The 230686-nt window shown below is 41.7% G+C and carries 190 protein-coding genes and 1 tRNA gene (2 of these 191 only partly in view); 107 read left to right on the top strand and 84 right to left on the bottom strand.

What is annotated here, in order from left to right:
* The 4 genes from IZT61_RS07795 to IZT61_RS07780 form a co-directional block, all read left to right on the top strand.
* On the top strand, positions 1–1687 hold the 3' portion of the coding sequence (locus IZT61_RS07795) for a SusC/RagA family TonB-linked outer membrane protein (protein WP_196100601.1). Its footprint begins 1562 nt before the window's first position; the window shows 1687 of its 3249 coding nt (coding positions 1563–3249); its start codon lies off the left edge, out of view; its stop codon occupies positions 1685–1687.
* A 13-nt stretch (positions 1688–1700) separates the two neighbouring features.
* A complete protein-coding gene (locus IZT61_RS07790) occupies positions 1701–3296 on the top strand; it encodes a SusD/RagB family nutrient-binding outer membrane lipoprotein (RefSeq protein WP_196100600.1) in 1596 nt (531 codons plus the stop codon).
* 562 nt (positions 3297–3858) lie between these two features.
* Positions 3859–5283: an alpha-L-fucosidase gene (locus IZT61_RS07785; RefSeq protein WP_196100599.1), complete on the top strand. Its 1425-nt coding sequence runs from the start codon at positions 3859–3861 to the stop codon at positions 5281–5283.
* A 235-nt stretch (positions 5284–5518) separates the two neighbouring features.
* Positions 5519–5668, top strand: coding sequence for a hypothetical protein (locus tag IZT61_RS07780; protein ID WP_196100598.1), 150 nt, complete (start codon positions 5519–5521; stop codon positions 5666–5668).
* 226 nt (positions 5669–5894) lie between these two features.
* Here the strand turns inward: IZT61_RS07780 and IZT61_RS07775 are convergent, their stop codons facing one another.
* From IZT61_RS07775 to IZT61_RS07755, 5 genes are all read right to left on the bottom strand, one after another.
* The gene (locus tag IZT61_RS07775) at positions 5895–6980 is read right to left on the bottom strand and encodes an Ldh family oxidoreductase (RefSeq protein ID WP_196100597.1); all 1086 of its coding nucleotides are present in this window, start codon (positions 6978–6980) and stop codon (positions 5895–5897) included.
* Between the two features lie 410 nt (positions 6981–7390).
* Positions 7391–8977 (bottom strand): bacillithiol biosynthesis cysteine-adding enzyme BshC, encoded by a 1587-nt coding sequence (gene bshC / locus IZT61_RS07770; protein ID WP_196100596.1) that lies wholly within the window; start codon positions 8975–8977, stop codon positions 7391–7393.
* A 255-nt stretch (positions 8978–9232) separates the two neighbouring features.
* On the bottom strand, positions 9233–9640 hold the full coding sequence (locus tag IZT61_RS07765; RefSeq protein ID WP_196100595.1) for a GxxExxY protein: 408 nt from the start codon (positions 9638–9640) through the stop codon (positions 9233–9235).
* Between the two features lie 99 nt (positions 9641–9739).
* Positions 9740–11548, bottom strand: coding sequence for an alpha-L-fucosidase (locus IZT61_RS07760; protein WP_196100594.1), 1809 nt, complete (start codon positions 11546–11548; stop codon positions 9740–9742).
* A 762-nt stretch (positions 11549–12310) separates the two neighbouring features.
* Entirely contained in the window at positions 12311–14179 is a 1869-nt protein-coding gene (locus IZT61_RS07755; RefSeq protein WP_196100593.1) for a DEAD/DEAH box helicase, read from the bottom strand.
* A 769-nt stretch (positions 14180–14948) separates the two neighbouring features.
* On the opposite strand from IZT61_RS07755, the gene IZT61_RS07750 reads away from it, so the two are divergent.
* The 16 genes from IZT61_RS07750 (at position 14949) to IZT61_RS07675 (ending at position 36077) form a co-directional block, all read left to right on the top strand.
* Positions 14949–15545, top strand: a complete 597-nt coding sequence (locus IZT61_RS07750; protein ID WP_230383900.1) for an RNA polymerase sigma factor — start codon at positions 14949–14951, stop codon at positions 15543–15545.
* A 95-nt stretch (positions 15546–15640) separates the two neighbouring features.
* On the top strand, positions 15641–16816 hold the full coding sequence (locus IZT61_RS07745; RefSeq protein WP_196100592.1) for a FecR family protein: 1176 nt from the start codon (positions 15641–15643) through the stop codon (positions 16814–16816).
* Positions 16817–16904: 88 nt separating this feature from the next.
* Entirely contained in the window at positions 16905–20306 is a 3402-nt protein-coding gene (locus IZT61_RS07740; protein ID WP_230383899.1) for a TonB-dependent receptor, read from the top strand.
* 11 nt (positions 20307–20317) lie between these two features.
* The gene (locus tag IZT61_RS07735) at positions 20318–21709 is read left to right on the top strand and encodes a RagB/SusD family nutrient uptake outer membrane protein (RefSeq protein WP_196100591.1); all 1392 of its coding nucleotides are present in this window, start codon (positions 20318–20320) and stop codon (positions 21707–21709) included.
* A 298-nt stretch (positions 21710–22007) separates the two neighbouring features.
* A complete protein-coding gene (locus IZT61_RS07730) occupies positions 22008–23096 on the top strand; it encodes a cyanophycinase (RefSeq protein ID WP_196100590.1) in 1089 nt (362 codons plus the stop codon).
* Positions 23097–23102: 6 nt separating this feature from the next.
* Entirely contained in the window at positions 23103–24128 is a 1026-nt protein-coding gene (locus IZT61_RS07725) for an isoaspartyl peptidase/L-asparaginase family protein (protein WP_196100589.1), read from the top strand.
* Positions 24128–24961, top strand: a complete 834-nt coding sequence (locus IZT61_RS07720; protein WP_196100588.1) for a cyanophycinase — start codon at positions 24128–24130, stop codon at positions 24959–24961. Before IZT61_RS07725 ends, IZT61_RS07720 begins: the two co-directional genes overlap by 1 nt.
* 1103 nt (positions 24962–26064) lie before the next feature.
* The gene (gene sucD / locus IZT61_RS07715) at positions 26065–26937 is read left to right on the top strand and encodes a succinate--CoA ligase subunit alpha (protein WP_196100587.1); all 873 of its coding nucleotides are present in this window, start codon (positions 26065–26067) and stop codon (positions 26935–26937) included.
* A 372-nt stretch (positions 26938–27309) separates the two neighbouring features.
* On the top strand, positions 27310–27810 hold the full coding sequence (locus IZT61_RS07710) for a methionine-R-sulfoxide reductase (RefSeq protein WP_196100586.1): 501 nt from the start codon (positions 27310–27312) through the stop codon (positions 27808–27810).
* A 358-nt stretch (positions 27811–28168) separates the two neighbouring features.
* Positions 28169–28549, top strand: coding sequence for a septal ring lytic transglycosylase RlpA family protein (locus tag IZT61_RS07705; protein ID WP_196100585.1), 381 nt, complete (start codon positions 28169–28171; stop codon positions 28547–28549).
* A 456-nt stretch (positions 28550–29005) separates the two neighbouring features.
* Positions 29006–29977: a ribonucleoside-diphosphate reductase small subunit gene (locus IZT61_RS07700; RefSeq protein WP_196100584.1), complete on the top strand. Its 972-nt coding sequence runs from the start codon at positions 29006–29008 to the stop codon at positions 29975–29977.
* Positions 29978–30191: 214 nt separating this feature from the next.
* The gene (locus IZT61_RS07695) at positions 30192–32576 is read left to right on the top strand and encodes a ribonucleoside-diphosphate reductase subunit alpha (RefSeq protein ID WP_196100583.1); all 2385 of its coding nucleotides are present in this window, start codon (positions 30192–30194) and stop codon (positions 32574–32576) included.
* Positions 32577–32870: 294 nt separating this feature from the next.
* On the top strand, positions 32871–33095 hold the full coding sequence (locus tag IZT61_RS07690) for a cysteine-rich CWC family protein (protein ID WP_196100582.1): 225 nt from the start codon (positions 32871–32873) through the stop codon (positions 33093–33095).
* A 94-nt stretch (positions 33096–33189) separates the two neighbouring features.
* The gene (gap, locus tag IZT61_RS07685; RefSeq protein WP_196100581.1) at positions 33190–34179 is read left to right on the top strand and encodes a type I glyceraldehyde-3-phosphate dehydrogenase; all 990 of its coding nucleotides are present in this window, start codon (positions 33190–33192) and stop codon (positions 34177–34179) included.
* Positions 34180–34440: 261 nt separating this feature from the next.
* Positions 34441–34881 (top strand): GNAT family N-acetyltransferase, encoded by a 441-nt coding sequence (locus IZT61_RS07680; RefSeq protein WP_196100580.1) that lies wholly within the window; start codon positions 34441–34443, stop codon positions 34879–34881.
* A 2-nt stretch (positions 34882–34883) separates the two neighbouring features.
* Positions 34884–36077: a phosphoglycerate kinase gene (locus IZT61_RS07675; protein ID WP_196100579.1), complete on the top strand. Its 1194-nt coding sequence runs from the start codon at positions 34884–34886 to the stop codon at positions 36075–36077.
* A gap of 59 nt (positions 36078–36136) precedes the next feature.
* Here IZT61_RS07675 and IZT61_RS07670 read toward each other — a convergent pair whose 3' ends face one another.
* On the bottom strand, positions 36137–36709 hold the full coding sequence (locus IZT61_RS07670) for a transposase (protein ID WP_196100578.1): 573 nt from the start codon (positions 36707–36709) through the stop codon (positions 36137–36139).
* A gap of 989 nt (positions 36710–37698) precedes the next feature.
* On the opposite strand from IZT61_RS07670, the gene mraZ reads away from it, so the two are divergent.
* The 18 genes from mraZ to IZT61_RS07580 all read left to right on the top strand — a co-directional run bounded on the left by mraZ (position 37699) and on the right by IZT61_RS07580 (position 58356).
* Positions 37699–38166: a division/cell wall cluster transcriptional repressor MraZ gene (mraZ, locus tag IZT61_RS07665; RefSeq protein WP_196100577.1), complete on the top strand. Its 468-nt coding sequence runs from the start codon at positions 37699–37701 to the stop codon at positions 38164–38166.
* The gene (gene rsmH / locus IZT61_RS07660) at positions 38156–39061 is read left to right on the top strand and encodes a 16S rRNA (cytosine(1402)-N(4))-methyltransferase RsmH (protein WP_196100576.1); all 906 of its coding nucleotides are present in this window, start codon (positions 38156–38158) and stop codon (positions 39059–39061) included. The genes mraZ and rsmH overlap by 11 nt, the downstream gene beginning before the upstream one ends.
* Positions 39058–39480, top strand: a complete 423-nt coding sequence (locus tag IZT61_RS07655; protein ID WP_196100575.1) for an FtsL-like putative cell division protein — start codon at positions 39058–39060, stop codon at positions 39478–39480. Before rsmH ends, IZT61_RS07655 begins: the two co-directional genes overlap by 4 nt.
* Positions 39470–41566, top strand: a complete 2097-nt coding sequence (locus IZT61_RS07650; protein WP_196100574.1) for a penicillin-binding protein — start codon at positions 39470–39472, stop codon at positions 41564–41566. Before IZT61_RS07655 ends, IZT61_RS07650 begins: the two co-directional genes overlap by 11 nt.
* 120 nt (positions 41567–41686) lie before the next feature.
* Positions 41687–43144 (top strand): UDP-N-acetylmuramoyl-L-alanyl-D-glutamate--2,6-diaminopimelate ligase, encoded by a 1458-nt coding sequence (locus IZT61_RS07645; RefSeq protein ID WP_196100573.1) that lies wholly within the window; start codon positions 41687–41689, stop codon positions 43142–43144.
* Entirely contained in the window at positions 43144–44391 is a 1248-nt protein-coding gene (gene mraY, locus IZT61_RS07640; RefSeq protein ID WP_196100572.1) for a phospho-N-acetylmuramoyl-pentapeptide-transferase, read from the top strand. Before IZT61_RS07645 ends, mraY begins: the two co-directional genes overlap by 1 nt.
* A gap of 197 nt (positions 44392–44588) precedes the next feature.
* Entirely contained in the window at positions 44589–45980 is a 1392-nt protein-coding gene (gene murD / locus IZT61_RS07635) for a UDP-N-acetylmuramoyl-L-alanine--D-glutamate ligase (RefSeq protein WP_230383898.1), read from the top strand.
* Between the two features lie 17 nt (positions 45981–45997).
* The gene (locus IZT61_RS07630; protein WP_196100571.1) at positions 45998–47191 is read left to right on the top strand and encodes an FtsW/RodA/SpoVE family cell cycle protein; all 1194 of its coding nucleotides are present in this window, start codon (positions 45998–46000) and stop codon (positions 47189–47191) included.
* A gap of 98 nt (positions 47192–47289) precedes the next feature.
* Positions 47290–48393, top strand: coding sequence for an undecaprenyldiphospho-muramoylpentapeptide beta-N-acetylglucosaminyltransferase (murG, locus tag IZT61_RS07625; RefSeq protein WP_196100570.1), 1104 nt, complete (start codon positions 47290–47292; stop codon positions 48391–48393).
* Positions 48394–48605: 212 nt separating this feature from the next.
* Positions 48606–49961 carry a UDP-N-acetylmuramate--L-alanine ligase gene (gene murC, locus IZT61_RS07620; protein WP_196100569.1) on the top strand — a complete coding sequence of 452 codons (1356 nt, stop codon included), beginning with the start codon at positions 48606–48608 and terminating at the stop codon, positions 49959–49961.
* The gene (locus IZT61_RS07615; RefSeq protein WP_196100568.1) at positions 49954–51093 is read left to right on the top strand and encodes a cell division protein FtsQ/DivIB; all 1140 of its coding nucleotides are present in this window, start codon (positions 49954–49956) and stop codon (positions 51091–51093) included. The genes murC and IZT61_RS07615 overlap by 8 nt, the downstream gene beginning before the upstream one ends.
* A 5-nt stretch (positions 51094–51098) precedes the next feature.
* Positions 51099–52457, top strand: coding sequence for a cell division protein FtsA (gene ftsA / locus IZT61_RS07610; protein ID WP_196100567.1), 1359 nt, complete (start codon positions 51099–51101; stop codon positions 52455–52457).
* Positions 52458–52587: 130 nt separating this feature from the next.
* Complete coding sequence (gene ftsZ, locus IZT61_RS07605) at positions 52588–54219, top strand: cell division protein FtsZ (RefSeq protein ID WP_196101248.1); 1632 nt, start codon at positions 52588–52590, stop codon at positions 54217–54219.
* Positions 54220–54504: 285 nt separating this feature from the next.
* A complete protein-coding gene (locus tag IZT61_RS07600) occupies positions 54505–54747 on the top strand; it encodes a DUF433 domain-containing protein (protein ID WP_196100566.1) in 243 nt (80 codons plus the stop codon).
* Between the two features lie 524 nt (positions 54748–55271).
* Positions 55272–56513 (top strand): aminotransferase class I/II-fold pyridoxal phosphate-dependent enzyme, encoded by a 1242-nt coding sequence (locus IZT61_RS07595; RefSeq protein WP_196100565.1) that lies wholly within the window; start codon positions 55272–55274, stop codon positions 56511–56513.
* A gap of 256 nt (positions 56514–56769) precedes the next feature.
* Entirely contained in the window at positions 56770–56946 is a 177-nt protein-coding gene (locus IZT61_RS07590) for a histone H1 (protein ID WP_196100564.1), read from the top strand.
* 196 nt (positions 56947–57142) lie between these two features.
* Entirely contained in the window at positions 57143–57649 is a 507-nt protein-coding gene (locus tag IZT61_RS07585; RefSeq protein WP_230383897.1) for a hypothetical protein, read from the top strand.
* Positions 57646–58356, top strand: coding sequence for a hypothetical protein (locus IZT61_RS07580; RefSeq protein WP_196100563.1), 711 nt, complete (start codon positions 57646–57648; stop codon positions 58354–58356). The genes IZT61_RS07585 and IZT61_RS07580 overlap by 4 nt, the downstream gene beginning before the upstream one ends.
* A 174-nt stretch (positions 58357–58530) precedes the next feature.
* Here IZT61_RS07580 and IZT61_RS07575 read toward each other — a convergent pair whose 3' ends face one another.
* The 3 genes from IZT61_RS07575 to ligA form a co-directional block, all read right to left on the bottom strand.
* Positions 58531–59289, bottom strand: coding sequence for an alpha/beta fold hydrolase (locus tag IZT61_RS07575; protein ID WP_196100562.1), 759 nt, complete (start codon positions 59287–59289; stop codon positions 58531–58533).
* Positions 59290–59426: 137 nt separating this feature from the next.
* On the bottom strand, positions 59427–60314 hold the full coding sequence (gene dapA, locus IZT61_RS07570; protein ID WP_196100561.1) for a 4-hydroxy-tetrahydrodipicolinate synthase: 888 nt from the start codon (positions 60312–60314) through the stop codon (positions 59427–59429).
* Positions 60315–60479: 165 nt separating this feature from the next.
* The gene (gene ligA / locus IZT61_RS07565) at positions 60480–62492 is read right to left on the bottom strand and encodes an NAD-dependent DNA ligase LigA (protein ID WP_196100560.1); all 2013 of its coding nucleotides are present in this window, start codon (positions 62490–62492) and stop codon (positions 60480–60482) included.
* 213 nt (positions 62493–62705) lie between these two features.
* Between ligA and IZT61_RS07560 the strand changes: the two genes are divergently transcribed.
* Both IZT61_RS07560 and IZT61_RS07555 read left to right on the top strand, forming a co-directional pair.
* On the top strand, positions 62706–65021 hold the full coding sequence (locus IZT61_RS07560) for a TonB-dependent receptor (protein ID WP_196100559.1): 2316 nt from the start codon (positions 62706–62708) through the stop codon (positions 65019–65021).
* Positions 65018–65854 (top strand): DUF4249 family protein, encoded by an 837-nt coding sequence (locus tag IZT61_RS07555; RefSeq protein WP_196100558.1) that lies wholly within the window; start codon positions 65018–65020, stop codon positions 65852–65854. Before IZT61_RS07560 ends, IZT61_RS07555 begins: the two co-directional genes overlap by 4 nt.
* Positions 65855–66045: 191 nt before the next feature.
* Here IZT61_RS07555 and IZT61_RS07550 read toward each other — a convergent pair whose 3' ends face one another.
* Together IZT61_RS07550 and IZT61_RS07545 are read right to left on the bottom strand one after the other, a co-directional pair.
* Positions 66046–67269, bottom strand: coding sequence for an LptM family lipoprotein (locus IZT61_RS07550; protein ID WP_196100557.1), 1224 nt, complete (start codon positions 67267–67269; stop codon positions 66046–66048).
* 306 nt (positions 67270–67575) lie between these two features.
* Positions 67576–68256 carry an ACP phosphodiesterase gene (locus IZT61_RS07545; RefSeq protein ID WP_196100556.1) on the bottom strand — a complete coding sequence of 227 codons (681 nt, stop codon included), beginning with the start codon at positions 68254–68256 and terminating at the stop codon, positions 67576–67578.
* Positions 68257–68467: 211 nt separating this feature from the next.
* On the opposite strand from IZT61_RS07545, the gene tyrS reads away from it, so the two are divergent.
* A complete protein-coding gene (tyrS, locus tag IZT61_RS07540) occupies positions 68468–69754 on the top strand; it encodes a tyrosine--tRNA ligase (RefSeq protein ID WP_196100555.1) in 1287 nt (428 codons plus the stop codon).
* A gap of 53 nt (positions 69755–69807) precedes the next feature.
* Positions 69808–70332, top strand: a complete 525-nt coding sequence (locus tag IZT61_RS07535; protein ID WP_230383896.1) for a Fur family transcriptional regulator — start codon at positions 69808–69810, stop codon at positions 70330–70332.
* Between the two features lie 250 nt (positions 70333–70582).
* On the opposite strand, the gene IZT61_RS07530 is transcribed toward IZT61_RS07535, so the two are convergent.
* From IZT61_RS07530 to IZT61_RS07520, 3 genes are read right to left on the bottom strand one after another with little or no spacing between them, the layout of a single operon-like run.
* Positions 70583–71563 carry a LuxE/PaaK family acyltransferase gene (locus IZT61_RS07530; protein ID WP_196100554.1) on the bottom strand — a complete coding sequence of 327 codons (981 nt, stop codon included), beginning with the start codon at positions 71561–71563 and terminating at the stop codon, positions 70583–70585.
* Positions 71564–71585: 22 nt separating this feature from the next.
* Complete coding sequence (locus IZT61_RS07525) at positions 71586–71945, bottom strand: hypothetical protein (RefSeq protein ID WP_196100553.1); 360 nt, start codon at positions 71943–71945, stop codon at positions 71586–71588.
* Between the two features lie 5 nt (positions 71946–71950).
* Complete coding sequence (locus tag IZT61_RS07520) at positions 71951–74383, bottom strand: penicillin acylase family protein (protein ID WP_196100552.1); 2433 nt, start codon at positions 74381–74383, stop codon at positions 71951–71953.
* Positions 74384–74872: 489 nt separating this feature from the next.
* Here IZT61_RS07520 and IZT61_RS07515 point away from each other — a divergent pair, with 489 nt between their 5' ends.
* From IZT61_RS07515 to IZT61_RS07480, 8 genes are all read left to right on the top strand, one after another.
* Positions 74873–77758, top strand: a complete 2886-nt coding sequence (locus IZT61_RS07515; RefSeq protein ID WP_196100551.1) for a TonB-dependent receptor — start codon at positions 74873–74875, stop codon at positions 77756–77758.
* Positions 77759–78321: 563 nt separating this feature from the next.
* On the top strand, positions 78322–80784 hold the full coding sequence (locus tag IZT61_RS07510; protein ID WP_196100550.1) for a glycoside hydrolase family 31 protein: 2463 nt from the start codon (positions 78322–78324) through the stop codon (positions 80782–80784).
* A gap of 58 nt (positions 80785–80842) precedes the next feature.
* Positions 80843–82807, top strand: coding sequence for a 1,4-alpha-glucan branching protein GlgB (gene glgB, locus IZT61_RS07505; protein WP_196100549.1), 1965 nt, complete (start codon positions 80843–80845; stop codon positions 82805–82807).
* A gap of 1218 nt (positions 82808–84025) precedes the next feature.
* Positions 84026–86869 (top strand): DUF11 domain-containing protein, encoded by a 2844-nt coding sequence (locus IZT61_RS07500; RefSeq protein WP_196100548.1) that lies wholly within the window; start codon positions 84026–84028, stop codon positions 86867–86869.
* A gap of 31 nt (positions 86870–86900) precedes the next feature.
* Positions 86901–87590 (top strand): hypothetical protein, encoded by a 690-nt coding sequence (locus IZT61_RS07495; RefSeq protein ID WP_196100547.1) that lies wholly within the window; start codon positions 86901–86903, stop codon positions 87588–87590.
* A gap of 29 nt (positions 87591–87619) precedes the next feature.
* Positions 87620–88564, top strand: a complete 945-nt coding sequence (locus IZT61_RS07490) for a T9SS type B sorting domain-containing protein (protein WP_196100546.1) — start codon at positions 87620–87622, stop codon at positions 88562–88564.
* Between the two features lie 16 nt (positions 88565–88580).
* Complete coding sequence (locus IZT61_RS07485) at positions 88581–89561, top strand: PorP/SprF family type IX secretion system membrane protein (protein WP_196100545.1); 981 nt, start codon at positions 88581–88583, stop codon at positions 89559–89561.
* A 127-nt stretch (positions 89562–89688) separates the two neighbouring features.
* Entirely contained in the window at positions 89689–90006 is a 318-nt protein-coding gene (locus IZT61_RS07480) for an RNA polymerase sigma factor (RefSeq protein WP_196100544.1), read from the top strand.
* A 973-nt stretch (positions 90007–90979) separates the two neighbouring features.
* Here IZT61_RS07480 and gap (IZT61_RS07475) read toward each other — a convergent pair.
* From gap (IZT61_RS07475) to pfkA, 3 genes are read right to left on the bottom strand one after another with little or no spacing between them, the layout of a single operon-like run.
* A complete protein-coding gene (gap, locus tag IZT61_RS07475; protein ID WP_196100543.1) occupies positions 90980–91981 on the bottom strand; it encodes a type I glyceraldehyde-3-phosphate dehydrogenase in 1002 nt (333 codons plus the stop codon).
* 7 nt (positions 91982–91988) lie between these two features.
* A complete protein-coding gene (locus IZT61_RS07470) occupies positions 91989–92831 on the bottom strand; it encodes a hypothetical protein (RefSeq protein WP_196100542.1) in 843 nt (280 codons plus the stop codon).
* Positions 92831–93817 (bottom strand): 6-phosphofructokinase, encoded by a 987-nt coding sequence (gene pfkA / locus IZT61_RS07465; protein ID WP_196100541.1) that lies wholly within the window; start codon positions 93815–93817, stop codon positions 92831–92833. The genes IZT61_RS07470 and pfkA overlap by 1 nt, the downstream gene beginning before the upstream one ends.
* Positions 93818–93928: 111 nt before the next feature.
* Here pfkA and IZT61_RS07460 point away from each other — a divergent pair, with 111 nt between their 5' ends.
* Complete coding sequence (locus IZT61_RS07460; RefSeq protein ID WP_090982558.1) at positions 93929–94618, top strand: NUDIX hydrolase; 690 nt, start codon at positions 93929–93931, stop codon at positions 94616–94618.
* A 312-nt stretch (positions 94619–94930) separates the two neighbouring features.
* On the opposite strand, the gene IZT61_RS07455 is transcribed toward IZT61_RS07460, so the two are convergent.
* A complete protein-coding gene (locus IZT61_RS07455; RefSeq protein ID WP_196100540.1) occupies positions 94931–95791 on the bottom strand; it encodes an N-acetylglucosamine kinase in 861 nt (286 codons plus the stop codon).
* Positions 95792–96009: 218 nt separating this feature from the next.
* Between IZT61_RS07455 and IZT61_RS07450 the strand changes: the two genes are divergently transcribed.
* The 9 genes from IZT61_RS07450 (at position 96010) to IZT61_RS07410 (ending at position 106402) form a co-directional block, all read left to right on the top strand.
* On the top strand, positions 96010–97032 hold the full coding sequence (locus IZT61_RS07450; protein WP_196100539.1) for a threonine aldolase family protein: 1023 nt from the start codon (positions 96010–96012) through the stop codon (positions 97030–97032).
* 816 nt (positions 97033–97848) lie between these two features.
* Positions 97849–99366 carry an acetyl-CoA carboxylase biotin carboxylase subunit gene (gene accC, locus IZT61_RS07445; protein ID WP_196100538.1) on the top strand — a complete coding sequence of 506 codons (1518 nt, stop codon included), beginning with the start codon at positions 97849–97851 and terminating at the stop codon, positions 99364–99366.
* A gap of 187 nt (positions 99367–99553) precedes the next feature.
* On the top strand, positions 99554–100138 hold the full coding sequence (locus tag IZT61_RS07440) for a riboflavin synthase (protein WP_196100537.1): 585 nt from the start codon (positions 99554–99556) through the stop codon (positions 100136–100138).
* 126 nt (positions 100139–100264) lie between these two features.
* Complete coding sequence (locus tag IZT61_RS07435) at positions 100265–100486, top strand: type II toxin-antitoxin system Y4mF family antitoxin (protein WP_196100536.1); 222 nt, start codon at positions 100265–100267, stop codon at positions 100484–100486.
* Positions 100483–100815, top strand: a complete 333-nt coding sequence (locus IZT61_RS07430; RefSeq protein ID WP_196100535.1) for a HipA N-terminal domain-containing protein — start codon at positions 100483–100485, stop codon at positions 100813–100815. The genes IZT61_RS07435 and IZT61_RS07430 overlap by 4 nt, the downstream gene beginning before the upstream one ends.
* Complete coding sequence (locus IZT61_RS07425) at positions 100808–101761, top strand: HipA domain-containing protein (protein WP_196100534.1); 954 nt, start codon at positions 100808–100810, stop codon at positions 101759–101761. The genes IZT61_RS07430 and IZT61_RS07425 overlap by 8 nt, the downstream gene beginning before the upstream one ends.
* Positions 101762–101911: 150 nt before the next feature.
* The gene (locus tag IZT61_RS07420; RefSeq protein WP_196100533.1) at positions 101912–104554 is read left to right on the top strand and encodes a glycoside hydrolase family 78 protein; all 2643 of its coding nucleotides are present in this window, start codon (positions 101912–101914) and stop codon (positions 104552–104554) included.
* 81 nt (positions 104555–104635) lie between these two features.
* Positions 104636–105502 carry a sugar phosphate isomerase/epimerase family protein gene (locus IZT61_RS07415; RefSeq protein WP_196100532.1) on the top strand — a complete coding sequence of 289 codons (867 nt, stop codon included), beginning with the start codon at positions 104636–104638 and terminating at the stop codon, positions 105500–105502.
* Between the two features lie 438 nt (positions 105503–105940).
* Positions 105941–106402, top strand: a complete 462-nt coding sequence (locus IZT61_RS07410) for a DUF4268 domain-containing protein (RefSeq protein ID WP_196100531.1) — start codon at positions 105941–105943, stop codon at positions 106400–106402.
* Positions 106403–106460: 58 nt separating this feature from the next.
* Here the strand turns inward: IZT61_RS07410 and IZT61_RS07405 are convergent, their stop codons facing one another.
* On the bottom strand, positions 106461–107603 hold the full coding sequence (locus IZT61_RS07405; protein ID WP_196100530.1) for a tetratricopeptide repeat protein: 1143 nt from the start codon (positions 107601–107603) through the stop codon (positions 106461–106463).
* Between the two features lie 134 nt (positions 107604–107737).
* Here IZT61_RS07405 and IZT61_RS07400 point away from each other — a divergent pair, with 134 nt between their 5' ends.
* Together IZT61_RS07400 and IZT61_RS07395 are read left to right on the top strand one after the other, a co-directional pair.
* Entirely contained in the window at positions 107738–108034 is a 297-nt protein-coding gene (locus tag IZT61_RS07400) for a hypothetical protein (protein WP_196100529.1), read from the top strand.
* A gap of 24 nt (positions 108035–108058) precedes the next feature.
* Positions 108059–108649, top strand: coding sequence for a porin family protein (locus IZT61_RS07395; RefSeq protein ID WP_196100528.1), 591 nt, complete (start codon positions 108059–108061; stop codon positions 108647–108649).
* 41 nt (positions 108650–108690) lie between these two features.
* Here the strand turns inward: IZT61_RS07395 and IZT61_RS07390 are convergent, their stop codons facing one another.
* The 4 genes from IZT61_RS07390 to IZT61_RS07375 form a co-directional block, all read right to left on the bottom strand.
* Positions 108691–109617, bottom strand: a complete 927-nt coding sequence (locus tag IZT61_RS07390) for a YihY/virulence factor BrkB family protein (protein ID WP_196100527.1) — start codon at positions 109615–109617, stop codon at positions 108691–108693.
* Positions 109618–109676: 59 nt separating this feature from the next.
* On the bottom strand, positions 109677–110075 hold the full coding sequence (locus IZT61_RS07385; RefSeq protein WP_196100526.1) for an META domain-containing protein: 399 nt from the start codon (positions 110073–110075) through the stop codon (positions 109677–109679).
* Between the two features lie 103 nt (positions 110076–110178).
* Positions 110179–110391: an alkylphosphonate utilization protein gene (locus tag IZT61_RS07380; protein WP_196100525.1), complete on the bottom strand. Its 213-nt coding sequence runs from the start codon at positions 110389–110391 to the stop codon at positions 110179–110181.
* Positions 110392–110423: 32 nt separating this feature from the next.
* Complete coding sequence (locus IZT61_RS07375) at positions 110424–110957, bottom strand: GNAT family N-acetyltransferase (protein WP_196100524.1); 534 nt, start codon at positions 110955–110957, stop codon at positions 110424–110426.
* A gap of 522 nt (positions 110958–111479) precedes the next feature.
* Between IZT61_RS07375 and IZT61_RS07370 the strand changes: the two genes are divergently transcribed.
* Positions 111480–112271 (top strand): hypothetical protein, encoded by a 792-nt coding sequence (locus IZT61_RS07370; RefSeq protein WP_196100523.1) that lies wholly within the window; start codon positions 111480–111482, stop codon positions 112269–112271.
* A 1351-nt stretch (positions 112272–113622) separates the two neighbouring features.
* On the opposite strand, the gene IZT61_RS07365 is transcribed toward IZT61_RS07370, so the two are convergent.
* The 5 genes from IZT61_RS07365 to IZT61_RS07345 all read right to left on the bottom strand — a co-directional run bounded on the left by IZT61_RS07365 (position 113623) and on the right by IZT61_RS07345 (position 116533).
* Entirely contained in the window at positions 113623–114231 is a 609-nt protein-coding gene (locus tag IZT61_RS07365; protein ID WP_196100522.1) for an alpha-ketoglutarate-dependent dioxygenase AlkB family protein, read from the bottom strand.
* Positions 114207–114329 carry an Ada metal-binding domain-containing protein gene (locus IZT61_RS22205; protein WP_230383895.1) on the bottom strand — a complete coding sequence of 41 codons (123 nt, stop codon included), beginning with the start codon at positions 114327–114329 and terminating at the stop codon, positions 114207–114209. The genes IZT61_RS07365 and IZT61_RS22205 overlap by 25 nt, the downstream gene beginning before the upstream one ends.
* Positions 114330–114455: 126 nt before the next feature.
* Complete coding sequence (locus tag IZT61_RS07355; RefSeq protein ID WP_196100520.1) at positions 114456–115298, bottom strand: methylated-DNA--[protein]-cysteine S-methyltransferase; 843 nt, start codon at positions 115296–115298, stop codon at positions 114456–114458.
* Positions 115299–115429: 131 nt separating this feature from the next.
* Entirely contained in the window at positions 115430–115981 is a 552-nt protein-coding gene (locus IZT61_RS07350) for a DUF4256 domain-containing protein (protein ID WP_196100519.1), read from the bottom strand.
* An 84-nt stretch (positions 115982–116065) separates the two neighbouring features.
* Complete coding sequence (locus tag IZT61_RS07345; protein ID WP_196100518.1) at positions 116066–116533, bottom strand: DUF4293 domain-containing protein; 468 nt, start codon at positions 116531–116533, stop codon at positions 116066–116068.
* An 84-nt stretch (positions 116534–116617) separates the two neighbouring features.
* On the opposite strand from IZT61_RS07345, the gene truA reads away from it, so the two are divergent.
* From truA to rlmF, 4 genes are all read left to right on the top strand, one after another.
* Positions 116618–117370 carry a tRNA pseudouridine(38-40) synthase TruA gene (gene truA / locus IZT61_RS07340; RefSeq protein WP_196100517.1) on the top strand — a complete coding sequence of 251 codons (753 nt, stop codon included), beginning with the start codon at positions 116618–116620 and terminating at the stop codon, positions 117368–117370.
* A gap of 194 nt (positions 117371–117564) precedes the next feature.
* Positions 117565–119334, top strand: coding sequence for an ABC transporter ATP-binding protein (locus tag IZT61_RS07335; protein ID WP_196100516.1), 1770 nt, complete (start codon positions 117565–117567; stop codon positions 119332–119334).
* A gap of 829 nt (positions 119335–120163) precedes the next feature.
* The gene (gene dctA / locus IZT61_RS07330; protein WP_196100515.1) at positions 120164–121435 is read left to right on the top strand and encodes a C4-dicarboxylate transporter DctA; all 1272 of its coding nucleotides are present in this window, start codon (positions 120164–120166) and stop codon (positions 121433–121435) included.
* Positions 121436–121606: 171 nt separating this feature from the next.
* Complete coding sequence (gene rlmF / locus IZT61_RS07325) at positions 121607–122608, top strand: 23S rRNA (adenine(1618)-N(6))-methyltransferase RlmF (protein WP_196100514.1); 1002 nt, start codon at positions 121607–121609, stop codon at positions 122606–122608.
* A gap of 211 nt (positions 122609–122819) precedes the next feature.
* On the opposite strand, the gene IZT61_RS07320 is transcribed toward rlmF, so the two are convergent.
* From IZT61_RS07320 to IZT61_RS07310, 3 genes are all read right to left on the bottom strand, one after another.
* On the bottom strand, positions 122820–123245 hold the full coding sequence (locus IZT61_RS07320) for a cupin domain-containing protein (protein ID WP_196100513.1): 426 nt from the start codon (positions 123243–123245) through the stop codon (positions 122820–122822).
* Between the two features lie 45 nt (positions 123246–123290).
* The gene (locus IZT61_RS07315) at positions 123291–123869 is read right to left on the bottom strand and encodes a YdeI/OmpD-associated family protein (protein WP_196100512.1); all 579 of its coding nucleotides are present in this window, start codon (positions 123867–123869) and stop codon (positions 123291–123293) included.
* A gap of 176 nt (positions 123870–124045) precedes the next feature.
* Positions 124046–124846 carry an alpha/beta fold hydrolase gene (locus IZT61_RS07310; RefSeq protein ID WP_230383894.1) on the bottom strand — a complete coding sequence of 267 codons (801 nt, stop codon included), beginning with the start codon at positions 124844–124846 and terminating at the stop codon, positions 124046–124048.
* A 28-nt stretch (positions 124847–124874) separates the two neighbouring features.
* Here IZT61_RS07310 and IZT61_RS07305 point away from each other — a divergent pair, with 28 nt between their 5' ends.
* Entirely contained in the window at positions 124875–125150 is a 276-nt protein-coding gene (locus IZT61_RS07305) for a hypothetical protein (protein ID WP_196100510.1), read from the top strand.
* 7 nt (positions 125151–125157) lie between these two features.
* On the opposite strand, the gene trhO is transcribed toward IZT61_RS07305, so the two are convergent.
* Complete coding sequence (gene trhO, locus IZT61_RS07300; RefSeq protein ID WP_196100509.1) at positions 125158–126099, bottom strand: oxygen-dependent tRNA uridine(34) hydroxylase TrhO; 942 nt, start codon at positions 126097–126099, stop codon at positions 125158–125160.
* 249 nt (positions 126100–126348) lie between these two features.
* Entirely contained in the window at positions 126349–128796 is a 2448-nt protein-coding gene (locus tag IZT61_RS07295) for a DUF5686 and carboxypeptidase regulatory-like domain-containing protein (protein ID WP_196100508.1), read from the bottom strand.
* A gap of 230 nt (positions 128797–129026) precedes the next feature.
* On the opposite strand from IZT61_RS07295, the gene kbl reads away from it, so the two are divergent.
* From kbl to IZT61_RS07275, 4 genes are all read left to right on the top strand, one after another.
* Positions 129027–130214: a glycine C-acetyltransferase gene (gene kbl / locus IZT61_RS07290; RefSeq protein WP_196100507.1), complete on the top strand. Its 1188-nt coding sequence runs from the start codon at positions 129027–129029 to the stop codon at positions 130212–130214.
* Positions 130215–130841: 627 nt separating this feature from the next.
* Positions 130842–131882, top strand: coding sequence for a phenylalanine--tRNA ligase subunit alpha (gene pheS, locus IZT61_RS07285; RefSeq protein ID WP_196100506.1), 1041 nt, complete (start codon positions 130842–130844; stop codon positions 131880–131882).
* Positions 131882–132292 carry a Rieske (2Fe-2S) protein gene (locus IZT61_RS07280; RefSeq protein WP_196100505.1) on the top strand — a complete coding sequence of 137 codons (411 nt, stop codon included), beginning with the start codon at positions 131882–131884 and terminating at the stop codon, positions 132290–132292. Before pheS ends, IZT61_RS07280 begins: the two co-directional genes overlap by 1 nt.
* Position 132293: 1 nt before the next feature.
* A complete protein-coding gene (locus tag IZT61_RS07275) occupies positions 132294–132869 on the top strand; it encodes a TetR/AcrR family transcriptional regulator (protein WP_196100504.1) in 576 nt (191 codons plus the stop codon).
* Positions 132870–133039: 170 nt separating this feature from the next.
* Here the strand turns inward: IZT61_RS07275 and IZT61_RS07270 are convergent, their stop codons facing one another.
* The 4 genes from IZT61_RS07270 to carA form a co-directional block, all read right to left on the bottom strand.
* Entirely contained in the window at positions 133040–133723 is a 684-nt protein-coding gene (locus IZT61_RS07270; protein WP_196100503.1) for an XAC2610-related protein, read from the bottom strand.
* Positions 133724–134277: 554 nt separating this feature from the next.
* Complete coding sequence (locus IZT61_RS07265; RefSeq protein ID WP_196100502.1) at positions 134278–135423, bottom strand: ABC transporter permease; 1146 nt, start codon at positions 135421–135423, stop codon at positions 134278–134280.
* Between the two features lie 69 nt (positions 135424–135492).
* Positions 135493–136257, bottom strand: coding sequence for an ABC transporter ATP-binding protein (locus tag IZT61_RS07260; protein ID WP_196100501.1), 765 nt, complete (start codon positions 136255–136257; stop codon positions 135493–135495).
* Positions 136258–136643: 386 nt separating this feature from the next.
* Positions 136644–137756 carry a glutamine-hydrolyzing carbamoyl-phosphate synthase small subunit gene (carA, locus tag IZT61_RS07255; RefSeq protein WP_196100500.1) on the bottom strand — a complete coding sequence of 371 codons (1113 nt, stop codon included), beginning with the start codon at positions 137754–137756 and terminating at the stop codon, positions 136644–136646.
* A 461-nt stretch (positions 137757–138217) separates the two neighbouring features.
* On the opposite strand from carA, the gene panB reads away from it, so the two are divergent.
* Together panB and IZT61_RS07245 are read left to right on the top strand one after the other, a co-directional pair.
* Entirely contained in the window at positions 138218–139033 is an 816-nt protein-coding gene (gene panB, locus IZT61_RS07250) for a 3-methyl-2-oxobutanoate hydroxymethyltransferase (RefSeq protein ID WP_196101245.1), read from the top strand.
* Between the two features lie 266 nt (positions 139034–139299).
* Positions 139300–139986, top strand: coding sequence for an RluA family pseudouridine synthase (locus tag IZT61_RS07245; protein WP_196100499.1), 687 nt, complete (start codon positions 139300–139302; stop codon positions 139984–139986).
* Between the two features lie 30 nt (positions 139987–140016).
* Here IZT61_RS07245 and IZT61_RS07240 read toward each other — a convergent pair whose 3' ends face one another.
* From IZT61_RS07240 to IZT61_RS07225, 4 genes are all read right to left on the bottom strand, one after another.
* The gene (locus IZT61_RS07240; RefSeq protein ID WP_196100498.1) at positions 140017–140490 is read right to left on the bottom strand and encodes a hypothetical protein; all 474 of its coding nucleotides are present in this window, start codon (positions 140488–140490) and stop codon (positions 140017–140019) included.
* A 1037-nt stretch (positions 140491–141527) separates the two neighbouring features.
* Complete coding sequence (locus IZT61_RS07235; RefSeq protein WP_196100497.1) at positions 141528–142967, bottom strand: glycoside hydrolase family 30 protein; 1440 nt, start codon at positions 142965–142967, stop codon at positions 141528–141530.
* 180 nt (positions 142968–143147) lie between these two features.
* Complete coding sequence (locus IZT61_RS07230; protein ID WP_196100496.1) at positions 143148–144563, bottom strand: RagB/SusD family nutrient uptake outer membrane protein; 1416 nt, start codon at positions 144561–144563, stop codon at positions 143148–143150.
* A gap of 11 nt (positions 144564–144574) precedes the next feature.
* On the bottom strand, positions 144575–147487 hold the full coding sequence (locus tag IZT61_RS07225; RefSeq protein ID WP_196100495.1) for a SusC/RagA family TonB-linked outer membrane protein: 2913 nt from the start codon (positions 147485–147487) through the stop codon (positions 144575–144577).
* A gap of 409 nt (positions 147488–147896) precedes the next feature.
* Here IZT61_RS07225 and IZT61_RS07220 point away from each other — a divergent pair, with 409 nt between their 5' ends.
* Positions 147897–148526, top strand: coding sequence for a leucine-rich repeat domain-containing protein (locus tag IZT61_RS07220; protein WP_196100494.1), 630 nt, complete (start codon positions 147897–147899; stop codon positions 148524–148526).
* 1121 nt (positions 148527–149647) lie between these two features.
* On the opposite strand, the gene IZT61_RS07215 is transcribed toward IZT61_RS07220, so the two are convergent.
* From IZT61_RS07215 to mdh, 11 genes are all read right to left on the bottom strand, one after another.
* Positions 149648–151552, bottom strand: a complete 1905-nt coding sequence (locus IZT61_RS07215; protein ID WP_196100493.1) for a 7TM diverse intracellular signaling domain-containing protein — start codon at positions 151550–151552, stop codon at positions 149648–149650.
* A 54-nt stretch (positions 151553–151606) separates the two neighbouring features.
* Positions 151607–152911, bottom strand: coding sequence for a sensor histidine kinase (locus IZT61_RS07210; protein WP_196100492.1), 1305 nt, complete (start codon positions 152909–152911; stop codon positions 151607–151609).
* A gap of 434 nt (positions 152912–153345) precedes the next feature.
* Positions 153346–154023, bottom strand: a complete 678-nt coding sequence (locus tag IZT61_RS07205) for a response regulator transcription factor (RefSeq protein WP_196100491.1) — start codon at positions 154021–154023, stop codon at positions 153346–153348.
* Positions 154024–154301: 278 nt separating this feature from the next.
* Positions 154302–155498: an aspartate aminotransferase family protein gene (locus IZT61_RS07200; RefSeq protein WP_196100490.1), complete on the bottom strand. Its 1197-nt coding sequence runs from the start codon at positions 155496–155498 to the stop codon at positions 154302–154304.
* Between the two features lie 781 nt (positions 155499–156279).
* Positions 156280–157635, bottom strand: coding sequence for a sensor histidine kinase (locus IZT61_RS07195; RefSeq protein WP_196100489.1), 1356 nt, complete (start codon positions 157633–157635; stop codon positions 156280–156282).
* 3 nt (positions 157636–157638) lie between these two features.
* Positions 157639–158313, bottom strand: a complete 675-nt coding sequence (locus IZT61_RS07190; RefSeq protein WP_196100488.1) for a response regulator transcription factor — start codon at positions 158311–158313, stop codon at positions 157639–157641.
* A 155-nt stretch (positions 158314–158468) separates the two neighbouring features.
* Entirely contained in the window at positions 158469–158729 is a 261-nt protein-coding gene (locus tag IZT61_RS07185) for an SRPBCC family protein (protein ID WP_196100487.1), read from the bottom strand.
* Between the two features lie 30 nt (positions 158730–158759).
* On the bottom strand, positions 158760–159008 hold the full coding sequence (locus IZT61_RS07180) for an SRPBCC family protein (RefSeq protein ID WP_196100486.1): 249 nt from the start codon (positions 159006–159008) through the stop codon (positions 158760–158762).
* A 60-nt stretch (positions 159009–159068) separates the two neighbouring features.
* Positions 159069–159464 carry a group III truncated hemoglobin gene (locus IZT61_RS07175; RefSeq protein WP_196100485.1) on the bottom strand — a complete coding sequence of 132 codons (396 nt, stop codon included), beginning with the start codon at positions 159462–159464 and terminating at the stop codon, positions 159069–159071.
* Between the two features lie 5 nt (positions 159465–159469).
* Positions 159470–159895, bottom strand: a complete 426-nt coding sequence (locus IZT61_RS07170) for an aspartyl protease family protein (RefSeq protein ID WP_196100484.1) — start codon at positions 159893–159895, stop codon at positions 159470–159472.
* Positions 159896–160127: 232 nt separating this feature from the next.
* On the bottom strand, positions 160128–161066 hold the full coding sequence (gene mdh / locus IZT61_RS07165; RefSeq protein WP_196100483.1) for a malate dehydrogenase: 939 nt from the start codon (positions 161064–161066) through the stop codon (positions 160128–160130).
* A gap of 554 nt (positions 161067–161620) precedes the next feature.
* On the opposite strand from mdh, the gene dnaE reads away from it, so the two are divergent.
* From dnaE to IZT61_RS07135, 6 genes are all read left to right on the top strand, one after another.
* Positions 161621–166054, top strand: coding sequence for a DNA polymerase III subunit alpha (dnaE, locus tag IZT61_RS07160; RefSeq protein ID WP_196100482.1), 4434 nt, complete (start codon positions 161621–161623; stop codon positions 166052–166054).
* Positions 166055–166359: 305 nt separating this feature from the next.
* Positions 166360–166680, top strand: coding sequence for a thioredoxin (trxA, locus tag IZT61_RS07155; RefSeq protein ID WP_196100481.1), 321 nt, complete (start codon positions 166360–166362; stop codon positions 166678–166680).
* 150 nt (positions 166681–166830) lie between these two features.
* Complete coding sequence (locus tag IZT61_RS07150) at positions 166831–168039, top strand: PQQ-dependent sugar dehydrogenase (protein WP_196100480.1); 1209 nt, start codon at positions 166831–166833, stop codon at positions 168037–168039.
* Positions 168040–169396: 1357 nt separating this feature from the next.
* Positions 169397–170314: a DUF58 domain-containing protein gene (locus tag IZT61_RS07145; RefSeq protein ID WP_196100479.1), complete on the top strand. Its 918-nt coding sequence runs from the start codon at positions 169397–169399 to the stop codon at positions 170312–170314.
* A gap of 77 nt (positions 170315–170391) precedes the next feature.
* Positions 170392–170853 carry a peroxiredoxin gene (locus IZT61_RS07140; RefSeq protein WP_196100478.1) on the top strand — a complete coding sequence of 154 codons (462 nt, stop codon included), beginning with the start codon at positions 170392–170394 and terminating at the stop codon, positions 170851–170853.
* A 5-nt stretch (positions 170854–170858) separates the two neighbouring features.
* Complete coding sequence (locus IZT61_RS07135; protein ID WP_196100477.1) at positions 170859–171377, top strand: DsbA family protein; 519 nt, start codon at positions 170859–170861, stop codon at positions 171375–171377.
* Positions 171378–171685: 308 nt separating this feature from the next.
* Here IZT61_RS07135 and hppD read toward each other — a convergent pair whose 3' ends face one another.
* The 6 genes from hppD to IZT61_RS07105 all read right to left on the bottom strand — a co-directional run bounded on the left by hppD (position 171686) and on the right by IZT61_RS07105 (position 178099).
* Entirely contained in the window at positions 171686–172816 is a 1131-nt protein-coding gene (gene hppD, locus IZT61_RS07130; protein ID WP_196100476.1) for a 4-hydroxyphenylpyruvate dioxygenase, read from the bottom strand.
* 333 nt (positions 172817–173149) lie between these two features.
* On the bottom strand, positions 173150–174307 hold the full coding sequence (locus IZT61_RS07125) for a homogentisate 1,2-dioxygenase (protein ID WP_196100475.1): 1158 nt from the start codon (positions 174305–174307) through the stop codon (positions 173150–173152).
* A gap of 720 nt (positions 174308–175027) precedes the next feature.
* Positions 175028–175666, bottom strand: coding sequence for a peptide-methionine (S)-S-oxide reductase MsrA (gene msrA, locus IZT61_RS07120; protein WP_230383893.1), 639 nt, complete (start codon positions 175664–175666; stop codon positions 175028–175030).
* Positions 175667–175732: 66 nt separating this feature from the next.
* Positions 175733–176185, bottom strand: a complete 453-nt coding sequence (msrB, locus tag IZT61_RS07115) for a peptide-methionine (R)-S-oxide reductase MsrB (RefSeq protein ID WP_196100474.1) — start codon at positions 176183–176185, stop codon at positions 175733–175735.
* Positions 176186–176627: 442 nt separating this feature from the next.
* Positions 176628–177065, bottom strand: a complete 438-nt coding sequence (locus IZT61_RS07110; RefSeq protein WP_196100473.1) for a hypothetical protein — start codon at positions 177063–177065, stop codon at positions 176628–176630.
* A gap of 167 nt (positions 177066–177232) precedes the next feature.
* Positions 177233–178099 (bottom strand): DUF3800 domain-containing protein, encoded by an 867-nt coding sequence (locus IZT61_RS07105; RefSeq protein ID WP_196100472.1) that lies wholly within the window; start codon positions 178097–178099, stop codon positions 177233–177235.
* A gap of 240 nt (positions 178100–178339) precedes the next feature.
* Between IZT61_RS07105 and IZT61_RS07100 the strand changes: the two genes are divergently transcribed.
* The 3 genes from IZT61_RS07100 (at position 178340) to IZT61_RS07090 (ending at position 181057) form a co-directional block, all read left to right on the top strand.
* Positions 178340–179335: a fumarylacetoacetate hydrolase family protein gene (locus IZT61_RS07100; protein WP_196100471.1), complete on the top strand. Its 996-nt coding sequence runs from the start codon at positions 178340–178342 to the stop codon at positions 179333–179335.
* A 203-nt stretch (positions 179336–179538) separates the two neighbouring features.
* Positions 179539–180426, top strand: coding sequence for a flavin reductase family protein (locus tag IZT61_RS07095; protein ID WP_196100470.1), 888 nt, complete (start codon positions 179539–179541; stop codon positions 180424–180426).
* Positions 180427–180451: 25 nt separating this feature from the next.
* The gene (locus tag IZT61_RS07090; RefSeq protein ID WP_196100469.1) at positions 180452–181057 is read left to right on the top strand and encodes a YdeI/OmpD-associated family protein; all 606 of its coding nucleotides are present in this window, start codon (positions 180452–180454) and stop codon (positions 181055–181057) included.
* Between the two features lie 82 nt (positions 181058–181139).
* On the opposite strand, the gene IZT61_RS07085 is transcribed toward IZT61_RS07090, so the two are convergent.
* The 6 genes from IZT61_RS07085 to IZT61_RS07060 all read right to left on the bottom strand — a co-directional run bounded on the left by IZT61_RS07085 (position 181140) and on the right by IZT61_RS07060 (position 187516).
* Positions 181140–181685: a C40 family peptidase gene (locus IZT61_RS07085; RefSeq protein ID WP_196100468.1), complete on the bottom strand. Its 546-nt coding sequence runs from the start codon at positions 181683–181685 to the stop codon at positions 181140–181142.
* A gap of 119 nt (positions 181686–181804) precedes the next feature.
* Positions 181805–182167: a DUF4870 domain-containing protein gene (locus tag IZT61_RS07080; RefSeq protein ID WP_196100467.1), complete on the bottom strand. Its 363-nt coding sequence runs from the start codon at positions 182165–182167 to the stop codon at positions 181805–181807.
* A gap of 85 nt (positions 182168–182252) precedes the next feature.
* A complete protein-coding gene (locus IZT61_RS07075) occupies positions 182253–182954 on the bottom strand; it encodes an SDR family oxidoreductase (protein WP_196100466.1) in 702 nt (233 codons plus the stop codon).
* A gap of 960 nt (positions 182955–183914) precedes the next feature.
* Positions 183915–185684, bottom strand: coding sequence for an aromatic amino acid hydroxylase (locus IZT61_RS07070; RefSeq protein ID WP_196100465.1), 1770 nt, complete (start codon positions 185682–185684; stop codon positions 183915–183917).
* A 549-nt stretch (positions 185685–186233) separates the two neighbouring features.
* The gene (locus tag IZT61_RS07065) at positions 186234–186737 is read right to left on the bottom strand and encodes a GtrA family protein (RefSeq protein ID WP_230383892.1); all 504 of its coding nucleotides are present in this window, start codon (positions 186735–186737) and stop codon (positions 186234–186236) included.
* Positions 186738–186826: 89 nt separating this feature from the next.
* Entirely contained in the window at positions 186827–187516 is a 690-nt protein-coding gene (locus tag IZT61_RS07060) for a CAP domain-containing protein (RefSeq protein ID WP_196100463.1), read from the bottom strand.
* A 150-nt stretch (positions 187517–187666) separates the two neighbouring features.
* Between IZT61_RS07060 and IZT61_RS07055 the strand changes: the two genes are divergently transcribed.
* The gene (locus IZT61_RS07055; RefSeq protein WP_196100462.1) at positions 187667–188866 is read left to right on the top strand and encodes an SH3 domain-containing C40 family peptidase; all 1200 of its coding nucleotides are present in this window, start codon (positions 187667–187669) and stop codon (positions 188864–188866) included.
* Positions 188867–189505: 639 nt separating this feature from the next.
* Here the strand turns inward: IZT61_RS07055 and IZT61_RS07050 are convergent.
* The 7 genes from IZT61_RS07050 to IZT61_RS07020 all read right to left on the bottom strand — a co-directional run bounded on the left by IZT61_RS07050 (position 189506) and on the right by IZT61_RS07020 (position 196202).
* Positions 189506–190270 carry an SDR family NAD(P)-dependent oxidoreductase gene (locus IZT61_RS07050; protein ID WP_196100461.1) on the bottom strand — a complete coding sequence of 255 codons (765 nt, stop codon included), beginning with the start codon at positions 190268–190270 and terminating at the stop codon, positions 189506–189508.
* 85 nt (positions 190271–190355) lie between these two features.
* Entirely contained in the window at positions 190356–190763 is a 408-nt protein-coding gene (locus IZT61_RS07045) for a helix-turn-helix transcriptional regulator (RefSeq protein WP_196100460.1), read from the bottom strand.
* Positions 190764–190854: 91 nt separating this feature from the next.
* A complete protein-coding gene (locus IZT61_RS07040; protein ID WP_196100459.1) occupies positions 190855–191691 on the bottom strand; it encodes a ThuA domain-containing protein in 837 nt (278 codons plus the stop codon).
* 109 nt (positions 191692–191800) lie between these two features.
* Complete coding sequence (locus IZT61_RS07035; protein WP_196100458.1) at positions 191801–192481, bottom strand: 2'-5' RNA ligase family protein; 681 nt, start codon at positions 192479–192481, stop codon at positions 191801–191803.
* Positions 192482–192571: 90 nt separating this feature from the next.
* Positions 192572–194215 carry a glycine--tRNA ligase gene (locus IZT61_RS07030; protein WP_196100457.1) on the bottom strand — a complete coding sequence of 548 codons (1644 nt, stop codon included), beginning with the start codon at positions 194213–194215 and terminating at the stop codon, positions 192572–192574.
* A 387-nt stretch (positions 194216–194602) separates the two neighbouring features.
* Complete coding sequence (locus IZT61_RS07025) at positions 194603–194806, bottom strand: hypothetical protein (RefSeq protein ID WP_196100456.1); 204 nt, start codon at positions 194804–194806, stop codon at positions 194603–194605.
* Positions 194807–194810: 4 nt separating this feature from the next.
* Positions 194811–196202: a S8 family peptidase gene (locus IZT61_RS07020; protein ID WP_196100455.1), complete on the bottom strand. Its 1392-nt coding sequence runs from the start codon at positions 196200–196202 to the stop codon at positions 194811–194813.
* A 262-nt stretch (positions 196203–196464) separates the two neighbouring features.
* Here IZT61_RS07020 and IZT61_RS07015 point away from each other — a divergent pair, with 262 nt between their 5' ends.
* The 14 genes from IZT61_RS07015 (at position 196465) to IZT61_RS06950 (ending at position 208737) form a co-directional block, all read left to right on the top strand.
* Entirely contained in the window at positions 196465–197100 is a 636-nt protein-coding gene (locus IZT61_RS07015) for a hypothetical protein (protein ID WP_196100454.1), read from the top strand.
* A 13-nt stretch (positions 197101–197113) separates the two neighbouring features.
* The gene (locus IZT61_RS07010; protein WP_196100453.1) at positions 197114–197764 is read left to right on the top strand and encodes a hypothetical protein; all 651 of its coding nucleotides are present in this window, start codon (positions 197114–197116) and stop codon (positions 197762–197764) included.
* Positions 197743–198528 carry a sensor histidine kinase gene (locus tag IZT61_RS07005; protein WP_196100452.1) on the top strand — a complete coding sequence of 262 codons (786 nt, stop codon included), beginning with the start codon at positions 197743–197745 and terminating at the stop codon, positions 198526–198528. Before IZT61_RS07010 ends, IZT61_RS07005 begins: the two co-directional genes overlap by 22 nt.
* Positions 198525–199157 (top strand): response regulator, encoded by a 633-nt coding sequence (locus tag IZT61_RS07000; protein ID WP_196100451.1) that lies wholly within the window; start codon positions 198525–198527, stop codon positions 199155–199157. Before IZT61_RS07005 ends, IZT61_RS07000 begins: the two co-directional genes overlap by 4 nt.
* Positions 199158–199297: 140 nt before the next feature.
* Positions 199298–200218, top strand: coding sequence for a glycerophosphodiester phosphodiesterase family protein (locus tag IZT61_RS06995; RefSeq protein WP_196100450.1), 921 nt, complete (start codon positions 199298–199300; stop codon positions 200216–200218).
* Positions 200219–200459: 241 nt separating this feature from the next.
* Complete coding sequence (locus IZT61_RS06990) at positions 200460–201041, top strand: porin family protein (protein WP_196100449.1); 582 nt, start codon at positions 200460–200462, stop codon at positions 201039–201041.
* 81 nt (positions 201042–201122) lie between these two features.
* Complete coding sequence (locus IZT61_RS06985; protein WP_196101243.1) at positions 201123–201830, top strand: ATP-binding cassette domain-containing protein; 708 nt, start codon at positions 201123–201125, stop codon at positions 201828–201830.
* 57 nt (positions 201831–201887) lie between these two features.
* The gene (locus tag IZT61_RS06980; protein ID WP_230383890.1) at positions 201888–202376 is read left to right on the top strand and encodes a hypothetical protein; all 489 of its coding nucleotides are present in this window, start codon (positions 201888–201890) and stop codon (positions 202374–202376) included.
* A 258-nt stretch (positions 202377–202634) separates the two neighbouring features.
* Positions 202635–203210: an outer membrane beta-barrel protein gene (locus IZT61_RS06975; protein ID WP_196100447.1), complete on the top strand. Its 576-nt coding sequence runs from the start codon at positions 202635–202637 to the stop codon at positions 203208–203210.
* 383 nt (positions 203211–203593) lie between these two features.
* Positions 203594–204319 carry a gliding motility-associated ABC transporter permease subunit GldF gene (gene gldF, locus IZT61_RS06970; protein ID WP_196100446.1) on the top strand — a complete coding sequence of 242 codons (726 nt, stop codon included), beginning with the start codon at positions 203594–203596 and terminating at the stop codon, positions 204317–204319.
* Entirely contained in the window at positions 204319–206004 is a 1686-nt protein-coding gene (gene gldG, locus IZT61_RS06965; RefSeq protein WP_196100445.1) for a gliding motility-associated ABC transporter substrate-binding protein GldG, read from the top strand. The genes gldF and gldG overlap by 1 nt, the downstream gene beginning before the upstream one ends.
* A 33-nt stretch (positions 206005–206037) precedes the next feature.
* Positions 206038–207162, top strand: coding sequence for a DNA polymerase III subunit beta (gene dnaN / locus IZT61_RS06960; RefSeq protein ID WP_196100444.1), 1125 nt, complete (start codon positions 206038–206040; stop codon positions 207160–207162).
* Between the two features lie 126 nt (positions 207163–207288).
* Positions 207289–207993 (top strand): DUF4397 domain-containing protein, encoded by a 705-nt coding sequence (locus IZT61_RS06955; protein WP_196100443.1) that lies wholly within the window; start codon positions 207289–207291, stop codon positions 207991–207993.
* Between the two features lie 63 nt (positions 207994–208056).
* Entirely contained in the window at positions 208057–208737 is a 681-nt protein-coding gene (locus IZT61_RS06950) for a DedA family protein (RefSeq protein WP_196100442.1), read from the top strand.
* Positions 208738–208920: 183 nt separating this feature from the next.
* Here IZT61_RS06950 and IZT61_RS06945 read toward each other — a convergent pair whose 3' ends face one another.
* Together IZT61_RS06945 and IZT61_RS06940 are read right to left on the bottom strand one after the other, a co-directional pair.
* The gene (locus IZT61_RS06945) at positions 208921–209877 is read right to left on the bottom strand and encodes a zinc dependent phospholipase C family protein (RefSeq protein WP_196100441.1); all 957 of its coding nucleotides are present in this window, start codon (positions 209875–209877) and stop codon (positions 208921–208923) included.
* Positions 209878–209899: 22 nt separating this feature from the next.
* Positions 209900–210262: a hypothetical protein gene (locus tag IZT61_RS06940; RefSeq protein ID WP_196100440.1), complete on the bottom strand. Its 363-nt coding sequence runs from the start codon at positions 210260–210262 to the stop codon at positions 209900–209902.
* Between the two features lie 133 nt (positions 210263–210395).
* Between IZT61_RS06940 and IZT61_RS06935 the strand changes: the two genes are divergently transcribed.
* Positions 210396–210833: a DUF4395 domain-containing protein gene (locus IZT61_RS06935; protein WP_196100439.1), complete on the top strand. Its 438-nt coding sequence runs from the start codon at positions 210396–210398 to the stop codon at positions 210831–210833.
* 200 nt (positions 210834–211033) lie between these two features.
* Here IZT61_RS06935 and IZT61_RS06930 read toward each other — a convergent pair whose 3' ends face one another.
* The 6 genes from IZT61_RS06930 to IZT61_RS06905 form a co-directional block, all read right to left on the bottom strand.
* Positions 211034–212065 carry an Atu2307/SP_0267 family LLM class monooxygenase gene (locus tag IZT61_RS06930; RefSeq protein ID WP_196100438.1) on the bottom strand — a complete coding sequence of 344 codons (1032 nt, stop codon included), beginning with the start codon at positions 212063–212065 and terminating at the stop codon, positions 211034–211036.
* A gap of 105 nt (positions 212066–212170) precedes the next feature.
* Positions 212171–212566 carry a hypothetical protein gene (locus IZT61_RS06925; RefSeq protein ID WP_196100437.1) on the bottom strand — a complete coding sequence of 132 codons (396 nt, stop codon included), beginning with the start codon at positions 212564–212566 and terminating at the stop codon, positions 212171–212173.
* Positions 212567–212935: 369 nt separating this feature from the next.
* Positions 212936–214792: a Fe-S protein assembly chaperone HscA gene (hscA, locus tag IZT61_RS06920; RefSeq protein ID WP_196100436.1), complete on the bottom strand. Its 1857-nt coding sequence runs from the start codon at positions 214790–214792 to the stop codon at positions 212936–212938.
* A gap of 302 nt (positions 214793–215094) precedes the next feature.
* Positions 215095–215265, bottom strand: coding sequence for a spore protein (locus IZT61_RS06915; RefSeq protein WP_196100435.1), 171 nt, complete (start codon positions 215263–215265; stop codon positions 215095–215097).
* A gap of 34 nt (positions 215266–215299) precedes the next feature.
* Positions 215300–215373, bottom strand: a tRNA-Cys gene (locus IZT61_RS06910).
* A gap of 69 nt (positions 215374–215442) precedes the next feature.
* A complete protein-coding gene (locus IZT61_RS06905; protein ID WP_196100434.1) occupies positions 215443–216189 on the bottom strand; it encodes a TrmH family RNA methyltransferase in 747 nt (248 codons plus the stop codon).
* On the opposite strand from IZT61_RS06905, the gene tamL reads away from it, so the two are divergent.
* On the top strand, positions 216180–218600 hold the full coding sequence (gene tamL, locus IZT61_RS06900) for a translocation and assembly module lipoprotein TamL (protein WP_230383889.1): 2421 nt from the start codon (positions 216180–216182) through the stop codon (positions 218598–218600). The two genes, IZT61_RS06905 and tamL, sit on opposite strands and share 10 nt — an antisense overlap.
* Before the next feature lie 443 nt (positions 218601–219043).
* Here the strand turns inward: tamL and IZT61_RS06895 are convergent, their stop codons facing one another.
* The 5 genes from IZT61_RS06895 to IZT61_RS06875 all read right to left on the bottom strand — a co-directional run bounded on the left by IZT61_RS06895 (position 219044) and on the right by IZT61_RS06875 (position 225067).
* Complete coding sequence (locus IZT61_RS06895) at positions 219044–219574, bottom strand: hypothetical protein (protein WP_196100433.1); 531 nt, start codon at positions 219572–219574, stop codon at positions 219044–219046.
* Positions 219571–221889: a patatin-like phospholipase family protein gene (locus tag IZT61_RS06890; RefSeq protein ID WP_230383888.1), complete on the bottom strand. Its 2319-nt coding sequence runs from the start codon at positions 221887–221889 to the stop codon at positions 219571–219573. The genes IZT61_RS06895 and IZT61_RS06890 overlap by 4 nt, the downstream gene beginning before the upstream one ends.
* Before the next feature lie 29 nt (positions 221890–221918).
* Positions 221919–222392, bottom strand: coding sequence for a TspO/MBR family protein (locus IZT61_RS06885; RefSeq protein WP_196100432.1), 474 nt, complete (start codon positions 222390–222392; stop codon positions 221919–221921).
* A gap of 492 nt (positions 222393–222884) precedes the next feature.
* Complete coding sequence (locus IZT61_RS06880; RefSeq protein WP_196100431.1) at positions 222885–224234, bottom strand: M28 family metallopeptidase; 1350 nt, start codon at positions 224232–224234, stop codon at positions 222885–222887.
* A 230-nt stretch (positions 224235–224464) separates the two neighbouring features.
* On the bottom strand, positions 224465–225067 hold the full coding sequence (locus IZT61_RS06875) for an insulinase family protein (RefSeq protein ID WP_196100430.1): 603 nt from the start codon (positions 225065–225067) through the stop codon (positions 224465–224467).
* Between the two features lie 251 nt (positions 225068–225318).
* Between IZT61_RS06875 and IZT61_RS06870 the strand changes: the two genes are divergently transcribed.
* The 6 genes from IZT61_RS06870 to IZT61_RS06850 form a co-directional block, all read left to right on the top strand.
* The gene (locus IZT61_RS06870; RefSeq protein WP_196100429.1) at positions 225319–226014 is read left to right on the top strand and encodes a LytR/AlgR family response regulator transcription factor; all 696 of its coding nucleotides are present in this window, start codon (positions 225319–225321) and stop codon (positions 226012–226014) included.
* A gap of 9 nt (positions 226015–226023) precedes the next feature.
* Positions 226024–226407 (top strand): hypothetical protein, encoded by a 384-nt coding sequence (locus IZT61_RS06865; protein ID WP_196100428.1) that lies wholly within the window; start codon positions 226024–226026, stop codon positions 226405–226407.
* Between the two features lie 58 nt (positions 226408–226465).
* Positions 226466–226801: a DUF6660 family protein gene (locus tag IZT61_RS22575; RefSeq protein WP_394370737.1), complete on the top strand. Its 336-nt coding sequence runs from the start codon at positions 226466–226468 to the stop codon at positions 226799–226801.
* Between the two features lie 144 nt (positions 226802–226945).
* Positions 226946–230065: an efflux RND transporter permease subunit gene (locus IZT61_RS06860; protein ID WP_394370736.1), complete on the top strand. Its 3120-nt coding sequence runs from the start codon at positions 226946–226948 to the stop codon at positions 230063–230065.
* An 87-nt stretch (positions 230066–230152) separates the two neighbouring features.
* The gene (locus IZT61_RS06855) at positions 230153–230518 is read left to right on the top strand and encodes a four helix bundle protein (RefSeq protein ID WP_196100427.1); all 366 of its coding nucleotides are present in this window, start codon (positions 230153–230155) and stop codon (positions 230516–230518) included.
* Positions 230519–230524: 6 nt separating this feature from the next.
* On the top strand, positions 230525–230686 hold the start of the coding sequence (locus IZT61_RS06850; RefSeq protein WP_196100426.1) for a TolC family protein. Its footprint extends 1257 nt past the window's final position; 162 of the gene's 1419 nt are visible here — the first part of the coding sequence; it begins with the start codon at positions 230525–230527; the stop codon falls past the right edge of the window.

Below are 230686 nucleotides of genomic sequence, written 5' to 3'. Positions count from 1 at the left end.
AACGCGTCCGCTAACAGATGGAACAGGTGGATATTATGGCCTATCCAACTCCAGAGAAGTGAGGTACAATGGTCAATCATTGCTGCATTTCGACAAAAAGCTTGGTAAAGATTTTCAATTAAATACATTCGTGGGTGGTATTATACAGCGCTATACTTTCGATGGAATGTCGAGAAATACCAATGGCGGGTTTATAACACGAGACTGGTTCTCGCTAAACAACTCGGTCAACAATCAGTTGAACAGCAGCTCATCAAGAAACCTTACTCGTCTTTACGCAGCTGTTGGATCAGTGCAGCTGGCCTACAAAGACTGGTTGTATTTTGATGTGCAGGCCAGAAATGACTGGGCATCGCAATTGCCTCCAAAAAACAACTCTTACTTCTATCCCGGAGCCAGTACATCCTTTATTTATACTGATGCTTTTAAACTTCCACAATGGATTTCTTACGGAAAGTTTAGGGTTTCGTTGGCCGATGTGGGTAGACCAGGTACTGCTTATTTTGCTAATACCACTTATGGCATAGGCAATTATGGCTCGGTGATTTATTATACACCACCATCTGATTTACCTCCGGTAGATTTAAGAAACGAACGTAAACGCGAACTCGAATTTGGTTTGGAGAACAGATTCTTAAATAACCGTTTAGGTTTCGAATTTAACGTGTTCTTCGCAAAAATGTACGACCAGATTATGCCCCTTACCGTTGCGCCGTCAACGGGTGTTAATTCCATCCGCGTAAACGCAGGTCAGATCAACAATACAGGTTTTGAATTAAACATTTATGGAACACCAATTCAGACCGAAAATTTCAAATGGAACGTGGTATTCAATGCTTCGCAATCTAAACCAAAAATTATTAAGCTGGCAGGCGGAATTAAGCAACAAGATGTGGGCGGCGGCTCTGGCGCTTTAGTAACCGCAAGAGAGGGCGAGCCCTATGGCCAAATTGTGGTGAGCGATTATGTGCGTGATGGCAATGGCAATTTAGTTGTCGGATCGGATGGTTTCTACACAACAGATGCAACCAGGCCCGTAGTAGTGGGTAATGTAATTCCAAAAGCAGTAGGCGGTTTAAATAACAGTTTCAATTACAAAGGCTTAAGTGTCGATTTTAATATCGATTTTTCATTTGGAAGTAAGCTCATCTCACAAACCAACATGTATATGGTCGGAAACGGATCGGCCGAAAATACCATAGCCGGAAGAGACGAGCGCAGTGGTGGTTTACCCTACTATATCAACAATGCAGGTGCTTTCGTGGGCTTACCGAGCCATACTTCATCCGTTCCTGCCGATTCTCGTTACCCATTTATCATGCACAATGGCGTAGTGCTTCCCGGTGTAAAAGCTAACGGGCAGCCAAACGATGTAATCATCACCGCAGAGGATAAGTATTCATACTATTGGAGAAGTTTTATGGATATACAGCCAGATGTGGTTTATAAAAACGATTACATCAAATTAAGAAACGTAAGTATAGCCTATACGCTGCCAACCAAGTGGGTAACTAAAATGAAACTACAGCGCCTTACCCTATCTGCATTTGCAAATAACTTAGCTTATTTATACAAAACCATGCCCAATGTAGATGCTGAGGCCCTTAACGGAACAAATGTTTACTTTGAAAATAACGCTTGGCCAGCAATTAGAAGTTATGGTATGAGTATAAAAGCGATGTTTTAATCAACCTATCATCATGAAAAAATATTTTAACTCGATAAATAAAGTTGCTGCCGTATTGTTTATGGTGGCGATTGCAGGAACATCCTGCCAAAAGAGATTAGAGAAAGATTTCTTTAATCCAGACGGGTTCACCGATCCAACTATTGAAGGTTTTTATGCCGGTGCCCAACAGCAGCTGGGCATTTTCAGGTATTCGTATGGTGAGTTTTATCATACCTTTAGAGCCTTTAACCCGATGCTTGGAAGTGGTGGATTTGTAAACGATGGTGTGGCCAACACGTTTGGTTGGGGCCACAGTCCCTATGGTGATATTTACGGCAAGCTTCGGCCAATTAAATCACTTCAGGATTTATATGCTTCTCTTCCCGATAATCAGAAAGGCGATTATCAAATCTATTTTCAAACGAGTAATGTAATTAAGGATTTCTTGTTTGGTCAACTGGCTGATGCTTACGATGATGTACCTTATACTGAAGCCATGATGGCCGCCAGCCAGGGTTATTTCCCGAAATTCGATAAGCAACAGGTAATTTATACAGGCATATTGGCCGATTTGAAAGAAGTATCAGGTTTCCTTAAAACCTATACGCTCGGAACCAGTGCCATTCAGCAGAATTTCAAAAAGTTTGATATTTTCTTTGCCGGTGATGTCAATATGTGGCGGGTTTTTACAAACAGTCTTCGAATTCGTTTAGCCATGCGCCTTACCAATGTTGATCCCAATCTGGCAAAATCAGTTGTTCAGGAAGTGTTGGCAGATGGGGCCTACAGCAAAGACAGGGCATCGTCAGTTACACTCGTTGATAAACAACAAGATCGTGCATACGAGTTTTTACTTAACCGATCAATTCAAGAATCGCGTGATCTGTTGTGGGCACCCCAAAATATGTTCAAGGTTTTGCGCAAAACCGGTCAGCCCGACGATCCACGCTTGAAAGTGCTGTTTCAGCCAGATAAAGATGGAAAATATACCCCAATGCCAACCGAAGCAACCGATGTATCTGCTATCCGTAGTACCATAACTTCGACCGATCTGGCCAAAACCTTTCCGTCTATGTATAACAGATCCTCTTTTGAGCGCAATTTGGGTATGCTGAGCATGGTACTTACCTCTTCAGAAATTCATTTGTTGCTTGCAGAAGCAGGCATGCGCTGGCCAGATTTGGGCCTTAACGTTGCAAACGAGTACGAAACGGCCATCAGGCAATCGATAGACATCTATTATGAAAACAACGCATTGAACAAAGATGTCACTTACTCGGGTTTTATTCCTGAATCCATGCCGGCAAAACCATCCGCTACCGATATCAATACTTTTATTGTAGCGAAATTAGCTGAATTTACAGCCGCCAATGATACGGAAAAGAAAGGTTTGATTTTCGATCAGCGCTATGTGCATTTCAATATGTTAAAGCCTTACGAATTATGGGCAGAAGTGAGAAGGCTGAAGAAAGAACTTGGCGAACGCGTTAACAAGGCGCCGAGCAATGTAAAACTCATGGAACGCACTATTTATCCGAGCAGCGAAGAAGTGAACAACAATGCCAACTTTTTACAGGTTAAAGCGAAAAATAACTACACAACGCCGGTATGGTGGAGTGGGAGATAGCCGTAAATCGTGTGAATCCTATATTTTAATGAATTGAAAAACCCTAAAAGCAAATGGCACCTCGCCATTTGCTTTTTTTATAAATGCGGCGGTTCAAATAATCAAAAAAGTCTGTTGCATACCTATATTTTGTCAATAAATAGCTATATTCAGAACAAACCATATAGCGGCTGTTTCAAAACGAAGGATTCGATTCAAATTTGTCACGTTAAGCCTGCAGAGAAGTCCTATCATGTGGACACATTTTTGAAATATCGTTTTACGAGCTGAAATCATCAAAATGACAACACATTTTATGGCGGTTTCTAAAAACGGTCGTCATCCTTCCCGAAGCTTCGGGAGGGATCCTAATGCGCAATAAATTGGGCGCCCAGCATTAATCCCGTACGTACGGGACCGCCTACGCGGGAATGACGGCGCATAAAACGAGATGTGTCCACACGAAAGGAGAAGTCGGGACAAGTAGTCGAAACGCCCTTTCAAGCATTTGGGTTAGTCTTTCGACAAGCTCAGGATGACAATTCTTTATTTTTGATACTGCGTTAACTTTTAAAATTTAAACATGAAGCTCAAACACATCATTTTTACCTTTTTATGTGGCATCGCGTATGCCTCAAATGCACAGCAGACCGACATCATGCCTCAATCTACTCATTACGAGGCGCCGACAGATCCATTAGTGAAACAAAAGCTGGAGAACTGGCAGGATAAGAAATTTGGAATGATTGTGCACTGGGGTTTGTACGCCGTTCCCGGAATTATAGAGTCGTGGTCTGTCTGCTCAGAAGATTGGATCGATCGCGACAGCACCATTAGGTACGATGACTACAAGCGATGGTATTGGGGGTTGAGCGAGAAATTCAACCCTACAAAGTTTAATCCCACACAATGGGCCCAGGCAGGTAAAGCTGCGGGCATGAAATACCTCGTTTTTACCACCAAACACCACGACGGATTCGCCATGTTCGATACCAGGGAAACCGACTTCAGCATCGCAAAGGGACCTTTTAGCAATAATCCGAAAAAAGATGTTGCTAAATATGTATTCGAAGCATTTAGAAACGAAGGTTTTATGATTGGCGCCTATTTCTCAAAGCCCGATTGGCATTCGCAGTACTATTGGTGGGATAAATATGCCACCGCTAACCGAAACAACAATTACGATATCCGCAAAAATCCGTGGCGCTGGGCCATGTTTAAAAAGTACACTCAAAATCAAATTGGCGAACTGATGAACAACTATGGAAGCATCGATATCCTGTGGTTGGACGGCGGTTGGGTTCGGCCGTTGGAAACCGTTAATCAGGAAGTCCTCTCGTGGGGAGCGCCGATTCCGGCGTGGAGTCAGGACATTGATATGCCAACCATTGCCGCAATGGCCCGCAAAGCACAGCCAGGCTTAATAATGGTTGATAGAACGGTGCACGGCCAGTACGAGAACTATCAAACACCGGAACAAAAAATTCCTGAAAAGCAATTGAATTACCCTTGGGAAAGCTGCATGACTTTGGGCGGCGGCTGGGGTTTTGTACCTAACGACAACTATAAATCAGCTAAAGAAGTTGTTCATAAATTGGTAGAAATTGTAGCCAAAGGTGGAAGTTTGCTTTTGGGCATTGGTCCGGCAGCCGATGGTACGCTTCCCGACGATGTGGTAAAAAAGCTAAATGAAATTGGCGAATGGACTTCCAAAAATGGAGCTGCAGTTTACGGCACCAGAATTACTTCCAACTATCATGATGCCCAAACCTGGTTTACGCAAGGTAAGGATGGAAAAAGCATGTACGCTATTCATTTGATAAAGGGCGATGCAATAAAACAAGTTGCTTGGCAAGGGAACCTCCCAAAAAAAGGAACTCAGGTTACGCTTTTGGGCAGTAACCAAAAATTGACCTGGAAAATTTCAAATGGCAAGGTTTATGTCAATCTTCCAAAAAATGATGAAAAAATTGCCCTTGCGTTTTCTTTTGTGCCTGAGAAAAGTTAAATCTTATGTCTACTCAATTAAAAAACCGCGTCAGCTCTGTGCCGATTTCTCCTAGGGTTGCACACTATACGATTCCTCGGGAGGCTCAGCGTGACAAACTCGAAACGAATCTGTCTTTGTTAAACAGGCTCAACACTCCGTTAACCCCTAGTAACGTGGTACACCGCGTTCGGCACCCCGCTTACCACGTTGATGTACGTGGTACACCACGTTCGGCACTCCGCTTACCACGTTAATGTACGTGGTACACCACGTTCGGCACCCCGTTTACCACGTTGATGTAGGTGGTAAACCACGTCCGCAACCCCGTTTACCACGTTGCACCACGCCACCGACGGGGCAAATGACGTGGTACACCACGTTACCAACCCCATCAGTGGAGTAAACAACGTGGTACACCACGTTACCCAACGCCACCAATGGGGAAAATGACGTGGTACACCACGTGACCAAGCCCACCAGCGGAGTAAACAACGTGGTACACCACGTTCTGCTATCCGTAACTGAGGTAAGTAAAGCTATTTAACGAGCGGTGAAAAAGAAAACTGACAAGCGTTAATTCGCGAGTTAACTGATGAATATCTGTTCCTTTAAAAAGGGCAGCAGTTCGTTTAGGAAAGCCTTTCTATGCCCAATCTTTCTGCAAGTTCATTCAAATCCTTAACCACAACGTCAATCAGCGGGATGCCGCTAACTTTTCTCTCCTGCTCAAACTCATGTTCTGGTTCGCCGGGGATGATCACGTTTTGATCGGGATCGACTGTTTTTGCGCTTTTGAAACGTTCCACCCAATTATCTAAATGACTTTTGAAATCATCGGCCGGGCGGAAACCATCAACCCGCATAGCGCCCAGAAAATGGCCGAGCCCTTCGCCTACAGGATTGGCAGATGGTTCTAAAAAGGCAACGAAGGGAGGCGCCCATGGCCCGTAATTGGCTCCAGAAAGCACGGCCGATAAAATGTCGACCGTTGCACTCAATCCATAACCCTTGTGGCTTCCGTGGTCTTTGTCGCTTCCCAGTGGCAACAGCGAACCTCCGTTTTTCAATTCGTTGGGGTTTGTTGAGCTTGCTCCATCTTTACTCTGTACCCAACCGCTGGGTATGCTTTTCTCTGCCCGTTGCGCAATTTCGAGTTTTCCATTGGCGGCGGCCGACGTGGCCATGTCTACAATTACCGGCGGATATTTGCCTGCCGGGAACGCATAACACATAGGGTTTGTGCCCAAAAGGCGTTCGCTTGCATACGTCGGCGCAACCAAAGGGCTTGCGTTGGTCATGCTGATGCCGATCATGTCTTTCTCTACGGCCATTAAAGCGTGATAGCCCGCAATGCCAAAATGATTCGAATTTTTAACGGAAACCCATCCGCTACCATATTTTTCTGCCTTTTCTATAGCAACCTGCATGGCAAATGGAGCCACAACGAGGCCCAGGCCAGCATCACCATCAATGGTAGCCGTAGTGGGCGTTTCGTGCACGATCTTGATATTTGGGCTAGCATTGATCCTTCCTTTCTCCCACAATCGGATGTAACCACTTAAACGTGCCACCCCGTGCGAATCTATTCCACGTAAATCTGAACGGACTAAAACATCAGTAGCTAAGGTTGCGTGCGCATCAGAACACCCCATTTTTTTAAAAACATTATGGGTAAAGTTTCTTAGGTGCGATTCGGTAAAGGTGATGAAGTTCATTAGTTATGTAATTAGTATCAAGTAACCTCTCCCGCCGCCCTTCCGATGAAATCCGATAACTATCGGATCGGAACAAGTTCTCCTTGAAGAGAGGGGGCTAGGAAGTGGTATTTTATTTGTTTCGTAGTTAAAAGTTTATATGGACTTTTTCTATTCTTTTCCCGAGGGGATGCCTTTGGCACAGCTTTTGTCTTTAGTCTTCCGACTTTTCCCGAAGGGATGCCTCTGGCACGGCTTTATTCGTCTAATTTCTAGACTTCTGACTCCGGACTCCGGACTTTCGGACTTCGGACTCCCGACTTTCGGACTTTTTCTATTCTTTTCCCGAAGGGATGCCTTTGGCACAGCTTTATTCGTCTAATTTCTAGACTTCTGACTCCGGACTTCCGACTCTCGACTTTCAGACTTCCTTAAGGTAAAAGCAACGTAAAATCTCCGCCCAGTGGTTCGAAATTTTCGATGCAACTGGAAAGAAAATCTTCGCCATAGTTAACATACATCGGTGCAATGTTTAACGTTCTTTCTTGCATGGTGCCGCCTGGAAACAGGCGCTTTTTAACGTTCTCAATTTGTACCAAGGCGGTTTCATGCTTCCGTTTTTCTGCTCTGAATAACTTTTTTTCGAGGTTTGCGAGTAAATGATTCGTTTTCTGTTTGGCGGTATCGGTAGAAACAGAAAGTGTTTTATCGATCTTGTAAGCGTTGAGCTTAATCTGATCGAAAATACTGTTGATGGCTCTGGTTTCATCGGCCAGACTAAGTTGTGCTGTTGAATTTTTTAATACCCAAAGATTTTTGAGTTCATCTACCGGCAGAAAAACGTCTTCGAGCGAAAAGCCTAAATTATATAAATTTTCGGCACTGCGTTTATCAATTAATAAGGCGGAGTTGCGTAATAAAAGCACCGGGAAATCGACTTTGTAATAATCGAAATTGGCCTTTAACTGCATCCAATAAGCTACTTCTGCGCCGCCCCCAATGTAGGCGATATTTGGCAGAATAACTTCCTGATACATTGGTCGCATCACAACATTTGGGCTGAATCGCTCCGGATGCGCTTCAATTTCTGCCCTCAATTCAGCCTCCGTAAAACTAATATCAGTATGATTAACTACATATTTATTGTTTTCGAAGATCAGGCGCTCTCTCAGGTTATCGTTTAAATAAAAAAAGTTGATATCGCGTCCGTTTACCTGCGTTTTGTAGCCCAAATCTTCCAATTTGGTTGAGCTTTTCTCTATGTTTTTCGAGCTGTTATGTTCAATAATATCACTGGCGGCTATTTCTGCAAATAGCTTTTTTAATGATGGATTATCAGCGTTTACAATCACTAAACCATATTTTTCGAATAATTTATTCACCAAATACCTTGTGGCATCAGCCAAATTATCATGTTCGAGGTAAGCTTTTTCTACCAGTTTGGCAATGTGTTGGCCATTGCTCGAAATACCGAGGTAACCCTTATACGCCGTAACCGCTGCGGCAACGGTTTTGGTACTTAACCGGCCGGTGGCACCATTGGTATTTTGAATCCAGCTGATATTTTTCTCGTCGACGCTTACGTGGTTGATTTCCTCAAAATCGTGATCTTCCGTTGCCATCCAATATACTGGCACAAAGTTCTTGTCGGGATGCGCCATCTTTAATTCTATTGCCAAATTAATGGCGGTCACAATCTTGTAGATGAAATAAAGCGGTCCGGTAAATAGGTTCAATTGGTGGCCTGTGGTCACAGTAAAAGTATTGTCCTCGCCCAGCAACTCGATGTTTTTTATTACCGACCGGTTCGGTTGCAGATGCTGATATTGATCTTGCAGAACTTTAACCAAAATAGACCGATCTCCCAGGAAATTTCTGTTTTTAATCGCCTCGCCTAATCCTTCTATGTCAGGACGATAGTTATAAAAAGCCTGTAGTTCTTCTTCATTGTTGATATAATCCAATACCAATTTCGAAAACGAGCCTGTTTCTTGGTAAGAAATGTATTTTGCCTGCATAGTTTGCGAAATAAGATAAAATTTAAATCAAATTGTACATTTCTCTTATATTTTACATAACGTAGATAGAAACAGTAAAAAAGTTTGGTGTCCAGGTATATTCATAACGCATGTTTATGCCCAATCGCGAAATGTTTACCACATAGGCACATAGAACACATAGTTGTTATGCTTAGCAAAAATGAGCTATTAATAATTAGCCAAGCATGTGGGCAAGCCGTTTACCCCCCTTAATCTTAAATAGTATATACTGCTCTATTCGGGTAAAAATCGAAAGAAATCGTTTACAAACGTTTTTTGCCCTTCCTTAAATAGATTTGTGCAATTGAAGTTTATCAATATTCCTTTGGGTACCTCAAGTAGGTGCATGTAAGTGAGTAGCTGGGCTTCAAATATGGGTTTCATAGTTTCAACAGCTTTCAATTCAACTACCAATGTGTTTTCAATAAATAAATCACACCTGAGTTCAGATTCTATTTCGAAGTCTTTATAGTAAATGGGTACCAGAACTTCAGCTATTGAATATACACCGCGCAAATCGAGCTCATATGATAAGCACTTATGATATACGCTTTCTAGTAATCCGGGGCCTAAAGATTTATGCACTTCTATTGCTGCACCAATCACATTATAACTTATTTCATTTAATTCTTTTTTTGTCATTCTACCTAATTTTTAAAGTGAAAAGATTTATAATTAAGATAGAGATGATTGACTATGTTTTCTATGTGCCTATGTGTTCAATTGTGTTTGGCTAAAGTATCACATATTACTTTCTAACGCTGTTACTTTTTCTTCAAACAAGTCGATTGGTCCATCCAGAAGTACGGCAATAACGGTCAGATTTTTATCAACTTTATCTGGCGGCAACGGGATATACGTAATTCCGGGTACTTTGCTCCAATATAATTTGTTATACACTTCACTCAGTAAAATGGTACCCTCGCCAACCACTCTAATCCTGGCGATTCCGTTTTTTAAACCTTTAAGCGCAATCGGGCCATTGGGCGTTCCTTCAACAAATAAGAAAAGTGTTTTTTTATCTTCTGATAAGGCCGACTTGCCTTCGTAATGACCATTTGAAATGCCTTTACCGGTTTTATATAAGGCTTCGGCATTTTTCATCACCCAATTATCGTATTCGGTATTTCCGGTTGGTTTATAGCCTTGTCCGTCAAAAGCTAAATTAGTGTTGATAAATGGATTCTTACCTTTCGCAATGTTATTGGCCAATACCTTGATCTTCAAATTGGTATTCTTATCCGTGTTTATGGCTTCTAAAGTGGGCGTACTTAGCTGAACAGGTTCATCAAAAGTAACTTTTGCTACGGCTACATCGTTATCAAAAGCATTTTCGGGTATGTTAATGATCCAGTTGTCGCTTCCAACCAAAGTAAACTCAATATCGCCTTTATAACCCACAATCGACACCTTTTTCATCGGCGATTTCACCCCGCTTAAAATAATGCCGTTTCGGTCTTTATAATTGAAATAAAGAAACAATGTTTTCTTGTCTTTTGATAAAGTGGTTTTTCCATTGAAGTGGTCCGTTGGGATGCCCGCTTGTGTGCCATAAATTGCTTCAGCGTGTTTCTTAGTCCAGGCGCCAAGGTCTTTTAATATTTTAACTTGTTCGGGTGCAATTGTTCCGTTGGGCTTTGGGCCAATATCCAGCAATAGGTTTCCGCCCATGCTCATACAATCAACCAGTGTACGAATAACCATATTGCTCGATTTATATTTGGTGTCGTACGGTTGATAGCCCCAGCTATCGTTCATGGTGTAGCACAATTCCCAATAGGGTGCGGCGGGTTTTAACACCGGGATGCCTTGTTCGGGTGTATCGTAATCGCCTTTGTTATCTAAACGGGCATTAATGATAATGTTTGGATTGTATTTGCGCAGTAAAGAATGGATTTTGTCTGCCTGCCATTCTGTTGGCGAGTGCTCCCAGTTTCCGTCAAACCAAAATAAGTCGGGTTTAAACTCCGTTGAAAGTTCGGTTAATTGCTGCTGTTGATAGTTTAAGAAGGTTTGCCAGCGGTTGGGTTCTGTTTTAATATCGTATCGGTTTCTTTTGCTTGTAAACACGTTATAGTCGGGGTAGCTCCAATCGGGAAGGGAATAATAAATACCGGTTTTTAATCCAGCTTGCTGCAACGCTTTCACAAAAGGGGTTAGTACGTCTTTTTTTGCAGCACTATTTTTAAGTGTAGTAATGGCGTTTGGCGCTTTGGTATCCCACAACGATATACCATCGTGATGTTTGGTGGTGAATACCGCATATTTTGCTCCGCTTTGCTTAATTAAATCGACCCATTCCTTGGGATTATATTTTTCGGCAGTAAAACCATCCAGTTGCTTCAAATAGGCGTCGTGATTGATGTAATTGTTAAAAAACGACCACGATTCTGAAATGCCGTTTACCGAGTAGATGCCCCAATGAACGAAGATGCCAAGTTTTGCATCGCCAAACCATTCCATTTTTTTATTGGAATTATTGTTTTGTTGTGCTAGAAGGTGGGTAGTTGATAAAAATGAAATTGCAATAAGAAGTTTGAGAATCCTCATAATCTGAAAATTATTGTTGGTTTCTGCAATATAGAGCTATTTTGTTTATTGGGAAAGGAATTTGCAAGAGTTCTTTGCTTTTGGCTCTCCGTTGACTGAAGTCAACGGCAACTTATATATGGTAGAAAGTCTGGTTTGAGCGAAGGAAACTTTTTAGCAAGGCGTTTCAGCTCCCTTTCAAACTTTGGAATAAATTGAACTTTATAGCTCATTCAGCAAATCGTCTGCGTTACGTGCCTCAAGCTTGCCCGATAACACTAGGTTTAACTCGTCTACAGCCTCTTTCACGTCTTCGACTCCGCTCAGACTGACACCCCTTTTGCTTAACTCAATAACATTGTGTTTCATCGGCTCAGACCGACGCCCCTTTCGCTTAACTCAATAACATTGTGCTTCATCGGCTCAGACTGACACCCCTTTCGCTTAACTCAATAACATTGTGCTTCATCGGCTCAGACTGACACCCCTTTCGCTTAACTCAATAACATTGTGTTTCATCGGCTCAGACTGACACCCCTTTTGCTTAACTCAATAACATTGTGCTTCATCGGCTCAGACCGACGCCCCTTTCGCTTAACTCAATAACATTGTGTTTCATCGGCTCAGACTGACACCCCTTTCGCTTAACTCAATAACATTGTATTTCATCGGCTCAGACTGACGCCCCTCTCACTTAACTAAATGACATTGTGCTTGAGCTGACAAAAAAAAAGCCGGTTTTGAAAACAAAACCGGCTTCGAATACTATTTAAATTTAGCGATTTACCACTTTTTTCTGCGTTCGCCGCTTCCGCCTTCTCTGCGTCCACCAGTGCTACCGCCTTTGTCTTCGCGACTGCGGCCAGAGAAATCTCTGAAACCACCGCCTTCGCGGCTTCCACCTTCACGTCTTCCGCTACGTTCACCGCCAGATCTTCTGTCGCCGCCACGGAAACCACCGCCGCCGCCTCTGCGCTCACCGCCGAAACCGCCACGTCTTTCTCCACCACCGCGTCTTTCTCCGCCACCGCCATCGCCGCTTTTTTCAATGCGAACCTGACGACCGTTGAACTCAACAGATTTAAAGCCTTCGAAAACTTTATCAGCAACATCATCTTCAACTTCAAAGAAAGAGAAAACGCCTTTTAAATCGATCTTACCAACGCTTTTGCCAGCAATTTTTCCGTTGTTACAGATAAATGATAACATATCGCCGCGGGTAAATTCATCTACGGAGCCCAGGTTGATAAACAAACGGGTATAGCCTTCGCTACCACGTCCGCGACCACCACGTTCTCTGTCGCCACCACGATCTTCGCCAACTGCAGCATTTAAATCTGGGGCTTTCGAATAGTAATCTAAGAAACGGTTAAACTCTAATGAGGCAAAACGCTTGATTACATCTTCTTTTGATAAATCAGCAAATTCATCCATAATACGAGGAATGTACTGATCGATTTGTTCGTTGTTAACTTCTACGTTATGTACTTTATGTACTAAAGAGAATAGTTGTTTTTCGCAAACATCGAAACCTGTAGGCAACTCGGCCTTGGTAAATTGCTTACCAATAATGCGTTCGAGTTGACGGATTTTGCCCAACTCTTTAGAGTTGATGATACAGATTGAAATACCAGTTTTACCTGCACGACCGGTACGGCCAGAACGGTGAGTATAACTTTCAATTTCATCAGGCAATGAATAGTTGATTACGTGGGTTACGTTGTTTACATCGATACCACGAGCGGCAACATCGGTAGCAATTAACAATTGCATGTTACGCTCACGGAAACGTTGCATTACCTTATCGCGTTGTTGCTGCGATAAATCGCCGTGTAAGGCATCAGCATTGTAACCATCCTTAATTAAGTGCTCGGCAATATCTTGTGTATCCAATTTGGTTTTACAAAATACTACTGCAAAAATTTCGGGATTGAAATCTACAATACGTTTTAGGGCTGCATATTTATCGCGGGCACGAACAATGTAGTATTCGTGTTCGATATTTACGTTACCTGTGTTTTTGGTGCCCATGGTTAATTCAACAGGCTCGTTCATGTATTTTTTTGCAATACGGCGAACTTCTGACGGCATTGTAGCCGAGAATAACCAGGTTTTTTTGTCATCAGGAGTGGTTGATAAAATGTCGTTAATGTCATCCTGGAAACCCATGTTTAACATTTCGTCAGCTTCATCAAGCACAACATATTTAACGTTTGAAAAATCGATGGCTTTACGGCCAATGATATCCAACATACGGCCGGGCGTGGCCACCACGATTTGAACGCCTTGGCGTATTTCGCGGAGTTGTTGCATAATGTTCGCGCCACCGTAAACGGCAACAACGTGGGCATTAGCAACGTTTTTAGAAAAGTTTTTAAGGTCGTTAGCGATCTGTAAACATAACTCACGGGTAGGGCATAAAATTAATGCCTGTGGTTTATTTACTTTAAAATCGATTAGTTCTAACAGCGGCAAACCAAATGCGGCTGTTTTTCCTGTTCCTGTTTGGGCCAAACCAACAAAATCGTTATTGCCCTCTAACAGTACAGGAATACTTTGCTCCTGAATAGGCGTTGGATTTTCGAATCCAAGGTCCTTTACGGCATTAACGACGTCATCACTTATCCCCAATAATTGAAATGGGTTTGTCATTCGTCTTTTTTATTTTTAATTGAGCCGCAAAGGTACGGTTAATATTTGGTATTTTGAAGATAGTTAGATAAATAGTTTTTAGGTGTAATTATTTGAAAATAAGGGAGAAAGAAGGATGCAGGAATTAGCAGCGGGCAATGGGCAATTGGTAAGTACCAATAAGCAATACCAAGCAGTTTAGTCATCCGATGAATATAGACAGGTTGCTTATATTCATCCGATGACTAATGAACCAATTAGCAATGACGAATAAGCAATACCAAACAGCCATCGGATGAATCTAGCGGCAATGTAGGGTATTCATCCGATGACTGATGAACCAATAACTAATGAAACCAATTACCAAATAGGCAATACCAAACAGTCATCGGATGAATCTAGCGGCAATGTAAGGTATTCATCCGATGACTGATGAACCAATAACTAATGAAACCAATTACCAAATAGGCAATACCAAACAGTCATCGGATGAATCTAGCGGCAATGTAAGGTATTCATCCGATGACTGATGAACCAATAACTAATGAAACCAATTACCAAATAAGCAATACCAAACAGTCATCGGATGAATCTAGCGGCAATGTAAGGTATTCATCCGATGACTAATGAACCGATGAAACCAATTACCAATAGGCAATACCAAACAGTCATCGGATGAATCTAGCGGCAATGCAAGGTATTCATCCGATGACTAATGAACTAGTGAACCAACTAACCAATTGCTAAAGTTCTTGAAAATGACTATGTTTGGTTAATCAATCCTTAATCATTGAAAGCTTCGATAACTTGTGAGGGCGATAACAGCGAGAATTTTCTTTTTGACTTATTAAAGCAAGGAGACGAGGCTGCTTTTGATAAAATTTACCGCCTTTATTGGATCGATCTTTATAATGCGGCGTACAGGCGTTTACCCGAAAAAGAGAAGTGTCAGGATATTATTCAAAATGTTTTCGCCGATCTCTGGAACCGAAGAACAACGCTCGATTTACAAAATCCACTGGCTTACCTACACACCGCAGTACGCTTTCAGGTATTAAAACACATCGCCAGATCGCCAAAAGGCAGCTTTTTTGCCGATTACTTCGAAAATCAACTGATTTCGCCACTACAGGCCGATGGTGAGTTGCTGGAACGGGAAGCGAAAGGCGTAATTGAATTGTTTATAAAAGCACTTCCGGAAAAGCGAAGAAGAATATTTCTGTTGCACTACTACGAAGGCTTATCTACAGCTAAAATTTCGGTAGCGCTAAACGTTTCTCAAAAAACGGTTCAAAACCAGCTTACCACCGCAACCCATGCGCTAAAGTTTCGGTTAACGCATCTGTTTGTGTTAGTAGTTTCCGTTTATTCTGCATTTTCGAGATAATCTTTAGCTCATTTCTAAATTTTTAAATGTTTTTTTAAATTTCTTTTGGGATTTCTTTCTGTTTCTGGTACATAGTATTAAAAAACCGGAAATATATGCCCTCATTTCGTCCTCAAAAAGATATAAAAAACATTATCGATCGCTATTTGTCGGGCAAGGCAACGGCAGAAGAAATCCTTTTTTTAGAATCCTATTATGACTATTTGAGTAAAAATGAAAATCTTGGTGCCAATAGTGCCGAGGATTTACAAAATCTGGAGGAAGAAAACTTCGATGCCATCCGAACGAAGATCGCATTGCCGAAAAAATCCAAAATCATTCCTTTCTATAAGTACGCTTCAGCCGCCGCGATATTGATCTTAATATGTGGCGGTTTTTATTTCTTTTTTAATAGAGACATTACCAATAACGAAATCGAGCCGAAGTTGGCCACAGTAGAAAACATAGATGTACTGCCGGGAACCGACAAGGCTATTTTAACATTGGCCGATGGTACAAAAGTGGTGTTGGATGATAAGACCACAAAAAACATCAGTGATAAAAACGGCGTTACAATCTCAAAAGCCAAACATGGTCAGTTGATTTATGCGGCTGCCGGTTCGAACCATGCTTTGGCGCATAAAACCGTGGCTTACAATACCATTCAAACACCCAGGGGCGGTCAATTTCAGGTTTTGCTGCCCGATGGTACAAAAGTGTGGCTCAATGCGGCTTCATCGTTAAAATATCCAGAGTCTTTCGTAGGTAATACCCGTAATGTTGAACTTTCTGGCGAAGCCTATTTTGAGGTGGCGAAAAACAAGGACCTGCCATTTCACGTAAAAAGTCTCAATCAGGATGTTGAAGTGCTGGGTACTCATTTCAACATCAACGGTTACATGGACGATCGAACCATCAAAACAACTTTATTAGAGGGCAGTGTGAAGGTAAGCAATTTCAACTCAGCTAAACTATTAAAACCGGGCGAACAGGCAATTGCTGATCTATCGGGAAATTCAAAAATCCAAATCACTTCGGATGTAGATACCAACGATGAAACGGCATGGAAGAATGGCCTTTTTCAGTTTAATGATGCTGAGCTGAAGGGCATTCTTAATCAATTAGAAAGATGGTACGATATTAAAATCGACTACTCATTTGTACCCAATAAACGCTATAACGGTATGGTGCCGCGTAAGGCGAAGCTATCCGAAGTATTGAAAATGCTCGAAAAAACAGGAAACATCAAATTTGAAATCACCGAAGGGAAAAAATTAAAAGTATTGAGATAATAAACCTTTTGAACGAAAATAAGTGTTGCTGGAGAACAGCATACAACCAAGTAACCTATCACCCTAACCTTTAAACCAAACTGAATGTATGAAATTTTACACTCAATGTAGAAGTGCCGTTGCCGAAAATGCAGGGCAAACCGCTACCAAACATCCTAACCATCAATTTTTTAAGGCTATGAAACTTTTTGTTGTTTTAATGACTGCTTTCTGCTTGCAGGTAAGTGCTGCGGCATTTTCGCAGCGGGTAAGCATTAGCCAAAAGAATACGCCACTGGTGCGTGTGTTGAAAGAAATTAAACGCCAAACGGGCTATTTTTTCCTTTATGATTCGGATTTGATTCAACAGAAATCTAAGCCCGTTACCATTAACTTAAAAAATGCGGAACTTAAAGAGGTGTTGGCGCAGGCGCTGAAATCGCAGCCGTTTGGATGGGAAATAAAAGAAAATACCATCTTAATTTTTCCAAGTACGACGACTATTGAAAGCACGAAAGCGATTGATGTTAGCGGTAAGGTTGTTGATGAGAACGGAAACCCCATGCCGGGCGCTTCCGTGCGTGTAAAAGGTCAGTCTGCAATTGCGGTAACCGATGCGCAAGGAAACTTTACCCTCAGAAATGTAGACGAAAATGCAGTTTTGGTTATTTCTTACATCGGTTACACCGATCGCGAAGTGTTGGCCAAATCGGGCTTAGGTACGTTGGAATTGTTGCCCGCCGCGGGTAATTTAAGCGATATTGTGGTAACGGGTTACACTAATTACACGAAATCTCAATCGGCCAATGCCAGTTCATTGGTAACGGCCGATAAAATCAACGATGTGCCAGGCTTAACTGTCGATCAGATTTTGCAGGGCCGCGTGCCAGGTATGAGCGTAATTTCTACCTCCGGCCAGCCCGGTCAAAGCGCTTCGGTTGTAATTCGCGGTATTGGTAGCGTAAATGGTTCATCTACTCCATTATTCGTTTTGGATGGAGTACCCATTGAAGCTGGTTATTTTCAAACCATCAATCCGGAAGACATCGAATCGGCTACGGTTTTGAAAGATGCTTCGGCTAAGGCGCTTTATGGTTCAAGAGGCTCAAACGGTGTTATCGTGTTAACAACCAAAAAAGGCAAGGCGGGTAAAGTTGCCGTTAGCTACACCTCACAATATGGTTTCTCTAATTTGAGCCGCGCAAACTTCGAAATGATGAACACGCAACAGCGGTTACAGTTTGAGGAAGAAGTTGGTGCAAGTTTCGGGCGCAACATCGGGCCAGGATGGACCTATTCGCCCAAAAACCCCACTTATATAAACGGAACTGCGGCCACCCGTGCACGTGCAGATTTTATTATCGATAGCTTACAGCAAATTAATACCGATTGGAGAGATGTTTTCTTTCAACGCGGTAAGTTTCAAGAACAACAAGTAAGCATTAGCGGTGGCAACGAAAACCTGCGTTTTTACAATTCCTTAAACTATTACAATCAGGAAGGTGTGGCCAAACGGACCGGATTAGATCGTTATTCCTTAAGAAGCAACCTCGATTTCAAGGATGATAAGTTCAGCGGAAATGTGAACCTTTCATTAGGTTATTCACAATCGAGCTTTACCGAAGGAGAGGGTTCAACAAGTGCAGGAACCGCCATGTCGGCAGTTTATTATGCGCTGCCTTATGAAAATCCGTATGCACCCGATGGCACCTTAATTCATCAAGGCAATAAGTCATCTTATTTTATTCTCGATCAACGCGAAGGCAGTCAGGCTTTAGAGCGTTTATTAAATTCGTCAGATAAAACAGAGCAGTTAAAGTCTATCATCAGCACTGCTTTTGCTTATCAAATTTTGCCAGAATTAAAGGTAACTACCAGAGCAGGTATCGATTACCGCCAATCTACCGATCAGCAATTCGTCAATCCCGATTCTTATTATGGCTCGAGAAGCGTTGCCAACACCTTGGGCGGTAAAGGCAGGTTAACGGATGCCAGCAGAAGAAACTTCAACATTATTTCGACCACAGGCATAACCTATGCAAAGAAATTTAACGAACTGCACGATTTCGAAGCTTCGGCCTTTTACGAATATGTGTACAACAATTATAACACGTTTGGTTTCAGCGCCTACGGTATCGACGGCCGTTTGCCAGAGACACCAGCGGGTGCAACCAACGGAAGTGCAACTTATTTACCTTCGACAACTGGCGGCAAAACCAAAAATGCGTTGGCCTCTTTTATGGGCGTTGCCAGATACACGTATGATGAAAAATACACCCTAACCGGAAGTTACCGTTACGATGGTTCGACAAGAGTGGCTCCGCAGAACAAATGGCATGGTTTCTATTCAATTGGTGCTAACTGGAATGCCAAGGCGGAAGAATTTTTGAAATCATCGGAGCTGATTTCTGATTTACGCATTCGTGGCAGTTACGGAATTACCGCAAGTCCGTTTGGTGGCGATTTCTTGTATCTGCCCACTTACGCGGTAAATACTTCGTACGGTGGTGTGGCCGCAATAAGGGCAACAACGCCGGGCAACGATGCCTTTGACTGGGAATATGTTAAGGAATTTAATACCGGATTTGATCTAGCCATGTTCAAAAACAGATTGCGTGTAACGGTTGATTACTATAACCGGAAGACCACAAACATGTTCATCAACCAACCTTTATCTGCAACATCGGGCTTTAGCGAGCTCAACCTGAGCGCCGGTGTAATGCGCAACCGAGGGGTAGAGTTTGATGTAAGCGGCGATGTAATCAGATCAAAAGATTTTATCTGGACATTGGGCGTTAACGCCGGTTATAACAAAAACAAAATACTTCATGTTACCGATCTGGTAGATTCTTATCCTGATGGCGACACGCGTATTTTGCAGGTTGGCTTACCTTACGGAACTTATTATGCGCCAGATTGGGCAGGCGTAAATCCGCAAACCGGAGAGGCACAATATTATAATCTCGATGGATCGATTACCACAACCTATAATGTGAATACGCAAAGCACCACCAATTCCGGAAGCTTATATCCAACATTTACGGGCGGTTTTAATACCTCGTTAAGTTATAAAGGCATTACCGCATCGGCATTATTCTCGTTCGTATCAAACGTGATGCGTTGGAACAACGAAGATTTTTATAACGAAAATCAACGTTATTCAACCAGTAACCAAACCGTTAGGATGTTAGAGAACAGGTGGCAGGTTCCGGGCGATACCGGAAACGATGCCATTTTGCAAAGATTCGATATTCCTAGAAACTTTACATCGAAAGATATTCAGGATGCATCTTTTCTTAGATTGAGAAATGTGAATATTGGTTATTCTTTGCCAAAAAGCTTGTTAGAAAAGACGAAGATCATCAAAGGTGTCAGGATTTTCATTCAAGGGCAAAACCTGTTCACATGGACCAAATGGAGAGGATTAGATCCTGAAAATAACGCCGTTTACGGTCGTTTTCAATATCCAAACACCAGAACTTACACGGCAGGTCTTAATGTTAACTTTTAATATTTACAGTCATGATTAATAAAATATATAAACAATACATCTTCATTTTCTCCCTGCTACTGCTTAGCGCAGGTTGCACAAAGCTCGATCTGGTGCCAACTGATACCATTTCGCCAGATAAGGCGTACAGAAATATAAACGACATCAATTTGGGTGTTTTAGGCGCTTATGCTCTTTTAGATGGCGGTACAATTGGCGTGGTTTCTACGGTTTCTGACGAGGCCATGTTTCCGACAGAAAATACCGTTGGCAATAGCGATGCTTTCAGGTGGTTGTACAACTCGGGAAGCGGATCGGTAACTTCGCAATACGGTACTTTTTATGTTGCAATAGATCGCATCAACCGCACACTTGCCGGTTTAGATGCCTTAACCTTAACTGGCCCCGATGTGGCCACGGGAGCGCGTTACCGTGGCGAATTATTGGCCTTACGTGCTTACTTTCACTTCGAACTGCTTCGTAATTACGCCTCATCGTACCAAACGGGTGCTTTGGGAGTTCCTTATATGAAGGCATCGGCAATTGGTTACCCCGCACGAGATAATTTTGAGACAGTGATTGCCGATGCAAAAGCGGATTTGGTTGATGCAAAGCCACTAATTCCAGCAGCATTTACCGATAAAACCCGAATTACAAAAACTGCCGTGTCAGCCATTCAGGCAAGATTGGCCTTGTACGAAAAAAACTGGGCCGAAGCAATTGGTTATGCCAACGAAGTTATTGCTGCATTTCCGCTTGCGACAAAAGCACAGTTTCCGGGCATCTGGACGGACGCAAACGATAGTGAAGTAATTTGGAAAGCAAAACGCGTGGGTACAACCGATTCTCGCCTGGGCGATTTCTATTTCCGCCAAACGGGAGGGATTGTGTTGTATGCACCAGCTTTTAAATTGATCAATACTTTTGATAAAGTAAACGATATCCGTTACCCCGCCTACATTAAATTTGATGCAACCAGAACAGGAACAAAATCGCAATATCTTGTTAACAAATACATCGGCGGTACTTCAACAGCGCCAGGTTTAACCGATATTAAATTGTTCCGCACCGGCGAAATGTATTTGATCAAGGCAGAAGCCGAGGCAGAATCAACAGGCGATGCGGCAGGCGATTTAAACGCTTTGCGTGCCGCCAGAATTAATGCGTACACCAATGTTTCGTTTGCCGATAAAGCGAGCTTAATTGCTGCAATTATGGAAGAAAGATATAAAGAACTGGCTTTTGAAGGGCACCGTTTCTTCGATTTAAAAAGAAGAAATTTGCCTGTTGAGCGATTGGCGGCCGATGCTGTAAACGCATCCGGCGCAGTTACCTTGCCAACAACGCAGGCGCAATATTCGTTGCCCATTCCAGCGGCCGAAATATCGGTGAATAAAAATACGGTTCAAAATCCTAAGTATTAACGGTTGTCATCCTGAGGCACGAAGGATCTCCAAGCGATGGAATGCCAAGCGCCAACAACCCACTGCCAAAAACAGCTTGTGAGCGGGCAAGGACTGTGAGAGGTAGGCAACAGATGCTATCTATGAACGGTCGTCATCCCCAGCTTGACTGGGGATCCTAATGCCCAAAAATGGATCAATTGCATTAGGATTCCCGCCTGCGCGGGAATGACGACCAGTAGGTCGAGATTACAAATCTCGACCTATCCAAAACCGGGATCAAAAACCCCGCTTAATGATCGGCGACAAAATTTAAAATATGAAACAATCATTTCTTACACTCCTTATGGCTTATTGTTGTACCGTAATGGCCTGCGGCAAAGCAACAAACACACCCGCACCGGAAACGGGCGGAGAAACAACAAAGCCGGTTACAAAACGCAGGCCAGCCTCTATCGGAATTGTTGGCGATAGCAGCAATGTGGTCAAAACGACAAATGGCGGTATGGTTTTGATGGGCGGGGGCAAAGATGTTGATGCCGCCTTCAAATGGATGATCGATAAAAGCGGAGGCGGCGATGTGGTCGTTTTACGTGCTTCGGGAACTGACGCCTATAATCCGTATATTAATGGGCTTGGCAATGTTAATTCCGTTGAAACGTTGCTAATCAATACGAAAGAGCTGGCAAATAACGATACCGTTGCCTATATTATCCGCAATGCCGAAATGGTTTTTATTGCGGGTGGCGATCAGTCGGATTATATGAACAATTGGAAGGGAACCAAAACCGAACAGGCATTAAATTACCTAATGAACGAAAAAAAAGCGCCGGTTGGCGGCACCAGTGCAGGTTGCGCAATTTTAGGCGGTTTTTATTATAGCGGCGAAACCGGCGGGCTTACTTCTGCCCAGGCCCTGGCAAACCCATACGATGTAAATGTTACGCTTTATAACAACGATTTCCTTAAAGCGCCTTACCTACAAAATGTAATTACCGATCAGCATTACCTCACCCGGGCACGTGAAGGAAGATCTGTCGTTTTTTTAGGCAGGATAAACAACGACTGGAAAACTGCGGCCAAATGTATCGCAACTGATGAAAGAACTGCAGTTTGTATTGATAAAAACGGCAAGGCGCAGGTTTTTGGCGATTATGCTGAAGCCAGGCCCTATAGTTATGCCTATTTTATTAGTGCCGATGCCGCAAAACAGCCGGAACAGATGGTGGCCAACAAAAAAGTTATTTGGAGCAATAACGAAAAGGCCCTTGCTGTTTACGAAATTCCTGCATCGGTAAATGGTGGTGGAAGCTTCAATGTTGCTAACTTTAAAGCCAATGAGGCCACTGGTGGTAAATGGTACTGGTGGTGGGTTGCCGATGGCGTGTTAAATAAAAAAGATCAATAAAATAAAATGAGAGCATTAAAATTATTTACAGTATTAGTATTGTGTGTGCTGGCAGTGAACGTTTCTGCGCAGCAAAAAAAATATGTTATGGTGATTCATGGCGGTGCAGGCACCATTTTGAAGAAAAACATGACTTCGGAAATGGAAGCGGCCTACATTGCGGCGTTAACGAAAGCCCTGCAAGCGGGTTATGCCGAAATTAAAGCCGGCAAAGCAAGTTTAGATGCCGTAGAAGCAACCATTCACGTGTTAGAGAACGATCCTCATTTTAATGCCGGTAAGGGCGCAGTTTTTACCCACAATGGCAGAAATGAACTCGATGCCTCTATTATGGATGGTAAAACCTTAATGGCAGGCGCTGTTGCAGGCGTAACTACGGTTAAAAATCCGATTTCGGCAGCACGGGCGGTGATGGAAAAATCAGAACACGTAATGATGGTTGGTGCAGGTGCCGATCAGTTTGCAAAAGATGCCGGGCTGGAGATTGTCGACCCAAAATATTACTGGACAAAAGAGCGTTGGGATGGTTTGCAGCAAGCAATTAAAGAAGATTCTACCAAGGCTGTTTTAGATCACGGCAGTAAAAAATCAGAATTACTGGGCAGCAAAAACCACGATTATAAATTTGGTACCGTAGGCTGCGTGGCCTTAGATAAAGCCGGAAACCTGGCCGCAGGAACTTCAACCGGGGGGATGACCAACAAAAAATACGGTCGCGTTGGCGATTCGCCAATTATAGGTGCCGGAACTTATTGCAACAACGAAACCGCTGGGATTTCGTGCACCGGTTGGGGCGAATTTTACATCCGCAACGTAGTGGCAAAAACAGTTTCCGATTTAATGGAGTATAAAGGTTTATCAGTAAACGAGGCTTCTAAAATCGCCATAGATAAAGTGGGTAAAATGGGCGGCGACGGTGGTTTGATCGCTCTAGATAAAAAGGGCAACGTATCGATGACATTCAATACCGAAGGCATGTACAGGGGCACAATTACTGCCGATGGCAAAGTTGAAGTAAGTATTTACAAGTAATGAAGAACTTATTTATAATAATTGCATTACTCGGCCTTGCATTAAGTGCAGGAGCCCAAAATAAAGGCAACCTATTCATCATTGGAGGAGGCGATCGCTCTAACGAACTGATTAAACAACTGGTTTCGACAGCGGATTTAAAAACCAGCGACTACATTGTTGTACTGCCCATGGCAAGCGAAGTGCCCGACACCGGATTTAAATATATTTCAGCTCAGCTTAAGATTCAAACCAATGCGAAAATCAGAAATTTCAATTTTGCGAAGCATGATGTGAACGATAAAAAATGGACAGATTCTTTAGCAGGGGCGAAGTTGATTTACATTTTAGGTGGAGACCAGAGCCGCTTTATGTCAGTCGTTTTAAACACGCCCATTTATGCGGCCATTCATAAAGCCTATCGTAATGGCGCTACCATTGCCGGAACCAGCGCCGGTGCTGCGGTAATGAGCAAGTACATGATTACGGGCAAGCAGCTTTTAGATACGGTGTATAAAGAAACCTTTAACAAGCTTTGGGATAAGAACATCGAATTTGCCGAGGGAATGGGGCTGCTGGAAAACACAATAATCGATCAGCATTTTTTAAAGCGAAACCGATACAACAGACTAGTTTCGGCCTTAAGTGCCCATCCCAATATGGTTTGCGTAGGTATTGACGAAAGCACTGCCATTATCGTTCACGGCAGTAAGGCTACCGTTGCAGGCGAAAGCCAGGTAATTCGCCTGGCCAATCCAAAAGCGCTCAAAACAACCGATAAAGGGCTTTTGAAGTTCAGTCAGGCAGAATTTGGTATTTTTACCGCTGGCGATGTGATGGATATTAAGCCGTAAACTAAGATTCATGTCGAATGACGGGCGGAAGTAACGTGACGGGCCGACTTATCGTCATTTCGAGCGTAGCCGAGAAATCTTTCAAAGATGAGTAACTGAGCAGAAAGATCTCTCCGTTCCGCTACTGATGAAAATCGGTACAAGTGCGCTGCGGTGGACATGACGGGCCGACTTATCGTCATTTCGAGCGTAGCCGAGAAATCTTTTAAAGATGAGTAACTGAGGACAAAGATCTCTGCATTCCGCTAGTGATGAAAAATCGGTACAAGTGCGCTGCAGTCGAGATAACGAGTCGCCGTATCGTCATTTCTAGCGTAGCCGAGAAATCTTTTAAAGATGAGTAATTGAGCAGAAAGATCTCTCCGTTCCGCTACCGATGAAAATCGGTACAAGTGCGCTGCAGTGGACATGACGGGCCGACTTATCGTCATTTCGAGCGTAGCCGAGAAATCTTTTAAAGATGAGTAACTGAGCAGAAAGATCTCTCCGTTCCGTTACTGATGAAAATCGGTACAAGTGCGCTGCAGTGGACATGACGGGCCGACTTATCGTCATCTCGAGCGTAGCCGAGAAATCTTTTAAAGATGAGTAACTGAGGACAAAGATCTCTGCGTTCCGCTACCGATGAAAATCGGTACAAGTGCGCTGCAGTCGACATGACGGGCTGACTTATCGTCATTTCGAGCATAGCCGAGAAATCTTTTAAAGATGAGTAACTGAGCAGAAAGATCTCTCCGTTCCGCTACTGATGAAAATCGGTACAAGTGCGCTGCAGTCGACATGACGGGCTGACTTATCGTCATTTCGAGCGTAGCCGAGAAATCTTTTAAAGATGAGTAACTGAGCAGAAAGATCTCTCCGTTCCCCTACTCATGAAAAATCGGTACAAGTGCGCTGCAGTGGACATGACGGGCCGACTTATCGTCATTTCGAGCGTAGCCGAGAAATCTTTGTAACTTAAGTGAACAATGTTCAGAGATTCATCGATTATTGAATCACCTGAGACCAATTCCTTACAATTTCCTGAAAAAAGGCGCCAAATAATATCCTTTTCGATTTGACTTTCCATTCAATAATATTAGATTTGCACAAAAAAAAGATACATGAGCGTTTTAGTAAACAAAGATTCTAAGGTTATCGTTCAGGGTTTTACCGGAAACGAGGGGACTTACCATGCTGAGCAGATGTTGGCATACGGTACAAACGTTGTGGGTGGTGTTACGCCTGGCAAGGGTGGGCAGTTACATTTAGACAAGCCTGTTTTCAATACTGTTAAAGATGCCGTTGAAAAAACTGGCGCAAACGTATCTATCATTTTCGTACCACCGGCTTTTGCGGCCGATGCAATTATGGAAGCTGCCGAAGGCGGTATCAAAGTTATTGTTTGTATTACTGAAGGCATCCCAACCAAGGATATGATTCAGGTTAAAGAATATATTACCGATCGCGATGTGACCTTAATTGGTCCAAACTGCCCGGGTATTATTACCGCTGATGAAGCTAAAATCGGTATTATGCCAGGTTTCATTTTCAAAAAAGGTAACGTAGGTGTAGTTTCTAAATCAGGAACGTTAACTTACGAGGCTGTAGATCAGGTTGTGAAAGCTGGCCTGGGCATTACCACTGCTATCGGTATCGGTGGCGACCCAATTATCGGAACGCCAACAGTTGAAGCCGTTAAGTTGTTAATGAACGATCCTGAAACTCACGGTATCATCATGATTGGTGAAATTGGCGGCGGGATGGAAGCTGAAGCTGCTCGCTGGATTAAAGAAAACGGAACCAAACCTGTGGTAGGCTTTATTGCTGGCCAAACTGCGCCTCCGGGACGTAGAATGGGTCACGCTGGTGCTATTGTAGGTGGCGCCGACGATACTGCTGCGGCTAAAATGAAGATCATGGCCGAATGTGGTATTCGCGTTGTCGAAAGCCCTGCTGAAATCGGTGCTGCAATGGCCGAGGAATTAGCAAAGTAGGAGGTTCAAGCCTCACCTAAGGAAATAATAAATTATAAAAGGGCAACTTCGAGCGAAGTTGCCCTTTTTGTTATAGTAGCTGTCAGTCTGAGCGGAGTCGAAGACTTGTTTCTTAATATACTAATGAGCAGTTCGGTTGAGTTTCGACTTCACTCAGCCGAACAAGCAGTGGCAAGGAATAAAGTTCAAAGCACAATCCTTTATTCCCTCTCTTTTAGATAACTGGTCCCAATTTTCATCGGGAGGGACGAGCAGTAAAAGCGCCTATTGCATAAGCTTCCCCGCAAGAGGCCTTTATCACCGCTTTGTAAACACTATTTCAAACGGCGGCATGCAGCAAACCAAAACAAAATCTTTCCCGTATATTAGGCTATGAAAACGATGTTAAATAAACTATTTTTGATCTCGGCTGTTGTGTTTGTAACCACCTTTTCTGCTTGTGCGCAAAAGGACAAAAAAGAAATAAAACAGGTTGAGCAGTCAGGAAATATTATACCAAAAAAGAAGATGAACTGGAATCCGTTAACCCCCGAAGAAGAGAGAGTAATTGTAAATAAAGGTACTGAATACCCTGGAACGGGAAAATACGAGCATAACAAGGAGAAAGGAACGTATACCTGCAAACGTTGTGATGCTCCGTTGTACCGATCGGAAAGTAAATTCGATTCGCATTGTGGATGGCCATCTTTCGATGATGAAATAAAAGGCGCAGTGAAGCGTATTCCCGATGCCGATGGTTCGCGTACCGAGATTGTATGTACCAACTGTGGCGCACATTTGGGGCACGTATTTTTGGGCGAAGGATTTACAAACAAAGACACCAGGCACTGTGTAAATTCAATTTCGATGAATTTCGTGCCAGATAAGAAATAAGGTGGGTATAGTGAGGTTAGGTAGAGGCGTACAGCATAAAGTTGTACGCTTTTTTTGTTTCTTCCGTTGATGTAAAAAGGTTGAATATTGTTTGGGATGTTGAGGAATGTAAAAGGCAATTACCCCAATACGAAGAATGGCAGGCGAGAATCAAATGGTAGATTAACCGCTCTTCAATTTAGATATTTTCCATTCCGTTTCTTGCACGAAAAAAGCTGTGTAATGCACTGATTTTAAACTCCCGACCTACGGCTTCAAACTTCGGACTCCTGGCCGCGAAACGCACAACTTTTCCACAAATTATTGATTTTAAACTAAATGCTTATATTTGTGCGCTCTGATAAAGAAAATTTAGCCTATGAAGTATCTTCTGTTATTGAGTTTTTGTTTCTTGTTTTCACAAGGTAAAGCGCAGATTTCTGATTCATCAAATGAACCAGATAGTATCAAAAAAACGGTTCTAGCCACTTATTACAACAAAAAATTCGAAGGTCGCCGAACCACGAGCGGCGCCAAATACAGAGCAAAAAAATTCACTGCAGCCCATAAAACGCTTCCTCTTGGTACCAAGGTTACCGTTACAAATCCGGTCAACGGAAAATCGGTAGTTGTAAAGGTAAATGACCGGGGCCCATTCTCTAAAAAACTAGCTATAGATTTATCCGAAAGTGCTGCAAAACAGATTGGTATCTACCGTAAAGGTATAGCCAGAGTTGATTTGAGCTACACTGTTGAGTAGTATTCTGTTTGGCTCTATTTCACACCTGCTATACACTTAAAACTTAAGTTATTAACACTAATTTTTGTTTGCTATCCCCTTTAAAAGAAACAATTAGCTTTTTTTTCGCTCGAAAATGATATTGGGCTGATTGTTTTCTCCACTCATTTCCGGCGAGTGTTAACAACTTTGATTCACAAAAGGTGCCCGTGGTACATATATTTGTTTTAACAAAGTTCTTTAACTTCTTGCATTTGAAAACAAATATAAAAGCTTAGTTTTTAGTAATTTATAACACATCTCTGTGATGACAGATTTAAATTTTTCCTAAACTAAAAACTCAGTTGTTCGTCAAACGCCAAGGGTTAGCACTTTCACTAGAGTTTTAATACAAAACATTTCAATCATCATATAAAATTGATGAATGCGTGGTTTTGTCGGCTCTAATTAAATTGAAAAAAACATTAATTATCAGGTATGGAACAGGAATTATTACTACAAGAAAACAAAGACAGATTTGTGCTTTTGCCGATTAAATATCCGGCGATTTGGGAAATGTATAAAAAGACCGAAGCTAGTTTCTGGACAGCAGAGGAGATCGATCTTTCTGACGACCAAAAACACTGGGATAATTTAAATGATGGTGAAAGACATTTTATCTCTCACATCCTTGCTTTCTTTTCTGCTAGTGATGGTATTGTAAACGAAAACCTTGCGGTTAACTTCATGAGTGAGGTTCAATTACCAGAGGCCCGTTGTTTTTACGGTTTCCAGATCATGATGGAAAACATCCACGCCGAAACCTACGCCTTATTAATTGATACTTACATTAAAGATCCTGAAGAAAAAGACCGTTTGTTCCACGCCATTGATACCGTTCCGGCGGTAAAACGAAAAGCAGAATGGGCTTTACGCTGGATCGATAACGGAACTTTTGCCGAGCGCCTCGTGGCATTTGCCGCAGTTGAGGGAATCTTCTTTAGCGGAAGTTTCTGCTCTATTTTCTGGTTAAAAAAACGCGGTCTGATGCCGGGGTTAACTTTCAGTAACGAGTTGATTTCGAGAGATGAGGGCTCGCACTGCGAATTTGCCTGTTTGCTATACAGTATGCTGAGCAATAAATTGAGCGAAGAGCAGGTTCATTCTATCATTAGTGATGCAGTAGAAATTGAAAAGGAATTTGTTACCGATGCCTTACCAGTGGCCTTAATCGGCATGAATGCCAAGTTAATGAGCCAGTACATCGAATTTGTAGCCGACAGATGGTTGCAGGAACTGGGTTATAAGAAAATTTACAATGCAACCAATCCATTCGATTTTATGGAAATGATTTCGTTGCAGGGAAAAACCAATTTCTTCGAAAAACGTGTTGGCGATTACCAAAAAAGTGGCGTATTAACCTCTGCTGACAATAAAGCACAGGCGTTTTCGCTTGATGAAGACTTTTAACGATAGCTTAAAGCAGAAAGACTAAAGCTGAAAGCCGCCTCTACACTCCGTCATTGCGAGGAACGAAGCAATCTCAGTTACAAAAAAAATAACAGAATAATAAACGCGACAAATTGGTTGTTACCCGATACTCGCCAATAAAATATAAAACTTGCCTTTAAAAGCCCTCCCTTCGGGGGAGGGTTGGGAGGGGCTTAAATCAATCTCATAAATTATGTTCGTACAAAAAAGAGATGGCCGCAAAGAGCCGGTGCAATTTGACAAAATCACAGCCCGCATTCAAAAACTATGTTATAGTTTAAATGCAGATCTGGTAGATCCAATTGATGTTGCCAAAAAGGTAATTGAAGGTTTATACGATGGTGTAACCACATCAGAATTGGATAACCTTGCAGCAGAAACAGCCGCATCGTTAACTACAAAACACCCCGATTATGCTTTATTAGCCTCGCGTATTGCGGTGTCTAACTTGCATAAAAATACCACAAAATCATTTTCGGGTACGATGAAGATGTTGTACGAATATTTCGATCCGAAAGCGCAAAAAGCCGCTCCGCTTATTGCCGATGATGTGTATGAGATTATTGAAAAAAACGCGGAGATCTTAGACAGTTCTATCATTTACGACCGCGATTTTGGTTTCGACTACTTCGGTTTCAAAACCCTCGAAAAATCTTACTTGCTAAAAGTTAACGGCAAAATTGTAGAGCGCCCTCAACATTTGTTTATGCGTGTGGCTGTTGGTATCCACAAAGAGGATATCGAAAGTGCAATTAAAACCTATAACTTAATGAGCGAGCGTTGGTTTACCCATGCCACACCAACCTTATTTAACGCGGCAACACCCAAACCGCAAATGTCATCATGTTTCTTGTTAACTATGCAAGATGATAGCATCGACGGTATTTACGATACTTTAAAACAAACCGCCAAAATTTCGCAAAGCGCCGGTGGTATTGGTTTGAGCATCCACAACATTCGTGCAACAGGATCATACATTGGTGGTACAAACGGCACCAGCAATGGTATTATTCCAATGTTGCGTGTGTTTAACGATACCGCTCGTTATGTAGATCAGGGTGGAGGCAAACGTAAAGGTGCCTTTGCAATTTATTTAGAGCCTTGGCATGCAGATGTTTTCGAGTTTCTCGATTTACGCAAAAACCACGGTAAAGAAGAAATGCGTGCCCGCGATTTGTTTTATGCCCTTTGGATAAACGACTTGTTTATGCAACGCGTTAAGGATAACGGCGATTGGACATTGTTCTGCCCGCACGAAGCACCCGGATTGGCCGATTGTTTTGGTAAAGAGTTCGAAGAATTATACACGAAATATGAAGCAGAAAACCGTGGCCGCAAAACCATTAAAGCGCAAGAACTTTGGTTTGCGATACTAGACTCGCAAATTGAAACCGGAACACCGTACATGTTGTTCAAAGATGCAGCAAACAGCAAATCGAACCAACAAAATTTAGGAACGATTAAAAGTTCGAACTTGTGTACCGAAATTATCGAATATACCTCTAAAGATGAAGTAGCGGTTTGTAACCTGGCCTCATTGGCGCTTCCCCGTTTCGTTATCAACGGTGCCTTCGATCATCAAAAATTATACGATGTAACCTATCAGGCAACTTTAAACCTGAATAAGATCATCGATCACAACTATTATCCCGTTCAGGAAGCCGAAAATTCAAACATGCGTCACCGTCCGGTTGGTTTAGGTGTGCAAGGTTTAGCCGATGCATTTATTTTGTTGCGCTTACCTTTCGAAAGTGATGAAGCAAAACGCTTGAATAAAGACATTTTCGAAACGATTTATTTCGCCTCGATGACAGCATCTCACGATTTAGCTGTAGAAAATGGTCCATACCAAACATTCAAAGGCTCGCCGTTATCAAAAGGTCAGTTCCAGTTCGATTTATGGAATGTAGTACCAGACAGCGGCCGTTGGGATTGGGAATCGTTACGCAAAAAGGTAGTTAAAGATGGTGTGTACAACTCGTTATTGGTTGCGCCGATGCCGACTGCATCTACCTCGCAAATTTTAGGTAACAACGAATGCTTTGAGCCATACACTTCGAATATTTACACCCGCAGGGTATTAAGTGGAGAATTTGTAGTGGTAAACAAACACTTATTGAAAGATTTAGTTGCATTAGGCCTGTGGAACAACGATATGAAAAACAAGATCATATTGGCCAACGGTTCCATCCAGGCGATTCCAGAAATTCCGGATTACATTAAAGAATTGTACAAAACCGTTTGGGAGATTAAGATGCGTAACATCATCGATATGGCTGCCGATCGTGGTGCATACATCTGCCAGTCGCAATCACTAAATTTATTTGTAAATGCGCCAAATACCTCAAAATTAACTTCAATGCACTTCTATGCATGGGAGAAAGGGTTGAAAACAGGTATGTACTACTTACGTACCCAAGCGGCGTCGCAAGCAGTTAAATTTACCGTAGAGAACCAGGGCGGTAAGGCTATAGAAGCGGTTATTCCTGCTGAATTGCCACAAGATCAGGTTGCCGAAGAAATCGTTGACGGCCCGGTTTGCTCAATGGAAGAAGGTTGTATCAGCTGCTCGGGGTAAGGTAAAGGGCAGAAAGGTTGAGGGTTTAAGGTGAAAGGCTAAAGCTGATAGACGAGAGCTGAAAGTAAAAGTCTGCCTCTTTGCCGTCATTGCGAGGCACGAAGCAATCTTTCTTCAATAGTCTTTTCTGCTCATTATAAAGCAATAAAAAAATAAGGTTTTGGGCAAATGCTCAAAACCTTATTTTTTGTCCTTATTTTTGCATTTCAGTTCAAGAGTTAAGTTGGTTCATTCGTTTTTATAGCGGCCCGTACCAATGAACTAATGATTAGTGAATCAATGAACTGATAATCAATGAACAATACCTTAAAACATAGCCCGAAACACGAAATCATTCCCTGCGAAAGATGCGGAACGGCTATTGAGTGCAAGGCCAATGCCTATACCAAATGCCAATGCAGCGTTGTTCAACTGAGCATTAACGAGGTGCAATATATTTCCGAATTGTACGATGGGTGTCTTTGTGCCAAATGCCTTTTCGAGTTGCAACACGAATATCAGGCCGAGATTGGCGTCTAGCACTTTAAGTCGTTACTTAATATTGAGCTCAAATTGCTGTGCGACTTTGTACCTTCAACCTTTTTTGTAGTTTTGAGCTCTAATTTTTAATAAAATGAGGATTGCAATTAATGGTTTTGGTAGAATAGGAAGAACGTTGTTACGCTTAGCAATTGCCGAGGGACTCGATATTGTGGCGATAAACGATTTGGCCGATGCAAAAACATTAGCACATTTATTTAAGTACGATTCCGTACACGGCGTTTTTAAAGGAAATGTCGCCGCTAAACCCGACGAAATTGTAATAGATGACGTTACTATTCCCATTTTTGCGCTGAAAGAGGCCGAGCAGCTTCCGTGGTCAGCATTAAAAGTAGACTTGGTTATCGATTGTACCGGCAGGAACCTGACGAGGGAAACCGCCGAAAAACACATCGTTGCCGGCGCAAAACAGGTGTTAATTTCCGCTCCAGCAGCCGATGATATTCCCATGATTGTACTGGGCGTAAACGACGATCAAATTGACCTGACTTCGACAGTGCTTTCAAATGCCAGTTGTACCACCAACAATATCGCCCCCATGATCAAAATCCTGAACGACAATTGGGGGGTAGAGGAAGGCTACATTACGACAATACATTCGATGACGGGTGATCAAAATCTACACGACACCAATCATAAAGACCTGCGAAGGGCAAGGGCGGCATCGGCATCAATTATCCCGACAACAACCGGGGCGGCAAAGGCCATTACCCATATTTTCCCGCAACTCGATGGCCGCTTGGGTGGCGCAGGGATTAGAGTGCCCGTGCTAAACGGCTCGCTCACCGATTTTACCTGCCTGCTAAAAAGCAAAGCAACAATCGACGAAATTAATGCTGCATTTAAGCAGGCAGCAGAAAACGAACTAAAAAATATCCTTCAGTATACCGAAGACCCAATTGTTTCCATTGATATTATCGATAACCCCCATTCTTGTGTCTTCGATTCGCTATTAACATCCATTGTTGGCGATTTGGTAAAGGTTGTGGGTTGGTACGATAACGAGTTTGGCTACAGCAGCAGACTAATTGATGTGGTTAAAAAGCTAAAAGCCGAAAGTTGAAAGACCAAGGCGAAACAAACCCTCAGGTCTCTTGTTAAATTGCTAATTGAATTAAATACTTGTCTTGCCCCTTGCTAATTGCCTGTTGCTAATTGCCAATTGCAAAATATTCAAAATTGTGACGTCTCATTTTTAGGCGGTTTCAAATGCTTTATTAACTTTGCAAACGTTTGCGGAGCCCGCTAAAAAAGGTAGTGGGTTTAAAGGTGGAGGGTTTAAGCTCTTGATACTCGATACTTACATCTTGATACTCACAAAGCTATGGTGAAATTTATACAGGCAGAAGAAGTTCTTCCGTTAAGAAGCTTGATGCTTCGCAATGGCAAGCCATTAACCGAATGCGTTTTTGAGGGCGATACCGCTTACGATACTTTTCATTTGGGATATATCAGCGACGGCGAAATAAGGTCTGTAGCAACTTTTATGCGTAACGATTTCTTTGCCGGCGAGGGCGAGGGTTACCAGTTGAGGGGAATGGCTACACATCCCGATGAAGGCGGCAAGGGTTACGGAACTGCTTTGATCAACTTTGCAATTGAATATTTGAGAGCGTATAAAACCGATTACCTGTGGTGCAATGCACGCTCAAGCGCAGCAGATTTTTACAAAAAAATTGGCTTCATAAGCCAATCTCCCGAGTTCGACATCCCGGGTATTGGCTTCCATTACGAAATGAAATTGAACTTAAACAAAAACAATTAAACATGAATACAATAGACCAATTTGACTTTAAGGATAAAAAAGCATTAATCAGAGTTGATTTTAATGTTCCCTTGGATGATGAATTTAAAATAACCGACGACAAGAGAATCCGTGCAGCGCTACCAACCATTTCTAAGATCTTGAAAGATGGTGGTGCCGTAATTTTAATGTCGCATTTGGGCAGGCCAAAAGACGGACCGACGGATAAATATTCGTTAAAGCACATTCTTGGCGATTTATCGTCGCTTATTGGCGTTGATGTGAAATTTGCCGACGATTGCATTGGCGAAAATGCCGTTAAACAAGCGGCTGAACTTAAGGCGGGCGAGGTTTTATTGCTCGAAAATCTGCGTTTCTATAAAGAAGAAGAAAAGGGCGATGTTGCCTTTGCCGAAAAACTGTCAAAGCTTGGCGATGTATATGTAAATGATGCTTTTGGTACTGCTCACCGTGCCCACGCCTCAACTTCTATTATTGCTCAGTTTTTTCCTGATGCCAAATACTTTGGTTATTTAATGGCGTCAGAAGTAGAAAATGCCGAAAAGATCTTAAACCATGCCGAGCGTCCGTTTACTGCAATTATGGGCGGAGCCAAGGTATCAGATAAAATACTTTTAATCGAAAAATTGCTTGAAAAAGTAGACAACCTGATTATTGGTGGGGGAATGGCCTATACTTTTGCAAAGGCGCAAGGTGGCGAAATCGGTACCTCGCTTTTAGAGGCCGATAAACAAGCGCTTTCTTTAGAATTGATTGAAAAAGCAAAAGCAAAAGGCGTTAACCTCATCCTTCCGGTTGATACCGTAATTGCAGATCAGTTTGCAAACGATGCAGATAAAAAAGATGTTGATGCCGGTCATATTCCTGCCGATTGGATGGGTTTAGATATCGGTCCGAAAACTGCCGCTTTGTTTGCTGATGTAATCAAAAACTCTAAAACGTTGCTGTGGAATGGCCCAATGGGAGTTTTTGAAATGGAAAGCTTTCAGGTGGGAACTAAGGCCGTTGCCGATGCTGTTGTTGCTGCTACGAAAGATAACGGCGCATTTTCATTGATCGGTGGTGGCGATTCTGCAGCCGCTATTGCCAAGTTCGGCATGGAAGACGAAGTGAGTTACGTTTCTACCGGCGGTGGCGCTTTGTTAGAGTACATGGAAGGCAAAGAATTGCCTGGCGTTAAGGCAATCAATGCATAGAGACTATTAGTCATCCGATGAATACTGTGCTAAATGCCTGTTATTCATCGGATGACTTCTCAAAGGATTTCATTTCGTTTAAAATCCCACATTGCCTCGCTTTCTTTTATAAAATCTTCTTTTACTATTCCACTGCGTTCAAAAAATAATTGTCGATTACATAAACTCCCGTTTCTTAAGTCAGCAAGATCCAGGTAAGATGAATATTTCCATTCATTTAGGTACGCAACCAAGTTTGCCCTAGTCGGGTTCTGATGAACATAGTGAGCGCAAATTGCCAAATAACTTATCGTATGATTGTCGCCTTTGTCGATTAATTCCTTAGCCTTGGTTTTTTGCTGAAAAATAGACCCGCTTCTGCCTTCCTGAACGTTTATTGCCCGAGAATAAGATCTAAGCAAAACAGCTATTGCAGTATTTAAACCTTTCGCCTTTGTCCCTTCCTTAGTTATTACGATTAAATGAAAATGGTTTGGCATAAGGCAATAACATAACACTTCACAATATGGAACAAGCTCTTTTCTGATCTTCCTCAAAAAGAACAAATAATTTTCTTCATTGAAAAATACCTTTTGTCCGTTATTTCCTCTATTGTAAATATGGTAGACGCCATTTTCATCGAAATTCATCATTAAATATACAACTAAATGGAATAATTGGTTGGATTAGTCATCCGATGAATACTGTGCAACACGCTTATATTCATCGGATGACTTCGGATTTCTTGGATTAGTCATCCGATGAATACTGGGCAACACGCTTATATTCATCGTATGACTTCAGATTTCTTGGATTAGTCATCCGATGAAAACTGTGCAACACGCTTATATTCATCGGATGACTTCAGATTTCTTGGATTAGTCATCCCATGAATACTGTGCAACACGCTTATATTCATCGGATGACTTCAGATTTCTTAGATTAGTCATCCGATGAATACTGGACAACACGCCGATATTCATCGGATGACTTCAGATTTCTTGGATTAGTCATCCGATGAATACTTTGCAATACGCTTAAATCCTCGGATGACTTCAGATTTCTTGGATTAGTCATCCGATGATGACTTCAGAGGTTAGTCATCCGATGAATACTGTGCAATACGCTTATAATCATCGGATGACTTCAGAGATTAGTCATCCGATGAATACTGGGCAACACGCTTATATTCATCGGATGACTTCAGATTTCGTGTATTAGTCATCCAATGAATACTGTGCAATACGCTTATATTCGTCGGATGACTTCAGATTTCTTTGATTAGTCATCCGATGAATACTGTGCAATACGCCGATATTCATCGGATGACTTTTAAGCCTTTGATGATCTGGTTGTTACTTGATTCATGAAAGGATTTTTCAAACAGCTTTCCAAAATTTAGCAATCGTTCAGCTCCTCGCTTAACTATTTTTAAAAATTTTTTGGGAATCTTTTTTTATATTAAACTTCTTAATAATCAGTCGTTAAGCGCTAAATTGATATTTTTGAACCGTTTCTAAAATTGGTTTTTGAACACCAAAGTGGGAGAAAAAGCATGTTGAAAACTTTTTTGTGGTAAAAAGTGGTAAAAAGTGGTAGAACCTACTTACTTTTACACTACATAAAAAGTGTAGTTACCACTATGACCCAACTTTTAGGAGAATTCGATTGTAAACTTGACGCAAAGGGACGCCTTATGGTACCCGCTGCGCTTAAGAAACAATTGCCGAATGCCGAAAGTGAAGGGCTCATTGTTAATCGTGGTTTCGAAAAGAATCTGGTAATCTATCCAAAGAGCGTTTGGGATGCTGTTGTGGCCGATCTTGCCAAGCTTAATATCTACGATCAGGAAAACCGTGCCTTTGTTAGGGCCTTTACTCGCGGCGCCACTGAACTTTCGCTTGATGCTGCCGGAAGGGTATTGTTGCCAAAATCGTTGGTAGAATATGCCGGCATTGGGAGCGATCTGGTTTTGGCCTGCCAGTTAGACCGCATCGAGGTTTGGGATAAAAAATCGTACGAAGATATTTTTGACGATGTTCCTGCCAATTTTGCAAATCTTGCTCAAAAAGTAATGGGCGGAAAGAAAGGAGGTGCAGATGGCGAATAATTACCACGTACCCGTAATGCTTCAGCCTTGCATTGATGGCTTAAACATTAAGCCCGATGGCGTGTATGTTGATGTTACCTTTGGCGGTGGCGGCCATTCAAAAGAAATTTTAAAGCATCTCGGTCCAAAAGGAACTTTAATAGCTTTTGATCAGGATCCGGATGCGCAGGCTAATATCCCTGCTGATGACCGCTTCATATTTATCGATCAGAATTTTGGTTTCCTTAAAAATAACCTGCGCTTAAAAGGTTTTCGTCAGGTTGACGGGATTTTGGCCGATTTGGGTGTTTCTTCACATCAGTTTGATGTTCCTGAGCGTGGCTTCTCCATTCGCTCAAATGCCGACCTCGATATGCGTATGGATCAGCACCGCGACCTTACCGCCGCACAGGTGTTAAATACCTATTCAGAAGATAAGTTGCACAAAATATTTGGTATTTACGGTGAGGTTAAAAATGCGAAATCGTTGGCTCGTGCCATTGTTACCGCACGTTTAGATCAGCCTTTTACCGATATCGATAGCTTAAAAACCGCTATTTCGGCATACATCCCAAAGGGAAAAGAAAATAAATATTTAGCACAGGTTTTTCAGGCACTGCGCATTGAGGTAAACGCTGAGATACAGGTTTTAGAAGAATTTTTACAACAAGCGGCCGAAGTTTTAAAGCCCGGTGGGCACTTGGTGGTGATGTCATACCACTCGCTAGAAGATCGTCCGGTGAAGAATTTTATGGCTAAAGGCAAGTTTCAGGGCGAGGTAGAAAAAGACTTTTTTGGTAATCAGCAAAAGCCCTTTAATGTAATTACCCGAAAAGCGATAATGGCTACAGACGAGGAAATTGCGCAGAACAATCGGGCCAGAAGTGCGAAGTTAAGAATTGCAGAAAAGATATGAACAGGTTTAGGGAAGATATAGAAGAAGAGGAAATAGGGCCTGAGCCAGAGTTAAAAGCGGCGCCCAAAAAGCCGAAAACTGCTGAAGAAAAAATGGATAGCAATTCGTTTATCAGCAAACTGTTTAACGATGGGTTGGTATCAAAAGAGGCGGCAACAGATGCTTTGCCTTATTTGTGTTTTTTGGCCTTGTTGGGTATGGTGTACATTGCCAACAGCCACTTTGCGGTGAACAACATCCGCCGGATTGATAAATTAAACAAAGAAGTAAAAGAATTAAGATGGGAGTATAAATCGCTAAAGGCCGACTTGATGTTTAGAAGCAAATTGACAGAAGTGGCCAAAAAGGTTGATACCCTCGGAATAAAAGAATTAATAGAACCACCGAAAAAAATAATTGTTAAAAGCGATGAATATTAGAGCAAACATATTGCTTCGTGTATATCTGGCATTTGGCTTAATTGTGCTTTTTGCTTTGGCGGTATTCTTGCGTCTTGGGCAAGTGCAGTTTGTTCAAGGTAAAAAATGGAGAGCCATGGCCGATAGTCTTTCTACACGCTATGTGAATGTGGAGGCTACACGCGGAAATATTTATTCTAACGATGGCAGTTTATTGGCAACATCTGTTCCCGAATATGAACTCCGCATGGACATGTTTGCCGGCGGAATTACCGATGATAAGCTTTTTAACGAAAAAGTAGATTCGCTGGGTTATAAGCTGGCGCAGATTTTTCAGGATAAATCGGCTAAGGATTATGCCCGCTACTTGCGTAAAGCCAGACGTGATAGTGCTCGTTACTTATTAATTCACCGCAAGGTAGGTTACGCTGATTTAAAAACGATCAGAACGTTTCCGCTTTTTAACGTAGGCAAGTTCAGCGGGGGGTTAATTGCTGTGCAGCGCAATAAAAGGATTCTTCCTTTCCAAGCCCTGGCCGCCCGTACAATTGGCTATAAAAATGAAAATGTCGAAAACGGGGTTGGTTTAGAGGGCGCCTATAGAGAGTATATCAATGGCGAAACGGGCAAACGACTGATGCAGCGTATTGCCGGCGGCGTGTATGTGCCCGTAAACGAGGAGGCAGAAGTTGCGCCAAAAGATGGGGCAGACATTATCTCGACCATCGATGTAAACATGCAGGATTTGGCCCAAAGTGCACTCGAAAAGCAATTGATTTTAAGTCAGGCCGATCACGGAACCGTTATCGTAATGGAAGTGGCAACCGGCGAAATTAGGGCGATAGCCAATTTCTCAAAGGTATCAGAGGGAATTTATAAAGAGAAATTCAATTACGCCATTGCGGGAAATCAGGATCCCGGATCAACGTTCAAGTTAGCTTCGTATATGGCGCTGCTTGATGATAATCTGGTTGATACCAATACCCTAATCGGTACAGGATATTATCAGATTCCCGGCAAGCTTATTAAAGATTCGCACCCTAAAATTGAAACTGTTACCGTAAAAAGAGCATTCGAAGAATCTTCTAATGCGGCCATTGCGAAACTTATCAATACGCATTACGGCAATAACCCATCTAAGTTTACCGATCACCTTTACGATTGGGGACTAAACAAGAAAACCGGACTGCAAATTCCCGGTGAAGCACAGCCTGTAGTTAAAAATCCATCGTTTAAGAGTTGGGGAAAAATGACTTTGCCGCAAATGGCCTATGGCTACGAAATGCAGTTAACGCCATTAAAAATGCTGTCGTTTTATAATGCCGTTGCAAATGATGGTAAATATGTGGCGCCAATTTTTGTGAAAGAAATTAGAAGGCTTGGTAACCCGATTGAGCAATTTAAGGCTCGGGTAATCAACGAAAAAATATGCTCAGACGAAACGCTTAGCAAGGTTCGGAAAATGCTCGAAGGCGTGGTAGAAAACGGAAGCGGAAAACGGATCGTTTACAACCCATTATATAAAATTGCCGGAAAAACTGGTACAGCCCAGGTAGCCGATGGCAACAGGGGTTACAAGGTTAAAAGTCAGTATCAGGCATCGTTTGTGGGGTATTTTCCGGCCAATAGGCCAAAGTACTCTATGATTGTAGTTATAAACGACCCCAAAGGAGATTATTACGGCGCCTCGGTATCGGGTCCGGTTTTTAGAGAAGTTGCCGACCGGATTTATGCCAGCGATATGCAGATGTACAACGATGTACCTACCCGTTTAGTGGGCAATACTGGCAACCCGCCAACAAAAGCCGGACAAAGTAAGGCGACACAAAAAGTATATCGGGCATTTGGTTTTAAACCGCTTTTTGCCTCAAAATCCGAATACTATAATATAGTTGATACCAGCGCCGGACAGGTGTTTCAAGAAAATACTGAACGTAAGGGCGTAATGCCAAATGTTTCAGGAATGGGATTAAAAGACGCCCTTTATTTGATAGGCAACGCAGGTTTTAAAGCCAAGGTAATCGGTTCGGGCAAAGTAATAAGCCAATCTATCGCCGCAGGAACACGCGTTGGTAAAGGTTTGGGCGTACAAATAGAGTTGAATTAAAAAAGTCGGAAAGTCCGCAGTCGGGAGTCCGAAGATAAAGCTGAATAAATAGCAGTAGCTAGCTCCCTCTCTTCAAGGAGAGGGCGGGGGGAGAGGTTACTAAATACTTGATATTAAGACATGCAATTACAGGATTTACTTTACGGCATAACGATTAAAGAATTGGTTGGTAAAACCGATAGGGAAATCAATGCCTTAAATTTCGATTCGCGTAAGGTAGGTGAGAATGATGTTTTTGTTGCAGTGGTTGGAACAGTGTCCGATGGACATCAGTTTATCGATCAAACCATTGCACAAGGCGCCACGGTAATTGTTTGTGAGAATTTACCCGAAGTGCACGATTTTACCTTAACCTACATCAAGGTAGAAAACACGGCCGTTGCATTGGGCATTATGGCCGGCAATTACTTCGGAAACCCATCTGCAGATTTAAAGCTGATCGGTATAACCGGTACAAACGGTAAAACCACAATTGCTACCATTTTATTTAAGTTATTTAAGGATCTGGGTTATAAAACCGGTCTCATCTCAACGGTTGAAAACTATATCAACGATACCGTAGTACCTGCAACGCACACAACGCCCAATCCGATTGCATTAAACCAATTATTGAAAAACATGGTTGATGCCGGTTGCGATTATTGCTTTATGGAAGTGAGCTCGCACGCGGTTGCCCAGCACCGTATCGAAGGGCTCTCGTTCGCTGGCGGGGTGTTTTCGAACATCACGCACGATCACCTCGATTTTCATAAAACATTTGATAGTTACCTTAAGGCTAAAAAAGCATTCTTTGATGCATTGCCGAAAAACGCTTTTGCACTTACCAACATCGACGACAAAAACGGTATGGTGATGTTGCAGAACACCAAAGCACATAAAAAAACGTATGCGCTGAAGCAACTGGCTGATTTTAAGGCAAAAATTATCGAAAACCAGTTCAGCGGATTGCATTTGGATATCGATAACGAAGATGTGTTTTTCAGATTGGTGGGCTCGTTTAATGCCTACAATCTGCTGGCCGTTTACGGTACCGCAGTGCTTCTGGAGCAAGATAAGCTAAAGGTTTTAACATTATTGAGCCGTTTATCGGGCGCCGAAGGGCGTTTTGACTACATCACCTCGCCTGAGAAAATTATTGGTATTGTGGACTATGCCCATACGCCAGATGCTGTGCAAAATGTGTTGAGCACCATTGCCAACATCCGCAAGGGAACCGAGCAGGTAATAACAGTGATTGGTTGCGGTGGCGACAGAGATAAAACCAAGCGGCCAATAATGGCGCAGGTGGCTTGTGATTGGAGCGATAAAGTGATTTTGACTTCCGATAATCCGCGGAGCGAAGATCCACAGGCCATTATTAATGATATGGAAGCAGGCGTTTCGCCCACCAACAAACGCAAAACGCTTTCTATTTTAGATAGAAGGGAAGCAATAAGGACAGCCTGCCATTTGGCGCAAAGCGGCGATATTATATTGGTGGCCGGCAAAGGACACGAAAAATACCAGGAGGTTAATGGGGTGAGAAACCATTTTGATGACAAGGAGATTTTACTCGAACAACTAAAACCGAACAGCTAATGTTATATTTATTATTCGAATACCTGCATAAGCATTACGACATTCCTGGATTAAGGTTGTTCCAGTACATTACGTTTCGTGCTTCAATTTCAATCATCCTTTCGCTGGTTATTACAACAGTTTACGGCCGTAGATTGATCGATTTCCTGCATAAAAAACAAGTTGGCGAAACCGTTAGAAATTTAGGGCTCGAAGGGCAGATGCAAAAGCAAGGTACTCCAACAATGGGTGGAATTATTATTTTGCTCGGCATCCTCATCCCAACCTTGTTGTTCGCCAACATTACCAATATCTATGTCGTACTGATGATTATAACCACCGTTTGGATGGGAACAGTAGGTTTTTTGGATGATTATATTAAGGTTTTTAAAAAGAACAAAGAAGGGTTGGCAGGTCGTTTTAAAGTTGTTGGGCAAGTTGGTCTCGGCTTAATTGTGGGTACAACCATGTATTTCCACCCAAATATTGTGGTAAGAGAAACCGTTCAGGATAACGTCAAAAATACTTCGTCGGTGCCGATGGTGTTGCGCCAAAAAGGAGAAACATTTTATTATACCCAGGATGTAAAATCGACTAAAACCAACATGCCTTTTTACAAGAATAATGAGTTCGATTATGCCAAGGTATTGAAGTTTTTAGGCGGCGATTATCAGAAATATGCGTTCATTATATTTTTGATTTTTACTGTATTTATCATCACCGCTGTATCAAATGGAGCCAATATTACCGACGGTATCGATGGGTTGGCAACAGGCACTTCGGCGGTAATAGGCATAACACTGGGTATTTTGGCCTACGTTTCAGGTAATACCATCATGGCCGATTACCTGAACATTATGTACATACCGAACTCGGCCGAGCTGATGATTTTTGCGGGCGCTTTTGTAGGGTCGTGCGTAGGTTTTCTCTGGTACAACTCCTATCCTGCGCAAATTTTTATGGGCGATACCGGAAGTTTGGCCATTGGAGGCATTATCGCATCGTTTGCCCTGATGATTCGTAAAGAATTAATTATCCCGATCCTGTGCGGAATATTCCTTGTAGAATTGGTATCGGTAATTATGCAGGTATCATTTTTTAAGTACACAAAGAAGAAATACGGCGAGGGACGCAGAATATTTTTAATGTCGCCATTGCACCACCACTACCAAAAGAAAGGTTATCACGAAGCAAAAATTGTAACCCGTTTTTGGATTATTGGAATTATGCTGGCAATTGTAACAATAGTAACACTTAAACTGAGATAGTTGGACAGTCCGAAGTCGGAGGTCCGAAAGTCCGAGGTTTAGAAGAAATAAATAGACAATAAACAATAGGCAATAAGCAAGAAAAAGCAATAAGGAAAAAAGCGCAATGCACTTAGGTGCCTGATGTGCTAAAATTAGGAAATTGAGATCGGTGAAATCATAAAAATCAGTGAAATCACCCCGAAGGAAAAAAGAAAATGAGCAACAATCAAAATATATCACAAAGCAATACGCAGTCAGCAATGGCAGGGCAGGGCCGTGTAGTTATTTTGGGCGCTGGCGAAAGTGGCGTTGGAGCCGCTAAGCTTGCTCAGTTAAAAGGGTTCGACGTTTTTGTTTCAGATTTTGGAACCATTGCCGAAAAATACAGCACTGAGCTCGAAAAAATGTCTATTCCTTTCGAATCGGGAAAACATACCGAAGATTTGATCTTAAATGCCACCGAGGTAATTAAAAGTCCTGGCATTCCATCAAGCGCACCAATCATCAAAAACCTTGCGACTAAGGGCGTTCCTGTAATCTCCGAAATTGAATTTGCAGGACGATACACCAATGCCAGGATGATCTGCATCACCGGTTCAAACGGTAAATCGACTACCAGCTTGCTAACCTATCATATTCTTAAAAAAGCCGGTTTAAACGTTGGTTTGGCGGGCAATATTGGCCACAGCTTTGCGGCGCAGGTAGCAACGGAGCATTTTGATTATTATGTACTCGAAATTTCGAGCTTCATGCTTGATGATATGTTCAAATTTAAGGCCGATATCGCTGTGTTATTGAACATTACGCCCGATCACTTAGACAGATACGATTATAAACTAGAGAATTATGCGGCATCGAAGATGCGCATCATTCAAAATCAAACAGCAAACGATGTTTTCATTTATTGTGCAGATGATGAAGAAAGTATCAAAGCGCTACAACAAACAGTGCCTTTAGCAAAAACCTATCCTTTTTCAATCGTAAAACAAGTTGAAGCAGGAGCGTTTTTAGACGACCAAACTATACACATCAATACAGAACCAAATAATAGCCTAACCATGTCAATTTCAGAATTAGCCTTACAAGGCAAGCACAACATTTATAACTCTATGGCTTCGGGAATTGTAGCTAAGGTTTTGGAGTTAAGAAATGAAACCATCCGCGAAAGCATGGGCGATTTCAAAAATATTGAGCACAGGTTAGAGCATGTGGCCAAAATCTCCGGTATAGATTTTATCAATGATAGCAAGGCTACCAACGTAAACTCTACCTGGTATGCGCTAGAAAGCATGACAACCGACGTGGTGTTGATTATGGGCGGTGTTGATAAGGGTAACGATTACAACATGCTTAAAGACTTGGTGCAAAGCAAGGTAAAAGCCATTGTTTGCCTCGGAAAAAACAATAAGCGCATTCACGATGCCTTTGAAGACGATGTAGACGTGATCGTGAATACGTTTTCGGCAGAAGAAGCTACACAAATTGCTTTTCATTTAGCCAAACGTGGCGATACCGTATTATTATCTCCCGCATGTGCCAGTTTCGATCTGTTCAAAAGTTACGAAGACCGCGGTAATCAGTTTAAAGCGGCAGTTAAAGAATTATAATATAGGAGGCTTAAAACATGTTGCAAGCACTACTTAATAAAACAAAAGGCGATAGATGGATCTGGTTGATCATCATCCTGCTTTCGCTTATATCTGTAATGGCCGTATATAGCGCAACAGGAACTTTAGCTTATAAAAAGGGCGAAGCGGTAGAGAAGTTGCTTTTAACTAAGCATTTGATCTTTGTATTGTTGGGAATCGGCATGATTTACATCGCCCATTTGCTCGATTATCGGTATTACGCAGGTATTTCAAAGATTTTGATGATTGTTACCATACCCTTGTTGTTGTATACCTTATTATTTGGTACAAACCTGAACGATGCATCAAGATGGGTAAAAATTCCTGTTATTGGCTTAACCTTTCAAACGTCCGATTTGGCAAAGCTGGCGCTGATTACATTTCTGGCTCGGATGCTTACCAAAAAGCAAGAGAACATTAAAAACGTTAGGGAATCGTTCATCCCCATTATGGGATCGGTTTGCGTGGTGTTTGTGTTAATTGCACTGGCCAACTTATCAACCGCACTAATGCTGTTTGGTGTAAGTATTTTGCTGCTTATTATCGGCCGGATCAGTATCAAGCAAATTGCCATTGTATGTGCGGGAGGCTTTATATTGCTGTTGTTTGTTTTCTTTTTAGGCCCAAGGAGAAAAACCTACATGTCGCGTATCAACTCTTTTATGCATCCCGAGATGCAACATTCAGATAAAACTTTCCAGGCAGATCAGGCTAAAATAGCCCTGGCTACTGGCGGTGTTTTTGGTAAAGGGCCAGGTAACAGTACCCAGCGCAATTTCTTGCCGCATCCATATTCCGATTTTATTTTCGCCATTATTATTGAAGAATGGGGAACCGTGGGTGGAATTGCAATTATGATACTTTACCTGGTGCTTTTATATCGATGTATAAAAATAGTGACCCGGGCCCCAAAAGCTTTTGGGGCGTTATTGGCCGCGGGATTAAGCTTCAGTTTAACCATTCAGGCCTTTGCAAATATGGCCGTAGCAGTTGGGTTGGGCCCGGTAACAGGTGTTCCGCTGCCACTGGTGAGTATGGGAGGAACCTCAATGATTTTTACCAGCGTAGCCTTCGGAATTATATTGAGTGTAAGCAGAGATGTAGAAGAAAATGCAATAGGTTCAGTTAAAGAAGATAAAGAAAAAGTAAAAAATAAAGTGATTGTTGGCGAGATACCGGCGTTTGGCTAGTAACTCCGTCGTCATTGCGAGGAACGAAGCAATCTGCTATTGACGGAAAAGGTTGCTTCGTGCCTCGCAATGACGGAACTAAATAATTAAACAAAAACATGAATAATTCCCCAAAAATTATCATATCAGGTGGTGGCACCGGCGGGCACATTTTTCCCGCCGTAGCCATAGCCAATGCGCTTAAGCGTTTGGTGCCCGCCTGTGAAATTTTATTTGTGGGCGCAAATGGCCGCATGGAAATGGAAAAAGTTCCGGCAGCCGGATATAAAATTGTTGGCTTAAATATAAGCGGCATCCAACGCGGATCGATCGTTAAAAACCTGGCCTTGCCATTTAAGTTGTTGGGAAGCGTTAGAAAAGCGATGCAGATTATTACCGATTTCAAACCCGATGCGGTTGTTGGGGTTGGTGGCTATGCTTCAGGGCCGTTATTGTACGCTGCCTCGCTAAAGGGCATACCTTATTTAATACAAGAACAAAACTCGCATGCAGGGCTAACCAATAAATGGCTCGGTAAAAAGGCATCAAAAATATGTGTTGCCTTTGATGAAATGGCGCAGTTTTTTCCAGCAGACCGAATTTTGAAAACAGGAAATCCTGTTCGCAAGGAAGTAGTGGATATTAAGGGCAAGCACCACGCAGGAGCAGAATTATTAAAGCTCGATCCGCTAAAGAAAACCATCATGGTTACCGGCGGAAGCTTAGGCGCTGGAACCTTAAACAAGGCCATTGAAAAACATCTGCCAGAAATTATTGCACAAGATGTGCAGGTGATTTGGCAGACAGGAAAATACTATTATAAAGGAATTATCGAACGCCTGGGTTTAGATTATCATCCAAATGTTCGAATCCTCGAGTTTTTGAATAGGATGGATTTAGCCTATGCCGCTGCCGATGTAATTATCAGCAGGGCAGGAGCGGGAACGATTGCTGAGCTGTGCCTGGTAAAAAGGCCGGTTATTTTGGTTCCATCGCCAAACGTTGCCGAAGATCATCAAACTAAAAATGCAATGGCTTTAGTTAAGCATGAGGCTGCGTTGCTGATTAATGATCGCTCAGCAGAAGATACATTGGTAAAAGCGACATTGGACCTATTGAACAATAAAGAACAAGGCCAAAAGTTATCGCAAAACATCGGTAAAATGGCATTACCAGAAGCCGATGAAATTATAGCGAGAGAAGTACTGAAATTGATAAAGTAGCGGAAAGGCTAGAGCTGTGCCAAGGGCATCCCCTTGGGAAAAGGTTAAAGCGAAAAGACCAAAGCTGAAAAATTAAAAGGTAAGAAATAGATAAATAAATATAACTGAAACGGTAGAAAGACGGCTTTAAGCTTTACTCTTTCAGCGTTCAGCTTAATACGGTAGAAAGGCAAGCTTTAAGCTTTAATCTTTCTGCTTTAAGCTTAAAAAAAATGGAACTTAGTAAAATAAACAGAGTGTTTTTTGTAGGGATCGGCGGGATCGGTATGAGTGCGCTTGCCCGTTATTTTGCTAAGCGTGGTCAGGTGGTGTGTGGCTACGATAAAACCAGAACCAAGCTTACCGAAGCCTTAGAACGCGAAGGGATTTTAATCACCTACATTGATGAAGCCTCTGCATTGCCGTTGGCCTTTCTCGATAATCACGATGATACCCTGGTAGTTTACACGCCTGCCATTCCAAAAGATTCAAAAATCCTAAATCACTTTATAGATCATGTATTTGCTTTAAAGAAGCGCTCAGAAGTGCTGGGCATCATCAGCAAGGGCATGTTTTGCATCGGCGTGGCCGGTACACATGGTAAAACAACCACATCATCTATTGTGGCGCACATTTTAAAAGATACAGGTTATGATTGTACCGCTTTTTTGGGCGGCATAACCAGCAACTATAATAGCAACGTTCTTTTCGGTAAAAACAATGTGGTAGTAGTGGAGGCCGATGAATACGACCGTTCATTCCTTACGCTGCATCCGGATATTGCAGTGGTAACCTCTATGGATGCCGATCATCTGGATATTTATGGAGATAAAAGCCATCTTGAAGAATCTTTCCGTTTATACGCCAATCAACTTAAAGAAAACGGTACACTATACGCTCACGAAGGGCTTCCGCTTGAGAATAGCGTGAGTTATGCAGCCAGTGCAACCGCAGAGGCAAGGGCAGAAAATCTGCGTGTAGCAGGATCGAAGTTTGTATTCGATTACGAAGACCAATCAACATCAATCAAAAACATTGAGCTGATGTTGCCAGGAAAGCATAATGTAGAAAATACTACTGTGGCTATTGCCATTGCATTAAAATTGGGTATCGATGCCGGGAAGATCAAGGCAGCAGTCGCCAATTTTAAAGGCGTTAAGCGTCGTTTCGAGTACATCGTTAACAATAATGATCAGATTTATATCGACGATTATGCGCACCATCCCGAAGAGCTGAAGGCTTGTTTTGATGCAGTTAGACAGTTATATCCTGATAAGAAACTGACGGTGATTTTTCAACCCCATCTGTTTACTCGCACGCGTGATTTTGCAGACGAATTTGCAAAAGTTTTAAGCACTGCCGATGAACTGATGCTTTTAGAAATTTACCCTGCACGGGAATTGCCCCTGGAAGGTATAAATTCTCAGTTTCTGCTTGATAAAATTACTTCGAACAATAAGAAAGTTTGTGGAAAAGATTTTGTGATTCAGCATGTTAAGGAAACAAAACCTGAGCTAATTTTAACCGTTGGTGCCGGCGATATAGATACATTGATCGACCCACTAAAAAATACAATAAACAATGCTTAAAAAGATAAACTGGGGCGCAATATTTACTGGATTTGCCTGGCTGATTAGCCTGGCAGGCTTGGTGGTGCTTTTGGGTTTTATCAATGTGAAAAAGCAAACCGTTAAATGTACCGATGTAAAAATACTGATTCCCGGTGCCGATAACTTCATCGAACGCGAAGAAATAGATGAGATATTAAGACAAGATCAGGGGGTGTTACTTGGCCGAAACCTCGAAAAGATAAATATTCATCAAATAGAGAGCAAACTGCAGGCAAATCCTTACATCGCTTTTGCCAAGGTTTATATTGATATGGATGGTGTATTGCATATTGAAGTTAAACAGCGCCAGCCAATAATCAGGATTCTGAATGCGAGCGGCCAAGACTTTTATATCGATAACGATGGTTTAAAAATGCCAATCTCATCAAACTTTACGGCAAACGTATTGGTGGCAACTGGCCAAATTACCGAAGTGTTCGGAAGCCGCGTTGATACACTGCACACAAAACTTGCCCGCGATTTGTACAAAACAGCTTTGTTTATTAAAGAAGATACACTTTGGAATGCACAAATAGAGCAGATTGTAGTAGATGAAAAAAAAGACATGGAGTTAATCCCCCGGGTGGGCAATCAACGTATCATTTTGGGCGATGCCGATTCGCTGGAGAAGAAAATGACCAACCTGTTGTTGTTCTACAAAAAGGCAATGCCGCAAGTGGGATGGGAAACTTACAGAACGATCAATATTAAATATACCAATCAAATTGTTTGCACAAAAAGAGATTCAACTGAAATATCGAGGAAGCCTAAAACAATTTCGACAGCTGATAGTTTGAGGATACAAAGAAGCGTTTCCGACTCGTTGATCAGAAATGTGGTTGCTAATGCGCTGAGCCAAAAAGCAGCCATGCCAACGCCCGACACCAAAAAGCCAGCGCCTAAAAAGGTAGAGCTGGCAAGCACAAAATCAGCAACAGTAACTTCAAAACCCAGGGAAACTAAGCCCGAAGTAACGAAGGAAAAACCAAAAAGTACAACAAATACAAAGCCTGCACCAAGCGCAGCCGCCCTAAAAAAGCAAAAAGAAAAAGAAGCTAGAGAGAAAGAGATCAGAGCCCTAGAAAAACAATATAAAACTCAACAAAATTAACGAATATGGACAAGGCAAAATTTACCAGTCAGTCGCCCATTGTAGTAGGATTGGATATCGGTACTACAAAAATATGTGTTATCGTTGGACGGAGAACCCAACATGGTAAGATAGAAATTTTAGGAATAGGCAAGGCAGAATCGGCGGGAGTGACACGTGGAGTGGTTTCTAACATTCAAAAAACCGTACAGGGCATTGCTCAAGCAGTTGAAGTAGCAAGCGGACAATCCAACGTAGAAATACAGGTGGTAAATGTGGGGATTGCTGGTCAGCACATCAAAAGCTTACAGCACAGAGGAATTTTAACGAGAAGAGAATTAAACAATGAAATTGGCAAACGCGACATCGATAAACTAATCGATGATATGTTTAAGCTGGTAATGCCTCCCGGCGAGGAGATCATCCACGTGTTGCCACAAGAATTTACGATCGATAACGAGCCCGGCATCAAAGATCCGATTGGTATGGCCGGGGTTCGCTTAGAGGCGAATTTCCACATTATATCTGGTCAGGTTACAGCTGTAAAAAATATTATTAAATGTGTAAACAATGCAGGATTACAAACTCAGGATTTAATTCTTGAGCCACTGGCATCTTCTGAATCGGTGTTGAGCGAGGAAGAAAAAGAAGCTGGTATTGCATTGGTCGATATTGGCGGTGGTACTACCGATATTGCTATTTTTCACGAAGGCATCATTCGTCACACTGCTGTAATTCCATTCGGTGGAAACAGCGTAACCGAAGATATCAGAGAGGGCTGCTCGGTAATGCGTAATCAGGCTGAGCTGTTGAAAACGCGTTTCGGATCTGCCTTAGCCGAAGAAAATAAAGAAAACGAAATTATTTGTGTTCCAGGTCTTCGCGGCCGCGAGCCGAAAGAAATTTCGGTAAAAAACCTTGCTTACGTTATTCAGGCCCGTATGGAAGAGATTATTGAGCACGTTTATTACGAAATCAAATCATCGGGCTACGAGAAAAAACTGATCGGCGGTATAGTAATCACCGGCGGCGGAGCGTTATTAAAGCACTTATCGCAGGCAGTAGAATATGTTACCGGTTTAGATTGCCGCATTGGCTATCCAAACGAGCATTTATCTAAATATGAAGATATGCCAAAGGCGATTTACGACGATTTGAAAAGTCCGATGTATGCCACCAGTGTAGGCTTATTAATCAAAGGAATCCAAAAAGCCGAAGAGTTGATGGAAGAAATGAAGCAACCAGGCGTATTTGTAGAGAAACCCAAATCGGCCAAAGAAAAAGAGAAACGCGGACCGGGCTTGTTCGATAAATTATTGGCAAAAACACGCACTTTTATACAAGATGATATGAATGTGAGTGACGAAGATTATCTGAAAAGCTAGAAATTTTTCAACAATGTAAGAGTTTTCCACATTCTTAACACTTGTGGAAAACGTCTGTGGAAAAAGTGTTAATATTACATTGAGTAATGAACAGAATTTAAAAATTTTTAAACAACTGATTCATAAAGATATGCAGTTCGAAATGTTAAAAGATAAGTCTTCAATTATCAAGGTAATTGGTGTTGGAGGCGGTGGCGGCAACGCAGTGAACCATATGTACCTGTCGGGTATTACTGGTGTAGATTTTATTATTTGTAATACAGATGCCCAGGCTTTGGAATCTAGTCCTATCCCCAACAAGGTACAATTAGGCGCTAGTTTAACCGAAGGGATGGGGGCTGGTTCGATACCTGAGGTGGGTAAAAACTCGGCGATAGAAAACATCGATGATATTAAGGCCATGCTCGGCAGCACAACAAAAATGTTGTTCATTACTGCCGGAATGGGTGGAGGAACAGGAACTGGTGCATCGCCAATTATTGCAAAAGCTGCCAAAGAACTCGACATTTTAACTGTTGCAATTATTACTACTCCATTTTCTTTCGAAGGAAAAAGACGTAGACTGCAAGCCGACGAGGGGATGGAGGAGTTAAAGAAATATGTAGATTCTTATCTTGTAATTTCTAACGACCGACTTCGCGAAATTTTCGGAAACCTAACCTTAGGCTCAGCATTTGGCCAGGCCGACGATATTTTAACAACAGCTGCAAAAGGCATTGCCGAAATCATTACTGTTCCTGGTTATATCAACGTCGATTTCAAAGATGTGCGCACCGTAATGAAAGATAGTGGTGTTGCCATTATGGGTAGCCACTCGGCCGATGGTGATGAGCGTGCATTGCAGGCTGTAGAGGGTGCTTTAGCGTCTCCATTATTAAAAGATAATGAAATTGAAGGTGCCCGTTACATTTTACTTAACATCAGTTCAGGTGTGCGTGAAGTAACCATGGATGAGGTTTCAATTATAACCGATTACATACAGGAAAAGGCAGGTTTATCGGCCGATTTGATTTGGGGTAACTGTACTGATGAATCTCTCGCCGAAAAGCTTTCGGTAACCATTATTGCAACAGGATTCCAAACGTCGGAAGAACGTGTAAACGAAGAAAAAAACAAGAAAAAAATATCATTATTAACACCTGAAGAAGCACCTCTAGTTCGTCCCGTTGAACCAGTAAACTCTTTCATACAACCGAAGGCGGCTCCATCATACGAGCCAGTTTTAAAGGTAAAGGAAGAGGCTTCTCAGGTTGATTTATTCGGTGGCATGTTTAGCAAGCCCGAGCCTCAGAGAGTTCAGGAGCCAGAAAACAATGTTGTTCGTCATACACTCATTGAGGAAGAGCCGCAAGCTGAAGAACCTCAGGAAACTGGATTTGAGTTCGAGGTTAAACTTGCTGAAACCAATTATGTTTTCGAAACGCCAGTTGCCGAAACAACGCCAACCCCTGAACCTGAGCCAGAAATGGAAACGCCGGTTGCAGGTTTGGATGATGACAAGAGCGACGAATCGATGGAAGAGCAGTTGCGGAAATCTAAAGAACGTATTTTACGTTTGAAAGATCTAAGCATGAAATTGCGCACCACAAATGGTTTGCAGGAGCTTGAAAATGAGCCGGCTTATAAACGTAAGCAAATGCAATTACAGCAAGTGCAACATTCGTCCGAATCGCAAGTAAGCCGTTTTACGTTGAGCAACGATCAGGACGGTGGTACAGAGATCAGACCGAACAATTCTTTCTTACATGATAATGTTGATTAAGGAAGTTCAATATAAACTTAAAGCCCTGGTATTCACTGGGGCTTTTTTTATGGCCGGCCGCAACGCATATGGTAACCTAAGGTAAACGTCGCTTCTGAAAAGTATCGAAGCTCAGGCTGGCGATACCTCTAAGCATATTTTTAGTGTTTTGTGCATTAAAGTATAGTGGTTAGCTTAGCAGGAGGCATTTTGTCCAAAAGCTGTCCATTCAATTGTACCAGTGCCAGCCATGCTTTTTGTCATAAATTCATTTCAATTTTGTACATTTATTAAAAGTTGATTCTCATGAAAGATTATAAGGAAATAATTACTATTGAAGCCGGAAAGCGCGGGGGAAAGCCAACAATTAGGGGCATGAGAATTAGTGTAAATGATATTCTCAATTGGCTTGCTTCTGGAATGACAATTCCTGAGATTTTAGCAGATTTTGATGAACTGACTCAAGAGGATATTTTTGCAGCACTTAGTTATGCAGCAGAGCATGTAATACATGTAAAAACTTCTGATTTTCTGATAAACAACAGTTGACGGTTAGAAAAGAGCCGTCATTTCGACCAAAGTGCTCCGTAGGAGCTCCTTTGGAGGAGAAATCTTTGCGCAAAGTTAGCTTAAAAGATTTCTCGGCTGCCTGCCCGTCCGGTCAGGCGGGCGCTCGAAATGACGATTTTTGGATTGTTTTTAAAAAACGTCAATAGTACGAACGAAGCCTCTCTAACCTGTTTTGCACTGCTCGTGGGTAAGCCAATCCCTTTTTAGGCAGTGGTTCACTGGCCTTTGGCATTCCATCGCTTAGGGACTCTTCACTGTGTTCAGAATGACAGCAAGTTTTTAATAAGTGAACATCGACGTCGTTCATACAAATCTTTATGCTAAAAATCAGGACCCAAAATGACAACACAAGATGTGTTTTAAAAATGGTAAGGTTAATCATCGGCTTTTTGGCACAAAAATGGCGTAGAAAACGTTATTTAACACGCATTGATTAATCTGGTTGATTTTAAGCCGAATAAAGCGTAAATTCGCAAAATTTATAATACAAAATACTTAATACATTGGATATATTTGATAAGATAGCAAAACACATGGGCCCACTTGGTCAACACCAAAAATGGTCTCATGGGTATTTCTCATTTCCAAAATTAGAGGGAGAAATTGCGCCACACATGCAATTTAAAGGAAAAGAGCATTTGGTTTGGAGTTTAAACAACTACTTAGGTTTAGCCAATCACCCAGAAGTTAGAAAAGCTGATGAAGAAGCTGCCGCACAATTTGGTATGGCGTACCCGATGGGTGCACGTATGATGAGCGGTAACTCGAAATATCACGAGCAACTAGAGCAAGAACTTGCTGCTTTTGTGGGTAAGCCTGATGCATTTTTGTTAAATTATGGTTATCAAGGCATGGTATCCATCATCGATACCTTAGTAGATAGAAACGATGTAATTGTTTACGATGCAGAATCTCACGCTTGTATTATCGATGGTTTGCGCTTACACATGGGCAAGCGTTTTGTTTATAAGCACAACGATATAGAAAGTGCCCGTAAGCAATTGGAGCGTGCAACCAAATTGACAAATGAATCTGGAGGCGGTATATTATTGATTACCGAAGGTGTATTTGGGATGAGTGGTGCACAAGGAAAACTAAAAGAAATTGTAGAGCTTAAAAAAGATTTTGAGTTCCGTATTTTGGTCGATGATGCACACGGCTTCGGTACAATGGGTAAAACGGGAGCTGGTACACACGAGGCTCAGGATTGTATTGAAGGCATTGATGTTTATTTCGGAACGTTCGCAAAATCTATGGCTGGCATTGGCGCCTTTGTGGCTTCAACAGAAGAGATTACCAATTTCTTGCGATACAATATGCGTTCGCAAACCTTCGCAAAGGCGCTGCCGATGCCAATGGTAATTGGTTTGTTGAAACGTTTAGAGCTGTTAAAGAACAAACCAGAGTTAAAGGAAAAGCTTTGGGAAATAGCAATGACCCTTCAAAAAGGTTTACGCGAGCGTGGATTTGATCTTGGTGTTACAGATTCGGTAGTTACTCCGGTTTTCTTAAAAGGGGAATTAACCGATGCAACGGCGATTACTTTCGATCTACGCGAAAACTATAGCATTTTCTGTTCAATTGTAGTTTATCCGGTAATTCCGAAGGGAATGATCGAATTACGTCTGATTCCGACAGCAGTTCACACGTTAGAGGATGTTCAACGTACGTTAGACGCATTCAGCGAAGTGGCCGAAAAGCTAAAGAACGGTTATTATAAAGAAAATCAATTTGCTACTGCATAATTAATTCGATATTTCTACAAGCCCTTTAAACATGTTTAAAGGGCTTTTTTATTGTCGATTATTTTTCAACTAACTGTTTTATAGGTTGTTATTCGGTTTTTGGTCTGCTAGTCGTTTTGTCGTTTTCTATAATGTGGAAAAAAAGCGCTTAAACACAGTTTTTTATCGGTATAAAAGTTTTTTTTATTACAACAAACGTTTTAAATTAGAGTTAGGTAATTAAAAATCAAACCTTTAAATTATAGGAGTACAAAAAATGAAAAAGTTCGAAGAAGTAAAAAATTTAGTATCAGCTTTAGAAGCTGACGCAGACAAGTTTTATAACAAAGGAAACAGCGCTGCTGGAACGCGTGTGCGCAAAGGCATGCAAGACCTGAAAAACCTGGCTCAGGCGATTCGCTTAGAGGTGCAGGATGCGAAAAATAAAGGTTAAGCTATCAAGAATATGTTAAAAATGCTTCTTTACAGAAGCATTTTTTTTTGTCAAAAATATGCTTGTTTACATTTTTAAAGTTAGGAATCTCTCCGGCCGCACCAGCAATTAGGTATTCTTTATCCGCAATTCAACTATCATTCATGTTCGTTGTTTGCAATTTGCGAACAGCGAACTAAATGTGTATCTTTGCTTTATGAGAACTCACAATGGCATGCGGCCGCAAGACATCGTAATTTTGCTAAAAATTGTTTCTATAGCCGATAAGCCGTGGCAATATCGCGATCTTTCTTCCTCGCTCTCCATCAGTATTTCCGAAATTTCCGAATCACTTAATCGAAGTAAATTAGCCAGACTTATTATCGGAAAGCGTATTGCGAGGAACGCTTTGATGGAGTTTGTACAGTTTGGCCTGCGATACGTTTTTCCACAGCGCCCAGGCGCAATTGCTACAGGCATGCCTACAGCTCATTCGCATCCCTTTTACAAAACTCGTATTTCTAGCGATCATCCGTATGTATGGCCGTCCTTCGACGGAAATATACGAGGCGAATCTATTGAACCTTTACACGCAGGAATAGTAAAAGGAGCATCAATGGACGAAAACTTCTATTTGTTGTTAGCAAGTGTAGATATTCTTCGCGTAGGTAATGCAAGAGAAGTTAAGATCGCGATTGATGTGCTAAAGGAGCATATCCTATGAGTAACGACAATCACAATTTGATCCGCATTAAAGTTGTTTTTGATGCGCTGGAAGAGCTTGCACAGGATATTATCTTTATTGGTGGTGCAACTGTGTCGTTATATGCCGACCGATTGACCGAAGAAATTAGACCTACTGATGATATTGATATTTTGATAGAGCTCTTGAACTACAGAGATTACGGCGAAGTTGAAAGAAAATTATTCAATAAGGGATTTTCAAATGATATAGAATCAGGTGTAATCTGTAGATACAAAGTAAATGGAATTATAGTAGATGTGATGCCGACTTCTGATAAAATTTTGGGGTTTGCGAATCGATGGTATGCAAAGGGCTTTGAAATGGCAATCAAAACAAACATTGGAGATGGCTATAATATCAAAATATTTGATCCAGTACATTTCCTTGCGTCAAAAATTGAGGCATTTAAGAACCGCGGAAATGATGATGGTCGCTGGAGTACAGATTTTGAGGATATTATCTATATTCTTAATAACAGAAGTACCATTTGGGAAGAGATTTTAAGTTGCGACGATGAGTTGTTTGATTACATTGAGGGCTTTTTTAGCGATCTTATCGTCAATAAATACTTGGATGAGTGGATCAGTGTTCATTTAGGTTACGGTGAGGAAGAAAGAACTGCGGTGATAATTGGTTTGCTAAGCGACTTTATTCTTAATTCTCGGTGTAAACAGGAAAAGAGATAAACAGATCTTACTCAGAACAAAAAAGGCATTAGCTACGATACGCTTTCTGTTCGAGAACAAAGGAAAAAAGGCTGAGCTTTTTCAGCCTTTTTTTTGAGAGAAGTAGTGCAATATTTAAGAATGGATAAAATTCAAAATATCCTGATTAATCGTTTCTGCCTCTGTAGTCGGCATTCAGTGTGGGAAACCAGGATAAGCGATTAGCTTGCCATTAGGTAAAAGCTCCGCCGCCTTCGGTGCCTGGTTAAAAGGTACAATTTGGTCATCTTCGCCATGTAGCACCAAAACGGGAATTTCTACACTTTTCAAATCTTCAGTAAAGTCCGATTCAGAGAATGCTTTTATGCCCTCATAATGTGCTTTTACCGAGCCCATCATGCCCTGTCTCCACCAATTGTGCTTAATTCCCTCTTGTACAGTGGCGCCTTCTCGATTCCAACCATAAAATGCAATCGGAAAATCGTAAAAAAACTGCGCCCTGTTAAAACCAGTTCCTTGTCGTATCTCGTCGAAAACGTTCATTGGTACACCATCCGGATTGTGCTCATTCTTAATCATGATTGGCGTTACTGCGCTAATCAAAACCGTTTTTGCAACCCTGCCTTTTCCATGTTTGGCAACATACCTGATCACTTCGCCACCTCCGGTTGAGTGTCCAATATGAATAGCATCTTTTAGGTCTAGCGCTGCCGTCAATTCGGCTATATCGGCTACATAAGTATCCATGTCATTTCCGTTGGCGCTTTGTCCGGAGCGACCATGCCCGCGACGATCGTGTGCAATTACCCGGTAGCCTTGCGCTAAAAAGAACATCATTTGTGCGTCCCAATCATCGGCAGATAATGGCCAGCCGTGGTGAAAAACAATAGGTTGCCCTGTTCCCCAGTCTTTGTAATAAATTTCGGTTCCGTCTTTAACTTTAATAGTACTCATGATTTTTGATTATGATTAATAAATAAGGGATAATTTGACTTCAGTTGTAACGTTTGCTCGAAATATTATTGGGTTTAATGTTAATTGTAAACAAAGAAGTCAAGTTTTAAACTTGACTTCTTCTGCTGGTATTCTATTTATGCTACTACGGTAATTTTTTCTATCTCCTTTACAATGGCTTCAGCTAAAGTTGAAGAAGCTTTGACTAGTGGCAATCTGACCGTGTCGCCGCAAACACCCAAATGTTTGAGTGCTGATTTTATCCCGGCGGGATTTCCTTCAGCAAAAGCCAGTCGGGTAAATTCGACCAGGCTTAAATGAGCGGGTGTAGCGCCCTTAAAATCGCCTGCGAGGCATTTTCTAACCATATCAGAAAACTGCTTGGGTAAGGCGTTACCGATAACAGAAATTATTCCCGCGGCTCCTAGCGCCATCATCGGCAAAGTAACCGGATCATCGCCCGAAATCAAAAGAAAATCTTCGGGCTTGTCTCTCATGATTTGGTTGAATTGATCGAAACTTCCTGAGGCTTCCTTTGTGCCGATGATATTCTTGAAATCGTATGCCAGCCTACAGGTAGTTTCGGGGCTCATGTTGCTCATGGTACGGCCTGGCACGTTGTACAAAATCAAATCCAGCGGCGAAATTTCTGACAAATATTTATAGTGCTGGTAAATTCCCTCTTGGGTGGGTTTGTTATAATATGGGCTTACCGATAAAATTGCACTGTAGCCCGTCGTATCGAAATTCTTAATATCTTCGGCAACTGCCAATGTATTATTGCCGCCAATTCCAGCAACCAGGGGCAACCTGTTATCGTTAATTTCAGCAGTATAGGCCCACACTTTCTTCTTCTCGTCCTTAGTCATTGTGGCCGTTTCGCCGGTTGTGCCTAAAGAAACGAGGTAGTCTACCCCTCCGTCGATCAAGTGATTAATCAGGTTTTTTAAACCGTTATAATCAACAGATCCATCTGTGTTAAAAGGTGTAACCAATGCCACACCAGTACCCTGAAATTTGTTCATTATTTATATTTAATTATTGAGTTTTTAATGATTGAATTCCTGAATTATTGAGTTTTGAATGAGAGCATGTCCGATTTGATCATTTAATCATTCAATCATTCAATCATTCAATCATTCAGTCATTCAGCCATTCAGTCATCACTGCTGCAATCATTTTCTCATTTTTTATTTTATCATTTCTATAAGCTCCGCATCGCTGATGATCGGAACATTGAGTTTTGTAGCTTTTTCGAGCTTTGATGGACCCATGTTATCGCCAGCAACGAGGTAGTTCAGTTTGCCAGAAATTCCGCTAAGAATTTTTCCGCCGTTTGCTTCAATCAGATCTTTCAGTTCATCGCGACCATAGCTTTCAAAAACGCCCGAAATTACGAATGTTTTTCCAATAAGTTTATCACTAGCCAGCTCAATTACCTTTTCTTCAATTTCAAAGCGTAAACCTGCCGATTTTAATAAATCTATCTGCTTTAAGTGCTCATCTTTTGAGAAATATTCAATTATACTTTCGGCAATGCGCTGGCCAATCTCGTCGATTGCTGTTAATTCATCGATGCTCGACTTTGATAGGTTGTCGATGTTCTTTACGCCAGCCGCTAATTTTTTTGCTACTGTTTCGCCCACATAACGGATGCCCAAACCGAACAACACCTTTTCAAAGGGCATTTCTTTCGATTTCTCAATACCCGCGAGCATGTTTTCGATCGATCGCTCACCAAACCGATCTAATTGTTTGAGCTGACCGGCCTTTTGATGCAAGGTATACAGATCGCTGATGTGGTTCACCAGGTTATTGCGGTAAAACGTTTCGATCGTTTCGTCGCCCAGGCCATCAATATTCATCGCCTTGCGGGATATGAAGTGTTGAATCTTACCGACAATTTGGGGCGGGCAGCCTTCATCATTAGGGCAGTAATGTACTGCCTCGCTCTCTTTTCTGATCAACTCGGTTCCGCATTCCGGGCAATTGTGCGGGTAAAGCACTTTGCTGGTGTTAGCAGTTCTTTTGCCGAGATTGACCTTGATGATTTTTGGAATAATTTCGCCGCCCTTCTCTACAAAAACGGTATCACCCTCGTGTAAATCCAGTCGCTCAATTTCGTTTGCATTGTGCAAGGTTGCCCGCTTAACGGTTGTTCCGGCCAGTAAAACCGGCTTTAAGTTAGCAACAGGCGTAACCGCTCCGGTACGGCCAACCTGATAAGTTACCTTTTCTAAAACAGTTTCAACCTCGGCAGCTTTATACTTATAAGAAATTGCCCAACGCGGCGATTTTGCTGTAAAACCGAGCTCTTGTTGTTGCGCATAGCTGTTTACCTTGATTACAATGCCATCAATATCGTAACTTAATTTGAAGCGTTCTTCTTCCCAATAGTGGATAAACGCTAGCACATCGTCAATGTTTTTAACCAGTCTATTGTGTTCGCAAACGTGAAAGCCCCAGTTTTTTACCGCTTGCAAGCTTTCCCAGTGATTTTTGAACTCATTTTTATCGGTATAAAGAAAATAGATAAAGCCATCTAACGGGCGTTTGGCTACTTCCTTGCTGTCTTGCATCTTAATTGTTCCCGAAGCAAAGTTGCGCGGGTTGGCATACGGAATTTCGCCCAGTTCCTCTCTCGCTGCATTCAATTTCAAAAAGGCCGCCTTGTGCATAAAAATCTCGCCACGAATCTCAAAATGATCAGGTGCCTGATCGGTTTTTATTTGGTGGGGAATGGTGTGAATGGTTTTAACGTTATTGGTTACATCATCACCTTTTGTGCCATCGCCACGCGTTACCGCACGTAATAGCTTTCCGTTTTCGTAGGTTAAGCTAATCGACAAGCCATCAAACTTCAGCTCGCAAACGTATTCAAAGTTGTCGCCGATTGCCTTCCGGATGCGCTCATCAAAATCGCGTAAATCCTGCTCGTTATAAGTGTTGCCCAACGAAAGCATGGGGTATTTGTGATTTACCGTGACAAAGTTTTTGGTAATATCGCCCCCAACGCGTTGGGTAGGGGAGTTGGGGTCGGCAAGTTCGGGGTGTGCTTTTTCAAGATCGGCGAGGCGTTTCAACTTTTTGTCGAACTCATAGTCGCCAATGGTTGGCATTGCCAAAACGTAATAATTGTAATTATGCTGGTTTAATTCTGCAACCAGCGCATCCATTTCTTCCTTTATTGCAAACAATGCCATACGGCAAATATAAAAAAGCTTAGCGGGATTTTACATGTGAATAAAAAGTCTATCAGCTTTTCATAAATTGATATTGAACCGCCCTAAGCCATGAAATGCTAGGGTTTTCGGGGTGCTTTCGCCGCGGGCAAATTAATTCCATTCATTCCGGTTCAATTCAAAAAAAAAAGCCATATTTGTATCATACACCAGCATGCTCTCAAAGTTCAATTAATGCTCAAATTTTCTTCTTTCATCATTTTCTTCTTTATTTCTTTTTCAATAAAAACGAATGCTCAACTTGTTGTTTTTCAAGGGAAAGTAGTCGATAAAACGAGCAATTTGCCCATTTCTAAGGTATTAGTGTCTTTCCATGGCAAAAAATTGTATACAAATGACGATGGAAAATTCAGATTATTAATCGCGAAAGGGGAAAACGAGATTAATTTCAAGCATATATCGTATAATTCATTTACGCTTTCAATATTCATTAACAATAATATCAATAAGGACATTTACCTGTCGCCAAAAGAAACGTTACTTGAGCAGGTTGAAATTAAAAAGAGGATAACCAAAACGGATGGTCGCTTAAATAATTTTGAGTTGATAACGAACGAAGACTTAGCCAAAAAACCCGGCTTTTTGGCTAATCCTGATTTGTTAAATGAAATTAGGACTTTGCCGGGCGTAACGAATGGAGGCGAGGGAAACTCTGGCCTTTACATCAGGGGAGGTTCGCCCGGTCAAAATCTGGTTTTGTTTAATCATTCTACCATCTACAATCCATCGCATTTGCTTGGTTTTTTCTCCGTTTTTAACAGTACAGCCGTAAGGGATGCCAAAGTATTTAAGTCTGGTATTCCCTCACAATATACCGGCAGGCTTTCTTCGGTTATCGATGTATCGAGTGATGCCAGCCTTGTCGATTCGCTGCAAGGCGAGGCATCGTTAAGCATACTTTCTGCCGATGCAAATATCGCTCTGCCCATAACCTCAAACTGGACTGTACGTACATCGATTCGAAAAACGTTTATGAACCAATCTATCTGGCCCATTGTAAACAAATTGTCTAAAGATCGTTCATCTATAAATCATCTTGAATATGATTTTTACGATCTTAATTTTTCGAGTAGTTTAGTGCTTTCTACCAAAGACAAGATTTTTGCCACAGCCTATGCTGGAGGAGATAAGTTTGGCTTTGAACTAGAGCGATTTGGCGTTGGAAATACAATTGATTGGAAAAATCGTGCTGCATCGATCGATTGGCAGCATCAAATCGTTAAAAACGCAACCGTCAATACAACATTATCCTATGCTGGCTATACGTTTAACTTTGGGCTTGCGCAGGAGGGGACCGCCGGCAAAATCAATTCAGCTATTGCAGACTACGATTTAAAATCTAGTCTTAAGCTTTCTCTAAAAAAGCACTTTATAAAAACCGGCTTCAGTTACGTTAGGCACAGATTTGTTCCAAATACTGCCGATGTAACCGTAGGAAACGTCAATCTGGATTTGGGCGGAGCTAATATTTATAAAGCTAACGAAAGTGCGATCTTTATTAATGATGCCATTAATTTAGGCGCCAATTTATCGCTGAATGTTGGGTTGAGAGCCACTTACTATCAGCAAAGTAAGCTTAGCAACGTAGATAGGGCTGAGCAAAAAGATAGCGAATATGATAAGCTGTTTTTAGAGCCGAATCTCAATTTAGCTTACCAGATTGCGAAAAGTACAACGCTAAAATTTTCGTTTTCAAAAAATACGCAAACGTTACATTTAATTCCGGTAGCCGCATCTAATTTTCCAGTTGATTTTTGGATTCCGAGTACGCAAGAAATGCCACCCGAGAAAGGTATTCAACTCAGCTTAGGGATGTTTAAAAATTGGGATAATGGTTTTGAGGCTTATGTAGATGTTTATTACAAAAAAATGAACAATATTATTGAGTTTAATGGAGGTGTTACTAATCTGTTGGACAATCTTACTATTGAGGACCATGTTTTTTCAGGCTCGGGAAAAATCTATGGTGCAGAGTTTTTTGCGAAGAAGTCTATTGGCAAATTTGACGCGGCAGTGGGCTACACAATATCAAAAAATAGACGCATATTTTCGGAGATAAACGGCGGTCGGCCTTTTCCCTTTAAATATGATCGGACCCATGATGGAAACGTTTCAGCAAATTATCAATTAAATAAAAGATGGAAGCTAAGTGCTTATTTTACTTATGCAACAGGAAATGCTTACACTGTACCCATCAGCAGATATATTATTTCGGGTAGTATTATTAATGAGTACGGTGAGTTTAATGCCTCCAGAATGCCTGTTTATCATCGCCTTGATCTTGCCGGGCATTTTCAAATTAAAAAAACTCGCCGTTTTTCAAGTGAATTATCACTGGCTATCTACAATGTTTATAGTAGAAAAAATCCAATATTCGATTATTTTCAGTTCAATGGCGATTTTAAAACCAGTGTCTCTGTGCAGAAAAAGTCAATTGCATTACTTCCCATTTTGCCGGCCATATCTTATAAAATATCTTTCCGAAAATGAATAAATACCTCTTATACTTGATGCTCGGTTTGTTATTTGTTGCTTGTAAAAAAGATGCAAATCAAGAAAAGTACCAACCTAAGTTTATTGTTGAAGGAAGCATTGAGCAAGATGGATACGCGTTAGTTACGATAACGCATAACCTCCCTTATTACGCGAAAATAGATTCGGCTCAGGTGGAGGAGATCATCATCAAATACGCCAAGGTTACGGTTACAGACGGGACTGAAGAGGAAGTACTCACTGGGAGCTACGATAGAGGAAGGTTTCCGTATTTTTTTTATAAAGGTTCGAGTTTAAAAGGAAAGGCTGGAAAGGGTTACCAGTTAAAAATTGAGTATGCTGGCAATACTTTAACTGCCGAAACACAGATTCCTGAACGACCAAGGCTTGATAGTATTTGGTTTGAGCCACGAAAAGACAATGAAAGGCAACTTTGTATCAGTTTTACTGATCCCGTTCAGGAAAAAAACTATTATAAAATTTATACCAGGCTACAAAGTCAAAAAGAGTTCATTAGAACATTACTTTCTAATCAAGATGATCAATATTTCAACGGTCAAAAGATTGAACTAAAACTAAACCGAGGCAGTTTTAACAACCTAACCAAGATATATGAGCCTTATTTTTTAGTGGGAGACCAGGTTCAATTAAAGTTTTCGACCATACCAAAGAGCGGTTTTGATTTTTGGCAAGGTTTCCAAAACGAAATTATAAACGCTTCGAACCCATTAATGGGAAGTACAGCAGCGTTGAAATCTAATATAAACGGAAATGGGGCAGGTATTTGGTGCGGATATGGAAGCTCCATTTACACCATCACTGCCAATTGATTTGCAATAGGTAAAATGGTTTGAAGCGGGTTAAATCTGCCTGTTTATTCTGTTCAGAAAACAATTTAATGCCTATTTATTAACTTTATGTTATAAAAAACCACTTCATTAAAATTGAAAATACCCTAAAAATTAAAAGGCCTTGATTAATTTCTAATCAAGGCCTTTTAATATTATTTAATGCGTTTTAACTATTCAAAGCGTTTTCCATAGTTTTCAAAATCAGTAATCAATTTACTGAAACCTGTTTCTGTGAAAGCTTTTAAACTTACTTTAGACTTATCGTTAAAAACTAATCTCGGCTCGATTGAGTAATCGATATATGTTTCAGGTACGAAGTCTGTTCCATTCCAATAAGAAGACGTGTAGGTCTCTGCTATCGATTCAAACGAAACTTTGGCAATTATCTTATTTTCGGTTTTGTAAGCGGCATAAACTTCAGCATATTTGTTTAAAATTTCTGCTTTTTTCTTGTTTTTTGCTTCGTCACTTAAGTTGCCAAGAGCATCGTATTCAGTAGTTACAGATTTACTGTCAACTACTCCGGCTAAGCGCACATTCATAATTTCGAAACTGGTGTTGGCGTTATCCAAAATGCCATTTATTTTGGTTGCATTAATTGCATTGTTGATGTCCGCATTTCCATTCGCCTCGTTTTTTAGGTTTAATAAGCTTGTCTTTCCCTTGGTTAGTGTCAATGAAGAATTAACTTTTTTTACATCACTTGTAACCAATACCGCCATGTTAAATGATCCCATCATTACATTAATATCAGCTTTTGTTGGGTTTCCGTCCGCTTTATAAGTATGGTTTGAGGTTAGTTTCATTTCTTCTTTATTGTCGACAGTTAAAGAGGCAACATAACTTGTCGGTAAAGTATATTTTTGGCCATCAAAAGTAGAAACAATGCCTGATGCTGTGTAGGCAAATGATAATACCGCATTATTTGTTTTACTGTTCTTATCAGCTGGGAATTTGATTTCCAATTTGTTAGCAGAAGCTGTCTTAATCCATTTTTTCTCAGTCGGATCCCACGTGTAAACAGCGAAGAACTCGCTTAGGTTTCTTGCGTTTGGCGTTTTGGCTGCCTCAAAAACACTGGCAATATTTTCGCCTTGTGCTGCCTCATAAATGGTAAATAAAGAACCAAACGGAGCGGTGTAAGTTGGCACATTTTTGTCAAGTTCAATAAAATACTTTAGTACGTCGATAAATTTTTCATCTGGAAGCGTGTTAATCAACGCTAAAAAGTCAGTTCCGTTTTTTTCTAGGTTTTTCTTGTGGACTTCTACACTGAGGTTTGAGTATTCTAACTTTATTTCCTCAGGCTCAGGTGGATCATCAGGACCTTTTTTTTTGCACGAAGACAGGGCAACGGCCGTTGCCATCGCTAGAATTAAGAGTCGTTTTTTCATTTTTGATTTTTTGTATATCAACTAAGTTACATAAAATATTGACATATGTCAAACTTTAGTGTAAAAAACAAAATGATTTTCCCCTATCTCTTAAAAACTCGTCATGACCGGTAGCTCAGTTTTGCTTAAAAATTTCGAGTTGAAAAGGGAGCTTCTGCAGTCGAAAGTAGTTCAGTGTTTGAGGCCATTATAGCAACCGAATTCTCTGCCGGAGATTTGGAAACTCGTCTGACTTAATGCTGGATTTGAAATCTAGAGCTACAGGAGTCAGGATTAGAAATCCTGATTAGCGAGTAAGTGATAAAATTAACTATCATTTAGCTTTGTTTCTATCTCTTCAAAAATCGTCATGAAATCATTTACTAAGCTTAGCTTGAAAATGCCCAATTGAAAAGTGAGTTCCTGCAGTTGAAAGTCGTTCAGTGTTTGAGGCCAAAGGCGCATACAAATTCGGTTCAGGGCGTAGCTGATGTTCTCTAACTTTTGGTAGCTCAATAGATACTTACTGCTGATGAACTGCTCCAAAAAGTTGAAAAAAGTTCGCTCATCTTCTAAACCCGAGTGCGCAAGAAATGATGATAGCACATCTTTTTTAACAGCAGCTAACCTGTCGTAAAAGTGATTTACCTGCACTTTGTTGTGTTCAATTAACAGGTGATCGAGCAATAGCTCAACACCAATGTGCGCCAAAAAAGACGGACGAATAGACGTACCCTCCACAACTGGCTTAATTAAATGCTTTAATTCGGTAGTTTTTTCTAAAAAGAAATTGGAAGAGTGGAAGAACAGATCGACAGCCAAATGCCTTTTCCATCCGAGCAACAGCGCAGTTTCGTCATGGCTTTCAAAAAACAATTCTGGGTCTTTCTGTGGATAAAGGTTGGCCGTTTTAATTGCGTTTTTTATCAGGTCGGGCAATACGGTACCCATTACCACGTTGGCATCGTCAGTCGATTTATCAAAGTAATAATGAGATAGGAAATTCATAGTTGCAAGGTAAGATTTTCTTTAATCATTAGTGGTCGGGATTTCCAATCTGGTCCGATCTAACGCTGGATTTGAAATCCATATCTAAAAAAACCAAGATTGCGAACTTGAGGAATGGGGGAAGCAATTCCAATTACAACTAGCATATAAAATTAAAAACTATTTAACGTAAAATTTTATCTTTGCACGCACATTATAAAGTGTTTATACAATGACGAATTTTGTTGAAGAGTTACGGTGGCGCGGCATGCTCCACGATATTATGCCAAATACAGAGGAAAAATTAAACGAGGGTATGACCGCTGGCTATATCGGATTTGATCCTACTGCAGATTCGTTACATGTTGGGCATTTAACTCAAATAATGACGCTGATTCACTTCCAGAATGCTGGGCACAAGCCTTTTGCGCTAGTTGGTGGTGCTACAGGAATGGTTGGCGATCCCTCCGGGAAATCTGATGAGCGCAATCTACAAACAGAAGAAATGGTTCAGCATAATCTTGCAGGCATGAAACGCCAGCTAGCTAAATTTTTGACTTTTGAGGATGCCGGAAACGGTGCAGTAATGGTTAACAATGCAGATTGGTTTAAAAACATGAATTTTTTAGACTTTATACGCGATGTTGGTAAACACATTACCGTAAATTATATGATGGCCAAAGATAGTGTTAAGAAGCGTTTGGAAGGTGATACAGGAATGTCATTTACCGAATTTTGCTATCAATTGGTGCAGGGTTATGACTTTTATTATTTGTGGAAAAACAACAATTGCCTGGTGCAAATGGGCGGATCAGATCAGTGGGGCAATATTGTTACCGGTACAGAACTGATCAGAAGAAAAGATGCCGGTACAGCCTATGCAATAACTACGCAACTGATTAAAAAGGCCGATGGTACCAAATTTGGGAAAACCGAAAGCGGTGCTGTTTGGTTAGATCCCGAAAAAACATCGCCATATAAATTCTACCAGTTTTGGCTAAACGCATCAGATGACGATGTTAAAAAATGGATCAGGATTTTTACGCTGAAAACAAAAGATCAAATAGAAGCGCTGGAAGCAGAGCACGATGCCGCACCACACCTTCGGATTTTGCAAAAAGCGCTGGCCGAAGATATCACCATTAAAACACATTCGGCAGAAGCACTTGAAACCGCCATAAAAACGTCTGAATTTTTGTTCGGAAACGGATCACTGGAGTTTCTAAAAAGCCTTTCGGCTAGTCAGGTACTCGAAATGTTCGAAGGCATTCCGCAGTTTACCATCTCGAGGGGCGAGCTTGAGGCCGGAATTGATGCAGCAACATTGTTGGCCGAAAAATCGACTGTTGCGCCATCAAAAGGCGAGGCCAAGAAATTAATTCAAGGCGGCGGAGTTTCGGTAAACAAAGAAAAGATAAAAGAAGTTGGCCAGCTATTCAACATTGAACAGTTAATTAATGACAAGTTCATCGTGCTGCAAAAAGGGAAGAAGAACTACTTTTTGTTAATTGTAGAATAGCTAATTGTTCATCAGATGAGTATTTGCCTTGCTGATACTCATCTGATGAATAATTGAACCGAACACACTCAGCCAATGAAGATTACTTAAATGCGATAAATGATTTCGGTTTACAGGGCATAAATGTTTATTTTTGTTTGGCCATGGATAAAGCAACTCATTTTGACGACCTTTTAGTAAAGAGCGGGTTGAAACGTACCAGCGCCAGATTGCAGGTGCTCGAAATATTGAGCAACAAGAATTCTGCTACCTCACAACCCTACCTCGAACAAGTAATGGGTAAAGATGCCGATCGGGTAACGCTGTACCGGGTTTTGCAAGCATTTGAGGAAAAAGGGATTATTCACAAGGTTCTGGATAGCCATGGAACGGCTAACTATGCGCTTTGTGCCGACGGCTGCAACGCTCAGCATCATCAAGACGAACATGTTCACTTCGATTGCAATCGTTGCCATAAAATATACTGCCTGGAAAGCGTTAAAATCCCGGTTCCAAAGGTTCCATCCGGATTTAAAATCGGTCATCTTAACCTTATTGCCACAGGAACTTGCGCTGCTTGTGCTGAACAAAGCAATTAGAGGAAGCGAACTTTTTAAATCATTTGTTACTATTTGCACCGCTTCGTCATTGCGAACGAGGCAAGGGGTTGTGGTTGGAGTGAAGCAATCTCATTTGCTAAATTGGTTTTTTCCACTATTGTAATTAGTAGCCATTCATTAGAACATTTTTAAATTATTTAAAAGATTGCTTCGGCTTCCTCTTGTCCAGCCTCGCAATGACGGATTTTGTGAGTGGAAAAGCGTCAGCCTTCAAAGGGTGGTGGGCATTCTATTGCACCAACAAATTACAGCCCCTAATATCAGCATTATCAAAACGTCCCAAAACCTCGAAGCTACCGTCTTGATTAATCCGACCTAAATCTTGCGTGGCAATAAACGAACACGAATTGATGTTGGCCAGATCGATTACATTGATTCCTCCGGTTTTGCCCCCAGCGATTAACGAAAGCGGATCATTGGTATCTCTAATCAACACTTTCATCCATTTTGGACAGTAGAAAACGCCCTCGCCTAACGAATAGGCCTGAGACAATAATTCCGTCATGCCGTATTCGCTGTGAATAGCAGGAACACCAAAACCAGCTGTAAGCAGTCCATGCAATTCTTCGCGAACCATTTCTTTGCGCTTGCCCTTCATTCCGCCGGTTTCCATTACAATCAGTTCCGGGAAGTTGATATCGTATTGCTCAATAAAGTCGAGCAAAGCGTAGGTAACGCCGATTAAAACCGTTTTTTGTTTTTTAGCCTTCAACTCGCTTAGCGTTTCGAATAAATCATCATGATTGTAAAGGAAGTAACCACTTTGAGGATGCTGGCTTTTTTCGATCAAATCGTTCACCATGTAAATTAACGAAGAACCCGCCCTTTGTTGGTACGAAGGCAACAAAGCCAGGAAACAATAATTGGTAACAGCCCCATAAAATGCAGAAAACGCCTGAAGGTAGCTTTGTTCGTAAAGTTTAGCATCGATAACATGATGACTACTTGTAACCATACCTGTGGTGCCCGAGCTGCTAAAGGTTACTTCAATCGGAGCATGCTTGCTCAGGATGCTATGCGTTTTAAAAAAGCTAATTGGTAAAAATGGAATCTGCTCAACAGCCGAAATCTGATCGATATCGATTTTTAAATGCTGTATATATTCTTTATAAACAGCGCAATTTTGCGCCTGAAATTTAAAAATTGCTAAAGCATGCGCCGCAAATGATTCGTTGGAATGTATATTGAAAATGTCTTTTGAGCTCTGCATCACGCTGCAAAAGTACAAAGCATTATGCTATTTTACCGTCAGTTTTTTTGGCAAGCATGGCCATTCTGAATTGGAACCCGCAGTAGCCGCTAATGCCGGCCACTAAGCCGCTCAAAAATCCCGTAAGCAATAACAGCAGCCACCATATTTTCACCCCCGTCATCAGTGCAACCCTGCCTGCTAAAAGGTTATCATTTGGCAAGCTCTTAAACAATGCGTAGCCAATCCAAAGCAAAAAAATAGCTAAAAACGATTGCCAGAAGGCGATTTTTCCTGTTTTGCCGATAATGCCGCAAGTGGCAAACGAGATCACAATGATGACCCACCAGGGTGCAATCATTTGGAGTAAAAAACAGATAATTAATATAACGAGGAAAACCATTCTGATTATTTTGAGATTTTTAAACGGGAAATTATTTTGCCCGATTTATCGTCAGGCGTTTGCATGTAAAACAAGTCGTAAAGCTCACCTTTGGCCCAGGTATCGAGCATGTTATCGTAAAACTTGCTTCCGGGGTTGCCAGATTGCCCGCCGGGGTAAACGCCATGTCCTTTAGGGGTTTTACCCAGTTCGATAACCATCCTCCACGATGGGCCATGTGTGTCGCCAAGGGCGTTAATAGCGCTTTTCGAGCCGCCAATCTCTAAAATTTCCGATCCAAATCCAGGTATTTTAGCCAAATGCGGAACATGGCTTTGTTTTACGTTGGCCCAGTTCCAATCTTTGTTTATCGGTCCAAACCGCCGCTCTAAACTGTCGCAAGCAAATTTAAAAGCATCATTTACGTTATCGCTCAAGGTTTCTTTTTGAGGCGTTTTCACGTTATCGTACCAAACGGCATTGGGCTCGTGCGCAATCATTTGAATCGTGCGGTCTCGTGAGGGAAATCGCATCGGAATGCCCTTAACCTCAAATTCATCTGCCCAAATGTTGGTTAGCAGGCGTTTCGACCAGATCTCGAAAATACTGGCTCCGATTTGGTCGGCATCATAACGTTTGTTCCATTTAACAACATAATTAAACGCTTCTTTTTGTGTGGCATTTAATTGTTCTGTTTTTATTAAAGGGCATAATAAAGGGATTAAGTTTTGCGCCAAAATGCTGTAATTGTCGCTCTGCATCAGGCGGATGCTGTCTTTTGTAGCTTTTGACATGGCCGCCAGCCGATCGTTAATCCTTTTTCCGCGTTCGTACGATGTAAATTCCCAGTTGATATAATAGGGATAAGTCGGATCTGTTGAAGATTGATTTGCGGAACTTACAAATCCGCGGGGTGGATTTTTTACCGTTGGGTTTTGTGCCGCCGGAATCCAGCCTTGCCAGTCATAAGCCGGGTCAGTGCCATCTAAAATAAATTTGCCCTGATCTTTCCATTTTAAAGGGAATTTGCCGTTCGGCGTAATGGCAATATCGTTATCAACGCTGGCAAAAATAAAGTTTTGGGCAGGGGCGGTGAAATAGGTTAAGGCTTTTCTGTAATCGTTATAGTTTTTTCCCCGATTAAGGAAATAAAAAGTCATGAGATCGTTCGAGCTATCATGTGCAATCCACCGAACCGCATCGCCTACAGGCACATTGTTCGCCTTGCTGAAATTCGGCTTTTGCAGGTAAACCACTGGCCCGTGGTGCGTATAATAAACCGTGTCGATGACGTCTTTACCGCCGCGAATTTTAATGGTTTCTATTCGTTTTGTAGTTTTGTTCCATTTGTTGTTGTACCAATACGCATTATGCGTCGAATCTTTAAACTTGATTTGATAAAAGTCAAGCACATCGGCAGCAACATTGGTTACGCCCCAGGCGATTTTTTGGTTAAATCCGATTACAACGCCCGGAGCGCCTGGAAGTGATACGCCGTATACATTTACGCCTGGCGCATGGAGCTGAATCTGATACCAAATCGATGGAAGTGTAAGCTCCAGATGTGGATCATTGGCCAGAATAGGAAATCCCGAAGCGGTTTTTGATCCCGAAAGCGCCCAATTATTGCTTCCGATTCCCTCTATTTTTTCCTTTGTTCTCACGTTGCCGGTAAGGGCTTCGGTAAAGCTTTCGGGCGTTTTCGGGATCGATAACGGCGTAAAATCCCATTGTGTTCCAACCGGAATAATCGGATCTTCTTTAAATGGATAATCGGGAAACAGGTTCTTTGTTACCTCAGGACCAAACTTTTTTAAGATATTGGTCATATAGAATTCATCAGATCCCATGGCCAAAATTGCCGACATCTGTTTTAGGAGCAGCGCACATTTTAGGGGCGTCCATGCTTCAGGCTTGAAATCTAATATTTTATATTCAATTGGGTATTTCGCTTTTGATAAGGTTTTAATGTAGGCATTTATTCCTTCTGTATAAGCCAACAGCATCTCTTTCGATTTCGGATCGGCCATCATCCCCTTTAGCGAATTTTCGGCACCGAAAACCATCCCCATTCTGCGTTGGTAGCGGTCGCTTTCGCGGGCCGCATCAGATACCACCACTTCACTTATTCTCCCGGCGGCAAAACGGGTTTGAAAATCCATTTGCCATAACCGGTGCATGGCCGTAACATAGCCTTGAGCCAAATACAAATCGTGATCATTACTAGCGAAAATGTGCGGAATCATGCGGTCATCAAACACGATTTCAATCTTATCTATCGCACCTTTTATTTTCGCTTTGTGATTAAAAATAAAGTGATTGTTCTCGGCATTTTGCCAGAAACCCATAAACGGGTTTAAAAACTTGAGCAACGGAGGCGTATTTCCGAGTTTGGTGTTAAACAAACAAGCCAATAATACAGGAATTACAACACAGAACAGAGCTCTAATTTTATTCATAATGGTCAGTTTGATGATCGCGAATACTAAGGTAATGCAAAATGCGGATTTATCCACTGCAAAATACAATAAACTGGGTAGCAATCAAAATTGCGGTAATGTTACATCGGTTAATCGTCTAAATTGTTTGATTCATTTAAACGTTGACTACGATCCTTTCAACCTTACATTTTTAGCTATTATACTAATTTAGCTTTTCGCTTTGGTTTTTTACGCCACTTCACTAATTAAGCCTTCGGCATCCCGACTTCAGACTCCTGACTACCTTCCTTGCAGCTTTACTCTTTGGCTATTATACTAATTTAACTTTTCACTTGGGCTTTGCGACTTTTTTAATCAGTGGACTTCGGACTCTCGACTACGGACTTCCAACTACAAACTCCCAACTCCCTTCCAGCATAATTATTATGTAAACATAATTTGTTTAATTGAGAAAAACCGTTTAAGTTTATGTAACTATTGTAACAACAACCAAATCTACAACCATTTATGAGCAGAATTTTTACACGAATCTTCTTTGTGTTAACAATTGCAGGCGCAATTAATTTTGCGGCGCAGGCACAAAGTATTACGGTCAGCGGAACCGTTAAAGACAGACAATCGAGTGAGGGCCTTGCGGGGGTCAGCGTTACCATTAAGGGGCAATCGGGCGGCACTGCGACATCAGGCAATGGAAATTTTTCGTTTACAACGGTGGCAAAGGTTCCTTTTACATTGGTAGCTTCATATGTAGGTTACGGAACGGTAGAACAACAAATTACAGGTGCCACAACGGGAATAAATATCGACATGGAAGTGGCGGTAGTTTTGGGTGGCGATGTGGTGGTTTCTGCCTCCAGAACGCCCGAGCGTATATTAGAATCGCCTGTTTCGATAGAAAGAATGAGTGCTGCAACTATAAAGGATATCGCTGCGCCCTCATTTTACGATGCGATAAGTAATATGAAAGGGGTTGAAGGAAGTACGCAGAGTTTGACTTTCAAATCAATCAATACAAGAGGTTTCAACTCAAATGGTAACACACGTTTCAATCAGTTTATTGATGGGATGGACAACCAGGCGCCGGGGCTCAATTTCTCGGTCGGTAACATTGTTGGTATTTCAGAGCTCGATGTAGATAATGTTGAACTGCTGCCTGGTGCATCTTCTGCATTGTATGGTGCTGGTGGTATAAATGGTACGCTATTGATGACCTCAAAAGATCCGTTCAGGTATCAAGGTGCAAGTTTTCAATATAAAACGGGGGTAAATCACGTAAACGACGATAATAGCAGCGTTCAACCGTTTAATCAACTGGATGTTCGCCTGGCGAAATCGTGGAACAACAAATTTGGTGTGAAGGCAGCTTTTTCGTTTCTACAAGCGAAAGATTGGTTCGGGAACAATTATTCGAACTTTGATCGGGTTTCGAACATGGTAAAAGCTGGTGATCGAAATTCTGATCCGGGTTACGACGGAGTGAACGTGTATGGCGATGAGGTAAACTCGAACCTTTTGGGGGCTGCAAGGTCGGTTCAGGCGGCTTTCCAGGCGTCGTCGCCTGCGGGATATGGCGCTTTCAACAGCTTTATCGGCAGCGGATTGACTTATCCTCAAATCGTGAATCTGGTGAGCACAAATCCGACTTACGCCGCATTAAGGCCGGCCTTGCCTTATTTGGGTGTGATGTATAGCTTAAACAAAGGCACAACGCCAAGCCAAACGGTTTCGCGAACTGGCTATAATGAAGAGGACCTGGTAGATTACAGAACCGAATCGATGAAAACCTCGGGCGCCCTTTATTACAATATTACGCCGACGGTACAGGCGCTTGTTCAGGCCAACTGGGGAACTGGTACTTCCGTTTACACAGGTTCCGATCGTTATTCGCTCCGCAATTTCAACATCGGGCAGTATAAGGCAGAAATTAAAGGTCAAGACTTTTTTGTAAGGGCCTATACCACTCAGGAGCGCTCGGGCGACTCGTATATTTCATCCATTTTGGGAAGTTATATTAACGAGAAATCGAGCCCAACGGCTAGCGCATGGTTTCCAACTTATACTGTTGCTTATTCAGCCGCAAGAGCGCAGGGTGCCTCAGATGTAGCTGCTCAATCGGCAGCAAGAGCCGCTGCCGATGCGGGAAGGTATGCGCCGGGATCGGCAAATTTTGCTACCGCCAAAGAGCAAATCAAAAATACAACAATCAGTTCAACCGATCCGAGTAAAGGTATTTATGGCGCCAAATTCGATGATAAGACCAATTTATATCATTACGAAGGGATGTATAATTTTAGCAATGCCTTTAATAATGTGGTAGAGTTGCAAGTTGGGGCATCATCAAGAACCTATCAATTAAGATCCGGCGGTACCATTTTCGACGATTTAAATCGTAAGATTGACATCAATGAGTACGGTGCTTTTGCGCAGGTAGGTAAAAAGTTTGGAGAGATTTTCAAATTAACGGTTGCAGGGCGTTACGATAAGAGCACAAATTTCGACGGGCGATTTACCCCACGTATTACCGGAGTTTTCACTGTAGCAAAAAACAACAATATTCGTTTGTCTTTCCAAACCGGTTATCGTAACCCAACCACACAGAACCAATATATAGACCTCTCAGTTGGTGGTGGAGTTCAGCGTTTAATTGGCGGCTTGCCAGAATTTTTGACCAAATACGGTCTGAATGTCGAAGCTACGAAAGCCTATACCGAAAGTAGTTATAGAGCGTACTTAGCCTCCGTTATAGCAGGGGCGGGGAACCCGGCGTTGTTGCAAAAACATACTTTCGATGCACGGGGCGTGCGCCCCGAAAGCGTAAAAGCTTACGAAATTGGCTACAAAGGCTTATTGGGAACGAAGTTGTTGATTGATGCTTACGGTTATTATAACCAGTACAAAAATTTTATTACCGCTGTTAATGTTTATCAAAATGTTAGCGGAAACTTTGTTAAATACAACGTTCCTGTAAACGCCGAAAGCGAAGTTTCTTCTTATGGTGGTGCTTTTGGGTTAGATTATGTAGTAAATAAGTGGAATTTTAGTGGAAACGTTTCGTACAATAAAATCGGCGATCTTCCGACCAATTATATCAACGATTTTAACACACCAGAAATTCGCTATAATTTGGGCCTAGGCAATAGGGAGGTTGTTAAAAACTTTGGTTTTAACGTTTCATACCGCTGGCAGGATGCTTTCTTCTGGAATTCGACCTTTGCTGCCGGCCAGGTGCCCGCATTTAGTACTTTAGATGCCCAGGTAAGTTTGAGGATTCCGTCGGTACTTTCAACAATTAAATTGGGTGGCTCAAATATTCTAAATAAATATTATATCACTTCTTACGGAAACCCTGAAGCGGGTGCTATTTATTATTTAGGCTTTACGTTTAATCCTTAATAGCTGTGTTTAAAAGTAATTAACAATATGCAATGATCAATAGCCAATTAATCCGCATGCTGGCGCACGCGTGCCGCGTGTGATTCTGCTAACCAGTTTTCAGTTGACGCTTCTCAAATGATAAATAACCAATTAACCCATCTACCAACGATCATTAAGTATCAATGAATTCAATTAGTCATCGGATGAATCTAGCGACCCTGTTAGGAATTCATCCGATGACTGAAGAACGAGCGAGCATGCTAGCGCACGCGTGCCGCGTGTGATTCTGCTAACCAGTTTTCAGTTGACGGTTCTCAAATGATCAATAGCCAATTAACCCATCTACCAATGATCATTAAGTACCAATGAATTCAATTAGTCATCGGATGAATCTAGCGACCCTGTTAGGAATTCATCCGATGACTGAAGAACGAGCGAACCTAATGAACCAATGAACTCAATGAACCAATGAACTAATTTTCATCATTTACTTCATCCCTTTATAAAAATATTTGTATTATAGTGCTTTCTTAAGCTTCTCTGAATTGAGAGAGGTATTTTAAATTTGACATAAATAAGGGATGGAAGCGCAAAACGATAAACCAAACGAAGTAAGTGATTTGATTGAAAAAGAACAAGAGATTCAGCACTTAAACAATCCTGTTGACATATCTGTAAAGCCGATTGTAAAACAATACTTAGGCACGGTTAAAAAGGTAAAAAAAGAAGGCAATCGGTTTTATTTTTCCGATGGCGATGCCCGGGTAGAAATTCGGGTGGTGAGCGATGACATTATTCGCGTTCGCCTTGCACCGCATGGTGTTTTTTTAGATGATTTTTCATATGCCGTGCCCGAGGTCGATCAAAAAGTATCGGTGTTCAAAATGAACGAACACGAAGATCACTATACCGTTTCAACCCATTCAGTAACCTGTAAAATCGAAAAATCGAATTTTCATATCTCCTTTTCCGATAACATCACCAATTTGGTAATGGTTGAGGAGGCAAACTCGATGCACTGGGAAGAGAATGTAGATTTTGGTGGATATTATATCTATGCCACCAAGAGTTGTCATCCCGAGGAGAACTTTTTCGGGCTCGGCGATAAATCGGGCAATTTCAACCTTCGCGGTCGCCGTTTCGAGAACTGGAACACTGATGCCTACTCTTTCGGCTGGAATCAGGATCCGTTGTACCGGACAATACCGTTTTACATGGGGTTGCACAATCAAGCTGCCTATGGTATTTTTTTCGATAACACCTTTAAGTCGTACTTCGATTTTGGTGCAGAAGATACCAATAAAACCAGTTTTTGGGCCGATGGGGGCGAACTGCAATATTATTACATTCACGGACCGCACATTATGGATGTGGTAAAGCGTTACGCCACCTTAACCGGCACTCACCCAATGCCTCCGAAATGGACGTTAGGTTATCAACAGTGCCGTTGGAGCTATTACCCCGAAGCAAAAGTTAAAGAAATAGCCAAACAGTTCAGGGCAAGAAAAATACCTTGCGACGCTATTTATCTTGATATCGATTACATGGATGGCTACCGTTGCTTTACATGGAACAAAAAATACTTTCCCGATCCGCCGAAAATGATCAAAGAGCTATCAGACGACGGTTTTAAAACCGTGGTGATGATTGACCCCGGAATTAAGGTCGACGACGATTACTGGGTTTTTAAAGAAGGCAAGGAAAAACGTTTCTTCTGTCGCAGGAGCGATGATTATTATATGGAAGGCCATGTTTGGCCGGGACGTTGCCAATTCCCCGACTTTACAAACCCAAAAGTACGAACCTGGTGGGGCAATTTATATAAAGAACTGGTAGATATGGGCGTGGCCGGCTTCTGGAATGACATGAACGAGCCCGCAGTTTTTGGTTCAGGAACTTTCCCTAACGATGTACGCCACAATTACGATGGCTACCGCGGTTCGCACCGCAAGGCCCATAACGTTTACGGCATGCAAATGGTCCGCTCAACTTACGAAGGATTGAAAAAGCTAATGCGCAACAAACGGCCGTTCACCATTACCCGAGCAGGTTATTCGGGCATGCAGCGATATGCCAGCGTTTGGACAGGCGATAACATCGCCACCTGGGAACATTTAAAGATAGGAAATATTCAGTGTCAACGCCTTTCCGTTTCGGGCGTACCGTTTTGTGGTACCGATATTGGCGGTTTCAGCGGTGAGCCAGATGGCGAATTATTTACTCGTTGGATTCAACTCGGCACCTTTTCGCCATTTATGAGGGCGCACTCTGCAGGAGATACCGCAGAACGCGAGCCTTGGAGCTTCGGCGAGTTTTTCGAAGATATTAATCGCAAGTTTATCGAATTAAGGTATCGCTTAATGCCATACCTGTACTCCGTTTTCTGGGAGCACCACCGTTACGGTTTCCCAATCTTAAGGCCGCTCGTAATGCTCGAGCAGGAAAATATTAGCAACAGCTTCCGTCAGGATGAGTTCTGCTACGGCGATAAGCTCTTGATATGCCCCGTTTTAGAACAAGGTGCAATCTCCAGAAAAGTTTATCTTCCCAAGGGAACATGGTATAACTTCTGGACAAATGAAGTGCTTCAGGGCGGCAATGAATACACGGTTGAAGCCAAAATCGATAGCATGCCGATTTTTGTGCGTGCCGGATCGGTTGTGCCTGAATACCCTGTAATGCAGTACGTTGATGAAAAAGCCATTACCGAAGTGGTATTGAACATTTATCAGAGCGATTACGAAGTAAACTCATACATGTACGAAGACCACGGAGATACTTTTGCCTTTGAACAGGATATTTACCTGGAAAAGAAATTTACGGTAAAGAGTGATGCACAGCTGCTAAAAGTGAACCAGCGCATAGAAGGGCTTTATACGCCAAACTACGAATTCTATGTTTGCAATGTAATGGGCCTCAAATTTCAGGTTAAAAAAATAGTTGTTGATAACAAGGAAGTGAGCGATTTTTATACAGATGATAAAAATATTCTTCACTTTAAGTGCAATAAAAACTTCAGCGAAATACAAATTTCAACTTTGTAAATCTTTTAAGCCCTGATGCTGTTTAGCATTGGGGCTTCACTTATCTAGTCAAAATCCTATGTCGAAAACGAAAAAAGTATCACCAGGCAAATCGTCTCCAGTTAAAATTGATAAAAGTAAATCCGTTTGGGCTTACAGTTTATTTACTGATTATGATGTTGATCTTTTTCTCGTTGGAAAGCACTTCCGGCTCTACGAAAAACTGGGTTCTCATTTAATTACTGTTGACGGTGTAAAAGGGACTTACTTTGCAGTTTGGGCGCCAAATGCCATTAAAGTCGGCGTAGCGGGCAATTTTAACGATTGGAATCGCGAATCGCACCCCTTGAACAAGCGGTGGGACAAATCTGGTGTTTGGGAGGGATTTATTCCCGACGTAGCTAAGGGCGAAACCTATAAATACTTTGTAAAGGGATTTGACGAGTCGGAGCACCTTAAAGGCGATCCGTATGCCCGCCGGTGGGAGCATCCGCCCCAAACCGCTTCTATTGTTTGGGATACGGATTATACATGGAAAGATAAGGCCTGGCTTGGTAAGCGGGCAAAATTAAATGCGCTCGACCAGCCCATTACCGTGTACGAAATTCATTTAGGTTCGTGGGAACGAGACCCAGATAACCCTAAACGTGTGCTCAATGCCAGGGAAGTTGCAGGCAGGCTTGTTCCTTACGTTAAAGAAATGGGTTTTACACACGTAGAACTGATGCCAGTAATGGAATTTCCGTTTTTTCCCAGTTGGGGATATCAGATTACGGGCTATTTCGGTGCAAGTTCCCGCTACGGATCGCCGCAGGATTTAATGTACTTAATCGACGAATTGCACAAGGCCAATATCGCTGTCATTTTAGATTGGGTACCCTCGCACTTTCCCGGAGACCGACACGGTCTTTACGAATTTGATGGAACGCACCTTTATGAGCATGCCGACATGCGCAAGGGCTTTCATCCCGATTGGAAATCGTACATCTTTAATTATGATAGAAACGAAGTACGCTCGTTCCTGATCAGTAACGCACTTTTCTGGTTAGATCAATACCATGCGGATGGACTTCGCGTTGACGCGGTAGCTTCGATGTTGTATTACAATTTTTCGAGAGAGGAGGGCGATGCGGCTACAAACGAATACGGGGGAAGTGAAAATCTGGGAGCCATCCAGTTTCTTCAAGATCTCAATGTTGCTGTGTATGGAAACTTCGAAGGCGTGCAAACCATTGCCGAAGAAAGCAGCACGTATCCGGGCGTAACCCATCCGGTGTATGCCGGCGGCCTTGGTTTTGGCATGAAATGGATGATGGGTTGGATGAATGATACGCTTAAATACTTCAAAATAGACACGTTGGGCCGTAAACATCATCATCACCAATTGAGTTTCAGCATGACCTACGCCTTTACCGAGAACTTTATGTTGCCATTTTCTCATGATGAAGTGGTGCACGGTAAATCGCCGATGCTTTATAAAATGCCGGGAGACGATTGGCAAAAGTTTGCCAATTTAAGGGCGCTTTACGGCTACATGTTTACCCATCCCGGAGCCAAGCTACTGTTTATGGGAAATGAAATTGCGCAAACCAACGAATGGAATTTTACCCAATCGCTCGATTGGCACCTGTTACAGTACCCTCCGCATAAAGGAATGCAGGAAACGGTTAAGGCACTGAATTTTTTATACCGGAAAGAACCCGCCTTATATCATTTTAACTTTAGCCACGAAGGTTTTGAATGGCTCGATGCAGATAATACAAACGAATCTGTATTTGTATATATGCGCAAGGGGCCCAAACCAAAAGATACCTTGGTTATCGCCATTAATTTAACCCCTGTTGTGAGGGAGCATTATCGAATCGGCGTTCCGTTTAAAGGCAAATGGAAAGAGATTTTTAACACCGATGATATTACCTATTACGGCAGTGGAATTAATAATAAAGGCGACATTGTGCCTAATAAAGACGGCTTTAACAATCAGCAGTATTCAATAGATATTAATCTTCCGCCCTTGGCAACCGTTATTTTCAAAAGTAAATAAGTTTAAACAAGAAAAGCCCTTCATTGCTGAAAGGCTTTCTCATCCTTGGAGTGGAAGCATCCAAAGAGGTGCAAATATACAATATTCGTTGTTAATGGCAACTAATAATTTCCGCAATTTATAAGGCATTTTGCGCATTGAGATCGCTGGTCAAGCTATTAATGACAGCTTCTATGAATGATCGTCAGTGCCCCAAAGGGGTTACTTTGTAGCGAGGTACGAAGCAATCTGCTTTGATTAAATGCTATCTCGCATGAGATTGCTTCAATCGATGAAGAACTGAATTCGAAAAGATTGACGGATGATCGAAGAGATGTGTCCACACGATGGGATTTCTCGGAAAGCATCCGTAAAACTACTTCTCAACGCCCTTGCCCATACACTCCGCTCTTTTTTAGGCAGTGCGTTATTGGCGTTTTGTTTTTCATCGCTTGCGGATCCTTCGTTGCACTCAGGACAGCGTTTAAACCTGTCATCCCAACGCCTTTGTTTTTTCTAAAACTGACCTCTACCAATGACAGTTTCTATGAATGATCGTCATCGCAAGGTACGAAGCAATCTCTCTATGGCGGCCGTTGCAAAGACTGTTTCAGCTCGCACAAGCGTGGCTTCGCTACAAAGTAGCCCCTTTGGGGCAATGACAAGATGGCTTCCTTTGATGATGTTAAACCTTCTATCCAAACTCCTTTCTTTTTCGAAACACTACCTCTGAACACGCGGCCGTTTCTATTAATACCTAAATACAAAGCTTTGGCTTAGTGTCGATTATAACCCTAAGAATGGAAATATGTTGATATAATGTTTAAAAATATTTTCACTTTTTTTAAATTCGGTAAAAATCTGTCGCAAAACAGCAAGATTTTTGTATCAATTGTTTGATATTAAGGGTGTTAAAATGATTTAGTATTTAAGCGACAAGTAAAATATGAGTACTAAACGCACGCAGAGTGTGTAGAATTAAATTTACATTTTTTTCTAATGTGCAGATTTATACCGTCCGATCCATAAATCCAACCTGCAAATCACGCTTCAAATACCTTTCATTCCCGTTTTTTAAGTATTTTCGTGTCAAATCCCGTGTTTTAATTTATACATACAACAGTAGCTGCTAAAATAATTAAGTTTTTGCCTGGCAGTCTGTTGTGCCTAACTTGTCTAAGTAGCCACCAGCTTTAGATGAGTTCTGAAATTTTCACTTAGTGGATTTTGACAATAAATATGGTTAAAAATCTACTTCGCCTCTTCTGTACTATTTTAATGGTTCTGGTGATATTATCAGTCGCCATAGGCAGCGTGTACGGCAGCAAGATTAACAACACCAGTAATTTTTTACCACCAAGCTATTCTAAACATTATATTGCACCAGCACCCTGGCAGTATTGGAGTAAGGCCAACGAAATTGTAATTACTTCTGATAATGGTTCGGTTACAGGAACGATATCGAAGAGTGACGGGACCGTAATTACCACTTTTGCCTGTGCTCAGGGAACACCGGTGGTATACCGCTTTACCGGCTTGCCTAAAGATGCACCCGCTTACGCCCTCAACACCGTGCTTAATGCCGCCGGCTTAATTGTTGAGGCAACAGGATCAATTTCTGTCAACCTGCGGAACGTAGCCTCAGATAACCTGGGTAGCGAGGGTAACGATGCTAATATTAAAGGAAATGCATCGCTCTTCAGCTTTGGCGATGCAGCAATTGGTACTTCTTTTCGGGTGGGCTACTATCGCGATGGTAATTTGGCCAGTGGCGTTCACCCGCCATTCTATAGCATTATGGCCATAGAAAACAATACCAGTATCAAAATAGGGGGCGTGGCTACTACAACGCTTAATGCCGGGCAAAGTTATTTATTTACGGCCCCAATTGGCACCTTAGTAGAATCTTCCGGCTCTGCAGTAATGAACGTATCAGCCGATCTTGATGCACCCGGGGGCTGTGGAGACGGTGCTTACAATCCCATCCCACCGATAGCCTCTTTAGGGGCAGAATATGTGGTGGTTAGGGGAGAGGGTAACCTCACAGCAGAGCAAACCACTGTAATTGCTACCGAGGCGAACACCAGCTTCACCGTAATTCATTATGACCAAAACGGCGTACAGCGGGCAACAGCAACTTATACATTGGCCCAGCCCGGAGATAAACAGACCTTCAACCATGGGTATATCACCGGTAATTATAGCACAACGTCAAATACCGGACGATACTCTTCGAGCTGGATTGTAGCTACAAAAAATATCGAAGTGTTTTCAGGTACAGCAGGTATATCGGTAGGTGGTGGTTGCGAGGTTGATGTGGCAACACTGGTACCAATATCGTCTTGTTCAGGATCAAAAAGAGTAGAAACCACTAAATTTACCGCGTATGTGCCCAGTGCAGACCTGCCTTATTTTGGCTACATCATTACAAAAAGTTCCGATAAAATTTATTTAACTACAACCGGATCATCTCCATATTCGAATAAAGACATCGAAACTATTGCAAGCGTAGGTGCACGTAAACCACTGGGTACTTCAGGCTTATCGTTAATCAGCTTTACCCAAACCAGCATTGGCTCCCCAAACACCATTGTTATTACCAGTGCCAGCCGACTTACCGTTTCTATGGTACAGCAAAGCAGTGGTTTCTCAATGTCGAACTTTATTTCCCGTTTCGCAGAAAAAGCCGACCAACCCATCGTAAGCCAGGCCGATTGCTCAACAGCAACACTAACGGCCACGCCAAATGCAGGCCCCTACCAATGGTACCTCAACGGGGTTATTATTAATGGGGCCACCAACAATACCCATGTAGCCAGCGCATCGGGGAGCTATACGGTTACCACCCAGTTAGAATGTGGCATTAGTGCACCCTCTTTACCCGTTACCATTTCGCTTTGTAACATCGATCGCTCCATTACCAAAACGGTAGATGTTGCTTATCCTGAGCTTAATACAAACGTGGTATTCTCATTAAAGGCAGAAAACCTTGGCAACGGAAATGCAGTAGGCGTTTCAGTTTCCGACAAGCTGCCAGCTGGTTATACCTATGTATCAAGCGTAGCATCTGCAGGTACAAGCTACAATGCCACCTCTGGCATTTGGACCATCGGCGATATGGCCAGCGGAGCCGTTGCCACATTAAAAATTACCGCCAAAGTGGTTCAAACCGGGGTAAATACGAATACGGCTACCATAACCGGCTCGCAGCCCGATCAGGTAAGCAATAACGATCAAAGTTCGGCATCAACCACCACCGGTTCGGGCGATAGGGTACTTTGCGTAAATACGGTAATGAACCCGATAGTTTACGATATTCCTGCGGCAACAACGGGAGTTCAGGTTGCGGGCTTGCCAACCGGAATAACTGCAAGTTATAATTCCACAACCAAAAAATTAACGATTAGCGGAACACCAATGCAGGCCACAGCCGAAAAAACCTACACCATTTCGGCCACCCAGGGCGCTGCCATAAACATAACGGGTAAAATTACCGTGAACAACAACGTGACCCAACCGGTGTTTAATAGCGGCCTTGTTGATAAGCGATGTACAGGTTCAGGAACAAACACTTATATAGCAACTGCAAGTAATACCAACGGCATAGTTTATTCGCTATTACCATTGCAGGCCGGAACCATAAATGCTACCACGGGCGAGGTTGCGTGGTCGGCGACATTTGCAGGGACTGCTACGATAACGGCCACGGCTACTGGTTGTGAAGAAAAAAAGCAGGACTTTGTGGTTACGGTAACGGGCTTGCCAAATTTAACCCTCGGCCCGGAGCCGGAGTTTTGTGCAGGGGTGATAAGCTCATCGTTAAGTTACACCGCTGCGGTAAACAACCCAACAACGTACAGCATCAGCTGGCTCACCGGAGGTTTCGATGCCGTTGTTAACCAACCCTTGCCCGTGGGCAATATTCCATTTAATGTTTCCGAACATGCTGTGGCTGGTACCTACAATGGTACTTTAACCATTCAAAATGCTGCTGGTTGCAGTACGTCCATCAATTTTAGTATAAAAATAAATCCAAAACCGGCTGCGCCACATGTAATGGTGCATCCAACATCCCAATATTAAATAGACAAAAAACAACAAAAAATCAATCCCCATGAACACAATTACAAAAACACTCTTAGCCGTTGCATTCTTATTTATTTGCAGCATCTACCGCGGTTCGGCACAAGTTACACCGACAACCACTGGTGTAAACCTGTTTTGCCAAGGATCGGACCTGACATTACCAGCACCTGCTGCTGGCGAAGACTGGATTTTAAGGTACAGCGCCACGCAAACCACCACACCATCAACAGGTATTACATTAACGAACGGAAACAAGGTTCCGGCGGCCGATTTAAACACTGGTTACTACTATCTAACCTCTAAAAAAACCGAAGCAGGATCCTGCGAATCGGAAATGCAAGAGATTCCGGTGTATGTGCTTAAGCCTTTAATCCCAGCGTTTACGCCTGCAGGTTTCTGTATCGAAACACCTTTAGAACAAACTGCAACAGTAGACAATCCTGAAACTTCGATTACTACGCTTGCTTATCAATGGTATAAGGTTTCGGGCGGTACTGAAACGGCAATTGCTGGCGCAACAAGCCAAAATTACACGCCCACTACGGCATCGTCAACTGTAGGCACTACAACTTATCGTTTAAAAGTGGGCTACTTGATTGGCGGTAATAAATATTGCCCTCAAACAATTGATCACGACGTAACCATAACCGCTAAACCAGGTAAACCAACAATTACTGTAGGTACAGCAAACGGTACAGCTGCGGCAGTTACTTTTTAACAATAATTTTTAATCACCCTAAGATAAAAATGAGGCAAAGGCTTTGTTCCTTCCTGCTTTTGGCTTTCCTGGCATTTTTTGCAAAAACAGGATTTAGCCAATCGGCTGGCGAAGAGCTGCAAACTGTAACGATCAGGAAAGGATCGTCGGCGGTGCTGCAGGCAACTTCGGCAGGGGCAAGCACGTACCTATGGTTTAAGGATGATATAGTAATAAAAGGACAAAAGAACCGACAGCTGATTACCGCCACCGAAGGGATTTACAAAGTAGTAGCCATGAACAGTTTCGGGTGTACCTCTGATGCGTCGGACCAGGTGCGTTTGGTTGTTTTGCCTGCCATATCGGCCGATATATCGATTACCAAAAGATCGGAGACGAGAACCGTTTTGAGCGATCAAATTTTCGATTACTATTTAAATGTGCGAAACAATGGCGCTGATGATGCAAACCAGATTAAGGTAAAAGATGCCTTGCCAGATAACCTGGTTTTTGAAAGTCTGGGCGAGCCGACTGATGGTACAGCCAGTTACGATGTAAACGAAAGGGCTATTAACTGGAATATTGCCTTTTTGGGTAATCAGAAGTTTGCCGAACTCGTGATCAAGGTAAGATCGAAACTGCCCGGAACGGTAAATAATACAGCAACAGTAACCGCTAGCGAGCCCGACCCGAACTTAGCTAACAATACATCGACAGATCGTAAAGAAATTTCGGGCTTGAGGATACCAAACGTGTTTACGCCCAATGGCGATGGCAAGAACGACGCTTTTTATATCGAGCATTTAAATGCATTTGAATCGAACGATGTAACGGTAATTAATCGGTGGGGAAGTACCGTGTTTCAATCGAAGGGATATTTAAACGATTGGACAGCGCCTGGCTTAAGCGATGGAACTTATTTCTATGTGGTAAAGGTTAGAAATGGCTCATCTGCATGGCAGGAATATAAGGGTTACGTTACTATTGTAAGGTAATAAGAACAAAATAAGTATGAAGATTTCGAAGAGGATAGTTTTTGTTTTAATTATGATTACGGCATCGGCAAGGCTTTTTGCACAACAAAATGCGCAGTTCGGCCAATATGTTTTTAATGGAATGTACATTAACCCAGCCTATTCGGGGTACAAGGAGGAGCTTTATATTCAGGCATTTGCACGGGCACAGTGGACTGGCGTTAGGGGAGCGCCACAAACTTTGTCTGTATCGGCCGATGAAGCGATAAACGACGAAAGCCTCGGTATCGGGCTGATGGTATCAAAAGATAAAATTGGTGCACAAAGTTCGCTAAATGCCACGGCGAACCTCGCTTACCGGATTAAGCTCGACCGTACGGAAACGAATATTTTTGCATTTGGTTTAGGGGTGGGTGTAACGCAGGCATCACTTAATGGTAATTTGCTCGACCCGATAGAGCAAGGCGATAACAGGATTCCTGCCGGATATGTAAGTCAGATTTTACCGAATATCCGTGCAGGCATTCATTATTCTAATGAGAAGTTTTTTGTTGGCTTTTCTGCCGATAATCTGCTGTCGAAATCCATGTCCCGTTCCAACGATTACGAATCGATCAATATTAAATTAGAGCCTCATTTGTACCTAACGGCCGGCATGGCATTCCAGTTAAATGACGATTTTGTTTTCAAGCCGACTTTTTTAATCAAAGATGACTTACACGGGCCTACATCGTTAGATTTAAATGCGTTTTTATTAATTAAAGAGCGCTTGTGGATAGGAGGCGTGTACCGAACGTCAGTTAAAATGTACCCGAAAAAGAATCTTCAGGTTGATTTAACCAACAGGGCTGCGGCAGGCATAATTGCAGAGCTTTTCGTAAAATCGAATCTGCGCTTTGGTTATGGCTACGATTACAGCCTGAACGAACTCGGGAATTTTGATTATGGTTCGCATGAAATTTCTGTAGGCTATTACCTTTACACTAAAAAGAGCAGGCGCCCGAAGTGCTATTTCTAAGCTATCCTTTCCTTATAACGAACATCGTTTATCAGGCCGGATAATTACACCAACTGGTTGTTTGATTACTGATTACCTTAAGAACAATATAGATGCTGTGGGTGTTAAGCTTTAACATCATAACAAAATGCAATCGTTGCTTAAGTTCACCACTCATCACGTTTCTAATGTGAGCCTACCTACCTGGCCATTTGATCAACAGGTTTTTGTAGGTTTGTTGCGCAGTCAGGATAAAAAGGCCTTTGCCCTTTTGTACAAGCACTATGCGGCGGCTATTTATGGAATGTTACTCAACAAGCTTAATGATCCAGTTAAGGCCAATAAAGCGCTCGAGGATACTTTTTTAACCGTATGGGGCAACTTACCTGATTATGATGATAAAAAGATGCGCTTATTTACATGGATTAACCAAATTTCGTTGGGAATAATTAAAGAAAGGCGCTAAATACTTCAGGCCCTTTCAAATTCAGTATAAATACTTGTAGTTATACTATCTTGTTTTACAATTATTTACAGTTTTTGTTACTAAACGGTTCAAATTAATTTTTGTGCTGGTAAGTATCGTTGCTATGGTTAAATTTGGTTAAGGAAATTAAATCATCGGGACGATTTAGATTAACTTTATAAGCCTCTTCTAGTTTAGAGGCTTATTTTTTTTATCTTCCAACCGATTGAAAAGCGCTTATTCGAGTACATCATATAAAGATGTATAGCAAGTGAAAGCGCTCGCAGAATAATTCGGCCCAACGGTGCCGGTTGCAACATCAGTCTTTTAAAATACTAAATCCAGTTGTAACGCTGGGTAACTAACCAAATATAAATACCAAATCTGCCTAAAAAAGAAAAGAGATACTCCATCCAGACGTATCTCTTTTTTCTAACCAAATATAAACCTGTTATGAGCCAGGCTTTGTCTTTAATCTTCCATCTTAACCGAAGTTTTTCAAGAAGATGATTTATCTTTTTTTGTGGTGACTAACGCTATTCGTTTATCACTCTACAAATATAGTAAAAAATTTGATAGTGTAAAAAATACACTAAGAAAATTTTCAGTATTTTTTTTGTCATTTTTTGTTTGCAGCCCGTTTTTGCAATACTTTTGACCTCAAAACTACCGTGGTACAAATATATCACAAAAATATGTTAAGAGATTGTTAAATATTATCAAAATATGGTAGTATTTAGCCTAATCATTGTTGTTTTTTATCCATAAAGTGGATATGTGGTGCGTGTTAAACAAATTCCGTAGTTTTTTAAGAAAATTTAATGGATTTCCGCTTCTTGAAAGTGATAAAACATGAAATCCGGTAGAGAAAACATGATCAATTCATTAATGAAAAATACATTTAAAAATAAAAGGCAGCATTCTTTTCGAATACTGCCTTTAAAAAGCCTAATAATTAGTTAAAAACTCTTTTTTATTTTAGCGTTCCGTAATATTCTACAAATTTAGCAAGGGCCGAAGAGTATCCCCATTCGTTATCATACCATGAAACCACTTTTACGAAATTATCGTTAAGTGAAATTCCTGCTTTTGCATCAAAAATAGAAGCATGATCGTCGCCAACAAAGTCAGATGAAACCACTTCGTCTTCTGTATAACCCAATACGCCTTTCAATTCGCCTTCAGAAGCTGCTTTCATAGCCGCTTTAATTTCTTCGTAAGTAGCAGGTTTTTCTAAACGTGCTGTTAAATCTACAACAGATACATCGGCAACAGGCACGCGGAACGACATCCCGGTTAATTTTCCTTTCAGTTCTGGAAGAACCATACCTACTGCTTTAGCTGCACCTGTAGATGAAGGAATGATGTTTGAGAAACCACCACGACCACCTCTCCAATCTTTAGCAGATGGGCCATCAACCGTTTTTTGTGTGGCAGTTACCGCATGAATTGTGCTCATTAAGCCTTCAACAATACCGAAGTTATCATTCAATACTTTAGCAATTGGTGCTAAACAGTTGGTAGTACATGATGCGTTTGAAACGATTGTTTGATCTGCAGTTAATTTATCGTGGTTAACGCCCATTACGTAAGTTGGGATATCGCTGTCTTTTGCAGGAGCAGAGAAAACTACTTTTTTAGCACCAGCTGCAATGTGTTTTTCGGCATCAGCACGGGTTAAAAATAAACCTGTAGATTCGATTACGATTTCAACACCTACGGCATCCCATTTTAAATCGGCAGGATTGCGCTCAGCGGTTACACGGATAGTTTTTCCATTAACAACTAAGTTTCCATCAACAACTTCAATTGTTCCATCGAATTTACCATGTGTAGTATCATATTTTAACATATAGGCCATGTAATCTGGCTCAATTAAATCGTTGATAGCTACAATATCTAAACCTCTTTTTAATGCAGCTCTGAAAACCAGTCTGCCGATACGGCCAAAGCCGTTTATTCCAATTTTGCTCATTGTTTTGTTAATTAGTGTAATGTTTTAATAAATTTAATATTGGTTCTTTAATAATACTTTTAACCTTCAGGTTGTACCTGGCTGCAACATGTTTAAGCCTTTCTTCTAACTCTGCCGCAACCTTGCCCACAAAATGTATTTCCTTGTCGCCATATTTTTCAACCATGGGTATAATGTAGGTTTCAAAATGCTTTTCAAAACCCCGGTCAATCAACTCAACAATATACTCGTTCTCGATGTTTTGCGTAAAGAAATCGAAAAACGAGGTAAGAAATATATTTGCCTGAGGCTTATTGTATATCCTTTCGAGTATTTGAGGGCGATCCAGATTGTAATTTTTTATAAACTTGCTTTCGAGGTCGGCCGGTAAAGTTTTGCTTAAAAAATCTTTGAGCAACATTTTTCCGAAATAGTTCGATGAACCTTCGTCGCCAAGAATGTAGCCCAAACCAAAATTGTTATTTATGGGCTTTTTGCCATCAAAATACGCACAGTTAGATCCGCTACCCAACATGGCTACAATACCAGGCTTATCGTAACAGGCCGCTTTCGCTGCGCCAAACAAATCATTTTCAACAACTATTTTGCTGTATCTGAAAAACGATGATAGCGTTTTGGCCAGTACTTCTTTTCTATCTGCCGATGATGCACCGGCAGCAAAGAAATAGATCTTCTTTATATTTTCGGCATTGTTTACCAACGCAACTTTCTTATTTAAGATCTGAAGAATTGTTTTCGGGTCTACAAAACATGGGTTGATACCCGTTGTATTGCAATGCGCCACAACTTTTCCATTTTGGGTAAGTTTCCAAAATGCTGTTCTCGATCCGCTATAAACAACCGCAACCATTATATAGAAAGTACCTCCGTCATCTCCATCAAATCTGGCTCTAGTTTAAAACTATGCGAGGTTAAGGCCTCAGTAATGCTTGTCATTTGTATTTCGTTGCCTTTTAGGCCAACCATTTGTTCTGTTTTACCTGCAATTAACGCATTAACCGCTGCAAAACCAAGCCTGCTGCCTAAAATTCTATCGAAACTGCTCGGACTACCGCCGCGTTGCAGGTGGCCGAGAATGGTTACTTTGGTATCGTAATGATCAAAGGTTTCTTTAACCCGCTTTGCAATATCGTAAGCACCGCCTTGTTTATGTCCTTCCGCTACAATTACAATACTCGACGATTTTTTTGTGGCTGCACCCAACGCCAGTTTCTCGATCAATTCGGTTACGCTTGTTTCACGTTCGGGCAATAATACAGCCTCTGCGCCCGTGGCAATAGCGCTTCTCAAGGCTATACAACCCGAATCGCGACCCATCACCTCGATAAAAAATAAACGATCGTGTGCATCAGCCGTATCCCTGATTTTATCGATGGCCTCAATTACTGTATTAATAGCGGTATCGTAGCCCAGCGTAAAGTCAGACCCAACCAAATCGTTATCAATGGTACCCGGAATGCCTATAACCTTTACACCGAACGTTTCAGAGAAGCGTTTGGCACCGGTAAACGTTCCGTCGCCGCCAATAACAACCAAACCATCAATGTCATTTTTTTTCAGGTTATTATAGGCAATTTGTTGTCCTTCGTCGGTTTTAAACTCTAAACAGCGTGCTGTTTTTAGTATGGTTCCACCCAGGTGTAAAATATTGCTTACAGAACGGGCGTCCATTGGTTTTATGTTGTCGGTAATTAAACCCTGATAACCTTGCATTACACCGAACATATTAATGCCATGGTAAATTCCGGTACGAACAACAGCTCTTATTGCCGCATTCATTCCCGGGGCATCGCCTCCAGAAGTAAGTACAGCTATATTTTTGATATTTGGCTCCATTTTTATACTACGAATATAGTGTGTAATTTTTACACTAAGTAATTTTTTTTATTTTTTTTACTTAATATTGAAAGTCATACCTTTATCTGCTTAAAATAATCAAATTTTACTTTGGAACAAATTTTACCTCATTTAGATTCAGTATTCTCGATAGATTGTGTTTTGTTTGGATTTGATGGAAAGGAGCTGAAAATCCTTTTAATTGAAAGAAATGAAGAGCCATTTAAAGATTGGTGGGCACTGCCCGGTAACATTGTTGGCCCTGATGAAAGTCTTGATCAATCAGCTTCCCGGATTTTATATGAACTTACTGGTTTACGGGGTATATATATGGAACAATACTATGCTTTTGGCGACCCGAACCGGCACCCGCAGGGAAGGGTAATTACGCTTGCTTATTATGCATTGATCCGTTTAGGTGGCGATAAGGAACTTCGCCCGATTAGTACCTATGCGAAACGTGCAAACTGGTTGCCAATTACCGATTTGCCGAAACTCGCATTTGACCACCAGAAAATTTACGATAAAGGGCTCGAAAAGATAAAGCGTCGGATTAAACACCAACCCATTGCTTTCGAACTTTTACCAGAAAAATTTACGTTAACGCAGTTGCAACACGTTTATGAACTGGTTTTGGGCAAAAAGCTCGATAAACGAAACTTTAGAAAGAAGATTGTTAGTTTCGGCGTGCTTAAAGAGCTCGATGAAAAACAAAAGGGAGTTTCCTATCGTGCAGCCACATTATACCGATTTGATAAACGAAAATACGCCAAGCTTTTCGGTAAGGAGATTTCTTTTTAATTTAAAGTCGGAAAGTCCGATGTCGGAGGTCCGAAGTCTGGATGCAGAGAAGAAAGCCGAATTGCATAGTGTTATAAATGAAAAACCCTGATTTGAAATTTCAAATCAGGGTTTTTTCTATGAGTTTGCTTTAAGCGTTCGCTTTTCACTTCAAATTTTAGTCTTTTTGCTTTGATCTTTGCGTTTAATCTTTGCGTTTAATCTTCGGACCCCGGACTTTCGGACTTTCAGCTTTTATCTTCGGAAATCGGACTAAAGACTTCGGACTAAAGACTCCGGACTTTAAGCTTTTAGCTCTCTGCTTTCTAAAAACTACCCTTTCGGCGCCAACTCCAGGTGATAATGCACTAAATCATCTATTGGCGAGCGGATAATTTTGCCAACGCCCATTTCGTAACGATCGGCAACAATGCTTAAAATGTCGCGGAAACTGTAACCTACAGAACCTACACAGTTTAATTTATGATCTTTATAGTTTGGATAATGAATTACCAGGGCTTCAAAAAATGCGGTAAAGGCATAATCGATGGTGCTGAATGCATAATCTTCGTAATTGTCTTTAAAATCGTAAAGGAATTTACTAAAGCTGGCGCAGAAACGGTTTGGTAAAGGTTTGTTGTAAATATTATCGAAAATATCTTCGTTTGTTAAGGCATAGTTATCGTAAAAGGCTTCACGTAAGCCTTTCGGCATGTAACCTTTCATGTAGTCGCTCAAAATACGTTTTCCAATAAACGATCCGCTTCCTTCATCACCCAAAAAGTAACCTAAAGAATCGATGTTCATGGTAATTTCCGTGCCATCGTATAAGCATGAATTGGTTCCTGTACCTAAAATAGCTGCAAATCCTGGCTCGTTTCCAAGAAGCGCTCTGCAAGAGGCAAGTAAATCATGACCAACAAACACTTCGGCATTGATAAAGATTTGTTTCATGGCATCCGCCACAATCTTCACATTCCCTGGCGTAGAGCATCCGGCACCGTAGTAATAAACTCCTGTAAGTTTTTCTCTCTCCAAGTGGTCTGGAAGAGTTTCATTTAAGGACTTTACAATGTATTCTCCTTTCGAAAAATATGGATTGTAACCCTCGGTGTTAAAGTAAATTTTTCTGCCGGCCTCGTTAATCAGACACCAATTTGTTTTGGTCGATCCACCGTCTGCAATTACTATCATTTTATTTATTTTTGGTTTTAGCACGATAAAAGTATAAAAACTCTTATATTTTGTATCCTTTTTTTTAATAATTTTTTAACAATTTATTGTTATGTGAATTTAAGTGTGTAAAAAATACACTATATAACGGGCTTAATTGACTAAAAACCTTAAAATTATACCCGAAAAGGCATTGGTCTTTTTGTAAATGGTAAAAAATATTTTACAAGCAAATAGTAATGAATAAAGAAATTTTAGACTTCAGAAGCGACACAGTAACCCGGCCCACTGCCGGGATGCTCGATGCAATGATGAGCGCAAAAGTCGGCGATGATGTTTTTGGCGAAGACGAAACCGTGCATGCACTGGAAACAAAATTGGCCCATACCTTTAATATGGAGGCCGGTTTGTTTTGTCCATCCGGAACTATGACGAACCAGATCGCGATTAAGTGTTTTACGCAGCCGATGGACGAGGTAATTTGCGATCAAACGGCACATGTTTATCGGTATGAAATTGGCGGTATCGCTTTCCATTCTGCCGCATCGGTGAGGCTGCTACATGGCGAGCGAGGCATATTGACACCCGAACTCATCGAACCTGAAATTAATGAAGACAATATCCATTATCCTAACTCGAGCCTGGTGGTACTCGAAAATACCGTTAATAAGGGTGGTGGTGCCTGTTATACGCTGTCGCAAATTGCGCCGATTCATCATCTATGTAATATAAAGGGCTTAAAGCTGCATTTAGATGGTGCCCGGGTTTTTAATGCTTTGGTTGCAACTGGCGATAATGCGCACGATTATGGGAAATATTTTGATGGAATTTCAGTTTGTTTATCCAAGGGATTGGGTGCGCCAGTAGGTTCGGTATTGCTCGGCACAAAGGCCACCATTCATAAGGCACGTAAAATCAGAAAAGCCTTTGGCGGCGGTATGAGGCAAGCGGGCTTTTTGGCAGCGGCCGGTATTTATGCTTTAGACCACCATGTCGATCGCCTAAAAGAAGATCACGATCATGCAAAAGCACTGGCAATTGCGCTGGCACGAACAAGTTACGTGAAATCCATCATGCCTGTTGAAACCAACATTGTGGTATTTGAGGTAGCGCCGGGAACGGCGGCACAAACTGTTGATCGTTTAAATGACAAGGGATTATTGTGTAATGCAACCAGCGCAAGTACAATTCGCCTGGTTACCCATTTAGATTTAACGCCTGCAATGATTGATAGAGCGATTGAAATCATATTACATTTGTAGTAAAAGAGAGTCCGAAGTCGTTAGTCTTTAGTCCGAAGTCTAGTTGCTTCAATCATAAAATGCCTGGCCGGTTGTTACCTTGAGCGGAGTGGTTGTTACCTTGAGCGGAGTCGGTTGTCACCTTGAGCGGAGTGGTTGTCACCTTGAGCGGAGTGGTTGTTACCTTGAGCGGAGTGGTTGTCACCTTGGACGGAGTCGGTTGTCACCTTGAGCGGAGTCGGTTGTCACCTTGAGCGGAGTGGTTGTCACCTTGAGCGGAGTGGTTGTTACCTTGAGCGGAGTGGTTGTCACCTTGGACGGAGTCGGTTGTCACCTTGAGCGGAGTCGGTTGTCACCTTGAGCGGAGTGGTTGTTACCTTGAGCGGAGTGGTTATTACCTTGAGCGGAGTCGGTTGTCACCTTGAGCGGAGTGGTTGTCACCTTGAGCGGAGTGGTTGTCACCTTGAGCGGAGTGGTTGGTACCTTGAGCGGAGTGGTTGTTACCTTAAGCGGAGTGGTTGTCACCTTGAGCGGAGTCGGTTGTCACCTTGAGCGGAGTCGAAAGGCTTCCTGCTGTGCGCTGGCTAATCCTCCGTACAGCCCAACACCTCTTTATTGATTGATTTAAGTATATTCGTACACATTTATATAGGATTTAACTTTATGAGACAGGCGCATCTTTCTTGCTATAAAGACCCTGAAATAAATCCGATAAATATGGGATCAGGGTGACGATAGTTCATGTATATATTATAAAGCAATTGTTAACAGTAAAGATATCATTTAGGATACAAATCTTTAATCCAGAATCGACAACTTAAGACATCTTAAAACCAAATGTTAGAAAACTCCAAATACCAAACCCAAATCTCCAAAATCCTGATTGCCAACAGAGGCGAAATTGCACTCCGCATCATGCGGTCGGCCAGGGAAATGGGTATAGCAACCGTTGCTGTATTTTCAGAAGCCGATCGGAACGCATTGCATGTTCGCTATGCAGATGAGGCCATTTTTATAGGCCCTGCCCCATCCAATCAGAGCTATCTGGTTGGCGAAAAAATGATCGAAGCCTGCAAAAAAACAGGCGCAGAGGCTATTCATCCTGGTTACGGGTTTTTATCAGAAAATGCCAGCTTTGCCCAAATGGTTGCCGATGCCGGATTGATCTTAATTGGACCTTCGCCACAAGCGATGGAGATTATGGGTAACAAGCTATCGGCAAAGGCCGCCGCACTCAAATATAACATTCCGATGGTTCCCGGCACTGAAGAGGCTATTAAGGATGTAAACGAAGCCAAACAGACCGCCATTGAGGTCGGCTTTCCCATCTTAATCAAAGCCGCTGCGGGTGGTGGTGGAAAAGGCATGCGGATTGTAGAGCGATCAGAAGACTTTGAAGAGCAGATGCAGCTTGCCGTAAGTGAGGCCACTTCGGCCTTTGGCGATGGATCGGTATTTATCGAGCGTTATGTTACCTCGCCACGCCACATTGAAATTCAGGTTTTAGGCGATGCGCATGGAAACATCGTTCATCTGTTTGAGCGTGAATGTTCGGTGCAACGCAGGCATCAAAAAGTGGTTGAAGAAGCACCCTCTTCGGTACTTAGCCCAGAAATCAGGGCGGCTATGGGGAAATGTGCGGTCGACGTTGCCCGATCTGTAAATTACACCGGCGCAGGCACCGTTGAATTTATTCTGGATGAAAACCTCGACTTTTTCTTCCTTGAAATGAACACGCGATTACAGGTGGAGCATCCGGTTACCGAACTAATTACCGGCGTCGACCTGGTTAAAGAACAAATTAAAATAGCAGCCGGAGAAAAGCTGAGCTTCTCGCAAGAAGACTTAACAATTAATGGACATGCCGTAGAATTGCGGGTTTATGCCGAGGATCCGAAGAACAATTTCTTGCCAGATATCGGTACGCTCCGGACTTATAAAACGCCAAAAGGCAATGGCGTCCGAATAGACGACGGCTTTGAGCAAGGAATGGAAATTCCGATTTATTACGATCCGATGATTGCAAAGCTGATTACCCACGGTAAAGATCGCGATGAAGCCATCCAAAGGATGATACGGGCTATTGAAGAATATGAGATTACCGGGATAGAAACTACACTGGCTTTTGGTAGCTTTGTGATGAAACACGAGGCTTTTAAAACAGGCAAGTTCGACACGCATTTTGTAAACAAGTATTTCAAACCCGAAAATTTAGCTACGCAGCATGAAGATGAAGCATTAATTGCGGCAATTATTGGTGCAAATCTTTTTAGTTTGGCTAATAAAAGGGTTGATAATCCTTCGGAAACAAAAAAACAATCTTCTGATTGGAGAAGGAATCGATTGAAGAATTGAAGGAGTCCGAAAGTCGGAAAGTCCGGAGTCCGAAGTCTGTAGTCCAAAGTCAGAAGCAGAACCTGTTAGTCGAATAAAAGCCGAAAGTCCGAAGTTTGCTATGCAAAGTTGAATGCAGAATAAATAAGGCGATTTGGAATGTCTTGATACTCAATACTCAATACTCATTACTACCTGATACTAAAATATGTTCACTGGAATTATAGAAACACTTGGCGAAGTAACAGCCATAAAAAACGATCATACCAACATCCACTTCACCATTTCTTCGGCCATTAGCCACGAGCTAAAAATCGACCAAAGCGTGGCGCATAACGGCGTTTGCCTCACAGTTGTAGCGTTAAACGATGATTCGCATACGGTAACGGCTATCGACGAAACGCTGAATAAAACGAATTTGAAAAGTGTAAAAGTAGGTAGCAAAGTAAACCTCGAACGTTGCATGCAAATGAATGCCCGTTTAGATGGACATATTGTACAAGGACATGTAGACCAGACGGCAACCTGTATTAAACGTGAGGAAATTGACGGAAGCTGGGAGTTTCGTTTTAAATATGATGCTTCAAAAGGTAACGTAACTGTCGAAAAAGGTTCGGCCTGCGTAAATGGAATAAGCTTAACCGTTGTTAATTCTGCCGATGATGAGTTCTCTGTTTTCATTATTCCATACACCTTCGAACATACCAATTTGCAAGAAGTACAGGTGGGTGATACTGTAAACCTCGAATTCGATATTATAGGTAAGTATGTTGCCCGGTTGATGGGAAAATAACTGATGGGCCTGATTAATCATTTATTAGTTATATTCCTTTACATATAATTTACGGAAAAATTCGAATTTTATATCTTTTTACATATAATTTATTAAATTTGAGTGACATAGATGTAAATGCGTATAATGGAAAGCCTGGCACAATTTTTAAAAAATAAGCGAAAAGAAGAAGGATTGACGCAAGAAATGTTTGCTGACAGGGCAGGAGTGGCCCTTACTGTAATACGTAAAATTGAGCAGGGAAAAAAAAATCTAAACTTAACTAGTGTTAATCAGGTGCTAGAAATGTTTGGATATGTTTTGGCTCCGGTTAAAGCAGACAGCCGTTCTGATGGAAGCGAGATATGAGACAGGCAGAGGTTTACTATCAGGAATTACTCGCGGGCATACTTACAGAAACCGACGACGGTGAGTACACATTTAAATATGAAACCAATTATGTAAACGATTATCCGAAAATGTTCATTACATTTTCAATGCCTGTACAAGCAGAGAAATTTGTAGCAAAAAGGTTATTTCCTTTCTTCGAAGGTCTCATCCCCGAAGGCTGGCTCTTGGATATTGCCTCCGAAACCTTGAAAATTCGTCAACAGGATAGAATGGGGCTTCTTTTAGCTTGTTGCCAAGATTGTATTGGAGCTGTAAGTATTCGACCAATGGTTAAAAGCGATGAATAAAAAATGTTTGTATTGCTTTAAGGATCTATCAAGAGAGCGCAGCGGAGAGTATCATGAGCAGTGCAGTTTGGCCTTTTTTGGAACCAAACAACAACCTGATTTCTCCTATCGTCTCGAACAAATGGATGAGTTGGCAAGGAATGTAATTAATCGAAGTATTGCGGTTCCAGGTGTTCAACCTAAAATCTCTTTGTCTTTGGTCAACAATACTTTAGAGGATAGCAAAAATGGCAGACTAACCGTAGTTGGCGCACTTGGTGGCAATTATATATTTAAACCGCCTTCTCAATATTTCCCTCAACTGCCAGAGAATGAGCATTTAACTATGAAGATGGCGGATTCTTTCGGAATAAAAACTGCGCAGTCCAGCCTTATTCGCCTCAAGTCTGGTGAGCTATCGTTTATAACAAAAAGGTTTGATCGTACAGAAAAAGGAAAAAAACTTCATATGATCGACATGTACCAGATTCTGGACGCCTTTGATAAGTATAAAAGTTCAATGGAAAAGGTTGGCAAAGCTGTTGGGCAATATTCAAGCCTCCCGATGTTCGATAAACTATATTACTTCGAACTGGCAGTCTTCAGTTTTGTTACCGGAAACAATGATATGCACCTCAAGAATTTTTCCATGCTTCTTACTGATGGAAATTGGCGTTTGGCACCCGCCTACGATCTATTGAATGTTACTATTGCCAATCCAGATGATAAGGACGAGCTTGCGCTAACATTAGAAGGCAAAAGAAAAAAGCTGGAGTTACAACACTTTCTTCGTTTCGGTGCTAATTTGGGCCTGAACGACAAACAAATACAAAAAGTTTTCCAAAAATTTGGGGCCTTTCACGAACATGCAAAGCAGCAGATTGCCCAGTCGTTTCTTTCCAGTGAGTATAGAGAATCGTATGCTCAGCTGATGATCGATCGATATAAAGCTTTACATCTCATTTAGAATTCCTTGTAAAAACAAGCCCATAAATGGCCTTCGGTACTGATTATTACCGTTATTTTAACGCTTAATTTTTCATGACAGTGCAGGATGGTTAGAAAAATAATAATGCTGATTATAGCATTGTTAAATCAAAATTAACCCTAACCATTTATGAAAAAGTTCAGCCTGCTATCCAAAAAAATCCTGTTCACCATATTTATAATTAGTGCCGCGTCAGCCGTTTTTGCACAAAAAATTGCGTTGAAGGATTTAACTGTTGAGCATCTGGTAAATCCTTTTAGCGTTGATAATCCACATCCGCGTTTTAGCTGGAAACTCATTTCCGCGATCAAAAACACAACACAGGCCAGATATGAAATCAAGCTGTTAACGGCAGATAAAAAAATAATCTGGAACCCCAAAGTGACCAACAGCCAGTCGGTACTGGTAGAATATAACGGGCCCGCACTCTCATCAAAAACACAATACTTTTGGCAGGTAAAGGTAACCGACAATCACGGCAACACATCGTCATGGTCGCCCGTGCAAAAATTTCAAACCGGGTTAAAAGCCGAAGATTGGAAAGCAAAATGGATCAGTGTTGCAGGAAAAGACTCATCGTTGGCCAGCCCGATATTTAGAAAAACATTCGATTTAAACAAGAAAGTAAGGTCAGCAACAGCGTACATCACCGCAAAGGGACTGTATGAAGCATCGATCAATGGGCAAAGAATTAGCGATCATTACTTTATGCCCGGATGGACGAGTTACAAAAACCACATCCAATATCAGGTATACGATTTAACTGCATCTTTAAAAATCGGAGGAAACGTTGTCGGCGTTGCACTTGGCGACGGTTGGTTTAAAGGTAGAATTGGCTTCGCGAACCAAAAGCACTTTTATGGCGATACAAGAGCGTTGCTTTTTCAGCTTGAGGTAGTTTATAGCGACGGAACAAAAGAAATCATCAATAGCGACGATTCCTGGAAGTACAACTACGGGCCCACCACGGCGTCGAACATCTATGATGGCGATACTTACGATGCCCGTAAGGAATTACCCGGATGGGATACCCCTGGCTACAGCGCATCTGCAGATTGGAAAGCAGTTGGCATATTGCCCAACGGACCCGAGAAATTGGTGGGAATGAGTGGTCCTCCGGTAACAAAGCACGAAGAACTAAAGGCCCTTAAGATTTTTAAAACTCCCGCAGGAGAAACAGTAGTCGATTTTGGCCAAAACATGGTCGGCTGGGTACAATTAAAGGCAAAAGGGCCGGCAGGAACAACCATTACCGTTCAACATGCCGAAGTATTAGATAAGGCCGGTAATTTTTACACCACAAATCTGCGAAGCGCCAAACAAACCAATACCTATATTTTAAAAGGAGGTGCCGGGCAGGTTTTTCAGCCTCATTTCAGTTTTCAGGGTTTCAGATACATTAAGGTAAACGGCTATCCGGGCGAGCTTAAATTAGATGATTTAACCGCAGTAGCAGTATATTCGGCTATGCAGCAGACAGGAAAGTTTACCACCTCAAACCCTTTATTAAACCAGCTGCAGCACAACATTCAATGGGGCCAAAAAGGAAACTTTGTCGATGTACCTACTGATTGTCCTCAAAGAGATGAGCGCTTGGGTTGGACGGGTGATGCGCAGGCATTTGCCACTACGGCGGCTTATAACATGGATGTTTCGGCTTTCTTTACTAAATGGATGAAAGATGTAAGCGCCGATCAGTTATCAAATGGAAGCGTGCCTTACGTGGTACCGAACGTGCTCAATAGCGGCGATTCGGGATCGGCGGGCTGGGCCGATGTAGCGACGATTATTCCATGGGATATGTACGTTTCTTATGCAGATAAGGGAATGCTGGAAAGTCAGTATCTGAGCATGAAAAGTTGGGTAGATTACGTTTCATCAGTGGCCAAAGGCAACCTGTGGAATAGCGGTAACCACTTCGGAGATTGGCTTTTTTACCGCCCTAACGATGATAACGACGGCCGTGCGGCAGTAACCGATAAATATATGATTGCGCAAACTTTTTATGCGCACTCCACACAACTGCTGATTAATGCGGCTAAAGTGCTTGGTAAATCCGATGACGCGGCCAAATACGAATCGTTACTGCAAAAAATAAAATCGGCGTACGTTGCCGAGTATTTAACGCCCAACGGCAAACTCGTTTCCAATACACAAACCGCGTATGTTTTAGCACTGCAATTTGATATGTTGCCAGAAAACCTTCGCCAACAGGCGGCGCAACGACTGGTTGATAATGTTCGAAGCTACGGAACCCACCTCACCACGGGCTTTTTAGGTACGCCGTATTTATGCCATGTACTAAGCAGGTTTAACCACGGCAATGTAGCTTACGATCTGCTCATGCAAGAAAGTTATCCATCGTGGTTGTATCCCGTAAAAATGGGCGCAACTACAATTTGGGAGCGTTGGGACGGAATTAAACAAGACGGAACATTTCAAACCCCCGATATGAACTCCTTTAATCATTACGCTTATGGCGCCATTGGCGATTGGATGTACAAAAATATTGCTGGCATTAATCCAATTGCTGCACAGCCCGGCTACAAGGAAATTCTTATTGCACCTAAGCCCGGCGGCAAGTTGACCAGTGCAAGTGGCGAGTTAGAAACCGTTTATGGAACGGTTAAATCTTCGTGGACTATTGCAAATGGGGTTTTCAAGCTCGATGTCACTATTCCTGCCAATACAACTGCTGCGGTGGTGCTTCCTAACACGGCGCAAAGACAAGCCATTGGTTCAGGAGTTTATCATTTCGAGACCAAGTTTTAAGAGCTAACAAATACATCAAATTTGCTAAATTGCTTTTGGCTGGCGGTGGGCGTAATTAAGTGATATCCTAAATAAAATCGAATGAAAAAATACTATCCAGTTTTGCTCCTTGCTGTGTTGGTCACATTTAGTTTCACGGCAGACCAAAAAACAGTGCCGCGTTTAGGCATCGTTGCAGGTTTGGGCCAGGATAGCATTGCTTATGCCAGCGGTTTCGGGATGATTGGCGAATCGGTAAGGAGAATACTTGCGCCAGATGTAACCGACGACGCTTTTAAACAACATCTGCAAGCAATAAAGAACGCAAAATGTAAGGTGATTACCTGCAATCTTTTCTTCCCTGCCGACATAAAAATTGCCGGGCCCGATGTAGATGAAGCCAGGGCATTGCGTTATGCCGAAACGGTGCTTTCGAGGGCGCAGAAAGCCGGAGTTAAAATGATTGTGCTGGGGAGTGGCGGCTCCAGAAATATCCCCGCTGGTTACGATCGCGAAAAAGCGAGCGCAGATTTTGTTTTATTGGGGAAAAAACTGGCACAAATAGCAGCAAAGCACAAGGTTACCATTGTGCTCGAAAATCTTGAACGGACCGAAACAAATTTCATTACTTCGTTAAAGGAAGCCGCTGCCATTGTTAAAGCGATTAATCATCCCGGTTTAAAGTTAAATGCCGATATTTTTCACATGATGCGACAACAAGAACCACCTAGCGACATTGTTGATGCAGGGAATCTGGTGGTTTTATCTGAACTGGCCGAAGTAGAAAAACGCACGTTGCCCGGTGTAATGGGCGATGACTTTAAACCCTATTTGTACGCACTAAAAAAGATCAATTATAAGGGGTTCATTTTCATCGAGGCAAGCACGAAAAACCCGGCAGTCGAAATTCCGATAGCATTTAGTTCTTTAACCAAACAACTGGCGGAGGTTTATGCCGATGATAAATAGTAACACCTGTTATCTGATAGCTGTTGGATTCGAGCGCCCGACTAATGTCGTTTAGTTAAGGGTAAAATTATTGAACATTGTCACCCTGAGCGGAGTCGAAGGGCGGATGTTAATGGTTTTATCCAATAAAAAAGGTCTTTGACACCGAGCAGGCTCAACTAAATGACATTGAGCGCCCGCCTGACCGGACGGGCAGGCAGCCGAGAACCACGAAGTGCTCAGCATAGCTAAATCTCTATTTGTGGTTCAAAGATTTCTCCTCCGAAGGAGCTCCTACGGAGCACTGCGGTCGAAATGGCGATTTTTTTAAAAATAACGTTGTTTATAACATTAACAGCTAAAATTCGCCGCCTAATTCAATCAGTTTCTTCACGATTTACACCCCAAAACAATTTGTTATTCCCTAATTTTGCGGCAATTCAGCTCCAGTAAAAAAATATGTACAGTAGGGAAGAAGCAGCGAAGCTTAAACAACAATTTTGGATTACTTTCGGCCAGTACATGAAACCGGTTCCATCAGCCAGTGGCTCTACCGTGCATTGGGTAAATTACAGAACGGGCGTGAAAAACATATTTTTTAAGATGGATGTAACCAATAAAAAAGCCGTGATTGCCATTCAGCTTACGCATAACGACGACGGCATTCGCCACTTGATTTTTGAACAGTTTGAAGTTTTCAAATCCATGCTTTCTGATACGCTGAACGAAGAATGGGACTGGTTTAAAGATGTTACCGACGATTATGGCAAAACGATAAGCCAGATTTCGATGGAACACGCGAATGTTAGTGTCTTCAATCAGCAACATTGGCCAGATCTCATTTCATTTTTCAAGCCCAGAATAATTGCACTGGATGAGTTTTGGGACAACGTAAAGCCGGTTTTCGAAAGCTTGGTTTAGTAATCGCAATAACGGGAGTTACAACTCTCCCGCTTCAAATTAGAACACTAAACTTATTTTATTTCGATTGCAGCTGAGCAATCCTGGCCTCCGTGTACGCTATTTCCTCTTTCTCATCTTTAGCCTTGGGCTTGCTTTTCATAAATAGCTTATAATAAGTAAGTGCAGTTTTCTGCTGATTGAGCTTCGTATCGTAAAGAATGGCAAGGCGGTAATACAACGTCGGATTAGGCGCAAATTGAAGCCCTTTTTTAAATGCACCTGCGGCAAGTTTGGCTTGTTTATTTTCTTGATAAACCAGTCCCAAAAGCACATAGTAGCTTGATATATTTGGCGAAACGGCTTCATCTATCGTCTTTTTTGTATAAATGGCCGATTGCGTCAAATTGTTCAGCCCACGGTAGCTTAAGGCCGTGTAATATAATGTCGCTTCGTTTTGCATCGCCAGGCTTTCCAGTACTTTAAACAAATTTATCGCTTTTTGATATTGCTTGGTAAAATAATAAGCTTTGGCAACATCTTTAACCACTGCTGCGTCAGTTTCGTCTTTTAATAATCGTTCGCCGGATGCGATAACCTCGCTGTACTTTTTCAATTGATTGGCAATAGGTAATTTAGCCCGTTGCAGAACCAAATTTTCGCTGTCTGCCTGTATGGCTACATCTAAAACACGATAGGCTGTTTCATAATCCTGGTAGGTAGAATAAACTTCTGCCAAATCGGAGGCCACGTCACCTTCTTTCGGGTTAATTTGATTTGCTTTTAATAAATAGACCAGCTTAACCGAATCTTGAGTGTACAAATTGGCCAGGAGTTTAAAAACGTTAAAATTATTGCTATCGATTTTTGCTATTTCCCCATAAAACAGTTTGGCTTTTGCCGAGTTTCCACGTTTGGTGCTTATGTTGGCCAGGCTAAACAAAATTGGCAGGCTTTGTGGCTGCAGTGCATAAGCCTTTGCGTAAAACTTTTCCGCTTCAACGTTATTTCCGGCCATTAAAAAGCAGTAACCAATTTGCGTAAGTGCTTTTAAGTCGCTTGTTTCATCGCCATAAGCACCTTTTAGGTAATCGCCAGCCTCTGCATAGCGTTGGGTTTGATACAGATCGAAAAGTTTTTCCTTGTCGATAGAAGGACTTTCCTGAGTATAACCGCCGAGGTAAATAATCGAAAATAGAAAAATGAAGAGGATGTTTTTCATAGCTGTATATTTTTAACTAAGTTATTAGTTGTTTTGGTTAATTCCAAATTTTTAGTTTAAAAGCCGGGCAATGTCAAACAAATTTTCGCTATCGACGTTTATTATTTGTATTATTATAAATTAAAACAATAAGTATGAAAACCTTACAAAAATTTGAATTAATGGAGAAGATTGTACGTGAACTAGAAGACGTACAGAACTCGCAACAGGCCCTTATCCAAAAGATCGGGAAGATTGAAGTGGATAACATTGAACTGAACGAAAAGCGATTAGAGCAAGATTTACCTGAGATACACCAACGTGTGGCTGATAACCTTGAAACGATCTCGAACATTCTACAATATTTTGCAGACAAAACACAAAGCTTTGGCGACAAAAACAATATTGATGCCTTGAAAGAACAAGAGGCGATCAACAACGCTACAAGCTAGTTAAACTCAATCATCCCTATTTTTATGAAACTGTTAACACTAACCGCCGCTTTTTTATTTGTTGGATACTTTGCGCAAGCGCAGGTTTTACCTTCGTTTCAATTTGGAATCAAAGCAGGGGCAAACCTGTCTCGATTTGATAGCGACCATACCTTTAGCAGTGATAACCGCGCAGGCTATTACGCGGGGGTTTGGGCAAGGTTAGGTGCAGCAGGCATATTCTTCCAGCCAGAGCTGTATATTTCGGGCAAACAAGCAGATTTAGTTAGTGACGAAACTGGTCAGGTAAACAAAGTGCGTTTTACAAGTTTAGATGTGCCGCTATTGGTGGGCACGAAATTTGGCGCCGCCGGAGTTGGCCTTCGGTTGAATACCGGACCGATGTTTTCACTTATTTTAGATGAACATCAGAGCTTCGGTGAAGCAGCAGGAAACGTTTTCAACGCCGATTTTAAAAATCAGGCACTTTCCTGGCAGTTTGGCGCAGGGCTTGATGTTAACAAGCTAAGTTTCGACGCCCGTTATGTGCTGGGAATTTCGAAGATCAATAACTCTGGCTACCCACCAACAAGATTAAGTTTGTTTACTATCGGGTTGGGCTACCGCCTTTTCTAGTTAAAATAGCGTCAATGCGAATTAATATTTTGGTTTCTGCCTTAATGATCTTCGCTTAAATCTACCTCCGTAAGCTCGTAGGCAAACGATCCATTTTTAGGAACGATTGGTGTTGACCTTTCTACACTCAAAGCCTTTATAAACGAAGCGCCAAAATAAAATATGAGCGAAGAGTAAAATACGAAAAGCATAATCACAATGATTGAGCCTGCTGAGCCGTAAATATTGCTGATGTTGCTTAGTGGCAGCAAAATCCGGAGGATGTACTTGCCAGCCGTAAATAAGCAGCCTGTTAAAAGCCCGCCAGAAAAGGCCGCTTTCCATGTTGGCCTCCCATTGGTTAAAAAGCGAAACAATATGGTAAACCAAATGGTAACAATAACTACAAAAACCAATTGATTAAGTATTGAGGTAAGTACGAGTTCAAACGATGGAGACGTTGTTTTAAGGTACGAACCTATTACCGCCTGAAAACTATCGGCAAGCAAGCCAATAAGAAACAGTATTCCTGCCAAGAGGATAATGGTTACCGATATCGCCCTTGATTTTAGCGTTGCCATAAGGCCCTTTTTCTGTTTGTGGCCAATGTTCCAGATTTGCTCCAACGAATTTTTAATTACATTAAACAACGTGGTTGCTACAAACAAGAAAAAAATAAAACTAAACAACGTAATGTACCAGGCCTGGTCAATCCCCCTGATGTTCCGCAGCGTAGAGCGGATTTGTTGGATGCTATCCTGATCGAGAATGTTTGCCAGCCGCTCAAAAATATGGATGACCAATAGCTTACGATCGGTAAACATGCCAAAAAGCCTGATCAATATTACCAGGATAGGAGGGAGTGCAAAATTGGTAAAAAATGCAGTGGCCCCCGCCAAACGCAATGGATCATTTTTTTGAAATAGATTAAACGCTTTTCTTCCGGTAGAAAAAAAGAATTTTAAATCATTTATAATGTTTATCGCCATTGCGTTACGGTAGATAAAGGTTCGAAAACATTCCAAGGGAATTTGATGTGCGCAACAAATTAGTTCGCCCGCTTAAAAACCAGCACGGTTTTGCTATCGGTAAGCAAATAAAGCATGTCGTTTTCCATTTTAGCGCCATTAACCCGGTTTAAGGCCGATAAGTAAGCGCGTTCGGCCGCGTCGTTTTGCATGCATAACATCTTGGTACCGTAAATGTTCTTAAAAGCCACTTTGTTATCTGTCAACTCTACTTTGCCGCCGTAATTGTTGCAAAATGATTTGCCGGTTACGTTCAGGCTGTCGCCAAAGTTAAGTGTGGCTTTTGCATTTGCGGGCAATGCCAAGTCTGGAAGGCTCGAAAGCTCCCAATTCGTATTCTTCAATTTCGACGTGTCAATTTTTTCTAAACACGCACTAAACAGGCAGATCAACATTCCGCAGATGAACAGATTTTTCATGTATTTAAGTTTTGTAAGCGATTGCTCTTTCATATCAAAAACTAAACCAATAAGAACGTAAGCCTACAAATAACCGTTCATTTTAGATACGAGCAGTTGTTTTTTAATTCTTTTTCTTGAGAAATTCAGTTTTTAAGACTAAAACAGTGCCGTTTACCTTTCCTTCAATGGCTTTTGGGTCATCAGTTAAACGGATGTTTTTAACGGCGGTGCCCTGTTTAATGTCTGACGACATCCCCTTAACTTTAAGCGTTTTAATTACCGTTACCGAATCGCCCTCGTTTAAAAGGTTGCCATTGCTGTCTTTAACTTCCATAATTTTACGTTTGTTTGGTGCGAAATTAGGATTTAATTTGGAATTTGCCTCACTTCATTCTTAATGCTCATCCAGTGATGTGGTTCTCCGTCGTAATCAAAAACGGATCTTTTTTTGAGCCCTAATTTTTCGAGTACATGAATCGATCCAAGGTTTTTTACATTTGCCAAACCTATAACTTCTGGTGCTTTTAATACCTCAAAGGCAAAATTAATTGCTGTTTTTGCCGATTCGGTTGCGTAACCCTTGCCCCAATACTCCCTAATAAAACGGTAACCAACATCGTAATAGTTCGTTTGGCCATTGATTGATTCGGAGATGAGTTTTAAGCCGCTCCATCCTATAAATTCTCCGGTTGACTTCAAGATCACCGCCCATCTGCCAATTCCATTCTCACGGTATTGATTACGGATAAATTCGATGTCTCGAATACTTTGCTCAATGCTTTTTACGGGTTTATTTCCCAGATATTTGTGTACCTCTGGGTCTGAGTCCATTTTAAACATCCCCGAAGCGTCTTCAGCGGTAAGTTCCCTTAAAATAAGCCGCTCACTTTCAATTGCCATAGTAGTAAATATAATCAATCTTTGTCATTTGTGCAATTCATCGCCATGAGGCTAGGGGAAATCGCTTTTAACTTTTCTCACAGCTTTTTCTGTTTTTTGCACATCCTAAAGGCAAAACATAAACGTTAGGGTGCCACGGAAGCAAGGAAAACACGGAATAATTTCAATTCTCGTCCCTGCCCGTTCCAATGCTATTAAGTTAAGGATAAAATAAAAAATATTGTCATCCTGAGCGGAGTCGAAGGACAGATATTTTTTGTTTTATTCTTTAGAAAAAGGTCTTCGACTGAGTTTATCTTGAGTGAAGTCCAAAGGCTCAGACTGACACCTGTCGAGCTTAACTAAATGACATTGCGTGGGCGTCACTTATGGGATTCCGTGGCTAATTTATTGCTGCACAGTTTGACTTTTTTGAAAGCGATTTGCCTGTTGTGAAGTCTGCAAACAGGGGTTTTTTCAAATTTTTTTAGTTAAAAGCCACAGAAGATTCTAAATTAGCAGAAAACCATAACCATAACACAAATGAAAACTACATTATTAGCGCTCTTTTTATCCATTGCATTATTTGGGTGTAGGGGTAAACTAGAAAAAACCTATTCACCACGAGACATGGCGGCAAGCGAAACTTTCGATGAAATTCCGAAATCGAAAGGCAATATCTTGAAACTAGTGAAAATTGATTCCAATCGGGCTGATCGACAAGACCACTTCGAAATCCAGTTTAGAGACACCACGATCAGCGTTCAGGATACCAAAAACGCGGCAGTCTCAGTATTTAAAGGCCCAAGATTTATAAATAGTCAAAAAACGGGAATTATAGCCGAGGTTGTAGATTCGTCGGCCTTGTCGCCTCGGTTTTACCTGATTTCATTAAAGGGAAATGTGGTTGATGTTGCCAGTTTAAACAAGCCCTCATCTAGAAAACAAAATCCAAAATACGACAAGGGTATCGTTGATATTACCCGGACAAATTTTGTGGTTAACAACGATTTCATCGTTAACTCGGTTAACGGTAAAGTGTACAGCATTAAGAGGAAGAACCCCGAAGAACGAATTCCAGGTGAATTGCTGATGTATTCGAGAGATAGAACAACGTTGGTTTTTTTGACTAAAGATGCGCTTTACCAGGTTAATTATTATACCGGCGAAAGCGAAACGCTGCCGCTTTCGGCAAAAGCATTGGCCAACATAGACGGGATAAGGGGCGAAGTTGCACAAAACTACTCGTGGGCTACAAACAAAAATGGAACGCCTTTTTTAAAGTATAACGGCGATCCCGATCGCATTGTGGATATCAAAGAGTTTCAGAAATAGCTTCGGTTTAGCTGTCTGGCAAATTGTTTAACCGTTTCATTGTTGATGGCTAGCTGCTCGAAGCGGCTAAGCGTTAGCACTGTTTAACTGAGCGCTGCAACTTAAAACTATAAACTGAAAACTGCGAACGGTTCACTATTGGGCTTGTGCTTTTTTCAAGCAAGGCTTCCATCGCTTGGGGATCCTTCGACTCCGCTCAGGATGACAGCACCGGGGACTAAAGATCAAAACTGAAAACTGCAAACTGAAAACTGCGAACGGTTCACTATTGGGCTTGTGCTTTGGTCAAGCAAGGCTTCCATCGATTAGGGATCCTTCGACTCCGCTACCATTGACGTTCTTCAAAAACAACACAAAAATCGTCATTTCGAGCGCAGCCGAGAAATCTTTGAACCTGACTTTGCGCAAAGATTTCTCCTCCAAAGGAGCTCCTACCAAGCACTTCGGTCGAAATGACGACTCCTCTATGATATTCTTCTAAAAAACAATGTCACTCATATTGATTTTATTCCAATAATTACCCCTCAGGATGACAGCACCGGGGACTAAAGATCAAAACTGCAAACTGCGAACGGTTCACTATTGGGGTTGTGCTTTGTTCAAGCAAGGCTTCCATCGCTTGGGGATCCTTCGACTCCGCTCAGGATGACAGCACCGGGGACTAAAGATCAAAACTGAAAACTGCGAACTGAAAACTGCGAAAGGTTCACTATTGGGCTTGTGTTTTGGTCAAGCAAGGCTTCCATCGCTTGGGGATCCTTCGACTCCGCTACCATTGACGTTCTTCAAAAACAACACAAAAATCGTCATTTCGAGCGCAGCCGAGAAATCTTTGAACCTGACTTTGCGCAAAGATTTCTCCTCCAAAGGAGCTCCTACGGAGCACTTCGGTCGCAATGACGACTCCTCTAAGATATTCTTCTAAAAAACAATGTCACTCTTATTGATTTTATTCCAATAATTACCCCTCAGGATGACAGCACCGGGGACTAAAGATCAAAACTGAAAACTGCGAACTGAAAACTGCGAAAGGTTCACTATTGGGCTTGTGTTTTGGTCAAGCAAGGCTTCCATCGATTGGGGATCCTTCGACTCCGCTCAGGATGACAGCACTACCATTGACGTTCTTCAAAAACAACACAAAAATCGTCATTTCGAGCGCAGCCGAGAAATCTTGAACCTGACTTTGCGCAAAGATTTCTCCTCCGTGGGAGCTCCTACCGAGCACTTCGGTCGAAATGACGACTCCTCTAAGATATTCTTCTAAAAAACAATGTCACTCATATTGATTCTATTCCAATAATTACCCCTCAGGATGACAGCACCGGGGACTAAAGATCAAAACTGAAAACTAAGCAACCATTGTTCTAAAGGTAAGATTTATCCTCGGCGTGGTTGCTTTTTTCGTAGGCGGCAAACGGTGAAGCCAGTTTTTCTGCGTTTCTCCCTTCATTACCAGTAAACTGCCGTGCGCTAATCGCATTGAAACCGTTTGCTTAGTTTCTTTGTGTTTAAAGAGGAAGTTTCGCTCAGCGCCAAAACTTACAGAAGCAATGGCCGAGTGCTCGGCAAGGGCTTTCTCATCGTCGCTATGGTAGGCCATGCCCTCATCGCCGTTATGGTATAAATTTAATAGGCACGAATTGTAGCTGGCTTGTGTTTTTTCTTCTACAATATTTTTAAGCGCCAGCAGGTCGCTTGTCCACGGTAACGCTATTTTTGAGGCCCGCGAATAGGTGTACGAATATTCTTTATCGCCATACCAGGCAACTTTTCTTTTTGTTATGATGTGCTTACCCATTATAAACGCCTCGTCGTTTTTCCAGGCAACGCTGTCCATTAAAACCCGATAGTAGTAATCGGCTTCGCTTACCGGAAACAAGAAACCATAATAATTTACCGTTCCGCCGTAAGGCAACAAGTTGCTTTGCGTGTTTATGTCCTGGTTAAATAAGTCCATTGATTGTATTGTTGTTTTAAGCAATGCCCGCATGGTCTAAATCCCATGGCCAAAGCTTCATTTTCAGTTTTAAAGAATACACGGTTCTCTATTTTCATTCTTTTGCCTGATTTGCAGCTGAGCAAACCATAAATTTTTAATCGGCTGTTCCCACCGAAACAAATTTCTTTGTTTTTGATCAGTTGCTTGGTTTCAACCGGCGATAACGTTGCCTGTTTTACCACCTATGTGATCTCAATTTTGGCAGCTTCCCAGCCAATCATAGCCGTTTTTCTATCTATCCCCCAATGATAACCGCCGAGGGCACCATTCGATTGTATTACGCGGTGACAAGGGATAAGAAAGGCTACGGGGTTATCGCCAATAGCCGTGCCTACAGCCCTTGATGCGTTTGGGTTTTGCAGCTGTTTGGCAATAGTACCGTAAGTTGTCAGGCTACCCAAAGGGATTTTTAACAACGTTTCCCACACCTTGAGCTGAAAGCTGGTTCCTTTTAAGTGCAGTTTTATTTGCTCAATATTAGTCCAGTCGTGGTTAAAAATAAATAGGGCATCTTGTTGCAGTCTATCAATAGTTTGCTGGTACTGCGCTCGTGGAAATTTACTTTTCAAGTTTGAAAGCGCCACACTTTCATCATCGTAAAATGCCAGATGACAAATTCCTTTTAAGGTAGAGGCTACCAGAATGTTTCCGAAACGGGTTTCAGAAAAACTATAGTTGATTGACAGATTCTCGCCTCCGTTTTTATACTCGCCGGGCGTCATCCCCTCAATATTGATGAAAAGATCATGCAAACGACTGGTGCCCGACAGGCCCACCTCCAAAGCGGTTTGGAACAAGCTTTGGTTATTGCGCAACAACTGTTTAGCGTGGCTGATGCTGATGTACTGTAAAAATCTTTTCGGGCTCGTGCCTGCCCATTCGCTAAACAATCGTTGAAAGTGAAAGGAACTGAGGTTTACGTTTTCGGCAACTTCAGTTAACCGGGGCTGGGTTTTAAAATTGTTCTTTATAAAGGCAATGGCCTCGGCAATACGGTTAAAGTTAATTTCATCTTGTACATCCATAACGCTTATTTCTTTTAAACAAAAGTAGCTACCCGCCGGATGACCAACCACCCGAAACTTGCTGAATAAAACAATTCTATTCTGATCCGGAGATTTAGACCTTTGAATAAACTTATGGAAAGACTTTGCAGTTAAACTTTCAGCATTCCCCTGAAACCCCGTGCTGCGTAATAAGATTCGGCCCCGTTGTGGTACAAAAATACGGTATTGTAACGGCGATCGCAGAAAAGGGCACCACCTAATGTTCTGATCTCGGGTGGAGTGGCCACCCAGCTCGAGGTTTTAGTATCAAACTTTCCAAGCTGTTGCAATTGGCCGTACTGGGCTTCATTTAATAGGGTTATGCCCATGTCTGCAGCCATTTGCAAGGCGCTGTTTGCAGGTTTATGCTCTTTTCTGGCTTCTAACGCTTCCTGATCATAGCAAACACTTCGCCTGCCTTTTGGGCTCTCAGCCGAACAGTCGTAAAAAGTAAATTCGTTCGTTTCGTCGTCGTAATCAACCAAATCGGGTTCGCCGCCGGTAGCTTCCATTTGGTGTAACGACCAAAGCTTTTGCTTATTGGCTTCGAGTTTAGCCAACACGTTTTCCCACTTTATTGCCTGATGTCGGCCCAGATTTTTATCGAAACGTGCCTTTAATAAAGCCAATAAGGTTGCGGTTTGCCCGGCAGATATTTCCATTTTTCAAAATAATTAAGATAAACTACTGACTCTAACTTACGCTTGTCTTAGTGAACCAATGAACTAATGAACCAATGAACCAAATCACCTCAACCTTTCTGCTGATCGGATCAGTTTTTCATCTTTATTAATGCCGAAGATGGCAAAAATGATGAATAAAACGGCCAGGGCTGGTAAGTATATGCCGACGCCAAAATTAGCCCCCTCAATGCCACCCGGAAGCTTTTTTGCATATACACTGCACCAAAAAGCAAAGCCTGCAATAGCGGCTATTGTAAAAATTGCAATTCGTTTTTGAAGGGTTCTTCTTCTGAAATTGAAAATATTGAAAAAACACATTACGGCCACGGCAATGTTGGTAATTAAAAGCGGTAGAAATGATTCAATTTTAACGTTTACGCCGGGTTTGGCAAGCGACGTTAAATATAAGCCAGAGGTATAAATTCCTGATTTTGTACCCGCCAATTCCTTAGTTGCGATGGGTAAAAAAAGCATTAAAACCAAGACTAAAGTCGCTAAAAAAAGCCAGATTGATTGTATTCTTTGTATCATGTTAATCTAAAATAATGTACAAATATATTTAATTGCGATTTACTATCCCATCTAATAAAAGGAAAAAAGTATTTTTGCATCGCTTTGAACAAAAAACGGTACTTCATACAAATCGCATACGATGGCAGCTTATACCACGGCTGGCAAACCCAACCCAACGCAATTACTGTTCAAGAATTGCTGGATAAGGCCATGTCTGTTTTTTTTAGGCAACCGATTGAAACCCTCGGCTGCGGACGAACGGATACAGGTGTGCACGCCAAAGAGTTTTATGCCCATTTTGATGTTGAAAACCCGGACGAAAGTAAGGTTTTAAGTGCCCTAGGCGGAATAAATGCGTTGTTGCCGTATCAAATTGCAGCTAAGCGGATTATTCCTGTTGCTAATGATGCGCATGCACGGTTTGATGCCACGGCCCGGGCCTACAAGTATTACCTGCACTTTGAAAAGGATCCTTTTAAACTCAACAGATCGTGGTTAATTAAAGATCGGTTGGATATTGATTTGATGAACAAAGCGGCAGAGTTATTGTTTAATTATACCGATTTCTCGTGCTTTAGCAAATCGAACACCCAAACATTTACCAACAATTGTAAAATAACAAAAGCTATTTTTGAGCAGGGCGAAGATGGTTTGGTATTTACTATCGAAGCTGACCGTTTTTTAAGAAATATGGTTCGGGCCATTATGGGAACATTGGTACGAATAGGTAAACATGAAATCAATTTAGCAGATTTTAAAGCAATTATCGAAAGCAAAAACCGTAGTAATGCAGGTCAATCGGTACCCGCCTGCGGCTTGTATCTGGTTAAGGTACAATATGAGTATGTAAAGTGATTGAATTAATGAATGATAGAATTAGGGAATGATAGAATTAAGGAATGATAGAATTAGTGAATGATAAAATTAAGGAATGATAGAATTAGCGAATTACAAATTACAAAATGATTTAATGGCGCCTTACTTCCACACTCACTCATTCAAAATTCACTCATTCAAAATTCCAACCTCTCTCATTCAAAATTAAAAAAATGGCAGTAACAGGAGACGTATATAACACAGGATTGCTGAAACGGATTTTTCAATACGTAAAGCCTTACCGTGCCGTTTTTGTTTGGTCGGTGATATTAACCATACTCCTGGCGGCAATTTCTCCAGTCAGACCGTTTTTAATCAAATACACCCTTGATAACTACATTTTAACCGGGAAATATTCGGGATTGGTGAACATGACGATGCTTATGATTTTCATGTTAATTTTGCAAACACTAATTCAGTACAATCACACACTTTTAACCAACACGTTAGGGCAATCGGTAATTCGCGATTTACGGGTAAAAGTTTTTAATCACATTACCAGCTTGCGGTTAAAATACTTCGACAAAACGCCCATTGGGCAATTAATTACCAGAACAGTTTCAGATTTGGAAACGATCGCTGATATTTTTTCGGAAGGTTTAATCTCTATGATCGGCGATTCGTTGCAAGTTGTGGTTATTGTCGGCGTAATGCTTTACACGGATTGGGAGCTCAGTTTGGTGGTTTTACTGCCAATTCCTCTGTTAATTATGGCAACACGGAAATTTCAAAAAGCGATTAAAGTTGCCTTTCAGGAAATCAGGAACGAGGTGTCTAACCTGAATACGTTTCTACAAGAACACATTACCGGCGTTTCTATTGTTCAATATTTCGCCCGGGAAAGGCAGGAATACAAAAAGTTTTATGCCATTAACAAGCGCTACCGCGATGCGAATATCCGTTCAAACTGGTATTACTCGATTTTTTTTCCGGTGGTAGAACTCATTTCGGCCATGTCTTTAGGCTTATTGGTTTGGTATGGTGCCAAAGGCATTCTATCGAAGCCGCTTGATGTAACGCCGGGAACCATTACGCAGTTCATTATGTATCTGGGCATGGTGTTTACGCCAATTCGCCAACTGGCCGATAAATTTAATACGCTTCAAATGGGCATGGTGGGTGCCGAGCGGGTTTTTAAAGTGCTGGATACTGATGAAACTACGGTTAACAATGGAACGCAAAGGCCCGAGAAGTTGGAAGGAAACATCGAATTTAAAAATGTTTGGTTCGCCTATAACGACGAGGCCTATGTGTTGAAAGATTTGTCGTTTGAAGTGGCGGCTGGCGAAACCGTAGCTTTGGTGGGTGCAACCGGAGCAGGTAAATCATCAACCATTAATATTCTGAACCGATTTTATGAAGTTAAGAAAGGCAGAATAACGGTTGACGGTGTTCGTATTGAAGATTTCGACCTCGATTATTTGCGGAGTAATATTGCTACGGTGTTGCAAGATGTTTTCTTGTTTTCTGATACCATTTTAAATAACATTACACTCAATAATCCGCAAATTACTATCGACGAAGTTGTAAATGCAGCTAAAAAAGTGGGTGCGCATGAGTTTATCGAGCGCCTGCCGGGTGGTTACCAGTACAATGTGATGGAACGAGGTGCTACGCTTTCTGCCGGGCAAGCGCAACTGATTTCGTTTATCAGGGCCTTGGTTCACAATCCGGCAATTTTAGTGTTAGATGAAGCCACATCTTCTGTTGATACCGAAACGGAACTGCTGATTCAAAACGCGATTGATAATTTGATGGAAGGCAGAACGTCGATTGTAATCGCCCACCGATTATCTACCATCCAAAAGGCGAATCAGATCATCGTTCTCGATAAAGGAGAAATTAAGGAAAAAGGTACACATCAACAATTGTTGAGGCTAAATGGTTACTACAAAAGGCTTTACGATCTTCAATTCTCATCAGAGGGAATTGCCAAAGCTTAAACCCCATTTATTTCATTGCAATTTCTTAATTTAACGCTTTTAATGCTGTCATCCTAAGGTTTAAACTATTGTAAAAAGAGCAATATGAATGACGTCGTTTTTCAGAACAATGCTCCTAAGAGGTCGTCATCCGATAGCTATCGGATTCGAGCGCAGCCGAGAAATCTTTATCTAAGGTTCAAAGATTTCTCATCCAAAGGAGCTCCTATGGAGCACTTTGGTCGAAAGGACGATTTTTATGGTATTTACGGAAAACGTCAATGGTCGTGTAACGCATATCTCGACACTTGGGGAAAGGATCCCAAAGTATAAAATGCAATACGCCAACAGCCCACTGCCTAAAAAGGGAAGTGAGTCAACTCAGAGCAGTGTGAAATTGTAAAGGGATGATTTTTCGAGAAATGTATTGTGTGGACAGATCTCGAGAAGGGTATTGTAACGGATAGAATGGTGCAATGAGCACGAAATTTGTATGGAGTTATCTATGAACGGTCGTCATCCTCAGCTTGCCTGTGGATCCTAATGCGCAAAAATTCGATGCCTTGCATTAGGATTTCCACCTGCGTGGGAATGACGAACGGGCGAAAGGAGATGTGTCCACATGACAGGAGAAACCGGGACAGGCTGTTCCTCGCTACGAAGTAGCCCCTTTGGGGCAATAACGCTTGTTCAAATCGCTGTCATTCGTAGCTTGTACCGGTAGGTAACGGATGATGCGATGGCTTAGTTTGAGATTAATTTACCTTTTTAACCAAAAAAACCGAACTGCACTTATTACTTCACACAGCCATAAAAAACCAAATAGACTATTCAAAACAGCAACTTATCAATGAAATCCATTTTTTCCAATTTAACATTCCAGGTGTTGGTGGCCATTGCCATTGGCATTTTGGTGGGAACCTATTTTCCAGGCTTCGCTTCATCGGCAAAACTAATCAGTCAGGGCTTTATCAACCTGATAAGTATGCTTATTGCGCCCATCATTTTCTTTACCATAGTTTTGGGTATTGCGCACATGGGCGATATGAAGAAAGTGGGAAGGGTAGGCGGCAAAGCGCTGTTATATTTCGAAATAGTAAGCACCGTGGCCATTGCCATCGGACTGTTGGTGGCTAATATTTTAAAGCCCGGCGCCGGTATGGTAGGCAACACGGCCGACACGGGCAAGATTGCAGGTTATGCCGCACAGGCGAAAGAAATGGACTGGGCCGAATTTTTCCTGCACATTATTCCACACAATGTAATGGCCGCCTTTGCAGAAGGCAATATTTTACAGATTTTGCTGTTCGCGATCTTATTCGGTTATGGTTTAAACAAGCTCGGCGGCGAGGGCACCTCGCTTCTTAACGCTTTTGATAAAATCTCGAAAGTGCTGTTTAAGATTATGAAAGTAATTATGCGTTTGGCGCCAATTGGGGCTTTCGGCGGGATGGCCTTTAGCATCGGCACACATGGGCTCCAGAGCATTTTAGGCATGGCCAAACTGATGGGCTCGGTATATTTAACCTGCGCACTTTTTATTTTTGTTGTACTAAATGGCATTTGCCGATATTATAAGTTCAGTTTATGGCAATACCTAAAGTACATTCGGCAGGAGATTTTGATTGTATTGGGCACTTCGTCGTCTGAATCCGTTTTACCCAGTATGATGCAGAAAATGGAAGCCATAGGCTGCGATAAATCGGTAGTTGGTTTGGTTATCCCCACTGGCTATTCGTTTAATTTGGATGGAACAGCAATTTATCTGGCGATGGGCGTAATTTTTTTATGCCAGGTTTTTAATGTCGATTTGTCTATTGGCCAGCAAATAACAGTTCTGGGCGTTTTAATGGTAACATCAAAAGGTGCAGCGGGCGTTACCGGAAGCGGTTTTATTGTACTCGTTTCTACGTTAACAGCATTGAAGATTATGCCGATTGAGCACATTTCTATCTTAATCGGTGTCGATCGGTTTATGAGCGAGGCCCGGGCAATCACCAATGTAATCGGGAATGGCGTGGCTACAATTGTAATCGCCAAAAGTGAAAACCAATTCGACGAAGCCAAATATTTGAAAGCAATACAGCCGGCCGCAATTGAAAAAAATGAGGAAACAGCTTGAGGAAGTCTCGAGTCGGAAGTCCGGAATCGGAAGTCCTGAGTCTGCGAACTTTTGATTAAGAATTCAGGACTCAAGACTAAGAACTCGGGACTCGAGACTAAAGACTCAACTCTTTTCCGTAGCTTTGTGTCAGAAACATGCACACAGCTTGTTTAGTTAAATCCGATCATATTGGCCGAGCAAGAACAAAATAACCGCAAAGAAAAAAGCGAGTTACACCCACGCAACAAACATCGTTCGCGTTACAATTTCAAACAACTTACCGCTGCATCAAAAGAATTGAAACGCTATGTTTTCAAAAACGAACATAACGACGATTCCATTGATTTTGCCGATCAAAGTGCTGTGAAAGCGCTTAACAGGGCGTTGTTGAAACACTTTTATAATATTGGTCAATGGGATATTCCTAAAGACTTTCTTTGTCCGCCAATACCCGGCAGGGCCGATTACATCCATTATGTTGCAGATTTGTTGGGCTCGAGCAATAAAGGTAAAAACCCAAAGGGACCGAACATCAACTTGCTCGATATTGGGGTTGGCGCCAACTGTATTTACCCAATTATCGGTCATCAGGAATACGGCTGGAGCTTTGTAGGCTCAGAGATCGATCCGTTTTCAGTCGAATCGGCAAATCGCATTATCCAGGCAAATAAAGAATTGCAAGGGGGCATAGAAATTCGCAAGCAGGCCTCTAAAATGGGAATTTTTAGAGGCATTGTGGGCAGAAAAGAGCGTTTCGACGCCGTTGTTTGTAATCCACCATTCCATTCCTCTTTGAAGGAAGCCGAGCAGGGCACGCGTTTAAAGTGGCGTAACCTGGGCGGCACCGAAAAAGAAGTTAAACATGTGTTAAACTTCGGGGGCAACAAGGCTGAGCTTTGGTGTCCGGGTGGCGAACGTGCCTTTGTTGAGCAAATGATTATTCAAAGTGCGGAAATTAAAGGGCAGGTGTTGTGGTTCACCTCGCTGGTTTCTAAAAGTGCAAATCTTAAAAGTATTTATAATGCGCTGGTTAAGGTAAATGCTTTCGAAGTGCGGACAGTGCAAATGAGCCAGGGGCAAAAAATCAGTCGTTTCGTGGCCTGGACGTTTCAGGATGATGCCGCACAGGCAGAATGGGCGAAGGGATGGAAAAACGAAAGTGCGAAAACTGAAAATAAAGCAGTTAAATAGTTGAAAGCTAAAGTCATCCGATGAATATATGCATTTTGCCCGTATTCATCGGATGACTTTTTCGATTGGATTGCAATCCCGAATGTTAGGGAGAGAAACTTTTTGAGTAACTCCGTGTCCAAAGATTTCTCCTCCAAAGGAGCTCCTGCGGAGCGCTGCGGTCGAATCCGATAGCTATCGGATGACGGTCAGTTGAGTTTATAGCATCGCCTTATTTCTTTTCATAAACAATGAGGATTATCAAGTCGTTATCCTTGTTTGGTGCAATGCCGTGCGAACTGCCGGGGCGGGTTAAAATGGCATCGCCGGGCTTTACAGCAAAGCTTTTTCCGTTCATCTGCATCACACCGTTTCCGCTTAGTACATAATAAATCTCGTCTTCTCTTTGATAATGATAGCCTATTGACGAGCCCGGCTTTAAAATTCGCTTCCTAAACGCTGTTTTAAGATTTTTCGCCTTGCCGAAGAAATTATATCCAATGGTTTCGCCACCACCGTTGTGTGTTCCCGGCTCTTTTTTTGCAACTTCGGTATCATTTTGCAAAATGTATTTCGTGGTATCGGCCGTTTGGGCCTTCGTTTCAGTAAGTATAAAAATGCATAAAAGTGCTGCAAATAGGGAGATAGTGTTTTTCATGATGATTTATTTGGTTAGCGACATTGGAAAGGGCATGTTTTTGTTTTAGTCATTTAGCCCTTTGCCGGCAAGTATTTGCGGCGTGCACTTTTCAATTCTCGCCTCTCTGGTTTTTGATTGCTTTGCTGCGTCGAAATGTAACAAATAAGCCCGCTGCCGGCCAGGTGTAAGGGTATAGAAAGCATTTCTCAAGGTTGTGTTTTCGTTCAGATGCTTTTGAAATTCTTCAGGCATCGCAAATTCTTTCGTTTTCTTTAACTCGACCTTTAAACCAGCTTTTTCTACCTCAATTGCTTCAAAAATGTGTGCTTTTATATTTGCCGTCGAACTGGTAATCTCATCAAGGCTGGTAAACCGAATTTGACGGGCCGCCTGTACATTTTCGGTTTGCTGAATCAGCATTCCATCGGCATTATTTAACAAAGCGCCCTTGAAAAATAAAAGTGCACAGTACTCCTTAAAATCGTGTATTAAAACAACATTGGATTTTTCGAGCATGTAACAGGGAACGCCCCATTTCAATTCTTCGGTTAAGCCACAATCGAGAACAATTGTTCTAAGCGCTCGAATTTCTGTTTGCCATTTGTTCTCCTTGTTGAAGTAAAAATCGACTTTGGGATTCATTTTCTGGGAATTTAATACTTGGTTTCGTTGTAAAAATAATCTTTTGCCGTAAAACTTCTAAACAAATTTTTGGCAATCTGAGGTTGAGCCGCCAATTGCGCTCAAATGAAAATATTTCACCAGGAGAAAATGTTGAACGAGATAAATCGAAATGGAAGTTTTAGCTTAAAGTCTACCTATTCCTGATCGAGAAATTTCTCAATCATCGGCACTACAAAATCCGTTTGTTTGTAATTGGGCTTAAGCGTTGTAATCTCACCAATGTATTCGCCGTGCGCACCGGGAATTATTGCGAGTTGCGAATTTGAGATCATCCGATGCATTTCCAGTGCATGTTCGGGAGTGATCACATCTTTATCGCCAATAATGATTAAGGTGGGTGCCTGAATGCTTTTTATTTTTTCGTCAGGAATATCCTTGAAATTTACCATTCTCTTGACGTCACGATCGTGCATGATCTGCAGCCCATTGGCATCTGGAGATACTTTTTTATAAGCTTCTTTAAGTTGTGCAGGCATATTTTCGATTTTTGCCTGGTTCATAAAATCCCAAAACTGGGCGGGAACGCCATTGCGTTTAGCGAGAGGTGAGCCTAAAATTATCCGGTCAACGATGTGGGGGTGACGAATGGCTATTTGCAAAGTTGTGGTGGCGCCATTGCTAAATCCGAAAAAATCTGCCTTGTTTATTTTTAGTTTTTCGACGAGCATCGCCACGTCATCTGCATCTTGCTCAAACGATAAATCTGCATTTCTATCCCCTGTACGGCCATGCGCCTGCAATTCAACCGCTATAATTTGCCTGTGCTCGGCCAGCTGCGGTATTACTGCTCCGAAGCTGGTTTGAATGGTAGAGCCACCGCCATGAATCAGGATCAGCGGCTTGCCCTCGCCATAAATTTCGCAGTACATATTTAGCCCGTTAACCGCTACATAGCTGCCTTTTGGTTTCAACTCACCGTTTGAAGAATTTGCCATATTGGATGTTTTTTTATCATTCTTTTCCATGCATGAAAAAAGAACAGCCATCCAAATCAGCATTGTGCCGATTCGTACCATTATTTTAGCGATCATTTTTTCACTTATTGCATTGGGCAAAGCACAGCCAGTTGTTCTTTACCAACATTTAAATATAAATGAAATTAATCGTTTGAAAAACTACTGCACAAAGAATGTACGCAGTTTGTTTTTAGGAAAAAAGATTGCTGGGGTATATATTTTGCCGCAGATTGAGCGATTAACTAATCTGCTAATCTGCGGCATTTTAATAAATTCATTTTAGCGAATGGCTATGCTTCAACGGTTTTGCCCACTGGTTGCGGAACCTTAACATAGTAGCCGGTACCATCGTAAGGACGTTTGCGAGGGTTGGTGGTACAGGGTTCTGAACAGCAGCCTTGCAACTTGTCGCCGCATTCATCGCACTGCGTAATGTGCTCATTACACTCGGGATTGGCACAATTTATCATTTTTGGCGTGGTTTTGCCGCAATTAAAGCATACTGAAACGATTGTTGGGTTCACCTTGTTCACATCCACCGCAATTCGGTTATCGAAAACGTAACATTTGCCCTCGAAATCTTTTCCGCCGGCTTCCTTTCCGTATTTTATAATGCCACCATGCAATTGATATACATCATTAAAACCGTGATGAAGCAATAGGGCAGAAGCTTTTTCGCATTTGATGCCACCGGTGCAATAAGTTAATATTTTCTTGTCTTTATATTGGGCAAGTTGATTGATTTGCTCAGGAAAATCGCGGAAATTCTCAATGTCTAAAGTAATTGCATTTTTAAATTTGCCGAGGTTATGTTCGTAATTTGACCGAACATCTAAAATAACTACATCTTCATCGTCTTTCATTTTCATGAAATCGACCGGCTCAAGGTGTTTACCCGTTTTTTCGTTCGGATTGATGATCGAGGTATCTCTTAAGCCCGAGTGCACAATTTCAGATTTGTACCTGCAGTGCATTTTAATGAACGACGGCTCCTCAACATCATCAATTTTAAATTCCGTTTTTGCAAACCTTTCATCGGCATGAACGGCTTTCATGTAAGCCTCGCAAGCCTCAGGAGTACCCGAAACGGTTCCGTTTAAACCTTCGTCGGCTACGATAATTCGGCCCGTAAGTCCAAGCGATTTACAAAATTGAAGGTGATCGGCAGCAAATTGTTCTGCCTCTGCTATGTAACTGTAGCAGTAATAAAGTAGTGTTTGATATTTTTTCATAACGCATTGATACCGTTGCATACGGCGTTTAAAGCGGTGCAAAGATAACCAAAAAAAGAAGCCTCTCCCTATGAAAGTAAGAAATAATTGAAACAACGTACATCCCTCTCCGGAAGAGAGGGGAATGGTGGACAGTGGTTTGAACCACTTTGCATAAAGCATCGGGTTGAACCCAGTGCCTGTAAAACCCTCTCCTCCGGAGAGGGCGGCTACTAATTTGCCTAGCCACAAACTTTAATAGGGTGAGGCTTAAAACCCATAGCTAAGCCTAAATCCTTGTGTTAATTTCTTCGAGCCATCATAAGCGAAACCATAGCTTGCCCGTAAAATAAAGCGTTGAATGCCGAAGTAAAACTCTTTGTAATTTCTTTTCTCTGGAGAGGATAAGTAACCGCCGCCCACAAACTCCTCAAGCTTTAGTTTTCGGAGTAATGGAACCTTGTTTAAAAAGAAGCCAGCGAAATTGTGCTCTAAATGCGCCTCGAAATATTGCTCTTTGGTACTGAACTGGTAAAAATCGAGGTATTGGAATTTTCTGATGTTCGGTGGAAAAATGGTCGAAATATTACCGGCAAAGTGCTTAAAATCGGGGTAAAACATTTTATCGTTATTAAGGAACTTGCCCGCACCTACCAAAAAGGAGGTGTAGCCCCAAAGCCCTAGTCCGATTCTATCCTGATACACCTCTGCCTTAACAAAATCGTAGTCGATATCGCTGCTCAAAACATTTTTAAAGCCTTTTTTATACAACAAGGTAATTCGGGGAAATTTAGATTCTGTATAAAATTTACCGTCGGGCCGGGTGATGTATTTCTGATTCATTGTGTACGTGAGGCTCGCCGTTGCGCTAAATGAGCTGTAGTTAGGAAACAGCGGCATTTCAACATTTGGCGAAAACGGGTTGTTCGATGTGAATTCCTCGTCTTTGGCATCAAAAAACTTAAAGCTCGAGCTGTTGCTCAACGATTTGTTATAGCTGTAATCGGCACTTAGGTTACCTTGCAAACCAGAGGCCAGCTCGCGGGAGGTGTAAATCGTTGCAAAATCTTTGTAATAAAACTTGGGATAATTCTTTTCGTAAATTAACGAGTTCACCGTGTTGCCGAGCGGAGTCATCGTGCCCAGATTATTCAGATCGAAGATACCGTTCCCAAACGACCCTCCGATGGTGGCTCTTTTAACAGGATCGTAATAATAACTGCCCGATAAGCTTCCGGTTAATTTTTGATTAGCAAAACCATATCTAAGCTCTGGCCGGATGGAATACGACCTTCTGTGCTCAAAATCTTTACGGTACGTTACGCCATATTTGATAGCAAAACCCTCTACAGTGTTGTAAAAAACCGATTTCCAAATCGGATCAAAAGAGAGCGACCTTTTATCGTACCGATCGTTTTTGCTGTAACCGCGAATAAATAGTTTGCCCACGCTGAATTTATTATTGTCCTTTTCGAGCGAATCGAGGTATTTTTTCGATTCTTTCAACTTCGCAATGCTGTCTTTTTTAATGTAATTCAGTTTTTCGTCCGGCGTAAGCGGTATCGGCCGGTTGTTTGTCCAGTAAATTGAGTCTTTTTTGTTTACCAACTCAGTAATCTTCAAGATTTCGCCACTAAAAAAGTTCTTCGGAAATTTGGGTTCGATTTCGTAATTGCTGTAAACACCTACATAATGTCCTGCAATTTTAAAGCCTAAAACATTACCCGAAAACTGGTAATTCACGGTTGTAGGCATATAAACGTCTTTAACTTTCGTAAATTCCTGGTTAATGTTCAGCGTATCAATGAAATTGATTCCTGCCTTTTCTGTTAAAAACAGGTCGGTGTTGTAAATCCTCCAGTTGTTATCCATAATGTAAATCACACCCCTAAAAACCGGATCGTTTTCTCTTCGCGGAATAACCTGTATTTTATGCACCAGCTCGCCATTTTCCTGCGATTCGCCCAAAAGCTTATACCTGTAGTAAAACAGGGCATTATCTGCAATTGGAGAAATAAATCCCCTTGAGCTCAGTGTGTTTTCTAAAAGGTAATTATCATAAAAATTAACGATTAAATCAGAAGCTTTGTTAAAGCTAAAGGCATTGTTCCGGCCCGCCACTTTGGATGAAATCATTTCCTCGTGGATATCGTTAGGCCGCCTGAAGCTGAACTTGCTTTGCGATTCGGACAAATAAATGATGCCCCGCCTGTTGGTATCTAGCTCGAGTATTTTTTGAATATCCTGACCGAAAAACTTTTTCGGTGCGCCTTTTAATCGTTGTACACCTTTTATATACACATCGCAGGTAAACGCCTTCACTTCATTTAAATGTGCCTTCCTTTTTTTTATGGCCTGACGGATAATCTCGTAAGCGGGATCTTCGGCATTTGCCCTGATGGTTACATTATCGAGCGTATAATTTTCAGAAGTTAAAGTAACATTTAGCGAAAGGTTTTCGGTTAGTTTAACAATATGCTCTTGTTGTTTAAATCCAATAGCCCTAAAAATCAGCGTACATTCCTTTTTATCAACCTTAATGGCGTATTTCCCGTCAACATTAGCCGAAGTACCGGTGGTGGTATTTTTCAGGTAAACCGAAGCAAAAGGCACGGGCTGTCCGTTAACATCCTTGATTATTCCTGAAACGGTATGATGTTGTGCAAATGCAAAATTCGAAAGGCAGCAAAGAATAATGAGTGCGCAGATTTTGGTCATAAATGGTGATTAGTAAGCTATAAATATCGAATAAGTTTTATCAAATACGCTTAAGTGTATGTTAAAGTTTGTTAAGTAGTGAAAAAAATAATGTTAAATACGTGTAATATAGCAAAAAACGGTCATCGATCAAACGTTTGTTTGTTTGCACTGCGCCAAAAACTCGCTGTTTTTATGAGTCTATGCATTTTTTTTTAACTTTGAACGCAAATCAACCATATCAAAAAGCCATGTATAAAACACTACAGCCCGTTCTGCAAAAAGAACTCGAAGAAATAGAAAACGCCGGATTATTTAAACGCGAAAGAGTAATTGTAACGCCTCAGGGGGCCGACATTAAGGTGAGTGGTGGGGCAGAAGTGATCAACTTTTGCGCTAACAATTATTTGGGGCTTTCGTCTCATCCAAAAGTGATCGAAGCGGCAAAAAAGGCAATAGACGATCATGGTTATGGCATGTCTTCAGTACGTTTTATTTGCGGAACGCAGGATGTACACAAAGAACTGGAGGCTAAAATATCGAAATTTCTGGGTACCGAGGATACGATTTTATATGCCGCTGCTTTTGATGCAAACGGAGGCGTTTTCGAACCGCTCTTTAATGCCGAAGATGCAATCATTTCTGATGAGCTGAACCATGCTTCGATTATTGATGGGGTTAGACTTTGCAAAGCGCAACGCTTTCGTTATAAAAATGCGGATATGGAAGACCTTGAAAAGCAGTTGATTGCCGCTAAGGATTGCCGCCACAGAATTATTGTTACCGATGGTGCTTTCTCTATGGATGGCTCAGTTGCACCTTTAGATAAAATTGCTGATTTGGCCGATAAATACGAAGCATTGATTATGATTGATGAATCGCACTGTACAGGTTTTATAGGTAAAAACGGACGCGGAACGCATGAGCATTTTAATGTAATGGATCGCATCGATATTATTACCGGTACGCTGGGCAAAGCATTGGGCGGTGCTTCAGGAGGCTTTACTTCTGGCAAAAAAGAAATTATCGATATGCTTCGCCAGCGCTCACGCCCGTATTTATTTTCGAATACTTTGGCTCCGGCAATTGCAGGTGCCTCAATTGCAGTATTGGATATGTTAAGCGAGACTACTTCGTTAAGAGATAAATTGGAAAGCAATACAAAATACTTCCGCGAGAAAATGACTGAGGCCGGTTTTGATATCAAGCCCGGGTTCCACCCAATTGTTCCGGTGATGCTTTATGATGCCAAGATTGCCCAGGCCTTTGCAGCGAAAATGCTCGACGAAGGAATTTATGTAATTGGATTTTTCTATCCTGTTGTGCCTCAGGGTAAAGCAAGAATCCGCGTGCAGTTATCCGCCGGACATGAGCAACATCACTTAGATAAGGCTATTGCGGCATTTACTAAGGTTGGTAAGGAGCTTGGCGTAATTTAATCCTCTCCCAATGAAAGGAAGAAGTAAAACAAAATCCGTAGCCTCCCTCTCCGAAGGAGAGGGTTTTCGGGGCTTGTACTTTTATCCTAAAGGCTAAACCCACCATTCTTTGTTTCGCTCTCCTCGAGGAGGACCTGTCCCGTCTTTTACTACGGTGTGGACACATTTCATTTCTTGCGCCGTCATTCCCGCGCAGGCGGGAATCTTAATGCATTAGGATTCCTCCTGAGGATTCGGGAAGGATGACGACCATTCGTAGATATGCCATAAATATGGTGTCATTTTCATTCATTCACCTCTTAAAACTATGTTTCCAAGATGTGTCTACACGACAGGGCTTTTCGGGAGGGATGTACAGACAGAGCAAACCCATTGCCATTAAAAGGGAGAGGTTTATGGCGCCCAACAATATGCTTTGGGTGTCGTGTTGCTTTTTGAAACCGCTCTTGTGCAATTTAGTATGTTAAACTTAAAGGTTAAACCCACCATTCTTTGTTTCCCTCTCTTTTGGAGAGGGACTTTCATCTCCGCAAATAATTCACAAACATTGATAGGGTGAGGCTTAAACAGATTTTTTGAACCCGATCGGTATAAAGTTATCCGATTTTTTGATGTATATTTGAAGCCATGTTACAGGATAAAATAGCACAATACTCGGAGAAGATAAACGCATTCGTAACCGAAAAAGCGGATGAATTAGAGCAATTCCGTATAAAATATCTGGGAAGCAAAGGAATTATCAAAGAGATTTTTGAGGAGTTCAAAACTGTTTCTGTAGAAGAAAAAAGATCATTGGGCAAGGTTTTGAATGAGTTTAAGCAACTTGCCGAATCAAAATATCAAACTTTAAAGGAAGCTTCTGAAGCTACAGAAGCGCAAGCTTCGGTAAACGAGCAAGATCTGACCTTGCCGGGCGAGGGTTTTGAGATCGGTTCCCGTCATCCGTTGGCCCTGGTGCGCCGCGAAATTGTCGAGATTTTTGCTAAACTGGGTTTCACAGTAGCCGAAGGGCCCGAAATAGAAGACGATTGGCACAACTTCTCGGCGTTGAACTTCCCCGAAGAACATCCTGCAAGAGACATGCAAGACACGTTTTTTATTAAAAAAGGAGGCGAAAAAGGCGATATCGCTTTGCGCACGCATACTTCCTCGGTTCAAGTGCGCATGATGGAACAGGGCCAGCCCCCTTTCAGGGCAATTATGCCAGGCCGTGTTTATCGTAACGAGGCCATTTCGGCTCGTGCACACTGCTTTTTCCACCAGGTTGAAGGATTATACGTTGATGAAAATGTATCGTTCGCAGATTTGAAGCAAACCTTGTTTTATTTTGTTCAGGAACTGTATGGCGAAGGTACCAAAGTGCGTTTTCGCCCATCGTACTTCCCATTTACCGAACCATCGGCCGAAATGGATATCTCGTGCACCATTTGCAAAGGCGCCGGTTGCCCTTTATGTAAATACAGTGGCTGGGTAGAAATTTTGGGCTGCGGCATGGTAGATCCGAACGTTTTAGAAAATTGTGGAATCGACGCTAAAAAATACAGCGGTTTTGCGTTTGGTATGGGCATAGAGCGCATTGCGAACCTAAAATACGAAATTAAGGATTTACGCCTCTTCTCAGAAAACGATGTCCGGTTCCTTAAACAGTACAAATCTGCCTTGATATAATGACAAAGTATTTTTACAGCTTGTTGTGCGTTCTTCTCCTTTCTGCAGGTTGCGGAAAAGAGCAGAACTATATCCCGGAAGTAGCTGTAAACTACAATGTTACTTTAACCGAGTTCAGCTTAAAAGCCACAAACAATGTGTTGCTTGTGCCCAATAACGGCGTAGCGGGCCTGGTTATTGTTAAAACTCCGCTTGGTGGCTTTGTTGCGTTCGATCGTTGCAGCTCTGTTAATCCGGAAAAGGGGTGTAAGATAACGCCAGACGAAAGCGGCTTAACGGCTACCGATCCTTGCTCGGGGGCGAAATTTTCGTTGCTTGATGGCAGCCCGCAAAAAGCACCCGCCGAAAGGAGTCTGAAAACCTACACCATTACCCTGCAAGGTAATACCTTATTACACGTAAGCAACTAGAATGGAAGCTGAAAAAATAAAAGAAACAGTAAAGAAGGCTGCCAAAGAACTTTTTAGAAAGTACGGTTATCATAAAACCAGCGTAAACGAAATTGCCAAAAAAGCCAGGATTGCGAAAGCAACGATTTATAAATATTTCGAAAGCAAAGAGCAGGTTTTGGATAGCATTTTGATGGATTATCTGGATCAAAACTTGTACGAAATTCTCCATAACAAGGTAAGTTACGCCTCTGAGGAAGAACATTTAAAAGCATTGGTAATGAAAACGAGTCGTTTATCGTTTACGGCCTGCAATGAATTTATCGGCTGGGATTTTGTTCGCGAAAATGCAAATTCGCAAGAGTTTTTAAAGCACCTTTCCGATCAGCTCGAAGCCCTGCTTTTGTCAGCATACCTGCAATTAGATAACTTTAAGAATAATCCGGCAAGGAGAGAAGGTTTGGCATTTTTATTAAAGGCCAGCAAGAGCATCGTTTTTTCGTTTGCCTTTACCTCTGTAAGCGACGCCGACGTTCGAAAGAATTTCGTTAGTTTTCAAAAGGAAATTTTGCCTTTTTTGGTAAAAGCCGCACTATAATCAGCGTTGGTAAATAATGCTTTGTCGGGCTGAACCTTTCGCAATGCTATTAAGTTAAGGATTAAATAAAAAATATTGTCATCCTGAGCATTTCGACTACGCTCAATACAGGCTTAGTCGAAGGACAGATATTTATAACGGCATTTAACGATTAACACGACACTTGCAGTTTAATTATCCGTGTAATAATCCTTTATCTTAAATTTTTCTACCTTTTTTTGCATTTTACCGTCAATCAATCGTCTGGTAATTACCGTAACGTCGTCGCCTATACTCGAATCTTCAATAACAGACGAAACTTCGGTTAACTTGTTTTTTGAGAAGAATTGGTAACTGATACTTTGTTGGTAGCAGCAGCCACTCTTTAAATGTATAACGAGCTCCTTTCGTTTTTTATCTACATCGAACATGCCTAGGTTTTCGCTTGCCAGCTTGGTTAACTCGGCATTTAATTCGAATTTTTGGTTTGCTGCGCTTAGGTACACATCGAATGATGGACTTGAGTAGGCGCCATTGCTACCATTTCTAATGGCCATGTCTTCGTAACCGTCGAAGTTGAAATCTCCAAACACCAAAGGGCTTTGATACTTGCCGAGCTCAATCCAACCCAACTTTTCATTTTGCTTATCAGTCAGGTTAAAATCTAAATCGAGCGAATGAAACGTTTCAATTTCCTTGCCGGTAATTTTGTCATACAGGATCAATGTTGCCTTTCCGCCGCACATTCTGCTTTCACAATTGGCAACAAACACCTTTACATCGTATTGATTTGAACAGTTGTTGGCCAAAAATTTGTATTGCGCACTCGAGTATAGGGCAGAAAGTGATAAGCAGAAAAGGATCAGCGCTTTCATATTTTAAAATTTAAGCCAAAGTAGTGCTATATATCCAATTAAAAAGTTAAAAATAGTTAACGTTTGCGCTTTCGTTTTGTAAAATATTCTTTTACGGCGGCTTTCGTTGTGAGCCAAGGATCTGTAATAATGACAAATTTAATGGCGCTATCCAAGAACCGTAGTCATCCTCAGAGGCCAGTTTTTGAAAAAACAAAGGGGTTGGGATGACAGTTTTCAATGCTGTCATTCTGAGCATAGCGAAGAATCCGCAAGCGATGAAAAACAAAACGCCAATAACGCCCTGCCTAAAAGAGGGCGGAGTGTGCGAGCAAGGACGGTAAGAGTAGGTTGCGGATGCTTTCCCGAGAAATCGGGACCGGCTGTTCCTCAGCATGACAAACCCGTGCTGTCATTGGTAGCTTGACTGGGGATCTTAATGCTAAGGCTTTAAGATTCCCGCCTGCGCGGGAATGACGACCGCCTTAAAAACGCCACTATTATTGATTTTATGCAACAAATTAACACTCAGGATGCTACGTCTGTATTTTCTAACACAGCCCCTGCCTTTACAATTACTCCCATTTAAATACCTTTACAGCAACGGCGTATATTCCGATGCCCCAAAGCAGCAGAATCATGATCTGGAATTTTACGTCCCATAATCCAACGCCCTCAAAAGCCACCTTTCTCATGGCGTCGTTTAAATAGGTTAGGGGCAAAGCTCTGCTTATTGGCTGTAACCAGTTTGGGAAAGCTTCAATTGAAAAAAATGTCCCCGAAAGTAAAAACTGCGGCAATGTTACGATGTTCGAAATCGGGGGAACCATACTTTCGTTTTTGGCTACGCCTGAAATAATAAAACCGAAACCCATAAAAACGATAATTCCCAGTATGGCCAATATGAGCATATCGACGACGGTTAATAGGCCGTGGACGAGGGTAAAATGAAAAAAGAAATGTCCGATTAAGATGATGAAGAGTGCTCCGATTAACGCAAAACCAATTCTTGCGATGCCTTCGCCGATAATAATGCTCGAGCGCCTAACGGGGGTTGCAAAAAAACGTTTGATAACCAAGGTTTGGCGAAGACTCAAAAACACAAAAGCCGTTCCGAATACGCCCGTACTTAGTAAGGAGAAGCCCAACTGACCGGGCAAAATGAAATCGATTGTTCTGTACTCGCGGCCAACAACTGTAGTTTCCTTAATTTCGGCAACGGTTGGTTTTAGCGTTTTATCGTAAAAAATATTGTTGAGTACCGATTTTAAAATGCCGCCTTTATCTCTTGAGGCCGATGTATACACCACATTTACGCTGTAAGCAACAGAATTTGATTTTTTATGGATGTCGATCATCGCATCTACGTTGCCTTTTTCCAGTAACTTATCAAAATCGGCCTTCGATTTATCTTTAACCAACCTGATCATGCCGGTTTTATCGAGCATTTCAATTACAGGGTTATTTACATCAGAACCCGGCGTAATGCCAACATCAATACGCGTGCCGCCGCCGCCCAAAAAGCCAAATACCAAAATAAAAATCAAGGGGAAGGCCAGTGTAAATACTACCGCCGAGGGGCTTCTGGTAATAGAACGAAAACTCGCTTTGGCAAGGGCCAATGTGGCTTTTGTATGGCTGTAACGCCCAGGCCCTGATGGGGCACCTGAATTTTTAACCCCTAAATCCCCTGAAAGGGACTTTGAATTTCCTGTATTCATATATAATGTATAGGCTTTTTTTTATATCTCCACCTTGCTTGTAATTCCCCCCTTTGTGGGCCAGGGAGCTTATTCTCTCCATTCTTTTCCTGTCAGATTGATAAAAACATCTTCGAGGTTTGCTTTTTTAACTTCTTTTTTCCGCTCGAAACCGCTGTTAACCAACTGGTCGATTAAGTTATCGGGCGTATCTAAGGCAATGATCTGCCCACGCTCTACAAAAGCAACCCGGTCGCAAAGCTGCTCCGCTTCATCCATATAATGTGTGGTAATTACAACTGTTGTTCCCGCATTGCGGATCTCAGTAATCAAATCCCAAAGGTTTCTTCTGGCCTGAGGATCTAAACCAGTGGTCGGCTCATCGAGGAAAATGATTTTAGGTTGGTTGATTAGTGTGGTGGCGATAGAGAAGCGTTGTTTCTGGCCGCCAGACAGGGCTTTGTATTTCGCTTTAGCCTTATCTTGAAGATTAACCTTTTCCAGCATATCCATAGGCGTAATGTTTGCGCCATATAAGCCCGCAAAAAGTTCAATCAACTCAACTAAGTTGAGGTTTGGATAATAACCTGCGGCCTGAAGCTGAACACCAATAATTTGTTTAATTGCCTGCGGATCTTTATCTACCGATAAGCCGTTTACAATTATTTCTCCAGAAGTTTTATCCCGTAAAGTCTCAATGATCTCAAGGGTAGTGGTTTTGCCAGCGCCGTTGGGACCGAGTAATCCAAAAATTTCGTTTTCGTAAACATCAAAACTTAAACCTTGAACAGCTACGAAGTCGTCATATTTTTTTACCAAATCCTTAACTGTGATGATGGCCTTTGTTGTTTCCATACGCGAATGTAAGTACGTTTAAATGAATAGCGAATGAATTTGTTCAGAAATTGAGTTAAAATGTCGGTAAAATGATCTTTTCAATCAAACAAGCGCTTAAAAAAATAAATCTGCGAAATCGGCGGTATCATTGCCGCAAATTCGCAGATCTGTATTTTAGTCCTGAGTTTTAAGTCCTTAGTCTTAAGTCGTTAGTCTTAAGTCGTAAAGCGCTAGACTTAGGACTCCGGACTCAGAACTCCCGACTCTGGACTCCCGACTCCCTTCAAGCTTTTGCCTTTCAACTCTGCTCCCTGGACTCCGGACTCCCAACTCCCAACTCTGGACTCAAAACTCTGGACTCCCAACTCCCAACTCCCAACTCTGGACTACGGCCTCCCGTCAGCCTACCAGCTTAAATCGCCCTTCATTACATCAACGAAATCGTCGAACAGGTAACGCGAATCGTGTGGACCCGGAGACGATTCTGGGTGATATTGCACTGAAAATGCTTTCTTTCCTTTAACACGGATGCCTTCAATTGATTTATCGTTTAAGTTTACGTGTGTAATCTCAACCTTGTCAGAATTTCTAACCTCGTCGGGAATAACACCAAAGCCGTGGTTTTGCGAAGTTACTTCGCAGTGGTTTTTGATCACGTTTTTTACAGGGTGATTTAACCCGCGGTGACCGTTAAACATTTTCATTGTACCGATGCCGTTTGCCTCTGCCAACAACTGGTGACCCAAGCAAATCCCGAACAAAGGTTTATCTTCTTCCATAATTTCCTTAATGGTTTCTACCGCGTAAGGCATTACCGAAGGATCGCCGGGGCCATTTGAAATAAAATAACCATCAGGACCGAATTCTTCCATTTCCGAGAATTTCGTTTTCGCAGGGAACACCTTAACATAAATATCGCGGTTTTCGAAGCTGCGCAAAATATTTTTCTTAATTCCCAAATCCAAAGCGGCAACTTTTAAGCTTGCATCAGGGTTTCCGTGGAAATATGGCTCCGTTGTACTCACTTTCGATGAAAGCTCCAAGCCCTCCATTGAAGGCACCTCAGCTAGTTTTTTCTTCAACTCGTCTAAATCTGTAATTTCAGAAGAAATGATGGCATTCATAGCGCCTTTATCTCTAATGTGGCGAACCAAAGCACGTGTATCAATATCAGAAATGGCTACCAGGTTATCGTTCTGGAAATAATCCTGAATTGATTCTTTAGCCTGTTTACGGCTATATACGATGTTGTAATTTTTGCAAACCAGACCTGCAATTTTAATCGACCCCGATTCTATTTCATCATTATGGATTCCGTAATTACCAATGTGAGAATTTGTGGTAACCATAATTTGACCGAAATAACTTGGATCGGTAAAAATTTCCTGGTAACCTGTCATCCCGGTATTAAAACAAATTTCGCCGGTAGTAGTGCCTATTTTTCCGGCCGCTTTGCCGTGAAAAACTGTGCCGTCGGCCAGTAATAAAATCGCAGGTAACTTTGTGTAGTTAGTCATGGTAATTACAATATGGATTTTGATTTAAAAAAGAGTAGAAAAAAAGGGATTTTGTCAGCAGTGAAGCTGCTTTTGCTGAGTGCAAAAAACGATGAATGTGTCCCTCTCATTTCGGGGTACAAAGATAGTATTTATGATTTGTAAAGTAAAGAAAAATATTAAATAAGGGTTGAGAAAAAAGAGGTAGAGGGTGTAAGGTATAAGGTATAGGGCCTGCCTGCATTAACCCATATGCCATAAAGCGTAATTTTTTACCGTATAATGATGTCCTTGCATTAACCTTATGCCCCAAATCATAAACTTTTTGCCGTACAATGGTCTATTTGCAATAACCTTACGCCCTAAACCTTAAACCTTTACCCTATAATGGTTTGCTTGCAATAACCTTACGCCCTAAACCTTACACCCTTTACCTTGTTTTAAAGAAAAAACAATACTTTTGGAGCAATAAAACCTATACCATGTCGGTACATAAAGAGATTAAACGTGTAACCACGCACATTTTACAGGAGATGAAACAGCGTGGCGAAAAAATATCTATGCTCACCGCATACGATTTTTCGATGGCTACCATTTTAGATGATGCCGGTTTAGACGTATTGTTGGTTGGCGACTCGGCCTCGAACGTGATGGCAGGCCACGAAACTACGTTGCCGATTACGCTCGATCAGATGATTTATCACGCTGCATCAGTAATCAGAGCTGTGAAACGTGCATTTGTCGTGGTCGATTTACCCTTTGGTTCTTATCAAGGCAATTCCAAAGAAGCCTTAAACTCTGCCATCAGGATTATGAAAGAATCTGGTGCGCATGGTGTCAAATTAGAAGGTGGTGAAGAAATTATCGAATCGATACAACGGATTATCACTGCCGGCATTCCGGTGATGGGGCATTTGGGCTTAACGCCGCAGTCTATTTACAAGTTTGGAACCTATACCGTTCGGGCCAAAGAGGAGGAGGAAGCCAATAAGCTAAAGAGCGATGTACTTGCTTTACAAGCCGCGGGTTGCTTTGCTATTGTACTGGAAAAAATTCCGGCAGCCTTGGGTAAAGAGGTGTCAGCTAGTTTAAGCATCCCCACTATTGGTATTGGCGCTGGGCAGCACTGCGATGGCCAGGTGTTGGTTGTTAACGACATGATCGGGCTTACCAAAGGGTTTAAACCCCGGTTTCTCCGTCAATACATTAATTTATACGATGAGATTTTAGGCGCAGCACAATCGTACATTCGCGATGTGAAGGCCAACGATTTTCCGAACGAGAAAGAGCAGTATTGAGTTTGGACTATTGAGTTTGGAGTCGTGAGTCAGGAGTTCTAAGTCCGCGGTGCCATGTCAGCCATACTTTTTCATCTGCTGTAAGGCTGAGCGGAGTCGAAGCCCAATTTAACAGCCATTCGACTAAGCTTGTTGAGCGGAGACGAAATACTCATGATTTCAAGCTCGATCAAGTTTTACGCTGGCTGAATACTAATCTGGCCTTTGCCCAGCAATTATCAATTAATCTCCCGATAGCTATCGGGAACAAACAGTTAACCATATACATGCCAATTACCGATAAGGACATACTTTTTGAAGATAATCACCTAATAGCCGTTAACAAAAGGGCGGGCGACATTGTGCAGATTGATGAAACGGGCGATGAACCGTTGGATGAGCAAATCAAGAAATACATTGCCAAAAAGTACAATAAGCCAAACGGCGCCTTTTTAGGCGTCGTACACCGTTTAGATCGGCCGGTGAGCGGTGTAATTCTATTTGCCAAAACCAGTAAGGCGTTGGAGCGTATGAACGCTGTTTTTAAAAACCGTGAAGTAAAAAAAACGTATTGGGCAGTTGTTAAAAACAGACCACCAAAAGAGGCAGATACACTGGTACATTGGCTGGTTAAAAATCCGCAGAAAAACGTGGTAAGCTATTACAAAACAGAGGTTACCGGAAGCCAGCGAGCCGAACTTTCATACCGCCTGATCGGCCAGTTGGGAGAATACTTTTTATTGGAAGTTGATCCGCTAACCGGGCGATCACACCAGATCAGGGTTCAGCTTTCATCAATGGGCTGCCCAATTGTTGGCGATAACAAATATGGCTATCCACGCGGAAGCAGAAAGGGAAGCATTTGCTTGCATGCCCGGCGATTGAGGTTTTTGCACCCCGTAAAGAAAGAGCCTGTTGATATTTTTGCCAAATTACCCGTTGATGGCTTTTGGGAGCGATTTGAGCACATGTAAGCAATCTCTTAACCAAAACGGATTGCCAGTTTACTTACAGTCGGCTTTACTGAACACCAAACCCGAGTCGAATTTAAGCTTAGATAAATCCTTAAATTTCATCTTTCCATCAATTTCTTCAACATCACCGAAAGCTTCAACTAACTGATCGCCTTTTTTTAACCAGGCCACTTGTCTCACCGATTCTCGCCCTTCAGACTGAAAGGTATAATCTGCAATGATGGTGTCGCCTTTAACAACGCCACTAATTGTTCCCGCATTTTTATCTTTTTCGTACCACTTATAGCCCAAATTTCCAGTTACCGAATCGGCTTTTTCGGTTAACGAAAGGTTTGCTGTATCTCTGTTTTTCACGTATTGATAGCAAGTGGCCGCATTGGCTGTTGTCTCGCTATTCGTAACAATGGTCGAATCGATTTTTGCCTGCGTTTTTTTTGCCGGGCCGCCCTGACATGAAGCAAAGAGGGCAGAGGCAACGGCAAGTGATGATAATATATTTTTCATTTGATGGGGATTGATTTCGCAAAACACTGCAAAGGGCTTGCCAAAGATTTTTTCCTTACTATCTATCGTACGTGTTTTGGGAGTTGCGATGGCAGGTGCTTCACCGCTGTCATTCTGAGTGTAGCGCGTGTCCCGATGCTTCCTATCGTGTGGACACATTTTTGAAACATCGTTTTACGAGCTGAAACCATCAAAATGACAACATATTTTATGGCGTTTTCTAAGAACGGTCGTCATCCTTCCCGAAACTTCGGGAGGGATCCTAATGCGCAATAAATTGGGTGTCCAGCATTAAGATTCCCGCCTGCGCGGGAATGACGGCGCATAAAATGAGATGTTTCCACACCATAGGAGAAGTCGGGACAGGCTGTGCCTCGCTACAAAGTAGCCCCTTTTGGGGCAATGCCGTTATCTTATAACCTTTTGTATTATTATTACTTAACTAAAAGTTAGCCAAATGGATGGAACGCCAACTATGAACGGTCGTCATTCCCAATTTAATTGGGAATCCTAAAGCGGAAAAACGGCTTAGCTTGGCATTAATCCCGTACGTACGAAACCGCCTGCGCGGGAATGACGGCGCATAAAATGAGATGTTTCCACACCATAGGATGCTTCGGGTAAGAATCCCCAAGCGATGAAACGCAGAACGCAAATAAACCACTGCCAAAAAAGAGGATTGAGTGGGCGAGGATGGTTAGCTGTAGGTTGCAGATGCTTTGGTTCCTACCATTGACTTTTTTTTCCGTCATTGCCCCAAAGGGACTACTTCGTAGCGAAATCGATTTTTCATCGATTGAAGCAATCTCATTAGCGATTTGATTGCAGAATAGATTGCTTCGTGCCTCGCAATGACGACCGCTTCAAAAACGTCATTCATATCAATTCATTATTCGTAAATCACAACTCATCATTACAATCCTATTGCGAACTCCCATAAATTAGAAAGCCCCGCTTTTGGCGGGGCAAACTAAACAATTAACCAAGTTTTTTGGGCGTCATCCGATGTTATCGAACAACAATTTTTTATTTTATGTTTACCAAACGTAAGTGGCAACGGCACCCTTATCTAGCGAGGTGCTAACCGTTTTGCCGTTATACTTAATGTTAAATGCTGTTTCGGAGTTGTTGTTGTTACAAACGATAAGTACGTGTTTGCCTTCGGGCGTTTTAAACGCCACATTTTGTAAGTTGTTGGTAATGTTTGAGGCTATGCGTACCGAACCTGGCCTAACAAACTTAGAGGCGTGCGCAATAACGTAGTAAGCAACGTTTCTGCTTACCGCCGGAGCGATTGTTAAGGCACCAAGGCACGAGGTACAGCCACCCTTATCGGTATGTGGGTTGTAATTTTGATCGGCAGCCAAGTTCCACTCCAAAACATTTCGGCTCCAGTTGCGGGTAGCGCCAATAACCAACGTTGATACGTGCCATTTTAAATCCTCGCTAAAGTTGCTCGGTCCCCCTACCCATTGCTCCGTAAAGTAAACGTTTTTATCAGGGTGTGCATTGTGAACCTTTGTTAAGGCAGAAATTGGCCCGGCATAAAGGTGAAAGGCCGAACCGTCTACATATTTTTTTGCTTCAGGGTCATCTAATATCGCAATCGGATATTCCGGCTTATCGGCATTGTGATCGTAAACAATAATTTTGGTAGCAATTCCGCTGCTTTTGAAAATCGGGCCTAACGCCGTTTTTATAAAATTAGCCTGATCTAACGCTTCCATATACATACTCGGATTGTTTCCCGGATGCAACGGCTCATTTTGCGGCGTAATGGCATCTATTGTAATTCCTTCCGCTTTCATTGCCTCAATATACTTAACCAAATACCTGGCGTAAGTTTCGTAATACTCAGGTTTTAAGCTGCCACCAATAAAGCTTTTATTGGTTTTCATCCAGGTTGGTGCCGACCACGGTGAACCTAGAATTTTAATTGATGGATTAATGGCCACAATCTTCTTCAAAATCGGAATCAAGTCCGACTGCTCTTTTGCAATGGAGAATTTAGTCAGCGCTTCGTCTGTTTGTCCGTCAGGTAAATCGTTATAAGTAAAAGGGGCTTCGCTCAAATCCGATGCGCCGATACTAATCCTGATATAGCTCACACCAATCGCATCATCTGCAACGGCAAATAATTCGTTCAACAACTTATCTTTTTCGGCCGATGGCAGATTATTGATCAATGTTGCACTTCCGCCGGTTAACGTGTAGCCGAAGCCATCAATTTCTTGAAAGGTGGTTGAAGGATCTACTTCGATGGTTGGATTACTGTTTGTGGCTGCTGAAAAATTCAGCGCTACATTTTGTTTTTTTAATAATTGAGATTGATCGCCCTTCGTTAGCCAAAAACTAACATCGCTCTTAATATCACTTGCAGGTGGCGTGTCTCCACTGGCTTCCGTTTGGGCTTTTCTGCAGGCGCACGATGCAAAAAGCAAGCTTACCGCCAGGCACAAATTATAAATTGGTTTCATCTTTTCCGTGTTATCTGGAGGCGTTAATTAGAAAAGGAGCGAGGCAAATTGTTTTTTACCTCGTCCTTTAGGTTTAATTTGTGTAATTAAAATTTTGATTTTTTGTTGAACATCAACAGTAACAACAGCAAGGAATTTTTAAAGCAAAGGCGACTCGTCGTCGCCCGTTGCTTTAAGGAATTATCTTACATTAGGGTTTTTATCTATCTCATCCTGCGGGATAGGGAAATACAGTTGCGATGCGGTAAGGTTATAATTCAAGTTAGCTCCTTTGCCGTCAACTTGTGCGTTCATTACCGGAATTACCCGGTTGGTTCTCAACAAATCGTACCAACGGTGCCCCTCAAAAGCGAGTTCTAAACGGCGCTCGTTTTCGATAGCCAGGCGCATAGCACCTTGATCGGTTGCTGGCGTGGCGCCAAGGTTAACACGACTGCGGATTTGATTTACCAATGGTGCCGCTGTCGACCATCCTGATGCGCTTAATTCATTTAATGCTTCCGCTTTTAACAAAATAATGTCGGCCAACCGCAAAATGTAACTGTCAGATTTATCATCTGCACGGTACTTGTTAATGTACGGATAGCTCGATTTCGACCAGTAAGCGTCGCTCCAACCTTCAGTTGAGGCATTGTTAAATTTAATGCTCGATGCTTTACGAATGGCATCACCGGCATCATCAAAAGCCTTTGCCAAACTGTTCGTTGGCGTATTAAATCGTTTCCAGCCCGTTCCTACCAAAACGCTTGGCATCCAGTTGCCATGCAAGCCTCCGTAACCATCGTATTGCATTTCCCAAATGGCTTCTGAATTGTTTTCGTGGTTGGCATCCCAAAGGAAATCATAATTAGGAACCAAAGCATATCCGCCGCCAATTACAGCATCCGAATAGCTACTTACCTTTGCCCAGTCGGGTGTTGGCTTTGAGGCATAAACCTTCGCCAAAAGCGCATTTGCAACGCCTTTCGTAACAATGCCTTTGTTTGGTGCAGTTGTACGTGCATTGGCTGCGCCGTACTCCAAATCTGAAATAATCTGGGCGTAAATTGCATCAACACTCGCTTTGGCCGGGTAAAATTCAGTATCATTAGTCGGCACCTTAACCACAAGCGGCACTGAGCCCCATGTGCGCACCAAATTGAAGTACATATAAGCCCTCAAAATGCTTGCTTCAGCAATAATCTGCTTCCTTCTGTCGCCAACATCAAGTTTCGGATCTTCGATATTTGGTACGTTGGTTAAAATCAGGTTACAGTTTTTAATGTCGCTATACAGCGAGTTCCAATCTCTGCCCACGTTGCCGTTTGTTGAAATTACGTTGAACATATCAAGCTGTATATTGGCCGGATTATCGCCACCTGCATAAGCATTATCCGATCTTACATCCCCATTAGTCATATAATCCCAGATGTGGAAATCGTTGTACATGCCATCGTAAGCACCCTGAATTAGTTTTTCTGCCGCAGCGGCATCTGCAAACGCCACATCAGGCCCAACCTGCGTAATCGGGGTTTGATCTAAGAAATCTTTTTTGCAGCTACTCAATGCCATTCCAATGGTACTTGCTGCAATTAATGAATATATTTTTAGTTTCATCGTTGTTGTAATTAAAAGCCTACGTTAACACCAAATAAGAAAGTTCTCGATTGCGGATAGGTGCCATAATCAATACCCATCGCCGGTCCGTTAGCCGAATTAACATTCACCTCCGGGTCGAAACCAGTATAGTCCGTAAAGGTTAACAAGTTGTATGCAGACGCATATATCATTACCTTGCTCATTTTTAGTTTACCCAAAGTAGCAGCGCCGAAATTGTAAGAAAGTGTAGTTGTTTTAAGGCGCAGGTACGAACCATCCTCTACAAAGCGGCTCGATGTTAGCGTGTTGCTTGTGTTATCTTTAATCGCTCTTGGTACATTGGTAATCTGTCCCGGCGTTGTCCAGCGGTTGAGTACAACTGCCGATTGATTTTTCGAATCGTTCATGCCCTCCAGTTCCATTCGCGAAGCGTTAAACATCTGGTTTCCCTGAACACCCTGAAATAAGAAGTTTAGGCCAAAATTTCCAAGTGTAAAAGTGTTGTTTACACCATAAGTAAACTTTGGTTGCGCAGAGCCGATAAAAGTTCTGTCGTCCGCATTAATTGTACCGTCGTTATTTAAATCCTGGTAAACGATATTTCCGGTTTGCGGATCCACACCGTTTGAAACGTAACCATAAAAACTACCCAACGGACGGCCTGGCACCACTCTAATTGCTGCATCACGTTCGTAAATTCCCCCGAAGTTGATCGAGCCAACTTTATCGCCCAGGCTCGTTACCTTGTTGCGGTTTAGCGAGAAATTGATGTCAGTAGTCCAGGTGAAGTTATCCTTAACAAAGTTTTTTGTCGTTAATACAAATTCCAAACCCTTGTTTTCCATATCGCCAACGTTTGATGCAATGCTTCCGAAACCGATTGAATTTGGCAACGGCTGGTTGATCAATAAGTCTTTTGTTTTTTTCAGGTAAGCATCGGCAGTGAATACAACGCGACTGTTAAACATCGATAAATCTAAACCAATGTTCGTTTGTGTCGTTTCTTCCCACTTTAAACCCGGATTTGGCAGTTGCGAGAAAACATACGAGCCCTGCGTTGTTGGCGAGTACAATTCAAGGTAAGAGTAATCTCCAATACCCTCATCGTTACCTACTTTACCCCAACTTGCCCTTAATTTTAGGTCGTTAATCGCCTTAACATCCTTAAGGAAATTTTCGCCTGAGATTCTCCATCCAATTGAAGCCGAAGGGAAGTAGCCATATTTGTTTTCTGGCCCGAAGCGTGATGAACCATCCGCCCTAAAGTTGGTGCTAAACAAATATTTACTGTCGTACGAATAAGTTAAACGAGCCAAATACGAGCGTTTGCTCCATTGTGAGGCCGTTGGCAATTGAACCGGGATAGAAGTTCCTCTACTCAAAAGTTGCCCGTTATCCCCAATAAAGTTTTGCTCGTTGTAACCCAGGTAATAATATTTCGACTCTTGCAAGGTCATACCACCAGTTGCAGTGAATGCATTTTTACCCCAGTTTTTGGTGTAGTTTAAAATGTTCTCATTCAACCAAACATGGTCCGTACTAAAGTTCGCGTTTCTAACCCCTTTTTGCGTTCTGCCATAATCTGTCGAATATGGATCCAGGAAATACGAATAACGGTTATCGTTGTTATTCGTGCTAATGCTCGATCGGAAAGAGAAATCCGGTGTAAACTTAACTTCTGCTGCAAACGCACCAAGAAAACGGAAGTTTCTGTTGTTGTTTTTTGCGGCAAAAGCGTTCGCAACCGGATTTTCCGAACCGCCCTTATAAGGGTTAAAAGCGTAAGTTCCGTTTGCCGCGTAAACACCAATTGTTGGCGGTGTGGTAAGTGCAGAAAGAATCGTACCGCCACGGGCCACGTTTGCATTATCGCTAACATCAATTGAGTTGCTTTGCGTAAGCGCCGCATTTCCCGTTAGTTTCAGCCATTTCGTAATGTTTTGCGAACCGTTAAAGTGTAGTGTATATTTATCTAGTTTAGCAGGTGCAACCACACCTTTATCTTGCTGGTAACCTGTAGATAAAGAGTATTGGCCACCTTTAATTCCGCCAGATATTGAAGCCTGATAGCTATTTTGAACACCAGTACCGAAAGTTAAGTCTTGCCAATCCGTGTTTTCGTTGCCCAATCCATTCGTATCGTAACCCAACTCCCCCATTAGCGCAATATATTGATCTCTGTTTAATACATCTTGTTTTTGCCAAAGGTTAGAAAAGCCCGTAAACGCATTAAAAGTGGCCCTGATTTGGTCTGATGATCCTTTTTTCGTTGTAATTAAAATAACACCATTTGCACCGCTCGAACCATAAATTGCTGCGGCAGATGCATCTTTCAATATCGTTAAACTTTCAATATCCGTTGGGTTAAGAAAGCTCGCATCACGCGAAGTTACCCCGTCAATTACATACAACGGACTGTTAGAAGCGTTGATAGAGGTGTTACCCCGGATAGTAACCGAAACACCAGAACCCGGCTTACCCGATTGCGAAGTGATTTGTACCCCGGCGGCCTTACCCTGAATAGCCTGCAATGGATTCGTAACCGGCTGGTTTTCGATATCTTTCGATGATAACGAAACTACAGCCGTAGTTAAATCTTTTTTAACCGTAGTTCCGTAACCAATAACCACAACCTCGTTTAGTTGCTGGTTATCATCAGATAACGTAACATTTATTGATGTTCTGCCGTTTATAGTTTCTTCTACAGTTTTGAAGCCGATAAATGAAAACTCCAAAACAGCATTTTGTGGAGCGCTGATCGTATAAGAACCATTATCGGCCGTAGAGGCACCCTGATTAGTTCCCTTCACTTTCACAGATACTCCAGGCAGTGGCAAACCTTGTTGGTCTTTTACCAAACCCTTTATGGTAACATTTTGTGCCCAGGCCATTGAGACTGCGCATAAAATACAAGCCATAAGCAATGTAAACTTTTTTCTCATAATTTTTGCTCTGTTAATAATTGTGGCTGTAAAGTTACCATTGATTTAATGTTAAAAACAAGTTGTTTACATTAAAATTTCACTGTAAGTTATTGATAATTAAGATGTTGATAAATTATTGATACGCTTTGATACCATTGTTCAATTGTAGGTTTTAGCGCTGATTATCAGAAGATAACAGGCTGCAAATAGTTGGCATTCGGGTACATTTTGATACGCTTAAATACCCCAAGCTTTTTTATTTAAACAAAGCTTAAAAAGACAAACTGGTGACTTAAGAAGGTTGAAAAGGCGCTCGTTTAATGCTTGCAGTCGTCTTTCCCGCGCAGGCGGGAATCTTAAAGCTTTAGTATTACGATCAAGTTTCAGAAAGGATAACAACCGCTCATGTCAAATCGCCAATTATAACGTGGAAAAGAAGAATAACCTGGCACCTCCATTTAATAACCTGGCACTTTCATTTAATAACCTAGCACTTACATTTAATAACCGAGCACTTGCATTTAATAACCTAGCACTTGCATTTAATAACCTAGCACTTGCATTTAATAACCTAGCACTTTCATTTAATAACCTGGCACTTGCATTTAATAACCTAGCACTTGCATTTAATAACCTGGCACTTACATTTAATAACCTGGCACCTCCATTTAATAACCTGGCACTTTCATTTAATAACCTAGCACTTACATTTAATAACCTAGCACTTGCATTTAATAACCTAGCACTTGCATTTAATAACCTAGCACTTGCATTTAATAACCTGGCACTTGCATTTAATAACCTAGCACTTGCATTTAATAACCTGGCACTCGCATTTAATAACCTGGCACCTGCATTTAATAACCTGGCACTTGCATTTAATAACCTGGCACTTGCATTTAATAACCTGGCACCTGCATTTAATAACCTGGCACTTGCATTTAATAACCTGGCACCTGCATTTAATAACCTGGCACTTCCATTTAATAACCTGGCACTTGCATTTAATAACCTGGCACCTGCAATTAATAATCTGGCACCTGCAACTAAGAATTAGGGCCTGTATTTAGAATTATCGCTTCCGCATTTAGAATTATTGCTTCCGCATTTAGGATTATTGCGTATGAAACACCAACTATGAACGGTCGTCATCCTCAGCCTGTACCGATAGCTATCGGATGACGACCGCTTTAAAACGTCACTGATAATGATCTTTTTCTCTGAGAAATTAAAACTACTATTGACGTTCTTCAAAAACAACATAAAAATCGTCATTTCGAGCACAGCCGAGAAATCTTTGAACCTAACTTTGCGCAAAGATTTCTCCTCCAAAGGAGCTCCTATGGAGCACTTCGGTCGAAATGACGAACCCTCTAGGATATTCTTCTAAAAAACAACGTCACTTTATATCGGTTTTTATTCAATAAATTACCCCTACCATTGACGTTCTTCAAAAACAACATAAAAATCGTCATTTCGAGCACAGCCGAGAAATCTTTGAACCTAACTTTGCGCAAAGATTTCTCCTCCAAAGGAGCTCCTATGGAGCACTTCGGTCGAAATGACGAACCCTCTAGGATATTCTTCTAAAAAACAACGTCACTTTATATCGGTTTTTATTCAATAAATTAAAACTACCATTGACGTTCTTCAAAAACAACATAAAAATCGTCATTTCGAGCACAGCCGAGAAATCTTTGAACCTAACTTTGCGCAAAGATTTCTCCTCCAAAGGAGCTCCTATGGAGCACTTCGGTCGAAATGACGAACCCTCTAGGATATTCTTCTAAAAAACAACGTCACTTTATATCGGTTTTTATTCAATAAATTATTCCTACCATTGACGTTTTATTACTTCGGGTTCAAAGTACTGTCTCATTGTCCCTCTTTGGAGACCTGTTCCGACCTTATTTGGAAGGGTTGCACAACCGAAAAACACAGGAATCCATACAAAGGGAGAGGATTTTTTTGAAATCATCCCCTCCCAAAGGGATGCCTTTGGCACTGCCCCCTTCGAAGGGGGACCCATGGCGCCGATAGCGAACGGATAAATTTCACACATCATTCATATCGGTTTTTATGCAATAAATTAAAATTCAGCATGACAGCGTTAAAACTCCCTTACTGTAGCTAAACTCATCTCTAACAACTCCAACGCAAAACCAAACGTTAAAACGCTTACTCAACTACAAGCTGGCTCCAGCCGTTTTTACCTGTTTTTTTGAGCGTTTTTTTCCGGTCTTCCATTGCTTTTTTAATTCGCGAACCGAACGTCCAGCAAGTGCTTTGCCTAATGCCAAGCAATTCCGAGAGTTTATGTGAGGATATTTTTCCCTTCGAGGAATAAATAAGGAAAATCATGTAAAAAGCCTTATTAATCGGGATGCGCGTATTGTGGAAAATGGTGTAAGTAGTAACCGATTCTTCGTAGCCGCATTTACTGCAACGCCGGCTATGCATAATGTGCCCGTTAAAGTAATGGTCGTTATTGCATTTGCGGCAATGGTAACCGTTTTTCCATTTCAGGTCCGCCAAAAATTGGTAGCAACTTTCTTTATCCGGATAAATTTTACTAAACTCTTCAAAATCTACCTCAGTGCTCATCACACGGTCTCTCGTTACCCTTTCAACGTTTGTTTGAAGTTCTTCGTTATCGTGCTCAAGCAAAACGTTCATTCGCGAAATTTCTTCTGCCTGCTGCTGCAGCAGGGCGTTTGCCTGTTCCAGCGCCTGATTTTTGCTTTCGATAATGAGCGATTTGTGGTAAACCTCTCTCGTGCGTTCCTCTACCTTCGTTTCAAGCTCCTGGTTAAGCGTATCTTTTAACTGCGCATTAACCGCCATTTGTTTAATAATATTCTGTTGCGCCTTATCTTTCTTTAATTTTAAAATACGAACCTTATCGCCGATGGCAAATGAAAGGAAAATCATTTCCAGGATAAAGCAAAAACTTAAACTATAGTAGCTTACCGCCCCAAAATTAAGCCAGCTGATGCCAAGCATAATCAAAAACTTTAGCGTAAAACCCGCAAAAAGAAAACTATAACCCAAAACGAAGAACCTTGCCGGTTGATAACCTTTTTTGAAGATATAAATGCCCGTAAAAAACGCAACAGCCAGCGGAATGGCTTCGATAAACTTGTAACTGAACAGCGTTTGATCGAAAAAATAGCTATAAGCAAAAAATGCCAGCCGTACAGATATTACAGTTATAATAACTTTGTTCAGCTTAGGCGCCTTCCCTTTAACCAACAATAACTCGCGGGTAAAAAGTAAGGCAAAAATACTCGTCGCACATAACGCAAAAGCATAGGCAAGCTCGTTCCAGCCGGGCGCATTTGGCCATAAATACTGGTAGGCAATACCATCAGTGCTCATTTCGAAAAAGCCCACGCTCAAATTGTACAGCACGTAGAAAAGGTATTGTTTCTGCCGTATGGCAATGTACATAATCAGGTTGTAGAAACTAAATACCAGGATCATTCCGTAAAAAATGCCGAAGTAGAAATATTCATCGAGGGCGTACGATATAAACCATTGCGTCGTTCTCAGCACCACAATAACATCCGCTATTTGCGATGAACTAATTTTGAAATAATAGGTTTGCGCTTCCTTTCCCTCATTCCGAATGGGAATTTCGAAGTTTTTATGGTGTACCAAACGGTTGTTAAACGCATTTGCATCGCCCAAATGCTCGATGATATATTTATTGCCGGCCTGCGGAATATAAGCGGTAATGTGATCGATGGTTTGATCGAAAAACTCGAGCAGGAAAGATTTTGTAGCCGATTCGTTAGGCTTTATCTTGATGCGAAACCAATACGTTTTGTTTAAATCTGTGGTTTGAGGCGTGCTCGACAGGCTTGCCTTAAAGAGATGGCCAAACTTTTCGCTCTTTACTTCATCAAAAGACAGTTTATTGCCAGCATCCTCGAGTATTTCAATCTCCTCAAAGGTAAAAATATGTTGCGGAACCGAATCCTGTATTTGTACCGGCTTTTGGGCCTTCAAGCCCGAAACCAAAACAAATAAGAAGAAGTATAAAAAAACAAATGTTTTCTGTAGCGCGGATGACTTCACCATGAGAAGGCAAAGGTACTCATTTGCAAACCATAACCTTATCAGTTAAATTTCATTTTAAAAAATTAAGGAAATTGTTGTTCCCTTATTTTCCTCCGAATTGATCTCTATGCCGATTTTATGGAAATTGGCGATGCTCCGAACAATGGCGAGGCCCAGCCCAAAACCGCTTTCCCCCGTGTTTCCACGTTCAAACCGATCGAAAGCATTCCCCTGTAAATCCTTGCTCATGCCCAGCCCCGTGTCCATAATCCTCAATACATAATTTTGATCAGTTTTTTTGTCCGTGATTGAGATCGAACCCCCCTCCCGATTGTACTTTATAGCGTTGTTAATGATGTTCATCAGCAGCGTATCAATCAACGCCTTATTGCCCGTAAAGTGAAAATCTTCCCTTAAATCAACATGGTAAACAATCGCTTTATCCGCAATGCGATCTTCCAGATCATCGTAAAGATCTTCAATTTCTTGTTTCAGGCTAATTTCTTCCCTTTTTAAGTATTGGTTGTTTTCTACTTTAGAGATTAATAGTAAACTGTTGATAATGCCTTTTAATCCCTTAAGTACTTTCAGCGAAGCATAGATTTTATTCTCGTGTTCTACCGAAATTCCGGTTGTGCTCAGCATGTTTTCAAAACGCGTACTTAAAACCGAAATAGGCGTAAGTAGCTCGTGCGATACGTTGGCTATAAACTGCTTTTCGAGCGCAAACAGTGTGTTTATTTTGCGCATTAACGAATTTACGCTATCGTCTAAAATCTTAAAATCGTCCGTAGTTGTTGCAATATTCGTATAGTTGAAATGCAATGGATCGTTTACCCGATTAATTTTTTTGTCGATAATAACGTAAAACGGCTTTAATAGAAATTTAGAAAATGCATAATCCGTTAATAAAGAGATAAGTAGTGCAGACACCAGAACGACGAGCATGTAAAACCTGATGGAGTTTTTGATCGACTGCAATGCCGTCATCGTTTCGCCAATTTCGAGATTATACCAATTCGTGTGGTACGAAAATTTGTAGTTTAAGATGCGGTAAACCTCAATGTCGCCCTCAATTTCTCGTTTCTCTGTAAAAAAAATCGCTGCCGAGCCTTTTTGGTTATCCGGTACATCCGTTAAAACAATAAATTCTTCCTTTAATATATTGTAGTCCGTAAACGATTCCCCCTTGTTTAAAAGGCTATCAATTTCGCGGTCGTCGAGATTTTTGATAATCTTGCTCTTTTTTTTGAGCAATCTGTTGTCTAATTGATTATAAGCAAGCTGATTCAGTGAAAATAAAATGATTGCGCCCAAAACCAAAATTGTAGCGATTTTAGTAATTGCATTGTACAAGGAAAATTTAACCTGTAATTTCATTCGTTCACTGGTTTATGAGTCATCCGATGAATATAAACAACATGCAGATATTCATCGGATGACTTGTATTGGTTTATGAGTCATCCGATGAATATAGACAACATGCAGATATTCATCCGATGACTTGTATTGGTTTATGAGTCATCCGATGAATATAAACAACATGCAGATATTCATCGGGTGACTTGTATTGGTTTATGAGTCATCCGATGAATATAGACAACATGCAGATATTCATCGGATGACTTGTATTGGTTTATGAGTCATCCGATGAATATATACAACATGCAGATATTCATCGGATGACTTGTCGTGAATATTTGTAAATTGTTTTTTCTGCTCGCAGACTTCCGACTTTCTGACCTCGGACTTTCGGACTTTATCCTTTCTGCTCGCAGACTTCCGACTTCCGGACCTCAGACTTTCGGACTTTTTTAACAATTAATCCGATAACCGATGCTTCTTACCGTTTCAAACCAATCTATTGGCGTAGCTGCGGCTAGTTTTTTGCGCAGATTTTTAACATGTACATCAACAAAGTTCGAATCAGAGTTTACCTCCAAAATATCGCCCCACACATGCTCCGTCAAACTCATTCTTGATACCACCCGATTTTTGTTCAGCACCAGATAATTGAAAATTTCGTATTCTTTTTTCGTTAAGTTTAATCGCTCATCGCCGAATGATACCGTTCGGTTTTGGATGTTTAACAAGAAGTTGTGCACGTTGATTTCGTTTTTTTCCAGCTTGTGCTTTCTTCTGGTAATGGCGTGCATTCGTGCCAGAAGCTCGTTTAACGAAAAAGGTTTTGGGAGATAATCGTCAGCGCCTTCGTCGAGTCCCTTAATCCGGTCGTCTACAGCGCTTCGGGCAGTGAGGATAATTACCGCGTCATCGCGATCTTTCGTCCCTTTAAGTTGTTTTAGTAGCTCAAAGCCATCACCGTCCGGCAGACCCAAATCCAGCAGGATGAAGTCATAATTATTTACAAAGATTTTTTCCCCAGCCGACGATTTCTTCCAGGCGTGTTCAACAATGAAACCTTCCTTACTTAGAAACTCATCCATTTCAAGCGCCAAACTTTTCTCATCTTCGACAATTAGTACGTTCATTTTTTTAGTATCGAGTATTTGGTGTTAAGTATCGAGTAGCGAGTATCAAGTAGCGAGTATCAGGTATCAAGTAGCGAGTATCGAGTATCAAGTATTGGCATCACGCTCTCCTGCGGTTAGTGTAATTGTTTACGCTTTAGTCTTTTCGCTTTCGGCTTTCGGCTTTCGGCTTTTCGCTTTCAGCTTTGGTCTTTTCGCTTTCAGCTTTAGTCTTTTCGCTTTCAGCTTTAGTCTTTACGCTTTATACCGCTTTATCTTCGGACTTCGGACTCCCGACCTCAGACTTCTTCCAAAACTAAATCTACATTTTTAAGTATTATAGCGCAAGTTTCTTCAATTTGTTCTTTAGTGATAATTAATGGTGGCGCTATGCGCATCGAATTGCTGCAGTGCAAAAACCAGTCAGACAGTACCCCATCTAAAATGCAGGCATCGATAATTTTTTTGTTTGTTTCGAAACTGTCGAACTCCACCGCAAGCATTAAGCCTTTTCCCCTTATTTCTTTTATGGCAGGATGTTGTAAGAGCGTTTTAAAAAGCTGTCCTTTTTCTTCCACTTCGTCAACAATCTTCTTATCAACCAGGGTGCGCAAGGTTGCAAGGCCCGCGGCACAGCAAACCGGGTGACCGCCAAAGGTTGTCATGTGGCCCAAGATCGGTGTGTGAGACAAAACCGACATAATTTCGAGCGAACTAATAAAAGCACCAATAGGCATTCCGCCGCCAATGCCTTTAGCCAGAAGCAAAACATCGGGCACTACATTATAATGTTCAAATGCGAACATTTTGCCGCTTCGGCCGAAGCCCGATTGAATTTCATCGAAAATCAGCAGCGTTTTCGTTTCGCTACACTTCGCACGCAAAGCCTGCATGTAGCTTAAATCGGCCACTCTTATTCCGGCCTCACCTTGAATGGGCTCGATAAAAACTGCCGCAATTTCTTCGGTTATCTTATCAAGGTCGGCTACATTATTGTGTTCAATAAAACTTACGTGTGGTAAAAATGGCCCGTATCCTGACGAATAGAAATCACTTTCCATCAGGCTTTCAGCCCCTTGAGTACTGCCATGATAGGCATTTTTGCAGGCGATAAATCCTTTTCTGCCCGTATAGCGCTTGGCCAGTTTCATAGCACCTTCAACAGCTTCGGTGCCCGAATTTAAAAAATAGGTACAGCTTAAGCTTTCTGGCAAAATATCGGCCAACGCTTTTGCAAAGTTTACCTGGGGCGTTTGCACATATTCGCCATAAACCATTAAATGCATGTAGGTTTCGGCTTGCTCTTGTATGGCCTTAACTACCGCCGGATGGCAGTGACCCACATTGCTCACGCCAATACCCGCAATAAGGTCGAGGTGCGCTTTACCTGTCGAATCGTAAATATAAACCCCTTTTGCCCGCACAAATTCGAGCATTAACGGTTCGGGGGATGTTTGTGCATTATGTTGTAAAAACAACTGACGTTGGGTAAGCATGGCACAAAAGTACGGAATTGAGATTGAACTTAGTCGTTCCAAATGAAACCTTTCGTCCTGATTAAATTTCAGAATGACAGAAAAAGTTTGTTATGCTGAGGTACAACCCGTCCCGACTTTTCCTATGATGTGGACACATCTATGAAACATCGTTTTACGAGCTGGAATTATCAAATCCGATAGCTATCGGATGGCAACATATTTTATGGCGTTTTCTGAGAACGGTCGTCATCCTCAGAGGTGAGTTTTTGAAAAAAAAAGGAGTTGGGGTGACAAGTTTTTTTACGCTGTCATCCTGAGTACAGCGAAGGATCCCCAGGCGATGAATAACAAAACGCCAATAACGCACTGCCTAAAAGGGCAAGTGAAGGGAGCAAGGACGGTGAGATGTAGGTTGCGGATGCTTTCCCGATAATCCGATACCTATCGGATCCATCGCTTGCAGATTCTTCATTACATTCAGAATGACAGCAAAATTTTGCCATTCAGTATTTTACGTCATGCCGTATTGATTTTTTTTCTGAAAAATTAAAACTACATTGACGTTTCCGTAAACGCCTTGAAAATCGTCCTTTCGACCGAAGTGCTCCAAGGGAGCACCTATGGAGGAGAAATCTTTGAACCTTAAATAAAGATTTCTCGGCTACGCTCGAAATGACGACGCTTCTTAAGAGCATTCTTCTTAAGAACGACGTCACTTTATATTGAGTTTTTCCCGAAAATTAAAACTCAGAATGACAGCGCCAAAAGCAAACACCCCTTCGTTTTCAAAAGAAAAAATCTAAAACATTAAAGGCAGTAAAACCTTAATCTCTGTTCCGATTCCTTCCTGCGATTTTATGGCGATAGAGCCCCGATGGAGGCGAATGATGTTTAACGACAAGGGAAGGCCAACGCCATAGCCCTTGTAGTTGTTGGTGTTAGAAGCGCGGTAAAAAGGCTCGAAAATATGTTGGATGTCGGTTTGCGGAATGCCGATTCCCTGATCGGTTACTGCCACAGAAATGGTGTTGCCATTGCTCTCGAGGGCAATATTTACTGATTTGCCGTTGGAGTATTTGCAGGCGTTGCTTACAATGTTGGTAATGGCTAGCTTAATAAGATTCTTGTTTACCCGCAAGGTGAGCAGCTGCTCATCGTCAGGAAGCTTATCTAAATCGATTTCTATTTTGCTGTTCGGATAAACCTGGTTTACTGAGCCCTTAATTTCCCACAACAACTCATCCATCCTTACTGCTTCGCGGGGCTGGTTTTTGCCATTAAACCCCGACTGAGCCAGTCCGAGCAGGCTGGTTAGGATATGTTCTAACCGCTCCGCCTCATCCTTGATTTTGGCGAGAGCAATGGTTTGCTTTTCAGTATCGTTTGCAGCTTTTAAGGCCAATTCTACTTCGCCGCTAATGATGGTAAGAGGCGTGCGCAGTTCGTGCGAGGCGTTGCTGATGAAATTATTCTGCGTTTCGAAAGCCGTTTCGAGCCGGTTAAGCATGTTGTTGAAGGTTTCGGCCAGCTGCGACATTTCATCACTTCCTTGTTTAACCTCCAAACGCATGTGCAGGTTCTCTGCCTTGATCTTTTTTACGCTCTTGATTATTTTTCGTAAGGGCATAAGCATATAATTGGAGAAACGCCAGCCCACCACAAAGGAAAGGAAAACGGACAGAAAAAAGCCGATAATCAGGATGTGCTGTAAGTCTTTTAGCTCACGAAAACCAACCGGATCGTTGGCAGAAATGATTACCAAATAATCTTTATTGTTGATTTTAAACGATTTCCCTGCGTAGAAATGATTTTCTACACGGTACCGCGACATGAGCCCCGCCCTGATTTTTTTATAGAAACTTTGCGGCAAACCGCTGTCGATGTTTTTTGGCCTCGGGCTGTTGGCCTCAAATATAAAGGCTTGTTCGGATGGCAATCGTTCTAAGTATTGATTACGCATTTTGGCATACGCCGGGTTATTTACATCCTGGTATAGTTTAAGCTGAGCAGAAATCCGGACCCTTGCCTCCAGCCGTTTATAAAAATCTTCGAAGGCAAAATCATTGGCAAAGTACCAAACGAATCCACTTAAAAGCGAAATAATTATTGCAGACAGAATGGCGAATAATAAAGTGATCTTTTTTGCGATTTCCATTCACTAACCTTTTAACACGTAGCCCAGGCCTACAGCGGTATGAATAAGTTTCTGGTCACTATTTTTATCTATTTTTTTGCGCAGGTAATTTACATAAACATCAACCACGTTTGTGCCCAAATTGAAGTCGATATCCCATACGCTTTCTAATATATCTATCCGAGAAAGGATTTTGCCCTTATTTTTGGCCAGATATTCGAGCAGGCGGTATTCGGTAGCGGTAAGCGTAACTTCTTGTTGGTTGCGCTTTACAGTTTTGGCGCTGATGTTGATTTCAAGATCCGCAATATTGATTACATGATCGAGTGCTGTAACGCCATTGTATCGCCTGATCAACATTCGGATCCGGGCAAACAGTTCGGCAAATTTAAATGGTTTTATCAGGTAATCATCAGCACCGTTATCTAAGCCATTTACTACGTTTTCGGTAGTGCCAAGGGCGGTAAGCATAATAACAGGCGTGTTTGGTTTGCCCTCTTTAATGATTTTACAAAGCTCGAGGCCGTTGATACCTGGGAGCATAATATCCAAAATGATGATATCGAAATGATTTTCGAGCGCCATTCGCTTGCCAATCAATCCATCAGGAGCAACACTCACACTGAAACCCTCGTCGGTTAAGCCTCTCGAAACGACAGAAACTACATTGGGCTCATCTTCTACAAGTAATAAATTCATTAAGGGCAATTAATCTAAAAAGGGAAATCAATTAAAAAGGATCCAACCGCTAATTTAACTGATTTTTTAACAGAAAAATGCCATTTTTGTTTCATATTCAAGAAATAGAGATGCAAAAAAAGCCTTTCTGGGTGCTGAAAGGCTTCGGTTTTTTGTTATATTCCTTTTTCTGATTTGTCTTTTAGCGATTTTAAACCGGCATCAAAGTCCTTTCCGATCATTTTATCCATTCCTCCCATAAAAACACACATCCATTTACTCAGTATATTATGGTCTCCGCTCATGGTCCACGTAACCTTGTTACCCGCACCTTCTGGTTCAATGTTAAATTTCGTGTCCGAATGGCTTTCATAAGGTTCCTTGAACATTAAATCAATGTCTACTTCCTGGTTGGGGGCTACCTTGATGATCTTCATATATCCCGATCCGGTTTCTTTTCCCGCCCATTAGTACCTGTGGTTTGGTTGTTCTGGTATGCCAGAAAAGGTCACTTTTGCGCTAGGCTCCATTTTAGCCCATGGATTCCACTTGTAAAACTCATTAAAATTGGCAATGTTTCTGTAGATCACACTATCGGGCGCATTAATTACCGAACTTCTGCTTACCGAATAGGTTTTGGGAAGAAAGAAACCTCCCACTACGATAATGAGCGCCAGAATAACGATTATTCCGACAAAGATTTTTAAAAATTTCATAGCTAGTTTGTTTGTATAGTTAAATTTAGAAAGAAACTCAACAAAATCAAAGTAGCGCTGCTACATTATCCTGGTGCCGGGTTTTGGTGGGTTTAGCTTAAAATGCATTAAATCGGCAATAGATTGTGCTTTTTGTTTAATCGTCGATGCGTTTTCACCCTCGAATAAATCATCAACAGTATTAAAAAAGAGGGTTTTCCATGCTTCGAACTGATCTGTTTTTAACGATGCTTTTTTATCAATATCGAAATGCGTCAACATCGGGTTTCCCTTATAAATTGCTTTGCCAAAAAGGACGCTTTCCCAAAAGTCGTACATTTTGGGCAGGTGGTGCGCCCAATCAACGCGGATAACCTGCGTGAAAATGGGGCCTATAATGGTGTCTTTTTCAACACGGCCGTAAAAAGTGTCGACCAGACTGATAATATCTGCTCTGTTATTAATGTCGATCTTCATCTTCGCTATTTGTACAACCTTAAAATCAGCTTATCGTAGTTTATAACGGCTTTATACTGCATTAAAATATCTCCGCCAATAATGCTCATAATGGGCGGGTGTCCAAATTGTTGGTACGTTTGGCTTACCGATTGCAAATCGAACGCAACCGTTTCGTAATCCTTAATTTTCAGTTTGCCGATTTTTAATTCTGGAATTGTAGCCTGAATAGTTGTTGTTGTGGTAAATAAAGTAGCCGCGTTGATCTCGTTTGAAACCTCGAGTATTTCTGCCAGATTCTGCTCAATCAGGGTTTTATCAAAAACGCTTCGCGATGCGCCGGTATCTAACACGGCAAAGTGCTTTTGGTTAAAAACAACAATTTCCACCAAAAGGTGGAAACCGTCGTCTTGCAAATTTATTGGTATTAAAGGGATGGAGATTGCTTTCATTTTTTTAGCGTGTAAGGCACGTCATTTAGTTAAGGATAAAATTATAGAACATTGGCACCCTGAGCGCCGGCCTGACCGAACAGGGAGTCGAAGGGCAGATATTAATGATTTGCCCAATAAAAAAAGTCTTCGGCTCCCTGCCCGGCCGGTCGGGCAGGGAGCCGAAGACTGACGCCGATCAAGGTTAACTAAATGACGTTAGGCGTACGCTGAAAGTGCATTTACATTGAGTTTAAATCAAATTCATGCCTACAAGCACCGCGTTCATGTTTTTAACCGCCTCGGCACTTTTGTTAAACGCCGCTTGTTCGGTTTCGGTAAGCTTAAAATCGATGATTTTTTCCCAACCGTTACGGCCGATAACTACCGGAACGCCTAAGCAAATATCGCTCTGGCCATATTCACCGTCTAAGGCAACACAGCAGGTAAATAGTTTCTTTTCATCTCGAATAATGGCTTCTACAAGTGCGGCACCAGCTGCGCCGGGGGCGTACCAAGCAGAAGTTCCAATCAATCCGGTTAATGTTGCGCCGCCAACCATGGTATCGGCTGCTACTTTATCCAATGTTGCCTGATCTAAAAGATTGCTCACTGGTAGGCTTTGATATGTTGCTAATCTTGTTAACGGAATCATGGTGGTATCGCCGTGGCCGCCTATTACGAAGCCTTGCAGGTCGCTGGGATTGCATTGAAGTGCTTGCGAAAGGTAAAATTTAAAGCGAGCGCTGTCAAGCGTACCGCCCATGCCAATTATTCTGTTTTTTGGTAAACCCAACGATTTCAGCGCCAGGTAAGTCATGGTATCCATTGGATTACTGATGACGATAAAAATGGCTTCTGGAGAGAATTTTAAAATATTTTCGGCAACGCCTTTAACAATTCCGGCATTGATGCCGATTAAATCTTCGCGGGTCATGCCCGGTTTACGTGGTAAGCCAGAGGTGATCACAACCACATCCGAGCCTGCTGTTTTGCTATAATCGGCAGTAACCCCGGTAATTTTGGTGTCAAAACCCAACAGGGTTGCAGTTTGCATCATATCGATAGCCTTGCCTTCGGCAAAACCTTCTTTAATATCTAACAAAACCAATTCATCAGCTAATTCTTTTCGGGCAATATTATCTGCGCAGGTAGCGCCTACTGCGCCCGCACCAACAACCGTTACTTTCATATATTATAATTTAAGTTTCCTTATTTGTTAAATACCCATCGAAGGTAGAAATAAATATAAGGTTAAAAAATGCTTTTTAAAAACTTTGGCAGGTTTTATGGATTAAGCAGATTAAAATTTGGGTTGTTTTTGCCATTCTGATTGTAATTTATTGGATAAAATCAATACGGATGACGTTAATTATTCCAGTCGTCTTTCCCGCGCAGGCGGGAATCTTAATGCCATGCTGAAGCCTGTGGGAAGGAAGGTTGGGGCGAGGCTGTCATTCTGACGAAGGAAGAATCCCCAGGCGATAAAATGCTGTCTTAATAATAGCACAGGCCAATTAAGGGCAGTGGGTGGGCTGCGCCAGTGCTGGTCGGTTAGAGATTCCTCGTATCTCGGATCCGATAGCTATCGGATGACAGCTGGGCAGAGGCATCACTCACCCAATCATTTTTTCACTCATTCCTTCATTTACTTTGTTGATAAGTCACTGACAAATTCCGCTCTCAAATTTCTTATTTTTGAAGAACCGTTGATGTTCTCCAGCGGCTCATTCTTTACTACACAATATGTACTTAATTTTTGATACCGAAACCACGGGTTTGCCTCGTAATTATAATGCACCAATTACCGATACCGATAACTGGCCGCGTTGTATTCAAATTGCGTGGCAGCTGCATGATGATATGGGTAGGATGGTTGAGCATCAAGATTATTTGGTTAAGCCAGAGGGTTTTAACATTCCATACGATGCGGAAAGGATTCACGGTATTTCAACGGAGCTCGCAGCCGAACAGGGCGTAACGCTTTTGGAGGTATTAGAGAAATTCAATATCGCCTTATCCAAATCGAAATTTATTGTTGGACAAAATGTGGGCTTCGATGTTAACATTATGGGCTGCGAGTTTCACCGTTTTGGCATTGAAAACAGGATGGCAGAAATGCCGGTTTTAGATACTTGTACCGAAATTACAGCAGAGCTTTTAAAGCTTCCCGGCGGTCGCGGAGGTAAATTTAAATTGCCTACTTTAACCGAGCTGCATTCCTATTTATTTGGTGTACCCTTTAACGAGGCGCATAATGCAACTGCCGATGTGGAAGCTACAACACGGTGCTTTCTGGAGCTGATAAAAAAGGATGTATTCAAAAAAGAAGAACTCCTTGTTGATGCCGAATATTTTCCACGTTTCAGGGAATTTAACCCCGGCTCCATTCCAAGTTTTGGCATTCCTCATGTTAACCTAAAAGCCGCCTCCGATGAAATTCGCAAACGCTTGCAAAAAGCCGAGGGCGGAGGCGTATCTAAACAAGAACTGGCCGAAAACAGGCAAGAACTGGCAGGAGCAACCTTTGTACACTTGCATAACCACACGCAATTTTCGGTTTTGCAAAGTACCATTAGCATTCCTGCATTGGTAAAGGCAGCAGCCAGCGAAAAAATGCCGGCCGTAGCGATGACCGATCATGCCAATATGATGGGGGCTTTCCATTTCGTTAATGCCGTATTAAATCACAATAAAGCTGCTGAGGCTAAAAATGCCGAGGCCATTGAAGCCGGAAAACGCCCTACAGAAGTAGTAATGACGCCAATTGTTGGGGTTGAGTTTTTCGTTTGCGATAATCATCTCGATCGGACTACAAAAGATAATGGCTACCAGATGGTGCTTTTGGCCAAGAATAAAAATGGTTACCACAACCTCGCCAAAATGTCGTCGATTGCCTATACCAAAGGCTTTTATTATGTGCCAAGGATCGATAGAAACGTTATTGAGCAATATAAAGATGATATCATCGTATTGTCGGGAAACCTTTCCGGAGAGATTGCAAACAAGATTTTAAATCTCGGCGAAAATCAGGCTGAAGAAGCCCTGCTATGGTGGAAGGCACAGTTCGGCGATGATTTTTACATCGAGGTAATGCGCCATAATCAGGAAGACGAAAACCGGGTAAATGAGTCGTTAATTGCCCTGTCTAAAAAGCACGATGTGAAGCTGGTGGCCACCAATAACACCTATTACATCAATAAGAAAGACGCCAATGCACACGATATTTTGCTTTGCGTAAAAGACGGCGAAAAGCAAGCCACACCGATCGGCCGTGGCCGTGGTTATCGTTATGGCTTGCCAAATCAAGAATACTATTTCAAATCGGGCGACGAGATGAAGGCACTTTTTGCCGATCTGCCCGAAGCGATTTTAAACATACAGGAGATTGTAGATAAAATTGAAACCTACAAGCTCGCCCGCGAAGTACTTTTACCGAAATTCGAGATTCCGGAGGAATTTTTGGTTCCCGAAGATGAACTTGATGGTGGAAAACGTGGTGAAAACAAATTTTTAAGGCACCTCACTTACGAGGGCGCAAAGATTCGTTACGGCGAATTAACGCTGCCAGTAATTGAGCGTTTAGATTTCGAGCTGGCCACCATCGAAAAAACAGGTTATCCCGGATACTTTTTGATCGTACAGGATTTTATTGCCGAAGCACGCCGACGCGACGTTTCTGTGGGTCCCGGTCGTGGTTCGGCCGCGGGTTCAGTAGTAGCTTACTGTTTGTGGATCACCAATATCGATCCTATCAAATACGATCTGCTTTTTGAGCGTTTTCTTAATCCCGATCGTGTGTCCATGCCCGATATCGATATCGATTTCGATGATGAGGGCCGCGGCCGCGTAATGGAATACGTGATCAATAAATACGGATCCAGTCAGGTAGCGCAAATCATCACTTACGGTACCATGGCCGCCAAGTCATCTATCCGCGATACCGCCCGGGTGTTGGATTTGCCTTTGTTCGAAGCCGACAAAATCGCCAAGCTCATCCCGAATATGAAGCTGGCAAAAATCTTCAACCTCGACGAAAAGACTTTAAAAGAAGCCTTAAGGCCCGATGAATATGAGCGTGTTGTCGAACTCAAGAATTTAGGAAGCCTTAAGGATTTAAGTGCCGAAACCATTCAACAAGCACAGGTTTTAGAAGGTTCGTTGCGAAATACCGGCATCCATGCGTGTGGTGTAATTATTACCCCTAGCGATATTACCAACTTCGTGCCCGTTGCTACCGCGAAAGATTCTGATCTGTATGTAACACAGTTCGACAACTCGGTAGTAGAAAGCGCAGGCCTGCTGAAAATGGACTTTTTGGGGTTAAAAACCTTAACCCTGATTAAAGATACCGTTAAACTGGTGAGGAAAAGGCACGGCATCGAGCTTAATCCGGATAACTTTCCGATTGATGACGTAATGACTTATGAACTCTTTCAACGTGGCGAAACCATCGGGATTTTCCAGTACGAGAGTCCGGGGATGCAGAAGTACATGAAAGAGTTGAAGCCGACGGTTTTCGACGATTTAATTGCCATGAATGCCTTGTACCGTCCCGGACCGATGGAGTACATCCCAAGTTTCGTGCGCCGTAAAAATGGCGAAGAAGAAATTCAATACGATTTAGATGCCTGCGAAGAATACCTGAAAGAGACTTACGGAATTACTGTTTACCAGGAGCAGGTGATGCTTTTATCGCAAAAACTGGCTGGTTTTACCAAAGGTGAGGCCGACGTTTTGCGTAAGGCGATGGGTAAGAAACAAAAAGACGTTCTCGATAAAATGAAGCCGAAGTTTGTAAAACAAGCGGCAGAAAAAGGCCATGAGGCATCGGTTTTAGAGAAGATTTGGAAAGACTGGGAAGCATTTGCATCTTATGCCTTTAACAAATCGCACTCCACTTGCTACGCCTGGATTGCCTACCAAACCGCCTATTTAAAAGCGCATTATCCGGCAGAATATATGGCTGCGGTACTTTCAAACAACATGAGCGACATTAAACAAGTGGCGTTCTTTATGGAAGAATGTCGCCAAATGGGCGTAACCGTATTGGGGCCTGATGTTAACGAATCTGATTTAAAGTTTTCCGTAAATCAAAAGGGCGAAGTACGTTTTGGTATGTCGGCGGTAAAGGGTGTAGGCGAGAAAGCCGTAGAAAGTATCATCGAAGAACGTACCTTGAACGGCCCTTATGCTTCGGTTTACGATTTCGCAAAGCGATCCAACACCCGAATTGTAAATAAGAAAGCCTACGAAAGTTTTGTTTACAGCGGCGCTTTCGATGCTTTTGGTGGCCACAGGGCGCAATATTTTTATATTGGTCCGCATGATAAGATGAACGGGATAGAAAAGATCATCAAGTTTGCCAACGATTTTCAAAATAACGAAAGCACCTCTCAAGCTTCGCTATTTGGTGGTTCAAAAGCCGACCTTATTTTGGAGCCAAGCTTGCCAGTATCGCCAGAATGGGCATTGATGGATCGCTTGAAATACGAAAAAGATGCCATCGGGATTTTTCTTTCCGGCCATCCGCTGGATAATTATAAACTGGAGCTCGATCGCTTCTGTACGCACTCCGTAAAGCAGCTTAGTATTATCAACAAAGTGAGAATGGGCGATTCTAATGAAGATATTTTAGCAGAGTTCGAGAAGCTTAAAAACCGGGAACTTTGTGTAGGTGGCCTCGTGGTTTCGGCATCGCAGCGGATTACCAAAACCGGTAAGCCGTTCGGGATATTTGTTTTTGAGGATTACGACGACGCTTGTGAAATGGCCCTGTTCGGAGAAGATTTTCTTAAGTTTAAGTCGTTCTTAACCGAGGGCTATTTCTTACAGATCAGAGGCCGTGTAGGGGAGCGTTTCGGGAAGGCCGGCGATTGGGAATTTAAGATCACAGCAATTAACCTCATGTCTGAGTTGAGGGATAAACTGGCCAAGAGCTTAACCATACAAGTTCCGATTGAGCGGGTTAACGACGAGTTGATGCGTGAAATTGAAGCGATTTTAGCAGACAATAAGGCAAACTCAGAGCAGCAGAACTGCCAACTTAACTTCGCCGTTTTTGATAGCGAAAAGCAGATTATGTTGGATTTGCCATCGAAAAATCTGAAAATAAACCCCAATAATAAGTTCCTCGACCAATTGGTTGGGCTGAATGTTGTAAATTATAAGCTGAATTAAGGAGCCTCACCCAATTAAAGATTGTGGTTGGGCAAGTTTGTAGCCTCCCTCTCCAGAGGAGAGGGTTTTTACGGTTCTGTAAGTGAAATTAACCGTTTAGGGTACAAACTTTTTATTGTTGGCTCGGGTTAAAACCACAGTTCTTTAGATCTCTCCCTCTTGGGGAGAGACAAAGAGGAACAAGCCGAAATTCTACCTTTGATAGAGAGGGGTTTTCTAAAGCCTCAAAATAATGTCAAATTGACATTACAATGTAGTTGGCATTGTAATTGAATACATATATTTGAAAATAAAAGAAAACAGTTATGGCATTAGAAATCACAGATGCAAACTTCGAGGAGCTTGTATTAAAATCAGATAAACCCGTATTAGTAGATTTTTGGGCAGAATGGTGTGGCCCTTGTCGCATGGTTGGTCCAGTTGTTGAAGAAATCGCTAAAGAATACGATGGCAAAGCAATCGTTGGAAAAGTGAATGTTGATAACAACCCTCAGATTTCGATGCAATTTGGCATCCGTAACATCCCTGCGTTGTTATACTTTAAAGATGGTCAGGTTGTTGATAAACAAGTAGGTGCGGTGCCGAAATCGGTATTGGCTGATAAGTTGAACAAACAAATCGCTTAGTACGGTAAACGGCAAAAGGTTTGTGGTTAAGGTTTAACCCAATCCAAAAGCCGCACTAATAATATTACAAAAACCCGAATTCATTTAATGGATTCGGGTTTTTTATTGCAGAAATAATTTTGTTCCTTTAATTAAAATCTAATCATGTCTATGAACTTATTAACTAATAAAACATTAGGCCTGTTGTTGGCGGGCTTTACGCTCAACTGCGCAAATATAGCCTGCGTATCGGCACAGAACCCTGTAGAAACCAATAAGCCTTCGGCCGATTACAAACCAGCTTTTCAAGGCCAAACCCGCATTGCTGGCGTAAAAACGAAAACCCCTTTATCAATTGCTGTACTAAACGAGAAGCTCGATCGCCCCTGGGCCATTTCAGTGCTCCCCAATGGCGGATTCTTGATTACGCAAAAAGGCGGAAACATGGTTATTCTCAATGCCAATGGCCAGTTGAGCAAAACAATTGAGGGCTTACCAAAAGTAGATGATTCTGGTCAGGGCGGCTTGCTCGATGTAACTTTAGACCCCAATTTTGCCAAAAACCGAATCATTTACTGGGCCTACTCCGAGCCACAAGATAAAGGCGTTTTGTTGGCCATCGCCAAAGGTAAACTATCCACTAGCGAAACATCGATTGAAGACCAAAAGGTAATTTATCGTGCCACGCCATCATACGGCGGAAAGTTGCAATACGGTTCGAGAATTGTTTTCGATAAAAATGGCGACATGTTTGTGAGTACAGGTGAGCGTTCGGGTGGCGATATCAGGATTCAGGCGCAATATTTAAACTCGTCACTGGGAAAAATTCTTCATCTTACCACCGACGGAAAACCAGTTGCAAACGGTCCCTTTGCCGGAAAAGCTGATGCTCGTCCGGAAGTTTATGCACTTGGCTTACGTAACCCCGATGGCTTAGCTATTAATCCACAAACGGGCGATTTATGGGAGGCCGAATTTGGTCCTAAAGGGGGCGACGAGGTGAATATTATTAAGCCGGGCAAAAATTACGGCTGGCCGATTATCACCTACGGAACTGAATATAGTGGTAAAAAGGTGGGCGAGGGCATCCAGCAAAAAGAAGGAATGGAACAACCCGTTTATTTTTGGAACCCAAGTATTTCTCCGGGCTGCATTGCTTTTTATAATAGTTCCAGCATTCCTGAGTGGAAAGGAAATTTATTTGTCGGCGCCTTAGGCGGCTCTCATATTATCCGCCTGGTAATTAAAGACAACAAGATTGTGGGCGAGGAACGTTTAATGGAAGGCAAAAGTGAGCGCTTCCGCGATATGGTTGAAAAAGATGGCGCAATGTATACCGTAACCGATGGAGGTAAATTGTACAAGATTGCAAAGAAGTGAAAATGAATCAATTATTCATCCGATGAATATGGGCATGTTGCCAGCTATTCATCGGATGAATGTTCAGCAATTTTAGCGGCCGGAGTAGCCCATTGCTGTCATTCTGACGAAGGAAGAATCTGCAAGCGATGAAATACTGCCTTAAATTAAGCTCAAACGCAGACTCTGGACGGTTGGAGTTTGGGCTGCCGAGGACACCAGCCGATAAAAGAACTCGTTTTTTGCGGCGTCATTCCCGCGCAGGCGGGAATCCTAATGCAAGGCACTCAATTTTTGCACATTAGGATCCCCTACCGATAGCTATCGGTACAAGCTACCAATGACACCACCAGTTTTGTCATGCTGAGGAACAGCCTGTCCCGATCCAATAGCTATCGGATTCTCGGGAAAGCATCCGCAACCTACATCTCACCGTCCTTGCCCCCTTCACTTGCCTTTTTTTTGGCAGTGGGTTGTTAGCGCTGTGCGTTTCATCGCTCAGGGATCCTTCGTTGCACTCAGGATGACAGCGTAAAAAACCTGTCATCCCAACTTCTTTGTTTTTTCGGAAACTGGCTATGAGGATGACGGCCGTTTTTAGATAATGCGATAAAGTTGACCGTAATTCCAACTATTCTCGGTCTTTGCTGGATGGGAAACAAACGTTCTGCTTTTCATCGCAATTTTAGTCCCGCTGTCCGTTGTAGCTCCGATGAAGAATCGGAGGCTGCCACTGCCATCAGGTTTACTAACCCTGGTCAGTAGCACTGCCTGCGCCACTTAAACCCGACCGTAGCGAGATGCCGATTCTTCATCGGCAGAAGCGGGGGCGGGGCTGCACCGACCCAAATGCCACTGCAATTGCTTTCCAAATTATTTTTCCTGATGGTGCTCACCGACCGCCAATCTGCGAAAAAAATTAATCTGCATTCGGCTGATGGTTACACCAGCCGATAGGGAATTCGTCATTGCGAGGTACAGCCTGTCCCGATTTCTCGGGAAAGCGATCTCATTTCGTAAATCAGATTGCTTCGGCTCGCACAAACCCGGCCTCGCAATGACGATTCGCCGAAAAAACTTGTCATCCCGACTCGTTTGTGTTTTCAAAAACTGGCTATGAGGATGACGGCCGTTCTTAGATAAAGCCATAAAGTTGACCGTAATTCCATTTGCTGGATTTGGAAACAAACGTTCTGCTTTTCATCGCAATTTTAGTCCCGCTGTCCGTTGTAGCTCCGATGAAGAATCGGCAGAAGCGGGGGCGGGGCTGCACCGACCCAAATGCCAATGCAATTGCTTTCCAAATCATTTAAAAAATTAATTTAGCCGCTTTGAATTTGCTCATCTCAATGTCCAAATTGTTTCTTAGCTTTACGATATGCAAACAATAAACTACGAAAACGAAACCAGCTTTGGCAACCTCGAGTTATTGGCAAAGCAAGTGGTAGAGGGCTTCATTACAGGTTTGCATAAAAGCCCGTTCCATGGCTTTTCGGTCGAGTTTGCAGAGCATCGTCAGTACAACAATGGCGATAACGTTAAAAATATCGATTGGAAACTTTTTGCCAAAACAGACAAGCTTTATAGTAAGCGTTTTGAAGAAGAAACCAATCTTCGCTGTCAATTTGTGATCGATGTTTCTTCGTCAATGTACTTTCCCGAGCCGAAAGATAATAAACTTACTTTTTCTATCGAGGCGGTGGCAGCGCTGATGTATCTGCTCAAAAGACAAAGAGACGCATTCGGGCTGAGCCTTTTTACCGACGAAATTGTGCTGAATTCGCCGGCGAAGTCGACAACTGTGCATCAAAAGTACCTGTTTACGCAGCTTGAGGATTTACTGCAAAAACCGAAAATAAATGCACAAACCAATTTGAGCGAGGCTTTGCATCAGGTTGCAGAGCTCATTCATAAGCGCTCTTTAGTTGTCATTTTCAGCGATCTCTTCAATACCCAAACAAATGCCGAAAAAACCGATGAATTGTTCGACGCGCTTCAACACTTAAAGTTTAACAAGCACGAAGTGGTGGTTTTCAATGTGGTTGATAAATTAAAAGAAGTCGATTTTGCCTTCGAAAACCGGCCTTATCAGTTCATTGATATGGAAACCGGCGACGCCATTAAAGTGCACACCAATCAGGTGAAGGAAAATTATACTGCAGCGGTTTCGAGCTACCGGCAGGAAATTGCATTGAAGTGTGCGCAATATAAAATCGATTTAATTGATGCCGATATTAACCGGGGTTTTTTTCCGATTCTTCAAGCCTATTTGATCAAACGCCAGAAATTGGGATAATGTTTACGTGCTTTGCGCAAACAACTGGCCGCAAGCGATGTTAAAAATAGACTAAATGCTTATTAAAACTCTTCAATATGTTAGAAAAAGGTATTAAAGCGCCCGACTTTGAATTGAACGCTACCCCCGATCAAAAGATAAAGCTCAGCGATTTTCTGGGTAAAAACGTCATATTGGCGTTCTATCCAGCCGATTGGAGCCCCGTTTGCAGCGATCAAATGGCCCTTTACAATGAAATGCTGAAATTTTTTGCTAAACACGATGCACAAATGCTCGGCATATCTGTCGATAGTGTTTGGTGTCATCTTGCTTTTTCGAAAGATAGAAAACTACATTTCCCCCTACTGGCCGATTTTGAACCAAAGGGCGAGGTTTCTAAAGCTTATGGTATTTACGATGAGCAAACCGGAGAAAGCAAAAGAGCGCTTTTTGTGATCGATAAGGAAGGAAATATTGCATGGAGCTACACCTCGCCGACTGCGGTTAATCCCGGTGCGGATGGAATTTTGGAAGCTTTGGAAGAATTGGATAAAAAATAAACACAATGAGTAACTTAAAACCAGAAGTAGGCAGCCAGGATCATGCTCAAGGAGGTAAATCTGCTGCGATTACAATTGTAGAATTTGGCGATTATCAATGTCCACATTGTGGAAATGCACATCCAATTTTGAAAGAGATTGAAGAAACATTCGGCGATCAGGTGAATTTTGTATTTCGTAATTTTCCGTTACAGGAAATACATGAGCTGGCGCTGCCCGCTGCAATTGCTGCCGAAGCAGCCGGTTTGCAGGGCAAGTATTGGGAAATGCACGACGCCTTGTTCGATAATCAATATCGGTTGAGTGAAGATTTGTTTGATGAACTTGCCGAAACGATTGGCCTAGACCCCGAAAAGTTCAGATCCGATTCCGCGGCAGATACAGTTAAGGAGAAAATTGATAATGATTTTGAAAGCGGTGTGAGAAGTGGTGTAAACGGTACGCCATCTTTTTATGTAAACGGCACCAAATTCGATGGTGGAGCTACTGATCTTTATCAGATGCTTCAAGAAAGTACCAAGTAACCACACTGATCTATTAAGTACTCACTATTACTGCGCCCGTTACCTGGCAAAGTACAGCTCAACAAAAAAACCTCATGTATTTTTCAATACATGAGGCATCAGATAAGGGTAACCGGAAAACTAAAAAACTAATTATGAGTTTTTAGAATTTAACAAAACGGAAATCGCTTCTGGTGTTTCGTTAAGTCAAAGGTGCATTTCATTTATGAAGTTTTGGTGAAGAAGTTGGAAAGAGTCCAAAGTCCCTAGTCGGAAGTCTTTAGTCGGCATAGACTGAGGACTTTGGACTTCAGACTAAGGACTAACATTTACAGATTTCCCCTCAATTCTTGCTCACGCTCCAGCGATTCAAAAAGTGCCTTGAAGTTACCAGCACCAAAACTTTGAGCTCCTTTTCGCTGAATAATTTCAAAGAAAAGTGTTGGGCGATCTTCAACTGGCTTTGTGAAGATTTGCAATAAGTAACCTTCCTCATCGCAATCGACCAAAATACCCAAACTTTCTAATAGTGAAATTTCTTCATCTATTTTACCCACCCGTTGCGGCATCATATCGTAATAAGCCTCGGGCGGTGCGCTCAGAAATTCTACTCCACGAGATTTTAATTCCTTAACCGTTTTTACAATATCGTTTGTGGCAACAGCAATGTGTTGCACGCCTTCGCCCTCGTAATATTCAAGGTATTCTTCAATTTGCGATTTCTTTTTTCCTTCTGCTGGTTCGTTGATCGGGAATTTAGAGTAACCGTTGCCGTTGCTCATCACCTTGCTCATCAGCGCTGAATACTCGGTGTTGATTTGTTTGTCGTCAAAAGAAAGGATGTTAACGAAACCCATTACATCTTCGTACCACTGTACGGCCTCGTTCATGCGGTTCCAACCTACATTGCCCACACAGTGGTCGATATAAAGCAAGCCGGTATCAGTTGGCTGGTAATCACTTTTCCATTCTTCGTAACCCGGCATAAAAGGCCCGTTATAGTTCTTGCGCTCAACAAACATGTGCACAGTTTCACCATAAGTATAAATTCCGCTGATTTTAACTTCTCCATGCTCATCAGTAAGCGTTTTGGGCTCGAGGTAAGGCCTGGCGCCACGCTTGGTTGTCTCTTCAAATGCGCTGTAGGCATCATCTACCCAAAGGGCCAGCACTTTTACACCATCGCCATGTTTTTTTACATGCTCGGCAATAAGGTGGTCAGATTTTAACGCCGTTGTTAAAATTAATCTGATTTTTCCCTGCTGCAAAACGTACGATGCCTGATCGCGAATGCCTGTTTCGGGACCGGCATAAGCTACGCTCTGAAAGCCGAAGGCAGTTTTGTAATAATGTGCCGATTGTTTGGCGTTTCCCACATAAAATTCAATGTAGTCTGTACCGTTTATAGGCAGGAAATCTTGTGCTTTTGATATTTTTTCTGCAAATGTTAATGTTTCCATGTTTTTTTATTTTTTTAAGTCCGAAAGTCGGAGTTCCGAAATCGGATGATTTTAAGCCCCACCCAACCCTCCCCAGAAGGGAGAGCTTAGCATTTTGCATACACGGCGTGGCCATAAATTTTCTTTTTAGTTTTAGTCTTTCATCTCTGGGGTCTTTCAGCTTTAGTCTTTCCGCTTTTAGCTTTCATCTTCTGCTTTGCTCTTCAGACTTCGCGACTTTGGACTAACCACTCGCTTTGCCTTTGGTCTTTCAGCTTTAACCATACCGCTTTAGTCTTTCAGCTTTGCTCTCCGGACTCCGGACTCCCGACTCCCGACTTTCGGCCTTCCCGACTAACTACTCCAGCTTTTATAATAATTTTCGTCTTCAATTTCGAGGGCTTCTTGTGTAAGCATCAGTGGCCTAAACGGATCGATCATTACCGCAAGTTCATCTGTCTTTTCCTTACCGATCGATTTCTCTACTGTGCCGGGATGAGGCCCATGCGGAATTCCGCCCGGATGCAGCGTAATTTGTCCTTTTACTACGCTTTTTCTACTCATAAAATCGCCATCAACATAATATAAAACCTCATCGCTATCTACATTACTGTGGTTGTAAGGTGCCGGAATAGAGTCGGGGTGGTAGTCGTATTTGCGGGGAACAAATGAGCAGACCACAAAATTGTGCCCTTCAAAGGTTTGATGCACTGGCGGCGGTTGATGTAAACGTCCCGTAATCGGCTCAAAATCGTGTATTGAAAAAGCGTAAGGATAATGATAACCGTCCCAGCCAATATAATCGAAAGGGTGCGTGCCGTAGGTATATGGATAAATTAAACCCTGCTTTTTAATCAGCACTTTAAAATCGCCGTATTCATCGTGAGTTTGAAGGTTTTCGGGCAGGCGCAGGTCACGCTCACAGTAAGGCGCATGCTCCATAAGTTGGCCGTATTGGTTGAGGTAACGTTTTGGCGCCCTCAGCGGACTAAAACTTTCTACAATGAACAGCCGATTTGTCTCATTATCAAACTCCATTTGATAAATTGTTCCCCTCGGAATGATCAGATAATCGCCATATCCGAATTTAATTTCGCCAAAACCCGTTTTTAGTTTCCCTGAGCCCTCGTGTACGAAGATCATTTCGTCGGCCTGACTATTTTTATAAAAATAATCGGTCATCGACTTTCTCGGAGCGGCCAAAACCACATGCAAATCGCTGTTGACCAACACAGGTTTTCGGCTTTTTAAAAAGTCATCCTCGGGTTTGATATTAAAACCAATCAGGCTGGTGTGTTTTAAGTGCTTTTCGCGTGCAATTTTAGGCTCAACATTGTAGGGTTCGCCCAAATGTTTCACAATAGTTGGCGGGTGGCAATGATAAACCAATGAGTAGAGGCTCGAAAAACCCTCGGTCGAAACCAATTCCTCGGCGTAAAGATTTCCATCGGGCTTACGAAAAACCGTATGTCGCTTTGCAGGAATTTGGCCTAATTTATGATAAACAGGCATAACTATAAAATTATGGTTAGAAAGAAAATAGCTTAACAGGAAGAAAGGTAAAACGCGAATGCGTTCCAATCTGGAGAAATAGCAGGAATACTATAGTGAATACTGAGCCATGATCAATTTGGAAAGCATCTTGTAACGGCGTGCAGCGATGGCATCGTTAACTAAGTGGATATGTAATGCTTTTAAAATCATGGTTTGTTACCGCTAATTTAGGATTTTTTTTATGAAAAGCAAACTAATGTTGTTTTGGGGCGGAGTAAACGCATTCCAATTTTTGATAGATTTAAGCGAGCAGTTGAATAGAAGTGATTGTATGCTTTTTTCCAAATGAGTTACATTTGTTGTAGCGAGACGCTACCAGTGCTATTAAGTTAAGCTTGTCAATTGTCAGTCTGTAGCGAGACGCTACGACAAGGGGGGAGACAGTGAGCCAGTGCGTTAAGCCCAAAGTAGTAAAAACGTCAATGGTAGCGCCAACTATGAACGGTTGTCATCCTCAGCTTGGCTGGGGATCTTAATGCAAAGCCTAATACATTTAGATTAATTCCCGAAGTTTCGGTACCGCCTGCGCGGGAAAGACGGCAAGAATAAAGGTCATTCCTATTAAGCTAATGCCTAAATCCTTTTTATAATGTCAATAAATAGCTTAACTCAATAGCATTGGAGGCGCTACCACGAGCAGGGATTTTGGGTGGATGCCATTTGTATCCACCCGGTTCTTTATTCCTTTCTATCCAAAAAAGAACCAAACCGCTCATAATGACAGGTATAACCATTCGGGTGCTTTAATAAATAATCTTGATGTTCTTCTTCTGCCGGCCAAAACTTTACATAGGGCTCCAGCTTGGTTACTACTTTTCCATCCCATCTTTTCGATTGATCTACAATGCCGATTACTTCCTGGGCTATCTTCTTTTCTGCTTCATTTTGATAAAAAATAGCCGAACGGTAGCTCGAACCCCGATCATTTCCTTGTCTATCTACGGTGGTTGGATTATGTATGCGATAGAAATAGTCCAATATTTCTCTGAAATTCGTCGCTGTTGAGTCGTAGGTTATTTCAAGCGCCTCTGCATGTCCCGGATGGTTGTCATAAGTTGGGTTTTGATTATCGCCGCCTATATAACCGACTTCTGTATCGAGCACACCTTTTTGTTTTCTAAAAAGTTCTTCCATTCCCCAAAAGCAACCGCCCGCAATATACGCTCGTTTAGCGTTTTTTAGGTTTTTGGTGGCCAATGGTTTAATTTGATTGTTTGCTTCCTGCTTCGCTTTTTGGTTACTGTCTGTTGTGCCGCACGCCACAAAGGTTACCAGCAAAAAGAATGGCGATAATAAGCTGAATATCTTCATTTTCATTTTTTTTGTTATTGAATTTAAATTGCGAATTTTTTTAAGGATCTGTAAATAGATCTGTTTGGGGAATTAAGCTCCTATTTTGATCAAATCGATCGATTCTGAATTAATGCAATACCTTAAACCGCTGGGCTCAGGTCCATCGGGGAATACATGCCCCAAATGTCCGTCGCAATTATTGCACATCACCTCCACACGAATCATTCCGTACGTGGTGTCTTTTTCGTATTTTATTGCGTTCTCTCTTATCGGCTGTGTAAAACTTGGCCACCCACTGCTAGAACTGAATTTAATGGTCGAATCAAACAGTTCGTTATCACAGCAGATGCATTTGTACTTACCTGCATCATGTGCATGGCAAAAAGCGCCACTACCGGCTGGCTCGGTACCTTTTAAACGCGTAATCCTAAATTGTTCGGGCGTAAGCAAGGCTTTCCATTCAGCTTCCGTCTTCTCCACTCTTTTATCGGGCGTAGGATTGCCCTGGTTCGTATATTTGATAACGTCGTTCCAGTTTATCATGATTTTTTCTTTTGCTATATTTACGCAAATTTACGTTTGTTGTGCGCCATTTCGATGTCATCTTTCATTTATGGCCGGTTAGTTTGGGTTTAATAGAAAGCTTCGATGCATCAACCGTCATATTCGTTGAACAGGTGTTTTGGCTGGCCACATTTTTTTATTGTTTTGTCCATTTGGGTTAGTGTTTTACGAAAAAAGCGATTGCTACTGCTATTGCAACTCAAATTCCTACTCCAACACCTGTTGTTGGTCGCCAGTTTCCGTTAATATAATTTAGGAAGCCTCGATAATATGTCGGCCATACAGGCACAATAAAGCCCAACAACGCTCCAGTAGATAAAGTTGAAATGCGTGAGCTAAATATTTTTTATTTCTCAATTTCCTTTACTTTTCGAAAGATGCGCTGTAGTGGCTCGCCCTTTTTTTTACGTATAATAGTAAATCAATTTCTTTTCAATTTCTCTACGTCTGCTTTTAAATCATCGGTAGCTTTGGATAATTTTTCGATTCTATCCCACATTCCGTCCATGCTTCTTTCTCTATCGCTAGTGCTGTAAGCTCCATCTTTCATTATTTTAACATCTCCCTTTAAATCTTGAACACTACTTTTTAGCTCCCTTAACTCATAAACAGCTCCTTTTAGCTTCTTAAAGTTATCTTCACTTGTTTCCAAGCCGTTCTTCAAATCTTCAACTTTGCTTTCTAATCCAGCAATTTTTTGCTTTTGTTGCTCATACTGCTCGCTTATTTCGGCTATTTTTCTTGATAAACTAGCGATAGTGACCGTTGAAGTCGCCACTTTTTGCTGAGATAACGACGATTTAGGCACAGGCTTTTTTTGTTGAGCAAACTTATATTTATTATGGCGAAAAATAAACATGGTAAAACAATATGTTTCATCGTGACTAGATTCTTAAGCTTCATTTTCTTTTTTTTTGATGTTTTTTTGTTCTTTCATTTGCTTTTATTTTTAACCAGAGGATTTTATGCCTGTTATTCGTGGTGGAGACCTATGCTACTTTTTGTCCTCACGAATCATTAGTTGGTTCAGTCCCTATTCCTTTTCATTTTTTCCAAATCGGCTAATAGCTCTTTAGTGAGTTTGTTTCTATAGCACATATCGCTAGGGACCTCTCTTATGCCTGCTCCCCACACTGTTTGTTTATGACACCTCAAATTTGGATAGATGTAGTCGTAAAACATGATTTTCCCCATTTCATAGTTGTTAGACTTTAAGCCCTTTAAAATCGACGAAAAAGCTCCCGAAATGAAATCTGTTAGTTGAATCCCAACACTTTGATGCGAATATTCGATATTTAAACTGTCCTTAATGTGTTTATAAGAACTAATGAAGTCACCAGAACTAAAAAGGTCAAAATAGATATCTCTCAAGTATTTGTCTGTATTTTCACATACTGGGTCAAAAAACATTACAGCTAAATTTTGTCCGTCCCTTGCCTGAGTTTCCATTTCTACACGTTGCATGTGCTCCTGGAGATGCATTTTTAACATCGCCTTTTCATTAATCTTTGGACAGGTTCGGTTTTCTGTGTGAGTAATAATAATCTTTTTGTAGTCAATATAATTCAAGAGGCTTAAACTGCTATCAACAAACTCAATCAGCGACTTGTAACTGTGGTGCTCTAAGAATTTGAAATCTTTATTTTTTGGAATTTCTTTTTTTTCCTTTTGGAACTTTCTTAGCTGCCATAAATAAGCCCATTTTATTTCTCGTTCCAATGGTAGATCGTATTCTACTTTTAAATCACGGAAAAGCGTATTGATTTTTTTCCAGTCATCCGCTTTTATTATTAAGGTACATCTAATATAATATGGGTGCACAGCAACGTGCTTAATGGTTTTTTCTGTCTGATAGGCCCCACATTCATCGCTGAATCCAAAAAATATGCTCATGGTACAAGGTTGTTGTTTATATTGCTGTTAGCTTCTTAAAATTAGACAGATTGTCTGAACACAACTGCTGAATATTGATTATTGGTACCCGTTATTAATGCGGTAGAAATTCCTATAAGTTGTAAAATCTAATATATGAATAAAAAATATCCGTTAGCGCAAAAGCCATAAATTTTTTAACTTTATTGGTGCTTTAGCATATTTCCGTAGCTTTGCCAACACCTTTTAACCAAATTTTTTATGAAATTAGTATCGTACAAAACCGAAGATAGTGCACATTTGGGCCTGTTTATAGATGGGCATATTTACAACCTAAACAGTTGTGATAAGTTGATCCCTGATAACATGAGTGAGTTTTTGCAGGGCGGGGAAGTACTAATGGATCGTGCAAAAAAGGTAGATACCGACATCAAAAACGGAGGCTTAACAGCGAAAGAAGAAGTTTTTTATGAGCTTTTGGCACCTGTTCCAAATCCAACAAGCTGCCGCGATGCATATGCGTTTAGGCAACATGTAGCTGCGGCTCGCCGTAACCGAAAGGTTGATATGATTCCACAGTACGATGAATACCCGATTTTTTATTTTACCAACCATAATTCCATTCAAGGCAACGGCGAAATTGAGTGTATGCCCGATCATTTCGAAAAGCTCGATTTCGAACTCGAACTGGCCATCGTTATCGGCAAAAAAGGCAGAAATGTTAAAGCTGCTGATGCCGACAGTTACATTGCCGGTTATATGATTATGAACGATATGAGCGCCCGAACTTTGCAAATGGAAGAGATGGTGCTGAACCTTGGCCCGGCCAAAGGCAAAGATTTTTGCACCGCTATTGGGCCATGGCTGGTTACGCCCGATGAACTGGAAAAGTACAAGGTGCCGGCGAAAGAAGGACACGTTGGCAATGCTTACGATTTAAAAATGACCTGCCGCGTAAACGGCATTGAGGTATCGAAAGGAAATGCTGCCGATATGGATTGGACCTTCGCCGAAATTATTGAGCGTTGTGCCTATGGTGTTGATATTTTACCAGGTGATGTAATCGGATCGGGAACGGTAGGCACAGGCTGTTTTCTTGAGCTAAATGGTACGGGTTTGTTTAACGACGCCAACTATAAAGCGCAATGGTTGCAACCGGGCGACATTGTAGAAATGGAAATAACCGGCTTGGGAGCGCTAACGAATAATATTACCAGGGCTGATACCGATTTTTCTATTCTGGCCTTAAAGAAATAGTAATCCTTAAATACAAGATCGATTGTAAGCAAGAGCGTTCGCATTGATGAAAATTTGTCTTTTCAACCGAAGCGCTCCATAGGAGCACCTTCGGAAGAGCAATCTTGCATCTGCTTTTCAGAGACAATGCAGATGGTGAGACTGCCTTTAGAAAAGGTGCAACCGCTTTTCAAAACATCGTACACTTTCAATTTTTTTATATCGTGCTCACACTAAAAACGGAAGACTTAAGCGCTGTTGAACTGCAAAATTACTTGCAGTATGCCATTGCGCCACGTCCAATTTGTTTTGCTTCTACCATCGATGCTGATGGAAATGTCAATCTAAGCCCTTTCAGCTTTTTCAATATGTTTAGCACCAAACCGCCGATTTGCATTTTTTCTCCGGCCCGGCGTGTAAGGGATAACACCATAAAACATACCTTGGAGAACGTTTTACAGGTAAAAGAATGTGTTATTAATGTTGTAAACTACAATATGGTGCAACAAATGAGCCTCGCGAGCACCGAATATGCGAAAGGGATTAACGAGTTTGAAAAATCTGGCTTTACCATGTTGAAATCTGAAATTGTCAGGCCACCGCGGGTGGCCGAAGCACCTGTTCAGTTCGAATGCGTAATTAATGAGGTAATCTCTTTGGGAAACACCAATGGTGCAGGGAATTTGGTTTTAGCCGAAATTAAGTTGATTCATATTAACGAGGATATTTTGGGCGATGATGGCAAAATAGACCAGAAAAAAATAGATTTGGTGGCTCGCCTTGGTGGCGATTGGTATTGCCGCGTTACCGATGCCAACTTATTCAAGGTTGCTAAACCTTTGGCCAAATTGGGAATCGGCGTTGATAGTTTGCCTCAGTCGGTGCGTTTATCGAAAGTTTTAACGGGTAACGATTTAGGTATGCTGGGCAATGTTGAGCATTTGCCGAGTGACGACGACATAGATTTAATTGGTTTGCATACCGAGGTAAAAGAGGTTTTGGATGCAACTATTGGCGATGCGACGAACAGAGAAAGGGAGCTGCATGAGCTGGCGAAAAAATTCCTCCAGCAAGGCGATGTGGAGCTTGCATTAAAAATAGTTTTACTTTAACTTAAGCATTCAAAAAACAATCGATATGCATACCAGTGTTCAGGTAGATCAATACATTATCAAATCGGCGGAATTTGCCATTCCTATTTTAGACCATTTGCGTAACCTCGTTCATCAGGCTGATGCCCGCATTGAGGAAAAAATAAAATGGGGAATGCCATTTTTCGAATTAAAAGGCCCGGTTTGTCATATCGCTGCGTTTAAGAACCACTGCGCATTCGGTTTCTGGAAAGCTTCGCTGATGCAGGATGAGCACAAACTGTTTAGCGATAAAAGCACCGCAATGGGTACATTGGGCAAAATAACATCATTTAACGACTTGCCCAGCGATGAGATTTTGCTTGCCTATATTCAAGAAGCCATTCAGTTAAACGAAGACAACATCAAACTGCCTCCCAAAACCAAAAAGGCAGAATCGACACCACTTATTATTCCTGAATATTTTATCGATGCCCTGCAGCAAGATTCGAAAGCAATGGCCGTATTTCAGAATTTTAGCCAATCGAACAAAAAGGAATACGTTATGTGGCTCGAGGAAGCTAAAACCGAAGCAACAAAGCAAAAAAGACTACAAACTGCTATTGAGTGGATTGCGGAGGGAAAGCCGCGAATGTGGAAGTATTTGAAGTAGAGGGGAGTCTTGAGTCGGGAGTTGGGAGTCTTCAGTTGTGAGTTGTGAGTTGTCGTGATACTTGATACTTATGTCTTGATACTTAAATAATACTAACAATTTTAAGAAACCGGTTTTGATAATGGCCGTTTAGCGGTGTAATGGTTACGCCATGGGCCTTGCCCGACGATGCGTGAATAAACTTGATCCCATCGTCATCAATCGAATAAACAATGCCGACATGGCCTATTCTTCTTATTTTGGAATTGCTTCCGGTAAAAATCAATACATCGCCAACTTTAGCATCTTTTAAAGTGGTTTCTTTCCCTGCGTAGCTAAACTCCCGTGATGAACGGGGAACTTTGAAGCCGAAATTACTGAATACGTAGCTCACAAAACCCGAACAATCGAAGCCAACTTTAGGGTTACTGGTTGCATAGCGGTAAGGAATGCCAAGCATGCTTTTGGCAAAATCGATCAACGATTCAGAGCTGGTTTCCTGCTCCTTTTCAATAACTTTGACCTCTTTCGGCAAATTTGTTGCTAAATGCTTAACCAGTTCCTGGTATTGTGGTGGGAGTATTGTTTGGGCTTTTGCTGTTGTAACAAACAAAATGAAAAACAAAATCGGGAATATTATTTTCTTCATATGTTGGTTTCAAAGATAGAAAAAATATCCAAAGCCGCTCATAATGTTGAAAATGAGTATAAAAAAAGCCGCCTTGGGTAAGTCCGAAGCAGCTTTTTTTATTTTAAGATAAATGAAGACTAGATTGTTGAAAACATTTTTTGTGCACTTTCACCCATAAACGGGAGTGGTCTCTGCTGGCTGTTGTTTGCAATTAATATGCCCAAAACAATGTAGATAAGAGAAACAATGGAAAATGCGTAGCCCAAATAGGCTATAATGCCTGCCGCCAAAATTGTACCAATTACCGATAAAGCGCCCCAAATAACGAAGGTAGCCAAATGAAGTAATAACGATTGCCTTAAATGGTACGTTGATAATGAAGTCTTTTTACCCTTGTACAGCGCAAAATAAGAAATCAGCCAACCAAAAACAGTAATATAGCTCACAATTGCGGCCATTTTACCATTGTCTGTACTTTTAAGAGGGGTATTCGTTTCCATATTTTTTAAAGTTAGTTTAAGCGGATGTAAACAAATAGGGAAACTGTTACCAAGATACTGAAAATGATTTGGATAAAAAAATTTATTATGGGGTAGTCACCGCAACTGGCAGAATTTTTCCGTTAAAAAATTTATGGCCCGTTTTGGCGAAATCGGCAATGTACTTGCCCATTTCAAAGGCCATAACCGGACTCTGGTAACCGGGGAAAGCCGCCTCCAACATCTCGGTTTGTGCCGAACCCAGCGCCAGGCAATTTACTTTAATTCCGGTTTCTGCCAGCTCAAAAGCCAAACATTCGGTTAAAGTATGTAAAGCGGCCTTACTTGCCGAATACGCCGATAAGCCGGAGAATTTTACGCTACCCTGAAAGCCGCCCATGCTACCGATATTCACAATATGGCTTCCGCTTTGCATTAAAGGCAAGGTGTTTTGGATCATCCTGAAGTGCGATATTACGTTGCTTTGCAGCATTTCGCCCAGGTCTACCTCGGTAGTTTCTAAAAACGGTTTGTTAACCAGGGCGCCCGCATTATTAATTAAAATATCGATAGTTCCAAGACGTTCTTGCAAAAAGGGAATAAGTGCGGCATAGTCGTCGTTTACAATGTCGAACTCAACCGGTAGCAAGGTACAGTCGGGGTTTATGCCTCTTGCAATTTCTAAAAGCTTACGCAGTTTATCTGCCGAACGGGCAATTGCAACTACTTTATTCTCTTTTTGTAAACTAAATTCCAAAGCAGTTTCGAAACCAATGCCACTGCTTGCGCCGGTAATTATAATGTTCATTTGTATTGAATTGTGACGCTGTAAAAATCAGATCTTTTTGCGACAAAACAAACTGCTAAATAAAATTGGGTTTAATTCACGGTTTAGACTAAGCTCCAACTCTGGTTTTTTAAAAAACGAAAAATTGAATGCTATAGATTTAGTGCCGTCATGCAGAGCTTTAACTCCCGTCTGACCGGACGGGCAGGTTTTTCAAAAAAATCAATATGAATGACGTAAAAAGCAACCACCTCCCTAAAGGGATGCCTTTGGCACTTGCCTCCCGAAGAAATCGGGAGGAGTTGGACAGTGCGAACTTTGATGGTATCTGAGGTCAGATGGTTGTGCAGTTGCGACTCTCCTCTTAATTTAGGAGGGGGTTAGGGTGGTTAGCTATTAGTGCTGTTTATCAGTATGTTGAAAAAAAAAAGTTAATGGTAGCGTAATAAAGGATCCCCAAGCGATGGAACCCAAAACCCAAAATTCCACTACCAAAAAAACGGTACATTGTGTGGGCAAGCTTGGTAGTGTATAAGAAGCCGGTGCTTTCCCCAGAAGTCTTATCATGTGGACACATCTTTATTTCTCCGCCGTCATTCCCGCGCAGGCGGGAATCTTAATGCTCGGCAACCAATTTTAGCGCATTACGATTCCCAGTCAAGCTACCAATGACAGAAATAAGAAAGATCGACATTGCGAGGCACAGCCAGGCCCGATTTTTCGGAAGCAATCTCATTTCGTAAATCAGATTGCTTCAGCTGAGTTTATCTTGAGCGTAGCCGAAAGGCACGAACCCAGCTTGGCAATAACGATTCGGTGAAAAACTTGTCATCTCAACTCCTTTATTTTTCTAAAACTAATCTCTGACGATCACGACTGGTTGAACAGAAAAGCATCTACACCATTGGCGAACTAGAGGTAAGCCGTTCTACGGCATCAACAAAACGTATACAGTTATTAGCAACTTGTAATGGATGGCTGCTACAACTGTTGGCTAACCGGATTTTTGATCACATGCAGGCCATCGCTAATCAGCTTGGTATGATCGGGCTCTTTACTTGCCTTAATTTCCAAATAAACCTGAACTTCCCTTTCCAGCTGATGATGCATCTTTTTATGATAAACAATCTCCAATACTTCGAGGGCACAGAGCCAATCTTGCCGATGATTTGCTTTCAGTTCCTTAAAAATTTCGGTTAATTCACTCAAGTTTTCGCCGCTTTCCCGAATTTCACGCACCCGTTGATACAATTTGTGCAGTTGTAACGTTTTGTTATCGTACGTAATTTTGTGCGTTTTCTCGTTACTAATCAAGGTAATTTCCTCAAAGGCATCCTTATCAGCTGCGCCGTTAAAAACCGAAACTATTTTTTCACCCACAGCCATATCATAATCGCCCCACTCGGGCTTAAATAACACATTTTTATTGCTTTCGGTAACAGTACAATTAGTAAACTTAATCAACAATACCTTTCCGTTTTCCCTTAATACATCAATTATCAGTCCCTCAACTGCAATTCCGCTTTCGAAAACAAGCTTTGCGCCATTAGCGCTGTGCCTTAAGGCTTCAACTTCCTGTTCACTATAATCTTCTAATGGCTTCACGGCGCCTTTAAGCCTGCCCACGGGCGATGAAAAACCATCTTTATGGTAGTTTTTGCCATGGCCCGTTAACTGTTTTCCATTTAAGGCCAAAGCCGATGGGCCTGTAGTTTTAATAAATGTAACCTCGTCGCTGGCGCTGATGCCAATATCAGTAAATATTCCCGTAACCTGCAAGCCCGAACTGTAAACAGCTGTCGAAGTATTTTTGCAGGCAATCGCTTTCATAATACTTTCCGTTCCGCCACGCCTAAAGGCCATTGTATCGGCAAATTGCTCCAAAACGTCAATCAAGTTTTGAAATGTTTCGGTAACGAACAACTGTGGTTGCGTTTTAGTAATATCGTAGGTATAGTTTAACGTATCAATATTGTACCAAAGCTTTTTTACATCAGGCTGCATACAAGTGGCGCTTTCGCCGATAGAAGAAAGTAAGCCAGCACCATAAATTTTTGGGTCTTCTAATGTTCCGATTAAGCCGTATTCTACCGTCCACCAATGCAGGCGGCCCAACAAGGCCATTTCAGACGGTTCGCCCATATTTTCGCTAATGAACCGGAGTTCTTTTTCCGCTTTGGCAATCTCCGTTTCATCGGCATCTGCTGCTTCCTTTAATATCGATAGCTTTCTAATGGCCTCATATAACTCAAAATCTTTTGCCGAAAACATGGCCTTTGCACCAATTGAGCCGAAGTAACTTAAGTAATTGTTATAATTGGTATCGGCAATAATAGGAGCGTGGCCAGCACTTTCGTGAATAATATCTGGTGCAGGCGTGTACTCGATATGATTAATCTGACGGATATCGGCCGCAATAACCAACACCCGATAAGCCTGATATTCCATAAACGCAGCCGGCGGAATAAAGCCATCAACGGTAACGGCACCCCAACCAATTTTGCCTAAATTATCGTTCATGGTTTGCAAATCGGGAATATACTCTATACTTAACCCCGCCCGCTGGAGCCCTTTAATGTACGGATAGTACGCCACATTTTTGAGGTAGCTATAGTTTTGGCGCATAACATACCGCCAAACCGCCTGATCGATTGGCGTGTACTTTTCATAGTTCTGGGCTACAATAAATTGTTTTAAATGGCGGGGCAACTTCGCTACCTGCGCATTGTTAAAATCGTTGAAATGGCTCATCGGTTATGAAATAAGTTAGTCATCGGCTAAGTTAGCGTGTTGTTTTTATGTTGACAAATCGGCATGAAGATAAATAGTTTATTAGTCATCCGATGAATATGGGCTACCAGTTTAGATTCATCGGATGACTGACTATTAACAGGTCAAGGCACCAGAGGTTTATCAGTTGAGATTTGACAAGACCGAATGCGCTATCGAAGAACAGTAGTCTGAATATTTACCTTCATAACACAAACTTCATAAACAGCGGTTTTGATTGGATTTTTGCGATAAGCGTAAATTCCTTTTTCATGGAAAATGAACATTCGGTAGGTTTTGGCGGCTTTAAGTCCCGCTATTGCCTATAGTCCTCGCTTGGCCACGCCACAGACCTCGCTCGCTCCGGGCTATCTGGCGCTATCAGGTTCAAGAACAGCGGCTCGTTAGCAACATTCAAAAGCCTTCAAAAAAAAGTTTGATCAAAAACTGTTGTTTAAAAATTAGTGTAAGCAAGCAGACAATTGGCAATTAACCAAATAACTAATTCAACAATCAAAACAACTAACCTGTTCAACTGTCTTTCCCGCGTCCAATCTTCTTTACGCTAAATGTGAAATAGTGCTGATAAAGGTAGCTGAACAGGGCCATGAGTACCGAAACCAAAATCCGCGAAAGCATTGACAACGTTGGATAATCCCTTAAAAGCTCAAGCAAAAACTTCAGCAGCACATAGTTTGCCAGAATGTTGATCAACTGGAGATTTAAGAACCTAAAAAGCTGCACGCGGCCTCGTAATTCGCTATGCGTAAAAATAAGGTATTTGTTGAGCAAGAAACTGGTGGGAATGGCAATGCAATAATCGACCAGCAGGCAGGCGGTTTCTCGTTGCAGCACAATAATGCCAAAGTCGACTTCCTCGGCCTTAAAGATGAAAAAATAAGCAAAGTAATAGCTTAAAATGCCTAAAAGCAGCGTTCCGCCGCCGGTTGCCATGTACCTGAAATTATGTGGGGAAATATATTTTTTAAACGGGGGATAAAAAAAATCTATAAAAGCTAAAATCGCCTGACGCATGTATCGTAATCGTTGGTTAGCAGCAAAGGTAGTTTTTTTAATAAAAAATCGCTTCGAATTTTATTCGAGGTAGAACGGCGGTGGATAGTTTAGCGGTTGTTACTGTAAAAAACGGGTTGGGCTACAAAATCCATCACAGCGCACCACGAGTAAGCCGGATGCGGTTGTATGCTTACGCCAACTGTGTTTAGCTTATACTTTTGATCGATGATGTTGAAGCGGTGCCCAAGTGCCGGTACGCCACAATCGAGCAATAAATGACAAACGATTTCCAAACTGGTTGAATAGCCGAAATCGATATTTTCGCTCATAGCCTTGTTGGGAAAATATTTTGAGAGCCTTTTCGAGAATTTGTCGCCATTGCTGCTGTCGTGCGATTCTAAGTTGTTTCGGTTCAAATCTTGTGCATGGCCGCGGCTCAATGCCGTTAATTTCTCGTCGGGATAAAATAGCTGCAGGTTTTTTACTGGTCGTAAGTGCTTAAGTAACGAAGTGTAGTACGGGTTTGTCCTCGTAATTTTCAGCTCATTGTAATTGCGGTACTGTTTAACCTTTGCGTTATAATTGTTGATGTAATCTTCTAAAAAAGTGTAGTAAAATTTCTCACCATCTATGCGCACAAGGTTGAGGTATAGCACAATGTCTTTCTCCTCGTTGGTTAAATAATCTGCGTTTGCCGCGGTATTTGCCCGCCTCAATTCGGCATCAGTCCATTTTTGGGCATAAGTGGAGAGGCCGAGAAAGATCAGCGAAATAAGCAATAAAGTTTGTTTGTACATCGGGAACGATTTGAAAGGATAACGCCAATAAAAAACATTTATTTTTGACTTGTTGGTTTTTATGGTGTTTTGACTCGGTAAGCGATAAGTTACAACGTTGAAATGTTATTGAAGCATGATTTTTTGTAGTTTTAGGCTTTCCTATTGTTAATGAGAAAACTACTTCTTTTTTGCGCCTTGCTGGCGTTTTGCAATGCAGTTAATGCGCAGATAGACACGCTGGGCTTTAGAAAAATCTTTAATGAGGTAAAAACTGAATGGGCTCCAGACAGGCGATCTGTTTATTTTAATATGCAGCTTAAGGGCGATACGGCGCTGGTAGAAAGCACTTCGCAAAATGCGTTAAAGGCACTGAGTGCAAAGGCGAAGGGCGTTGCGGGCTTGTTGCTTATAAATAAACTGCTTCCGCTAGCTGAGTTGAACGGTTTTAATTATGGGCTGGCCAACTTATCGGTTTGCAATAACCGGGCTGCACCACAAAATGCAGCAGAAATGATGACGCAGATGATTATGGGAACGCCTGTTGAGGTGTTAAAAAAACAAGGTGGTTTTTATCTGGTTAGAACACCGGATGGTTATTTATCATGGACTGACGGAACGGCGGTGAGCTTAATGAATAAAGTTGATTTTGAAGCCTGGAAAAAATCAAAACGAATGATTTATCTGGAGGATTATGGGCATGCTTTTAGCAAAGCGAGCGAGAAATCGATGCGGGTATCTGATTTGGTAAAAGGAAATATTTTAGAGATTAAGGGTGAAGAAGGGGCGTTTTATCATGTTTTGTTTCCTGATAAGCGACTGGGCTACGTGAGTAAAAAAGAGGCGGGAATGTTCGACAAATGGCAGGCCAGAGTAAACCCAAATGCCGAAGCCATTTTAACTATGGCCAAAACCTTATTGGGCGTGCCGTATTTATGGGGCGGAACATCGGTTAAGGGAGTAGATTGTAGTGGCTTTACAAAGACGAGCTACTTTTTAAACGGCATTATCATTCCCCGCGATGCCTCGCAACAGGCTTTAGTTGGAGAGGATGTTGAGGTGCTCGAAAATGATTCTACCAGCATCGAAAAATGTTTAAAAAACCTTCAGGCCGGAGATTTACTGTTTTTTGCAGCGGCGAAATTGAGGGGAGCATCAAACGGAAGGGTAACCCACACAGCAATTTACATGGGCGACGGTGAATTTATACAGTCGGCGGGGATGGTGAGGATAAACAGTTTAAACCCCCGTGCGCCGAACTTCGATGAGCGGGAGTATAGGAGTTTGGTAAGCGCCAAAAGGTATTTAAAGCACATTGGCACTAACGAAATTACGAGAGTAGACCAGCATGAATGGTATGGACGAGAGTAGTTAATTGGTTTCATTAGTTTGCAATTAGCAGTTGGCAGTTAGCAATGACCAATGAACAAAAACCAATAAGCAAAATATAAACAAAAGAGTCATCGGATGAATATAGCGAGCGTTCTAGGTATTCATCCGATGACTGACGAACCAATGACCTATGAACAAAAACCAATAACCAAAATATAAACAAAATAGTCATCGGATGAATATAGCGAGCGTTCTAGGTATTCATCCGATGACTGACGAACCAATGAACCAATGACCAATGAACAAAATATAAACAAAATAGTCATCGGATGAATATAGCGAGCCTTCTAGGTATTCATCCGATGACTGATGAACCAGTGACCAATGAACAAAAACCAATAACCAAAATATAAGCAAAATAGTCATCGGATGAATATAGCAAGCGTTCTAGGTATTCATCCGATGACTGATGAAACAATGACCAATGAACAAAAACCAATAAGCAAAATATAAACAAAAGAGTCATCGGATGAATATAGCGAGCGTTCTAGGTATTCATCCGATGACTGAAAAACCAATGACCAATGAACAAAAACCAATAAGCAAAATAGTCATCGGATGAATATAGCGAGCGTTCTAGGTATTCATCCGATGACTGATGAACCAATGAACGAGTTCTTACAAGAACATACCTCCTGAGGCCTCGATGCGTTGGGCGTTAATCCACCTCGCATCTTCGGTGCATAAAAAGGCAACCAAGCCGCCGATATCGTCTGGTAAGCCTACGCGGCCCAAAGCGGTTTGGCTGGCGATTGTTTTGTTCAAATCGGCATTATCCCGAACAGCTCCGCCGCTAAAATCGGTTTCAATGGCCCCCGGCGCTACAATATTCGATCTGATTCCCCGCGAACCTAATTCTTTAGCCTGATATCTTGTCAACACCTCCATAGCGCCTTTCATCGAGCCATAAGCCGACGAGCCGGGTAAGCTGAAGCGTGCAAGGCCGCTTGAAATGTTTATAATTCCTCCGCCATCGTTTAAAAGTGGCAATGCTTTCTGAGTGATAAAAAATGGTCCTTTAAAGTGGATGTTTACCAGGTTATCGAAATCTTCCATTTTGGTTTCGGCAAATGCAGCGTGAAGGCCAGTACCAGCATTGTTCACTAGAAAATCAAATTTATCGGCATTAAAAACCGATTTCAAAACTGTTTTAAGTTCGGTAAAAAAAGCATCGAACCCTGCGGCATTGGCAACATCTAATTGTAGGGCTGCGGCATTTACACCGAGTTTTTTAACTTCTTCAACTGTATTTTCTGCATCGTCTTTTTTCGATTGATAGGTTACGATAACATCAATTCCCTTTGCTGCAATTTTTAGTGCAGCGTTTTTTCCTAAACCACGGCTACCGCCAGTAATTAAGGCAATTTTATTTTGTGTTTCCATTTTTCTATTTATTTAAAACAAAATTAAGGTAAACCCCATCACTAAAATGGTGAGTAGTTAAGTTATAATGGTGACAGTTTAAGTTTTATATGGTGAAGATTTCCTTTTTTTCGGTCAGCGATTTGAAATAAGCTTCGCGATACTGCTTTGGCGTTTGGCCGGAAAAGTGCTTAAAAAACTTGGTAAAGTTAGAAGGATCGTAAGTTAACGTTCGGGCAATTTCTGCAATGGGCGTGCTTACGTTTTGCAGCATCGATTTCGAGATTTCCATTAAGCGCTCTTCGAAAAAGAAGCATGGAGAGTGGCCTGTTGCGGCCTTAATGGTGTTGCTGAGGTGCGTAGGGTGAACATGAATCAGCTCGGCAAAATCTCTGACTTCGAACATTTCCGTTGCCCGGCCCGATACAATATCGTCCAGATGTTTATCCAGTTCCTTTAAATAATCGGCAGCAATCTCGTGTCGGCGGGCAAAGAACTTTTCAGGAATTTTCATTTCTATTTTGCTTTGATGGTAAGCAAATATAATGTTGTAGCCGTTCAAAAACGAAATCGCAAGCGCTTACTTCTTTTTTATGACGCAAAAGTTATTTGGTTTGCTTTCCCGAGCCCAGCCACATTAAGCAATTTAAAATCATCTGGTTCTGTATTTTGTTTCCAAACGTTTGAGAGAGGGTTTTTTCCGTATCGCCGTATTTATGCTCGTAGTCAATATCGTTGTGCCCCATGTTGATATACACCATTTTGAAATTTTTATTGCTCCAAACTACAGGATAATATCCGCTGGTCCATATTTCGTGCTGCTTTGGTCCGGTTCCGAGTGGAAAACTTGTCGAATCAATAGACAATAAGATATTGATGTCGGGATTTTTTCTCAGATCGTTTTGCCACCGATACCACTCGTTCGGCTGTGCCTTAAATGTTTGAGGAAGCTTTTTTGTGATCGGGTGTTTCCCGTTCTCTACCCTTAGTATAGCCGAAGTGGGTCGCCAGGTGTTGCTTGCATATGCTCCCGATCCCAAAAAAGTGTTGTGGTACCAATCCCAGTTCGTATCATAAGCTGATTTGGCTAATGCAAAAGCCGAAAAATGGAATCCCATCCATGCGCCGCCGTTTTCGATATGGGTTTGGAATGCGGCCCGCTGTTCGGGTTTTTCTGGCCGCGTATCTAAAAATATAACCACCTGGTACTTCGCAAGGAATTTGGCATTGAGATTATCCCAATTGGCGGTCGAATCGTAGCTGAAACGGTATTTTTTGGCAATTTTAGAAAACCACTGGTTGGCCTCATGCACGAAACTGATGTGCGCCTGATCATTTTTTGCGGTATAAAAAGCAATAATATTAAACTTCGGCTTGCTTTGCTGTGCAGAAAGTAGCGTTGACGCTGCCAAAATGATACAGGTAAGGATAGATTTGAGCATTTGGTTAGTTTTACTTCAATAAAGTTATTTAAACCTGCCGCAATTTTGAATTTTAAATGGGCAAAATTATCCCAATTGCTTTTCTGGCGAGTTTCAAACGATTGATAAATTAACTCAGCTCAAACTCAAAAAGTTTTTTTACAAATTGGTCTCTCTGATACCAATCGTTATAAACCAATTGGATGGCATTAACCTTGAAAGTGCCGAAATCGAAATCGCGGTATTGCGCAATAAGCTGTAGAAGCCTATCGGGGTTTTTTAAAGGCGCTTTGAACCGCATTATGGTGGAGTGCGCCGTTTGGATGGTGTAGCGTTTATCTAAACTCTGCTGTAACTTCGAATCCTTAAAGCCGCTTCGGATGTCATTTCTGATAGAATTTAAAAACTCGCCTGCAAAACCCTGCGTTAAAATGCACGATGGAGAAGCAGTAAGCCCTTTAAAATGGATGCTGAATTTTTTGTGCGGCGATAAAATCTTCCTGATCAGCGTAATGTACGCTTCTACATCGATATCGCGAAGCGAGAAGCCATCATAACAAGAAATGATCGACATTACGGTGATGTGCAGATCCGAATTTTGATAGTAATACTGATCTGGCTCGATTTGCTTCACCGCTGCGAGGAAGTTTTGAATCTTGTTTTTTGTCGCCTGGTCCGGTCTGATAACGAGCGTAATGCCGAAACGATTGTCCGTTTTGTCATCGATCATCGAATCAATTTCGTAATCCCCCGCGGCAATTTTCGTGACGGAGGCAGTGTACAAATGATTGTAATGATCGGCTAAGCTCATCTCTTTAACGTAAAAAGTCGCGGGTCAAAACCCGCGACTCAATTTTATAAAATCAAACTATGGATTTTAAATTTTAAAACATGGCGTTTTCTATGCCAAAAGTGTTTTCCAGCTTACCGCTTTGCCTACGATAGTGCTTAAATCGGCCATTGCAACACGTTCCTGTTCCATGCTATCGCGGTGGCGGATGGTAACGGTATTATCTTCTAAACTTTGGTGATCTACCGTAATGCAGAAAGGTGTTCCAACCGCATCCTGACGGCGATAGCGCTTACCAATGGCGTCTTTCTCCTCATAAATACAGTTGAAATCGAATTTCAGCGTATCCATAATCTCGCGGGCTTTCTCTGGCAAACCATCTTTTTTGGTCAACGGAAAAACCGCAACTTTATATGGAGCCAAAGCAGGGTGCAGGCGCAATAGCGTGCGGCTGTCTTGTTTCTCGTCGGTGCTCAGGTCTTGCTCTTCCAACGCATTAATTAAGGTAAGTAAAAACATCCGATCCAATCCGATTGACGTTTCAATAACATATGGAACATAATTTCCATAAGGTTTGCCTTCTTCGTTCAAGTCGTTATCAAAATATTGCATTTTCTTGCCAGAATATTCTTGATGCTGCTTCAAATCGAAGTCGGTGCGGCTATGAATACCTTCAACTTCCTTAAACCCGAATGGAAACTCAAACTCAATATCGGTTGCTGCGTTAGCATAATGTGCTAATTTAACGTGGTCGTGGTAACGGTATTTTTCGGGATTTGTTCCAAGCGCCTGGTGCCATTTCAGGCGAGCCTCTTTCCAGTACTCAAACCATTTTTTGTCTTCACCGGGGCGCACAAAGAATTGCATTTCCATTTGTTCAAATTCGCGCATCCGCATAATGAACTGACGAGCAATTACTTCGTTTCTAAATGCTTTTCCTATTTGTGCAATACCGAAAGGAATTTTCATCCTGCCCGACTTTTGTACGTTTAAAAAGTTTACGAAAATACCTTGTGCTGTTTCCGGGCGTAGATACACCTCGTCGCTACCTTCGGCCATGGCACCAAATTGCGTGCTAAACATCAGGTTAAACTGGCGTACATCTGTCCAATTGGAAGTTTTGGAGATCGGGCAAATCACTTTGTAATCAACAATTAAATCTTTCAGCTGAGCCAAATTCTCCGATTTAAGTGCCAGGTTCATTTCAACTTCCAGTGCAAGGCCCTTTTTTACAAATCGCCAGCTGGCTTCGTCGATAAAAGGATATTTGGCCTGATCTAAAATCGAGGTTTCATCCTTAAAGCTTGGCACCCAGCTTGCCTGCCCCTCATCACTCAAGCCTAAAATTTCTTGCTGAAACTCTTGAAATTTACTTTTATTTTCATCACTGAAATTTGCAAGCTCAGAATACAATTCATCAATTTTATTTTCCAATAACTGATCGGCACGATAACGCTTGTTCGAGTCCTTATTATCGATCATGGGATCGTTAAAGCCATCAACATGGCCACTTGCTTTCCAAACCTTTGGGTGCATAAAAATTGCGGCATCGATGCCAACAATATTTTCGTGCATTTGTACCATGGCTTTCCACCAATAGGTTTTAATGTTATTCTTTAACTCGGCACCCAATTGGCCGTAATCGTAAACGGCACTCAGGCCGTCATATATTTCGCTGCTTTGAAATACAAAACCGTATTCCTTAGCGTGTGATATTACATTTTTAAATTGTTCGTCGTTATTTTTTTGAGCCATAATGGAAGCAAAGATAGTAAAAAGGTGGAGGGTTTAAAGGAAAAAGGTAGTGGGTTAAAAGGTGTAAGGCAGAGGGTTTTTAAGCATAAAGCTGAAGCTGTGCCAAAGGCATCCCTTTGGGAAAAGACCAGAGCGGAAAGACCAAAGTCGAAAGGTCAAAGGGAAATACTAGCCTATTGCTAACCCCTCCCCTTTGGGGAGGTTGGGTGGGGATAAAAGACCAAAGCTAGCAGATAACTGAAAACAAAAACCTTGGTGTAAAAGCAGGAAAACCGAAGCACAAAGCAATCAGGTGATTTACATAGCACAAAAACGGTGAAGCTAAATTTTAGCAACACCGTTTACTTAGAGGTAGAATTTAGAGATGGATAATATTAAATAGGAGGCTTAAATGCTTACATCATTTTCTTCATCAACATTTGATACCCCATCGATTTTCCTTACATCTGCAATATCCTGATTTTCAGGCATGATCATGATTACACCTATCGAATCGAGCCTTTCTATATTTAGGGCACCCATTTTTTGAAGTGCATCGGCAACCTTGTCCATCGCATCATCCTTTACAGATATTAACCATTTCTTTTTCATTGTCTTATTTTTCAATGGGAGTAATAGGGTCAATCGGGAATTTTGGATTTCTCAAGATCGGAAATCCTTCAAATGGCCCAAACCTGTTTTTTGCAGGCGCTTGTACCAATCCGGCGCCCACATCTCTTGCTGGTAAGGATAGGGCCTTAGCTGTCGAAGTTAATTTCTTCCACAAATTAATGCCCCTAAGTCCCGATGCCTGCGCCCACAGGGCCGCAATGCCCGCAACATGTGGCGTTGCCATACTTGTTCCGTTCCAGCTGGCATATTTGGTTGGCAGTTTAGTAGAGGAATAAACATTTACGCCAGGCGCAGCAATATCTACGGCACCATAAGTGGGGTAAAGGCCTCCATTAGAGAAACTGGCTATACGCATGTTTACATCTATGGCGCCCACGGCCATTATAGATGGGCAATTTGCCGGGTGCATTACTTGTCGTACAGTTCCAGGTCGGGAAGAATCGTTGCCTGCCGCCGCAATAATTAAGGTTCCCTGTGCCAAGGCTCTTGCTGCTGCAGTTTCGAAAACAGCTGAATAGCCGGTACCATTATGCAAGCCCCTTAACGACATGCTCACCACCTCGCAACGGTTTGCAATTGCCCAGTTAATGCCGGCCAAAATGCCACCATCGCCACCCGAGCCACCATTGTTTAGCACCTTGCCAATAAAGATTTTTGCGGCGTAGGCGATGCCATACCTTTCGGCAGCAGCTGGCGAACTTAGGGGGCCACACGCTGTGCCGGTACAATGGGTGCCGTGGCCATGCCCATCTTGGGTACTTTCTCCCGAAATAAAACTTTTATGTGTAATATCGCGATCGGCAAAATCTGGATGGTTACAGTCCAAGCCAGTATCTAAAATAGCAACCTTAATTCCCGTTCCGTTATAAGGATTGTATCTTAAAATGCTGGTAGGCACCACATTAGTCGCTTTTAATCCCCAGGTTGCCCCAACAGATTCAACCTCTGCCTGTTGATCTTCATAATCAAATTCTTCTAGCTCCGGGCCTACCAAGGCACTCGTCATGTGGTTAATCGCATCTCTGTAGCCCTCTACATAATTCTGGGTACTTTCATCCACCATCCCGATGGCATACACCACCCTTTCTTTTTCTACAATCATTTCGTTCTCTCCAAAGCCAGCAATTGCATTTTCCATTTTTGGTTTTTCGTTCACAATGGCAATTCCCAATTTGTCGAGTACTATTCCATCCGTCTTTGAAAGGTCTTGGTCGGTAAAGAATTCGTTTTCGAATTCCAATGAGCTTTTTAAGCTTAGCCCGCTTATCGAACTAATTTGGCTAATGGCATCTGAAGTGTTTGAGCCTTCAGGCAAGAGTACAAGATATCTTCCTGTGTACTCTGGTTTTTCTTGTTTTTCTAAGGTTTTTGACATGGTTTTTAGTTTAAATAAATAATGCCTACTCGTTCAAGGATTTTCGGCCGTTTCCTTTTGGTTTTTCTTAACGATTAATACATCCAAAATTCTAATAGTTTGAGTACAAAAACAGCAGTTAAACCACTAAAAACCAATGGTGGTAGGCACATAACTTCACACAGTAGAAACAACATTAAAAAATGGGGAAAACCCTGTCTTGTTTCGAGGAAAGTTTTATCACATTTGAAAAATACTTATCTTTAATTAAATCTGACAAACTATGGAAATGCAACATTTTCTAATCTATCTTTTAGTGTTTTTGTGTGGAGTGCTGGCCTATTATCTTGCGCAGCGCTTGCTTAACTCGTTAAATAAGAATGAAAGCAAGCGGCCCCCAAAAACCATGGATGCTGCGGTAATTCGGCAAATGGTAGCCAATTATCGTAGTAATCATTTAAGCGCAATTAGCAAGGTACTGGGCATCGAAGATGCACAATCGGTCTCTTTTTGTTTAAAAACCTTAAAGAACTTTATTGCCGATATTGAGTTTTACACTAAAAAAGTAAATCCGCGTATTACTGAAAGTGCCTTGGGTATTCGATTTTATTATGCCGCTTATCCAAAAGAGGAGCAATTGAAAAACCTGGAGAGCGAAAAATTGATTGGCAAGAACTATGCTGAGAAACATACCCTTGTTATGATTCCCACCTTAAAAATAAAGAATGCCAACGGGAATTTCCTCGACTATGATTTTAATCCATTAGATAGTTCTACCTACACCAGGAACGAGCGCAATCTTGACCAGCCAATTCAAATGATGGCAATGACCTCGAATGAAGATCAGTCGCGTGAGGTAATGGCGCAAAACCACGGACAGCTTATACCCCCAGCACAAATAGATCAACAATCCTATTAATGGTTATCGAGAAATGTCCAGTTCTCAGGTTTTTTTAAGCGATGCCCTTTTATGGGTAGAAGGGTTGGCCGCAATAATAGCTCTCTTTTTCTACCTCAAGGGAGCTGTTAAAAACTTTTGGGGATATTTTTCTTGTTATCTGGTGCTTGTGTTTACCTGCGAGCTTTTGGCCAAATACGGATGGAACTGGATCGGCTTTTCGAAGGCCCATTTTTACAATTACTTCGTGATTCCTTTGCAGTTCCTCTTTTTTTACTGGCTATATGCTTTTAAATCGTTGAAAAAGAGGGGTTTATTCGTCATCTGTTCCTTGCTGTACTTAGTCTCATTTATTCCAAGCGAATTTTATTTTAGGGAAAATAAGATTATCTTTTCGTTTAATTATACCTTCGGAAGCCTCATTTTAATGATCCTTGTGGTGATGGAATATTATAAGCAAATTACATCTGCCGATATTGTTAATTTTGACAGAAACAGGATGTTTTACATTAATTTGGGCGTAACACTGTTTTATATCGGCACATTGCCTTTTTGGACATTCTACTATCAGTTGTTACAATACATGCAGATCTGGAACATTTATTTCGATTACTTTCTCCTTTCTGGTATTGCAATGTACGTTCTCTTTTCAATTTCATTTATATGGGGAAGACCGAGCTCTTAATCACGATTATTCTTTTCAACTTGTTTTTTGTGCTGTTTGTTGCCGCAATAATGGTCTACATAAAAAAATACAGGCTACGGAAAAGGGAATACCAAAACGAGATTAAGGTTACCAACGAAATTCATCAGAAAGAGCTGTTAACCACTCAGCTCGAAATACAGCAAATAACCATGCAACAATTGGGGCGGGATTTGCACGATAATATTGGACAAAAGCTTACACTGGCAAGCCTTTACGCCCAACAATTGGTTTATGAGCAAAAAGTTCCGCAGGTGAGCGATAGGATAGAACAAATCTGTCAAATCATCAATTCATCATTAGAAGACTTGAGGAGTTTATCAAAAAACCTCACCAACGATAACATAAGTGAAAATGAAATTGTAACTTTAATACAAGAAGAAGTAAACAATGTTAATGCGCTGAAAAAATGTGCCGTCACTTTTAATTACGATAAAGAAAGTTTTGATCTGGAGTTTGTTAAGAAAAACGTATTGTTAAGGATAACACAAGAGTTTCTCCAAAACAGCTTAAAACATGCCGATTGCCGTAACATTAATATTAAGCTTACTTCATCGCCCGAGGTTTACTTAACCTTAACACTTGAGGATGATGGGTTGGGATTCGAATATGCAAACATCAAATCTGACGGTATTGGGCTGGCGAACATGAAAAAAAGAACCGAGATAATCGGCGGGCAATTTATGCTGGAGAGCAGGCCAAATTTTGGAACAAAACTGACCATTATTTTAGATAACCAAATATGAAAAATACTATTGTTGTTGTTGATGATCATATTTTGATAGCGAATGCACTTCAAACCATAATTAGTAATTTTGCAAACTTTGAGGTAATTTATGTGTGTGAAAATGGTAAGGAGCTTATCGAAAAACTTCAGTCGCCCCATCAAATTCCCAATATAGTTCTGTTGGATATTAGTATGCCCGTTATGAATGGTTTCGAAACCGTATGTTGGTTAAAAGAACATCACCCAGAAATTAAGGTAATGGCACTAAGCATGCAAGGCGAGGAAAAAAGCGTAATCAAAATGGTAAGCAATGGGGCCATGGGGTATTTATTAAAGAACGCTCACCCAGTAGAATTGGAAAGCGCATTAACCAAACTAACGATCAATGGTTTCTTTTACCCAGATTGGGCATCTAAAATTCTGTTTTCGAGCCTCAATAAATCCAAAGAACCCGAGATTAAAATTTCGGAAAGAGAAAGGGAATTTCTTAAATACACGGTTACAGAGTTAAATTACAAGGAAATAGCCGATAAGATGTTTTGCAGCCCCCGAACAGTAGAAAGCTATCGAGATAACCTTTGCGAAAAACTCGAGCTAAAAACCAGGGTTGGATTGGCTGTTTTTGCCATTAAGAACGGATTTGCCTAGTTTGGTTAATTGTTAAACTATAGAACTGTAAATGATATTTGAGACAGTAGCTTAGGCAATTAACCGATTTGAACAATTAACCACTTAACCTCTGGAACGTTTTACCGCTTCTATCTTCCATTTTTTCCTACTTTTGAACCATGAAATTCCATTATTTGCTTTCTCTTGCCTCAATAACAATTCTTGTTTCGTGCAAGCTGGAAAATAAAATGCATCATTACATTAGGTTTAATAAGGTTGATGAGTTACATCAGTTCCTGAAATGGACGCCCGAGAATCGTTTCCCTTTAATTAGTGCACATAGGGGCGGACCAATGCCCGGCTTTCCCGAAAACTGCATAGAAACATTCGAAAATGCAACCACGTATAATCCAATGGTTATCGAATTTGATATCGCTTACAGCAAAGATTCGGTAATGGTAATTATGCACGATGATAAACTGGATAGAACATCAACAGGTAAGGGTGCAGTGAGCGATTATACCTATAATGAGTTAAATGCTTTTAATTTGAAGGACAATGAAGGCAAGGAGACCGGTTTTAAAATCCCGACGTTAGATAGCGTTTTAAGCTGGAGCAAAGGAAAGGTGCTTTTGACCATCGATTTAAAAAAAGGAGTTTCTTATGCTAAAGTAATAGAAAAGGTGCGCCAGTATAAGGTCGAAAGTAATTCCATCATCATCACTTATACCGCAAATCAGGCACAAGAGGTTCATCAGTTAGCGCCCGATTTAATGATCTCGGCCTCAGTTCAAAAAAAGGCTGAATTAAAAAGATTAAATGATCTGGGAATTCCAAACAATAGAATTGTAGCTTTTGTCGGGGTAGCTGCTCCGGACAAGGAATTGTATAAATTTCTTCACGATAAAGGGATAACGACTATTTTGGGCACAATGGGTAACATCGACAAGAGCGCCATGGCCAGTCCAGCCAGAAATTTGTATTATCATTTAGTAAATAATGGTGCCGACATCTTATCGGGTGATAATATCGAACAAGCAGCCGAACAACTCAATAAATTCAGGTATAACAAAAAGCTGAGTTCACCATACATCAATTAAGCAGTAAATACCTGCACTTGGTGCAATGTGCTCGTTTGCTTACTATCAATTTTCTTCTCGTAGTATACTTTTTGTGGATAAAATGGCGGCTGGATAATCGTTTTTATTGACGTGGTGTGCGCTAACTGTAAACTAGTATTCGATCGGCTGTTTACGTTTTTATTTCAATTGTAACATTTCTGGCGCAATTGTTGTTTTATATAGATCTTCTAAAATAAATATTTACCTAAAACATTTCATTATGAAAAAACTATTGTTTACACTTTTTACGGCTTCAGTAATTACCCTTTCAGCAAATGCCCAAATATCTAAGGGCGATGTGATGATAGGAGCGAACATCTCAGACATTAATTTTGCCTTAGATAAGCCGAACGCCTTCAGTTTTGCCCTTAACCCAAAAGCGGCCTGGTTTATTCAGGATGGTTTGGCACTGGGTGGTGATGTTTCTTTCGGCGTAGAAACAGCAGGTAAGGGCCTTGGTACAACCATTAATTATGGTATTGGTGCCCTTGGTCGTTACTATGGCGCTAAAGGAGCAAATGAATTGGCCAACCATACTCGTTTTTTCGGAGAAGCAACAGTAGGGGTTTCGGGCAGAAACTTATCTGGTGGCGGATCTACTAACGGATTGGGCTTTAGCTTTGGCCCAGGCTTTACTTACTTTATCACCAGAAATGTTGGTTTAGAAACCTTGTTAAAGTACGAAGGTGTAGTGGGATTTGGTAGCAGTGCATATGCACATAACCTAAACCTAGGTGTAGGTTTCCAGATCTATCTTCCAGGCAGGGCAACCGCCAAAAAAGTTGAAAAGGATTTTAACTAACTTGAGGGTTAGAGACGCCAGAAAAGGGTACATCAGCAGATGTATCCTTTTTTTATGTCCGAAATAATCGCATATTTGATTGTGAGTATTTCAGTAAAAAACCTTTCTAAACACTACGATAAGCAAAAGGCTGTTGATTCGATTAGTTTTGATGCCCGGCCGGGTCGTATTTTGGGTTTTCTGGGCCCAAATGGGGCGGGAAAATCGACTACCATGCGCATGCTTACCGGGTACCTTGAGCCAACATCAGGCATTGCCAAAATTGCTGATAAAAATATCTTAACGGAAGGCATTGAGGCGAAAAAACACATTGGTTACCTGCCCGAAAATACGCCCCTGTATTCTGAAATGTATGTTAAAGAGTTCCTCAACTTTGTTGGCAGCACCTATAAATTAAAAAACCTTTCGCACCGCGTTGCAGCGGTAATTGAAATGGTAGGTTTAACGCCCGAGCAACATAAAAAGATTGGTACACTTTCAAAGGGCTATCGGCAACGTGTAGGGTTGGCACAGGCCATTATTCACAACCCCGAAGTACTGATTCTTGATGAGCCCACCTCGGGCCTCGACCCAAACCAACTGGTGGATATCAGGGCGTTGATTAAAGCGCTGGGTAGAAACAAAACCGTTGTAATTTCAACGCACATCATGCAAGAGGTTGAAGCCATTTGTGATGATATTATCATAATCAATAAAGGCAAAATTGTGGCAAACAATACGCTTGAGGGCATAAAACAGGCCCACAACGAAAACTCATTGGAAGAAATTTTTAGAAAACTTACGGCGTAATTTATGTTTAAACTTTTGGTCTCAACTTTTTGCCTTGTATCTTTCTTTGTAAGCAGTATGGCTCAGCATGCTCCCAACATTGGCATTGGGCCAGAACTGGGTTTACCATCTGGAAACTTCGCCAATGTATCTGGAGTTGGGTTAGGTGCGTCGCTGAAAATTGATGTGCCCGTATCAGCCAATTTTGCCTTAACGCTTCATGGCGGCTTTATGAACTTTTTCGGTAAGCACAATTACCTGCAAAATGTTAAAGACTTTACTTATCTCCCTGTAAAGGCAGGGTTGAAATACCAATTGAGTGAGAGTTTTTATGCCGAAGGGCAAATCGGTGCTGGTTTTCCATTAAACGATGGACAAAAAACACTTTTGGTGTGGGCGCCGGGCTTTGGCAACGTATTTAAAATATCGGGCAAGAACCGATTGGATCTGGGTATCAGGTATGAGGGGTGGACAGGGAAAAACGATCAGGTTGTGGTACTCTCACAGTCATCAAATACCAAAGGGTTTTTAGGTATCCGATTCGCTTATCTCTTCAATTTCAATTAACCCGATTTACAATCTTTGGTTGTGTGGCTTATTTTCCCCAAAGTGTGGAGCGCACAAATATTTTGTAGAAATAAATCCATAATTATTTGTTTAACAGCTGAGTTACAAATTTTTTATTCTTAAAATGGATAAAAATTTTCAACTTGATTATCAAATGGATAACTAATTTTTTAGGCGATCTGTTCTGGTTTTGTTCTATTGGCATCGGCTTTGTCTAGGCAAGTGTAAATTAATAACAAAACCAAAACTCAAACAAACATGAAAAGTCTAAAAATCGCTACTCTACTTTTACTCGTTTCGTTTTCTGCTTTTAAGGCAAAAGCACAATCTGAAACATTTAAAGCATTCAAAGTGGACGTAGCGCTAGGTTATGCTGCTCCTTCAGGTTCAGGAAGCAAAGCTGGTATTTTATTTGCAGTAGAGCCAAAATATTCGATGAGCGATCAACTCACACTAGGTTTGAGAATGGAATGGGCTTTAACTGCTTATTCAATCGAAAAAGACGGTGTGTCTTATGCTGGCGATATTAAATCAACAGGTTCATATTTAGCAACCGCCGACTACATGTTCAATACTAATAAAGTAAGACCATTTGCCGGTTTAGGTGTGGGTATTTACAGTGTTGCTGGTGCTAGCTTCAGCAGCGATAACAGCAGCTTGCAAACCAATACTGTTGCATCAAGTACAAAATTTGGCTTTGCTCCAAGAGTGGGTGCAGAATTGGGCCACTTCCGTGCAGCCATCGAGTATAACTTCGCTGGTAAAGATGATAATATCAAGTATAATTACCTGGGATTTAAAATAGGAGCCTTTTTTGGAGGCGGTAGAAGATAGTTAATTTTAACTGCTCTTAAGGGGGTTGGCAATTTTGTCAGTCCCCTTTTTTTTGCTGGTTTAAGCACCAATTGTTAAAATAAGTGCAAAGGGCTGCTGTTGCATTGTACTTAAAAGAGTATTCGATTAGGCAATGGCCTTAGCATTCTGCACTGGGTTGAACGATCTTAGTAAGCGTTCGGAAAGTGATGGTTGCAAAATTAAGCACAAAGTATTTTTGGCAGGCCCCGGTTTTTCCCGCTAAAATCAACAGAAACTGATTTAAAAGTCGTGATTTTGATCACGACTTTTTTGTTAATTACAAATTTTACGAATCTGGTTTTTTGATGTTTTAAGTTTAATTTGCTCGAATTAAATAGCTAACTTCGACATTTTAAAAGTACATGTACGCAGTTTTCAAACGCGAATTATTTAGTTTCCTAAGTTCGATGGTTGCCTATATTACCATCGGCATTTTCTTATTGGTATCTGGCTTACTGCTTTGGTTTTTCCCCGATACCTCCATTCTGGATTATGGTTACGCCGAGCTTGCGGGTTTCTTCAGTTTGGTTCCTTATCTTTTTATGTTCCTGATTCCCGCAATCACCATGCGCTCCTTTGCTGAAGAAAGACGTGAAGGAACATTCGAGCTTTTGATTACCCGCCCAATTGGTTTGTGGCAAATTATTTTCGCCAAGTACTTTGCAAGTTTAACCCTGGTGCTTTTTGCCTTACTTCCTACACTTGTCTACTATTATTCAATTTCGCAATTGGGTTTTCCTCAAGGAAATATAGATTCCGGAGCGGTAATTGGCTCTTATATCGGGCTTTTTTTATTGGGCGCTTCCTTTACCGCGATTGGTATTTTTTCGTCTTCATTAACTCAAAATCAGGTAATTGCATTTGTTATTTGCGCTGGCTTGTGTGCTTTTGCTTTTTTGGGCTTCGATTATTCAAGCCAAATCGGCGGCTTATCGTCCGTGCAGGCATCAGTGGCCAATTTGGGTATTAATCAACATTACACCTCAATTAGCCGGGGCGTTTTAGATACCAGAGATCTAATTTATTTTATCACTTTTTCTTTTCTCTTTTTAATTTTTACAAATCTGGTAATAGGAGGCAAGAAGTAATGCGGAATAAGAAAAAATGGATCAGTTTAGCTGTCGCCCTAATCGCCGTAGTGGGGATTAATATCATCAGTCAATTTTTTTTTCATCGGTTCGATTTTACTGAAGATAGGCGCTTCACCCTGAGCGAGAAAACAACACGTTTACTTCAAACCAATCATCAGCCGATTACAATTACTGTTTTCTTAAACGGAGAGTTGCCGCCTGCTTTTAAGCGCCTGCAAGCTGCCGTTAGCGACCTGCTTTCGGATTATAAGGCTTATGCAAACACTGAAGTGAAAATATCTTTCGTCGATCCATTAGCGGGCTTAACCGTTGCTGACCAGAAAACGGTAATTGATAACTTGTACGAAAGAGGCATTGAGGCCACAAACCTCAGTGTAAAAACAGAGGCCGGGTTAACACAAAAACTCGTTTTTCCGATGGCGATGCTCGAAAGTAATGGAAACGAATTTCCTGTCAGGCTTTTTCAAAATTTAGATACCAGGGGCAGTTATGAGGACAACATCAATCGCTCTATCGAGAATTTGGAGTACGTTTTTACCTCGAGCCTAAAAAAAGTATTAACAGGAAGGAACGCCCGGATCGGCTTTACGGAAACCAATGGAGAGCTTAACGATTTACAGCTGGACGATGCCATACGCACGCTTTCGGCAAGTTACGAGGTTGGTCGTGTAGATTTGGGAACGATTGACAAAGCTGGGTTAGATAAACTCAATGTAATGGTTATTGCAAAACCGCAAAATCCTTTTACTGAAACCGAAAAATACAAAATCAACTATTTTGTAATGAACGGTGGCAGGGTACTGTGGAGTATCGATCAGGTTACGGCAGAGCTCGACAGCCTGAGAAATGGGGGAGGCGAGCTGGCCACTAACAAAAGCCTGAATTTGGACGACATGCTTTTTATGTATGGTGCACGCATTAATTATAACATTATAGCAGACCCGGCCAACTCAGCCGAAATTCCCGTATCAACGGGCTTGGTAGGCGGTGCAAATCAAATGCAGCTGGTACCCTGGATTTATTACCCGATTTTGTTGCCCGACACCGTTCATAGCGTTGTAAAGAAGCTTGATGGCGTAAAATCGGAGTTTCCGAGCACAGTTGATACCATTGGGGCCAGGGGAGTGACGAAGTCTTACATTTTGACCACTTCGCCGTTTAATAAGGTTTTTAACACCCCGAAAATGTTCAGCTTGCAAATGGTTGCCGATCAGCTCGATCCCCGGGCGTTTCAAAGCGTGCCTCAACATGTTGGCCTGATGCTTGAGGGAAGTTTTCCGTCGGTATTTGCCGGGCGACCTCTGCCCGAGGGGATTAGTGCACCCTTCACCAACGCCGGCAGCAGCAAACCTGCAAAAATGATCGTGATCGGCGATGGCGATATCTTTAAGAATCAGGTTGCTGAAAAAGATGGCTTACCCTATCCTTTGGGTTTTGATCGCTACACGCAACAAACCTTTGGAAATAAAGCGCTTTTGTTAAATATTATAGATTACTTTACGGATGATGATAATCTGATCGCCCTGCGAAACAAGGAAGTGAAGATTAGACTGTTGGATAAGGCGAAGATAAAGCTGGAAAAAAACAAATGGCAGCTGATAAATATTGCAGCGCCATTGTTATTGTTAATATTCTTCGCAATTTTTCAACATTATTACCGCAAATACAAGTACGCTAAATAATTTTTATATTTTTGAAGAAGACTAAATAACATCATGAGATTTATTGTATCCACATCAACCTTATTAAAACATTTACAAACCGTAAATGGTGCCTCTAGCAGCAGTACGGTTTTACCTATACTAGAAAATTTTCTTTTTGAGATTAAGGAGGGAAACCTAACGATTTCTGCTACCGATTTACAAACGAGCATGACTACTGCGCTGGCGGTAGAATCAAAGGAAGAAGGCAAAGTGGCTGTTCCATCAAAAATTTTGTTAGATACACTTAAAACCTTACCCGATCAGCCGATAGCGTTTAATATAGATGATTCTACATTTGCAATCGAAATTAGTGCCGGAGACGGAAAATATAAATTAAGTGGCGAAAACGGAGACGATTTTCCAAAGATTCCAGTTGTTGAAAATGCATCTTCAGTAAACTTGCCAGCGTCGGTTTTAACTGAGGCGATTACGAAAACCATTTTTGCGGTAAGTAACGATGAGTTGCGACCAGCAATGACGGGCGTATTTTGCCAGTTATCTCCACAACACATTACTTTTGTAGCTACAGATGCCCACAAGTTGGTGCGTTACCGCCGAATGGATAGCAAAGCTGATAAGGCCACTTCATTTATTCTACCTAAAAAGGCTTTAACGCTTTTAAAAGCGGCTTTACCATCAACTGATATCAATGTTTCGGTCGATTACAATGCAACAAGCGCATTTTTTAAGTTTGAAAATATCAATTTGGTATGTCGTTTAATAGATGAACGCTACCCTGATTATGAAGCGGTAATTCCTCAAAATAATCCAAATAAGTTGATTATCGATAGAGGTTTGTTTTTAAATACGTTACGTCGTGTAGTAATTTTTGCGAACAAAACCACGCATCAGGTTAGATTAAAAATCAGCGGAAGTGAACTCAATATTTCTTCTGAGGATTTAGATTTCGCTAATGAGGCGCATGAGCGTTTGAGCTGCCAATACGATGGTGAAGACCTGGAAATTGGCTTCAACGCACGCTTTTTGATCGAAATGCTAACTAATTTAAGCGGCGATGAAGTGACTTTAGAGCTGTCTACGCCAAACCGTGCAGGACTTTTGATTCCTCAAACCAATGATGAAAATGAAGATGTGCTGATGTTGGTGATGCCGGTAATGCTAAATAATAGCTATTAAGCTGTTTTTAAGATCAAAAATGATGAAATTGGAGAAGTCAAGTTTTTACAACTTGACTTCTTTGCTAAAACCCACTTCTTTAATACGCTTTATGCTATCTTTACGTTTTAACATTTTAGTTTTTGTATGAAGAACCCAAAGATATTTACCAAAATATTTATTTTATCTTTCTTCATTCTGATCGTTAGTTCATGTATCAAGAATGATGGGACTATCATCGGCGATGCAAAAGTACGGATCTTCAATACTGTGATATCTGATACCGCAAGAAATTTCTTCTTCAACAACGGTTTGTTTGCAGGTGCAACCGGTCAAAGCGCATTATCAACGGGCGCAAATTCGGCTTATTTTGTGGTGGTTGCCGATCGTGATTACTCCGTTGATGCCAGAAACAGCATAACAGGGGTTTCGAACAGTGCTGTAGATTATAACTTTGGTCTGGGCAAAAATTATTCTATTTTTTATACAAAGGCAGATAATTTACCTACCACAAAACCGCAATTGATTGTTTATGAGGATTTGGTAAGGCCAAACGCAAACATGGCTCAAATTAAGTTCATTAATATGGGCTATACCTTGGGGTCTGACGTAATGATAACCGATAGAGGTGGCAACTATAAGGAAACTATCGGCCGTGGGAAATTTACAGAATACCTTAAAATCAGTGACGTTGACACTAACGCGGCAACGATTTTTTTAAACCTTGTCGATTCTGTTGGCGTTGTCGATTCCATCTCATATAAAGGTCTCGCAAAGGGAAAAGTGTATACCGTAATCATCGAGGGAACGAGCCGGGGCAAGCTGAAAGAGCGCCTCGTAGCAAACAATTAATTGTTCCGAAGAATCACTAATTAATCCAACAGATATACCTACTTTTGCATAAAATCAGAAAAATTGGAAATACTACAGCAACTCTGGGATTTTATTGCCCACATAGATGTTCATTTAGCCGAAATCATTCGCGATTACCAAACTTGGACTTACCTCATTTTATTCTTGATTATTTTTGCTGAGACGGGCTTCGTTGTTACGCCGTTTTTACCAGGTGATTCTTTGTTGTTTGCTGCTGGCGCTTTAATTGCAGGCGGAAACACGGGCTTGAATATCTGGTTAATGCTTTTTATTTTAGTTGTAGCCGCTATTACAGGCAACACGCTCAATTATAAACTGGGTACGGTGCTGGGCTCGGGCGTATTTAAAGAAGATAACAAGATATTGAAGCTTAAGTATTATCATCAATCTCACGAGTTTTTCGAAAAACATGGTGGCAAAGCCATTATGCTAAGCAGATTTTTGCCAATTTTCAGAACAATTGCGCCATTTGTTGCAGGTATTGCTAAAATGCCATTTGGCCGTTTTACATATTATAATGTTTTAGGCGGGCTTGCCTGGATTTTCTCTTTGTTAGTTGGAGGCTGGTTGTTGGGCAACATTCCGATCATCAAGAATAACTTCGAAATCGTGATCTTAACCATCGCTACGGTAACGTTCGTACCAGCGATATGGGCTGCGATTAAGAGTCGTTTACAACCAAAAAAGATTGAAGAAATAATCGAAGGAGAGGATTCGAAATAGGCAGTTAGCAGTTAGCAGTTAGCAGTTTGCGGTTAGCAGTTTACAGTTTGCAATTTACGGTTAGCAGTTCGCGATAGCCAATTAGCAATAATCAATTAACAATATCCAATTAGCAATAATCAATTAGCGATAGGCAATTCGCAATAACCAATTAGCCAATTCAACAATTCACCAATAAGTAGCCTAAATCTCTCGTCCGATTAGTGCTCCGGTCTCGAATTTTTTCTCGGTATCCTCATTCATTATTTTATCGTCTGGTTCCAAATCAATCTTGATCAGGTTTTTCAAATCAGGCTGTCCTGCATCAACCCATGCAGAATACCAGAACGATCCGATTGCCAAGATTGAGCTTCGCATTTGTTTTTCTACCATACTGTTCATCTTATCATGATAAGCCTTGGCATAAGCCACCGAATATTGCTTTAAAACGGCGTTATTTCTTTCGCTGAAGCTGAATTTCTTATCAGATGGAAAGGAGGCTGATAGCTGTGCCTCGAAAGTTAAAACGGTATCTACCAAACTATGCGTATGCTTCACTATTTTCCAGGCCTCTTTTAATGGATTTTCGATATAGTTGGCCTTACCCACAACAAAGTTATATTTAACGGAGAAAAGCTCAGGCAAGCGGCTCTCCCAAAAAGCATGGATGCCAACCTGATTGGTTAGTTGCCCGTTGTGGTTATTGGTGGTGTGCAGCGGTACATGGGCATCGCCGATGTAGTGCCCCAGATCGGCCGAATATTTTAAAATCTTAATCGAATCTCTCGTTTTAAACGCTTTAACCAGGCTATAATAAGTTCGTTGAATTTGCCATGGTACAATGCCATTTGCACTCAAACGCTTCAAGCCATATTTAGCTACAGCATCATTGTATTTCTCCGGAATACTATCGATATGTGTTTCATAATTTTCAACATCAAGGTAATGCCTTGGCGCTTCCAAAGTATCGGCGTAACGGCGTTTATCAGGGTCGACAGCATGTTCGGTGATGTACTTGATGTTCTTTTTATAGAAACTGATCATGCCGGTCGGCAATGTAAAAACTGCCAGATTGTTGATTTTTTGGTGTGCAAAAAATCCCCACGATGTGCAAAGGATTGTTGGGATGATTAACGCAATTAAAATCGTTAATCTTTTCATAGTGGAAGGTACTGAATTTTTGCTATTTATGAAGAGGCATTTTACTTTTGCCTAACATTCCGCCAACAATAGAAATTGGTGCAAAAATTACAATAGCGAGAATTTGTGTCCAATGCCTTCCATCAGAGCCGACAAGCGAGAACAAAGCAAAGCCGGCAATAATTACGGCAAGTATGTAATTGATGTTCAGGGTTTCGGATTTTGCTATTAATCGGGTAATATAGCCCGCAACAATAGAGAAAAAAGCACCATATATCGCGGCGAAGATAATAAAAAGGTTAATCGCGTCTTCATGTGGCTTCTGCCCCGATAATTCGAAAAGTAGCAGTGACGAGATGACGAAAACCGAATACCCGGCGATTATTGATAAAATTTTTCTAATCATATCTTAAAAATAAAATTTGAGAGCAGTTTCAGCGTCGTAGCAATTACTTTTGAACTTTTACCATTGGTTTAAGTTCCTCGAAAGTACTAACCTCAATCCAGAATTACTATTTTTGCCATAAAAAACACGTATAATGGAATTATCTTGCCCAGTTTCAGCTGAAAGGATTAATGAAAACGCCGTGCGAATCATCGCCCTCATGGTTGCTTTGATAGCTATCGCTTGTATTTTATTCTCCAACTATTGGGCAATGTTATTTTTGATTTTCGATTTTGCTATGCGAGCATTCAACTCAGGAAAATATAGTTTCTTGAAGTTTATTGCACTTAAAGTTACAAAAGCCCTGAATTTGAAGCCGAAGATGACCGATATGGCGCCTAAAAAATTTGCTGCAATAATGGGATTTGCTTTTTGTATTCTAATTATCGCAACATCTACATTCAGCTTTTTCACTGCAGCATTTATCCTCACTTCAGTACTGATCGTTTTTGCACTACTCGAAAGCTTATTCGGGGTTTGTGTTGGTTGTTACGTTTACACGTTTATAAATCTTAGTAAGAGAAATCACTAACATTTAGTTTAACCTTTAATCAGCCTTCATATCAAACACATAGGCACATAGAACAAAACGCGTTGCAGTATGCAACAAAAGAAATTATGTGAACTATATACCTATATGGTCGGTTTTTAAGCTTTTGCTGCGTTTCATTATGGCGTTTTGCGAGACGACAAAAGCTATAGGATTTCTATATGGTCAACCCTTTAAGTATTTCATTTTTCCAGCGCTTTTCTAACCTTTGGTGCAATCTGCGTTCCGAAGATTTCTATCGTTTTCATCATGGCTGCGTGAGACGGTCCGCCAACATCCATGTGTGCCGAGAAACGCGTTAAACCGAAAGTTTCTTCCAATGCTAAAATCTTATTCACAGCTTCATTTGCGTCACCAATAATTAAAGCGCCGTTGCTACCTCTTCCGGCCTCAAATTGGTTCCGTTGGAATGGGGGCCAACCACGGGTTGCACCAATTCTATTCATTTGAGCGGAGTATAGCGGAAAATAATAGTCAGAAACCTCCTCACTGTTTTCGCCAAATAACGAATGCATGTGTACGCCAACCTCGAATTTATTCATGTCGTGGCCGTAAGCCTCGTAAACTTTTTTATAATAGTCGAACAGCGGCTTAAATTGAACTGGTTGACCGCCAATAATGGCAAACATCACCGGCAAACCTAATCTTCCGGCTCTTTCTACAGATTCTGGTGTACCGCCAACGGCCACCCAGATCTTTAGATTATTGTCGACCGCACGTGGCAAAATCTCCTGGTTAGCCAACTCCGGGCGGAATTTACCTTTCCATGTTATTTTAGGTTCCTTGTTGATTTTTAAAAGTAATTCTAATTTTTCTTCATAAAGCTCATCATAATCGCTGAGTTTGTAGCCAAATAGGGGGAACGATTCGATAAAGCTTCCTCTGCCCGCCATTAACTCGGCCCTTCCATTCGAGATTAAATCTATTGTTGCGAAGTTTTGATAAAGTTTTACAGGATCTGAAGAGCTTAATACAGAAACTGCACTGCTCAATTTAATGTTTTTGGTAACAGTTGCTGCGGCCGCTAAAATAATTTCGGGACTCGAAACGGCATAATCAGGACGGTGATGCTCGCCAATTCCGTAGAAATCTAAACCGACTTCATCCATCAATTTAATTTCTTCAATAATTTCTTGTAGCCTTTGCTTTGCGGGTTGAATTTCGCCTTTTGCATCAATCTGCAAATCGCCGAACATGCCGATACCTAATTCCATACTTGCTAAATTTATTTAACAAAGTTAACAGCTTAAGCTCAAAGCGTGTTTGATGTATGTTAAGAAAAAAGAAAACCGTTAATTTTTCAATCAACGGTTCGTGTTTTAAATTTTCGTTCTGGAAATTTCCCTTCCCTTTGGCGAGGCCAAATTACCCTGCTCTTCAACGGTGATAAAGATCTCGTCAAAATCGAATGGAGTTGTTGCCTCGAAGGAAGATTGCTCTGCATTGTCGACATTGAGTTGACCAACGTTTCTAACGCCGTTATCTTTGGTAACCACCCAAACACTGTAATTGTTACCCGCCGGGTTAAGTCGGTCGGCACTCGCTAGATTCCTGATTTTTAGCTCAAGAACGTGATTGTTGTTACTGTTAGTGGTTTTTTTAGCCTTAATTTCGGCCGCAGGCACAATACGCGAAATTGGGAATTGTGCTGTCGACGAACAAGATGTAATAAATAGAAATAAAACTAGTGTTGCTAAAATTTGTGCGCTCCTCATGATCGTTTGTTTTTTAAAGTGAATTTTTGATTTGATATTATCACGAGCACCCTGCACATTTAGGCGCTGCAACACGCTCGGGGCCAAAATTGTTTTCGCAGCAAGCAAGTATTCGCAACATTAAATGTCCATTCAAATCAGTAGAATCGCGACAGCATAAAGCCACCTAAAAAGCTATAAATTGAAATTTGTGGTACAATGTGATAATTGTAAACGATAGGAGTGTTTTCTAACAATAGGAGTTACAAATATACGAAATTCTACGCAAATATGCACGGAATAAAGCGATGTGTTTACTCTTAAAGGTTGTATATAAAATTTGCGCTGCCACGATTATTGTTGCGATTTCATCGCGAATAATCATTGCGGTTAATCTATTTTCTTGCCTTTCATTGCTGTAGAAATTGCCGCATCCATTACGCGTTCGGCAAAGGGGCGGGTAAATTCGTTCAATTCGTCTGCTTTCTTTAAAATGGTATCTTTTTCCTGCGATGTCAAAGCAGTTTTTAGCGCTTCGATGTGCGCTTTGGTTTCGGTAATTTCTTGTTCGGTAAGGTGTTGCGCATGCTTCTCAATAAAACGTTCTGCGGTGTAGCGCAATTGTTCGCCTTCACTGCGGGCCTCAATCAACATGCGTTGCTCCACATCGCTTTTTGCGTTGGTGATGCTATCAATCAGCATTTTTTCCACGGTATCATCACTCAGGCCGTAACTTGGCGTAATTTCTATCTCCTGTTTAACACCCGAGCGTAGTTCAATGGCCTGAACGGTCAAAATTCCATCGGCATTAAGTAGAAAATTAATATCAACCTTTGGCAAGCCCGCAGGCATTGCCGGAATTCCTTTTAAATCGAACTCGGCCAGTTTGCGATTCTCTTTTACCAGGTCACGCTCGCCCTGATAAACAGAAATCTTCATGTTCACCTGCCCATCTATCGAGGTGGTGTACTGACGGCCAGCTTTTGTAGGCACCTTGCTGTTGCGGGCAATAATTACATCCATTAAACCGCCCATGGTTTCAATACCCAAAGAGAGTGGGGTAACATCAAGCAGCAAAATATCTGAGCGGTTTCCGGCCAAAACATCAGCCTGAATGGCGGCACCAAGCGCCACAACTTCGTCGGGATTGATGTTATCCTGCGGCTTTTTGCCGAAGAAATTCTCTACGGATTGCTTTACAAAAGGCGTACGTGTAGAGCCGCCAACCAGTATCACTTCATCAATATCGGCAACCGTTAACTCGGCATCTTTCAACGCATTTTTGCAGGCAGTAATGGTTTCCTGAACTTTCTCGCTAATCAACTGCTCAAAAGTCTGTTTATCCAACGTACACCAGATTTCGCCAACCTGCTCGTTGTATAAATTTTGAGAAGATAAAGCTTTCTTTGCTGCTTCGGCCTGCAAACGTAATGTTTGCATCAACACCGTGTTTTGGGCAACCTCAGCCTTATCTAAATTGTTCTTCTCCATCCAATAGCTCAAAATGGCACGGTCGAAATCGTCGCCACCCAAATAAGTATTGCCGTTTGTTGCCAGCACTTCAAAAATTCCATTTTGGATTTGCAAGATGGAAACGTCGAAAGTACCGCCGCCCAAATCGTAAACCGCAATTGTTTTTTGCTGCGTGGGGTCGAGGCCGATTCCATAAGCCAGACTTGCTGCAGTCGGCTCGTTTACAATTCGCATTACATCTAAGCCTGCAAGTTTGCCCGCATCGCGTGTTGCCTGGCGCTGGCTATCGTTAAAATAAGCCGGAACAGTAATTACAGCCCTGTTTACCGGAGTTTTAAGCGCATGTTCGGCCCTTGCTTTCAACTCCTTTAATATTTCTGCCGATAACTCAATCGGCGTATAAAAGCGATTCCCTGCCTGAATTTTAACAAGGGCATCGGTATCATCATCAATAACTTTATAAGAAAAGATATCTTTATGTTCGGCAACATCCTTGTAAGAACGACCGAGCAATCGTTTCACCGAAAAGATGGTATTTGCCGGATCTGTGGTCAAAAATTCTTTCGCCTCGTTACCAATAATGGCTTCGCTTTGGCCGTTGAAATACACGATGGAAGGAACCAGCACACCTTTACCAGCGTCGTTAATCACCTGAGGGTTTTTATCAGGGTTAATAAACGCTACCAAACTATTGGTTGTGCCTAAGTCGATACCGACTATTATTTCTTCTTTTTGCAGTGAGCCCGTGGCCAGGTTGATGGATATTTTTGCCATGCCGCAAATTTACGCAATTGTTGTTTTAAAATTGTTTTAATGTTGTAAAGAAGTCGGTTTGAGTTGGGAGTTCGAAGTCGTGAGTCGTGAGTCTTAAGTCCGGAGTCGGTAGTCCAAAGTCCCAAGTGGCAAACTAAAAACCAGTTTTTTATTGATCTTAAATATCGTATCGCTTGTCACCCTGAGCGTAGTCGAAGGGCAATTCCAACAGTCCGGAGTTTCGAGCTAAAAAAACTATAAAACAAAAAAGCATCCTTTGATCAGAAGGATGCTTTAAATCTTAAAGAAGAACGAGCTAAAAACTATTTTGCTAAACTAGCTAAAACAGCGTTGTTTTTAGCTAATTGATCGTTTTTAGGTTGAGCAGAGCGGCTTCCTAACTCAATGTTAGTTGCTCTTTTTAAAAATGCCACCTCTTGGTGAGCTGTATTTTTATTTCTTCTGTCTTTTCTTTTTAATCTGGTAACTGCCATGGTAATAACCTTTTAATTATTTTATTTGTACAAATGGAGGTCGAGAGCGGATTCGAACCGCTGTAGAAGGTTTTGCAGACCTCTGCCTAGCCACTCGGCCACTCGACCCTTAAATTCAAGGCTGCAAAAATAACAATTATTAGTTAGTCCGCAAATATTATATTGATAATTCTGTTTTTAATTTTTAACTCTCACCAGTTCAGCACAAAAGATTGCGGCGCTTACAGCCACATTTAACGACTCGGCCTCACCAACCCGCGGTATGGTAACCGGCTTGTTCACTTTTTCGATAACCGCCGGGGTTATTCCTTTTCCCTCGTTACCCAAAATAACGAAGCCCTCGTTGCCCCAATCAACATTATAAATAGATTCGCCGTTTAACAGCGCCCCGAAAACGGGAATGTTGCTCTTACTTAAAATCGCAGCCAAATCGCCGGTATAAATTTCTACCCTTGCCAGCGAGCCCATCGTAGCCTGAACCGTTTTGGGGTTAAATACCTCAACACAATCGTCAGAGCAGATGATTTTTTTAAAGCCAAACCAGTCTGCCGTTCTTATAATGGTGCCCATATTGCCCGGATCTTGCACACCATCTAAAACCAGCGTAAATTGATTTCTTAATTCATTGTGCTCCAATTTTTTATTTTTCGGGATGTTAATCACCGCTAAAAAGCCTTGCGGCGTTTGTAAAGTACTAATCTTACCTAATTCAACGTTGTTTACTTCAAATAAGTTTATATTTGCGGACAATTCGGGTAACAAATGCGCTTGTTCGCTGTTGTAGAAAACGGAATGGATTTGGTAGCTTGACTTAATAAATTCGGTAATTGATTTTATGCCCTCAACCAAAAATAAACCATGTTCCTTGCGATATTTTTTTTGATGTAACGACTTAATAAAACTAATCTGAGACTTTGAAAGCATACCAATACTTGATAAATATTAAACTGAAAAGCACTGCAATATTACTATTAATTATTGTTTTAATGCAGGCTTGCTCATCAACTAAATATATTGCCGACTATCAATCGATCGTAAAAAAAGTTACTATAGACAGTATCGACGGCAAATTTGAGGAACAAGCCTATAATTATGTTCAGAAAGACATTCGTCCGGCCTCGAAACTAAGTATCAACGTACCTTTGTATAATTTCTTTAATACAAAGGATGGCCGATATAAAACGAGCGATATTAAGCCATTTGGTACGCCGCCTGCAATTTTAGATAGTACTTTGGTTGAGATTTCGAGAACGCAGATAGAAAAGTTCTTAAAGAGCAAGGGTTATTTTCAGGCCAAGGTAACATCAGATATTAAGGTTGAAGACAAGAAGGCAGAAATCAAGTTTAAGGCAAACCCCGGCCCGGCTTATTTCATCGACAAATTAAGTGATTCTATTCCCAACCAAAACATTAAAAAGCTTTATGAGCAAAATAAACCTGGCATAACGCATTTGCATAAAGGGATGCAGTACGATGAGGATTCGCTGACGTACGAGCGGGAACAGATTTATCGCGTAATGAAGGAGAACGGCTACTTCTATTTTTTAAGGCCGTATGTAAACTTTGATGTTTATGGCGCCGAGGCGAGTTCGAAAACCAACAAGATCGATTTGAACCTGAATGTTACCGATCCCGCGAATGGCCCACATAAGCAATTCTATATTGGCTATACCCATTTATTAATTGCGCCAAGTCCGGATGGTTTGCCAGATTCTGCACGGTACAAATTAAGCAAGGATACGCTTAACGGCATCATTTACACTGATTTTTCTAGGCGCTACAGGCGAAACCCAATCGTACGCTATGATTTTTTAAAGCAAGGTGAACTTTACGATATTAGAAAGGAAAACTTAACTTACGATAGGCTGTATGAGCTCAACATTTTTAAAAATGTAAAGATAGATTACTACCGGAGAGACAGTACATCAAATAAAATAAACACGATTATTTTGTTGACACCTCAAAAGGTGATGAGTAACCGTATTGAAGGCGAGGTGCCGTTTAATGGGGGTACGGTTGGGTTCGATTTAAGTAATACTTACACGAATAATAATTTATTTAGAGGTGCAGAACGGTTTGAGCTTCAGGTTAAGGGCGGACTGCGATCGAGAATAGGAAATGGGACGTCACCTTTCAAGGATATTTATCAACGCGATTTCTCGGTAAGTGCAAGCATTACGGTTCCTCGTTTATTGATTCCGTTTTACAACCCAACTTTGGGAAAGAACGGGATGCCACATACCACTTTTTCATCGAGTTACATCTACGCCCTGCAGAAAGATGTTACAGTGAGGCGAATTTTCATTAATTCGGTTACTTACGATTGGTCTGAAACCAAATCCAAGTTGCATTCATTTACGCCCTTAAACTTCGAATATCGGTTTGGTAATCTCGAAGAAGGCATCGATACCACTGTGCTGGCAAACAATTTGTATTATGCTGCCTTATTAGCCAGAAAGGATATTACGGTGGGCATGAAGTATTATTATACTTTAAATGCGAACAAACTAAACGATTTGAGAAGTTTTGTTTATTTAAGGGCGGGCACCGAAATAGCGGGTAACCTGCTACAAGGTGTATCTAAATTAACGGGCTCTAATAGTGATGCTGCAAACGGTAATCCTGCGAAAATTTTAGGATTGCCTTTCAATCAGTATATCAGACCAGAAGTAGATATCAGATGGTATAAGCACCTCGGCGGCGATAAACAGTTTATTGCCCGCTTAAATATGGGTCTGGCTTACGCCTATGGCAATTCTTTTTTATCTGGCATTCCGCTCGATAAATTGTTTTTCGCCGGCGGATCTAGTGGTGTAAGGGCATGGCAGGCACGTACACTTGGCCCCGGAAATTATAACCGGGAAGTACTGAATGAGAAGCAACGACAAAGCTTCTTCGGTTTAGATCAGCTTGGAGAGATGCGCATTGAGAGTAACCTTGAATATCGGTTTACGCTGACCAAGAAATTTTTTGGCGCAACGCTAAAAGGTGCTGCGTTTGTTGATGCCGGTAACGTTTGGAACGTAACTAAAATATCGGCAATGGATGGTGCAACACCCTTTGACAATGAAAAGATAGTTTTTAAGCTCAGCAAACTGGCGCAACAAGTGGCCATTGGTACAGGTTTAGGGCTCAGATATGATGTGCAGTATTTTGTTTTCAGGTTTGATGTGGGCTTAAAGCTTAAAGATCCGCAGTTTTCAGGTTCAGACCAATGGGTGATTAGTAAGTTTTTATCTGGTGGAAAGCAGTTTAGAAACGACTTTAACGCCACACATTCGCCCGATACTTACCGATTTATTCAGTATAACTTTGGTATCGGTATGCCTTTTTAATAACTGGTTACACGAGAAGGCGACCAGTAAATGGAAGAAGTCGTAGTTTCGGGCGCCCGCCTGACCGGACGGGCAGCTATGCTATTAAGTTAAGCCTGTCAGTTGTCAGTCTGAGCCTTTAGACTTCGCTCAAGATAAACTCAGTCGAAGACCTTTTCTATAGGATAAAACGAAAAATATCTGTCCTTCGACTCCGCTCAGGATGACAATATTTTTTCGCTTTATCCTTAATTTAATAGCATTGGGACGGGCAGGCAGCCGAGAACCACGAAGTGCTCAGCGCAGCTAAATCTCTATTTGGGGTTCAAAGATTTCTCCTCCACAGCAGCTCCATTGGAGCACTTAGGTCCAAATGATGATTTTTTTTACCCCTGTTTCTGCTAGTTGGTTACAGATATCTCAGCCGACGAAGGGTCGGTTATCGATATGACGACGTTAAAACTTTAAAACAGGTTTCGCAATGCGTCGAATATGCTTTCGAAAAATGTACTCAGGTTTAAGCCGGCGCTGTGGTTAAAATATACAAATAGCAGAAATGCAATCACCACAAAAATAATGAGCTTTCTGAAAGCAAAGGCGATAATTACAAACAACACCGGGATAATGAACAACCACAGGCTGTTGATGGTATAAGGGCTCAAATCGGATTCCTTTTTGTATACATACACGAGTTTGCTGTGGTTGCCCGAATCGTTTTTATGTTTGATGTAAACAAATGTTGATTTAGCAATAGGCAATGGCAGAACCGCAATACCGTCATTAAATTTTAGTTCCTGGGTAAATCCGCTTACGCTAAAGGTATAAATTCCGTTAATGTTTTCGTTGGGCACGTTTAGCGAATCGGCGGCGATAATTGCCAGTTTATTGTTCTTTAAGAGGTTTTCTTTAACAAGAAAATTGTTTATTGCTGCATTTTGCGCCGAACTGCAAAAGCCGATTAAACAAAGCGATAGCAAAAAGAGGATTCGTTTCATTCTAGTGAACGTTTGTTGTAAATTAAATAACCGATATGCAATAATACGCCATTTCTTTTAACTGCATCATTATATAAATTATAACTTAAGCTAACAGGCCCGAGCGGACTATGATAAACCATGCCGGCTGTAGCCGCATAGCGGAGTTTTGAAATCGGTCTCGCATAGTTAACATCTTGAAAGTTGCTGCGCTCAAACTCTTTGTGTGGCAAAAATAAAAAGCCTTCTAACCTCAAATCGAGGTTCTTTTTAACGCTGTAAATATTTTTTATTCCGCCTGCCGCGTAGGTTGTTGCCCTAAATTTATCTAAAAAAAGCGAGCGGCTATCTTGCATTGGATAAAATGTAGGTGCAGTTAGCAATGTTGCATAATAGGTGCCAAACAGCGGTTGGTTAGAAATTACGCCTTCGATCAAATAGCCCAAAGTGTATTTTTTGTAATGGAAGAAATAGTTTTCTTGCGTCAGCTTAATCGTTCCCCAATGGTGTAACTTGCTGTATTCGGGGCTGTTTGCGAAACCAGGAGCGTTGCGAAAGATATTTCCCTGGGTGTACTTTTCTCGCCCGTTAGTGAAGTTAAGGCTGAGTAAAAAGCTTTGCCCCTTAGTGGCATATTGTTTTCGGTTTAAGGCATTCTTTTCAAAATTAATTGAGCTTTTAAAGCCGTTAAAAACCGTTCTATCCAGCAAATCGCCAACATTAAAGGTGTTATTTGGACTATATCTATCTGTGTTGTTTATCAAAGCCGAATGCAGCACAATCTTGGTATTGTAATTTAGCGGAAAACCAGCCATTAAATCTATTTTCCGGTCTGATTGTTCGATGTAAACAGGGTGGGGGTTTTCGATGAAGATTTGGCTGGTGTTGTAGAAATTCCAGTGATTATAAGTAAGCTCGGCACCTAAAAAAATCGGCAATTTGGTTGGGTAATCAACGCGACCGTTTACCTGTACCGACTCATAAAAACGGCCTGAATAAAAGCTCGTTCCGAAGGTGTAGGCCTTTCTGTTGAGGTAATTGTATTCTGCACCCAAAAAAACATTGCTAATTGGCCGCGTAGAGATGTTTCCGCCCAAATCGAGTTTGAAGCTTTTCTTCGGCTGGGCCACCACCTCGAAAGTATAACTATCTGTTGCGGCCTGATAAGAGATTTTTGGGTAAACGGTTTCGAAGGTTTGATCGGCAACGAGCTTGTAGTAGCCCCGCTTAATATCCTGAAGATCGAAATTTGCCTTATTGCTTTTAAAAAGCCTTTCTACATATCTTTTCTGCTGATTATTAACGCCCGATACCATAACATTACTGAACTTAAGATCGGGTTTCCGCTTATTAAACGCTGCCCTTCGTCTTTCCAGCTCACCCGAATCAACCCTTTTGGCAATCAACTGTTTTATCCGTGGCATGTCGGCCATGGTGGCATCATACCCCTTTTTGATCAATTCTTCGACGGGTGCAAAATTGGTGACGCTATAATCTGCTAAATCGGGCTGAATATAAATCCCGTTTTTTCCAATCATTGTCGAATCAGACTTGGACAGGAACATGTATACTAAAAACCGATTCATTAACCGCTCGTCGATATTTTTTGGGTATTCGTTGTAAATTTTCGAAGATACATTGGCGCCAATAATGTAATCGGGTTTAAAATCCCGCTCCATCACATCGGCAGGGAAGTTATTGTATAAACCACCATCGAACACATATTTTCCTTCGAGTTTTATGGGGCGGTAAATAATCGGAACCGTCATAGTAGCCCGCACTGCTTCGGCCAAACTGCCCTTGCTTACGGTAATGCTTTTTTGCGAAAGTACATCGGCAACCATACACCGAAAGGGCACAAAAAGATTATCGAAGTTATCTTTCGAAACCGCTGAGGCCTGGGCAAACAGCTCGAGGAACGCAAAATTTAAGGGAATATCATTGATCAGGTTCGATCGGAAATTTAAATGGAAGCCGGTATCAATTGCAACCTTTGCCGTAATCATCGATGCATTCGGTGCATTTTTTTGAAAGTAAAAAGTATAATCGCTGGTGTAGCGGCCATTTACCCAGTTTTGGAAGTCTTTGCTTACGGCAATTTCTTCGATCTCGGCAGGAGAGTAGCCCGCTGCATACATGGCGCCTACAATGCCACCCATCGATGTACCGGTAATGTAATCGATAGGAATGTGATTTTGCTCAAGCGCTTTTAACGTGCCAATATGTGCCAGGCCCTTTGCGCCGCCACCACTGAAAACAAGCCCAACTTTTTGCGCATGTAACTGCGCAACACATAAAACAAAAAGAGCAAGCAGAAATCCTTTAAAAGTTACCACCCCTAAAAATAGGAGTTTTTATTTTAAAATTAGTTCAATATAAAGATGTTGTAATTTAAAACCGAAGCAAAACTTACCCATAAGATGTAAGGGATAAAAAGCAGACCCGCCCATTTATGGATTTTATAAAACATAAGCGCATTGATAACAATAATGATGAGCAAAAGAATAATCTCGGCCAGTGCAAACCCGATTTCGTGCAGGTAAAAGAAAATGAAAGACCAGGCCAGGTTCAAAATCAGCTGTATTAAATAAATGGCAACCGTGCGGGGAAAATGCGTTATTGTATCTCTTTTCGTCCACACCAAATAAGCCGCGATGCCGATTAATATATAAAGGCTCGTCCACACCGGGCCAAACAACCAGTCTGGCGGATTAAACGATGGTTTATTTATGGTTTTATACCAGGTTTCAACAGATGTTGCCGTAGCCCAGCCGCCCAGGGCGCCAATGCTTAAGGTAATGGCAATATTGATTATAAATGCGAGTGGTCGAAATTTCATGTTGTATTACTTAACTCTTTTATAGAATAATTGTTTGAAATGGTTCACTAGTCACTGGTTCATTAGTCATTGGTCGTGTAAGTCATCCGATGAATATAGAGCGGCATGCAAGTATTTATCGGATGACTTATGTGAATAATTGGTTCATTAGTCATTAGTTCATTGGTCGTGTTAGTCATCCGATGAATATAGAGCGGCATGCAAGTATTCATCGGATGACTTATGTGAATAATTGATTCATTAGTCATTAGTTCCTTGGTCGTGTAAGTCATCCGATGAATATAGAGCGGCATGCAAGTATTCATCGGATGACTTACATTGGTTCATTAGTCACTGGTCGTGTAAGTCATCCGATGAATATAGAGCGACATGCAAGTATTCATCGGATGACTTATGTGAATAATTGGTCATTAGTTCATTGGTCATTGAAAACTGCGAACTGAAAACTCCCAACTCAAAACTCCCAACTCAAAACTCCCAACTCCCAACTCATCACCGTCCAATCCCAGGCACCATAGGCAAACTTTCGTTATCGTCAATTCCTACGCTTTGCACAGCAAACAGGTAATTATCCTTACTATAAGGAATCCTTAGCTCCGTTGCAGTGGTATAAAATTTCTTTTCCCAGGTTGGACTACTGGTTTCACGCATCAACACATAATAGCCTTTTACCTTTCCTTTTTCGGGCGCTTTCCAGTATAAGAAAGATGAATTGCTCAGGTTTTTCACATCTATTTTTACATCAATTGGCGAGGTTGGGGCTTTGGCCAAATTGGCTAACACCGCAATGTTAACCGCCGTATTTTTCCGCAGGTATTCAAAGTCCATAAATTCTTGCAAATCTCCGTAGCGTACACCGTTTTCAGTTCTTAAGTCTTGATGTTGATGATCGAAGTTCTCGTTCATTTCCGTAATCCGCACTGCGGTAAAGCCGTTCTCTACAAATGGAGAGTGATCGCCGCCACGCAGAAACCTGTCGTTTCGGTAAATTAGTTTAACTTCCAGCTGGTCTACATAACGCTCGCCGATTTCCTTAACATACCGTGCCAGCTGACGGCTTTTTCCATCGTTCTCTAATCCGAACTGGCGAATGTATTTTGCATTTTTTTCTAACTCAAAACTGGGTAAGCCCTCGCTAAAAACCCGGAGTTTTGTATTATCAATAATTTGTGTTTCGCTGCTGTTGTTACTGCCAATCATGTCGTTATTAAGCATCGCGTCGATATTCCAGTTTTCTTTTTTTGCCTTTCTCGCCATAAAGCCCGAGCCTAAAAGCGATTGTTCTTCGCCGCTAACTGCAACAAATATAATCGTAGCCGGAAAGTTATATTTGCTCATAATCCTTGCCGCCTCAATAACACCAGCAACCCCGCTTCCATCGTCGTTTGCACCCGGTGCATTGCTTGTCCTGTTCATTACATCCGTTACCCGGCTATCTAAATGACCACTAACCACATACACCCGTTTATCGCTTACATCCGTTCCCTTTAAAATGGCAACTGCATTTCCCAACAGCGTAGGCTTGTCTACCCGTTTCGCGTCCGGCGCTATTGTTACCGTATCAAGGTAGGCCGTTAGTCGTCCGTTGCTTCCCGCCGCAAACTGGTTAAACTTGCCCACCACCCAATTTCTGGCTGCACCAATGCCCTTACTTTTGCTCGTAATATCGCTCAACGTGTTTCTCGTGCCGAACGAAACCATTTTAGTGATGTACGATTTTAGCGAATCTTGATTTACAGCCTTTACCATATTGTCGATGTCCGCATTGCGCTGAACAATGGTTTGCGCCTGAAGTGATAGATAAAAAGCTACTATAAAAAAGGATAGGAAAAGTTTTTTCATCGATGGAAGAATTTTGCTCACTAAGATATTGAATGATTCATTGTAAAACGAAACCACTACACAAAAGTCGATATTGATGTTACATCAAAATAAATCGATGATCCAGCGTGTACACAAAAAAAGGCCCCTTGAAAAATCAAGGAACCTTACGCTTGGTTTAGCAATACAATACAACTGCAAGTGTTTAACTGAATGTTATCGTGCACTTACCTATTTAACTAGGCTGGCTTTTAATCGATATTAACAGCGCCCCAGTTTTCGAAAGCTTTTTTGGCAGATGCCTTTGCCGATTTTAAATCAACATTTCCGGCGATGGTTAAAAAAGTTTTTTCGGGAGAAATTTGCGCATAAAATTCTTTTATATCGGCAAAAGTTAATTCGTTGATCGATTCTTCCGTAACTGTTTCGTCGTAATCATAATCCTGAGCCCTTAAGCTCAACAGCAATTTGGCTTTTGCTGCATTAAAGTTGGTTTGAGTTAACGCTGCATTTTGGATCAATGCCGCCATTTCAGTCAATTCCGCATCAAAGCTCGTGTTTGCAGTAGCCAATTTTCCACTGTTATCTTTAAAAGAAGTGTTTGCGTTTTTGGCAGCGCTTTCATTCAGTACTGCATTAAATAACTCCACAATACCGTTCTTTTTTCCTGCGAATTGTTCCGTATCTAACGTAAAGCTGGCATAGGCTTTTGGCGAAGCTGCATGTTCCGAAACGATGATGTTCATTTCGTTCTTTAATTTAAAGGCTACAGGTTCTTTAAAACTTTGGGCGCTTGCTGTAAATGATATAAGTAGAGTTGTAGAGGCTAATAAAATGTTTTTAATCGTGTTCATAGCTGTTTTTATTTTTTTTTGTTGGAATAATTATTTGTATTAATATGATACAAATGTGCTTGTTTTCGCCTGTTTGGCCCATATGTTCTCGTTAAAAAGGCAATAATGCGTGACGAATGGCTGTATATACGTGTTAAAAAATCACTTCGGTTTTTTGAAACGGAAATAAAGTGTTCATTTTATTCAATCGCTCGCCGATATAAAATTTCCTGATCCGAATGCTTAGATTTATTTTTCGTTAGCCTTACAAAATGAACTGCTTAATCGTTGATGACCACGAAATTGCCCGAAGCACACTTAAACAACTGATAAAATTTGAAGACTCGCTTAAGCTAATTTCGGAATGCGCAAATGCCGGAGATGCTTATAAGATAATTGCAGGTCAAAAAATCGATCTCATTTTCCTTGATATCGAAATGCCCGAAGTTTCGGGGATTGACCTGGTTAAAGGACTGGGCGATAAAAGACCGTTGATTATTTTTATCAGTGGAAACCGCGAATATGCGGCCGATGCCTACGATTTAAATGTTGTAGATTTTATAACCAAACCGGTAACGCTCGATCGGTTTTTGAAATCGATAATCAAGGCGAAAGAGATTTTCAAAAATCAGGATGTATTTGTGCCCTCAAAACAAGATGAGTTTATCTTTATCAGAGATTCGAGCATCATCAGACGAATAAAATTAACCGATATTGAATATTTTGAAGCGCAGGGCGATTATGTTAAAATAGGCACCGCAAGTAAAACCTATGCCATTTATTCGTCGTTAAAATCTGTGGAGGGCAAGGTTTCGGGCGATTTCTTTTTACGGGTTCACAGGTCGTTTATTGTTAATGTGGGAAAAATCGATACCGTTGAAGGCAGTACTCTGATTATAAATAAGAGCTTTATTCCTGTTTCCGACGCTTATAAAGCGGTGTTGAACAAGCGGATGCAAGTTCTGTAACCCAAATAAATGGAACCTAATAGCAATCAAAATCTGCCAAATGCCCGGCCGCCGTTATACCAGGTAATTAATTTAAGTTACCTGCACGAAATTAGTATGGGCGATGTCGAATTTGAGCGTGAAATAGCCGAAAGGTTCTTACACCTCATCGACGATGATTTATCTGCACTAGCAAAACACGCAGAACATAAAGATTTAGACGCTTTAAAAAAGCACGCCCACCATACCCTATCAACCGTTGCAGTAATGGGGCTGAACCCTTGGCTCGAGAAACATTTAAAGGCCATGGAGCACCAATCACTTAGCGCAACTGAAATTAACAGCTGTTTAAGGATTATATCCGACATCTGTGAAAAAGCGAAGGCAGATGCCAGGCTTTTTCTAGGTTCCTGAGTTTTCATTTTCAAATTATTTTATGGAATATCATTCCTATTTGCTATCTTAGGCAGAAATGAAGGCTCTTTTGATCATATTTGGCATTTACATGCTGGCGTTATCCGTAATGCCATGTAGCGATGCGGTTAACGAATGCCAGCGCACTACCAGCAATAGCTCCAGCTCGGAGCTTGTAGAATCTCACAATCACCAAAACGATTCAAACGATTTTTGCAGTCTTTTTTGCACCTGTAATTGTTGCAGCATTGCTGCCCATTCAAAAATTGCAGCTTCATATACCAAAAACGAACGACTTCCTTTATTCTCATTTATTAAATTTCCAATCAGAAGCTCTTTTCTCCTTTCCAATTACTACGGAAATATTTGGCAGCCGCCAAAGGTTAGTGCCTAATACAATTTCTTATTTGATGTACCATTTGTGATCATGTAATGCACTGGTGTGCTTTACATGTCGTAATCGCGTGCATATCGCTGTTTTTTGCTTTCTGCAAAAAGCACTCGAATTTCTTTGTATCAATCATTAATCATAATTATAGTGTTAGATCGTATTATAAAATTTAGTATTAATAACAAGCTTGTTATTGGCATAATGACCTTGTTGTTAATTATTTGGGGCGTGTGGAGCGCAACTAAGTTACCCATTGATGCTGTGCCGGATATTACCAATAATCAGGTGCAGATTATTACCGTTTGCCCTACGTTGGCAGGTCAGGAAGTAGAACAGTTGGTTACCTTTCCTATTGAACAAAGCATTGCCAATTTACCCGATTTAGAGGAAACCCGAAGTATTTCGAGGTTCGGCCTCTCGGTTATTACCGTTGTTTTTAACGATGATGTAGATATTTACTTTGCCCGCCAACTGGTGGGTGAAAAGTTAAAAGAAGCCGGCGAAAAAATCCCGAAAGGAATCGGCACGCCCGAAATGGCACCGGTAAGTACTGGCCTCGGCGAAGTGTACCAATACATTTTACACCCCAAAAAAGGCAGTGAAAGCAAGTATAGCAGCAGAGATTTGCGTACGATGCAAGATTGGATTGTGGCCCGCCAACTTAATGGAACCAAAGGCATAGCCGAAGTAAACAGTTTCGGTGGCGAACTAAAACAGTACGAGGTATCGGTTAACCCCAACCGCTTAAGGGCAATGAGCATAACCATTACCGATATTTTTAATGCGCTCGAAAATAATAACCAAAATACCGGAGGAGCCTATATCGATAAAAAGCCCAACGCTTATTTTATTCGTGGTATTGGGTTGGTTACCTCGTTAGAAGATGTAAAAAATATAAGCGTTAAGAATGAAACCGGAAATGTGCCCATTTTTATAAAAGATGTGGCAGATGTACGTTTCGGTAGTGCCGTTAGATATGGCGCAATGACTTTTAACGGAAAGGTAGATGCAGTTGGTGGCGTGGTAATGATGCTTAAAGGAGAAAACAGCAACGAAGTTGTAAAGCGCATAAAAGAAAAAGTTCCGGTTATCCAAAAATCGCTGCCCGATGATGTGATTATCGAACCCTATTTAGATCGTACCGAACTGGTTGGCCGGGCGATCAGTACCGTTGAAAAGAACCTGATTGAAGGTGCATTAATCGTGATTTTTGTACTTGTGCTGTTTCTCGGAAACTTTAGGGCTGGTTTAATTGTGGCATCTGCCATTCCGTTAGCATTGCTTTTTGCACTTGGGATGATGAACGTTTTCGGCGTTAGTGCCAACCTGATGAGCCTGGGCGCAATTGATTTCGGGTTAATTGTAGATGGCGCAGTAATTATTGTTGAAGCCACATTGCACCACTTGGGCCTGCGCAAATCGCTGAACAAACTGTCGCAACAGGAAATGGACGACGAGGTTTTCTTGTCTGCTTCTAAAATTCGTAACAGTGCCGCCTTCGGAGAGATCATCATCTTAATCGTTTACCTGCCCATACTTACGCTGGTTGGCGTAGAAGGGAAAATGTTTACCCCAATGGCTAAAACGGTTGGCTTTGCCATATTGGGTGCGCTAATTTTATCGCTTACCTATATTCCAATGATGTGTGCGCAGTTTCTATCGAAGAAGGTTAGCCATAAAAAAAATATTTCAGATAAAATGATGCATTATCTGCACGGTATTTATCAGCCGCTTTTACAGAAAGTGATTAAGGTAAAATACGCCGTTGTTGGCGCTACTGTTTTGCTTTTTGCAGGTACGCTATTTATTTTCAGTGGCTTAGGTGGAGAGTTTATTCCTCAGTTAAGAGAAGGCGATTTTGCGTTTCACTGCATATTGCCGCAAGGGAGCTCATTAAAACAAAGCATCGAAACCTCTATGCAGGCATCGAGAATTATTAAAGAGTTCGATGAGGTAAAAATGGTGGTGGGTAAAACCGGTGCCGCAGAAGTACCTACAGACCCAATGCCGCCCGAAGCTTCGGATGTGATGATTATACTGAAACCGCAAAAAGAATGGAAAACCGAAAAAACGTACGACCAGCTAGCGGATGAAATTTACGAGAAACTGGAGGTAATTCCGGGCGTGTTCTTCGAGAAAAATCAACCGATACAAATGCGCTTCAATGAGTTGATGACAGGGATTAGACAAGATGTAGCGGTAAAGATTTTTGGTGAGGATTTAGATAGCCTGGCCATTTATGCCGAAAAAGTGAGCAAGGTGATACAAACGGTAAGCGGAACCACCGGGCCGCAAGTTGAGCGTGTAGGCGGGTTGCCGCAAATAAACATCGAATACGATCGGACGCGGCTTGCCAATTACGGCCTTAACGTAGCCGATGTAAACGACGTGGTTAGCGCTGCCTTTGCAGGTAAAAGTGCCGGGCAGGTATTTGAAAACGAACGACGGTTTGATTTGGTAGTGAGGTTAGATAGTGCTTACCGAACCGATATAAACGATGTAAGTAATATGATGATTCCTACCAATACGGGAATCCAGATCCCGCTATCGCAAGTGGCTACCATTGGCTACAAATTAGGTCCTGCGCAAATTAGCCGCGAAGCCAGTAAACGTAGAATTGTTATCGGTTTTAATGTGTCGGGCAGAGATGTAGAAAGTGTGGTTAACGATATTCAACAAAAACTAGATAGCGAGATAAAGCTTCCACTGGGCTACTATTTTACCTACGGCGGGCAGTTTGAAAACCTGCAAAAAGCCAGCAAACGCTTAATGATTGCGGTGCCAATATCGTTGCTGCTCATCTTCTCACTGTTGTACTTTACTTTCGGATCGCTTAAACAGGCCACATTAATTTTTACGGCAATTCCGATGAGTGCCATAGGCGGCGTATTTGCATTGCTGATCCGCGGAATGCCTTTCAGTATCAGTGCAGGCATAGGTTTTATTGCTCTGTTCGGTGTGGCCGTACTTAATGGAATTGTATTGATAGGAACGTTTAACCAGCTGGAAAAGGAAGGCGTTACCGATATTTTAAAACGGGTAATGGAAGGAACTAAAGAGCGGTTGCGCCCGGTACTAATGACCGCGGCTGTGGCTAGTTTGGGCTTTTTGCCAATGGCAATAAGTACCAGTGCAGGTGCCGAGGTGCAAAAGCCTTTAGCCACCGTTGTAATTGGCGGTTTAATTACAGCAACTCTTTTAACACTTTTTGTTCTGCCCCTGCTGTACATCATTTTCAGTAAGAAGATTAAGGTTAAAACAAAATAAGCAATTAGCAGCCGGCAATTGGCAACATTCAGTAACAATTGCCTCGGCGGAGCGACCTGCCAATTATCAATTTAAATCAATTAGACTATGGGTGCAGTAAATTTTAAAGAAACCATTTTATATAAGAAAGCCTTTGAACAGGCTATGAGAATTTTTGAGATGAGTAAATCTTTTCCAAGGGAAGAAAAATATTCGTTAACTGACCAAATAAGAAGAAGTAGTAAAAGTGTCTGCGCAAATCTTGCAGCAGCATATAGAAAAAAGAAATATTCTGCACATTTCACCTCAAAACTGACGGATTGCGACGCGGAAAACTCCGAAACGAGCGTATGGGTGGGTTTTACTCTTGCTTGTGAGTATATCAAACAAACGCAATTTGACAAATTAAATGCTTTAAATAACAAAGTTGGCAGGTTAATGCATCACATCATTAATAACCCAGATAGATATTAAAAAAAAATGAAGAAATATATAAATGAGCGATTGGCAAAAGGCAATGGACAATGTGCAATGGGCGATGAACAATGGGCGACAGGCAAAGTGCAACATAGAAAGTTTACCCCATGCAGATTTTCGAGGCAGGCGATTTGCCAATTGCCAATTGCGAGGCGAAGCGATTTG

Source organism: Pedobacter endophyticus, from assembly GCF_015679185.1.
Classification (GTDB): Bacteria; Bacteroidota; Bacteroidia; order Sphingobacteriales; family Sphingobacteriaceae; genus Pedobacter; species Pedobacter endophyticus.
Note: the sequence above shows the minus strand (reverse complement) of the source record. Positions and strands in the feature narration are given on the sequence as shown.

Coding starts and splice junctions, on each gene's coding strand:
- IZT61_RS07790 (WP_196100600.1), top strand. CDS start 1,701: ATGAAAAAATATTTTAACTCGATAAATAAAGTTGCTGCCGTATTGTTT.
- IZT61_RS07785 (WP_196100599.1), top strand. CDS start 3,859: ATGAAGCTCAAACACATCATTTTTACCTTTTTATGTGGCATCGCGTAT.
- IZT61_RS07780 (WP_196100598.1), top strand. CDS start 5,519: ATGTACGTGGTACACCACGTTCGGCACCCCGTTTACCACGTTGATGTA.
- IZT61_RS07775 (WP_196100597.1), bottom strand. CDS start 6,980: ATGAACTTCATCACCTTTACCGAATCGCACCTAAGAAACTTTACCCAT.
- bshC (WP_196100596.1), bottom strand. CDS start 8,977: ATGCAGGCAAAATACATTTCTTACCAAGAAACAGGCTCGTTTTCGAAA.
- IZT61_RS07765 (WP_196100595.1), bottom strand. CDS start 9,640: ATGACAAAAAAAGAATTAAATGAAATAAGTTATAATGTGATTGGTGCA.
- IZT61_RS07760 (WP_196100594.1), bottom strand. CDS start 11,548: ATGAGGATTCTCAAACTTCTTATTGCAATTTCATTTTTATCAACTACC.
- IZT61_RS07755 (WP_196100593.1), bottom strand. CDS start 14,179: ATGACAAACCCATTTCAATTATTGGGGATAAGTGATGACGTCGTTAAT.
- IZT61_RS07745 (WP_196100592.1), top strand. CDS start 15,641: ATGCCCTCATTTCGTCCTCAAAAAGATATAAAAAACATTATCGATCGC.
- IZT61_RS07740 (WP_230383899.1), top strand. CDS start 16,905: ATGAAATTTTACACTCAATGTAGAAGTGCCGTTGCCGAAAATGCAGGG.
- IZT61_RS07735 (WP_196100591.1), top strand. CDS start 20,318: ATGATTAATAAAATATATAAACAATACATCTTCATTTTCTCCCTGCTA.
- IZT61_RS07730 (WP_196100590.1), top strand. CDS start 22,008: ATGAAACAATCATTTCTTACACTCCTTATGGCTTATTGTTGTACCGTA.
- IZT61_RS07725 (WP_196100589.1), top strand. CDS start 23,103: ATGAGAGCATTAAAATTATTTACAGTATTAGTATTGTGTGTGCTGGCA.
- IZT61_RS07720 (WP_196100588.1), top strand. CDS start 24,128: ATGAAGAACTTATTTATAATAATTGCATTACTCGGCCTTGCATTAAGT.
- sucD (WP_196100587.1), top strand. CDS start 26,065: ATGAGCGTTTTAGTAAACAAAGATTCTAAGGTTATCGTTCAGGGTTTT.
- IZT61_RS07710 (WP_196100586.1), top strand. CDS start 27,310: ATGAAAACGATGTTAAATAAACTATTTTTGATCTCGGCTGTTGTGTTT.
- IZT61_RS07705 (WP_196100585.1), top strand. CDS start 28,169: ATGAAGTATCTTCTGTTATTGAGTTTTTGTTTCTTGTTTTCACAAGGT.
- IZT61_RS07700 (WP_196100584.1), top strand. CDS start 29,006: ATGGAACAGGAATTATTACTACAAGAAAACAAAGACAGATTTGTGCTT.
- IZT61_RS07695 (WP_196100583.1), top strand. CDS start 30,192: ATGTTCGTACAAAAAAGAGATGGCCGCAAAGAGCCGGTGCAATTTGAC.
- IZT61_RS07690 (WP_196100582.1), top strand. CDS start 32,871: ATGAACAATACCTTAAAACATAGCCCGAAACACGAAATCATTCCCTGC.
- gap (WP_196100581.1), top strand. CDS start 33,190: ATGAGGATTGCAATTAATGGTTTTGGTAGAATAGGAAGAACGTTGTTA.
- IZT61_RS07680 (WP_196100580.1), top strand. CDS start 34,441: ATGGTGAAATTTATACAGGCAGAAGAAGTTCTTCCGTTAAGAAGCTTG.
- IZT61_RS07675 (WP_196100579.1), top strand. CDS start 34,884: ATGAATACAATAGACCAATTTGACTTTAAGGATAAAAAAGCATTAATC.
- IZT61_RS07670 (WP_196100578.1), bottom strand. CDS start 36,709: ATGATGAATTTCGATGAAAATGGCGTCTACCATATTTACAATAGAGGA.
- mraZ (WP_196100577.1), top strand. CDS start 37,699: ATGACCCAACTTTTAGGAGAATTCGATTGTAAACTTGACGCAAAGGGA.
- rsmH (WP_196100576.1), top strand. CDS start 38,156: ATGGCGAATAATTACCACGTACCCGTAATGCTTCAGCCTTGCATTGAT.
- IZT61_RS07655 (WP_196100575.1), top strand. CDS start 39,058: ATGAACAGGTTTAGGGAAGATATAGAAGAAGAGGAAATAGGGCCTGAG.
- IZT61_RS07650 (WP_196100574.1), top strand. CDS start 39,470: ATGAATATTAGAGCAAACATATTGCTTCGTGTATATCTGGCATTTGGC.
- IZT61_RS07645 (WP_196100573.1), top strand. CDS start 41,687: ATGCAATTACAGGATTTACTTTACGGCATAACGATTAAAGAATTGGTT.
- mraY (WP_196100572.1), top strand. CDS start 43,144: ATGTTATATTTATTATTCGAATACCTGCATAAGCATTACGACATTCCT.
- murD (WP_230383898.1), top strand. CDS start 44,589: ATGAGCAACAATCAAAATATATCACAAAGCAATACGCAGTCAGCAATG.
- IZT61_RS07630 (WP_196100571.1), top strand. CDS start 45,998: ATGTTGCAAGCACTACTTAATAAAACAAAAGGCGATAGATGGATCTGG.
- murG (WP_196100570.1), top strand. CDS start 47,290: ATGAATAATTCCCCAAAAATTATCATATCAGGTGGTGGCACCGGCGGG.
- murC (WP_196100569.1), top strand. CDS start 48,606: ATGGAACTTAGTAAAATAAACAGAGTGTTTTTTGTAGGGATCGGCGGG.
- IZT61_RS07615 (WP_196100568.1), top strand. CDS start 49,954: ATGCTTAAAAAGATAAACTGGGGCGCAATATTTACTGGATTTGCCTGG.
- ftsA (WP_196100567.1), top strand. CDS start 51,099: ATGGACAAGGCAAAATTTACCAGTCAGTCGCCCATTGTAGTAGGATTG.
- ftsZ (WP_196101248.1), top strand. CDS start 52,588: ATGCAGTTCGAAATGTTAAAAGATAAGTCTTCAATTATCAAGGTAATT.
- IZT61_RS07600 (WP_196100566.1), top strand. CDS start 54,505: ATGAAAGATTATAAGGAAATAATTACTATTGAAGCCGGAAAGCGCGGG.
- IZT61_RS07590 (WP_196100564.1), top strand. CDS start 56,770: ATGAAAAAGTTCGAAGAAGTAAAAAATTTAGTATCAGCTTTAGAAGCT.
- IZT61_RS07585 (WP_230383897.1), top strand. CDS start 57,143: ATGAGAACTCACAATGGCATGCGGCCGCAAGACATCGTAATTTTGCTA.
- IZT61_RS07580 (WP_196100563.1), top strand. CDS start 57,646: ATGAGTAACGACAATCACAATTTGATCCGCATTAAAGTTGTTTTTGAT.
- IZT61_RS07575 (WP_196100562.1), bottom strand. CDS start 59,289: ATGAGTACTATTAAAGTTAAAGACGGAACCGAAATTTATTACAAAGAC.
- dapA (WP_196100561.1), bottom strand. CDS start 60,314: ATGAACAAATTTCAGGGTACTGGTGTGGCATTGGTTACACCTTTTAAC.
- ligA (WP_196100560.1), bottom strand. CDS start 62,492: ATGGCATTGTTTGCAATAAAGGAAGAAATGGATGCGCTGGTTGCAGAA.
- IZT61_RS07560 (WP_196100559.1), top strand. CDS start 62,706: ATGCTCAAATTTTCTTCTTTCATCATTTTCTTCTTTATTTCTTTTTCA.
- IZT61_RS07555 (WP_196100558.1), top strand. CDS start 65,018: ATGAATAAATACCTCTTATACTTGATGCTCGGTTTGTTATTTGTTGCT.
- IZT61_RS07550 (WP_196100557.1), bottom strand. CDS start 67,269: ATGAAAAAACGACTCTTAATTCTAGCGATGGCAACGGCCGTTGCCCTG.
- IZT61_RS07545 (WP_196100556.1), bottom strand. CDS start 68,256: ATGAATTTCCTATCTCATTATTACTTTGATAAATCGACTGACGATGCC.
- tyrS (WP_196100555.1), top strand. CDS start 68,468: ATGACGAATTTTGTTGAAGAGTTACGGTGGCGCGGCATGCTCCACGAT.
- IZT61_RS07530 (WP_196100554.1), bottom strand. CDS start 71,563: ATGCAGAGCTCAAAAGACATTTTCAATATACATTCCAACGAATCATTT.
- IZT61_RS07525 (WP_196100553.1), bottom strand. CDS start 71,945: ATGGTTTTCCTCGTTATATTAATTATCTGTTTTTTACTCCAAATGATT.
- IZT61_RS07520 (WP_196100552.1), bottom strand. CDS start 74,383: ATGAATAAAATTAGAGCTCTGTTCTGTGTTGTAATTCCTGTATTATTG.
- IZT61_RS07515 (WP_196100551.1), top strand. CDS start 74,873: ATGAGCAGAATTTTTACACGAATCTTCTTTGTGTTAACAATTGCAGGC.
- IZT61_RS07510 (WP_196100550.1), top strand. CDS start 78,322: ATGGAAGCGCAAAACGATAAACCAAACGAAGTAAGTGATTTGATTGAA.
- glgB (WP_196100549.1), top strand. CDS start 80,843: ATGTCGAAAACGAAAAAAGTATCACCAGGCAAATCGTCTCCAGTTAAA.
- IZT61_RS07500 (WP_196100548.1), top strand. CDS start 84,026: ATGGTTAAAAATCTACTTCGCCTCTTCTGTACTATTTTAATGGTTCTG.
- IZT61_RS07495 (WP_196100547.1), top strand. CDS start 86,901: ATGAACACAATTACAAAAACACTCTTAGCCGTTGCATTCTTATTTATT.
- IZT61_RS07490 (WP_196100546.1), top strand. CDS start 87,620: ATGAGGCAAAGGCTTTGTTCCTTCCTGCTTTTGGCTTTCCTGGCATTT.
- IZT61_RS07485 (WP_196100545.1), top strand. CDS start 88,581: ATGAAGATTTCGAAGAGGATAGTTTTTGTTTTAATTATGATTACGGCA.
- IZT61_RS07480 (WP_196100544.1), top strand. CDS start 89,689: ATGCAATCGTTGCTTAAGTTCACCACTCATCACGTTTCTAATGTGAGC.
- gap (WP_196100543.1), bottom strand. CDS start 91,981: ATGAGCAAAATTGGAATAAACGGCTTTGGCCGTATCGGCAGACTGGTT.
- IZT61_RS07470 (WP_196100542.1), bottom strand. CDS start 92,831: ATGGTTGCGGTTGTTTATAGCGGATCGAGAACAGCATTTTGGAAACTT.
- pfkA (WP_196100541.1), bottom strand. CDS start 93,817: ATGGAGCCAAATATCAAAAATATAGCTGTACTTACTTCTGGAGGCGAT.
- IZT61_RS07455 (WP_196100540.1), bottom strand. CDS start 95,791: ATGATAGTAATTGCAGACGGTGGATCGACCAAAACAAATTGGTGTCTG.
- IZT61_RS07450 (WP_196100539.1), top strand. CDS start 96,010: ATGAATAAAGAAATTTTAGACTTCAGAAGCGACACAGTAACCCGGCCC.
- accC (WP_196100538.1), top strand. CDS start 97,849: ATGTTAGAAAACTCCAAATACCAAACCCAAATCTCCAAAATCCTGATT.
- IZT61_RS07440 (WP_196100537.1), top strand. CDS start 99,554: ATGTTCACTGGAATTATAGAAACACTTGGCGAAGTAACAGCCATAAAA.
- IZT61_RS07435 (WP_196100536.1), top strand. CDS start 100,265: ATGGAAAGCCTGGCACAATTTTTAAAAAATAAGCGAAAAGAAGAAGGA.
- IZT61_RS07430 (WP_196100535.1), top strand. CDS start 100,483: ATGAGACAGGCAGAGGTTTACTATCAGGAATTACTCGCGGGCATACTT.
- IZT61_RS07425 (WP_196100534.1), top strand. CDS start 100,808: ATGAATAAAAAATGTTTGTATTGCTTTAAGGATCTATCAAGAGAGCGC.
- IZT61_RS07420 (WP_196100533.1), top strand. CDS start 101,912: ATGAAAAAGTTCAGCCTGCTATCCAAAAAAATCCTGTTCACCATATTT.
- IZT61_RS07415 (WP_196100532.1), top strand. CDS start 104,636: ATGAAAAAATACTATCCAGTTTTGCTCCTTGCTGTGTTGGTCACATTT.
- IZT61_RS07410 (WP_196100531.1), top strand. CDS start 105,941: ATGTACAGTAGGGAAGAAGCAGCGAAGCTTAAACAACAATTTTGGATT.
- IZT61_RS07405 (WP_196100530.1), bottom strand. CDS start 107,603: ATGAAAAACATCCTCTTCATTTTTCTATTTTCGATTATTTACCTCGGC.
- IZT61_RS07400 (WP_196100529.1), top strand. CDS start 107,738: ATGAAAACCTTACAAAAATTTGAATTAATGGAGAAGATTGTACGTGAA.
- IZT61_RS07395 (WP_196100528.1), top strand. CDS start 108,059: ATGAAACTGTTAACACTAACCGCCGCTTTTTTATTTGTTGGATACTTT.
- IZT61_RS07390 (WP_196100527.1), bottom strand. CDS start 109,617: ATGGCGATAAACATTATAAATGATTTAAAATTCTTTTTTTCTACCGGA.
- IZT61_RS07385 (WP_196100526.1), bottom strand. CDS start 110,075: ATGAAAAATCTGTTCATCTGCGGAATGTTGATCTGCCTGTTTAGTGCG.
- IZT61_RS07380 (WP_196100525.1), bottom strand. CDS start 110,391: ATGGAAGTTAAAGACAGCAATGGCAACCTTTTAAACGAGGGCGATTCG.
- IZT61_RS07375 (WP_196100524.1), bottom strand. CDS start 110,957: ATGGCAATTGAAAGTGAGCGGCTTATTTTAAGGGAACTTACCGCTGAA.
- IZT61_RS07370 (WP_196100523.1), top strand. CDS start 111,480: ATGAAAACTACATTATTAGCGCTCTTTTTATCCATTGCATTATTTGGG.
- IZT61_RS07365 (WP_196100522.1), bottom strand. CDS start 114,231: ATGGACTTATTTAACCAGGACATAAACACGCAAAGCAACTTGTTGCCT.
- IZT61_RS22205 (WP_230383895.1), bottom strand. CDS start 114,329: ATGAAAATAGAGAACCGTGTATTCTTTAAAACTGAAAATGAAGCTTTG.
- IZT61_RS07355 (WP_196100520.1), bottom strand. CDS start 115,298: ATGGATGTACAAGATGAAATTAACTTTAACCGTATTGCCGAGGCCATT.
- IZT61_RS07350 (WP_196100519.1), bottom strand. CDS start 115,981: ATGGAAATATCTGCCGGGCAAACCGCAACCTTATTGGCTTTATTAAAG.
- IZT61_RS07345 (WP_196100518.1), bottom strand. CDS start 116,533: ATGATACAAAGAATACAATCAATCTGGCTTTTTTTAGCGACTTTAGTC.
- IZT61_RS07335 (WP_196100516.1), top strand. CDS start 117,565: ATGGCAGTAACAGGAGACGTATATAACACAGGATTGCTGAAACGGATT.
- dctA (WP_196100515.1), top strand. CDS start 120,164: ATGAAATCCATTTTTTCCAATTTAACATTCCAGGTGTTGGTGGCCATT.
- IZT61_RS07320 (WP_196100513.1), bottom strand. CDS start 123,245: ATGAAAAACACTATCTCCCTATTTGCAGCACTTTTATGCATTTTTATA.
- IZT61_RS07315 (WP_196100512.1), bottom strand. CDS start 123,869: ATGAATCCCAAAGTCGATTTTTACTTCAACAAGGAGAACAAATGGCAA.
- IZT61_RS07310 (WP_230383894.1), bottom strand. CDS start 124,846: ATGGCAAATTCTTCAAACGGTGAGTTGAAACCAAAAGGCAGCTATGTA.
- IZT61_RS07305 (WP_196100510.1), top strand. CDS start 124,875: ATGCATGAAAAAAGAACAGCCATCCAAATCAGCATTGTGCCGATTCGT.
- trhO (WP_196100509.1), bottom strand. CDS start 126,099: ATGAAAAAATATCAAACACTACTTTATTACTGCTACAGTTACATAGCA.
- IZT61_RS07295 (WP_196100508.1), bottom strand. CDS start 128,796: ATGACCAAAATCTGCGCACTCATTATTCTTTGCTGCCTTTCGAATTTT.
- kbl (WP_196100507.1), top strand. CDS start 129,027: ATGTATAAAACACTACAGCCCGTTCTGCAAAAAGAACTCGAAGAAATA.
- pheS (WP_196100506.1), top strand. CDS start 130,842: ATGTTACAGGATAAAATAGCACAATACTCGGAGAAGATAAACGCATTC.
- IZT61_RS07280 (WP_196100505.1), top strand. CDS start 131,882: ATGACAAAGTATTTTTACAGCTTGTTGTGCGTTCTTCTCCTTTCTGCA.
- IZT61_RS07275 (WP_196100504.1), top strand. CDS start 132,294: ATGGAAGCTGAAAAAATAAAAGAAACAGTAAAGAAGGCTGCCAAAGAA.
- IZT61_RS07270 (WP_196100503.1), bottom strand. CDS start 133,723: ATGAAAGCGCTGATCCTTTTCTGCTTATCACTTTCTGCCCTATACTCG.
- IZT61_RS07265 (WP_196100502.1), bottom strand. CDS start 135,423: ATGAATACAGGAAATTCAAAGTCCCTTTCAGGGGATTTAGGGGTTAAA.
- IZT61_RS07260 (WP_196100501.1), bottom strand. CDS start 136,257: ATGGAAACAACAAAGGCCATCATCACAGTTAAGGATTTGGTAAAAAAA.
- carA (WP_196100500.1), bottom strand. CDS start 137,756: ATGACTAACTACACAAAGTTACCTGCGATTTTATTACTGGCCGACGGC.
- panB (WP_196101245.1), top strand. CDS start 138,218: ATGTCGGTACATAAAGAGATTAAACGTGTAACCACGCACATTTTACAG.
- IZT61_RS07245 (WP_196100499.1), top strand. CDS start 139,300: ATGCCAATTACCGATAAGGACATACTTTTTGAAGATAATCACCTAATA.
- IZT61_RS07240 (WP_196100498.1), bottom strand. CDS start 140,490: ATGAAAAATATATTATCATCACTTGCCGTTGCCTCTGCCCTCTTTGCT.
- IZT61_RS07235 (WP_196100497.1), bottom strand. CDS start 142,967: ATGAAACCAATTTATAATTTGTGCCTGGCGGTAAGCTTGCTTTTTGCA.
- IZT61_RS07230 (WP_196100496.1), bottom strand. CDS start 144,563: ATGAAACTAAAAATATATTCATTAATTGCAGCAAGTACCATTGGAATG.
- IZT61_RS07225 (WP_196100495.1), bottom strand. CDS start 147,487: ATGAGAAAAAAGTTTACATTGCTTATGGCTTGTATTTTATGCGCAGTC.
- IZT61_RS07215 (WP_196100493.1), bottom strand. CDS start 151,552: ATGGTGAAGTCATCCGCGCTACAGAAAACATTTGTTTTTTTATACTTC.
- IZT61_RS07210 (WP_196100492.1), bottom strand. CDS start 152,911: ATGAAATTACAGGTTAAATTTTCCTTGTACAATGCAATTACTAAAATC.
- IZT61_RS07205 (WP_196100491.1), bottom strand. CDS start 154,023: ATGAACGTACTAATTGTCGAAGATGAGAAAAGTTTGGCGCTTGAAATG.
- IZT61_RS07200 (WP_196100490.1), bottom strand. CDS start 155,498: ATGCTTACCCAACGTCAGTTGTTTTTACAACATAATGCACAAACATCC.
- IZT61_RS07195 (WP_196100489.1), bottom strand. CDS start 157,635: ATGGAAATCGCAAAAAAGATCACTTTATTATTCGCCATTCTGTCTGCA.
- IZT61_RS07190 (WP_196100488.1), bottom strand. CDS start 158,313: ATGAATTTATTACTTGTAGAAGATGAGCCCAATGTAGTTTCTGTCGTT.
- IZT61_RS07185 (WP_196100487.1), bottom strand. CDS start 158,729: ATGAAGATCATCAAGGTAGCCCCCAACCAGGAAGTAGACATTGATTTA.
- IZT61_RS07180 (WP_196100486.1), bottom strand. CDS start 159,008: ATGAAATTTTTAAAAATCTTTGTCGGAATAATCGTTATTCTGGCGCTC.
- IZT61_RS07175 (WP_196100485.1), bottom strand. CDS start 159,464: ATGAAGATCGACATTAATAACAGAGCAGATATTATCAGTCTGGTCGAC.
- IZT61_RS07170 (WP_196100484.1), bottom strand. CDS start 159,895: ATGAAAGCAATCTCCATCCCTTTAATACCAATAAATTTGCAAGACGAC.
- mdh (WP_196100483.1), bottom strand. CDS start 161,066: ATGAAAGTAACGGTTGTTGGTGCGGGCGCAGTAGGCGCTACCTGCGCA.
- dnaE (WP_196100482.1), top strand. CDS start 161,621: ATGTACTTAATTTTTGATACCGAAACCACGGGTTTGCCTCGTAATTAT.
- trxA (WP_196100481.1), top strand. CDS start 166,360: ATGGCATTAGAAATCACAGATGCAAACTTCGAGGAGCTTGTATTAAAA.
- IZT61_RS07150 (WP_196100480.1), top strand. CDS start 166,831: ATGAACTTATTAACTAATAAAACATTAGGCCTGTTGTTGGCGGGCTTT.
- IZT61_RS07145 (WP_196100479.1), top strand. CDS start 169,397: ATGCAAACAATAAACTACGAAAACGAAACCAGCTTTGGCAACCTCGAG.
- IZT61_RS07140 (WP_196100478.1), top strand. CDS start 170,392: ATGTTAGAAAAAGGTATTAAAGCGCCCGACTTTGAATTGAACGCTACC.
- IZT61_RS07135 (WP_196100477.1), top strand. CDS start 170,859: ATGAGTAACTTAAAACCAGAAGTAGGCAGCCAGGATCATGCTCAAGGA.
- hppD (WP_196100476.1), bottom strand. CDS start 172,816: ATGGAAACATTAACATTTGCAGAAAAAATATCAAAAGCACAAGATTTC.
- IZT61_RS07125 (WP_196100475.1), bottom strand. CDS start 174,307: ATGCCTGTTTATCATAAATTAGGCCAAATTCCTGCAAAGCGACATACG.
- msrA (WP_230383893.1), bottom strand. CDS start 175,666: ATGAAAATGAAGATATTCAGCTTATTATCGCCATTCTTTTTGCTGGTA.
- msrB (WP_196100474.1), bottom strand. CDS start 176,185: ATGATAAACTGGAACGACGTTATCAAATATACGAACCAGGGCAATCCT.
- IZT61_RS07110 (WP_196100473.1), bottom strand. CDS start 177,065: ATGTTTATTTTTCGCCATAATAAATATAAGTTTGCTCAACAAAAAAAG.
- IZT61_RS07105 (WP_196100472.1), bottom strand. CDS start 178,099: ATGAGCATATTTTTTGGATTCAGCGATGAATGTGGGGCCTATCAGACA.
- IZT61_RS07100 (WP_196100471.1), top strand. CDS start 178,340: ATGAAATTAGTATCGTACAAAACCGAAGATAGTGCACATTTGGGCCTG.
- IZT61_RS07090 (WP_196100469.1), top strand. CDS start 180,452: ATGCATACCAGTGTTCAGGTAGATCAATACATTATCAAATCGGCGGAA.
- IZT61_RS07085 (WP_196100468.1), bottom strand. CDS start 181,685: ATGAAGAAAATAATATTCCCGATTTTGTTTTTCATTTTGTTTGTTACA.
- IZT61_RS07080 (WP_196100467.1), bottom strand. CDS start 182,167: ATGGAAACGAATACCCCTCTTAAAAGTACAGACAATGGTAAAATGGCC.
- IZT61_RS07075 (WP_196100466.1), bottom strand. CDS start 182,954: ATGAACATTATAATTACCGGCGCAAGCAGTGGCATTGGTTTCGAAACT.
- IZT61_RS07070 (WP_196100465.1), bottom strand. CDS start 185,684: ATGAGCCATTTCAACGATTTTAACAATGCGCAGGTAGCGAAGTTGCCC.
- IZT61_RS07065 (WP_230383892.1), bottom strand. CDS start 186,737: ATGCGTCAGGCGATTTTAGCTTTTATAGATTTTTTTTATCCCCCGTTT.
- IZT61_RS07060 (WP_196100463.1), bottom strand. CDS start 187,516: ATGTACAAACAAACTTTATTGCTTATTTCGCTGATCTTTCTCGGCCTC.
- IZT61_RS07055 (WP_196100462.1), top strand. CDS start 187,667: ATGAGAAAACTACTTCTTTTTTGCGCCTTGCTGGCGTTTTGCAATGCA.
- IZT61_RS07050 (WP_196100461.1), bottom strand. CDS start 190,270: ATGGAAACACAAAATAAAATTGCCTTAATTACTGGCGGTAGCCGTGGT.
- IZT61_RS07045 (WP_196100460.1), bottom strand. CDS start 190,763: ATGAAAATTCCTGAAAAGTTCTTTGCCCGCCGACACGAGATTGCTGCC.
- IZT61_RS07040 (WP_196100459.1), bottom strand. CDS start 191,691: ATGCTCAAATCTATCCTTACCTGTATCATTTTGGCAGCGTCAACGCTA.
- IZT61_RS07035 (WP_196100458.1), bottom strand. CDS start 192,481: ATGAGCTTAGCCGATCATTACAATCATTTGTACACTGCCTCCGTCACG.
- IZT61_RS07030 (WP_196100457.1), bottom strand. CDS start 194,215: ATGGCTCAAAAAAATAACGACGAACAATTTAAAAATGTAATATCACAC.
- IZT61_RS07025 (WP_196100456.1), bottom strand. CDS start 194,806: ATGAAAAAGAAATGGTTAATATCTGTAAAGGATGATGCGATGGACAAG.
- IZT61_RS07020 (WP_196100455.1), bottom strand. CDS start 196,202: ATGTCAAAAACCTTAGAAAAACAAGAAAAACCAGAGTACACAGGAAGA.
- IZT61_RS07015 (WP_196100454.1), top strand. CDS start 196,465: ATGGAAATGCAACATTTTCTAATCTATCTTTTAGTGTTTTTGTGTGGA.
- IZT61_RS07010 (WP_196100453.1), top strand. CDS start 197,114: ATGTCCAGTTCTCAGGTTTTTTTAAGCGATGCCCTTTTATGGGTAGAA.
- IZT61_RS07005 (WP_196100452.1), top strand. CDS start 197,743: ATGGGGAAGACCGAGCTCTTAATCACGATTATTCTTTTCAACTTGTTT.
- IZT61_RS07000 (WP_196100451.1), top strand. CDS start 198,525: ATGAAAAATACTATTGTTGTTGTTGATGATCATATTTTGATAGCGAAT.
- IZT61_RS06995 (WP_196100450.1), top strand. CDS start 199,298: ATGAAATTCCATTATTTGCTTTCTCTTGCCTCAATAACAATTCTTGTT.
- IZT61_RS06990 (WP_196100449.1), top strand. CDS start 200,460: ATGAAAAAACTATTGTTTACACTTTTTACGGCTTCAGTAATTACCCTT.
- IZT61_RS06980 (WP_230383890.1), top strand. CDS start 201,888: ATGGCTCAGCATGCTCCCAACATTGGCATTGGGCCAGAACTGGGTTTA.
- IZT61_RS06975 (WP_196100447.1), top strand. CDS start 202,635: ATGAAAAGTCTAAAAATCGCTACTCTACTTTTACTCGTTTCGTTTTCT.
- gldF (WP_196100446.1), top strand. CDS start 203,594: ATGTACGCAGTTTTCAAACGCGAATTATTTAGTTTCCTAAGTTCGATG.
- gldG (WP_196100445.1), top strand. CDS start 204,319: ATGCGGAATAAGAAAAAATGGATCAGTTTAGCTGTCGCCCTAATCGCC.
- dnaN (WP_196100444.1), top strand. CDS start 206,038: ATGAGATTTATTGTATCCACATCAACCTTATTAAAACATTTACAAACC.
- IZT61_RS06955 (WP_196100443.1), top strand. CDS start 207,289: ATGAAGAACCCAAAGATATTTACCAAAATATTTATTTTATCTTTCTTC.
- IZT61_RS06945 (WP_196100441.1), bottom strand. CDS start 209,877: ATGAAAAGATTAACGATTTTAATTGCGTTAATCATCCCAACAATCCTT.
- IZT61_RS06940 (WP_196100440.1), bottom strand. CDS start 210,262: ATGATTAGAAAAATTTTATCAATAATCGCCGGGTATTCGGTTTTCGTC.
- IZT61_RS06935 (WP_196100439.1), top strand. CDS start 210,396: ATGGAATTATCTTGCCCAGTTTCAGCTGAAAGGATTAATGAAAACGCC.
- IZT61_RS06930 (WP_196100438.1), bottom strand. CDS start 212,065: ATGGAATTAGGTATCGGCATGTTCGGCGATTTGCAGATTGATGCAAAA.
- IZT61_RS06925 (WP_196100437.1), bottom strand. CDS start 212,566: ATGAGGAGCGCACAAATTTTAGCAACACTAGTTTTATTTCTATTTATT.
- hscA (WP_196100436.1), bottom strand. CDS start 214,792: ATGGCAAAAATATCCATCAACCTGGCCACGGGCTCACTGCAAAAAGAA.
- IZT61_RS06915 (WP_196100435.1), bottom strand. CDS start 215,265: ATGGCAGTTACCAGATTAAAAAGAAAAGACAGAAGAAATAAAAATACA.
- IZT61_RS06905 (WP_196100434.1), bottom strand. CDS start 216,189: ATGCTTTCAAAGTCTCAGATTAGTTTTATTAAGTCGTTACATCAAAAA.
- IZT61_RS06895 (WP_196100433.1), bottom strand. CDS start 219,574: ATGAAACGAATCCTCTTTTTGCTATCGCTTTGTTTAATCGGCTTTTGC.
- IZT61_RS06885 (WP_196100432.1), bottom strand. CDS start 222,392: ATGAAATTTCGACCACTCGCATTTATAATCAATATTGCCATTACCTTA.
- IZT61_RS06880 (WP_196100431.1), bottom strand. CDS start 224,234: ATGAAAAAACTTTTCCTATCCTTTTTTATAGTAGCTTTTTATCTATCA.
- IZT61_RS06875 (WP_196100430.1), bottom strand. CDS start 225,067: ATGAACACGATTAAAAACATTTTATTAGCCTCTACAACTCTACTTATA.
- IZT61_RS06870 (WP_196100429.1), top strand. CDS start 225,319: ATGAACTGCTTAATCGTTGATGACCACGAAATTGCCCGAAGCACACTT.
- IZT61_RS06865 (WP_196100428.1), top strand. CDS start 226,024: ATGGAACCTAATAGCAATCAAAATCTGCCAAATGCCCGGCCGCCGTTA.
- IZT61_RS22575 (WP_394370737.1), top strand. CDS start 226,466: ATGAAGGCTCTTTTGATCATATTTGGCATTTACATGCTGGCGTTATCC.
- IZT61_RS06855 (WP_196100427.1), top strand. CDS start 230,153: ATGGGTGCAGTAAATTTTAAAGAAACCATTTTATATAAGAAAGCCTTT.